Source organism: Rothia koreensis (assembly GCF_052232265.1).
Lineage (GTDB): Bacteria > Actinomycetota > Actinomycetes > Actinomycetales > Micrococcaceae > Rothia > Rothia koreensis.
Map to the genome: position 1 here is coordinate 2,421,914 of NZ_CP197643.1, position 230,686 is coordinate 2,652,599.

The window sequence follows — 230,686 nt, forward strand, 5'->3', positions numbered from 1 at the left end:
GCCCTGTCTCCCACCGCATCCTTGACGATGCGGAAGACGCGGGCGTTCTCCTCGTCGGTCATCGTGGAGTATTCACCGGTGGTGCCGCAGACGACCAGGCCGTCGTTGCCGCGCTCGACGAGCTCGCGGGCGAGCGCTGCGGTGGCCTCCTCGTCCACGGATCCGTCGGCCGCGAAGGGCGTGACCATGGCGGTCAGCAGGCGACCGAAAAGGGGCTCGACTGTGGCGGTGTTCGCGATCGAAGACTCAGGCATGGTTCCCAGGCTACAGCACTTTCAGGCTTCCTCGCCCTGTGACAAGGCCTTGGCCGGGCGTCCCCGATACAGGGCGACCGCATCGCGCATCGACCGTCTGGCCCTCTTCCGGTCTCCCGCGGCATCATAGGCGCAGGAAAGTCGGAACCAGGTCCGCCAGTCCTCCGGCTCGGCCTCGACCTCGTGCTGGTAGCGCGCGAAATCGGCGTCGGCCGCGTCGCGATCGATACCGCCCGACGCCGTCCGCGGCAGGTTGTCTTCGGGCAACCCGCCCTCACGCCCCAGGATCCGGGCCAACTGCTGAACGCGAATGCCGAAGAGGACCTCCTTGATCAGCGCCCAGGCCCCGATGAGCGGGAGGACAATGAGGCCCGCCCCCAGGAGGATTCCGGCGAGATTTCCGGACCCGACCAGGAGCACCCCTCTCTGGAGAGTGACCACCAGGTAGAGGGCCAGGAGCGCCACGGTCACGGCGGCGAAGGTCTTCCCCTTGTTCGTCGAATCGATGAAGACAAAGGCCGCACTGAAGGCGAGAATGACCATGATGAACAGCCGTGTTCCGGCCGGAACCGGAAGCAGCCAGACGGTGATGGCGACCAGGACGACGGCCGCCCCGGTGAAGATTTTCAGTCCTCGCACGCGTCAGTCCAGGTCCAAGTAGCCGTCCAAGCCGTGGGTCAGGCCGGGGCGCTGCCCCACGGTCCTGATGCCCAGCAGGACGCCGGGCATGAAGGAAACGCGGTCGAAGGAATCGTGGCGGATCGACAGCTGCTGGCCTTCGTCGCCGAGGAGAATCTCCTCGTGGGCCACCAGGCCCCTCAAGCGAACCGCGTGGACGTGGACGTCGTCGACCACGGCCCCGCGCGCACCCTGCGGGTCGGATTCGGTCGCGTCCGGGCTCGGTCCGCGACCGACGCTCCGACGCGCCTCCGCGATCTCCCGAGCAGTGTGGGCGGCGGTGCCCGAAGGCGCATCGAGCTTGTTGGGATGGTGCAGCTCGACGACCTCGACCGATTCGAAGTACTTGCTCGCCGTGGCTGCGAATTTGCCCGCGAGAACGGCTCCGATGGCAAAGTTCGGGGCAATCAGGACACCTGTGCCAGGGTGCTCCTCGAGCAGCGCACGCAACCGATCGAGCTTGGCCTCGTCCCACCCCGTGGTCCCGACCACGGCATGCATTCCGTGCTCGACGGCGTAGCGGACGTTCTCCTCGCTGGCCGCCGGAACGGTCAGGTCGACGACGACGTCGGCTCCGGCCCCGTCCGTCCGGTCGAGCGAGTCACCCGAGCCGAGTGCCGCGACCAGTTCCATGTCCTCCGCCGATTCCACGGCCTTGACGGCTTCCGAGCCCATCCTTCCGGACGCGCCGAGTACAGCAACCTTGATCACATCAGTCATGTCCTCCACCCTATCGCCGCATCGACAAACCACCGATTCGTTCCCTCTCTGTGCCGAACTCCTCCGAAGCTTTGTCCACAGTGGCCTCTCAACGGGCCTCGGACTACTACCATGTTCTGGTAATCATTACGGACTTCGACCCCGGACCATTACCGACATCGACCCCGATTCTCGTTGCTAGGAACCGCGTCGCCCCATGACACCCCCGATACTCTTCGACTCGTCCGTTCCGCCCCGGGCGGGGCAGGAACGCTTCGTCCTGCGCGGACTCGACGGGCTCCGTGCGATCGCCGTCGTCCTGGTGATCGTGTACCACGTGTGGCCGATGGCGTTGCCGGGAGGGCTCGTCGGCGTCGATCTGTTCTTCGTGATTTCCGGATACCTCATCACGGCCCTGCTGCTCCGCGAGGCCGCGTACACGGGCATGATGCACCTGCCTCAGTTCTGGATGCGCCGGTTGCGCCGCCTGGTGCCCGCGATGGTGCTGTGCGTGCTCGTGTGCACCTCCGTGGCCCTGTTCCTCGGCGGGGACGTTCTGGTGGAGATGCCACGCCAGGTGATGACCTCCCTGACGTACACCTCCAACTGGGCGAACGTGGTCGCCGACAATGACTACTTCACACGGACCTCTCCCGAGCTGTTCACGAATTTCTGGTCGCTCGCGGTCGAGGAACAGTTCTATCTGGCGTGGCCGATCGTGCTGGTGACGACGTGCATCCTGGTCAGGTCCTGGCGGAAGCGGACCCTGGTGCCTGCCGTCCTCGCGACCGGATCCGTGGTGGCGATGGCGGCGTGGACCGCCGCCAAGGGCGACATGATCCGCAGCTACTACGGTCTCGACTCGCACGCCTTCGGGCTCATGTTCGGCGCCGTCCTGGCGCTCATGGTGCCGTGGAGCATGTACCCGCCACGGCAGGACACCCGGGTCCCCGCGGTGGAGAAGGCCTATTCGCCGGGCCTCAACGTGGTTCGCATCCTGGTGGGTTGGGGCAGCCTGGTGCTCCTGCCCGTTCTGGCACGGTTCCTGACGGAAGAGGACCCTGAGTTGCTGGCCCCATGGGGTTTGGTCGCCGCGTCGCTTCTGGGCCTGGGCGTGATCCAGTGCCTCCTTCCCGACGTCCGCGGCACGGGTGCCGCCGGCCTGAGACGGTTCCTCTCGCTGGCTCCCTTCGAGTGGGTCGGCAAGCGCTCCTACGGGCTGTACCTCTGGCACTGGCCGATGCTGACCCTCATGCACTACGGCGCGCCAACGATATGGGAGACGCCCAAGAACATCGGTGTCCTTGCGGCCACCGTGGTCGTCGCGGCGGCGTCGTACAAGTGGCTCGAGCAACCGGTCCGACGCAAAGGTTTCCTCGGTGCCACGGCCGCCCTGTTCCGGGCCCTCAAGCGACCCGGGAACGTGCGGTGGGCCGCGGTCGGGGCCATGCTCGTGGCCGTGGTGACCGTCTCCGGCACGGTGGCCGCGTGCTTGCAGGCACCCGAGAGGACCCAGGCGCAGTCTGTCATCTCGAAGGGCAAAGACGTCCTGGACCAGCCGGAGACGTCGCCGTCCGCTACCCCGAGCCCGTCCGGCCCCAGTCCCTACGAGCCGACTCCGGACGGCAAGGACGTGACGATGATCGGCGATTCCGTGACCGTGTCCGCGGCCGACGATCTGCGGTCAAAAATGCCCGGGATCTCAGTCGATGCCAAGGTCAGCCGGGAGGTCTCCGACGGTCTGGACATCGCCAGGAAACAACGCGACAAGCACGAGCTGGGCCGGATCGTGGTCGTTTCCCTGTCGACCAACTCCGGGATGACCCAGGAGGACGTCGATACCCTCACCGACCTGGCCGAATCGGATCAGACCCGGGAAATCGTGCTGGTCACGGGCCAGGCCCCGCCAAAGCTCGATTGGGTCAAGACCTCCAACGAGACGGTCCGGTCCGCGGGGAAGAAGAGCGACAAGATCGTCGTCGCGGACTGGGCCAAGGCCTCGGACGGCAGGCCCGACCTGATGGTCTCCGACGGCGTCCATCCAGAACCCCCGGGGCAGGACCTCTATGCCCAGACGGTCGCCGACGCCGTTGGGGAGGCGAGGAAAAAGCTTGCCGACCGCACGGCCTCTTCCGGGTCGGCGCAGGACTGACCCGTACCGGCGGTCCGGCGTGCCATGGGCTCTGCTAGGTTCGGAATCATGGCAGATCACAGCGCGCTCCTCCCCTCAGTGAGCTTCTCCTGGTGCGACCAGGTCGGACGGCGGCTCGCGAGCTACCAGCCCGAAACCGTCTACTACGCGGCATCGACCATCAAATTGGGGATCGCCCTTGCCGTGGGCCGGGCCGTGGCCGCCGGGGATCTCTCCCTCCGGTCGGTGTACGGGGCCACGAGAAGTTTCGAGGGAGCCAGTGGCGAACGGTTCTGCCTCACCGGAGACCATCTCGACCCCGAATTCCCGGCGGACGGTACCGACCTCTCGGTCGCGGACCTCTGCCGCCTCATGATCTCTCGTTCGTCCAACGAAGCAACCAACATTCTCTTGGGTGCGGTGGGGATCGACGCCGTGGCCCAGGTCTTCGCGGACCTGCGCCTCGAGTCCACGCGCGTCGAACGACTGATCGGGGACCCCGCGGCCCAGGACGAAGGGCTGACGAACGAGACGACCGCCGGTGATCTGACGAAACTCATGCGGGCCACGGTCACGGGCGATCTCGGGCCGGGCCGGGACGTGCCGCGCGACGTGGTTTCGCTCTTCGTCGAGGCTCTGGAGGCACAGACGATTCCCCCGATCGGGAAATCGCTCGCCTCCGGCATCCGCTGGGGGTCGAAATCCGGCGAAGTTCCGGGGTACCGGCACGACGTCGCATTCATCGGGGACCCAGGCTCCGAGGATTGCCGCTATTTGGCCGTGTGCACCCAGGGCTACGAAGAGAACGCGGCGGACGAGGTCATCGCCGGACTCGTCGCCGCGCTCGGGCTGGGCGGGAACTAGCTCCCGCCCACCGCGCACCCGCGCGCGGCCGCCCGAACCCACCGCGAGGTGGCAACGTTGTGCGGATTTCGCCCCAGAATCTGCACAAGACTGCCACTTCGCGCAGGGGTCATGGCCGTACCGCCACGTCCGGAACCAGCCATTGCGCGATCCTCTCGGCGTTGGCGCCTCGGAGCACCGATGCATGGTCGCCCTCGACGACGTGGGTCTCCAGTTCGTCGCACCACGGCAACCACGCGTCGGGATCGGCACCGGCCTCCAGGCTGTCCCGCGCCGAGCACAGGATCAGCCGGCCGGCGAATGCCTGGGGATCGCGGCCCCTCGTGTAGCCCATCGCCTTCCACACCGACGTGATGCACGTGCGCAACGATGCGTCGTCCAGGTTCGCCAACGGAGAGCCATGCTCCCTGAGCGCGGCGACGGTTCCGGCCAAGTCGCCGGGCACCTCCCGCGGCTCGATCCCACCCATGCGCATCAGCGCGATCCAGAGATCGGACTCGGTCGGTTCCGGACGGGCTCGCCAGTAGGTCGGCGGGTACGCATCCAACAGCACGACCTTCTCGACGTCGACCCCCTGCCGTGCGGCCCGCGCGGCGACGTCGACGGCCGCGATCCCTCCCACGGACCAGCCGGCCAGGATGCAACCGTGCGGCGCGATCGCGGACAGGGACGCGGCGTAGTCCTCCGCGAGCTCTTCCAAGGTCTCGGGCCATCGCGACGAGGGGTCCGAGAACTGCCTGGCCTGGAGGGTCCAGACGGACGACGACGGATCAAGGTGCTTCAGGAACGAGGCGTAACACCACCCGAGACCCCCAGCGGGAGGGAGGAACACGACAGGCGTCGCGTCCGGATCCTGACCGTGGCGCAGCCGCAGGACGGGTTCGAGCTCGCCCGCGTCGTCCTCCTCGAGAGACTCGGCCAGGGACCCGGGCGTGGGATGGGCGAAGATCTTCGCGAGGGAACACGGCGTTCCGAACTGTTCTTCGACGCGGATCCCGAGCTCGAGGGCGCTCAGTGATGCTCCCCCGGCCGAGAAGAAATCCGTGTCCGGGCCGACCGAGGGCACGTCGAGGACGTCGGCGAAGATCATGCAGACCGTCTGTTCCTTCAGCGACCGGGGCACGCCTCCCTGGTCCGGCAGGGCCAGTTCCATCGCATCCAGGGCCCTCCGGTCCGCCTTGCCGTTGGTGGTCACGGGCATGCCGTCCACACGCGACCACAGCGCGGGGACCATGTACTCGGGCAGCACGGCGGCGGCATGATGTTTGGCCGAGGCCAGGAGGTCGTCGCCGCGCTCGGCGTCGCCCTCGACAAAGGCTGCCAGCGTCTGTTGTCCACCGATGGTCTTGACCAGAACGACGGCGGCGTGGACGCCCTCGACGTCGGCAAGGACCGCTTCCACTTCCCCCAGTTCGAGTCGCTGGCCCCGGATCTTGATCTGGTGGTCCCGGCGCCCCCTGTACTCCAGGACGCCGTCCTCCCTCCACACGGCCAGGTCGCCGGTGCGGTACACCCGGAGCGTCTCAGGTACAGGCGAGGACGCGTCGGGCGATACGGGCCGGCCGCAACCGCTGCCCAGGGGAATCGTGTCCAGGGCAACGGCGTCGGCGTCCGGTCGGTTGAGGTACCCGGACATGACCTGGACACCCGACAGGCACAGCTCCCCGGGTATACCTGGCGGACACAGGTGGCCCGTGGGATCGACAATGTGGCATCCGGTGTTCCAGGCCGGGCGTCCGATGGGCACGACGGCGGCGTCGGGGTCCGTTTCCGTGTCCCAGGCCGTGACGTCGATCGCGGCTTCGGTCGGGCCGTACAGATTCAAGGGGTAAACGCCCACGAGGTCGACGGTTCCTCGGACCTGTTCCCTGGTCAGCGCCTCACCACTGCACACGATGTGGCGGAGCGCGACTCGTTCGTCACCCAGGAGGGCACGGACGGAGGGGGTCGAGATGAACGCCGAGAGCATCGTCGGCACGAAGTGCAGGCCCGTGACCGACTCGTCCCGGAGGAGGCGGGCCAAGTACTCGGGATCCTTGTGCCCCTCGGGGGCCGCGATCACGACGCATGCGCCCTCCTGGAGCGGCCAGTACAGCTCCCACACGTGGACATCGAAGGAAATCGCCGTCTTGTGAGCGATCCTGTCGGACCCATCGATCGGAATCAGGTGCTGTTGCCAGCGCAACCTGTTGTCCAGGGCCCGGTGTGTGATCGGCACGCCTTTGGGACGCCCGGTCGAGCCGGAGGTGAATTGGACATAGGCCAGATCGTCCGGACGGGTTCGACGGCCCGGGTAGTCGTCGGAGGGGGTTCGTGTCCCGGTCTCGCGTCCCAGGCGGTAGACCTCCCGGGCCTCCAGGAGACGGATGGGTGCGGTATGGGAAGCGGCGTCGGTCCCGGTCGCGGCCTCGGAGAAGTCCGGCAACGCCAGGCCGGTCCCGTTGATCAGTGTCGAGCACTCGGCGTCCTCGAGCATGGCCGTCACGCGGCCGACGGGAAGGGTCGGGTCGATCGGCAGGTACACGGCCCCGGCGTACAACAGGCCGTAGAGGAGCTCGAACTGTTCGACGCCGCGCTCGACGCGGAGCCCGACGACGTCGCCCGAGGCCACACCGGCGGCGGAGAGCCCCTCGGCGACCTCACGGGCCGCGCGGACCAGCTCGGCGTAGGTTCTCTCTCCACCCCCGAAGCAACCCGTGGAACCGTAGGCGGGTCCTTCGCGCAGGGCACGTGCCTCCGGTGTGCGTTCGGCCTGCTCCTCGAATCGCTCGAGAAGCGTTCGCGCCTCGACCTCGTGCTCCGTGGCTGACAGGCTGCGAATACGTTCGATTTCCTCGGGAAGCGCCTGGTCGAGCTGCGCGGTGGGCGTTGTCGTCCTTGCTGCCTCGGTCCACGAACGCATCCATCGCAGGATTCGGTGCGCGTGGCGTTCGGTTTCCTCCGGGGAATACAGCTCGGGGTTCGCGGTCAGCTCGAGGCTGAGGTCGTGCCCCCGACCGGGCATGCCCCTCAGGCACACCGTCATGTCAGGAACCGGACCCGCGGACACGTTGTGGACCTGAGCCCGGCACGGGCCGAATCGCAGGACGGCGTCGAAGAGCACCACATTGATCTGGGCCCCGAAGGCCCGACCGCCTCGACGCGCGGCCTGCCTTTCCAGGTCTTCCTGGCGGGCCAGAGCGTGCTCGTGGTTGAACACCATCTGGTCCCTGACCTGCCGCACTTGGTCCTGGGGGCGCGTGAGGGCGGAGACATGGACGGGCAACACATTCACCGCGGTGCATCCCGTGCGGGCGGCGACTCGAGGTGCACCGGACAGGGCCCGGTTCATCTGGGGAACGCCGAAGCCGGCCTCGGGCAGGCCGAGGGCTCGGGAGAGGTACGAACCGACGGCGGCCACGACGCCCGTCGGCCATTGTGCCCCCTCACCGCGGGCGACCTCGACGATCGCCTCCTGGAGACTCACGTCGACCGGCAGGGCAAACCTGTGCGCCGTGGCCGAGGGCGCGGCCTCGCGTTGCGCGAGGGAGTAATCCGTCGGTGTGTCCTCCTGATCGAGCCGTTCCGACCAGGCCTCGAGATCGGCGGCTCGGCGCTCGGCGTCAGAGGCGTCCTGGGCCCGCAGCTCCGCGAGCCCTGGCCTGTGAGCCGGCTCGGGGGCCTCGCCCTCGAGAATCCGCCCGTAGACCTGTCCCACCCGGCGCAGGGCGTCGAATGCGGCGAATCCGTCGGCGACCAGGTGGTGGAAACAGTGGTAGAACCATTGGCGGCCGCCGCATTCGATGATCGCGGAATCCACGGTGCGCCCCCGTTCGACGTCGAGGGCCGTGCGCACCGCTTCCGCGCACCAATCGAGCACCGTCCGTCGCGCCTCGGCGGGCGTGGCCTCGAGCCTGATGCTGCGCCCGACGGTGACGCGACCGAGGAATTCGTCGATGTCGAGCGGGCGCCAGCCGAGCTCGCTGCCGCGTTGGTCCAGTTCGACCCGGAATCCCTCATTCTCCGCGTACACGGTTCCGAGCGCGGATCGTAGCGCCTTCGCGTCCACCGGCTCGGTGAATTCGACGCATTCGGCAGTGTTGTAGCAAGGATTGTCCGGGTCGAGTCGAGTCGCGAACCCTATTCCGCGCGCCGCATCCGTGAGCGGGTACCAGGGCGGGGCATTCCGGTCCACTATGACTGGGCCCTTTCCGATGCTTCGCGGAGGAATCCGACGCTGGGGTCAGCGATCAACTCGGTGAATTCCAGGCCCACCCCGTGATCCTGGAGGTCGTCCAGGAGGGCGAATGCCGAGATGGAATCCATCCCCAGGTCGAACAGGTTGGCCGTGGGGTCATGGAAGGCCTTGTCCAAGGCCCCTTCCTCGCGCAAGTGCGGCGCCAGGACTGACTTGAGTGTCGAATCGTCGATCATGTTTCTTCTCCTTGTGCGGTGATGACAGGGCAATGATGAGGCGCACCGCGACGGCGGAGCGCCGCGACGGCAATCGTGTGCTTCGTGGTCCCGTCCCAACTGGTGGGTCCCGTCCCAGCCGGTGGGTCCCGGATCCGCCGATAGGTTGGGCGTCTGCTGGGTTCAGGGTCGAGACGCGGCGAGGTCCTCGGCCAGGGCGGTCCTGAGGTGGCGGCGCGAGATCTTGCCGACGTTGGTCAGAGGCAGGTCCCGACGGATCTCGACGCGTTCCGGGATCTTGAATTCCGCGATCCCCCGTTCCCGGAACCATTCGCGGAACCAGGTTCTCGGGTCCGCGCCGAAGTCGGCGTCGTCCCGGGGCAGGACCACCAGGCCGACGCGTTCTCCGAGGTCGTCATCGGGTATCCCGACGACGACGGCGTCGGCCACCCCGTCGGCGCTGAGGGCCACGTCCTCGATCTCGTCCACCGCGATCTTTTCTCCGGCCCGATTGATCTGGTCCTTCGACCGCCCGGTGACCTCGACGTGACCCGTGGGGTGCAGCCGGACGATGTCGCCGGTTCGGTAGTACCCGTCCTCGGTGAAGCCGAAGCGGTTGGCCTTGTCCTCCAGGTAGTAGCCGCGGATCGTGTAGGGGCCACGGGTCAGGAGGTGACCGGTTTCGCCCTCGGCCACGGGACGGTCGTCGTCGTCGACGACCAGCAGCTCGTCGTCGGGGCTGATGGGGACTCCCTGTGTCCGGACGACGAGTTCCTCCGGATCCGTGTCCCTCGTGTAGTTGACCAGTCCCTCGGCCATGCCGAAGACCTGTTGGAGCCGAGCACCGAGGACCGGGGCGACCTTTTCGGCCACGCTCGGGGCGAGCTTGGCCCCGCCGACCTGAACGGTCCTGAGGCTCGAGAGGTCCGGTGACCTCCTCTGGGCCGAGAGTATCCACGCCTGCAGCAGCGGCGGCACCAGCGATGCCATCGTGACCCGTTCCTGCTCGATGAGGGAGAACGCGGTCTGCGGGCTCGGGTCCGCCGCGAAGACGAGGCTGCCTCCCTCGTGCAGCACCCCGAGGATCCCCGGAGAGCTCATCGTGAAATTGTGTGCCGCGGGCAGGACCACGAGCATTCTGGTCTCGCGATCCACACCGCAGATCGGGTCCGAGGCCCTGACCGAGTAGAGGTAGTCGGCGTGGGTTCGCGGAATCAGTTTGGACATTCCGGTGGTCCCTCCGGACAGCTGGAGGAACGCCACGTTCTCGCTCAGCCGCTCGGCCCCTCGGTTGCGCACGGGCCGGGGAAGGTCGAGCAGGGGTTCCGGACGGTCCAGGATGGCGACGACGCCGTCCTCGCTCTCGGTCACCTGCCCGCTCGCCTCGATCAGAACCGGGGGTTGGAGGCCTTCGGCCCGCATGCCGTCGGCGTACTCCCGGTAGAGACCGAGGTAATCGAATCCTTCGGCCCCCTGACAGACGATGTGGGCCGCCGCGTCGGTCTTTCGGGCGAAGTGGCCCAGTTCGCTCGCCCTGTGCTTGGGCAGGGCGAAGACGGGCAAGGCACCCACCAGGAATGCCCCGCAGAGGTAGGCCGTGTACTCGGCGGTGTTGGGCAGTTGCAGGATCACCCGGTCTCCCGGCGCGACGCCGACGTCCAGGAGTGTTCGGGCCGAACGCCTGGCTTCGTCCTCCAAGGCAGCGTACGTCCAGGTCTGGGTCGCCAGGCTGCCCGTTTCGGGGTCCCGTGACGAAGAGGCGACGAGCGCGGTCCGGTCCGCGAATCGGTCGCACCGGTCCAGGACGAAATCCTGGAAGGTCTCGTCGATCCAGTAGCCGGCCGCGCGATACTTCGCGGCGAATTCTTCGGGAATCCCTGGGTACTCGGCCAGGCCCGTTCGGCCGGTCAGCGCGGTTTGGGTCATGGTTTCCTTCCTTCATGTCAGTCGGTGCGTGCAACGGACGCCGGGGCGCAGGCCTGCCGGTCAGTCGTGCACGGGCACCAGAATCGGGGCCCCGGTCTGGGGATGCTCCAAGAGATGGACTTTCTGCCCGTAGACGTCCTCGATCCGTTCCGGGGTGAGGACCTCAGGGGGCGGCCCGTCGGCCACCAGTCGGCTGCGGGAAAACATCAGCACGCGGGTCGCATAGCGTGCCGCCTGATTGAGGTCGTGAAGGACCACGACCACGGCGGCACCGTTCCCTGCCAGGCGCTGGGTCGATCGCAGCAGAGCTTCCTGGTTCTGGAGGTCGAGTGCGGCGGTCGGCTCGTCCAGGAGCACGATCGGTGTGGTCTGGGTGACCGTCCGTGCGTAGGCGACTCTCGCCGATTCGCCGCCGGACAGGGTGGTGACGTCTCGTCGTCGAAGTCGCGCGACGTCGGACTCCTCGAGGGCCGATTCGACGATCTCCCGGTCTCGTTCCTCGTCGACGTCGTGCGGAAGACGCCCCATGGCCACGGCTTCCTCCACGCTGAATCCGAAATGGGTGGTCTGCTGCTGGAGCATCACGGACCGTTCCCGGGCCAGTTCGAGAGGGCGCCACTGCCCCGGGGCCCGCCCGCCGATCAGCACCTCGCCGTGCTGGGGAACGAAGTCGCCCGCGAGCAGCCCGAGCATGGTCGATTTTCCGGCCCCGTTGGGCCCTACCAGTGCGGTGACCGTGCCGGGAAGCAGATCGAAAGCGACGTCGTCGATCAGGGTCTTGGGCCCGATCGCATAGCTGACGGACCGCACCTCGACGACGGGCGTGTGGGGGTCTCGCGCCGTTGGCGACGAGCCCGCGGACGTCGACGCGTCCGAACGGTCTCGTTTGCCTCGAATCATGAGATCCTCCTCTTCTCACGAAGGATCAGGAACAGGAAGAACGGCGCACCGACGGCGGCCGTGAACAGCCCGATCGGGATCTCGGTCGGCGGGTTGAGCGTGCGAGACGCGGCATCCGCCGCAACCACCAGGACGGCGCCCGCGATCGCGGATGCCGGGAGCAGGGCCTTGTGCCCGGGGCCCACGAGGAATCTCATGATGTGCGGGACCACGAGCCCGACGAATCCGATCGATCCGGCGAAGGCCACCGCGGCCGCGGTCAGGAGCGCCGTGGTCACGATGATCGCGAGCCGGCTCAACTTCACGTTGAGGCCCAGATGCTGGGCCTGCCTCTCCCCCAGGGTCAGGACGTCGAGCGTCTTCGAGAGCCGCAGGACCAGGAGGAGGCCTATCAGGAAGATCGGGAGAACCCCGACCAGCTGGGCCCAGTTCGCTCGCCCCAGCGAACCCATCTGCCAGAACACCAGGGTCTGGAGCTGGCTGTCGTCGGCGATGTACGTGAAGAAGCCCACCAGGGCCTGACACGCCGAGCCCACCGCGATGCCGACGAGCAGCATGCGCGCCGTGCCGGTGGTCCGCCCCGGCCTGGCCAGCACGTAGATCAGCCCGGTCACGGCCAGACCCGCGACGAAGGCCCCCAACGGGACGACCCACTGGGAGGCGAAGCCGCCGGCCAGCACGATCGCCCCGACCGCACCGACCGAGGCCCCGCTGGTGACCCCGACGATGCCGGGGTCGGCCAGCGGGTTGTTGAACAGGCTCTGGAGGCACGCCCCGGAGATCGCCAGCGCCCCGCCGACCATGACGCCCAGCAGGATTCGGGGAACCCTCAACTGCCAGACCACCGAAACGTCCCTCTGACTGAGCGAGTCGTCCCCGCCGAGGACCGGTGAGAGCAGGATGTGCACCACGTCGGTGAGCACGACCCGCACCGGTCCGATCGAGACGGACACGACCATGAGCCCCGCCAGGATCACGAGTCCGGCGATCAGGGTCACGGCCAGCGGCAGTCGGCGGATGTCGGTCCCGCCGGATTCACTGCGTGTCATCGGCATGCGGGATCAGAACTCCGAGATCGCTTTGGCGAGCGCTTCGGCACCGGCTCCGAGCTCGGGGCTCGAGTAGCGGATCTGTGCGTCGGGCATGACGACGATGTGCTTCTCCTTCCCGGCCTTCGTCTCCTTCAGGGTCGGGAACGCCTCCCACAAGCCGTCCTCGCCGCCCCATGATTCGAAATCGGATTCGGCCATCACGATCACGTCAGGATCCGAAGCGAGAATGCCCTCGTTGCTGAACTCACGGGACAGGCCACGCAGTCCGCTGTCGGCTCCGACGGAGGTCATGCCGAGGTTCTCGATCATCTCGGTCCCGGGCGTCCCGGTTCCCGCCACGGAGTTTGCGCCGCCGGCACCGGTCGCGGTCACCTGGATGACCTTGTGTCCCTTGAGGTCGGACTTGTCGACCTTCTTCTTGGCCGCGTCCATGTCGGAGTTCAGCTTGTCGACCAGCTTGGTCCCGGCGTCGTGAGCGCCCACGTAGTCGGCGACGGCCTGGAGCTTCTTGGCCTGGCTCTGTTGGTCGTCGACGACGACAGCGTCCGTTCCGGCGTCGCGGAACTGCTTGGCAACGTCTCCGTGGCGCTTGGTGTTGTCACCGATGAACAGCGACCCGTCCAGAGCCAGCAGGCCTTCCGTACCGGTCTGTTTGCTGAATTCGAAGTGCTCGGGAGCATCCTTGCCCGCAGAGGACGTGCTGTTGTTCGGGGCGGCGTAGATCTTGTCCTTGAGGCCCAGCGCGGCCAGGGTCGAGGAAATGCCGTCACCGGCGGAAATGATCTTGGACGCGTCCTTGACCGTCACCTCGGTCCCGGTCCCGTCGGTCACCGTGGTGGGCAGTTTGCTGTCAGCCTGGACGTCCTGGAAATCGGTGGTCCCCACCGCGTGCTTCCAGCCCGAGGGCAGCTTGAGCTGTTTGCTGTCGCCGGTCGTCTCCGACGAACTGGCGCTGGCCTGGTCGGCCTCCGAGGTTGTGCTTCCCGCGTCGCCGCATCCCGACAGCACGAGGGCGCCGATGCCCAGGGCCGCGATCAGCCCGGCGGCGGACCCGGAGCGACGTCGTCCCGATGTCGGCCCCTGCCTCCGACCGGCCCGTGATCCGGATTCCGACGAGCCGACGAATTCGGTGCCGGTCGTGGAGAGGTGTGGTTCGTTCTCATAGCGCGGTGACATGATTTCTTTCCTTTTCTCAGGGGGCCTGGGGCGGCCCCGTTCCTGGGCGGGCTGGCGGAGGGTTCGTCAGCCCGAGGTCGTTGGTGCGCCGACCGTCGCTTCGGCCGACGCGGTGAGTCGCCGGTACCGGCCGTCCTGCGCGAGCAGATCGTCGTGGGTTCCGAACTCCACGATCCGGCCGTGTTCCATGACGGCGATGCGATCGCACCGGGCCGCCGTCGCCAGGCGGTGCGCCACGATGACCGTGGTCGCATCGGTTGCGGCCACCGCGTCCATGACGGCCGATTGAGAGGCCGCATCGAGGTGCGCCGTGGCTTCGTCGAGCAGGAGCAGGTCGGTTCCGGCGAGCTCGGCCCTCGCGAGGGCGATGAGTTGCCGGTGGCCCTGCGCGAGGTTCGATCCGCCGTCGTCGACCTGGTAGTGGAATCCGCGAGGCAGGCGGGCGATGGCCAGGATCGCGCCGCTGCGTCGGGCCGCGGCCTCGACCTCGGCGTCCGTCGCATCGGGGCGCGCGTAGCGGATGTTCTCGGCGATCGTGGTGTCGAACAGGTGGGGCGCCTGGCCCACGACCCCGACGCGACGACGGTACGTCTCACGGTCGAGGCCTCCCCTGTCCCGTTCCCCGATCTCGACTCGCCCGGTCTCGGCCTCGTAGAGCCAGGCCATGACCTTGACCAAAGTGGTCTTGCCGGCGCCGGTGCTCCCGACGACGGCGAGGCTGGACCCCTGGTCCAGGGTGAGATCGATGTTCTTGAGGGCGGGTTCGACGGAGCCGTCGTGCGTGTAGGAGACATCGTCGAGGCGGATGTCGCCCGAAAGACGGGACCCGTCCGCGGACGTGCGATCGCTCTCGACGACGTCGGGCTCCTCCTGCGGCATCGCGAGCAGCTCGTCCGTGCGCTTCTGCCCGATCCGCGCCTGCTGGAACGAATCGAAAATATTCGCCAACTGTTGGATCGGCCCGTAGAACTGCCCGAGGAACAGCAGGAACGCGGCCAGGACACCTGGAGTCACCGTTCCGTCCGCGACGAACCGGGCCCCGGCAACCAGGACGAGGGCGTTCGAGACCTGCGAGCAGAAGACCACGAACGGGAAGTACAGAGCGATGTACCGCTGGGCCTTTTCGCGGGACACCCTGTATGCGTCCGAGACCTTCTGGAAGAACTGGGAAGCGATCGACTGCTTCCCGTGGGACTGGACCACGCGCAGGCCCGAAATGTTCTCCTGCAGGGAGCTGTTGACCTTCCCGATGTCTTCCCTGGCCCTGTCGTAGGCCTTGGTCGAGAGACGCTGGAAGATGATCGTGGCGACCAGGACCAGCGGAATCGGGGACAGTGCGATGACGGCGAGCAAAGGGTTGAACACGAGCATCGCGACGCCGATACCGAACATCGTGATCAGGGACATCAACCCGTTGACCAGGCCGGACTGGAGGAATCGCGAGAGGGAGTCCACGTCGACCGTGAGTCGTGTCATGACCTGGCCGCCCTGTTCCTTCTCGAAGTACGGCAGGGAGAATCCGAGCACGTGCCTGAAGCTGCGCACTCTGACCCCGTACTGCACGGACTCCGAGCCCTTCGCGCTGAACAAGGACTGACCGATGTAGAAGATCCAGTCTCCGGCGATGAGGGACCACGCCAGGATCGCGTAGAACAGCAGTCTCCTGTGGTCGCCCGGGGCGATGCCTTCGTCGATACCGCGTTGGATCATGAGCGGGACCAGGACGGTGGCCAACGAGCTCAGGGCGATGAGCACCACGGCCGCCGTGAAGAGTCCCTTGACCGGCTTCAGCATCTGGGCCACGCGGGTGACCTTCGGGTCGGCGGCCATCGACGCCGCGGCATCGGGAAGCCGGGTGAGCCAGCCGCCCCGGTCGGCCTGCGCGTCCTCGGGCACGTCGGCGCCGAGCGCGGGCTCCGCCGGTTCCGTGGTCTCGGCGTCGGGCCAGAGATCCGATTCTCCGGACACCCGGTCGATTTCCTCGTGACCGCCGGCCATGAGGTCGGCGAACTGCGGGCAGGAACGCATGAGCTGCTCGCGGGTTCCTTCGCCGACCGTTCGGCCGTCGTCGAGCACGACGATCCTGTCGGCGATGTCGAGCGTGCTCCGTCGGCGCGCGATGAGCAGAGTGCACTTGGACGACGCCGGATCCACGGCGTCGCCGTGGTGGCTCCCCTCCCCGGACCTGGCATATTGACGCAGGGTCGCATTGATGCCGCTCTCGGTGGTCGCGTCCACGGAGCTCGTGGCGTCGTCGACGATCAGGACTCTCGGCTGTGTGAGCAGGGCCCTCGCGAGCGCGATGCGTTGCCGTTGCCCTCCGGAGAGGTTCCGGCCGCCCTCGGCCAACTCGGTCTCGTAGCCCTGCTCCATCTGGACGATGAACTCATCGGCGCCCGCAGCGATCGCGGCCGCACGCACCTGTTCTTCGGAGCTGTCGGGGGTTCCGTAAGCGATGTTCTCCCGCACGGTCGCGCGGAAGAGAAAGGGGTCTTCGAAGACGACGCCGACTTCCCGTCTCAGTTCCGAGAGCCTGAGCTCGCGGATGTCGCGCTGGCCGTCCGTCTCGGTCGTCTCGTCCGCGGAGGGGTCGCCGATCAGCACGGATCCTCCGGTCACGTCGTAGAACCGGGGCGCGAGCAGAGCCAGGGTCGACTTGCCGGACCCGGATGCGCCGACCACGGCCACCGTTTCTCCGGGGCGCACGGTCAGGCTGACGTCGTGGAGCACGGGTTCGTCCGAGGTGTAGCCGAAGGAGATGTTCTTCAGTTGCAGGCCCGTGCTGCGGGGCGGGTGTGCCGCGCCGTCCTTCATCTCGGGTCGAGCATCCATGAGTTCGAAGATGCGCTCGGCGCAGGTGCGCGTCCTCTGAGCGATCACCAGGAACGAAGCCATCACGCGGGTCGGCCCCGTGAGCATGCTCAGGTACGTGGAGAAGGCAACGAAGGTCCCCAGGTCCAACCGGCCCGTGGTGACCTGCCACCCGCCGACGAGCAGGAGCGCCGCCTGTCCGGCCGGCGGCAGCGCGAGCATGGTCGCGCTCGGGGCCGCCTGCGCACGCATCGTTTGCATGCGGCGTGAGAACAACGATCGGCTGGCCTTCTCGACCCACCGGATGTGTCGCGTCTCCTGAACGAAGGATTTGACCACGGAGATCCCGGACAGGGCGGACCTGACGTTCTCGGTGATCTGCCCGACGTCGTGCTGGGCGGCGGCCGAGGTCTCGAAGACGCGCTTGCGCGTCCGCCACGCGGTGAAGCCCAACAGGGCGACCACGCCGACGGCGATCAGGGTCAGGCTCGGCGAGAGCCAGAGCATGACCGCAATACCGAACACGTAGTAGGAGATGACGGAGACGGGCACGGGGCACATCTGCATCATCGACTGGACCTGCTGGAGGTCGTTATTGGTCCGGGAGACTACCTGCCCGGTGCGCAGTGAATCCTGGGCCGGGCCGTCGAGTCGCTGGATCGAGTCGAAGACGCGGCTGCGGAGCCTGTGCTGCACCCGGAGGGACAGCTTTCCTGCCGTGAACCTGCGCAGGTAATCGCCCAGGAAGTCGAAGGCCGCGATTCCGACCAGCCCGGCACCGAGCCACCACAGCTGGGACACGTCGCCGGCCATAGCGCCGTTGACGCCTTGCCTGGTCAAGAGGGGGCCGGCGACGACGGCAGCGATGGTCGCCACGGATACCACGAGGATGAGACCGACGAGGCCGGGAAATTCGCAACAAACCCTCAGCAGGCGCCGGAGGTATCCCTCGTTGTGTTCACGATCCGTCTGGGATTCGGTGGTGGATACGATCGTCTACACCCCCACCAGCACGCCGGAGAGACGGTCGGCAACCTCGGCAGGACCGGGCATGCCGCGGATCTCGGACCGGACTTCTTCCGCCTGTTCCCGGTACTCGGGACCGTGGACGACGGAGCGGATCGTCTCGGCGGTGAGGCCGCCGTCGCCGGGAACGATGCCGCACCCGCGCTCCTGCACGATCCGCGCATTCATCGGGCGGTCTGCGCCCTCGCCGAAGACGATCTGAGGAACGCCCGCGGCCAGAGCGGTGAAGGTATTGCCTGCACCACCGTGATGAATGAACACGTCCGAGTTCTCGACCAGGCCGCCCATCGGGATCCAGTCGGTGAGGGTCACGTTGTCCGGCAGTTCCTCGACGAGCTCTTCCCGGGCGTTGTCCTTGAGCTGCAGCACCACCTGGGCGTCGAGTTCGTCGGCCCGGTGGAGAACCCAGTCGATCAGGTCGAGTCCATCGACCATGGGCTTCAGGGTGCCGAGGCTGACGAGAACCCGGGGACGATCCGGCCGGACCCACCAGTCCTGGAAGACGGCGCCTCCGTTGTACGGCACATACCTCAGTGGCATGGTCAGCTCGGACGGGTGGTCGAGGACGCTCATGCTCGGTGGTGCGACGTCGAGCCAGGTCAGATCCTCGCGAGGTTCCGAGACCCCGTGCTGCGCGAATTTCTCACGGAGAGAGTGGGTCACCGTGTCCACGTGCTTCTGCTGGTGGGCGAAGCCCACGGTCTGCAGGACCGTGGGGATACCGAATCTGGCGCCCAGGAGTCGCCCGACCACGCCCAGGGGCGGATAGACGATCAGGTCGGGTGTCCAGGAACCGGTGAATTCCACGAGACGGTCCGTCATCTCGTGGCTGAAGAAGGAAAAGTCCCCCGGCGCGGTCCCGATATTGGCCCGTTTGCGCTCCTCCTCACGACGCCGGTACTCGGCGTCGGGGTCCAGGCCGGGTGCCGCATCGAAGGACACCAGGCCGGCTTCGGCCACACGGTGCGACATGTCTCCGGCGGTCCCGACGACGACGTCGTGCCCCGAGGCCCTCAGGCCCTGTGCCAGCGAGATCACGGGGTACAGGAGACCGTAGAGGGGCGGACCGATGACGAGAACTCTCATGGGATTCCTTGCAAAAATTGGGGGAGCTTGGCCTGGCTTTGCCCGGCGTTTGTAGAGCCTAACCAAATCGCGAAGACAAAGTCCATTGACTACCTCCTTCCCTGGTTCGGGGCGTCATACCGGAGACTTACGGCACATCCAGCTTGCGCCTCCCGATTCCGTGTGGAATAGCTTAGATTTCTGTAGCTTATTTTATGGGCCACTCGGCTGGCCGCAGGACAAGTGGATCCCGAGACGCAAGGACGAACTCCGACGATGAAGACACCGGAACACGCTCTGGAGGCCACGGGCTTCCTGGACGAGGAGTCGGTCGCCCGAACCATGACCAACGCGACGTGCGAGGACTTGGAACGGTGGTGGGCCGAGGTCTCTCGTCGCGGGACACCTGTGGTGGACCCCGGGTCGGACCGCGTCACCTTCCTGTGGCGGGGCAAACACGTCCGCGACGACGCCGAGGGAGCCGAATCCGTCCATCTGGCCATGAACCGCGTGACGGACAAGGCCCTCTACGACCACGGACTGATGCGGCACGTCCCCGGGACGGACATCTGGGTCCGAACCCTCGAGCTCGAACCGTCCTTGCGCGTCAGTTACGCCTTCACGCCCATGTCGCCGGACCAGCAGCGACGCTCCGGTCCGCCTCGGTTCAATGCCTACGATTCGTTGCTCGACCCGTTCAACACCGGGCAACCCCTGGTGGACCGGGGCCGGCACGGCCTGTCGATCCACTCCGGGCCCGCGGCTCCTTCCCAACGGGAGTGGGATGACCACAGGTCTCGCAGGCTGCGCGGGCGCATCGTGCGCGACGTCAGGGCTCTCCCCCACGCCGAGGCCTCGGGCCGCGCGAGGGACCACTGGCTCTACCTCCCGTCCGTGATGCAGAACGAACACCAGGCGGCGCACCTTCCCCTGCTCACGATCTTCGACGCCGAGAACTGGTTCGGAAACCTCTGGCTGCCCTACGCGCTGGAGGCGGCCGCGGACTCGGGCCGGATTCCTCCGGTGGCCGTCCTGGGCATCGCCAACAACGACACCCCGGACCGGATCGCGCGCCTCGGGGCGAACACGGGTTTCCTGCGCGACGTCGCCGAGCACGCAACGGCGTGGGCCGAGGACTGCGCCCGGACCGTGGGCATCGGGCTCAAGGGCCGCGAAGGCAGGATCATCGCAGGTCAGAGCCTGGGTGGCCTCTCCGCACTCGTCGCCGCCCTGGAATTGCCGCACGCTTTCGGACACGCCCTCGCCCATTCCCCCTCGCTCTGGTGGACCCCGGACGGTGCCTCGAAGCCGCACGATCTCGGGACCCGGGAGGGCATGGACTGGATCACCGAGCGGTACCAGGCCTCGACGCCGGAGGACGTGTCCGTGGAGATCGCGATCGGCGAGCGCGAGGGTCTCACCGTCCCGCGGGGCCGAATCCTGCACCGGACCATGCTCGACGCCGGGTGGTCCAGCGCGCTGACGATGTACACCGGCGGTCATGACTTCGCGTGGTGGCGCGGCGCCGTCGTCGACGGCCTGGCCCGAGCGCTGAGGACCGAACCGCACGAAGAGCGGACTTCGGACAGTTACTTCGACCCATCGATGAGGAGTTCCATTGCCCCTGCCCAGTATTGATCCGTACAGCCTCGACGCCCAGTCGCCGTGGCCCAACAGGACCGAGTGGCAACTCGATCCGAACCGGGCCCTGCTGCTCGTCCACGACATGCAGAACCATTTCGTCGATGCTTTCGACCGGAGCCCCGGCTCCCAGATCGAGACCGCCGTTCAGCGCTCCCGCGTCCTGCGCGACTTCTTCCACGAAGCAGGCGCCCCGGTGGTCTACACGGCGCAACCACCGTCCCAGGACCCGGCCGATCGCCAGCTCCTGACCGATTTCTGGGGTCCCGGGCTGACGAATGAGCACGCCGCGGGCATCATCGACGAGCTTGCTCCCGGTGAGCAGGACGCCGTCCTGACCAAGTGGAGGTACAGCGCGTTCTACCGCACCGACCTGGATTACAGGTTGCGCAATCACGGACGGGACCAGCTGGTGATCGCCGGCGTCTATTCACACATCGGGTGCCTGACCACCGCCGTGGAGGCGTATATGGAGGGCATCCAGGTGTTCTTCGTCGCGGATGCCCAAGCCGATTTCGACCTGGAGCACCACCGGATGGCGCTCGAGTACGTGGCCGGACGGTGCGGACAGGTGTGCACGACCGATGAGATCGTCCAGGGTCCGTTCGCGCCCGCGCGGGTCAGCGGCGAGCGGCGCGTCGAGGAGATGGCCTCGTGAAGGATTTGCCCCAAGCGATCGTCGTGACCGGAGGCTCGGGCGGCATCGGCAGAGTCGTCGTCGATCTGTTGCGGCGTCGTTCCGAGGACCACGGGGATGCCGTGGTGGTCTCCGCGGACCGAACCCCTCCTCCCCGGCCCGGAGCCGAGGGCGGGCCGAGCGATGGTGTCGAGCACAGGGACTTGGATGTGACGGACCCCGACGCGGTGGCCTCGTTCTTCGAAGACCTCTCGGGTCGTTACCGGATCAGGTCGTTGGTCAACGCGGCCGGGACGATTGCGACGGGTCCCGCACTGGAGACCGCGGAGGCCGACGTGCTCCGGATGATCGATGTCAATGCCCTCGGCGTGCTGCGGGCGAGCACGGCGGCGGCCCGCGTGATGGTCCGGCAGGGAGGCCACGACCCCGGGACCCGCCCCGTGCGCTCGATCGTCACCATTGCTTCCAATGCGGGAACCGGTCCGCGCGCCGACTTCGCCGTCTACGGGGCGAGCAAGGCATTCGCGGCCCAGTACACCCACAGTCTCGGACTCGAGCTCGGCGGGTCGGGAATTCGGTGTGCGGTGGTCAACCCGGGCACCACGAAAACCCCCATGGTCGAGGGCCTGTGGCAGGGCGCGGACCGCACGGCACAGACCGTGACGGGCGATCCCACCCTCTATCGGCCCGGAATCCCGCTGGGACGCGTCGCGGATCCTCAGGACATTGCCGAGGTCGTCGAGTTCCTCGTGTCGGCACGGGCGGCACACATCACAGCAACCGAACTGACCGTGGACGGAGGCGCCACACAACGATGAATTCTCCCCTACTCGATGAAAGACCGACGTCGACCGCGACTGCCCCGGCGGATGGGAACGCGGATTTCGCCTTCTCCTCCGGCAGGTGGACCCTGGAAGCCTCCGGAGGCGAGGTCCTGCGGCCGGTCTTCGGCCGGAGTCCGGGGGCGGCCCGGGAGGTCATCCATGATCTGCAGGAGCGGGAGCGCACCACCGGACGAACACAGGTGCTGTGCGGAATGATCCCCTTCGATCTGTCCGAGCCCGCCGAATTGCGCATGACCGACGACGCCGTGTGGACCCCTCACGTCGCATCCGGGTCGGGCGACGTCGTTCCCGGACAGCTGCCCGCTGCGCCCGAGTCCGAGCGGTTTCGGCACAACGTCTCCGAGGGGCTGGACCGGATCGGTTCCGGAAGCCTGGAGAAAGTGGTCCTGTCCCGGACGATGACCATGCGGCTCAAGGACGCGGACCGCCGGGGCGCCGAGGAGCGTCTGTTCGACCGCTTGTGCGCCGTGGGCGGCCGCGCCGACGTCTTCCGCGTCCGGCTGGAGGACGGCACCTCCTGGATCGGGGCGAGCCCGGAAATCATAGCGGACGTCAACGACTCCAGATTCGTGACTCATCCCTTGGCGGGTTCCCTCGGTCGTTCCCCCGGAGGGCCCGACGCCGAAGACGCCACGCGCCTGCTCTCGTCATCGGCCAAGGATCTGCACGAGCACGGCTTCGTGACCCGGCACATCCGTGAATCGATCGGCCGTCTCGCGAGCGAGCTCCAGGTGCCCGTCCGTCCCCAGCTGTTCGCGACGGATTCGATGTGGCACCTCGGCACGCGGATCACCGGTCGCCTGGCACCCGAGGTCTCGGCCTTGGAAGCCGCCCTCGCCATCCACCCGACGCCCGCCGTGGGCGGAACCCCGGTGAGTCCTGCCGTGCGCACGATCCTGGACCTCGAGGGCGGGTCGCGCAGCTATTATTCCGGCCTGGTGGGCTGGACCGATTCCTCCGGCAACGGTCGCTGGTCGCTGGCCCTGCGCTGCGCGAGCCTCGCGGGGCAGTTCATCACCTTGTACGCGGGGGCCGGGATCGTGGCTGGATCCGATCCCGAGAGCGAGCACGCGGAGACCGCTTCGAAGTTCAGTACGGTTTTGCGCGCGCTCAACGGCCTGGTCTGAGGCCGGTCCTACCGGCGCAATCTGCTCCGTTCGGGGCCGGGACATCCGGGGCCGGGCCGTCCGGGGCCGGGCCATCCGGCCCCGGACGGAGCAGGCTGGGGTCAGAGCATCCGCTTCGCTCCGGAGAACTCGTCCTTGGAGTCCCATTGCTTCCAATCGGTCACCGACACGGTCGTCGACTCGTTGGGAGCGTGAATCATCTTGCCGTCGCCCATGTACATCCCGACGTGGTGCACGGCCCCCGTGCCTCCGGGCTGGGCAAAGAACAGCAGGTCGCCGGGCTGGAGGTCGTCCTCCGCCACATCCTGGCCGAACTCTGCCTGGGCGTCGGCGTCGCGCGGGATATCGATGCCGTGGGCCCGGTACATGCTGTACGTGAAGCCGGAGCAGTCGTACCCGTAGGAGGAGACACCCGCCCACAGGTAACGCAGCCCGTCGAATTGTTTGCCGGTCTCGACGACCTGTTCGCCGGTCGGCCGCTCGGGCTTCTCCCCCGGTGCGTACACCGAGACGTCCGTCGCCTGGACAGATCCGGTTCCACCATTCGGCAGCCCCACCTGAACCGACGAACCATCCTGCGAGACCACCGGCAGTTCCGTGTTGAAGCTCAGGTTGAGGTTGTTGCCGTCCTCCCCCGAGTCGCCGGTCAGAGCCGCCTTGTCCGAGGTGACGACCGCCCGTTGGCTGGAGTCCTTCTGCTCATCGAAGGACTGGTTCTCGATCAGTTGACCCGTGGGAACCCAGCCCGGGTATCCGCGATCGTCCTTGGGCGTCGACTGATCGTTGACCGCGACCTTGGACCAGTCCCCCTTGGTCTCGATGACCGAGACCTCGGAGCCGTAGACCGCCTGGGTCTCCGTGTGGCCGGTCAGCCACCCGCGGTCTTCGGTCTTTTCCATGTTCTTGTTCCACTGGTCGAGATCGACCGGGTTGGTCGTGGACGGCTCGTCCATGGGACGCGTCTGGTCCGGTTCGCCCCACAGGGTCGCGACCGTGGTGTCCACGAATGCCGTGTCCCCGGCCTCGATCCCCTCCCCGGGTTGGGCGGCAGTCCGCCCCTGGTCTGCGGGATCGGCGAGTGCCGGCCCACCGGCCAGCGAGCAGGCCAGACCGAGTGCTCCGGCCGTGGCGATGTAGCGGTGAAATCTCATGGTGCTGTCCCTTCGGTGAGTGCAGAATCCATTGACATGCCGAGGCCGGGTGCCTCGGTGAGTGAGAGCCGGGAGCCCTCGAGCTCGTACCCGCCGGCGATCCGCGGGTCCTGGATCCATTCGGCGGAGTCCAGATCGACGAGCTGGATATTGGGGTGCGCGAGAGCCACGTGGGCCGCCGCAGCGACCGAGACGCGGGGCTCCATCATGGCGCCCATCATGCAGCCGACACCGGCGGTTGCGGCCAGGTCGGCGATGGCAAGCGCCGGACGGATACCTCCGCATTTGGCGAGTTTGATGTTGATGAGATCCGCTGCCTCTCGGCGCAGAATCTCCCACGCGTCACGTTCGTCGGCCACGGACTCGTCGGCCATGACCGGGGTATCGACGGCGGCCGTGACCTGGGCCAACGCGTCCAGGTTGGCCTTGGGCGTGGGTTGTTCGACCAGATCGACCGGTATGCCGGCGTCCTCGATGCGGCGAATCATGCGGATGGCTTCCTTGGCGCCCCATCCCTGATTGGCATCGAGGCGGAATCGGGCCGAGGGCACTGCCTCGTGAACGGATTCGAGTCGATTGAGGTCGACGGCGGGGTCCCCGCCCAATTTGACCTTGAGAATCTCGAATCCGTTTGAGCTGGCGGCGATGGCCTCGCGGGCCATGGCCTCCGGGTCGTCCAGGCTGATCGTCATGTCCGTGGCAGCGTGTGCGTCGGGCCGTCCGCCCAGGGCGACGGCCAGGGGCACACCGAGTCCTGAGGCCCAGGCGTCGTGAAGGGCCACGTCGACCGCGGCCTTGGCGCTGGTGTTTCCCACGCAGCAGTTCGCGATCGCGTCCTCGGCCTCCCTCAGGGAGAGGTCGCGGCCGGTGAGTGCCTCGAACACGGGCCCGTTGATCGCGGCCAGGGATGAGGCCACCGATTCCCCGGTGACCGCCCAGGTCTCGGCGGCCGTCCCGTATCCGATGGAGCCGTCCTCGAGCTCGAGTTCGACGAGCACGCCTTGCACGGACTCGACGCGCCGCCGCGAGGTGATGAACGGCCGCTTGAGCGGTCCGCTGTACGGCATGGCGCGGAGGTCTCGCAGCCGGTTCAGTCCGTTCGTCGTCATGGTTGTCCTTTCCGAAGAGTGTGGGCGGCGGGCGTCAGAGCAGCGACAGAACCTGTGCTGTCATGAGGCCGAAGAAAGTTCCGGCGAATGCGCCGATCAGCGCGAACAGAACACCCACGGGCACGAGCTGGCGGTTGAACGCGCTCGCGACCACGGGCGCCGAGGCGATGCCGCCGATATTGGCGGTACTCGCCACGGCCAGGCTGAACAGCTCGGTGCGAGTCAGCTTCGCGTAGAGCACCACGACGGCGACGTGCACGATCATCACGATCACACCGGCGACGAGGTAGAGCGGGGCCTGACCCAGCGACGCGAAGTCGGACTGGGAGGCGATGATCCCGATGATCATGTAGAGCATGACCATCGCGACCTCGCTGGAACCCGCGACGTTGCCGAGCTTCGTGGAGCCGATGACCAGGCCGAGAACGCTGACGATCAGGATCGTCCAGGTGCTCGAGGTGATGACGACGCCGATTTCCGGCAGGAGACCGCCGATGCCGGAGGCCGCGGCGGAGATGAAGATGCTGAATCCGATCACGCAGATCAGGGAGGTCAGGTCGATGGGCTTCTGGTCCGCGGTCTCTTCGTCATTCGCGTGCACATCCAGGTACCGCGTGTCGGCCTTCGTCCACTTGTTGAATTTGTCCGAGACCGAGACCGAGCCGAACATGACCAGGAGCCACAAGGAGTAGATGATCGTGTCGACGATCAGCACGTATCCGAAGACGTCCTGGGGCGCGTGCAGGATCGACTGGACGGCCACCATGTTGGCGGAGCCCCCGGTCCAGGATGCCGCGAGCGCGCCGAGTGCCTTCCATGCCTCCGGGTCCAACACGGCGTGGAGGATCAGGAACGAGACGACGAAGCCCAGGAAGATGCTGAAGGCCGTGACCACGTAGGTCAGCAACAGCTTGGGCCCGAGTTTGATGATCTTGCGGATGTCGCACTGGAAGAGCAGCAACAGGATCATCGCGGGCAGCAGGGCGTCCTGGACCCCGGCTCCGAGGTCGACGACTTCGTCGTCCTGACTGAAGACCCCCACGGTATTCAGCAGCGCGGTGATGATGTACATGAGCACGAAGCCCGGCACATAACGGAAGAAGGCCAAGCGAGAGCGTTTCTCGCAATAGACGATGACAGCAGCCAGCGCAAGCAAGACCCCCAAGAAGAGGAAGCCGTCGGTGATCATGCTCGTTTCCTTTCTGCACCCCGAGTACAAAAAAGTCGGAAACACCGGGACAGTCTGGTCCGGTATTTCCGACTGGGTCCGGTCCCCGGGGAGGGACCAAGCAATCAGGGTGCCTAACGTGTGTTGTCGGTCGCGCAACGGTACTTGGACGCCGCATTGCGCAACGCCGTGATCAATGCCCGCTGGGACGATCCGTGATACCTGGTGGAGATCCGCTCCACCAGGTCTTCCTCCTCATCGATGCCGGCGCCGACGATCAAGCTCCTGACGAACGAATTCGTCAGCGCCAACGTCGCCGTGCATTCTGCATCGAGAATTCGGTGCGTGTCCGTATCGACGACGAGCCCGATGAAGAAAAGCCCGAACTTGGAGGTGATCGGGTTGTTCGACGGGGACTTCGCCTCTCCTGTCACGAAGATCGAGGAACACATGCAAAAACCTTAACCCATGTCACATTCAAAACATAGCTGTTACGACGCCGACGCGTTGGCCGCCGAGGCCGCGCCCGTACCGACCCACGTGGTCACGGTCGGTCGGCCCGCCAGGTCCGCTGCCAGGTCCTGAACCTCCTGGGCCGTGACCGCCCTGATGTTCTCGTGCAGCTCGTCCAGATCGGTGAAATGTCCCGTGTCCAGTTCTGATCGGCCGAGTCGCGACATGCGCGAGCCCGGGTCCTCGCTCCCGAGGATCGTGGCCCCACTGAGTTGCCCCGTGAACTTGTCCAGCTCACGGTCGCGCAGCCCCTCTTCCGCGAGCCGGTCGAGTTCCGCCCGCATCAGATCGACCACGACCGGCGCCTTGTCCGCGGTGCACCCCGCGTACATGCCGAAGTACCCGGCGTCGGAATAGGAGCCCCCGAAGGAGAACGTGTTGTAGGCCAGCCCACGCTTCTCCCGAATCTCCTGGAACAGTCGGGAGGACATGCCTCCGCCCAGGCAGGCGTTGAGCACGGACATCGCGTAGCGCTGCGGTGAACCCGCGATCAGACCGGTGCTCCCCAGCACCACGTTGGCCTGCTCGAAGGCTCGGTCAACCGTGTGGTCGCCGAATTCGGGGTGAAGGACGGCCGGGGTCCGGACCCTCCGGGGCGCGGGTGTTGTTCGCTCCGGGAGCTCCCATCCGGCCCGGTCGAGCGCATCGAGGACGAGCTGCACCACCTCGGAGTGCTCGAGTCCGCCGGCTGCGGAAATGACCAGACGGTCCGGGGTGTAGTACTTCGCGTAGTGCTCCCACACCGCGTCGCGGGCCACCTGGGTGATTTCGGACGGAGTGCCGCCGATCGGCCGGCCCAGGGGGTGTCCTCCCATGACCTTCGCGGTGAAGTTCTCGAAGGCAACGTCCGTCGGGTCGTCCAGGTCCATCGCGATTTCCTCGAGGATCACGCCACGCTCCTGCTCGAGCTCGCGGGGATCGATGCTCGCCGAGGTCACCATGTCGGCGATGACGTCCACGGCCATGCCGACGTCTTCGGAGAGAACTCTGGCGTAGTAGCAAGTGTGTTCCTTGGCCGTCAGGGCGTTGGATTCTCCCCCCCCCGACGGCGTCGAACTCCTCCGCGATGTCCAGGGCGCTGCGCGAGGGCGTGCCCTTGAAGAGGAGGTGTTCGAGAAAATGGGTCGACCCGTACATGCCCTGCGTCTCGTCCCGGGATCCGACGCCGAGCCAGAATCCCAGGGCGACGCTGCGCTGGCCGGGCATCCGCTCGGTCAGGACCCGGACTCCTCCGGGCAGCACGGATCGCCTCACCTCGTTGCCGCCCTCGGTCGCGCACACCAGGCGGCCGTGCTCGTAGTCGAATTCTTCGGCAAGCTGCTCGGGGTCGAGACCCAATGCGTATGGCATGGCGACAGTCAGTTCCTCACTGGGGGCGGACATTCTGCGGGCCGACGACGTAGACCGGCCCGGCGTCGAGTCTAGGACCATCGTGGACCGGGTCCAATTCGACAGAAGGCCCCGGCCGGGGATCCTCGCGGGATCCCGACCGGGGCCTTCTGTCACAGCTGCGCGGAGATTACTCCTCGTCGTCGCTCTGGGCGGCGGCGTCCTCCTCGGAAACCACCGGGGCCAGGGACAGCTTGCCGCGGTCGTCGATCTTGGTGATCTCGACCTGGACCTTCTGCCCCACGCCGACGACGTCCTCGACCTCGGTCACGCGCTTGCCGTCGTTGAGCTTGCGCAGTTCCGAGATGTGCAGGAGGCCGTCCTTGCCCGGGGTCAGGGAGACGAAGGCACCGAAGGTCGTGGTCTTGACGACCGTTCCCAGGTACCGTTCGCCGACCTCGGGAACCTGCGGGTTCGCGATGGCGTTGATCGCGGAGCGTGCGGCCTCGGCCGACGGCCCGTCGACGGCACCGATGTATACGGTTCCGTCGTCCTCGATCGTGATGTCTGCGCCGGTGTCCTCCTGGATCTGGTTGATCATCTTGCCCTTCGGGCCGATGACCTCACCGATCTTGGACACGGGCACGTGCACGCTGATGATGCGGGGAGCAAATTCGCTCATCTCGTCCGGCTGGTCGATCGCGGAGGTCAGCACGTCGAGGATGTGCAACCGCGCCTCGCGGGCCTGCTTGAGGGCGGCGCCCAGCACAGAGGCGGGGATGCCGTCGAGCTTGGTGTCGAGCTGGATCGCGGTCACGAACTCGGATGTTCCGGCGACCTTGAAGTCCATGTCACCGAGGGCGTCTTCGGCACCGAGGATGTCGGTCAGCGCGGCGTACCGCGTCTCGCCGTCGACCTCGTCCGAGACCAGACCCATCGCGATGCCCGCGACGGGTGCACGCAGCGGAACACCTGCGTTGAGCAGCGACAGGGTCGATGCACACACGGAGCCCATCGATGTCGAGCCGTTCGATCCGAGCGCCTCGGAGACCTGACGGATCGCGTACGGGAATTCCTCGCGGGACGGCAGAACCGGGGTGATGGCCCGCTCAGCGAGGGCACCGTGCCCGATTTCGCGCCGCTTCGGGGAGCCGACACGACCGGTCTCGCCCGTGGAGTAGGGCGGGAAGTTGTAATGGTGGATGTAGCGCTTCGACTTGACCGGCGAGAGGGAGTCGATCTGCTGCTCCAGCTTGAGCATGTTCAGCGTGGTCACACCCATGATCTGGGTCTCGCCGCGCTCGAAGATCGCGGATCCGTGCACGCGCGGCAGGACCTCGACCTCGGCGGTGAGCTGGCGAATGTCGGTCAGCCCGCGGCCGTCGATACGCACCTGATCGGTCAGGATCCGCTGGCGCACCGTCTGCTTGGTCAGAGCGTTGAATGCTCCGTTGACCTCGTCCAGGCGGCCCTCGAATTCCTTGCCCTCACCGGCGAGCTCCTCGGTGATCTCCTTCTGCAGGTCCTCGGAAGCGATCTCCCGCTCCTGTTTGCCGGCGATGGAGTAGACGTCCTTGATCTTGCCGGAGAACTTGGATTCCACGGCCTGGGCGACGTCGTCGCCGTAGCCGCCGAAGCGCTCGATCTCCATGGTCGGCTTGCCGGCGCGCTCGGCCAGGTCCGACTGGGCGTCGCACAGGGCCTTGATGAACGGCTTGGACGCCTCGAGGCCCTCGGCCACGATGTCCTCGGTCGGTGCGGCGGCACCGGACTGGACCAGGTCCCACGAATTGTCGGTGGCCTCGGCCTCGACCATCATGATCGCGACGTCCTCGGTTCCGTCCGACTTGGTCACCACGCGACCGGCCACGGCCATGTCGAAGACGGCGTTCTCGAGCTGCGAGTGCTTGGGGAAAGCAACCCACTGGCCGTCGATGAGGGCAATGCGGATTCCGCCGACCGGCCCCTGGAACGGGATGCCGGACAGGGTCGTGGACATCGACGCGGCGTTGATCGCCACGGTGTTGTAGATTTCGTCCGGGTCGATCGTCAGCACGGTGACGACGACCTGCACCTCGTTGCGGATGCCCTTGGCGAAGGCCGGGCGCAACGGGCGGTCGATCAGGCGGCACGCCAGGATCGCGTCCGTCGAGGGGCGTCCCTCGCGGCGGAAGAACGACCCGGGGATGCGGCCCGCTGCGTACATGCGCTCTTCGACGTCGACCGTCAGCGGGAAGAAGTCGAAGCCTTCGCGCGGGTGCTTGCCGACGGCAGTGGCCGACAGCATGCTGGTGTCCTCGTCAATCGAGACGAACGTGGAGCCGGCTGCCTGCTTGGCCAGCCGACCGGTTTCGAAGCGCACGGTGCGCTTGCCGAATTTGCCATTGTCGATAATGGCTTCTGCGAATTGAATCTCGGGACCCTCCAAGGGTCACCTCCGTTTCTGTTCTTCGCGCGGGCCCGCCTCGACTCGGTCTTCGATCGAGGCCCACGGATGTGTCATCCGGAGGCCACTACCGAGGACCGCAAGGAGAGGCCGGGCCGCGCGGTATTTTTTCGTTGTTCCCGGCTCACGCCGGGCACCTCGCCGTTTCGCGGTGAACAGCGAGAAGGCGGCGCTGCCGTCCGGTCACCAGTCTCCCATGTCAGGAAGCCGGATCCCGGAAGGCGGCGCCGCCCCTCGCATTTGTCGTCCTTATCGGCGGATTCCGAGACGCTGGATCAGCGTACGGTAGCGCTCGATATCGATCCGACGCAGGTAGCCGAGCATGTTGCGGCGGCGGCCGACGAGGATCATGAGACCACGACGCGAGTGGTGGTCGTGCTTGTGGAACTTGAGGTGCTCCGTCAGGTCGCTGATGCGACGAGTCAGAACCGCAACCTGGACCTCGGGCGAACCCGTGTCGCCCTCGTGGGTTGCGTACTCATTAATGATTTCCTGCTTGACAGCGGGATCCAGTGCCACTGAATTAACTCCTAGAGTCAGTGCCGTGAACGGCCCGATACGGCGAATGCCGCCGGGAACCCCGACACACCGCGGACAGTCCCGGGCGGGCTGGGCCGCCTGAGGATCACGGGTTTGGGGCGACTGGCAACCACGGACTGCAGCCAGACGTGTTCCCATCCTAACGGATCGAGCCCTCCGCCGGAAGATTGGCTCGTCGGGGAGGACCTTGGCCGAGTGTGAGACGTGCTACGCGGCGTGCAACGATGGTGCCATGATCGACTTCTCCCGCACGGCCGACGTCGTGGCCGAGCACCTGCTCGGTGCCGTGATCCATCGAGGTTCCGTCGCGATCCGACTGACCGAGGTCGAGGCGTACCTCGGAACATCCGATCCCGCGTCCCACGCGCACAAGGGTCCCACCCCTCGGTGCGCGACCATGTTCGGCGAACCGAGCCATCTCTACGTCTACGCCTCCTACGGGATCCACCGGGCCGGCAATCTGGTCTGCTCGCCGGACGGTACGGCCTCCGGTTGCCTCATGCGGGCCGGCGAGGTCCTGTCGGGGCACGAGGAGGTCCGACGACGTCGCGGCCCCGCCTCGACGGATGCGAACCTGGCTCGCGGTCCGGGAAATTTGGGTTCGGCCCTGGGCCTGGACCTGATCGACAACGGAAGCCCGGTCCATCAGGTGCGCTCCGGTGCGACGGGCGAGGCCCCGAGCGACGGGTTCTGGATCGAGCCCGCCCGCTCCCCCGTTGATTTCGTGCGCGGACGCCGCATCGGCATCAGCAAGAACGTCGACGCTCCCCTGAGGTTCTGGATTCCGGACGACCCGACGGTGACCTCACCCCGCTCCCGACGCACGGCCGTCCTTTCCGGCCGGGCCCCGGACGCCGAGTAGGAACTCAGGCCGCGAGCTGCTCGGCCTCGTAGGCCTCGACGGCGCGTGCGAGCCGGGTGACGCCCTCGACGATCTCGCTCTCGGCGTTGGTCACGAACGAAATCCGCATCGTGTTCCGGATACTCGTGTCGACGTGGAACGAACTTCCGGGCACGAACCCGACGCCTTCCCGCATCGCGTACGGCAGGAGCGCATCCGTGTCGTATGCCTCGGGCAGCTCCGCCCACAGGAACATTCCGCCCGACGGCGACGTCACGTGCGTCCCTTCGGGCAGGGCCCGCGGCAGCTCGCGGACCATGGTCCGCAGCCTCTGGCCGTACACCTCGAGCTTCTCCGCGTCCGACTGGTGCGTCTCCGGGTGTGCCAGGTAGTGAGCGGCCGCGTACTGGTCGACCGTGGAACTGTGCAGGTCGATCGCCTGTTTGCCCACGATCAGTGCATCGCGGATCGATGCGGGCACGCGAGCCCACCCGAGCCGGATTCCGGGGGCCACGGATTTGGACAGAGTCTGCAAGAGGGCGGTCTGTGCGGCCATGCCCTCGATTGCGCAGATCGGCTCGAGGTGCTCGCCGGAGTAGCGCAGGCTCGAGTACGGATCGTCCTCGATGAGCATGGTCCGGGTCCTGAGCAGAATATCCGCCACATCCCGCCGCCGCTGGGCGGGCATGGTCCGTCCGCTGGGGTTCTGGTAACTCGGGATGAGGTACACGAGCTTCGGCTGGTGCAGTTCGATGGCCTTCTCGAGCGCCTCTGGAACCACTCCGTCGTCGTCACAGTCGACGGCGACGAAGTGCGCGCCCGCGAGCCCGAAGGTCTGGAGCGCGGCGAGGTAGGTCGGGTCCTCGACGAGGATGACGTCGCCCTGGTCGATCATCACCTGGCCCATCAGGGTCAGTCCTTGCTGGGACCCGGTGGTCACGAGCACATCCTCGCCCTGGGAGGGGATGCCTTCGTCGGTCAGGTTGGCCGCGATGATTTCCCGCAGTTCGAGCTCGCCGTCGCTCGAGGAGTACTGGAGAGCGCGCTCGGGCCGGGACAGGGCGGCATCGTAGGCGGACCTGATCGCATCGAGATCGAAGTAGGTCGGGTCCGGCACACCGCCGGCGAAGGAGATGACGCCGGGACGGCTGACGAGGTCGAGAAGAGCCCTGACCGGGGAATCCTCCGTATCGGAGAAATTGTGCGCGAGGCGTGGGGTGAATTCGTGCTGTCCCGTTGTCATGGTCCTTCTTTCCGCGTGTCGTCTGCATTGGTCGGTGCCTCACATTCTGCTCCGGGGGGCGAGGCGTCCCCGGGACCTCAGCGCTCGGCGAGCCGGGTCGCCACCACGAAAATGCGGCGGAACGGCAGGACGGTGCCGTAGGCCTCGGTCGGGTAGGCCTCGCGCAGCGCGGCCTTGTACTCCTCGACGAACGCGGACTTCTCCGGCTCGGGAAGAGCATTGAGCACCGGGCGTGCGCCGGTCGAGGAAATCCACCGGAACACGGCGTCCTCCCCCGGCAGGACATGCAGGTACGTCGTTTCCCACGCATCCACCGACCACCCCGGTCGGGACAGGACGGAGAGATATTCCTGTGCCCCGATCACGGTGTCGCGGAGTTTCTCGGTGATGTGTCGCGCGTAGGCAGGCTGCGCGGCCGTCTCCCGCAGGAGGGTATGCGAGGGGGCGTTGAAGTTGCCGGGGACCTGGAATGCGAAGACGCCGCCCTCGGGAACGAGATCGGCGACGTCGGGCAGCCAGTCGAGGTGTCCGTCGACCCACTGGAACAGGGCATTGGAGACAATGAGCCGCGGCTCCTCGTGCGTCCAACCGTTCTCCTGCCGCGCCCTCAGCCAGTCCCGGACGTCCGAGTGCTCGTAGTCCGATCCGGGTGCCCCGGCCGCTCGGGCGGCGTCGATCATGTCCTGACTGCTGTCCACGCCGTGCACGATGGCCTCGGGCCAGATCTGCTGGATCACCGGCACATCGTTGCCGGGTCCGCACCCGAGGTCGACGACGCTTTCGGCCCGCGACAAGGGCACACGGCGCAGGAGGTCGGTCAGCGGCCGGGATCTCTGGTCACCGAACTCGAGATAGCTCTCGGGGTTCCAGCGCGTACGCTCCGCCCCCGCGGCGGGGGCAGGAGTCGTGTCGCTCACCGCCCGGTCCCCCGGCCCTTCCCGAGGTCGCGCCCCAGAACGGCCGACGCCGCCCCGGTTGCTGCGGTCACGGCGAAGACACTGGGCCAGGCGCCGATCTTCTTGGCGAGCGGATGGGACAGGCCGAAGGACAGAACGTAGACGCCCGTGAGCGCGGCGGCGGTACCGGTTCCCGCGTTCGCCTTCCATCCGCGGAAGGCGGCCGCACCCGCGGCGGCCAGGACTGCCCCACCCAAGGGGCGATTTCCTGTCGAGCGGGCCACCTTGTACCCGCCGAGCAATCCGGCTGTGGAGAAGAGCGTGGGGGCAAGAGCGGACATATTCGGCCACCTTTCCTGGGAGGAAAACTATCTTTTCCGGTATAGCGCACGCCCACGCCCTTCTCCAAAGCAGGAACGCCTGATCATTCGATCCTTGCTTCCGTGAAACGAGTCAGGCCTTCGTCCAGCTCGGGAAACTCCGCTCGAAGGGCCTCTCCCGCGCGGCGCACGCGCTGCCGGGTGACCTCGGCGATGGTCCCGAATTCCCTCGCAACCTCCGGTTTCCGTCGGACATCGATGGGCTCGCCCAGCTGCACCAGCACACAGGACCTGTGACCGCCGTCCTCCGCGTTCTGCCTCATGACGGCGTGGCCCGTGGTTCCTGATCCGGCGAAGAAGTCGAGCACCATCGCGTCCTGGTCCGCCGAGACCTGAAGCAGGCGTCGGATCAGTTGCACCGGCTTGGGCGTCTCGAAGACCGCCGTGGTCCCGAAGAGGGCCTTGAGCTCGGCCCGGGCGGCGTGGGTGTGGCCGGCGACGTCGCGCGTCCACAGCGTTGTGGGAACCATGCCGTCCTGGACGTCCGAGAGGTACCTCTTGAGCTGCGGGGACCGGGTCCCGTCCGCGCCCCAGTAGATGCGCCCGTCCTCGATCAGCCTGTTCATCGATGCGCGGTCGTGCCCCCAGCACCTTCCCGCGGGCGGGCGGTGCTCGGTTCCGGTCAACGGGTTGACCAGGGGGTAGTCGTTGGCCGGGTGGTAGGTGCGCACGGACAGGTCGCTGGCTCGGTACGGTCCGCGACCGTCCGCGTCGTCGTGGCGGTACGGCCGATTCGCGGACTCGCTGCGGGGCAGGAGTCTTCTGCGGAAGGCCGGGGACGCGGAGTACAGCATCACGTAGTCGTGGACGACCGAGAAGGATCGGCAATCGTTCGCGGGCGCGTACTTCTTCTCCCACACGATGGTGGCGCAGTGATTCTCCTCCCCGAACACCTCGTCCAGGAGCATCCTGAGTCGCGGCGCCTCGGCGTCGTCGATCGACACCGCGATCACGCCGGTCGGGGCCAGAAGTTCACGCGCGAGGTGCAGCCTGGGATACATCAGATCCAGCCACAGGGAATGCCTCCGCCCGGCACTCGTCCCCGCCCGCGCGCTCCCACCCCGTCCGCCGGCCAGCCCCGCGGCTCTGTCCTCCTCCGCTTGTGGCCTGTGGAAGTTGTCCCTGTAGTCGGCGGTCGTCCCACCGTTGTACGGCGGGTCGATGCAGACGACGTCGAAGGAGGCCAGATGCGTTCTCTTCAGGATCTTGAGGGCATCCAGGCTGTCCCCTTCGATCACGAGATTCTGGCGGAGCGACACCGGCTCGATCTCCTCGCCGTCCATGGACACGAAACGACACCGCGTCGGGGCCTGCGCGAGACGACGCGCCGCCCGCTTCCCCGGCCAGGTCAGCCCGTAGGTCTCGGAGGCCTCCGCCCACTGCCCCGGCCGAGCGGAATACCCCTCATGCGCCGAAGATTCTGCGCTCGGATCCATTGCATCCCCCACCCCGTGCCGAGTACACTTTGCATCATCGAGGATATCGAAGTTTGCCAAGTGCACTTGGTAGACCGGAATCCGGTGCGCCCGGATTCTGGTTCAATGACTTCAGACTCCCTTGATCGCCAGACGGCACAGCGCCTCGGGAGCCTCCTGCAATCGCATCGTGCGGACCTCGGTATCACCCAGGAGAAGGTCGCACTCGCTGCGGGCATATCCCGCCAGCACTATCAGCAGATGGAGTACGGTTACAGCGATCGCGCAACCCGGAATCCGTCCAATCCGAAATTGCGTTCCCTGATGAGCGTCGTCGCGATCCTCGAGATCCCGCGCGAAGAGGTGCTCAAGGCCCTGTGGCCCGACGAAAAGGATGACGGCGTCGACGAGTGAGCCGCGGGCGACCCTGACTTAACGTGCACAAGTGTGTCACAAACTGGCCAAATCGGCCTACTTCCCTGCAATAGCAACGATGTAGGGGGTTTCAGGCTTACCCATGTGCGGGTATTCTACCGCATTTACTGCCATAATGGGGTACACGTGGATACGCTCACCCTCCACACACCCCCCCAAGAAATAACCAGCTAAGCTAGCCACAGCACCGAGAAGAAAGAAAAACGATGCGCACTCGCAACCAGAAACGTCGCCCCTCCTACAACCACCGCGACGCCCCCAAATGGGCCAAAATCTTCGCCGCCTGCGTAGTCGGCTTCGTGTTCCTGTCCATCGTCGCCGCCTGCCTCAGCACCCCCGACAGCGACACATCCAGCAAATCCACAAAATCCACCCCCGAAAAAACGCACGAATCCTCCACCCCCTCCAAGTCCAGCGAGGCACCAAAGTCCGAGAAGACCCACTTCACATCAGGCGACCCAGACCCGGCCCTCAAAACCCGCGTTGAATCCGCACTGAAGTCCACCAACACAGACGCCACGTTTGACGACTACAACGCCGCTGACAACAGCATTTGGATTAACTACGAGGTGTCCGACACGCACTTCACCAATAAGGGCATGGTGAAAGGCGCGCGGGCAGATACCGCCGCCATTCTCGAAGAACTCCGAGACAAGAACATAGACGTATCAAGCGTCAACATCACCGGCAACCTCGGAAGCTCCATTGCGTTTAGCGTCGTGTACAACGAGGACACGATCATGAATCACGACTGGTTCACGATGCCGAACGAACAGGTTTGGGCAGTCCGCGACGGCGGCACCGTGAATCCCACCTTCGTCAACGGCTAAAGGACACGAAAAAAGACCCCCTCACCCAGTCAAGGGTGAGGGGGAATTTTTGTCTAGACACCAGACGCCCACAGCTTACGGGCGAACTAGACGGTCACAGCTTAGCCAAAGAATCGAGATCAGGGTAGGCGTCGTCCGACGTGTCGGCAGGTGCCGCGACGGCCTGGACGTCTACGCCCGGTTCGGTCGCTACAGGTGTCTCAGTGGGCCGGTACCGCTCAACGCCGTCAGACGCGGCGTGAGCGCCCACGTAACCGGTCGTATCGGCCTTAGCGTCAGAGCGCACCTTCGCCTCGTCCGAGGAATACCCGGTCAAGGTGTAAGACGTGCTGGTCTTATTGGCCACAGCCTCGGCCACTTCATCAGCAGACGGCACAACGGCCGTAGGTGCCTTTGTGGCCACCTTGTCCGCGATGTCCTCGCTAGCCTGTGCAAGGTACGGTGCCAGGGCCCCCACCCGAGACGGCGACAAGTACCCGCCCGCCAAAGCACACACCGCCGAGAGCACAATAGTCAACGGCGCAAACAACTCAACCCGCGCCGACTCCGGGAAAAAATAAAGAACAATAGCAGCCAGAGCACCACCAACCACAGACCCACCCGTAGCCGACAGGGTTGTCGCACCCACAGTCTTTTTCGTACCCATACTATTTACCCTCCTTCAGCGCCTGAACCTCAGCGACCAACTGCTCAACCTGACCCTGAACACGAACAACATCAGCCTTCACACCACCAGCATTCGCAGCCGCCCACGCCGCCTCCATCGCGATCGTGGTACTACCACCGACCGGTTTCCCGTTGATCGTGCCTTCACGGTTGAACCGCTCCTCGTGCAACACTTGATGCACCTTCTGCCGGAAGAACCCGTCATTCTGGTGGAGTACGTCGTTGACGACCTCCGCGAGGTCTTGCCTGCTGGCCATATCGAACCAATCCTTAGTAACAGTCTGCGTGTGAGTCGAGGATGAACCGCCCCCGACGTAGCGGAAAATGTGGCACGACGGCGAACCGTTAGCCGACCAAATATAATCGTGATTATTCAGGGTGATACCGTTGTAACCGAAATTACAATGCAGGATATTGTCAGAGTCAACAAAAATCCCCGTATGGCCCGCCGCGCCTGCCGAACTGCCAGGGTCACCCCATATAAAGATGTCGCCACGTTGTGCAGGGATACCCGCCACCGTAGCCTGGACCTCACGGAAACCCCACGACGGCAAATCCGAAAACATCGTCTCAGTATTGCCAACCTTACCGACCGTGTTAATCCCAGCGTCCATCAACGCATAATAGACAGAGCTGGAACAGTCGTAAGAGCCCGGCCCGTTACGGTAATCCATCGAATAAGTGACAGCACCGGCCCGGTTCTGGAACCAAGCGATAGCGGCCTCCATATTCCCAGAACCGGACGACGTGCTACCCGACGAACCCCCATTACCTAGAATCTCGTTCGTCCGATCAATCAACCAAGGAATCTTGTCATAAACAATCCCAGGACACTCCGTCTGGGTCCAATCCTTATGCCCGTAATGGTTGAGTGAACCAAACTGCCTTTCAAGGTCAGCGGCCAGTTCAGCGCACGTCTCCAACGTATCCCCCGGCAAACGCGGGTCAATCTCGACCCCGATAGTGCGCCCATTACCCTCCGTGCTCCCAGCGTGCCAAGCCGCCTCAGACGGAGACACAATACACGCAACCCGCTTATCGGAGACAATGAAATGCGCCGATGTCTGGGCCGCCGAGGTGCAAAAGAAATTAATTGTAGACTCGAACGTTCCCGCCTGCGCCGGTGTATTCCACCAATGCCAAGTGATACCGTCCGGGTTACCGTTCCACCCATAAGCCGACCGGGGCGACTGATTAGGTGATGTATAGTCTTCGATCATCGTATAAGACACATCAAGACCCCCTCAAAAAGATATATTGAGCGCCTTAATGACGCTCAAAAATTTCGTCAAGCTCAGACGGGCGCTCATGCGGGACACCCGTCAAACCCGTAATACGGTTCTCCAAAACCCGTGCGTAATCGACAACCTTGCGCATTCGCGACCACAGGTCATCCACCTTATTTTTCAGTGAAAAGATTTCGTGCTTCTGCGCATCCCGGTCACGCCGCAACTCATCGACCTGCGCCTCTAACGATTCGCTAATCTTCCGCTGTTGCTCGACCCGCTCCCCCATATATTTAAGGTCATCACGCAACAACTGGTCAGGGTCCGTTTTTTTCGGCTTCAGCCCGAGCCAGGCAACAATGATTGCGACAACACCGGGAATGATATAAGGGGCATACTCGCTCATTCATCCCGCCTCACAATCTTATGCGCCTCCGTGATATCCGTGGCTCTCGTTTCGTCAATGCGCCGCATCAGGTAGAACGCCCCGAGCGCGTTAATCCCGTTGCCCCCGTACAGGGCCGCGCTCATCCAGGCCCGCGTGTAACGGTCGCCCTCCTGCGCGACCCAGGCCCCGAAGTAGCCCGCCACCCAGGTGAGCATAAGAAACACGTACCACAGGATGGCGAGACCGGCCTTGCCTCGGATCATCCCGACCAGAGCAAGGACAGCCCCAACACCCCATAGGATCACGTACAGCCACATGGCCGACCCGTTATCCGTCAAGAACATCGGCCCGGACGACTCATAAGGACCACCAGAGATCGGAGCATAAGCAATAACCCGCGTGGAGCAAACAATGAAAACGCCTAGAAGGATAATACGCCGACCAAGATTTCTCATCAGCCCCTCCTTACAGGACCGGACACCGCATCGAGGACACGTTTACGTCCTGATCGGAAGAAACACTCACCCGCCCCGTAACATGCGCATAACCCGCTGTCATTAACTATCACCGTCCACGTCATTATCGGTAGCAGACTGCATCGCCATCTCAACGCCCCTCCGCGCCGCCTTCGTCGCGTCCAAAGCCGTTTGAGCCTGAGCCTGCTCACTCTTCGCCCGCTCGTACTCCCCGCCCAGCTTAGCGCACCTATCAATAGCCTGCGACAAAGCCAATTCCTGGGAAGACTGTGAACGGATCAAAGAATCGAGAAGCACCTGCAAAGTTTGGTAATCCATAAATGCCCCTCCTAGGGTGTCGTATTCGGGTCCACCTTAGTAAACCAGTTAAACGAAAAGTTAACATCAACCCCGTTAGCAATCGTCAACGATCCACCATTCAGCGGCATAACCTTAATCTGCCCGTTATTGTTCAACTGAACACCAATAGGTGTCGTCTGGCAAAGTCCGGTCGTGTACTGGTTAGTCGCGGGTCTCCATTCGTCCGGGACTGGGAGGCCGATAACCGACCAGTCCCTAATGGTGTAAGTCTCGGCCGTGCGAAACGCCGTGCCAGTCATCGTGCAATCCCAGCCACCCTCAGTCGGTCGAGCCAAAATGTCCCACGTCGAATAACGAGTAGTCCAACCCGGCATAGCCCACGCATCGACCCGTTGCCCCGAAACCGGAACCCACCGACCCCACGACGCGCGGAAACGCTGATTAGTCCTCCAGCATTGCACCTGAGTACCCCACAACACAGAATTCGGGTCGGGAAGGTTCTCCGGGTAATCCACCTGCATCAACGGCGTAATCCTAGGGCGATACGTAGTCAAAGACGCATCAGTCAACAACTGGTTAGCCTTACGCGTCAACGAGCAAATAATCAAATAATATTTGCCATTAGCCTTATCCAGGCTCGTCCAAACGCCCAGCTTCACAGGCTCTGTCGAATTCGTCGGATCATACTTCAGCGCAACCCAATACGTGGTATCCGTAGAAACCGCCGGAACACTCAACGTGACAGGCGCATCCATCTTGTGGTAGAAACCACGCAAAATAGCGTGATTGAACCCCTTAGACGAATCCGTCTGAACCGTAATAGTGTCACCAGTATTCGACCGCTCCACCCGGTACGGATTGCCGCCCTCATCTAGAATACCGTCACCAATACCAAGCGTGACGGACTTCCACTGGTCATCCGTCAACGGCTGTTCAATAACGGGGAATGACTGTTCAGCCATTAGTTAGTCTCCCTACCTCGTTGTCTCCGCTCCAGGTCACGGACACGCCTAACCCAGGCCGGAGAATCATTGTCCTGATCCTGGGTTTTTCCAATAGTTAGTTTCGTGGCGCGCCCCGTGTCCTCCCAGGAAATCTCCGCCTGCTGAATCTGGTCAGTGTAGGCTGTACCACCAAGACGGGCTGTCACGATGTCGCCTATCTTGTAATCACGGCCAAACACCTTCGAGGCCCCGTTCTCGTTAGGCCGCTCATTCGCCGTCAACGTGACAGTGGCAGAACCCGCCATCAGCTCGGCCTCCTTGGTCCCGGCCTTATCGAGGGCCGCGCGGTCCTCAGCGTCGGTCTGGTCCTTGAACGTCTCGGCCCGCCATCCCCACGTATCCTCCGAGGGAATCTTGTACTCGCCGATCAGGCGCTCCTTCAAGTCACCCTTGCCGCCAAGGATGAACGCCGTAGTTTCAGGAGCCGTGAGAGAAACTGTCCAATCCCCGAGGGTGCCTGTCTCTTGCCGAAACACCAAAGACCTCGTGCGATCCGTCACGGCCTCAACAGTGAAATGCAGCTTGCGGTCCTGCTGGTACTTGCAAACCATTCGCACCTTACCAAGGTTGCCCAGCGTCGCCGCCTCATTAAGCACAGGCTTTAAACGCGACTTCACCTCAACCTGGCCACCAACATCAACCCCATCAACCACGAGGCCATACCAGCGCCTCTCAGGGCGCGCCGCCGCCCCCAAATTCCGAAGAACCATAGACCCAATCACACGACCCGCAGAACCCGAATCAGTGTAATAATCAGCCTCGTTCTGTTGGTCCGCCGCTCTTCCCGGCGACGGGTAAGTGATCCGCTGCGCCAAAGCTGCAAGGTCATCAACGCCCGACAGGTTCAGGTTAAGAATCCCCTTCGACGTCATCGACCGTTCAATCGTCGTCACCAACACCGAATAAGACCCCGCCTCAGGGTCGCGGATAAACAGGCGGCACCCCGGAACAATCCGAGATGCCGCCCTACCCTCACCGACAATCTGAGCCGTGAACGTACCCTTCGCATTGAGCTTCTGCACCACCGTGCAATTCACCCAATCCAAACGGCCCCGAGGCACCAAGTCAGGTCCAATGAGCGTCATCTCCATATGACCCCCCCCCTTAGTAGCCCGTCAAGTATTGAGGCTTATATGTCAGCTCCAACAAGGACGCCTCCGTCGCTCCAGTGAACGTCACCTTCACCTGATTAACACCCGGCTCCAACTGAAAGAAATCAGTATCCAACGAAACCCGGTTCCACAACTCACCATTTGGGTTGTTTTTGTCGTAGACATCGCCCGCCGCCGTATCAAACGTAATACGACGACCAACCTTAATATCGCCCTCATACTTAATCCGCTTACCGTTCGCCTCAATAGTCAAATCAGACCCAGGCCCCGTCACGGTGAAAATCGGCCACACAGGTTTATCACCATCAACACGGATAGCAAACACACCCGCGACCGACGACGAAGACAAGATAACCGGGAAAAACTCAGAAGACTTAGAAATGAACGGCTTAACACCCGGCTTGATCTGGAACAAGCGCGAAACCGGGTCCGCAGACCAAAACGCGGAAGGGACTTTAAGTGTCAAACCGATATGCTGGTAACACCCTCCAAAGTCCGTCCCATAGTCACCATCCAGGCCCTCCGAGTAAACAGCGTCAACCCACCGCACATCGCTATTCCTAGTGCGCGACTGGACCGACACCCTCACAGGCCCCTTCACCGGGTCCACCAAGCTAAACAGGGCATCACGGCGCTTATCCACCTGCTCGTACGAATCACCGTAAACAAACACCGGGAAAAACAGTTCACGCTCAGTCAACCGCGTATGCCGAAGGAGGGCGCCGTGCCCCGATGGAATCGAAGACAGTTCGTGTTCCACAGGGGCGATACCCAGGCCCGTTACGCCCTGTTTGAGGATATACCCGTCATCGGTAACGTCAGAGCCGAGATTGATAGACGTGCTACCCCGGCTAATCGTCACCGTGGGATCAAACTTAGGCATAAAGGGACTCCCTGCGCTTCCGTTGCTTCTCGACCTCGCGGCCCACTTCCTCGGCGGAATATCCGTGGATACCGCCGTTAATGACCATTCCCTGCCCCTTAGAGGCGCTATTGTCCGCAATCGTGTACATCGCACGCCACTGCTCATGAGTCAACACATAATCCGGCTTCTCCCGCTGATGGTCGATGAACTGGACGCCCTTCTCAAGCTTCCCACCACCATCAAACAGTTTCGCCGGAGTGACCCGGCCGCCTTCCGAATAACCGTGACCATGCCCAATAGCACCGAGCATCCCCGACGCGCCGTACCTCGCCTTCGCGTACCGCATACCAGCAACCAAAGACGCCAGCGGGTTAAAACGGTCATTCGGCAAGGACGGGTCACGGTACGCCGCGAACGTCGAACCGATCACCTGAACAAGACCCTTAGCAATATCACCGGACGCGTTATTGACATCGCCGATGTTGCCTTGAACCGCGTTCGGGTTACCGCCCGACTCGCTAGCAATCTGCCTAATCCACGCATTCACGTAATCGTTAGACGTAGGCAGGCCGACACGCTTCAACGCTTCAATAACCGTTGAGCGCCACTGCTCAGCAGGTTTAGACGACTCGCCCCCGCTATCGTTGGAGCCTCCGCCCCCGAACAGCTGAGTCAACCAGTCGAGCATGTCATTAACACCGGCCTTGCCGATGCCAACACCATCTTCGACAAAGTTATTTTTCGGGAACTTGCTCTTAGCGAAGTCCGCACCCTTGTCGTAAATAGATTCGACAATCTTACGGACCGCCTCAACGATCCAGGACGAACCGCCACCGCCGCCACCGGGATTCTCGTACGTCTTGACGCCCTTACCAGGTTCGCCCCACAGCTCACGGAGCGCCTGATAGTCGCCCGAATGCGGCCAGTCGCCGCCCGTCATCATATGGTCCATGACAGACGACGAGTCGCCGCTAGCGACGTGATCCAGGCCGAGCGCGTGACCCATCTCGTGGACCAGGACGCCACGGACACGGTTAGCCGGGACTGCCGAGGAAACCTGAATCTGATTCCCCGAATAGAAGCCCCAGCCGCCCGAGTTGCCATTGACGAAGCTGGACACGCCAGGCCCGCCGTTACCCATCTTCACATCAAGTGCAGAACGACCCATCCAGGCCTTAGCCGCCGACTCGGTATCAACACCACTAATGTTAGTAGCCTTGAAAACCATTTTACCGGCCTTAGAAGCCTCCGCCTGCATCGACCCCCACACGCTCGTACCAGGCCCATGGGGAGGCACTGAGCCCGCCGCAATACCGTTACCGCCCGTAGCGTAGGCATTCTTCGGCGAATCAGGCAGGTCGCCTGTTGAGTTAATCGCGTCCAGGTAGCCCGGATAGCGTTGCTCGAACTTCTTGCGCGAGGACTTCTTGATAACGTACTCGTCAGCGTGAACAATACCGGCCGGGTCGTATTTACCACCCGGACCAGTGTAACCACCAGTAGCCCAACCAATCTTGAGCTTACCGATGTCTTTACCGTTCCAAGCATCATTGACCTTATTGTACCCGTCCAAGAACGGGTTAATAGCGTGATCGACAACGAAAACAAGCGGAGACTTAACAGCCTCCCTCAGCTTATGCCAAGCATCGCCAATTGCGCTAGCGGTCCTATCCCACGCCGCAACAAGATCATTTTGAATGAAATTCATCAGCGGATTAAGTACGACATCCCGAATCCATGTCCAGGTTGACGAAATGATACTGCCAATGAAATCCCAGGCGGCTTTAATCCGCTTAGACAGCCAGTCAAACGCCGGAATGAGGATATTATCAATAAACCATTTGATCGCATCCCAAATTGGTTTAATCGCAACATTCCACGCCCACGAAATAATTTGGACAATCCAATTCCAAATATTATTAATGAACGTGCCGAGCCACTGGAATCCCGGAATCAAGATCGTATCTATAAACGATTTAATGGCCAACCAAATCGGCTTGACCATATTGTTCCACGCCCACGAAATAACCGTGACAATCCAATTCCAAATATTAGAAATGAATTGACCCAGCCATTGGAACCCGGGAATAAGGATACCATTAATGAATGCGAGAATAGCATTCCAGATGGGCTGAATAATCGCATTCCACGCCCACGATATAGCGTTACTTATCGCGGTCCATACCGGGATAACAACCGCATCCCGGAACCACGTAAACACGCCGCCGAGAATATCGAGGCCAGTCTTAACGCCCGGCCAGAACGACGCATTCCACCAATCGAGGAAACCCTGGAACATGGTTTTGATCCAGCCCCAAACAGGCTGAATAATTCCGTCATTGAACCACTGGAAAGCCTGCCCCAAAGCATTAAGCGGGTTAGTGATCCCCGGCCAGAACGATTCCGTCCACCACGTCAGGAAGCCCTGGAAAACACTAGTAACCCAACCCCAAATGCCGGAAAGGAACTCCCCGATAGTCTGGAAAGCGGCACCGAACCAACCAAGCACGTTTTGAACGCCAGGCCAGAAAGTCTCCGTCCACCACGTAAGGAACCCGCCGATAACGCCGGTGATATTATCCCACACGGTTGTAACAATGCCCCACAGGCCGACAAAGAAACCGCCCAGGAATTTAAACACGTCCATGACACGCGGCCAGAACGTCTCTGTCCACCAGTCAGCAAAATTTTTGGCCCCGTCTTTAACCCCGGCCCAAAGACCATCAACGAAATCATGGAACCAACCGACCTTCTTGTAAAGCAGGATAAACCCACCAACAAGAAGTGTAATTGCGGCGACAACAGCAAGGACCGGCCAAGAGATGGCGCCCGTAAGGGCCGCCGCAATCGCGGCAACCCCGTTATAAATCTTTAGGACACCAATAGCAATGCCAAGACCAACAGCAAACGGGACCCACACGTCAGCCGTATCGCCAAGGAACTTGCCCAGCTTCTCCATGACATCAGCGGCCTTGCCAATGAACTTACCCGCGTCCTTAATCGAAGGTATCGAATCCTCAATGGACGGGCCAAAGTAATCCCAGAACGCGTTACCCACGTCCTTAGCCAAGTCAACGAGAGTGTCCAGCGTTTTGCGCGCGAACTTGCCGAGACCCTGGAAAAATCCGGGAATACCGGAAGCTGACACGTGCTTATCAGCGTTATTCCAAGCGTCCTGGAACAGGCCAATACCCAGCTTGATGCGCCAAAAAACGTTATCAATCAGGTCGCGGAACCACTGGAACTTTCCGTAGGCCACAACAGCCGCGCCAATAGCCAGGCCAATAGCCGAAACCAGAATCAAGAACGGCGACGAAACAGCAACCGCCACACCCTGGACCATCTTAAAGAACTTAGTGAAGACCCACAGGCCAGTAAACGCCGCAACGAGGCCACCAACAGCCGCCGTAGCCATCATCAGGTTATCCCGGAACTTCTTAGCCGATTCCGAGTTCCCCGTCATCCATTTAGCGAAATCTTTAACCTTTGGAGTCACCACAGTTTTCAAGAACTGTGTTACGGCATCCAGCGCGCCGCCAATCTGTTTCTTGAACGGTTCGATAGCCTGCATACCCAGATTAGCGAAAGCCGTCTTAAGGATCGTCAACTTAGCCGGAAGGGTTGTTCCCATTTCCTTGGCTAGCTCGCCCGTACCCTCATTGACGGCCTTAACAAAGTCCTCATACGTAAGCTTGCCGTCCGCGACCTGCTTACGCACTTCCTCCTGGGAAATGCCCATAGAGTCCGCGAGCATCCCAAACGCGTTAATGCCGCGCTGAGTCATCTGCAACAGGTCCTGCGTGTACAGGTGGCCCGAGGACTTCATCTGCAACATGACCATGCCGATGTCGTCAGCAGACGCACCGGAGGCCGCAGAAAGGTTCGTCAGCGCCTTAATGGACGTATCCATGCCCTCGCCCATTTCGACGCCCGACTGAGCCAGCAGGCCGGACACCTTAGAAGCCGTAGACAGCGACGTAGACGTACCCGTAACCTGGTCATTCAATTTCGCCATCTGGTCTTTAGCCTGCTTCGAGGTAAGACCAATATTTTTAAAGATAATGTTCGCATGGTCAATATCGTTCATGCGCTTAAAACCGGCGGACAGAATACCGCCGATACCAGCAACACCCACGAGGCTACCGACCATCGCCGGAATACGCCCCAAATGAGACATGAGATTGCTGGTCATCGCCTGCCCAGCCTGGTTACCTGTCTTGCCCGCCAATGACGGGATACCCGAGAAACCACGGGACAGGACAGACCCAATTTTTGAGCCGACACCGGAGAACCCGCTAGCCATAGCGGATGCCCCACTCTTAGCGGCGTTAGCGGCCGCGCTCACCGTTGAACGGAAGCCGCCGGAAATCCCAGAGCCAATAGTTGAGGCCGCGTTACCGGCCCCGGACGTGAACGCCCGGAACCCATTAGACGCCGACGACCAAGCCGCCGAGGCTGTAGACCTAAACCCATTAGACAGGGCATTGCCTACCGTTGACGCCGCACGACCCGCGCCCGAAGTGAACGCCGCGAAATTCTCCGCCGCCGAACGGGAAGCAACAGTCTTAATGCCCTCAAAACCACGAGACAGGCCGCCCCTGACAGCTTCACCCGTGGACGACGCCGCCCCCGTAAAGGACGACACCATGCCGGACGCCGTGGACGTAATAGACGACCTCGCGTTAGCTAGGCCGTTACGGAAACCGCCCCACACGTTCGAGAACGCCGTAGACACGGCAGACCCGGCAGTCTTCGCGCCGGTCACGATCTGGTTAAACGCGCCCGAAAAATTGCCCGTAAAAACGTTCTTCAACAGGGACCCGACCCCGGAGAACACGGACGAAATACCAGACGCCGCCACAGACGCCGCGCCCCGAATCGTAGACAGAGCGCTCTGGGCCATAGACGCGCCCCACGAGAAACTAGTACTAATAGCCGAACCGACCCCGGCAAACGCAGACCTCACCGCGTTACCCGCCGAGGACATCGCGGAAGACATGGCCGATCCGGCAGTCTTGGACGTAGCACTAGCCCGGTTCAGGGCCGCCCTAGCCTCGTCAACCTGCTTTTGGTAGCCCGCCGTCTTCAGCTTCGCCTCATCAGTGGCGTCATTCAGCTTATAACGGGCATTCTGCAACTGGTCCTCAGCGCGAAGAACCTGGGACGTGGTGACACCACTTTTTCCCTTGACCTCCGCGAGCCGAGCCTCCGCAATCTCAACCTTACGAGTCGCCGCTTCAACCTTACGACGCCCCCGCTCAGTCTCCGCCGCGAGCTTCGACTCACCGGACGCCAAGTCCTCTTGCAACGTCTTTACAGACTTGCCCGAGACCTGATCGAGGCCCTTCTGAATGGACTTCCCCATTCGCTTCCCAGATGCGGAGGCCTGCCCCTCCACCTGACCAAACATGCGGCCAATCTGCTTACCCATAGTCTTTGTAGACACGTTAAGCGTCACATAAGCGCTAGCAAGCTCCATTTTTGCGACCACGGGCAAACCTCCACATACAGGGAAACAAATTTAGGGTTTTGCGAAACGCCCTTCGAGCCAAGTCAAGAAACCCTCAGTCTCACTCGCCTTACCCGGCGTGATCTTCCTCTGAGTGTTCTTCTTGTCCCACGGACGTTTAGCGGGCTTAGGCCTCTGGCCCTTACCCCCGGCCCTCTGCCAATTGGCTACAGCCGTCAGCTCAACGAGCATCATCTGCTCGTTATAACCGGGAACGTACCAAGCCCAGTCTTTGGGGTTTTTCGCCCGGTGTATGGGGCCGTCCATAGGTTCCGTTTCCACGGCGGCTATCAACGGTTCCCAATCAACAAATGCGGCGTCAGGGTGCGGCCACTTCAACCCGAGTTCAAGTAGCCGCGCCACAACCGCCGCAGGGTGAGTTTTATACTCCTGGATCAGTCCTGAGATTTTGGGGCATTAGCCAACTGCCCATTTCCCCAAGCCTCAATAAACGTGCCAGCCTCTTCACTGTCCAGGTCGAGGAAAGCCTCAACGTCCGCCTCATCCGTACCGGCCTCGATGAGCCAGTCACGAAGCTTCGACAGCTCACCGTCACCCATAGCAATCATGAGCTTCTGAGGCATGTGCTTCTGGGCCGGGAACGTGAACTCGCCCTCGTAAATCGAGGTCTCAAAAGTCACGAACTCGTACTTCTTAGCGACCTTACGTGCGTGCTTCTTCTTAGCATTTGCCATGATAAACGACTCCAAAATCTAGGTTTACGACTCCACGAAATAATGTTTCCCCCGAAGGGGCCGCCCGCACGCAGGGAGTTGTGTCTACGTGCGGGCGGAAACTAGCCCGGTTAGGCTCCCGCCTTGCGTTCCAGGGCGGTTACACGGGCCACCAGGGCGTTCCACTGTTCTTCAGTGGGGAAACCGTCAGCTCCCTTAGCGCCGGTGTCACCCTTGTCGCCCTTCGGGCCGGCATCGCCCTTGTCACCCTTCGGGCCAGCATCGCCCTTGTCACCCTTCGGGCCAGCCGCGCCAGCGTCGCCCTTGGGACCAGCCGGAACAGACGCGATGCCATCCTCAATATGATTCAGGCGGGCCGCCGAAATAGGCGTGCCGCCGCCCTTGCCGTCCTTCCAGGACTGCTTAACATAAGCCATCATTTACCTCCATTGTTCGGAAACGAATTAGTGCCGGGGAACGTGCTGTCCCCCGGCGTTAGCCTTCCCCCCGAAGCATCATCGTCCTCAAAAGTGCTACCGTCAGTCTTTTCGATATACTCCGTGTAGCAATTGCCGTCACTATCAGCCAGAGCCTCAATAGTGACCTCGAAACCGTCAGCGGCCGCGTCAACGAGAGTGCGGTCACCGGAAACGGTGATCTGACCGCGAGGAATAACGAAACGACGGGCCGTACCAGTACCCTCGTCCTTCGCCTCAACAGTGAAATTCTGGATAGGCGCAATATTCGACGAGTGAGTGACGGTAATCTTCGAGCCCTTAACCTCAACGTTGTTAGGACCAAAAACGGCCTTCAACGTATCCGGGTTAGCGGTCGAATAAAGAACAGCCCCCAGGGTCGCCGAGTATTCGGAACGAACCTTACGTGCCTTCACGCCGCCCCATACGAAGATATCCTCGTCGGAGGCATCCTCAGTAAGCTTCACACCATCAGAGGAAACAAGCCCGAGGAGCTTCTGTCCTGCCGGGAGTTTAGTAGTAGCGTCCTCGGGGATAACAGTCCCGGTAGGACCAAAAGTAAGGCCGCCGTCAGTTGACTTCGGCTTAGCAACAATAACATCAGTAAAAGCCATGTCACTGTATCCTTTCACCCAGAAATTGGGCATAAAAAATACCCCCAACAATTGGTTGGAGGTATCCACATGAAAATGATTATCAAATAGTCAAAGGGTGACCACGAAACGCCAAATTGACAGTCCACAAATAAGCCGGGATACGCCGGTCAGGTTCAGGCTGATACAACGGGCGCGAAAACCCGCCCCGGTAGTACACGCCACCTTCGCGGTACGTCCAATCCCGCACGAGCGCATCAACCCGGTTAGCGACCTGCGCCGCCTCACGTTGAGACCCCGAACGAACCTCAAACGTCAACCGGACATCTTGCAACTGGTAGGCATACTCCCCCGAGCCGCCACCATCACGCACAAGGATCAACAAAGCGTCCTTGTCGTACTTGTCGTAGTCCGGCTCTTCACGGGCAACCCGCCCAGGGTAGAAACGGTTAAGGTATCTCATAGCCAGTGTTACCGGGTCGTCAAACTCGAACACCGCCATAAATCACCCCTTACCCGCATCAAGCGCACGAATCAGGGAACCATATTTGCGGTTATGGTAGACTGCCTCACCCGTACACAGCACAGACACAGCACCACGCGGGTTCTCCAAGACAAGGTCAGTAACCATGTACCCCATGCCTTCGCCGCCTGCCGCCGCCGCGACACGGCGAGCACGGGCCATCAAGTCGGCCTTCACACCGGGGGACTGCCTCAACTGGCGAAACCCCTCATTATTCCACTTGATTTTAACGGCCGATTTAGCCATGACTCATAGCCTCCTAACCGGGATAACCTGCCCAAACATGCGCTTCGAGTAACGCCCGAACCACGGAAGCGCCTTACCCTCAGCCTGATACCTAACACCGTTGACGATGAACCTATCCCTGGGGTCATGGTCAATAGGATTATCTAAGATAATCTGGGCATCAGAAACAACACGAACGGTAGTGCCATCACGCGGCTCTTTCGTCGCCTCAGGCGCGAAATCAGCAGCAATAGCAACAGGTTCCGCAAACCCGTCAGGGATAGGGTAGAACTCATCGCCTACCCCACCCTCGACGAATTTCTCCCAATAGATACGAGGTGGACTAAACATACCAACCCCCAGGAGCCGGGAGTTCAACCTCGCCCAACTCATCCTCCCACTCGACGGGCCGGTACAAGTTAGAGAACCGTTGCTTGTCCGGCGCGGGAGTCCGCACAGTGCGTGCACCGCCGCCCAAAAGCCGGTCCAGGTCCAACAGTTCGTCCGCATGGAATAAACCAGCCGTAGCGCCCCCTGAGAACCACTGGCCGCGAAAAGGGCCGGCCGTCTCGGACGCCAAAAACGGGTCACGACCCGAACCGCGCCGCGAAATCATCGCCGCCACCACCACAACCACAAACGGGCGATACTTGGTCAGCTTCGCCTCACCGTAGCGACCCGCAAGGTAGGACAGGGCCGCATCAATCAGGGTTTTTACCATCTTGTCCTCTACCGGACTTGTTAGCAGTGGCTTTATCTCCTGAACGCTTATCTCCACGCGGCACCTCCCACCTGCAACGTTCAAAGCGGGACACCAGAGACTCAGGTGCGGCAGAACTTGCCCCAGCCTCAGCCTGAGCCGCTGGCATCAAGAACCCCCTTCAGGGAAAACTTCAGAGCCTGGAAAAGTCGCCATCCCAGGCGTTACGCTTTTCCCAACTCACCGCTACCTTCCGGGGTAACCGCCGAAACCGGAGCAAGGCGCGTACCATCAGGCGCAATAACATCCGCGAGAGTGTAGGCGTAACGGGCACGGAAACGGAGACCAACCTTATCGTTCTCAGCAAGGTTGATACCGTCAACGGTGGCCTGATCCAGGAACTTCACCGTAATGTCGGAACGCTGACCGATAAGGACACCGGACGGGTCAATAACAAGCCCCTCAGCCTTCGACCGGTCGAACGCGCCGTTCTGATTCCAGTAAGCCTGCATACCAGCAACCGAGTCAACAGCGCCCGGCGTGGAAGAAAGTGAAGGAACATAAATCGGCGAATTATCCGTCGCACGCAGGTTAGCGAGACGGTACTTCAAACCCTGACGGGAAATGAAGGACGACGGGTTGCCCCCGGCCTCGTCCACGTCCTCCGCGGCCTGGAAAATCGAACCAACAAGGTCATTCTCGCCCTTACCCACCTGGTGGATAGCACCCGCCGCCGTAGCCGCCGCAAACAGATCCTTAGAGGTCCACGCCGCGGGCTTATTCACGCCGAACAGGACAGCCGCGTCCAGGGCGCGACCAATAGCCTCACCACCGAGAGCGGTAGCGGTACGCAGAAGGTCCTCGGAAGCGTCTTCGAGGTCTTCCTCGTTCAGGGTCACGATAACCGCAACCTCAGCCGCCGTCAGAACCTTATTCGGCTCTTCGCATTTGAGGGTGTAGGTGGTTCCTGAAGCCGCCGGTGTCGAGCAGCGATCGGGCTATGTAGTTCGTGAGGTTCCGGAATCCGAGGGCGGAGCCGCGGAGGTGTTCCAGGCGCCCGTTGATCGCCTCTGTTGGCCCGTTGGACGTGCCGGGCCGGTCGAAGAACGCGAGGATGTCGGCGGCGCGCTGCTTGAGCGTGCGGCCGAGCTTGCGGACCTCCACGAGCGCGGCGGGGACGCCGCTGGAGACGGAATCGATGACGGCTGTCATCAGCTTCTTCGCCGTCTTCCGATCGGGTTCGCGGTAGGCAGCGATCACGCGCTGGTAGATGCCCCAGGTCGCCTCGACCTCGACGTGCTCGGAGACCGCGAACAGTGCCTCGAGACGGGTCTGCTGCCGGTCAGTGAGCAGCTGCGCGCCGGTGTGGAGGATGCGGCGGGCCTTGTAGAGCGGATCGTTTTTGCGGCCCCGCCGGCCGTGCAGGCACTGCTGGACGCGACGACGGCAGGTGTCGAGGGCGTCGCCGGCGAGGCGGACGACGTGGAACGGGTCCATCACCGCCTGCGCGTCCGGGAGCTCCTCGCTGACGGCGGTCTTGAAGCCGGTGAACCCGTCCATCGCGACGACCTCGACACCATCGCGCCAGTCCTGCGGGCGTGCGGCGAGCCAGGTCTTGAACACGGCTTTCGAGCGACCCTCGATCATGTCCAGCAGACGGGCGGGGCCGGTCTTGTCGCGGTTCGGGGTGAGGTCGATGATGACGGTGACGTACTTGTCGCCGACTCTCGTGTGGCGCCAGACGTGCTCGTCGACGCCGATCACGGCGACGCCGTCGAACCGGGCGGGATCGTCGATCAGCACTCGACGCCCTTCAGCGAGGACCGCGTTGTTCGCCGTGTGCCAACCGACACCGAGTCCGGCGGCGACGCGGGCGACGGTGAGGTGGTCGATCACGAGCGCTTCCAACGCCCACCGCATCCCGCTACGGGACAGCTTGGCTCGCTCGGGCGCCGCTGCCGTGAGGTCCTCACGCCAGGACCGTCCGCATCCTGAGCACTTGTAGCGGCGGACCCGGACCAGCAGCGTCGTCGGGCGATGACCGAACGGCTCGTGGGCGAGACGCCGCGTGTCCGTCCCGCGCGAGAGCGCCTGGCTACCGCATCCCCGGCACCACGGATCCGGCTCGGCGACGCGGCACTCGATCACCGCGCGATCCGGCTCAAAAAGCTGACCGGTGGCCACGAGGCCGAGCTCGTCGAGATGGCAGAACACGGTCAGATCAGGGGTCGCGAAGGTAGCGTGGTGCACGTCGAGGTCTTCCGGCAGATGGTCAGTGTGAGAACTTCCATCATCGGAAGGCCTCGACCCTCATCCGGCGACCGACGCGCTCAGCCACCTACCCCCTCAACTGCGAAGAGCCCCTTATTCTCAAAGGTGAACTTCGAGGTCGGCTTGGTACGGTCTCCCTCAGCTTCACCAACCCACTTAGCATTAGGGCGGGTAGCCAGAGCCGGAAGGTTCTGAACCTTCGCGCCCATATCAACCTTGGTAAACGCGCTCAGAGCGGTAGACGCCGCAGTAGCACGCTCCAAAAGCATGTAATTGTAATCTTCTTCAATGGCGGCTTCAATGTCCGCCCGAGTAACGCCGTTAGCCATTACTAATAACTCCTAAAAATTAAGAAACCCGCGAAAAATCTCGCATCATGCTAGCCGCCCGCGACCCCTTAGGCGCGTCCGACTTCTCAACAGACCCAGAACGCTTAATACGCCTACCCTGTGTAGGGTTAGGTGCCTGTTCCTGGGTTTTAGCAAGGTAAGGCCGATCCGTAAGAATCTGCTCCAACTGCTTCCCCAAAGCCTTAGGGTCAATATCCCCATCGGCCATTACCTCGGACACGTCCAAGTACCTCGACACATCAGACGGGTCAATGAAACCCATCTTCGCCGCCTCAGACTCAGCCGACTTAGAAGCGAACTTCTCAGCCCAATACGAATTAAGCTCAGCCTCACGATTAGAAACAGCGTCCTTCACGGCCCGTTCCTGCTCGCTCAACGCCTGAGCCTCCAACTCGTCAGCCTTAGCCGCCTTCGCCTTCAAATCGTCATAATCAGAGAACTTCTTACGCTCACGCGCGATCCTCGACTCGACAATCTGGTTAAGTTCTTCCTGAGACTGAATAGGTGTGAATTCCTGCGTCTCCTGGGGAGCTTCGTTCTCGCTCATACCTTACCCTCCGCAAATCCGTCGATTTCACCGGGATTAGTAACGGCTCCCGTAGCCGTATCCCCCATAGCGGGTGAATCATTATTGCCAGGCGCAAACGGAAGATTCGCCTTATTCTCTTCCGCCGTTTTTTCGGCCTCAGTAGCGGCCAAAATAGCGTCCTGTTTAGTCCAGCCCGGAACGAGCTGGAAAATCAATTCCTTAGGAGCCCCGACAGCATCCAATTTCTGGACCGCATCAACCGAAGCACCCAAAGTACGAACGGACACGTCCTGCCAATGAACCTCATTCGAGTAATCATCAGCCGCCGACGTATCACCAAGAATCATCGCCGCGAGCCTCAACGCCTGCTCGTAACCCTCAGACAAAGGCTCTTGAAGCGTGCCCAGCTTGCGGATAAACCCGGTCTCCGTAGCCGCCAAAGCCTCAGACGACAGGTTAACGACCTTGCCCAAAAGGTAATGCGGCGGGACGTGCAACACGGCGGCCAACTGCTGAATATGCTCATCGACCGCTTGCGCAACCTTGTCCAGGTCAGCGGCAGGGAACGCCCCAAACTTCGTGTCCGGGTCGTCAGACTGCAACATAGAGTCAACAGAAGGCCGAACCATAGCGTCGCCGTTCTCATCGGTCGCCAACAGTCCGCCCGTCTGGTACTTCTGCGGGAACGCCCCGTACCGTTGCACCATTTGCAGGGTGAACGTCGCATCAACAACCCGCTTATACGCCGGAATGCCCAGCTCAACCACAGACGCCGGAGTCTCACCATCAGCCGAATACTGAGCTTGCACGATAGACACCGGACACACACCGAGTCCGTGCGGGACCTTCGTCACCTCGCCCGTGGACAGCGACCCACGAATCTCGTACATGGCCTCATCGTCAAAGAACCGCCACAGGTCATCCGAGACTTGGTGCAACACGTATTTCGGGTGATCGTCCCACGGGTCTTCCTTCACCGAATACGTGTTCACCACAGAGAGGGGCCGCATCATCGCGCCGCCATCCTCAGCCGGGAACGTCAACAGGTACGAATACCCGTACGCGACAGCCTCATGATTCAACATGTGTTGCCGCCCCGACATGCCAGAACGTTCCCATACTTCATCCCAGACACGCTGATTCGTGTAACCATCAACAATCAGCGCATCAGAGAAACAGTCAGCCGCGAACATCAACCACGGGGAACGCGCCTTGCGCATCAAATCCCGATACTCCAGGTCCGCCCCGTCAGGTGCCCAGGACTTAGTGAGCTTCCCTTCAAGCTGTAGCCGAAGGTTCCGCAACCTCCCCCACTCGGCTTTAGCCTTCTTCGTAACCTCGTCGTCAATGAGGCGCAGAATCTCGCTCATTTAGCCTCCAATACCGCGAATAATTCCCCGAGGACGCCTATTCGCCTCAAAATTCTTTACACCCCAAAGCGCCTCGGTCACCGTCTGCGCCGGAGTCACAGGCTCCGTAGGGTCGGACTGCTCCCACGTGAACCCGTACTGCCCAATAGCGCGAGGTTGAGCCAAAACAAGGGAATCCGTTAGCTCTTCCTGGCCGCGGTGGACAACCTGATACGCCGCCACAGACTCAGCAAACAAAGAATGCGCCCCCGCAAGCTCCCCCGGCCTCATGCCGAAAAACTTAATCCGTTCACGCTTCAAATCAGGGATAATCCCCGCGCACTTCTTCTCGTCAAGGACCACAGAAACAGCGCCCATCTCTTCCATGAGCGCTTTAAGTTTCTTCGGAACCCACAGAGTTTGATACGCCGTGTACTTGTGCTCAACATAAATACGATCGTCAGGCAACCTAGACGCCGCCGAAATCGAAGCATAACCGCCATTATCAGCAACACGGACACTCAAAACCACAGTATCCCCATGAATGGCCTTATGGTCCTCAGACGCCGCCCAAGCCTCCATATCCAGGTCATTTACCCGGACTTCCTCTTCTGGACGACGATTAGGCCACACGGACAGACGCTCACGCATGAACGACTCTTTACCCGCCGAGGTGTCCTGCTCCCACTGGCGAATAACCTTAGCCTCAGTAATACCTGGAAGGAAGCCTATAGACGGGTTAGAAACATAAGCGTGGGCAATGTCCCCAGGATCGATCTCCAAAGCCCTGTCAGGGTCTTCTGCACCCTCCGGGGACCATTCAAGCCACAACGTACGCGGGTACTCATCCAACGAACGCCCACGATCCCGTACGCCCTCGAAAACCTCAAACTCGTTCTCAGCCTCATTCGGGACCGTACCCGTATAAAACTCCTGAGCATTAGGAACAGCCGTAGCCGTATAAGACAAAGCATCCCGCGAAGCAACAGACAATTCCTGCGCCTCATCATAAATCAAAGCATCAGCCGAAAAACCACGCCCAGACGACTTCGACCGCGCCACAAACTTAATCCGGTCACCGTACGATTTCTGGTTCTCGCGGCGCTTCAAAATAATTTGCTGTTGCCCAGCACCTTTGTAAATGTGATCCACATGCTCCATAAGCTCAGGCGTTGACTCAACAATTCCCGCAAGACGGTCAAATCCATCAACCGCCGTTTTTAACTCATGCGCCGAATGCAAAATAGTTTTACGCCGGTTATCCTTACGCGGAAACAAGAACAAATGAGCCAAATCGTACAGGACAAGAATTTCGCCTTTACCGTTCTGACGAGCTACGAGCAAACCCGCCTCAGACGCCGCCCAAAGCCCCTCAGAATCAACCGCGAACAACGAATGAATAACCTTTTCCTGCCACGGGAAAAGGTCAACGCCTACAGCCTTACCGAACTCAACAACATACTCACCATAAGAACCGACATTCTCAGGGTATTTAGCTAATCTTGGGCTCTGGGAACCTTGCAACGTTTCCAGGGAGGAACTTGTCAAGCGCACTACCTCCCCTATCAGCCGGTTTATCCTCAACAGGTGCCGTCAACCGCTCAATCTCAGCCGTCAAAGCCCGAATCTCCTTAGTCAACGGAGAAGCCTTATCCGGGGCCGACTCCAAAACCCTCGAATAAGCATCAGTCAAACCCGCCAAAGTCTCCCGAAGCACATTCACATGCCAATTCTTGTCATAATCAGGGGCCTTCTCCGCTTTCACCGCCTCAGTGCGCGTAGCACGCGCTTCACGAGCCGGAGCCGTAACCCCACCAACAGGTTTATCAGAAACAGACGACCGCTCAGACAAATACAATTTCCGCCGATCACGGCAATATTTGTTATGCGCAAGCCTGCACGCCTCATCAACAGGCTGTTTTTCCTTCAAATGCCGTCTATAAGCTGATTCCGTGCCACATTCAGCCTTTGGACGTGACATAAAATCACCTCTTATCGTACATGATTCTCATTTGAAATTTCCGCGAACGAAATGATGCCAGGTGCGGCCCGGGAGTAGGCATGACCAGTTACCTGGGGTCCTCCCCCACCCCTTGAGTTGCCGGGGTTTTGGGGGTGGTGTTGGTTAGTACCAGTTGTGTACCCCCTGGTAGGGCAGCTTGTTTGGAGGGCCATTTTAGGGGTCTTTCCGGTGTCGCTTGTTTGTTAGGGTTGCCTAACTTTTGGGGTTATGATGCGGGCCGGATTTTGGCTTGCATCGAATTGCCTTTGCGCGAGTTGCAACCTTTATGCATGGGTTGAAGTTCGCCCTTGTGCAATGATCCACCAAGTGCTATAGGGTCCACATGGTCGGCGGTGAAGGCATCAGGGTCATTGGGTGATGCCTCATAGTTGATTGGTCTTCCGCACCATGCACAAGGTAGGCCTCTTCGTCTTAGTATTGCGGCTTGTCTTCGGTATGATCGGTGACCTTTGCCGTTGCGTATGTCTTGGGCCATGAGGTCACCTGCCTTGCTCGTGTCTAACTGTTGTTGGTTAGGCTAACCTAATCAACCATGATTGGTGTTGTGTTCCCCGAGGTAGAATAGGGGGCCTGTCTTTATGTGGTGGCCTATGGCCTGTGGGTAGTGGGGGCCTTTATATGGCCCGCCTATATAGGGGCCTTATATGCGGCGTATATGAGGGGCCTGTGTGGGCTCCCCTATCCACCGAACCTGTAGACCTCTTGCCCATCAATCCATATTGAGTGCAGGGCTAGCCTGAATAGGTCGGGGCCTTCATCGTTGGTTTCGCCTATGACCATGACTTCTACTTTGTGTTCGTTGAGGAAGTCATCTGTCAAGGGGGTCTTACCTATGCGTAACCCGTTGGCGAAGATGCCCGCTTGTGTTGTGCCTGGCGGGAGTTGCAGTGCCCCGAGAAGTTCAGGCATCAGTCACCTTCTGTATGTCCCCAGCTCTCGGCGCCCTCCACTCGAAGACAGGGAATTCCCCGGGCATGCTGATACGGAAGCCGGTAGCCCACGACCAGTAGAACCATTCGCCATTGTCTGCCGTGTATTCGTCGGCTACTGCGAACACTTCGCCGGGGCAGGTGATTGGCTTGCCGTCTGCTTCCCGTTGCAGGTAGGGAACGCCGTAGAAGGTTGCCCGCTTACCGTCAACGATGACCTTTTCGCCGTGTTTGAGTTGGTCCCATGATGTGACAAGTTCAGCCATTGTCTACCCCCTCTTGACACTTCGTACTGTGCCGCATGTCTGGCACTTGATCCATCCGGGCTTGTGTGTTGCCTGGTAGGTGTGAATGCCACACTCGCAGGCAATGTGCTGTATGCGACTCATGCGTTCATTGGCCCTGGCACGCCGTCGATCATGAAGCGGTCCGCTGATACTGTGCCGTCGCCGTTGCCGTATATCGGTAGCCTGACGTCGTGCTCGTTGAGCCAGTCAAGGGTGATCGGTTCGCCGTTATCGTCTTGGATAACCTTGTCGGCTACTAGCCGTCTCCCCCAGGTGTCGTCAGATGTGAATCTGATTTCGCCGATAGGTCCGCTCATGAGTCCTCCTCATGGATTCCTGCTTGTCCACGTGGCCGGTTCATGGCGCGGTCCCTTCGGGCGTCGCGTGTCTCGGTCTGCTGTTCGGCCATCTCGCGATACACCTGCTCATGTGCGGCGATCGTGCGCCACTGCTTAGGTGTGAGCACGGGTCCAGGTGCCTCGTGTTTATGGTTCACGGGCTGGCCCTTGCCGTGTGTTGCAAGCCGTAATGACGCTCTAGCCTCGGCGAGGTAACGCTCCGCGTCGTCCAATGCTTCCTTGGACTTGTGTAGCACCCACGCGTTCACTGCGAGTGTGGCTAGTGCCGCAATGAGGGCAATCGTTGGCAGGATCATGCGTTACCCCCTTTGTAGGTATGTGCCCTTGGCGCGTGTGGCGGGTGCCCTGTCTTCCGAACAATGACTCACGTCGTCCCACCTGCCACACACGGCAAGGGTTTGTGCTTCCCCTGAGATTCGAACTCAGACTGCCTGGTTCCTAAGACCAGTGCCTCTGCCAGTTGGGCTAGGTGTGCTGTCCAGGCAGGTTGTTTTGGATTCTGCTGATGGGTGGGGCCCCGATTGCGGAGTGGTGCCTGTGATGATTGTAGAAGTGCAGCCAGCCTGGTAGCGCCATGCGACGCTCGGCTTCTGATCCGTAGAACCGGGCGTAGGCCCAGCCGTCGGCGAGGGTGCGGTGGAAGCGTTCGATCTTCCCGTTGGTCTGCGGCCGGTAAGGGCGGGTCTTCTTCGCCGTGATCCCGAGTTCTGCGCAGGCATCGCGCCAGGCGTGGGACTTGTAGGCGGAGCCGTTGTCCGAGAGGACACGCTCGACGGGGACACCCCGGGCGGCGAACCATGAGACAGCACGACGCAGGACGCCGATCGCCGTCTGCGCTTTCTCGTCAGAGCAGATCTCGGCGTAAGCAACACGGGAGTGGTCGTCGATGACGGTGTGGACAAACGCGGTGCCCAACCGGGGCTCATAGCGGTGGTTCCTGCTTTGCAGACGGGTCGCGGTGGCCTCCCGGTTGCGTTCGCCCTGGACGCGGCCGACGAACCGCCATCCGCCGCCGTCGGGGATGTTGCCGAACTTCGTGACGTCGACATGGATCAGCGAGCCGGGATGGTCGTGCTCGTATCGTCGGATGGGTTCTCCCGTGACCCGATCGATATGGCTGAGCCTGTTGATTCGACATCGCACGAGCACTGCGTGGATGGTCGAGGCGGGCAGTCCGAGTTCACCGGCGATCTGGGCCGGGCCGAGACGGCCCCGCCACCGCCGCTTCACGATCCGCTTGACCACGGGCAGTGGCGTCTTCGTCGGCATCGATCGCGGCCGACTCGAACGATCGGTCATCCCGGCGGGGCCCTCCAGCCTCAGCCGAGCCGCCCATTTTCGGGCCGTGACGGGAGAGACCATGAACATCTTCGCCGCGACCTGCGGCGACCAGCCGTCCTCGACGATCAGGCGCGCCAGGCGGAGTCGAGCGCGCGGGGTCAGGGCAGCGTTAGCGCGGGACACGAGGGCCTCCTGGTACGTGAAGCGGTTGAACTCAACAGCTCCACTTCACAACCGGAGGCCCTCACCTCTCAGCTGTTCACGGCCGTGTCGCCGAAACAACGTCCCTGGACATCACAGCTAGGGAAGCGTAGTGCGGGATGCAGGACTCGAACCTGCACGACCTTTCGGTCAACGCCTTTTGAGGGCGACACGTCTACCAGTTCCGTCAATCCCGCTTGGCCCGGCTAGCCGTTGAGCTGTCAACGGCAGACGCTCTTCGGAGCGCCGTTTCGCCGGGCCTCGTACTTCCCCTCGGACTCGAACCGAGACTGAACGGGGTTTGAATCCGTTTCCTCTGCCAATTGGGATAGGGAAGCCAGAAGTGGCCGCAAGACACCGGAAAAAAGCTTTACGACCACCCGTGGGCAGGGCCGAGGCCTTATGGGAGCCTTGGTCCTGCAAAGCCCCGCGCCATCCACTGTGATAGGTGGAACACGTAGGGGCGCTGTACTCTCGGAGACCTTGCTCCGAGGTGCAACAAGCACACGTCTTACGACGTGGCAGACAACGTTCCGGTAACCGGCCCGTCGGTTTGTGGCCCCGTGCTCGCTGTTCGTCCGGACAACTGCACGGGGGCTTGCGCGTGCCGCGGAATCGAACCGCGCTCGCTCCTGGGAGGACTTCGCCATGTCACACGCTATTGTCATTGCAGATGTCCAAGGCCAATGACTGCCTTCGCCACTCGGAGGGTTGCGACCCCTGCCTACCGTGACCACATGTTGCGCATCGTTGAGAGGCTTGCGGGACTTGTTGTACGGCGGGCCGGGTTTGAACCGACTAGAGGAACTCAACGGCTCCCCACCATCATCCCTAACGTGATCCGCTCAGCTTCGCCGCTGACGTTAGGTTTCCGCCGCTACCTTTCACGGGACGCTAGAGTGTAGGTCTCCCGTGTTTGCCGTCTTATCCGTTGTTGCGGTGCGGCCCTCTTTGGTTACCCGCTGAGGTTGCGGGATTCTTGTTTGCCTTGTCGGCGTACGCGTTTCCAGTATTTGCGTTTCCAGTATTTGGTGAGCCCGGTTTGGTTGTTGAAGCAACAGAGGGCTTTGCGTGCCGTCTTACTGAATGCGTCGTATTCGTCGCCGCCTTTGGCGGGTATGGGGTGATTGTTGCTCATGTTGTCGCCTATGGTCGGATCGGGTGCGTAGTGTGGAGTCCCGAGTATTTAGTGTTTTGGATACACGTCTCCCGATCCGATAGGTTTCACATTACCATATTTGCGGTACGATCTCCAGTCTTAGGGTAATTATTTTTAGATTTTTCCGGCGAGGTAGTTTAGGTCGTCTACCCCGGTCCAGGTGTTTCCGCAATTTGCGCATGTGGCGGTTTGGGATTCGACGGTTACCATGAGCGCGTCTTTATGGGTGATTTGCCCGTCTTGCTCTTGTGTGATGGTTGCGGTGTGGCATTCTGGGCAGGTTGCTTCGAGGTGGAATTTGGTGGTGAATAGGTCCCGGATTTGGTGGACCCATTTGGGTAGGTAGTTTTCGGCGGGGCCGATGTCCACAAGTCCGAACCATTCTTTGAGGCGTTCCGGTAGTGGGAGTTTGGCGATGGGTGCGTATTGCCAGGGTTGCAGGGTGGACATGATGACGGTTTCGATTTCGTTTTGGAGGTCTACTGGTCCTACACCGAACGGGAGTTTAGCGCCACCTCCACCTCCCCCGCCACTGTTGAGGCGCATGGTCTTGGCCTGTTCCAGCTGAGTCAACAGGGCGTATTCTTCAACGAGGTTGAAGGTCTTCCCTGTCTTGTCCGGGTTGACCTTGTGATCTTCGGTCAGGTGAACAACGAGGTCTTCAAGGTTGGTCATCAGCGTGTACGCACTCCATCATTCATCATTCGCTCTAGCCTGTGCCCTACTTCTTTCACCGCTTCGGTTAGCTCGACGGTTAGAAGGTTGTGGCGGTGGATTGCGGCTATGTGGTGATATTCGGCGCAGGATATTTCACCTTCACCCAGAAGCCGCGCGAGGTCCTTTAGGATGTTCCGTGTATTTTTGGCTTCCTGTTTAAAACGGTGCATTTAGAGCACACCTTCTTCGTGGAGTTGTGTTGCGGCGGCTGCTTCTTCTCGGGCTTGCGCTTCAATCCGGTGAAGTTCGGTCTCATAGGTGAACCCACAGACGCATTCGAGGGTGATGTAGTATTTCCGGCTGTATGTGTCGGTGTGGTGCTTTGGTATCACCTTGTGGTCGTCTCGGCTATTGGCTCTGACGCGGGCTTTGACCTGTTGCCGTTCTGCGTCCTTTATCCGATCCCAGCACATTTCTAAACGTTCATCCACGGAATCGATCTTCTTGTTGGTCAGTTCGTCTAATTTCAACAACCTGCCATTAGTCCGTATAAGATCACCGGACAGTTCGTTGAGTCCCCTGACGAACGAGTCAATTTCATTTCTGGTTTTGCGGAACATGTTTAGTTGACCTCCTGGTCTGGCATCATTGCGAGGTGTGCGTTGTCTCGGATTTCGTCGGCTACTTCGAGGGCTTCCTCGGGTGTCATGTACATGACGTAGGCTTGGTTGACGATGAGTGCGATTTCGTGGGTGTCGGTTCGTGCGATTTGCATGGTGAATTGGTTTCGGAAGAACCGTGTTAGGTTGATTAGTTTGCGGATCATTGGTGCGCCTCTCTGATTGTGATTCGGACGCCGGGTGTTTCGGCGTATCGTTTGGATAGCCACTGGTCGGTTATGCGGGCGTCGTCGTGGATCATCCCGGATTTGGATAGGGCGTCATTGATTGATCTCGCGAGTTTGTCGATGTCGGGTTTTACGGCGGGTAGCCGGAATTTGGGTTTTTTCGGGGTTGTGAAGAAAAATTCAAGGTGTACTTGAACTGGCTTGTCCCCGAATTGGATATCCTCGGCCCGTGCGGCGGCTTCGACCTTCTGCCGCCATGCTTTATGGTTTTTGTTGGCCTCGTATAGGTGGCCCGCCCGGCTGACGTTCTTTGATCCTTGTGGGGCGGGTGTCCCGTGGACGGTGAAGGTGTGGTGTTCTGGGTAGGTCATGGTTACCGCTCCCAGGGATACGGGTGCTGGTTGCAGAAATGCCACCTATCTGCAGGGATATTTTTAATGCATTCGGCCCATGTCGAGTAACCTTTGCCGAACATACATTCCGTGCACTGCGTTACCCACAGTTGCGGTTTTCGTCTTGTTGTTCGAGAGGCAATTTTGGCATGTGCGGCACTCATTCCAGATAGTTTGAAGATTTCAAGTTTAGGGAATTCGCTTACCCTGAATGGGCCTTTGCGGGTTTGTCTCATGCGGGTGTCCTTGTTTCTGCGGTTACAGGGTTGTGGCCTTTAGCTCGGTCGATGCGGGCCTGAATGAGTGGCAGGTAGTCTGCCTCACGTTCGATCCCGATAGCGTTGAACTCTTTGTTGATTGCGGCTTCGATGGTGGTCCCTGATCCGGCGAACGGGTCGAGGATTGTTCCTTCGGGCGGGGTCACGAGGGTGACCAGGTATTCCATAAGCTTTAGCGGCTTAACGGTGCTATGGGCCACGCCGTTAACATAGGGGCGTTCTTTCTGGGAGGCTTTAGCGCAGTAGAAGTATTTGGCGTGGTCGCCGCCCGCCTGTTGGTCGAGTTCAGCGGCGGCGTGTTCGTCGAGGATCACGTTCGCCGGGTAGCGGCCTAGACCGGCTACGGGTTGCGCCCAGGCACCGTTCAAACCTTCTCCGTAGATTCCATTTGAAGGGCCTGGCGAAGCGCCCGCGCAACCACCTTCTGTTCCGACCCTGCAAGCGTCGATGTTCAGTGCCCCGGTGCCGCGGAACGGTTTGCGGGCGACGATGATAGGCTCATTCGCCGGTTTCAACGCCGTTGACCAACCCGCCCACTGTTTCGCGGCGTCAGTCACTAGTGGTGCCTCTGGAGCAACCCTCGTTCCGCCGTGCCCCTGGCCGTATACTTTGTTTTTATGGTGGGGTACGTAGCTGCTCGCCTGCTTGACACCTGCCGACCTATCTATTAACCTGGCCACATTCTGCCCATGTGGGAGCCCCGACCCATAAACCCACATGATCGTGTCCCTAATATCGAACCCGGCGAGACGGATCGACAAACCCATAAGGTCCTGCGTCCTGGACCCAGCGAAAACCAACATGTGCCCACCGGGTTTGAGGACACGCAGGCATTCGTCCCATACGGCTACGGGCGGGACGAAGGCATCCCACGCCGCGCCCATGAACCCTTTACCCGTCGGCATGTATTCGCGGTCGCCATTCGCCCAACGGGTGATCGTCTCCGCAACATGCTTAGGGTCGGTATTAGACAACCCGTAGGGAGGGTCGGTGACGACGGCGTGTACAGAGTTGTCTGGGAGGTCTCGGAGCGCGTCGAGGCAGTCCGCGTTAATGATTTGATGTGTCATGCGTTCCTTCACGGTGCGCCCGGTCCCGATGATGTGGGACCGGGCGCGGGTATTATTCGGGTAATTGCGGTAGGCCGGGGTTTAGAAAGACGGCCTGTCCTCGGGCTGTCCGCCGAACATGGGAGCCTGGTTGCCCCACCCCTGGCCCTGGAAGCCGCCCTGCTGGCTCACGTTGCTTGGCTGTCCTTGCGGGAATCCCTGCTGTGGTGCCTGTTGGAAGCCGCCCTGCTGAGCCTGCTGGTTGTTCGCCTGCTGACCATTCCCGCCGGATGATGACTGACTCCTGTTCACCTGGGCAGTGGCGAACCTGAGCGACGGGCCAATCTCGTGGACGTCCAGCTCGATCGAGGTCCGCTTATTGCCTTCCTTGTCCTCGAAGGAGCGTTGCTTCAGTTCCCCTGTCGCGATTACCCTCATGCCCTTGTCGAGTGATTCGGCCACGTTTTCGGCGACTTCACGCCAGATGGAGCAACGGAGGAACAGGGCCTCTTGGTCCTTGAATTCATTGGCCTGCTTGTCGAACTTCCGGGGTGTAGACGCGATCGTGAAGTTCGCGACGGCCGCGCCGTTCGGGGCGAATTTGAGGTCCGGCGCGGCGGTGAGGTTACCTACTACGGTGATGATCGTTTCGTTAGCCATTTAGTTTGTCTCCTTGGTGAGGTTTTGGTTAAGCGGGTATTTTTGGGAATGCGAGTGGCACAAACGAGTCTAGGTATTTATCAGCTTTGGCGGTCCATTTTTTGTTCTCGTAAAAACCGAGCCAGACGTTACATGTAACGCATAACAAGCCACGAACACAAGCGCCACAAGTCTTTTCGCTCGGGCAACATGCATGGTCGTGATCTACTGACAATCTTCGGGCTTCCGAGGGTTTTTGGCCGCATATTGCACACCCTCCGCCTTGCGCATCAAGCATCTTATTGTAATCAGAAAGCGTCATCTTATATTTGGTGGTTAAATTCGTGGCGTTGTTCCGCTTCCGCTCGGTAATCCTCCGGTTATATTCGGCCCTCTCGACGTCCGTCATGTCTCGATACCTCTGCAAAGAGCGCTGATTCAGTCGCTCTCTAACAACTGGGTCCGCACGCCGCGCCCGGTGATATTTGCCCATGCATTCTTTGCACCAGACCGCCAACCCGTCATATCGGTTCTTATTTTTATGCCATGCAGTCACCTCCTTGGTTATCTCACACTTTGGGCATTTTTTATTCTTGGGAATTTCCAATTTCTCGCTTCACCCTCTCTACCTCTCTAGCTACATACCAAGCCCCTTTCTCCAGGTCTTCGAGGGTTTTGGTGGGGTCTTTACGTCCAGCGCGGGCCAAATATTTGATGGCATTACCTCTGTTGAAGTTGAGGTTTTCGGTTATGTCGATGACTTCCGCGCCGTTACTGAATCCCTGATAGTGGGGCGGGCTGATCGGGTCCATGTCAGCCCTTGACGCAGCGTTCTGACAACATGGCGGGGTTGAACCCGTACCAGTGGACGTCTTCGTGTGTTTCTGGTCGGGATACGACGACCACGGGGGCGGCTTTGTACCCGAGTGCGAGGACGGCTTGCAGGTCGTCCGGGTTTTGGGTGATGTCGATGCTCTGGTATTCGATCCCGTTTTTGTCGAGCCATTTCTCGGTTGAACGGCACTGGACGCAGCCGGGTTTTGTGTAAACGGTGATTGCCAAATTGTTTTCCTAGTTGAGTTTTAGTCCGGTGAGGGCGTCGTAGTAGCCTTCGGTGTATGCGGCTGGGATTTCCGTTTCGAGTCTTTCGGATAGTTCCGCGATTTGCCGTTCTAACTCTTCAACGAGTTCGCTGTCGTGTTCACGCACTTTTACCCCCTTTTGTTTGATTGTACCGTATTTGCGGTGTGGTTGGTATTGTTTTCTGGGTTTTTTGCGACTTCCCATATGAGTAGGACGATGATGGTTAATCCTGCTGGTACGAGTATTGCGATGGTGAGGGATAGTAGGGCGATGTGGATAGCGAGTCCTACGAGGCTCATTCGTCCGCCTCTTCATCCATCCGGTAAACCAACTGTTGCAGGTCTCCAAAGTCTTCCAGCTGATCTAGTGTTAGGTCCGGTTGATGTTGCACCCATTCGGCAAATGAGGGGATGTTGTCTAGGAGTAGGTCGAAGTAGTCGCCCCATGACCATAGATACCCGTTAATATGCTTGGTCTCACCCGTGTCCGCGTCCTGGAAGACGTATACTGGCTCTTCAACCCACATGGACCCGTAGCACAGGTCGCACGTCCCGACATCAGCTAGGCGGGCGTAGTTTTCCACGGCAATTAGTTTCAGGCTCATTGGTCCTCCTTTAGTGCGGCTTCAAGCGCGGCGCGGGCCACACGCGGCACCATGCCCTCGATCAGTTCGTCACGTTGGTGCCCATCCTCAAGCGCGGCTTTCAGAGCACCCCGCATCGCTACGCCCAGCACGCCGTCTGGGTCAGTGATCTTGCCTATTGGGTCCGAGTCAACGGACTTTCTAAAGGCGGTGAGAGCCTTCTCTACCCGCATATCTGTAACTCCCGGCGTGGCTCCGGTTCCGCCCGTGAAGACTTTGAGTGTCCACCCGTCGTCCTGCACTGAGACCTCGACGTCGCTCGCGTCTGTGTTGACGTAGGCGCGGCCCGTTTCGTCGATGACCTCGATGCGAGTAAAGCCGGTGCCAATTTGCCTAATCGGCGGTACGGTCCCGTCCGGGTAGGCGATGACGCGGAGAACTTCGACGTCACCGACTAGGTACCCAAACCCTGCATCCCAGCTATTGGACGGTCCCCAAATCGCATTAAACTCGCGCCCGGTAGCCGTTAATTTGACCCTGGCCACGGTCCCGTGCTCGTATTTCGACTCTGGGCGCGGGGCACGAAGAACCGTCCAATTGCACGACGGAGACGCCGGGGCATCTACTACAAATACTTCGTGTTCTTCAAGGTCGTAAACCTCGTCCCCCACGTGAGCCCCATTGCGGGGTATTTCTTCCCACCCGGCCTCGCGTAGCGCCTTCTCTGCTTGCCTCATTACCAGTACACTCCTTCGCCATCAGTTACCTTCCTTAGAGTCTCTTTCACCTGATTTTCAGGGTGTTCAAGCGGCGCGGCATTCCTCAATGATTCTCAGGTTCCTTTCCATCTCAAGTTCCATCCGAAGTTTCTTCACCTCGGCCTTGTAGTCCGCTTCCCGCTGGTCAACGAGGTCGAGGCGTTCCTGTATCCAGTCCCGTTCGTGTGGTGTGAAGTCCTGACCGTTACCGCGTACCCCGTGTTTGTCTTCGAGGAGCTTGCGGATAGTTGCTCTTGCGGAGGCGAGTTTGGTTTTTAGCGTTTCGATTTCTTTTTCCGCTACCCCCATATCATGTTTCAGCACCCCAATATTGTTTTTTAGTGCCTGGTTTTCTTGCCCGAGTTGTTTGTTACGGCTAGCCCCGTAAGTGTAAACCACTATCATTCACCTGTTTTCGACATGATTATCTTCGACCCTTTGCCGCCGGAATTGCGGGTTGATCACTTCATTATTCGCCGTCTGGAAAGTCAGCATCCCCGGCGAGGACCACTCTCCAGTGTTCCCCTTGAACCACTGTGAACCGGGGTCCATAGTTGGGCACTGGAACCAATCCCGGTCATCACACACGACCTGATGGCGGAAATGGTGGTAATGTCCCGTGACGATTACACGCGCAGGCTGTAACGGCGAGTTATTTCCCGCCATTCGGGAAAACCACTGCGGCATTTGATTCCCTGAGGTTTGATGCCCGTGGGTTACTGCCAGCGTTGTTCCCGCAACCTCTAGCGACATGATTTCTTCATTCATTCTGGGTGTCGCCCAACTAATCCCCACATCAGGCCAAGCAAAGTCAAACTTCTCATGAACCTGGTCGAGCATGAACAATCCAAAGTCATCCCACACGCCGGAAGCCGGGGTTTTCTGCGCTTGCCGGTTCCTGCCGTGGTTAGACGGCACCGCACCAACGGTCGTGTGCCCAGCAAGTGGTGCAAGCTCTGAAATGAACATGGACAGGATGCGCCCCCAGGCCGTGAGCTGGAACCGCAGATCGAGGTCATTTGTGGTCCGCTGAATCGGAGTGTTTTCGCAGTTTTCGATACTATCCCCGACGTCGAGGATAAGTAGCTCAGCAGGTTTCACGCGAGCCATATCCTCTTTGATGTCTTTAAGCATGGACCGCACGCGTTTAGCTGTGTCCTGGGTGCCTAGGGTGGCGTCTCGACCTTCCATAGCCTTACCTATCTGGAAGTCGGACAAGCACACGACGTAGGCGACTTCTGCTGGGTTTTTCACTCCTTCGGGCGGGTCATACTGCGTAATTACATTTAGAATGTCCTGCTTTTGCTCTTCTGTGATGAAGAACGGGTCATGCTTAAACGTAATCTTAAACCTGTGTGACGGTCCGGTTAGTGCGTCATCGCCTTGATTCTCACGGTGCCATGCTGAATCCGAGATGGTCAACTGCTCAACGATTGGCCGGTAGCCCGGCTCAATACCGAATCCAACTTTTTCCCGCATGAGTTTGTCAATCTGCTCGTACGTGATTGGCGCGGTTTCGGCGCTAGTCGTGAAATCCTTTAGGTTGCCGTCCTTGTCCCTGCGGACAATCGTTTCAGCTTGCGGCTCGTTGCGTCTCGGTTCGACAACTTTCGCGGTTACTTTCGATTCGATGAACGGGGCCGTGTCATCGTTAAGGAGTCCGAGAAAATAGCTCATGCGTTTACCTTTCGTTGGTTTTTCTTCCGCCATTCGCGTACTGCGCGCTCACTGAGGGTGAACGGGTTTCCGTTTCGGTCGATGAAACCGTGCCGGGTGGCGACTTCGGTGATGCTGTCCGCCATGAATGCGTGCCCGAACCGTTCCCTGTTTTGCAGGCAGATACGGAGCCCTTCGACGTCCTTAGCGTCGTGCTCTGCGTACCAGTCGAGGAACTCATCAATTTTTGTGGCTCATCGCATTTGAGGGTGTAGGTGGTTCCTGAAGCCGCCGGTGTCGAGCAGCGATCGGGCTATGTAGTTCGTGAGGTTCCGGAATCCGAGGGCGGAGCCGCGGAGGTGTTCCAGGCGCCCGTTGATCGCCTCTGTTGGCCCGTTGGACGTGCCGGGCCGGTCGAAGAACGCGAGGATGTCGGCGGCGCGCTGCTTGAGCGTGCGGCCGAGCTTGCGGACCTCCACGAGCGCGGCGGGGACGCCGCTGGAGACGGAATCGATGACGGCTGTCATCAGCTTCTTCGCCGTCTTCCGATCGGGTTCGCGGTAGGCAGCGATCACGCGCTGGTAGATGCCCCAGGTCGCCTCGACCTCGACGTGCTCGGAGACCGCGAACAGTGCCTCGAGACGGGTCTGCTGCCGGTCAGTGAGCAGCTGCGCGCCGGTGTGGAGGATGCGGCGGGCCTTGTAGAGCGGATCGTTTTTGCGGCCCCGCCGGCCGTGCAGGCACTGCTGGACGCGACGACGGCAGGTGTCGAGGGCGTCGCCGGCGAGGCGGACGACGTGGAACGGGTCCATCACCGCCTGCGCGTCCGGGAGCTCCTCGCTGACGGCGGTCTTGAAGCCGGTGAACCCGTCCATCGCGACGACCTCGACACCATCGCGCCAGTCCTGCGGGCGTGCGGCGAGCCAGGTCTTGAACACGGCTTTCGAGCGACCCTCGATCATGTCCAGCAGACGGGCGGGGCCGGTCTTGTCGCGGTTCGGGGTGAGGTCGATGATGACGGTGACGTACTTGTCGCCGACTCTCGTGTGGCGCCAGACGTGCTCGTCGACGCCGATCACGGCGACGCCGTCGAACCGGGCGGGATCGTCGATCAGCACTCGACGCCCTTCAGCGAGGACCGCGTTGTTCGCCGTGTGCCAACCGACACCGAGTCCGGCGGCGACGCGGGCGACGGTGAGGTGGTCGATCACGAGCGCTTCCAACGCCCACCGCATCCCGCTACGGGACAGCTTGGCTCGCTCGGGCGCCGCTGCCGTGAGGTCCTCACGCCAGGACCGTCCGCATCCCGAGCACTTGTAGCGGCGGACCCGGACCAGCAGCGTCGTCGGGCGATGACCGAACGGCTCGTGGGCGAGACGCCGCGTGTCCGTCCCGCGCGAGAGCGCCTGGCTACCGCATCCCCGGCACCACGGATCCGGCTCGGCGACGCGGCACTCGATCACCGCGCGATCCGGCTCAAAAAGCTGACCGGTGGCCACGAGGCCGAGCTCGTCGAGATGGCAGAACACGGTCAGATCAGGGGTCGCGAAGGTAGCGTGGTGCACGTCGAGGTCTTCCGGCAGATGGTCAGTGTGAGAACTTCCATCATCGGAAGGCCTCGACCCTCATCCGGCGACCGACGCGCTCAGCCACCTACCCCCTCAACTGCGAAGAGCCCGTTAACGCGCTCTCGCTTCTTCAACGGTGCGCCTTCCGGCCCCTTGACGTAAGGCTCGACAAACCGTTGCCTGCGCAATGCCCTATCCTTGCCGTGAGCAACACGCCTCCAATGGCCGCTCACGTACACACGATGCTCTAGCTTCCATGATCGTTTACCGGATTGTGTTTCTGTCTTGACTTGCCGAGGCGGTTTCATGTTAATAAGTGCCACGGAACGCCCCTTAGCCGTCGAACTGCTAGCGACAGGTTTGCCGTTGCGCGAATCAATTTCGCGCACAACTGAAACAGAAGGTAGGGCCATAAGGTGCCATATGGCCCCCATAAGGGCCAAGAAATGTGCCCGGTTGTTCAACCAGGTACATTCTTCGATGGTGGTCAAGTCTATATTTTCAAACGGCACATCTGCGCCCGTGCATTCATGGAACAGCGGGACAAACCCCGGAGCGATGTGGAGTCTAAGCCTATTTGATTTGGTTTTGACTCGAATATCCAACTTGTCGCCTACTCGATCCCACAAGACCGCATCAACCGGAACCTTGGATATTATTGCCCCGTTATTATCTCGAAGTTTCGGTGCCTGAGGACTGCGGGTGTCAGCCGCTTCAACGGGCGGCAATGGCTTTTCAAAACACATCAACCCGAAATCGCTCGGCAAATCTAGATGCGGTTGAAATAACGGCATGGTGCGGGATGCCTCTAGGGCCAGTTGCGCCATGTCATCCGACACCCAATAGAGCGATGCCTCCTTTAGCCCCTCCGCCTCACTTCGCCATTCTTCGATGACTCCCCGGGCGTAATCCTCATATTTCCTTTTGTCAGCCTCCGGGTACATGGTGTTAGCCAGGATCTTTTGAACTCTGGGTTCCATGAGGTTCGCTTGCTTGTCATTGTCTCGGATGCACCTATCCCGGATACCCGGCATTGCTGAGGCGCACCAATCATTTTTCCTAGTCATCCGGCTTCCTTCCTGTTATTCCGCGTGCCCGGTCGGGGGTTTGCACCCCGCTAGGCGCTGTCCGCGCCGGGCCAATACGTGCCGGGACCTACCAGCACGATTTCCCCTACGCAGTAACGCTCCCTCTCAGCGGCCTTCGCCTGCCTTACACACATGTGCTCGTCAGGTCTGCTCCAATGAGGTTCCAACGTCCCAACCACCGGACAAGTCACGGGATCAGGCAAGTACCCTTCTGCGCGGGTTTATTTAGTTGTCAAAGATCGAACCGCACTTGCGGTAATTAAGGTAGAGAGATAGTATTAGTTCTGTTGGTTCTCGATATATTCATCGAGTGCTTGGGTTGTGGTCCTCCATGGAGACGTGGGGCCACCTTTACCGATTTTGGAGGCGGCTATCTTGCCAGTGCGAAAATACTTTCGAACGTTGTCTTCGCATTCCTTCAAGTACGCCGCCGCTTCTGCTACGTCGAGCCTCATGTTAGGTTCGCCTTACTAGTAGGTTTTCTGGTTCAATGTTGAACCATTCGCACAGGATGGGGATTTGGTTAAAATCCAGGTTCCCGCTGTCTGCGATTTCCGCCGCCTGATTCTCGGTCACGCCGAGCACGCCGGAAAGTTCTTTCAAATTTTTGTTCTGTTCACGCATGAGTGTGCCCAAGTTCTGGGACACCACTTCAAGGGTTGTCATCTCGGGAAGCCCCCTGGGTTGTCGGTGATGACGACTTTACCCCCATTTGGATAGAAGTCAACTCGACCGGGCAAATCTCCCCAAATTGGTGCCCGACCGGCCCCACGAGGGTCGCCGCAACTCACCCAAAATCGCCCCCATCTACCGTAATTACGGTGCTATACTAGAGACATGGGTACATATGGAACAGGACCAGCAAGTGAACTAGCTAAGGCCGTGAACGCTGAGATACGCTCACTCGCCGCTAGACGCAACATGAACCAGACCGAACTAGCCGAAGCTATGGGTATCGGACAGTCCACAGTCTCGCGGATCATCTACAAAGACGGCGCGCCCCTAAACATCAACCTTCTAGACCGGGTTGCACACGTGTTCGACGTGGAGGCTAGCGACATCGTAAACAGTGCCGTTATCGCCATGCGGGTCGCGCAAAACCCGAGGCCAGGAAGTAGGGAGGATTGGGCGCTAGCCGCTAAGGAAAGGACAACCAGGGACGTTGACGAACAGGACTATCTATAACCCCTGGGTACACGCCGAAAACCTCGGCGTACCCATCGAGTGGGGTAACCCTGGCGGCAACCGTCTAGGACTGTGGACCGGGGACAAAATCATCCTGTCCCCCGCACAGTCCGACAGGTCAGCGACATCCACGCTCTCCCACGAGATCGTTCATGTCGAATATTGCGACGAACCGACACCTGACCTTGTGTGGTCCGCCCGCCGAGAAGCCAGGTGTGACCGCTTGGCCGCCGAAAGGCTCATCAGCCCGCATGACCTCGTAGATATAGCCGCCTGCACCGACGACATGGGCCAATGGGCGTTAGAACTCGGCGTCACTGGGTGGATACTCGAAGCGTACTTGAAGGAAAATTCGTCATGGCTCATCTAGTAGACCGCTGGCACCGCAAAGACCGGACACGCACCGACAGGTACGGCAAGGGTCTAAGGTGGCAAGTCGAATGGCTCGACTCGACCGGAGCGAAACGCAAAAAGTCCTTCCAGAATAAGGACCTCGCGGAGGACTACCTCACCGAAGTACGGTACGAGATCAAACGCGGCGTCTACCGACCGCCGCAAAAAACGGTCACCGTGGACCACATGTTCGCCGAGTACCTTACTCAAGGTTCGCGCAAACAGTCCTCCAATAGCAACATCGCGTCCCGATACAAACAGGGCATAGGCCCGATGATCGGGAGCCGATTCATACAGTCGATTACCCGCAAGGACATTCAAGCCGTGGTGGACTCGTGGATACCCCGCTACTCAATAGCCACTATCCAACTCAACTACGGAACACTCGTTGGTATGTTCAAACTGGCCGTAGACGAGGAGTACCTACCCAAGACCCCGTGTACCCGTGTCACGATCCCCAAATCTGTTCCTGAGAGGATCAAGCCGCTTACCGTCCAGCAAGTCACCAAGATTAGCGGCCTGATCGGTGATGCGCCTTATCCCGAGATGATCCTGTTCGACGCGGCCACCGGCTTGCGGTCCGGTGAGCTCCGCGGCCTCACGTGGGATCGAATCGACATGCACCATTCGACGGCAACCGTTGACCGCCAGATGACGCGGGCCGGGAAATTTGGGAGTCCCAAAACCCCCGCGTCCAACCGGGTTATATCACTAGGCCAGGACACTATGACGATGCTGGATGATCTTCGCTCACGCATTGGAGAAGGTGAGGACCGGCTCGTCTTTCACCTCAACGGTAGAGCGCCGTCTCACGAGACACTTAGGTACAGGTGGGCAAAGGCCCGTGAGGCGATACCGGGCATCGGTCGAGGTTGGCATCAGTTGCGCCACTTCCACGCGTCCCAGCTCATTCACGCGGGCTTCTCGCCCGTGGCTGTGGCGGAGCGCCTGGGGCACGCGACCGCTAATGAGGTCCTCCAAACTTACGCGCACATGTGGGAGGGTGATTCTGAGAAGATGGCCGCCGTGGGGGACTCCATTCTGTCCCCCACCCTCCCCACACCCTCCAATGGCTAGTTTGGCCCGGTATATCAAGGGATTGTCACTACGTGCACATGTGCGCAACAATTGATGCATGCAGAAGATGAACGTCGAGTCCTTCAACCTGGACCACACCAAGGTCGCGGCACCGTACGTGCGCATCGCCGACCGGAAAGAACTTCCCGGCGGTGACACCCTCATCAAATACGATGTCCGCTTCGCCCAGCCGAATCAGGGGCATCTCGATATGCCGGTCGTCCACTCGATCGAACACCTGACCGCCGAGCACATGCGCAATCACACCGATGCGCTCATCGATTTCTCCCCCATGGGGTGCCAGACGGGCTTCTACGCCCTGACGCTCGGGCTCGAACCGGAGGAGTTCCTGGCCGTGCTCGAGAAGACCTTCCGCGACATTCTCGGGGCGAGCGAGGTCCCCGCGGCCAACGAGACCCAGTGCGGCTGGGGCAGCAACCACACCCTGTCCGGGGCACAGGGCGCCGTTTCCGATTTCCTCGATCAGCGTGATGCCTGGGGCGAGGTGTACGCGTGAACCCCCAGCCGGTGGGGCCGCTCTCCCCCGAAGTCCGCGACACGGTGGGCGGCGGCGTGGTTGTGCAGGTGGCCATGGACGAAGAGGCCGCACCCTTCCTCGACTCCTGTCGGCGCATCGGACCCGACGTCGAGTTCGGCCGCGCGCGGTACTACCCGCTCAGCCATGAAGGGCGATCGATCCTTCTGGTCCGGTCCGGCATCGGGCTGGTCAATGCGGCGAGTGCCGCGACCACGGCGATTGCAGCGTCGGAGCCCCGCGCGGTCCTCTCGGCCGGCAGCGCGGGTGGTCTCCGGCAGGACGTCGAGGTCGGCGACCTCGCGGTCGGCGATTCCTACACGTTCACCGACGCGGACGCGACGGCCTTCGGGTACGAACGCGGTCAGGTCCCCGGGATGCCGGTCGATTACGCACCCCACGGCGGGCTTCTTGACGCCGCCCGGAGACTCGTGCCGGAAGACGGAACCCACCACGTCGGCCAGATGCTCGCGGGCGGATCGTTCGTGACGCAGAGTAACGTCAAGGACACCCGCGAAGCCTTCCCGCACGCCGTCACGACCGACATGGAGACCACGGCGATCGCACAGGTCTGCACGAGCCACCACGTCCCGTTCCTGTCCGTGCGAGGCGTGTCCGACCTGTGCGGGCCGGCCGCCGACCAGGACTTCCACATGTCCGTGGAGATCGTCGCACGCAGGTCGGCCGACGCCGTCCTCGCCGTGATCAGGGCCACCGACGGCGTCCCCGCGTAAACTCGCCACAGCAGACGACCACAGAATTCAGGAGACCACGATGCACACCCACACGCTGCGCGACGGCCGCGAGATCCCGGCCGTCGGATTCGGAACCTACCCGATGTCCGACGCCGAAGCCGAGGCGAACGTTGCCGAGGCCATCATGCGCGGGCACCGGTTGATCGACACCGCGGCCCAGTACGGCAACGAGAAGGGTGTCGGTCGCGGCGTCCGCAATTCCGGCGTCGATCGCGAGGAGATCTTCGTGACGACCAAGCTCGCCGGAAAGGATCACGGATACGAGCCCACCATCGCCGCGGCCAAGGAGTCCTTGCGAACCATGGGCCTGGATTACCTGGACCTGTACCTCATTCACTGGCCGAACCCGTCGGTGGACCTGTACGTCGAGTCCTGGAAGGCCATGATCGCTCTGAAGGAGGAAGGCCTGGTGCGCTCGATCGGCACGTCCAATTTCCTGCCCGAACATATTGACCGGCTCGGAGAAGAGACCAGCGAGATCCCGGTGGTCAACCAGATCGAGCTCCAGGTCCGCGAGCAGCAGGAGAAGTGGCGGGCGTACCACGAGAAGAAAAAGATCGTGACCCAGGCCTGGTCTCCCCTCGGGCGCATGCAGGGGCTGGATGAGACCCCCGAACTCGGCGACATCGCCGACACCCTTGGGGTCACTCCCGCGCAGGTGGTTCTGCGGTGGATGGTCCAGAACAAGATCGTGCCGATCCCCAAGACGTCGACGCCGGAGCGCATGGAGCAGAACCTGAACGTCTTCGACTGGGAGCTCAGTCCTGAGCAGATGGAGGTCATCAAGCGCCTCCACACGGGCATTGCCTACAAGGGTTTCGACCCCCGCAAGCACGAGGAATTCTAGGCTCGTGAGAGAGCATGGGCCCCGGAGAGATGCGGTCTCTCCGGGGCCCCATGCCGTCGTCCGTCGGGGCTGGCGCGAGTGGGTCGGTGCCGACCCGGTCGGCGCGACCGGTTCGCTCCACCAGGTCGGCGACCGGCCGGTTCAGGTCATTCGGGATCGTACCCCAGGGCGCGCCAGGCGTCGTCGACGTCCTTGGTCATTTGGCGGATGAGAGCGTCCATGCCTTCGTAAGCAACCATGGACCTCAGGTGCGCCACGAACTCCAGGATGACGTTCTGCCCATAGAGGTCGAAGTCCTCGACTTCCTCGTGAGGACGGCCCATGACGTGTGCCTCGACCTGCCGCGACACCCCTTCGAACGTGGGGTTGGAACCCACCGAGATCGCCACGGGCCACCGTTGCCCGGCCTCGTCGTGCAGCCATCCCGCGTAGACGCCGTCGGCAGGAATCAAGCCGTCCGAATCCGAGGCCATGTTGGCGGTGGGAAATCCGAGCTCGCGTCCGCGGGCCGCACCGTGAACCACTTTCCCCCGCATGCGGTGGTACCTGCCCAGCAGGTGGGCGGCCGAGTCGACGTCTCCGGAGGCGAGCAGCTCCCGGATCCAGGTCGATGAGCACCGGCGGTGTTCGTCCTTGGCGTCCAGCTCGGTCAGATCGTTGTCGGTCGAGAGGTCCTCAACCACGGCGACCTCGAAGCCGTGCTCTTCCCCGAGCTGCTTCATCGTGTCGAGATCCCCCGAATTGTTCCGGCCGAAACGGACGTCGGCCCCGATCACGACCTTCTTGGCGCCGAGGCCTTCCACGAACGTGGTGCGCACGAAGTCCTCGGGGGTCTCCTGCGCGAAGTCGAGGGAATAGGGCAACAGGACGAGCGCGTCCAGTCCCAACTCGTCGAGGAGATCCAGGCTGTCCCGCAAACCCATGATGGGGAAGTGAGGAACGTCCGGCCGGTGCACCAGGGCAGGGTGCGGGTCGAAGGAAATCGCGACGGCCTTGAGCCCGTCGGAGTGCGCTTCAGCCACGACGGTCCTGATGACCCGAGCATGACCTCGATGGACGCCGTCGAAATTCCCGATCGTCACCGCTGTGGGGCCGTATCCCTGCGGGATCTCGTCCAGGCTCCTGAAACAGTCCACGAATCTCCTCATACCAGGCCGCGGCTCGGTTCTCGAGCCGCGGCCATCAGTCTAGTCCTTGTGCCAGTGGGCCGCCGTCCGGCGACCCCTGTTATGAACGCTTCTTACCCGCTTTCTTCGAAGCGGCGGGCTGCGTGCCGCCCTGGGTCATCTCGCTGCGGATTCGGTTGGCCTTGCGGATCCATGCGTGCCAGACCAGCAGGCACGGAGGGATCACGAGGTCCAGCACCATGAGCACGATCATGAGCGGATGCGGCAGACCGAAGATGGCCCAGGAGAAGATACGACCGATTCCGCCCAGGAAGATCATGAGGCACACGAACCACAGGACATTGGCCCACTTGAATTTCACGGCGATCGCGACGAACGCGGCGCCGACTCCGCACAGGACTGCGGCGAGAGCTCCGTAGGAGGCGGCCACCGTGGCGCTGGAGCCCGTCGACTCACCGGGGAGGGACGCCGTCCCGGCGAAAATCTGCCAGATGCCGTAGGCGATGATGACGAGCCCATAGAGGGCGACGACGGCGCGGAACAGTCCCCAATCCTGTTGCTTGCCCGGCTTGCCGCTCGACGTGGTCGCGGTCTTTCCCTGCGCTGCCTTGCCTTTGCCTCGGGCTTTCCCGGCAGACTCGGTGGACGGCGCCGCACCGCGGGAGCCTTCCTGCGGGGCTCCGGGGCGCTTCGGGCGGCCGGTCGACGGACGCTCGGATCCGGATGGTTGGGGTTGCCGCGGCTGTTCTGGCTGCTCGGTTTGCCGTGGCTGGCCTGAGGGGTGAGGCGCTTCCCACGGACTCGTCGAACGGCCTTCGGGGCCCTTCGCGCTGTTTTCGGACGACGAGGGGTCGGTCATGATCGGCTCCGTTCGGGTAGATCGTCTCTTCCTGGTACCACTCTAGGACCGCACACCTCGGGGAGCACTTCAGCTCGCCGACGGCGCGCGACGTCCCGGCCTGTTCCGGTACAGCCACAACAGCCCGATGATCGGCAGAACCAGGGGAACGTAGCCGTACCCGGACCCGAAGTGGGACCAGACCGATGCCAACGGGAACATGTCGGGCCGCACGTAGGAGAAGATGCCCACCGCAACCACCCCGACCAATTCGATCAGGATGGCCCATACGGCGGACCAGTAGGCACCGATGCCCTTCCGCGCCAGCGAGATCGTGGCGTAGACGTAAATCGCGGCCGCGACGCCGGAGAGCACGAAGGAGACCGGGGCCTCATCGAATTTGGCATGGATCTGGTACAGGGCCCGCGCCCCGGCGGACAGGGAGAACAGGGCATACACGGCAACCAGGATCATCCCGGGGCCCTTCGACTTGGCCGAAGGACCAGGGGTCTGCCGCGCGTCGTTCGCCTCGACGTCGTTCATGTCAGTCTTGACCTCTCTGGTGGGTCGGATGGTGGAGACTCAGTAGTAGTACCACAGCACGTTCATGCGTTGGACCATCACGATGATGATGGGGCCGGCAACGGCCAGGACCAACGTGGACCAGCGGGTCCGTTCCGTCATGGACCAGACGAAGGTTCCGGCCGGAATCAGCATCGCGGTCAGGAGATAACCGTAGTACTCCCAGGCGTCGCCCGAAGGGCCGTCGGTGATGGTCTGCATGACGATCGAGCCAATGAGGTAGACCACCAGGAAGACCTCGAGAATCAGCACCGAGCCCTGGGAGAGATCGTCCGTGGCCCGTCCGCGCAGAAATTGCACGAGGCACACGAGCGCGGATGCCGCTCCGAGCACCAAGGCAATCCAGAACCACAGGTCGTAGCCTGCAATCACGCCTCTCCCCCATTTTCTCGATCGATCGGAAATCGGCAGCCCGAAGCGAAAACGAGATGCGGGACCCCGACCTGCTTGCCTTTGCGCCGTTGGTTCTGCACCAGGGCCACCAGCGTCCCGTCCGGAGCGAAGCCCGCGGTCAGTTCACCGGCAGGCACGATGTCGTCCGCGCGCCCGGCCCCGGAGTCCTCGCTCCGATTCCCAGGGGCATCCGCATGGTCGGAGTTCGGAGGGATCCAGCGGCCGTTCGAGACGGCGGTGGCTTCTTCGTCATCCAGGTCGCGGCGCGCGAAGAGCCGTTCCGCGGCGCGTTCGAGTGCCAGAACCGGCAGGGCCTCGCCCCGCTCGCCGGCCGTTGCGAGGTCTTCGAGCGTGGCCGCGTCGTCGATCCCGACCTCCCCCACGCTCAGTCGTCGCAGGCGGATCAGGTGTCCACCGACACCGAGTTGCTTGCCGATGTCTCGGGCCAGGGCCCGCACGTAGGTGCCCGAGCTGCAGGTGACCTCGACGTCCACGTCGATGACGGGTTGCATGGTGTTGTCCTCGGAGACGTCAGTTCGTCGTATACCGAGAACCTCGAAGGCATGGACCGTGACTGGCCTCGCCTGGAGCTCGACCTCCTGGCCGGAACGCACCTTCGCATAGGACCTCACGCCGTTGACCTTGATCGCTGACACCGCCGAGGGGACCTGCATGATCTCGCCCCTCAGTTCACCGACCGCGGCGTGCACCGCCGAGTCCGCAATCTCGGAGAGATCCGAATCCGACGCGTGGTTCGTCACCTCGCCCTCGGCATCATCGGTCAGCGTGGACTGTCCGAGCCGGATGGTCGCAGAGTACGTCTTGGACTCGCCGCTGACCCAGGTCAACAACTTGGTCGCCTTGTTGATGCCCAGGATCAGCACTCCCGTGGCCATCGGGTCCAGGGTTCCGGCGTGCCCGACGCGACGGGTACCGGCGATTCTTCGCATGCGGCCGACGACGTCGTGACTCGTCATCCCCGCAGGCTTGTCCACCACGACGAGCCCCGAGGGCCCGCCCTGGCGCGAACGATCACGTGCCACTTACTCGGTGCCCTCCTGGGCCTCACGCATCTGGGTCGTGCCCGAGTCGGGGTCGCAGTGGGCGCCCTTCCCGAAGTCCTCGTCAACGGGGTCGTAGCCGTCCCGCATACCCGCGACGTCCGCGCGAGCGGCGTCCGTGTGGGGCGTGGACTCCTGCTGCTCCGTCGCAGCGGGAGTCGCGTCATCGTCGTCATCGCGACGGTACGGGTCGGCGTCGCCCGCGAAGGTCTTGCCTTCCGCCGCCTCGGCCAGTTCCGCGTCACGGGCCCGGGCCTGTCGAAGGATGTCCTCGAGGTGGTTGGCGTTGACCGGGACCTCGTCCGGGACGAACGTCAGTGTGGGTGTCAGGCGGGCCGTGATGTTCTTGCCCACCTCGGACCGGAGGATTCCCTTGGCGGATTCGAGAGCCGCACGGGTTCCGGCCTGTTCCTCCTCGGTTCCATAGACCGTGTAGTAGACGGTCGCGTGCTGAAGGTCGTTGGTGACCCTGGCGTCCGTGACCGTCACGAAACCGAGACGCGGGTCCTTGACCCGGCGCTCGAGAGCCTGGGCCACGATGACCTTGATCCGGTCCGCCAAGCGAGCCGCACGAGCTGCGTCAGCCATGATCTCTCCTCAAGTCAGTGCGCCCCGAGAGGGGACGCTCGAAAAAGTGTGCTCCGTGAAGTACGGGCCGGTGTCCAGGTTACCCCTGGGCACCGGCCCGTGCTCGTCAGATCATCAATTGTGGATGACCGGATGCTCGCGCGAGATCAGTCGCGGGGCTTCTCCTGCATCTCCCACGTCTCGATCATGTCGCCTTCACGGATGTCGTTGAAGGATCCGAGCCCGATACCGCACTCGTAGCCGTCGCGGACCTCGGTCGCGTCGTCCTTGAACCGGCGGAGCGACTCGATGGTCAGCGAGTCCGAGACCACCGTGCCGTCGCGCACCAGGCGGGCCTTCGCGTTGCGGCGGATGAGCCCGCTGCGCACGATCGAGCCGGCAATGTTGCCCCACTTCGACGAACGGAAGACCTCGCGGACCTCCGCCGAGCCGAGGTCGACTTCCTCGTACTCGGGCTTGAGCATTCCCTTGAGGGCCTGCTCGACCTCGTCGATGGCCTGGTAGATGACGCTGTAGAACTTCATCTCCACGCCCTCGCGGTCGGCGAGTTCCGTGACTCGCTCGGCCGGACGGACGTTGAAGCCGATGATGATCGCGTTGTCGACCGTAGCCAGGTTGACGTCGTTCTGGGTGATGGCGCCGACGCCGCGGTGGATCACGCGCAACTGCACCTCGTCGCCGTCGCCCACCTCGATCTTGAGCAACGAGTCCTCCAGAGCCTCGACGGCACCGGAGACGTCACCCTTGATGATGAGGTTGAGCGTGTCCATCTTGCCCTGGGCCACGGCTTCGTCGAAGGACTCGAGCGTGACGCGCTTGCGACGCTTGGCCAGCTGAGCATTGCGGTCCGCCGCCTCGCGCTTCTCGGCGATCTGGCGTGCCGTCCGTTCCTCCTGGGTCGAGAGGAAGGTATCGCCTGCACGGGGAACCGTGGACAGGCCAAGGACCTGGACGGGCCGGGACGGACCGGCTTCGCTGACGCTCTGACCGTTCTCGTCGAACATCGCACGAACCCTGCCGTGGGCCACGCCCGCGACGATGCTGTCGCCGACGTGCAACGTACCCGACTGGACAAGCACGGTGCATACCGCGCCGCGTCCCTTGTCCAGGTTCGCTTCGATGGCGACGCCGCGAGCTTCCTTGTCCGGATTGGCCTGGAGCTCGAGTGCCCCGTCCGCGGTCAGGCAGATGGCATCGAGCAGTTCCTCGATGTTCTGGTGCTGACGTGCCGACACGTCGACGAACATCGTGTCGCCGCCGTATTCCTCGGGGACCAGTCCGTATTCGGCCAGCTGACCACGGATCTTGTCCGCGTTCGCGCCCTCTTTGTCGATCTTGTTGACCGCGACGACGATCGGCACGTCGGCCGCCTGGGCGTGGTTCAACGCCTCGACGGTCTGGGGCATGACGCCGTCGTCCGCGGCAACCACGAGCACGGCGATGTCGGTCACCTTGGCACCACGGGCACGCATGGCGGTGAACGCCTCGTGACCCGGGGTATCGATGAAGGTGATGAGCCTTTCTTCGTCGTCCACGGTGGTGGTGATCTGGTAGGCACCGATGTGCTGCGTGATGCCACCGGCCTCGCCTTCGATCACATTGGTGTGGCGAATAGCGTCGAGCAGACGGGTCTTGCCGTGGTCGACGTGACCCATCACGGTGACTACCGGAGGACGTGCCTCGAGCTGTTCGTCCGTCTCGGCCTCACGCTCGGCGTCGAGATCGATGTCGAAGGATTCGAGCAGCTCGCGCTCCTCGTCCTCCGGCGAGACGATCTGGACCTTGTAGCCCAGCTCGGCACCCAGGAGCTCGAAGGTGTCCTGGTCCAGCGACTGGGTCTGCGTGGCCATTTCACCGAGGTGGATGAGCACGGTCACCAACGCCGCGGGGTTCGCGTTGATCTTTTCCGCGAAGTCCATGACCGAGGCGCCACGGCGCATACGAACGACCGTCTCACCGTTGCCCCGGGGGACAACGACGCCGCCGGCCGTAGGAGCCTGCATCTGCTCCATCTCGTTCCGCTTTGCCTGCTTCGACTTGCGCTGCTTGCGCCGCGAGTTTCCGCGTCCGAAGGCACCCTGGGCGTTACCGCGTCCACGGCCTCCGCCGCGCGGGGGCCCGCCTGCACTGGGCCCGCCTCGACGGGGACCGTTGCCGCCTCCGGGGCTTCCGCCACCGGGGCGACCGCCCACATTGGACGTCATCTTGGCCGGCATCATGTTGGGGCTCGGCCGGTTGCCCGAAGGAGCCGCGGGCCGCGGAGCGTTGCCGCGCTGCCCGCCGGCACCGGCACCGGGACGAGGACCGCCTTGGCCCTGCCCCTGCCCCGGGCGCGGGCCTCCTTGGCCCTGGCCCTGGCCGGGCCGCGGACCGCCGCGGCGGTTGCCACCGTTGGCGCCCCTCATGCCCTGCTGGGAGCTGAAGGGGTTGTTGCCCGGACGGGGTGCACCAGGCTTCGGCGCATTGCCACGTGCCGACGCGGGGCGGGGCCCCGGGGTCGGTGCGGAACCGGGCTTGGGCGCGGACGAGTCCGTGCGCATGCCCTGCTGCGACGTGTACGGGTTGTTTCCGGGGCGTGCACCGGGTTTGGGTGCGCCCGGCTTCGGCGCGCCGGGCTTGGGCGCCTGTGTCTTGGGGGTGTCTTCCTGAGGCGCCTGGTCACCGGCCGTCGCGGGGGTCGGCTGTCCCTGGCCGGCGTCCTTCGAGGCCTCGGGCTCGGCGTGACCCGTGGAAGCACTCTGCTTCGGTTCGGGCTTGTTCGCGGCACCGGGCTTGGGCGTCGACTTGCCCGCGGTCGCCGGCGTGGGGCCGGACGGCTTGGGTGCACCAGGCTTCGGGGCAGCCTTCTTCGGCGTCGTGGCCTCGGGTTCCGAGGGGGTCGATGCATCCGAGGTCGTCGACCCGGATTCGTTGGCGGTCGACTGCTTTTTGGTCGTCTGGCCTCCCTGGGCGGGGGCCTGAGCGCGGTCCGCGAAGGCGGCGCGCAGTTTCTTCACCACGGGGGGTTCCACCGTGGACGATGCTCCCCGAACGAATTCGCCCAAGTCCTGAAGCTTGGCGATCGCTTCCTTCGAGGTGATGTTGAGCTCTTTCGCGAGCTCGTGAACGCGGGGCTTTGCCACATTACTCCTGTCTCGGTCTGCGCCGAAACAGGCACAAACCGCTTAATTCCGTATAAGGCTCTCGGCAACCACGCGGTTGCCTCGGGACTCGCCGTTGGCCGAGCACAGTGAAGTACTCATTGCGCGGCACTCATCGGGTTTCCATCGGCTTTCTACTCGCTTTCTTCAGGTGCACTCGCACCCGTTGATTGAGCTAGGGGGCGGCCCTCACGCGGATCACAGCGTTGCGGCACGGAGTCTTCCTCCGCGGCCCATTGGCGTTCGAGAGGTTTCGGATCCACGGGACACCGGAACGACCTGGCAAAGGCCTTCGTTCCCAGAGCCCGGTCCAAACACTGACGATCAGGATGCAACCAGGCTCCCCGCCCCTTCATGGACCGGTTCCGGTCCAGGACGATCTCGCCCGTTCGATCTCCCTGCGCCCTCTGGAGGACCACACGAACTAGTGCGGTTCGATCATCGGAGCGTCGGCACCCTATGCACGTACGGATTCCGGGGGGAGAAGACAAGATCTCATCCCCTTCCGACCATTCGTGCTCGTACCGGGCGTCGAGCGCAATCGATGACCGGAGTCCAGTGTATCCCCCGATGGCGTGTTTCCCCCAAAGATTGGCCGAAACACACCTCTGCCTGTGAGGATGCCCACACAAATGGTGAAGGTTATTCGGCCGTGTGGGCTGCCCGGGCCTTGGACTCCGAGACGATGTCGATGCGCCAGTTGGTCAATTTGGCGGCCAGTCGGGCATTCTGCCCTTCCTTGCCGATCGCCAGCGACAGCTGGTCATCCGGGACGATCGCCCTGGCCTGGAACCTGCCCTGCGGATCGACCTCGACCGAGGCGACCTTCGCCGGGCTCAGGGCACCCGAAATATAGGCCGAGGGGTCCTCCGAGTAACTGACGATGTCGATCTTCTCGTTGTTCAGCTCGGAGGTGACGGCGCGGACTCGGGAACCCATTTCTCCGATGCACGAACCCTTGGCGTTGATACCTTCTTGGGTCGCGCGCACCGCGATCTTGGTCCGGTGCCCGGCCTCGCGCGCGATCGACATGATCTCGACCGATCCGTCCTCGATCTCCGGAACCTCGTGCTCGAAGAGGCGACGCACGAGGTCCGGGTGGGACCGGGACAGGGTGATGGACGGTCCCTTGAAACCACGCCGGGCCTCGACCACGAAGGTCCGGATGCGCGCCCCGTGGGAATAGGTTTCTCCGGGAACCTGCTCGTGCGGAGGAAGCACTCCTTCCACGGTCCCCAAGTCGATCTGGACCATGTCGTTCCGTCCGCCCTGCTGGATCTGCCCGGAGACGAGCTGCCCCTCACGGTCGCGGAAGTCACCGAGGACCTGGTTGTCCTCCGCCTCGCGGAGACGCTGGAAGATCACCTGGCGCGCGGTGGCGGCCGCAATGCGACCGAAGTTCCGAGGCGTGTCGTCGAACTCCCCGATGACCTCGCCGTTCTCGTCGATCTCGGGGGCCATGATGCGCACGTGGCCGGTGTCCTGGTCCACCACGGCGCGGGCGTTGCGGATCGCCCAGGCGTTCTTCTCGTAGGCCAGCAAGAGAGCGGACTCGATCATCCGGATCAGCTGATCGACGGGTATGTCGCGCTCCTTCTCCAGGAGGCGGAGGTTGCTCATGTCGATGTCCATTGCTGGCCTTTCCTTGCTCCAAGTGCCAAAGCACCGGGGCGCAATCGCGCCCCGGCACCCGGCTGGGCCCGGACCTCGTCCTGGTCGGCCCCTGCATTCCGACTTATTCTAGCCGGGATCCTTCAGTCACTGAACTCGACCTCGACCTGGGCGGAATTCACATCCGAGATCGCGAGGTCTTCGGGCTCCGAATATTTGGCAGGCACCCCCTTGGGTGTGTCCTTCTTGCGGGCGATGGTGGCGGTCGTCCCGTCGGTCTCCTCGAGACGAGCCAGGAAGGACTGTCCGTCGGCCGTCTTGATTTTCAGCAGACGCCCGCGCGAACGCTTCCAGTGGCGGGGTTCAGTGAGGCGTCGGGTCGCCCCGGGCGAGGTGACCTCGAGCATGTAGGTTTCCTCGGGGTCGTGCTCGGTCCGGTCCAGCGCCTCGGAGACCGCGGTGGAAACTTCCGCGATCGTGTCGAGACCAACGCTTCCTTCGTCGTCCTCCTGGAGATCGACGACGACCATCACCGTCTGGGTCCGGCCTGCCCCTCGCCCGACCAGTTCTTCGAGCACCAGCCCGAATTCGGCGACGACGGGTTCGACGACCTCGCGCAGGGCGTCGAGATCCAGAGTGTCCGACAGGGAATTGCGCGGGTGCGCCTGGTCGGAGTAGCCCGCGTCGGCCTTCGAACGTGCAATCCTGCGGCGCTCGCGGGAATTGTTCTTGCCTGTACCTGTCTTGCGGTTCGAGCCGTTGTTGGCCAAAAGAACTCCTGTGATGGTCATGTCATGTCCTGCGTCCAGGGTACCGCGCCCAGAGGACCCGGTGACGTGCCATGATGGTGAGTTGAGCCCGGAACCCGAAGCACCAGAGGAACCACGTACGCATGAAGACTGCAGCCGCCAAGACCCTGTTCGTGATCGTGTTGGTCGTTCTCCTGGTGCTCCTCGCGGCGTCGGCCTTCGTCTGGTGGCGGACCTCGCACGGACAGGGCGGCGTCGATGCCCAGCAGAAGGCGGCCGCCGAGCTGAAAACCCTCCGGGCCGGCATCGAGAGCTCAGGGGTCTCCGGGTTCCAGAAAGAGAACCTGGAATCCGACGTGGATGAACAACTGGATGCCCTCAACCGCACGGCCGTCGACAAGGCCGAAGCGGACGAGTCCCGCCGGCCCACCGATCTTCACGGGCTGACCGATGAGATCACCCGCAGTTCGAAGACCGTCTACGACCTCGCCTCGACCGACGGCCTGAGCTCGGACGAAGCCGCCACGCTCGTTTCGATCGCTGTGAATCAGTGGGGCACGGTCCAACTGTTCAATGGTTCCCTGAGCGAGGTGGGTGACGCGTCGTCGACGGCGAGTGCCCAGCTCAAGGACATGACGGGCCTGGGGCAGAACCAGGCGTTGGACGCGAAGGGGATGTGCCCGGCAATGTCCGACGACGCCAAGGACAAGGCATCGGCGGGATCGGCCTCCGGGGATTCGAAGCGTGGCTCGTCGAAGGACTCCAAGGAGCTGTCCGATATCCTGACCGGTCTCTATTCCTCGTCCTGGGCGGAGTCGTACTTCCAGGCCCGGGAAGACGTCGACGGGACCGCCGAGGACACGGCCAAGCGTCTCGACGTCGCGGCCTCGGTCCATTCCTCCCAGCTCCAGCAGTTGCGCGCCGGCTTGGACCAGGCCTGCGAGTCGGTTCCCCAGCCGCACGCGGCCTACGACCTTCCCGACGACACGAAGGATCCCGGGAAGGTCATGACCGGTCAGGCGGATCACCTGGCCCACGAGTCGATGGCGCTGATCCGGACGCAGGACCCGGGCAAATCCGGCGTGCACGGAACGAAGTCGTGGACGGCGTGGGGCGCACGCTCCCTGGCCTTGAATACAGTCGTGTCCTCCCAAGTCAGCGGGGACATCCCGGCACTGCCCGGCATCTCCTGACCCTGCGTCCGCCCCCCCCCCCCCCCCCCCCGTGGGGCGGCGTCGGGGTTGCGGGGCTGCTGGGCTGCTGCGGGGCTGCGCTGCTGCGGGGCTTCGTAGTTGCGGGGCTTCGTAGTTGCGGGGTTGCGAGGCCTCGGTGCTGCGGTCCTGTGGTGCCTCCTGGCTGCGGGGCTGCGTGCCTCGGTGTTGCGGTACTCCGGGGCCTCGGTGCCGACGAGGTGGCAAGTTTGAGCGCCCTGTCCCGCGAAGTGGCAATCCCGTGCGTCGCGGCCCGCGAAGTGGCAATCCCGTGCGCCGCGGCCCGCGAAGTGGCAAATTTGTGCGATTTTTGGGGCAAATAGCGCACGAAAGTGCCACCTCGCGCCCCAAACCGCACGAGATTGCCACCTCGCGCCGCATCCGCGCCCCACACCGCTCAAAAGTGCCACCTCGAACCGCACCTGGCCCGCACCCGCGCCCCAAACCGCACGAAAGTGCCACCTCGCGCCGCACACCGCTCAAAAGTGCCACCTCGCGCCGTACCGGCACCACACGAATCACCGGCCCGAACGTCGTCCGGCTAGTTCCTTCCGAGCACCAGGTCCTGCCACACGTCCCAACCGGTCTTGATGATCAGCACGGACACGACCGCCAGAAACACGACGCGGACGAATCCGTTTCCCTTCGCGACGGCGCTCCGGGCCCCGGTGTAGCCGCCGGCCATGTTGGCCAGGCCGAGGAGAAGGCCGAGGGCCCACAGGATCGAGCCGTGGAGACCGAAGAAGGCGAGCGCCCCGAGGTTGGTTGCCATGTTGGCGACTTTGGCCTGGGCGCTGGCCCTCAGGAAACTCTGCCCCAAGAGCGTGATCAGACCGATGATCAGGAACGATCCGGTGCCCGGCCCGAGGACTCCGTCGTAGAAGCCGATCACCAGCCCGAGAATCGTGGAGCGCAACAAGGCCGTGCGCTCGCTGGTCGTCGGCTGGTGCAATTGGCCCGCGTCCGGGCGCAGCACCGTGAATGCCGCGACGGCGACCAGAGCCAGAAGAATCACCGGTTTGAACACGGCCTGGGGCAGGGACGAGGCCACGATGGCCCCGCCGAAGCTCCCGCAGAACGCGACCGCGGCCATGGGCAGCGAGGGTTTCAGGGGCGTCGTCGTGCGCCGGAAGTAGGTGATCGCGCTCGTGCTCGTCCCGAAGAGGGACCCGAGTTTGTTCGTCGCGAGGGCTTGGACGGGAGTGATGCCCGGGACCATCAGCACGATGGGCAGTTGGATCAGTCCGCCCCCGCCGACGACGGCGTCAACCCACCCCGCCAGGAAACCGCCGAGCAGCACCAGGACCAGGACCCCGGGGTCCAACGATTCGATTCCGACCATTATGCGGCGGCGTCACGGCACCGAGCGGTCATGATCCGATGTCTCGGGTGAGCTCCTCGACCACCGAAGAGATCCCGACCTCGCGGGATTCACCGCTCGCGCGGTCCTTGATCTCCACGGTGCCGTCCTTGTAGCCACGACCCACGACGAGCACGGTCGGGACGCCGAGAAGCTCGGCATCACCGAATTTGGCCCCGGGTGAGGTCTTGGGACGGTCGTCGAAGATCACCTCGAATCCTGCGGACTCGAGCTGGCCGACAATGCTCTCGGCGCCTTCCAGGATCTCCTCGCCCTTGCCGGCCGCCACCACGTGGACATCTGCCGGAGCGAGGTTCCTCGGCCAGATCAGGCCGCGTTCGTCGTGGTTGGACTCCGCAATCGCGGCGAGCGCCCGTGTGACGCCGACCCCGTAGGAGCCCATCGTGACGGTCACGAGCTTTCCATTCGAGTCGAGAACTTTCAGGCCCAGGGCATCGGCATATTTGCGTCCGAGGGCGAAGATGTGGCCCATTTCGATTCCGCGGGCGGTCTTCAACGGGCCGGAGCCGTCCGGGGCCGGATCGCCCGCGCGGACCTCGCACGCCTCCACGACGCCGTCCCAGGAGAAGTCCCGCCCGGCCACGAGGTCGAAGACGTGACGGCCCTGCAGGTTCGCGCCCGTGATCCACGAGGATCCGGCGACGACGCGGGGGTCCACGAAGTACGGGATTCCCGTGGTCGAATCGGCGCCAAGGGTCTGAGCATCCAGGCTGAGACCCGGCCCGATGTACCCCTTGACGAGCATCGGGTAGCTGCGCAGGTCGGCGTCGTCGGCCTGGTTGACCTCGATCTCACCACCGACCTCCAGCGCGTCGGCGAGGCTTACCTCGAGACGTTTGAGGTCGACCGAGCGGTCCCCCGGAATACCGACGGCGACCATCTGCTTCTCGCCGGTCGGCAGCACCACGGTGACCAACAGGTTCTTGAGGGTGTCCCCTGCAGTCCAGGGCGCGCTCTCCCTCGGGTGCAGGGCGTTGGCCTGTGCCACGAGGGTATCGATCGTCGGGGAATCCGGTGTCTCCTCGACGTGGGCAGTCGGCAGACCCTCCGCGTCCATCGGGTCGGGAGCCACGGTCGTCACGGCCTCGACATTGGCCGCGTACCCACCGTCGGAGCGGACGAAAGTGTCCTCGCCGATCGGGGTCGGGTGGAGGAATTCCTCCGAGCGGGATCCGCCCATGGCTCCGGACTGGGCCTGGACGATCACGGTCTCGAGCCCCAGGCGTGAGAAGATCCGCTGGTACGCGGCATGGTGCGCCTGGTAGGCATCCTCGAGCCCGGCCTCGTCCACGGTGAAGGAGTAGGAATCCTTCATGATGAATTCGCGGCCGCGCAGGAGACCTGCACGCGGGCGGGCTTCGTCCCTGTACTTGGTCTGGATCTGGTACAAGGTGACCGGAAGATCCTTGTACGAGGAATACATGTCCTTGACCAGGAGCGTGAACATTTCCTCATGGGTCGGCGCCAGAAGGTAGTCGGCGTCCTTGCGGTCCTTGAGCCGGAAGAGGTTGTCGCCGTATTCGGTCCACCGATTCGACGTCTCGTAGGGCTCCCTCGGGAGCAGAGCCGGGAAGTGGACCTCCTGGGCGCCGATCGCGTCCATTTCCTCGCGCACGATCGTCTCGACCTTGTTCAGCACCCGGAGCCCCAGGGGAAGCCAGGAGTAGATTCCGGGTGCCGCCCTGCGAATGTACCCGGCGCGCACCAAGAGTTTGTGACTGTCCACGTCCGCGTCGACGGGATTCTCACGCAGGGTGCGAAGGAAGAGCGAGGAAAGGCGAATGGCCAACTATGGTGTCCGTTTCTCTGGAGTGCCGATTGTCTTCGACAAGTCTAAAGGAGCCGACCGCCTGGTACATACCGGATCGGCCCTTCTCCCCCGTCACATCAGGATCGTGGAAAAGGTGCCGATCCGTTCGAAGCCGACGGCCCGGTAGAGGGCCCGGGCAGGGCCGTTGTAGTCATTGACGTAGAGGCTGATGCGCGGAAATCGGGGGGCGATGAGTTCGCAGGCCTGAGCGAGGAACGCTTCGGAGAGACCTCGTCCCCGAAGACGCGGGGCCAACCACACGCCCTGCAACTGGCACATGTCCCCCGCGGTCAGCCCCAGGTCCGTTTTGAAGATCACGTTCCCCTCCGGGTCCGTGGCCAGCACGCTGCGTCCCGTCCTGGCCGAATCGAGGACTCGTTCCGTATACCCCTGCGGATTGCGCTCCATCGGCGAGTACCCGACTTCCTCCGTGAACATCGACACGCTCGCGGGCAGAAGAGCATCCAGGTCCTCGGCCACGGCCCACCGCACGGGCGAGAGACCCCGCGCGGTCTCCCGCTGCGCCGCGCGACGGGCCGCCTCGGGATCGGCCAGACTCATGAAGGGCTGGTCGGGGCGCACGTCGAAAGGCAAGGGCATGCTTCCGCGAATTCTCTCCCACAGGGGCATGACCATGTCGGCCGGCCCGAAGACGGACGCCGGCTGTTTGCGGGTCCGCAGGACATAGTCCGCGACTCGGGGGAAATGCTGCCGTTCCAGGTGAATCGGAACCAGATTCGCCCCCAGCCAGAAGGCTCCGGCCAGCACCGGGAGACCGGCCTCCGCGCCACGTTCGGCGGGTTCGAAGACGCCGACAAAAGGCGAGGCCGAATGCATCCTGGTCAGGAACGATGGTCGGGGCAGACCAATGCGTTCGTAGTGTTCCAGGGGAAACAGATTCGCCAGAGGGCTGCGACCGATCAGGGAGAGGAGGTCGGCGTCGTCATCCACGGTCAGTGGACGCACGGTGGGGCCCGAGATGCGTTCGCCTCGCTGTGCCAAGAATTTCACGACGTCACTGCTTCCGGGGTCAGAAGATTTTCACCGGGTCGAAAATGTCCGCGGCGATCAGCAGAACCGACATTCCCATGAAGGCCACGGCCACGACGTACGTCAGGGGCAACAAGCGAATGGGGTCGAAATGTCCGGGGTCTGCTCTTCTTCTCAACCTGGCCCAGAGCCTGCGTATTCCCTCCCACAGTGCGCCCGCGACGTGTCCGCCGTCGAGCGGAAGCAACGGGATCAGGTTGAACACGAAGAGGCTGAAGTTCAGGGTGCCCAGGACGGACACGATGTACCCGGCTTTGGCAGAGGTCGGGATGTCCTGGGTCGATGCCACCTCGCCGGCGACTCGGCCCACGCCGACCACCGACATCGGAGAATCGGCGGGACGCTCCTTCTGCGTGAAGAGGGCGACGCCGACGTCCCACACACGCACGGGGAGCTTGATGATCACTCCTCCGATCTGGCCGAAGGTCTGCCCGATGACCGGCGGGATGTCCCCCACCGTTCCATCCCGCAATTCCTGTTCCGGCCCGATGCCGACGAACCCGACGTCCTCCGTTTTGGGCGTGCCGTCGGCCTTCGTCTCCGGGACGCCGGCAGCGTTGGTGACCGGACGCTGCGTGATCATCGGAGTCATGCTCAATTGCACGTGCCTGCCGTCCCGATCGACGACGACCGGCACCTCCTGGTCACCGTGCTCGCGGATCAACCGGGTCAACTGGTCCCAGGATTCGATGTCCTGGTCGGCGAAGCGGATGATCCGGTCGCCAGGCTTCACCCCTGCATCGTGGGCCGGGGCCGCGGGGTCATCGGGTCCGCAATCGGTTCGCTGGGTGTCCCGACCCGCCTGGACCTTCTGGATGCATTCGTTGACCGATTCCACCTTGGTCGTCGGCTCGTTGGTGCCGAAGGAGAGCACCACGATGCTCAGGCACACGACGCCGATCAGAAGGTTCATCAACGGCCCGCCCAGCATGATGACGATCCGCTTCCAGATCGGCAACTGGTAGAACTGCCGGTTCTCGTCACCTGGTTGCAGGCGTTCGGCCTCCATGCTGCGGGTCTCCGCCGCCATCTGCTGGACGAGTCCCGTGGAGTCGCTCGTGATCTTGCGACCGTCCTTGTCCGGCGGGTACATCCCGATCATCGAGATGTATCCACCGAGCGGTACGGCCTTGACCCCGTACTCGGTCTCCCCCTTGCGCCGGGAGAACAGGGTCTTTCCGAATCCGATCATGTACTGGGTCACGCGCACGTTGAACAGCTTGGCCGGAATCAGGTGCCCCACCTCGTGCAGCGCGATGGATACAGCAATGCCCACCGCCATGACGAGCACACCGACCACAAACATCAGCCACGAGCCGCCCAGGACTTGAGAAAGATCCACACAGTCTCCCGTTCATTTCTTGTGCGGACCGGTCATCGCCCGCGAGCTCGATTCTACGAGCACCCGGAACGTTCCCGGTCGCTCCGCGCCGTGCCGTGCGCGAGTCCAGGCCCGGACGGCCCGCCCTCAGGCCGGATGAACCACCGCATCGGCAATGATTCGTGCGGTACGAGCGATTCCGGCCGATTGCACCCGCCCCTGGGAGGCGCGCGCCGTCGTCGTCACGGTGCCCTTGGGCTGACTGATCAGCAGGTCGCCGTCCGACGTCGGGACGGAGAATTCATCGAGCAGGGTGCCTCCGAGCGCCGATGCCCCGCCGATCGCGACGGCCGCCGTCACGGGGATGGCATGGTGAAACACCCCCAGGGACGTCGTCCGCACCCCTACCTCGTGCGACCCCTCGGCGTGGTTCAGGCAGGAGACCTTGGGTATCGCCGCGCTCGCGGGCAACCCCATCCGCCGTCCCGCTTCGTTCCGCAGGACTTCGAGGCGATCCAGAACTTCGGTCCGGGCGTTGAGCTCCTCGGGCGTGGCCCCTGCGGGCAGTCCGACGTCCTCGGCCCGAACGAGGACCAAGGGGTTCGTGATATCGACGAGGCTCGCCTCGAGTCCTGCCTCGGGAAGAAAGGACACGGGTCCGCACGGCAGGGCAGCTCCGGTCTGCTCTCCGCCGGGCGCTTCGAACCGCATATCAATGCGGGGTCCGTCGGCGAGCACCCCGGGCATCGAGAAGTCGCCGGACCGGGGCAGGACTCCCCCGGAGAGCTCGTGCTCGAGCTCGTAGACCGACCGGGTATTCATGTTCCACACCCGAACCGAGCAACGTTCGCCCACGCCACGGACCAGGCCACGGGACAAGGCGTAAGCGCTCGCGGCCGCGCTCAGGTTCCCGCAGTTGCCGCTCAGATCCACGCTGGGCCTCCGGGGATCGACCTGGGCGAACAGGGTCACCAGGTCGACGTCGTCCGGGCACCCCTCCGCTCCGGGCAGGCCGATGATGCCTTCCGGCACGTCCACGGCCATGATCTTGCTGTTCGACGACGCTCCGCCGCCCAGACCGTCGACGGCCAAAGGGTCGGGGCTGCCGATGAGCGCCACGCACAGCGCGTCCCTCGCCGAAGGTTCCCGGGGCAGATCGCGGATTCTGAGGAATACGCCGCGGCTGGTCCCACCGCGGACGATGGATACGGGCAATGCGTCGGTCGTCATGGTGACCACTCTCTCAGAGGCCCAGTGCCAGCGGTATGACGGCGAGGATCCCGGGCACGACGATCGTCATGCCCAGCGAGGTCGCGAGGAACATCCTGAAGACGTCGTTCTGCTTGTCCTGTTGCGCGTTGGCGACCACGAGTGTTCCGGCGATGTGGATCGGGTTCATCACCATGAGACCGGAAGGCACCGCAACCGCCGCCACGATCCAAAAGATATGCGGGGAATCCGTGAAGAAACCGAAGACCAGGGGCATGGTCAGGCTCAGCACGCCCAGGGCGGAGGACTCCACATTGCACAGGACCGCGGTCAGGTAGGCCAGGACCAGGAGGAGAATCGCCCCCGAGGCCACGCCGCTCATCGAGTTCTGGATCGAGTCGATGGTTCCCACGGATTCCAGGAGACCGAGATACGTCAGCAGGCCACCGATCAGCAGTGTCGCTCCCCACGGGACGCGCCCCAGCATCTCCTTCTGCTCCGGGTGGAAAATCAGCTGCAACACGGCGGTGACCGCCATGGCGGTGAGCCCGACGTCGAACCCGAAGGCGATCACGCAGACCACGAACAGGACCAGACCGATGATCGATGCCACCGCGTAGGCAGTGTTGATCGATTCGGAGCTGGAGCCGGCGCCTTCCTCGACCTGTGAGGCGCGTGGTTCGACGAGTGCCTTGCCTCGCTTGGCCAGGTTCCGGAAGAGCACCTGGAGGGCCGCGAGCGCGACGGCGGTGACCACGACGGCCACGAGCCACAGGCCCCAGCCCGAGTAGGAGACGCCGGCCTTGCTCGCCAGGTGCTGGAGGGTGGCTCCTGTGGGGTTCAGGGGCGACATCCCCAAGCCGATGGCCCCCATGATCACGCCCAAGGCGTTGATCAAGTACGTACCGGGGTAGGTCACGGAGACGAATGCGATGATCGGAACCAGGATTGCTACCGGCCCCGTGCTGAAGATTCCGACGGTCGAGAGGAATCCGCCGAGCAGGAAGCCGACCCATGGAATCAGGCCATGGCGCGGCCCAACCAGTGTGAAGACTCCGTTGATGATCCATCGGATCGCCCCGCTGAGCTCCAGATGGCTGAACATCAGGGAAACGCCGATGATCAGCACCACCAGATCGGCGGGGAAGCTCTTGTAGACCTCGTCCGCGGAGGCTCCGGAGACGATGAGCAGCACGAAAGTCGCGCACAGGGAGAGAATCCCGATGTTGATCTTTTTCCACACGGCCCCGATCAGGACCAGGATGAGCAGGACCAGGGAAACGGTCTGGGGCAGAGTCAAGAATCTCTCCAAAGTCAGCGTCGAAGAAGGTGAGGGCCGTTCGGGACCGTTCGCCCGCACCAGGGAAGAGTTCAGTCGGTTCGACGCCCGAAGGCGGATGCCGGACTCCTCGTGGGGAACGATGGGTGGCGAGGCCCAAGTCACCGTATCAGCAGAGACACTTCGCCTCGGAATGCATTAAGTTGCGATCCCCGGTCCTCGGCGGGGACCGAGCGTGCGGAGCATACCGCTCCCCGTCCGCCCTCGAGGCGGCTTGTTCGGCATGCGAACGAGCGTTGGGCGATCTCACCCATCAGATGTGAGCTGGAACAAACGTCGAAAGGAGAATTATGTCGGACCGGTCGGTGGACGTCGCCATCATAGGAGCAGGCCCTGCCGGCCTCATGCTCGCCCACCTGTTGCGCCGCGAGGGGTTGTCCACGGTCACTGTCGATTCTCGGGGCGAGGAAGAAATCCATCGGACGCACCGGGCAGGGATTCTGGAACACGGGTCCGTCGAGATGCTCGCCCACGAAGACCTCGGGTCACGGGTGCTGTCCGAAGGACACCGGCACGACGGCATCGATCTGCGTTTCGACGGAGAGTCCCATCGGGTCGACTTCCGCGAGCTGGTCGGCGAATCGGTCTGGTTGTATCCGCAGAACGAGGTCTTCCACGATCTGGCCTCGGCCACACACCATCACGCCATGGACGTCCGGTACGAAGTCTCCGAGGCCCACCCCCTGGACATCGACTCCGAGAATCCTGGGATACGTTTCGTGGAATCGGACGGGTCCAGCCGAGTGGTCCGTGCCCGGTACGTCGTGGGCGCCGACGGGTCACGATCCGTGTGCCGCAACGCCATTCCGGCGCAACGGCGCACGCACTCGTCGACCACCTACCCCTTTGCCTGGTTCGGGATCCTGGCCACCGCCGCCCCGAGCGCCCCTGAGCTCATCTACGCCCGGTCCCCTCGCGGCTTCGCACTCATCTCACAGCGCAGCGCGGACGTACAGCGCATGTATTTCCAGTGCGACCCGGACACCGACCCTGATGCATGGAGCGACGAGGACATTTGGAACGAACTCCAAAAACGCATCGACGGTCCGGATCACCTGGAACTGAAAACCGGGCCCATCTTCGAGAAGACCGTACTCAAGTTCCGGTCCTTCGTGTGCGATCCCATGAGATACGAGCGGTTGGTCCTGGCCGGCGACGCCGCGCACACGGTTCCGCCCACGGGTGCCAAGGGCCTCAACCTGGCGCTCGCGGATGTTCGGGTTCTCGCGCCGGCCCTGGCCTCGGCGGTCCGAGGCAACAGCGCTTTGCTGGACGAGTACTCCTCGACCGCCCTCTCACGGGTCTGGAAGGCGCAGAACTTCTCCTACTGGATGACCGGGATGCTGCACCAGGACCCTGAGGAGAGCACCTTCGCCTCCGCGAGACACCGAGGAGAGCTGCGATCCGTGGTCGATTCCGTGCACGGTCAGGCTTTCCTCGCCGAGCAGTACACGGGGTGGCCGGACATCCCGACCACATCCGGCTGACCTATCCGAGGTCGGCCAGTGTCCGGGAATAGCCGTAATCGGTCTCGGCGTCCTTGGCCAGTTGCCAATAGGACAGCTTGGACGCTCCCTGCTCGACGGCATAGCTCTGGAGCTCCCTGGCGTCCTCCTGGGTGAAGTCCTGCTGGTTGGCGCTCTCGCCAATACTGAAGGTCACTCCGAGTCCTGGACGTTGCTCGCCGTACAGCTCCGCCAGCTGTGCGTTGGTCCCGTCGATGGCGTATTTCCCGGAACGGACGGTGTCCTGTTCCTTGCCGAAGTCCATCGTCATGATGTTCACGGTGTTGACAGACACGCCCTTGGTCGCCGCATCGGACAGCACGCCCTGGGCGTCCGGGCCCAATCCTCTCGGCTCGACAGGGAAGGTGTAATCGACCGTGACTCCGGGCCGTTCCTGCTGGAGCTGGGCCAGTGCCTGGTTGCGGCGCTGGTTGGCGGCGTCGTCCCTCTGGGCACCTTGCTCGAGGTCGAAGTCGAGGTGCGTGACACCGTAGGTGTCCACGACCTGCTTGTAGGCATCGGTGATGCGGCCGACGTCGTCGCACGTGTGGGCCAAGAGGTTGTCCCGGTTGCCTGCTCCACCGAAGGAGATCGTGGCCGCGCCACCGGCCTGCTGGTACTGCGCGATCTGTTCCTGGAGATACCCCGGCCCCTGCCCGGCGGCTGCGTCCCACTGGAGCTCACAGCTTCCGGGTCGCGCGTTGAGGAATGCCAGGGTCGCCGCGGAGACGCCGGTGGCCGCCTGGTTTTCCTGCAGCGTGTGGACGTTGGACTGGCTGACGTTGAGGTACGGCGAGATCTCGTGTGAGGTCGGGGCCGCCTCCGATGCTTGGGCCGCCGGACCCGCGAGGCCCAGAACGCTGGTACCCAGGAGCCCGGAAACGATGACCGTGCGGGAGAGCTTCATGGTGATCCTTTCGACAGTCGGCGATACCGACGGTACCGGAGACACCTCGCCCAATCCTGGTGCGGCCTAGCCGACGATGCCGAATTTCTTGAGTCGCTGCCGATCCGCGGCCGTGGCGGACATCTGCAGTTCCAGCAACTCGGAATAGATGCCGCCCGAGGTCGCGAGCTCGCTCGGCGTGCCGACTTCCCTGATCCGCCCGTTCTCGAGCGTCACGATGCGGTCGACGGCCGAGATCGTCGACAATCGGTGCGCAATGATCAGGCTGGTTCTCCCGATCATCAACCGGTCCAGCGCCTCCTGCACCACGCGTTCGGACCGGGTGTCCAGCGCGCTGGTGGCCTCGTCGAGAATCAGGATCGGTGCGTCCTTGAGAATTGCGCGGGCGACCGCAATCCTCTGCTTCTGTCCGCCCGAGAGCTTGAGGCCGCGTTCGCCGATCAGGGAATCGTAGCCGTCGGCAAACTGCTGGACGAAGACATCGGCGTTGGCCTGCTTCGCGGCCTCCACGATCTCCTCGCTCGTGGCCTGGGGCCTCGCATAGGAGATGTTCTCCGCAATGGTTCCGGAGAACAAGGAGGCATCCTGGAACACCATGCCCATGGCCTCGCGCATTTGCCCCAGGGTCGAGGTCGAGGTGTCGAATCCCGCGACCGTCACCCGGCCTTCGGTGGGCATGTACAGGCCCTGGAGGAGGGACATCAGGGTGGATTTCCCGCCCCCGGACTCGCCCACGAAGGCCACTTTCTCGCCCCGGGAGACGGCCAGATTGATGTCCCGGAGAACGTCCTGCTCGCCGTCGTAGGCGAAGGCAACGTCTTCGAAGGTGATGACCGGGTCGGGAAGGCTCTCCGACGAATTCGACATCGGGGCCCGCTCCTCGCGGCCGTCGGGCGAGACTCGGTCGATCGTGCCGGTCACCGTCGGGGCAACCACGGAGCCCGAGCGCGGATCGTCCGGCAGGCTCATGACCTCGAAATATTCGCGGGATCCGGCGATCGCCCGCTGCGCCGAGTCGATGATCCACGAGAGCATCGCGACAGGCTGGGAAGCCATCGCCATCAGCTGGATCATCAGCACCATGTCGCCGAGGGAGAAATCGCCTTCGAGGGTTTTCCAGAAGATCAGCAGGTACATCAGGAAGAACACGATGTTCAGCGCCGACCTGCGGAAGTTGTCCATGCGGTGCCAATGCCGCGACTGGTTCTTGGTCAGTGACACGGTGTCCGTGAAATGCCGGGTGAAGGCCGCGAGTTCCCTGGCCTGCGTACCGAAGGACTTGACCACCCTGAGCTGCGAGATCACTTCGTTGAATCGTCCGCCCGCCAGGTCGATGTGCTCGTTCTTGTCGCGTTCCCAAACCTGCCACTTCCGGCTGGTCAGACCGGTGAGCCACAAATAGGTCGGGTAGATCACGAGCAGCAGGAGGGCCAACGGCCAGTAGTAGACGAACATGATGATGAGCACTGCGATCGTCGTGATGATGGTCGAGAAGAAGTTGTTCGACATCGACTTGATGAAGAACGTGACTTCCGCGATCGACCTGTTGAGGCGGGAGACCACGGACCCGGTCAGCTGGGTGTCGAAGTAGCTCTGCGGCAGGCTCAACAATTTGTGGAAATACCGGGTCGACAGAAGGGAGCGCATGCGTTGTCCCATGATGTCGCCCAGGTATCCGCCGTAATTCGAGATGAACGTGCTGAACAACTGCATGACCAGGTACAGCCCGGCGAACGTGAAAATGATGCGGACGGTCGACTCGCCGTGCCCATTGAGAGCCGCGACGACAGCGTCGGTCGCGAACTTCAGCACAAAGGGTGTGGCGAGCGACCCGACCGCCGTGAGCACCGAACAGATCAGGATGCCGAGGTAGAAGGGCCAGAGCGAGCCGGTGGCCCTCATGATGCGAGCAATACTGCGCATAGACTTCTCCTTCCAGAGCACGGCGCCGCGGTGTCGGAAGGGTCACGGCGGTCGTCGGACGATGTGATCAGCGTCCGCGGTCGTCGACCGCCGGGGCGCAATCAGCGCAATGCTTGAGTGAGTTGGATGGCTCGTTCCAGGAACGCGTCCACCTGGGCCTCGTCGTAGGCGTGTTTGGTGGTCGCGGGCCTGAACGAGGCGCTGCGGATTTTGGCCGGCGAGACGTCGTCTGAGTTGCGGAAGTAGTCCAGCAACTCCCTGCACAAACGGTCCACGTCGCCCACGAAGTACCCTTCGGTGCGGCGCCTGGCGGGGCGTCGGAACCGCTCACCATCGGGTCGCTTGAGCCTGCCCATCACGAGGTCCGCCAAGGCCGATGCGTGGTCGTGCCAGGCATCCTGTCCTTCGTGACGGAGGGCTTCGTTCTTCTCGACCTCGGCGAAATGGTCTTCGTAGGATTCCAGGGCCCGGTCGACATCGGCCGGCCGGTAGCCGCACTTTTCCTGGTCGAACTCGGCGCCTCGGATCTCGGCGGCGGTAATCGTCAGCTCCGGGTTGCCGGCACGCAGGGATTCGACCTGCTGTCCGCACCGGTCGAGGATCTGTCGAACCTGCTGAGTCGAGTATCCCTTGTGCTTGCGCGGGACCCGACCTATGCGATGGGTTTCCTGCGTCGCGGTCGCGGCGTCGTTGGGTTCTCGGACCGATGAGCCGGGCATGGCTTCCTCCAGTGAATATCGGGTTGGGTCAGACCAGCAGTGCGGCGAAGATGACGTAGCCGATGGCCGCGGCGAAGACGATCGAATCCAGCCTGTCCATGACTCCGCCATGGCCGGGAAGGATATTGCTCATGTCCTTGATGCCGATTTCGCGCTTGACCATCGATTCTGCGAGGTCCCCGACCGTCGAGGCGATGACGAGCAGGACGGCGATCACCAGCCCGTTCCACCACGGCGCGTGCAGCAGGAGAACCGCGCACAGCACTCCCACCACCATGGAACCGACCATCGAGCCCGCGAACCCTTCCCAAGTCTTCTTGGGGCTGATTCTCGGGGCCATGGGGTGCTTCCCGAACAGAACGCCCGCGATGTACCCCCAGGTATCGTTGCCGATGGCCATGAGCACGATCGTGAATACCTTGGCGGCCCCATTGTCCTCACGAAAGATCAGGACCGCAAGGGCCAGCATGAACGGGACCCAGCTCATCACGAAGATCCCGCCCATGATGGACTGGAGCATTCCGTCTTTTCGCCCGAAGGCCCTCCAGAGAGTCAGCAGAACGACGGCTCCGAGGACCGACAGAATCAGGGCCTCTCCCCCGCCGTAATAGGCGGCGAAGGGAAACAGTGCGCCCGTCACGACGGCGGGCACGAGTGGGATCCGCATTCCCCTCTTGTGGTTGAGGGACCGACCGACTTCCCACGTGCCGACGGCGGCCGCGAGGGCCGCGAGGGCCACGATCACCAGCGGGACGAAGAACAGTCCGATGATGACGACCACGACCAGGCTCGCGCCGACGCCGATGGCGGCCGGCAGGTCTCTGCCGACCTTGGACTGTTTCCTGGGCGAGGTCGAGGGGTCTGCGGGAGACGACATCAGACCTCGAGCAGCTCGGCTTCCTTGCGCTTCAGCAGGTCGTCGATCTGCTCGATGTGCTTCTTCGTGATGGCGTCGAGCTCTTTCTCGGCCCGGTTGCCCTCGTCTTCGCCGGTCTCGCCGTCCTTGACGGCCTTTTCGATCGAGGTCTTGGCCGTGCGCCGGATATTGCGGACCGAGACGCGGGCGTCCTCGGCCTTGCCCGAGACCACGCGCACGTAATCCTTGCGGCGCTCCTCCGTGAGTTCCGGCATCACCACGCGGATCACGTTGCCGTCATTGGCAGGATTCGCGCCAAGGTCGGAATCGCGCAGGGCCTTCTCGATGTCGTTGAGCGAGGTCTTGTCGAACGGGGTGATGAGGAGCGTGCGAGCGTCGGGGTTCTGGAAGGAAGCGAGCTGCTGCAAGGGGGTCGGGGTTCCGTAGTAGCTGACGAGCACGCCGGAGAACATCGACGGGTTGGCGCGGCCGGTGCGCACGGCGGCGAAGTCTTCCTTTGCGGCGTCGACGGCTTTGCCCATCTTGGTGCGGGCGTCGGACAGGGCTTCTTCGATCACTTCGATCTCCTCATTCTCTGTGCACCCGGCTGTTCCGGCCGGGCCGCTGCGGCGTCGCACCGGCCCGGACGGACCGGTCGCGACGTCGGCGAAAGTCTCCTGAATCAGTCTAGCCACCCCGCTCGGGGCGGGGCTAACCGCCGTGCCCGGGGACTAGGCGGTAACCAGCGTGCCGATCTCCTCACCGAGGATTGCGCGTGCGACGTTGTTCTCACCCTGCATGCCGAATACGCGCATGGTCACGTTGTTGTCCTTGCACAGGCTGAACGCCGTCTGGTCCATCACGCGGATGTCGCGGTGAAGGGCTTCGCCGTACGTCAGGTGGGTCAGCATCTCGGCGTCGGGCTCGACCTTCGGATCCGCCGTGTAGACGCCGTCGACGCCGTTCTTGGCCACCAGGACCTCGTCGGCGCCGATCTCGAGGGCTCGCTGCGCAGCCACGGTATCGGTCGAGAAGTAGGGGAGCCCCGCTCCGGCGCCGAAGATGACCACGCGGTCCTTCTCCATGTGGCGGATGGCACGCCGAGGGATGTAGTTCTCGGCGACCTGGGCCATCTCGATGGCCGACTGCACGCGGGTGTCCACCCCGCTCTGTTCGAGGATGTCCTGGAGGGCCAGGGAGTTCATGACCGTGCCGAGCATGCCCATGTAATCGGCGCGCGAGCGGTCGAGGCCTGCCGAGGAGAGTTCAGCGCCCCGGAAGAAGTTTCCGCCGCCGACGACGATCGAGGTTTCCGCCTGCCCCACGGTCGAGGCAATCTGCTCGGCGAACTTGCGCACGACCGCGGTGTCGATGCCGACGCGGCCGCCGCCGAAAACCTCTCCCGAGAGTTTGAGCAAGACGCGACGGCGGTGGGGTGCGGCTGAGGGGGTGGTATTGACGGACATTGATCCTCCTGGGCTCCCGGCCCTGCTGGTCGTGGTTGGTCTGCGCTGTCGCAAACAGCTTACGCAAAGAGGGAGCGCCCACTCGCGGTGGACGCTCCCTCAATCACTGGGTTTGTCAGTTGCCGACGCGGAAACGCACGAACCCGGTCGCCTGGGCACCTGCCTCTTCCAGAACCTGGCCGACGGACTTCTTGGAGTCCTTGGCGAAGTCCTGGTCGACGAGGGTGTTCTCCTTGAAGAAGCCCTTCAGACGTCCCTGGACGATCTGGGGAATGATCTTCTCGGGCTTGCCCTCGGAACGGGCGGTCTCTTCGGCGATGTGACGCTCGGACTCGACCTGCTCGGCCGGGATCGCGGACTCGTCGAGGAACTTCGGTGCCATGGCGGCGATGTGGACGGCGACGTCGTGGGCGACTTCCTCCGCGTCCTTGCCATCGACGGCGAGAAGGACGCCGACCTGTGCGGGCAGGTCCTTCGAGGTCTTGTGCAGGTAGACGGCCACGTTGTCGCCCTCGAGGCGTGCGACGCGGCGAACGACGACCTTCTCGCCGAGCAGGGCGCCGGCCTCGGTGACCTGCTCCTCCACGGTCTTGCCCTTGGAGGTCGCCTTCAGGAGGTCCTCCAGGCTGCCGGCGTCCGCGCTCACGGCCGCCTCGAGAACGTCGTTGCCGAATTCGATGAACGGAGCGGACTTCGCCACGAAGTCGGTCTCCGAGTTGACCTCGACGAGGTAGCCGACGCCGTTCTCGACGCGCGCGGCGACGAGGCCTTCAGCGGTCGCGCGGCCTTCGCGCTTGGTGACGCCCTTGAGACCCTTGACGCGGATGATCTCCATGGCCTTCTGCTGGTCGCCCTCGGCTTCGTCCAAAGCCTTCTTGACGTCGAGCATGCCGGCACCGGTGCGTTCGCGCAGCGCCTTGATATCGGCTGCAGTGTAGTTCGCCATCTGAACTCCTTAGGTTTTGTGATGAGCACGTCGACGCAGGGCCGGGCCGGTGCGGCCCGGCCCTGCGGTTGCTGTGCGGTCCGATCGTGCGCGGACCGGTCAACGGGGGATTAGTTGGACGAAGCCTCGGCGGATTCCTCGGCCTCGGTCTTCTCCGGTGCCTCGGACTCCGAAGCCTTCTCGGAGGTCTCGGCGTCGGCGGCCTTCTCTGCCTTCTGAGCCTCGTGCTGCTCGAGAAGTTCCTTCTCCCACTCTGCCATGGGCTCCTCGGGGGCGTCTGCCTTGCCGGCCTGCTTGTTGTTGCGCTCGAGCAGGCCTTCGGCCACGGCGTCGGCGACCACGCGGGTCAGCAGGTTGACGGAGCGGATCGCGTCGTCGTTGCCCGGGATCGGGAAGGCGACTTCGTCCGGGTCGCAGTTGGTGTCCAGGATCGCAACGACCGGGATGCCGAGCTTCTGTGCTTCGTCGACCGCGAGGTGTTCCTTCTTGGTGTCGACGACCCACAGCAGCGACGGGGTCTTGGACAGGTTGCGGATACCGCCCAGGGTCTTCTCGAGCTTCTCGAACTCGCGACGGAGCAGCAGGAGCTCCTTCTTGGTGTACTGCGAGGCGGCGACGTCGTCGAAGTCGACCTGCTCGAGTTCCTTCATGCGCTCGATGCGCTTGGAGACCGTGGCGAAGTTGGTGAGCATGCCGCCGAGCCAACGGTGGTTGACGTACGGCATGTTGACGCGGGTTGCCTGCTCCGCGATGGCTTCCTGGGCCTGCTTCTTGGTGCCCACGAAGAGGATGGTTCCACCGTGCGCGACGGTTGCCTTGACGGCCTCGAACGCGCGGTCGATGAATTCGAGCGACTGCTGCAGATCGATGATGTAGATGCCGTTGCGCTCGGTGAAGATGAAGCGCTTCATCTTCGGGTTCCAGCGGCGGGTCTGGTGACCGAAGTGGACACCGGAATCGAGCAGCTGGCGCATAGTTACGACGGGCATGTCGTCTCCTTTGGTGCGGTACGCCCCACGTGCTTCTGGGTCACGCACCGTCCTCGTAGTTATCGGTTGTCTCGGGCGGGCACGCGCCCACCACGTTCCTGGCGATCTGCGATTCACCGCCGGGAGGCCCCGGGCGGGTCCTGAACCTGCCGTCACCGCCACCGCGCGGGTGGCGGACCGTTGGCTGGCACCGTCCTTCTTCTGCCGAAGGACGCACAGGTCACGCGAAGTCAGCGGACACAGATCGTCCACTGCTACGGCAACTATACAGCACGCGCGAATTGTCCACCGACAAAATATCCACCGACATCAATCACACTTTTCCACTGGCCACGGCCGGACCCAGCGCGCGACGCCGGCCCGACGCGCGAGCCGCGATCTACTAATGTCATGCGTTCACGTCTCGCGTTGGTTCTGACCTCGCTCCTGGTTCTGTCCGCGGCTTGGCCCGTGCCTTCCGCGGCATCCCTTCGCACCCCGTCGTGGAGCTGGCCCCTCTCCCCGAGACCAGCCGTTGTTCGCGCCTTCGCGAAACCCGCTCAGAAATGGAAGGCGGGACACCGCGGCATCGACCTGGACTGCGCCAAGGCCCAGGAGATACGGGCACCTGCGCCCGGGACCGTATCCCACTCGGGCCGGGTCGTGGATCGCGGCGTCATCACCATCACCACGGAGGACGGATTCCGGACCAGCTTCGAGCCCGTGGTCGACCAGCTTCCGAGAGGAACACATGTCACCGCGGGCACCGTCATAGCTCGTCGTGATCCCGAGCTGAAGCACGAGGGCTGTGCGTCGTGCCTGCACTGGGGCGTCAGAGAAGGAGAGGAATACATCAACCCGCTGAGCCTGGTCGGAGCGTTGCGTCCCTCCGTCCTCCTGCCGCGGTCCCGCGACCCCGCCCCTGGCGGACGAGCGTGGTCGGGGTCCGTGGCACCGGCACGTCCCACGCTGTGAACCACGCACTGCCGCAGAGTCCGAAATCACCTAGTCTGATGGTGCAGAGCCCGACCGAGAGCCTGTGGGCTCGGAAGGAATTCATCACTCGTGACCATTCACTACGTCAGCCGCCACAAGATCGCAGTGGCCCTCGGTATGACCCCAGCCGCCATCCAACAGCGCCACAATGCAGGCACCATGCCGAAGCCCGACGCGATACTGCACGGGTCCAAGACGTCCGAGTGGTACGGCTGGAAGACCGAAACCATCGAGAAATGGGCTCCCACCATCGGTCGCGACGTCGACTGGTCACGCACGGGAAAATGAGCCCGCACTTGCGGCCTGCACATGCACGGTCCGTCGCACCGAAAAGGGTCGGGAGATGGCAAAGAGCCCGCCGCACCCGGATCGTTCCGGGACGGGCGGGCCTGGTGGTAGGGGGTGCGGGGCTTGAACCCGCGACCAAAGGATTATGAGTCCTCTGCTCTGACCAGCTGAGCTAACCCCCCGAAGGCGCGGTCTGGGTCCCGCAGAAAACGGGACAGACCGGCAATCCAGGATACCGCATCCCGGGACGACGAACGTCCATCCCCTTGTCGGTCGGGGCGTGGCCTTCGAATCACTGACCTTCTGAGCCGCTGTACGAACCGTCGTACATGGACTCGAAAACGTCCCAGGTCTTGTCGACGTCGTGCTTCTTGACCATGGTGTGGCTGACCTCGCCCATGCGACGTCGTTCTTCGGGCGACGCAGAGAGGACGCGCGCCAATTTCTCCCCGAGGTCCTGCTCGTTGCCCGGCTCGAAGAGGTATCCGTTCTCTCCGGCCCTGACAAGATGCGGCAGGGCGAGGGCATCGGCGAGGACCACGGGCTTCGAGGCCGACATGGCCTCGAGCGTCACGAGCGACTGCAACTCGGCGGTTCCCGGCTGGCAGAAGACATCGGCCCGGAGGTATCCGGCACGAAGCTCGGCGTCGGAGACGAACCCGAGGAAGTGCACCCGGTCTTCGACCCCGGCGTCGCGGGCGACCGCCCTGAGATCGTCCTCGATCTCGCCGCTGCCGGCGAGCTCCAGATGAGCGTCGAGTTCCTCCGGCAACAGCGCCAGGGCCTTGATCAGCACGTCGATGTTCTTCTCGACCGCCAGGCGACCGGCGAAGAAGATCACCGGGTGGTCGCGCTTGTCGACCTCCTCCCCCGGACCCAGTTCGTAGGCCGCCGAGTCGATGCCGTTGGACACGGGGATGACGGGCGTCGCAAACCCGTGATCGTGCATCGCCTTCGCGCCGATCGGCGTCGGCGTCGTGACGTGATCGGCCCGACCGAGCACCCGCTCCATATCCATCCAGGAGCACTTCGCGATGACATCCAGCGCGAGCTTCGGGAACGGGAGGAAGGGGTTCAGGTTTTCCGGCATGAAGTGGTTCGTGGCTACCAACCGGATGCCCCGACGCTTGCACTCCCAGGACAGCATGCGACCGATGATGTAGTGGCACTGGATGTGCACGACGTCGGGCTTGATCTCCTCGAGCAACCGGCCGACCCTCCACTGCATCTCCCAGGGGAAGCAGAACCGGAAGTACGGGTGTGTCGGCGGGTGGTGGGAACGCAGCCGATGCTCGGTGATGCCATCGATCTCGATGTCGTACGAAGGACCGCTGGTGGTCCGTGCCGCAAGCACGTGCACGTCGTGACCGCGATCCCGCATGCCCTCCGCCAACCGATGCCCGAATTGTGCGGCACCATTGATGTCCGGCGGATAGGTGTCCGCGCCGATGAGGATCTTCAAGGGTCTGGTAGTCATAGCTCGGTCGCGTTCCGTCGTCTGCTCGGTGGGTCGTGGCGTCCACGCGGTCCCCCACAGTCTACCGACCGAGGACGAGCTGTCCCTCGTCATCGGGTGAGGCGTATTTCATGGTTCACCCCGGTCTTCGCCGGGGAACACACGAAGACGCCCGCCCACCGGATGGTGAGCGGGCGTCTTCTTCGGCCCGAGGCCGGTGACTCGTCAGCCGGGTCAGTTCTTCTTGAACAGGCGGCCGAGGAACACGAAGACCGCTCCGACCGAAACGGCGAATGCGGTCAACGGCTTCCACCGGGCCTTGATGTTCTCCGGGTCGGACACGTTGGCGGTGAAGTTCGAGGCCGCCGACTTCGCCCGGTCCGGAGCCGACTGGGCGTCGGACTTGGACTTGTCCACGAGCCCCGAGGCGGAGGACTGGACAGAGGAGAACTGGTTCCCGAAGTCGTCCCGGAGGGACTTCAGGTGGTCGCGGCGGGCCTTGGTCCGCTGCTCCAGCTGGTCCTGAGTGGGCTGCGCATTCTCCGGCGCCTGACCCGACTTCTCCTGGTTCTTCTTCTCTTCCTTGGCCTTCTGCTTCTCGTCGGCCTTGGCCTCCTGCTTCTCCTGCATCTCACGGCGCACGCGGCTGGAGGTGTAGGACGAGCCTTCCTTGGCAACCCCGAGGTCGTAGAGGAAGCCGAAGATCGCGGATTCCGGCTTGAGCGGAAGCTGCTTCTTGATCTTCAGCAGGCCAATGAGCGCGAAAATTGCCAGCAGGACAATGAACAAGGCGGCGAAGAGCAGGGCCGAGAGCCACAGCGGCATCACGGTCGCGAGACCGGCAATGGCCGCGCCGATCAGAGCAATGGTCGCGAAGAGCAGGAACACGAGGCCGACCACGACGAAGGCAGCGCCCACGCCGAGCTTGACGCCCTTGTCCTTCATCTCCAGCTTGGCGATCTGGATTTCGTCCTTGATCTGCTTGGGGCCCAAGCGGGAGGCCACCTTGCCGATACCCAGGACCTGGCTGGCCCCAGCCTTCAGAGAGCTGACGCCTCCCCGGTAGGAGCGGGGCTTCTGCTGGTCAGTGGTCTCTCCGTTGTCGATGGAGTGAGACATCAAGCCTCCCTAGTCAATGTCATTGAATTTCACAGCCAAACCTATCATTTCTGGGGCGTCATAGAGAGTTGTGCCACGTGAGAACGCACTTCTGAGTTTTTTGTTCTTCCAGGGAACCTACTGACGAATCGAATACGTCGAACTGTTTCAGATCCGTACCATGTGCCGATCCACGCCGTTGCCGTCGCCTGAGCCGCGAAACGGCGCCCTCGCCCACCCGCCGGTGCGCAAGAGCGCGGCATCGACCGAGCTCGTCGCGCGGGGTCCGACGTCTGCAGAATCCTTCGAGCAAGAAGAGGAAACGGTACGAATTTCGATTGCGTCACTCGCCGAAAGAATCCGGCTCATCGCATTTGAGGGTGTAGGTGGTTCCTGAAGCCGCCGGTGTCGAGCAGCGATCGGGCTATGTAGTTCGTGAGGTTCCGGAATCCGAGGGCGGAGCCGCGGAGGTGTTCCAGGCGCCCGTTGATCGCCTCTGTTGGCCCGTTGGACGTGCCGGGCCGGTCGAAGAACGCGAGGATGTCGGCGGCGCGCTGCTTGAGCGTGCGGCCGAGCTTGCGGACCTCCACGAGCGCGGCGGGGACGCCGCTGGAGACGGAATCGATGACGGCTGTCATCAGCTTCTTCGCCGTCTTCCGATCGGGTTCGCGGTAGGCGGCGATCACGCGCTGGTAGATGCCCCAGGTCGCCTCGACCTCGACGTGCTCGGAGACCGCGAACAGTGCCTCGAGACGGGTCTGCTGCCGGTCAGTGAGCAGCTGCGCGCCGGTGTGGAGGATGCGGCGGGCCTTGTAGAGCGGATCGTTTTTGCGGCCCCGCCGGCCGTGCAGGCACTGCTGGACGCGACGACGGCAGGTGTCGAGGGCGTCGCCGGCGAGGCGGACGACGTGGAACGGGTCCATCACCGCCTGCGCGTCCGGGAGCTCCTCGCTGACGGCGGTCTTGAAGCCGGTGAACCCGTCCATCGCGACGACCTCGACACCATCGCGCCAGTCCTGCGGGCGTGCGGCGAGCCAGGTCTTGAACACGGCTTTCGAGCGACCCTCGATCATGTCCAGCAGACGGGCGGGGCCGGTCTTGTCGCGGTTCGGGGTGAGGTCGATGATGACGGTGACGTACTTGTCGCCGACTCTCGTGTGGCGCCAGACGTGCTCGTCGACGCCGATCACGGCGACGCCGTCGAACCGGGCGGGATCGTCGATCAGCACTCGACGCCCTTCAGCGAGGACCGCGTTGTTCGCCGTGTGCCAACCGACACCGAGTCCGGCGGCGACGCGGGCGACGGTGAGGTGGTCGATCACGAGCGCTTCCAACGCCCACCGCATCCCGCTACGGGACAGCTTGGCTCGCTCGGGCGCCGCTGCCGTGAGGTCCTCACGCCAGGACCGTCCGCATCCCGAGCACTTGTAGCGGCGGACCCGGACCAGCAGCGTCGTCGGGCGATGACCGAACGGCTCGTGGGCGAGACGCCGCGTGTCCGTCCCGCGCGAGAGCGCCTGGCTACCGCATCCCCGGCACCACGGATCCGGCTCGGCGACGCGGCACTCGATCACCGCGCGATCCGGCTCAAAAAGCTGACCGGTGGCCACGAGGCCGAGCTCGTCGAGATGGCAGAACACGGTCAGATCAGGGGTCGCGAAGGTAGCGTGGTGCACGTCGAGGTCTTCCGGCAGATGGTCAGTGTGAGAACTTCCATCATCGGAAGGCCTCGACCCTCATCCGGCGACCGACGCGCTCAGCCACCTACCCCCTCAACTGCGAAGAGCCAAGAATCCCCGGGTGCGACGACGGCGTCACGATCTGCGCCGTGAATCCCACTTTTTGTTGCCCATTGTTCGAGTCGAGCCCCAGGGCACCTCTCACCTCTGCTGACGTCGAGGGGTTCAGGCGGCGGAGCAGTTGGGGCATTCGTCGTCCGCGATCACTTCCCGGTACGACGTCGAGAAGGCGGGGCTTGTTGATTATTCGGCGGCGCTGGACTGGGGTGTGTCGAGTTGAATCCGTGACCAAGCCGTGACTCTGGCTGTTCCTGGGCATGAAAAAAAGCCGGGATACCTGGCCGTTTGGCCTGGTATCCCGGCGGTTTTGTGGCTCCCCCGACTGGATTCGAACCAGTAACCCTTCGATTAACAGTCGAATGCTCTGCCGTTGAGCTACGGGGGACCGCTACTGACGTTCTTCAACGCTCGCAACAGCACTAAACTCTACAGGCTTCGCTGACACGACGCAAAACGACCCCTCGGTGAGGATGGTCACCGCACCTCCGAGAGTTGGCGCCGCTTGGACTCGAGGTCGAGAATCTCTCGCTGGATGCTCCGGAACCGATCCGCCTCGACCACGGAGTCGACTCGTTCGAGCTCGCGCACCTTGTCGCGTTGGCGCACGCTGAGCTCCTGGGCGAGGAGCCTGTTCAAGATCGAGACGGCGTGGTTCTCGACCTGCCGCTGCGTGGTCGCAGGCAACGGGGCCACGGTCAGCTCGGCCAGCAGTGAGTGCGCGGCCTCGTGGGTGTGGTTTCTGATCCCGTTGACCCAGCGTCCCCCGGGGACGGCGTCGATCTCGTCATGAGCAGCGAGGATGCCTCGAAGAATCTCGTGGTGCACCCGGTATCTCACTCGGATCGACGGCAACGCCTCCCACTGCGACTGCTCGACCAGATCCGGGACCTGGACCAGGACTTCGAGTGCCTGGCGTTCTCGGCGGGCGGCGGCGTCGTTGGTGTAGTCCGGCAGCTCGACCTGGGGTTTGGGTTGGTCTTCCGGGTCGGCCGACGCCGCCTGGACTTCTTCGCGGCGTCGTTCGACCGGCTGACGGGCCGCCTCACGCACGGCGCCGTCGAGTTCCTCCAGGTCGACGCCGATCCATCGTGCGACCTCGCGCTGGTACGCATGGCGCAGACCCGAGTCCCTGATCGAGGCCACCATCGGAGCGACAACCCTCATGGCGCGAATGCGACCCTCGATGCTCTCCAGGTCGAAGTCCCTCAGCGTGACCCGGATCGCGAATTCGAAGAGGGGACGCTTGGCCTTGAGGAGGTCCCGCACCGCTTTGTCGCCGCGCTTGAGACGCAGGTCGCAGGGGTCCATTCCCTCCGGTGCCACGCACACATACGTCTGCGCGCTGAACCGTTGGTCCTCCTGGAAAGCGTGGAGGGCCGCCTTCTGCCCGGCCTCGTCACCATCGAAGGTGAAGACCACTTCCCCGCCGGAGCCGTCGTCACCGAGCAGGCGCCGAACGATTTTGATGTGCTCGGTCCCGAACGCGGTGCCGCAGGTGGCCACCGCCGTCTCGATCCCGGCCAGGTGTGCCGCCATCACGTCGGTGTACCCCTCGACGACGACGATTTGCTTGCCCTGCGCGATCTTCCTCTTCGCGAGGTCGATCCCGTAGAGCACCTGGGACTTCTTGTAGAGCTGGGTCTCAGGGGTATTCAGGTACTTCGGCCCTTTGTCATCGTCGAAGAGCTTGCGGGCGCCGAACCCGATCGTCTCGCCGGTGAGGTTCCGAATCGGCCAGATCAGCCGCCCCCTGAAACGGTCGTACAGGCCGCGCTGCCCCTCGGAGAACATCCCCGTGGCCTTGAGTTCCTCATCCGTGAATCCGCGGTCCCGCAGGTGTTTGAGCAGGGTGGACCAGCCTTGGGGCGCATACCCGACGCCGAACTTCCGGGCGGCGTCGCCGTCGAACCCGCGGCCGCCCAGAAAGTTCTGGGCCGTCGAAGCCTGCCGCGTGTACAGGGCCTTCTCGAAGAATTCTTGCGCGATCTTGTGCGCGTCGATGAGCCGCTGCCGGCGCCCCTTCTCCTCCTTGGACGGGCCGCTGCCCTGTTCGTAATGGAGTTCGTATCCGACGCGGGCCGCCAGTCGCTCCACGGTCTCCGAGAAGGACGTGTGGTCCATCTCCATGACGAAAGAGATCACGTCCCCGGATTCACCGCACCCGAAACAGTGGTACGTGCCCATTTGGGGTCGAACGTGGAAGGACGGCGTGCGTTCGTCGTGGAAGGGGCAGAGTCCCTTGTAGGACCCGATGCCGGCGGATTTGAGCGTGACGTAGCCTTCGACGACCTCCCGGATGTCCGTGCGGGAGCGCACCTCGTCAATGTCCTCGCGTCGAATCAAACCAGCCACGTGGGCCAGTTTATCCGCCCTGACAAATCCGGGCCGACCCGGACTGACGAGTGTGGACGACTCACCACAGGGGCTTGTCCCCGACCCTCCAGTTGAGGCCCGTGATGCGGTCGTGCAGGCGCACAGCAGAGGAGTCCGTGAGCGATGCGACCTGATCCACCACGAGACGCAGGCGCGCGGCGTCGTCGTGACGATCGGTCTCCCGCCAGTCTGCGGCGAACACGGGATCGAGGAAGATCCCGTCGGTGTCGAGGAGAGCCTGGACCAGGACGGCGAGCATCTCGCGCTGATTGTCGTACAGCGGCTCCTGGTCCCGCACCGCCATCACGTAGGCGGTCGCGATGCCCTTCATGACGGCGATCTCGGTGATGGTGTCCCGAGGAATCCTCAGCCTGGCCGCATAACGGGTCAGGTTCCCTTCGCCGTATTCCGCCCGCGTTGCCGCGATCGCCTCGCCGGCGAAGCGGCCGATCAACCGGCTCGTCAGCGCCTTCAGAGCCGCCATGGAGGCACGGGTACCGGTCATGTGAGGCAACCACTCGTCGAGTTTCTGGAGGCGCGACAGGGCGTCGTCGAGTTCCTGCGGGTCCGTGTCCGGCATGTACCAGCGCTGGGTCCACGTCAGGACCCGTTCACGGTCCGCCGCGCGGTCCATCCACCCCAGCTGCACGTGCCCTCCGAAGACGGCGTCCTCGACATCGTGGACCGAGTAGGAGATGTCGTCGGCGAGATCCATGACCTGTGCCTCCAGGCACTTCCGTCCTTCCGGGGCGCCCTCCCGGAACCAGTCGAAGACCGGAAGATCGTCCTCGTAGACGCCGAATTTGCGGCTCCTGGTGCCGTTGCGGACCGGGGCGTCCTCCTTGGCCCACGGATACTTGCAGGCCGCGTCGAGTGAAGCCCTCGTGAGGTTCAGCCCCGCGGATCGTCCGTCGGGCATGATGACCTTGGGTTCGAGCCGGGTCAGGAGCCTGAGCGTCTGGGCGTTGCCCTCGAACCCGCCCGCATCGGCCGCAATCGCATCGAGGGCGGCTTCGCCGTTGTGGCCGAAGGGCGGGTGACCGAGGTCGTGGGCCAGGCAGGCCGCGTCGACGACGTCGGGGTCGCACCCGATCATCCGGCCCACCTCCCGACCGACTTGTGCGACCTCGAGCGAGTGGGTCAGGCGAGTCCGGATGAAGTCGTCCGAGCTCGGAGAGACGACCTGAGTCTTGAATCCCAGCCGGCGGAGGGCCGAGGAATGCAGAACCCGGGCCCGATCGCGCTCGAACTGACTGCGGTAGAGATTCTTGTGATGCTCCGGAAACCAACGGTCAGCATCCCGGGGCGAATAACCGGGCTGACGGGGTTCGGTCGGAGAAGTCATGTGGGGGTTCGCCTTTGTCGGGGAAACGAGTCGTACCCAGGCTACCGCGCCATGGCGCGGGAGACGGCGAAAGAAGCAGGCGGCAACACATCTTGCCGCCTCGGGTCAGCCCCCGGACACATCGAGTTCGGCGTCCGCGAGCCCGAGCCTCTCGGCATCGCCCAGGATGCGGGAATCGAGCCACCCGTCCGGAAGATGCACCTTTTTCGGCGATCCCGCACGCCCCCTGGGCCCTTCGACGTCCGCGCCGGGGTACGGCAACGACTGGTCGAGTTGGCCCAGCAGATCGCGGAATTCCGCAAGGGTGCTGACCTGCGCCATCTGCGCGCGGAGCTCGCCACCGACCGGGTACCCCTTGAAGTACCACGCGATGTGCTTGCGGATTTCGCGCATTCCTCGGCGTTCCTCCCCGAAGGTCTCCACGAGCAGTTCCGCGTGGCGATAGATGATCGTGCTGACTTCGGCGACTCCGGGACGGAAACGGTCATCGCGGCCTTCGAACGCGGCCTGGAGATCGCCGAAGAGCCAAGGCCTCCCCTGGCACCCGCGACCGATCACGACGCCGTCCACTCCGGTCTGCTCGACCATGCGGGCGGCGTCTTCCGCGGACCAGATGTCGCCGTTGCCGAGGACCGGCACGTCCGGGACGGCCTCCCGGAGTTCCGCGATCGAGTCCCAGTCCGCCTGGCCCGAATAGTGCTGTGCCGCGGTCCGGCCGTGCAGCGCGATCGCGGCCACCCCGGCGTCGCGAGCCGTCTTGGCCGCGTCGAGGAAAGTGATGTGGTCATCATCGACGCCCTTGCGCATCTTGACCGTGACCGGGATGTCCGCGCGCGACGCCTCGCGCACCGCGGTACCGACGATCGCTTCGAACAGATCGGTCTTCCACGGAAGGGCCGAGCCACCACCGTTCTTGGTCACCTTGGGAACCGGGCACCCGAAGTTCAGGTCGATGTGATCGGCCCGGTCCTCCTCGGCGACCATGCGGATGGCCTTGCCGACGTTGACCGCGTCGACTCCGTAGATCTGGATCGAGCGGATCTTCTCATCGTCATCGTGATCGATGATCCTCAGCGACTCGGGGCGCCGTTCGACGAGCGCCCGGGCCGTGACCATTTCGGTCACGTACAGTCCCCCGCCGTATTCGCGACACAGTCTGCGGAAGGCCCTGTTGGTCACACCCGCCATGGGGGCGAGGACGACCGGCACGTCCACCGTGAGGCGGCCGAGCTGGAGCGGAGGCAGGGACAGGCGAGTCGGGATGGCAGTAGTCACCCTGCGATTTTCTCACACGCGGCTCCGACAGCGGGCCGAGGAGGAGCGAACTCACATCTCCCGGCCCGCCCCAGCGGTGTGCCAGCAGGCGCGGACTGGACTCACACGGCGTGGGCGTCGGCCACGGAGAGCGCCTCGTCGATGATGCGGAGCCCCTCGCGGGCCTCCTCGGTCGACATGTTCAGGGGCGGAGCCACATGGATCCGGTTGTAGTTTGCGAAGGGCAGCATGCCGCCTGCCTTCAGCGCCCCGATGAGTTCTCCCATGGCGGCAGAGGATCCGCCGTACGGCGCCAAGGGCTCCTTGGTCTGCCGATCCTTGACGAGCTCGATGGCCCAGAAACATCCGAGGCCTCGGACATCGCCGACCGACGGGTGTTTCTCCGCAATCTCCGCAAGCCCAGGACCGAAGACCTCCGTGCCGAGGCGCCGAGCGTTCTCGACCATTCCCTCGTCCTTCATCGCCTGTATCGTCGCCACGGCCGCGGCGCAGGCGAGAGGGTGGCCCGAATAGGTCAGCCCGCCGGGATAGGGTCGCTCCGCGAAGGTCTGGTAGATCTCGTCCGAGATGGCGACTCCGCCGAGCGGCACATACCCGGAGTTCACGCCCTTGGCGAAGGTCATCAGGTCAGGCCGCTGGTCCCAGTGGTCCACGGCGAACCACTCACCGGTTCGCCCGAACCCGACCATGACTTCGTCGGCGATCCAGACGATGCCGTACTTGTCCGCGAGGTTTCTCACCCCCTGCATGTAGCCCTTCGGGGGAACGTAGATCCCCGGAGTGCCGGGAACGGATTCCAGGATCAGCGCGGCGATGCTCTCTGGTCCCTCCAGGAGAATCACGTCCTCCAGGTGGCGCAGGGCCCGGGTGGTCTCTTCCTCCTCGCTGGTCGAGTCGAAGTACGACCTGTAGGGGTATGCAGGCAGGAAGCGGGCCACACCCGCACCGGCATGATCGTTGCCGAACCGACGGGTGTCGCCCGTCACGTTGACCGCGAGGTCCGTGCCGCCGTGATAGCTGCGGTAGGCCGAGAGAACCTTGTGTCGACCGGTGTGCACCCTGGCCATCCGGATCGCGTGCTCGTTGGCGTCCGCTCCCCCGTTGGTGAAGAACACGTGGTTCAGGTCTCCGGGCGTGAGTTCGGCGATCAGCCGGGCCGCCTCGGAGCGGGCGGCGTTGACATGCGACGGGGCAATCGTGCAGATCTTTGCCGCTTGGTCCTGGATCGCCCGGACGACGGCGGGGTGCCGGTGCCCGATATTCGTGTTCACCATCTGGGAGGAGAAGTCCAGGAGCCTGCGGCCCTCGCCGTCCCAGACGTAGGAGCCTTCCGTGCGGAGAACGGTCATCGGGTCCAACCCCGCCTGCGCGGACCACGAATGGAACACGTGCTCCCGATCCTGTTGATAGGCGCGGCGACCTTCCTCGATGTCGGCGTCGGTAACACCCGCGATGAAAGTTCCTGGTGTGCTCATGGGATCCCCTCTCCGTGACCGGCCGTGCTTCGGGCGGTCTTCCAACCCTATATATTTCCATGCCACGAATTCGTCCGAAAACCTCGACTCCGCACCCGCGGGATTTCTACCGTTGACGTACCGGGAGACATTCGTCCCGGGACCGACCAGGTGTTACGGAGGACAGCACGCCATGAAACGTTTCGAGAACCGTCGAGTCATCATCACGGGGGCGGCGACCGGCATCGGCCGTGCCACGGCCCAACGCCTTGCCTCCGAAGGAGCGATTCTGGGGCTGGTGGACGTCAACCAGAAGGATCTGGAGACCGCGGCCCAGATCGCGCGGGACGCGGGCGCAGACGTCGAGACCTTCGTCGTCGACGTCGCCGACGAAGAATCCGTCCGGGGTCTGGCCCAGCAGGTCAGCGATGTATGGGGTGGCATCGACGCCCTGGTCAACAACGCGGGAGTCGACAACAAGGGCGGCAAGGTCCACGAATATCCGACCGAGCTCTTCGACAAGATCATCGCGGTGGACCTGCGCGGTACATTCCTGATGACCAAGTACCTGGTGCCACTCATGTTCGACGCCGGGCACGGAGCCATCGTCAACATGGCTTCCTTCTCAGGGCTTGCCGCGGACGCCGATCGGTCGGGCTACAACGCGGCCAAGGGCGGCGTCGTCAATTTCACGCGGGCGACGGCGACCGACTACGGGTCCCGCAACATTCGGGCCAATGCGGTCTGCCCAGGCACGATTGAGACCCCGCTCGTCGACGAGCTGGTCGGGTCGGCCGATGCGGAAGGAAAGAGTTTCCGGGAGCAGCAGGCTCGCGTCACCCCGCTCGAACGCCTCGGGAAACCCGAAGAAGTGGCGGCGGTGGTGGCCTTCCTGGCTTCCGACGATTCCTCCTTCGTCACGGGCGAGACGATCACGGTCGATGGCGGCGTCATGGCCTTCACCTGGCCCGCGAACGCGCTGACCGGGTGAGCGGATCAGGTCTCCGGGAGGCCCGCGACCGCTTCCGTCCACGCCCGGGCCAGCATGTCCTCGTCCGCCAGAACCTCGCTCAGGCGCACTCGGTGGCCCGAGGCCGCGGTCGATGTCGCGGGTCCGTCACCGTCGCGGTTCAGGAGCCCTTCGCGTTCCCAGTGCGGGACCGCCGTGGCCTCGTGCCCGGGAATCTCTCCCTGGGCGTTGACGATGCGCCACCACGGGACGTTGCTGCCCCAACGGGACATCGTGTACCCGACCACCCGCGGAACCTCACCGACCACGCGACCTATCAGGCCGTACGTCGCGGCCCGGCCTTCCGGGACGCATTCCACGGCCCGCAGGATCCTCTCCACCCGTACGTCGTCCATCGTCTGTGTCCAGGTCCAGCGGGCGGCTAGCGGTCCGCGACCACCAGGGTCTCTTCCTCGAGGTGGGCCGTGCCCCGGTCCAGCAGGGCATCGACGAGCTCGGTCAGGATGCTCATCGAATCGTCCACCTCGATGACCACGGGGTACTGGGCGACGAGAAGGGCCAGCAGCTGCTCGACGTCCCCGCCGGAACGCACGCGGTCGACGTCGTAGCCGAGAAGGACCTCGGTCGGCTCCTCCTCCGAGAATTCCCGCCCGGGAGCATCGGCGTCCAAGGGACGGTAGCTCACGGCGAAGGCGGCGATCGGCGCGTTCTTCCCGTTCTTCCGGGCTTCGATCACGCCGTCACGCATGACGATGGCGCCGTAGGCCTCGGCCTCGTCCGAGAGGAACAGGCGGTTGACCCGGCCGAGAGACTGCTCCGCGGGCGGGTCCCATTCGTGGACGCGGCGATAGAAGTCCCAGACGGCCTGAGTGAGTTCGAGGGATCCCGTGGCAAGATCCTCGATCGCCTGGTCGAGGTTGCCGTCCTGGTCCTCGCGCAGGGCGCGCTGGGGCAAGGCGCCGGCGTCGACCCTGATCATGCGAGTGCGCTGGATCGATCCGAGCCCCGCCCACTGGGCGAACCCGGCACCTGCCGATCCGGGCTCGACCTTGCTTCGCAGGGAGACCACGCCCGACGGGGCGGTCTCGGCCGCATCCCGCAGGGCCTGCATCAGGCGCCCGCCGAGACCCGCGCGACGATGGTCGGGGGCGACCTCAACGTAGGCCCAGAGCCTGGAGGAGTGCAACGACGTCTCGTACACCGTTGCCGCGGCCACGGGCACGCCGTCGTGTTCGGCCACAACGGTCCGTTGCCACGGCTTCTCGGCGTCGGGGCCGAATTTGGCGCGAAAAACGGCCGCTTGGGTGTTCTCGGCTTCGGGCCAGATCTGCATCAGCTGCAGATCATCGCCCTCGTGCCAGTCACGGATCGTGTAGTCCGCCATACCGCTCCCCTCTGGGTTATTTGATCAGGTGGCCCGCGAGGTAGGACTTGACCTGGTCGAGGCTGACGCGTTCCTGCGTCATCGTGTCACGTTCGCGGATCGTGACGGCGTTGTCCTCCAGGGTGTCGAAGTCCACCGTGATGCAGAACGGCGTACCGATCTCGTCCTGACGACGGTACCGGCGGCCGATGGCGCCGGACGTGTCGTAGTCGATGTTCCAGTTCTTCCTGAGGTCGGCGGCCAGCTTCTCCGCGGTCGGCGTCAGGGTCTCCTTCTTGGACAACGGAAGAACCGCCGCCTTGACCGGGGACAGACGCGGATCGAGCTTGAGCACCGTGCGCGTGTCGACGCCGCCCTTGGTATTCGGCGCCTCGTCTTCCGTGTACGCGTCAACCAGGAAGGCCATCATGGAGCGGGTGAGCCCGAAGGAGGGCTCGATCACGTAGGGCACGTAACGGTCCCCGGTCCCCTGATCGAAGTATTCGAGGCGGGTGTTCGAGTGCTCGTTGTGCACGCCCAGGTCGTAGTCGGTCCTGTTGGCCACACCCATGAGTTCGCCCCATTCGCTGCCCTGGAAACCGAACTTGTACTCGATGTCGATGGTTCCGGCCGAGTAGTGGGCCCGCTCGTCCTCCGGGACGTCGAACTTCCGCATGTTGTCCGGGTTGATCCCCAGGTCGACGAACCAGTTCCAGCAGTCCTCGACCCACGTGTCGAAGTACTTCGGGGCATCATCGGGGTGGGTGAAGAACTCGATTTCCATCTGCTCGAACTCACGGGTCCGGAAGATGAAGTTGCCGGGCGTGATCTCGTTCCGGAAGGCCTTGCCAATCTGCCCGATCCCGAACGGGGGCCGTTTGCGGGCGGCGGTGACCACGTTGTTGAAGTTCACGAAGATGCCCTGGGCCGTCTCGGGGCGCAGGAAGTGCAGGCCTTCCTCGTTGTCGACGGCGCCCAGATAGGTCTTCATCAGACCGGAGAACTGCTGCGGTTCGGTCCACTTGCCCGGCTGCCCGGTCTCCGGGTCGTTGATGTCCGCCAGCCCATTGGCCGGAGGGTGCCCGTGCTTCTTCTCGTAGGCCTCGATCAGGTGGTCCGCGCGGTAGCGGCGGTGAGTGTGCAAGGACTCGACCAACGGGTCCGTGAAGGTTTCGACGTGGCCCGACGCTTCCCACACCGGAGTGGGAAGAATGATCGAGGAGTCCAGCCCGACCATGTCCTCGCGCGACCGCACGAAATTCTGCCACCAGAGCTGACGAATGTTTTCCTTCAGCTCGGCTCCGAGGGGGCCGTAGTCCCACGCCGACCGGGAACCGCCGTAGATCTCACCGGCCTGAAAAACGAATCCGCGGCGCTTGGCCAACGTGATGACGTTATCCAGCGTGGACTTTGGTGCCATAGGTATTGCTCACTCCATCAATCATCGCGCGCCGCCGGAGTGCGACGCGTGCAGGGGTCGATTCGCCTACCAGACTACCGGTTTCCGGCCCAGGGCACCCATCCCATGTCGATAGGCTGGACACCATGACCACTTCAGACGATCAGACCGTCGAAATCAGCGAAGACATGATCCGGCTGGGCCAACTGCTCAAGTTCGCCAGCCTCGTCGAGGACGGCGTCGAGGCCCGGGAGGTTATCGCCGAGGGCCTCGTCTCCGTGAATGGGGAGCCGGAATACCAGCGCGGCAAACAGCTGCATCCGGGCGACGTCGTCACTCTCGGTGACGCGACCCTCCGCATAGACCGCGCCTGACACGACGCACGGCGGGCGGGGATTCGGGCGCGCTGGGCGGCGTCGGGGCGGGCCGGCGTCGGTTGGGGGCCAGCGGGCCTGCGTCCGTGCGGGTGGCGTCGGGGTTAGCGGGCGTCCGTCGGGATCGGAGAGGCACCCTCGAGCTTCGGCGGTTGTACGGCTGGGACCCTCCGCGGCATCAGGGCCTTGGGCGGCGGTTACCGACGGGGGCCCACGGCATCTCCGCGTTGGGTGGCGGTTACCCGATTCGGTGGCACTGACCGCCGTTAGGTGGTGGCTGCACCCCCACCTAACGCCGGAAATCTCCTCCAAATCAGGCAACCCCCACCCAACGACGCCGCGCTCCGCCGCGAAGTGGCACTCTCGTGCAGTTTTGACCGCCATAACCGCACAAAACTGCCACCTCGCGGGAGGAAGCCGCACAAAACTGCCGCCTCACGGGGAGGAAACCGCACAAAACTGCCACCTCGCGCCAGGAAGCGCCCCCGCCCCTACCGGAGCGAGTACTGAAGGAATTCGGAGACGTGTTTCATCTCCTGGTTGTTCACGCCGTGGCCCATGCCCGCGTACAGGACCTTGGTCACCTGGGTGTGGTCACGCAACCAATCGAGGTTGAAGGCGACCATGTCGGACGGGATCACCGGGTCCTCCTGGTCGCGTCCGTAGAAGAAGGGAACTTTCGGGGACATGGATGACAGGGCGGCGTCGTCGAGGAAGTCGCTCTGGGCGTCCAGAACAAATCCGGACAGCCCGACGACGGCGCGCACGAGGTCCGGGCGATGCCGCAGCACGGAGGTCGCGACGGCCATACCTTGGGAGAATCCGAAAAGGGTCACGTCCGAGTAGCCTTCGGCGTTGCTCTCGATCCAGGAGACGACGTCGGCGGCCGCCTGCTGGGCTTCTTCGACGTCGGCGGTGATGTGCTGGCCGAACGTCCCCTGGAGGGCGAACCAGCTGTAACCGGGTCCGCCGCCCGGGACCGGGTCGGGTGCTCTCATTCCCGCGTAGGTGAAGCCGTCCTGGGGAAGGGCCGGCAGAAGCCCGAGGAGGTCCTTTTCGTGGGAACCGTAGCCGTGAAGCATCAGGACCAGGTGCGTTCCGGGACGCTCGGATTCAGGGCGCGAGAATTCGACGGTGGGATGTGGAGTCATGCGTCCCATCCTATTCACGACCCAGTTCGGTTCGGCTCAGCGACCGACGTCGTCGCCGGTGTCGGGGCGACGACGTCGCAGTCCGAACCGTAACCTCGTCAGTCCCGGCAGGGCGAGCCCAAGGGCGCGTCCCGCAGGGCATCGCCCTCACGGAGGAACTTGCTGATTTGGGAGGTCTCGATGAGGAAGGCGTCGTGGCCGCTCGGTGAGCTGATGTACCCCACCTCCACGGGTTCGGGAAGGGAGCGCGCGAGGATCTCCGAATCCCGGGGGTAGAACAGACGGTCCGAGTCCACGGCCACGATCGTCCACCCGCACGTCGCCCGGGCGAGCGCTTCCTTCAGGGAGCCTCGGCCCCGGGCGACGTCGTGGCTCATGAGGGCGTCATTGACGCACAGGTAGGAATTCGCGTCGAACCGGCCAGCGAGCTTCGACGCCTGGTGGTCCAGGTAGCTTTCGACCCGGTAACGACCCCGCGTGTTCACGCACGGTCCCGACGGGTCCTCGTCGCCTTGCGGGTGGCGGCCGAACCGGTAGTGCAGTTCCGTCGCGGAGCGATAGGTGATGTGAGCAATGCGGCGGGCCAGCCCCAGGCCGTCGACCGGGAAAGGCCCCGAATAGTAGTCTCCCCCGGCAAAGTTCGGGTCCTGCCGGATCGCGAGCGCCTGGGCCTGGCCCCAGGAGAGCTGCTCCGCCGTCGATTCGGCCCCGGCAGCAATCGTGGCGCAGTGGCGCACACGGTCCGGGAAGGTCACGGCCCACTCGATCGCACGGGCCCCGCCCATCGAGCCGCCGATCACCAGAGACCACTGGTCGATTCCGAGGCCATCCGCCAGCACGGCTTCGGCCCGCACGGAATCCCGGATCGTGGTCAGGGGGAACCTGGATCCCCAGGGTCGCCGCTCCGGATCGATCGTTGCCGGCGCCGGGGACGAGGGCCCGGTCGATCCGTAGCAGCCGCCGATGATGTTCGGACACACCACGAAGTACTGGTCGGTGTCGATCGCCGCACCGGGCCCGATGAGCCCTTCCCACCAGCCTTCTTCTTCGGCCGCCCTGCGCTCGAGCTCACTCGCCCCCTCCGGGGCCTCGCCGTGTGCCGCGTGCGTGTCCCCGGTGAGGGCGTGAAGAACCAGGACGGCGTTGGACGCGTCCTGGTTCAACGTCCCCCAGGTCTCGTACGCGATGGTGGCGTCGGAGATGACAGCGCCGGAGTCCACCAGAAGGTCGCCGACGTCGTAGTAATTGACTACGCCGTCTCCCCTGGTTTCGGCCTTGCGCGCACCGGTACCGACGATCGTCACGTCTGCTCCTCGTTCGTCTATTGCCTGTTCGCGGATACGGGTTCTGCCGATACGGTCGCGCCGTCCGCGGATGTCAGCGCGTCGAAACCGTGCTCGAGATCGGCCAGGATGTCGTCTATGTGCTCGAGCCCCACGGAGAGCCGGACGAATCCGGGAGCCACTCCAGCATCGCGAAGCTCCTTGTCCGAAAGCTGCGAGTGCGTGGTCGAGGCGGGGTGGATGACCAACGAGTGCACGTCCCCGATGTTGGCCACGTTGGAGTGAAGCTGAAGGGAATCCACGAAGTTTCGGGCCGGCTCCGCACCTCCCTCGAGTTCGAAGCCGACGACCGCCCCGACGCCATGGGGCGCGTATTTCCGCCCGAGGTCGTACCAGGGCGATGACTCGAGGCCCGCATAGTGCACGCGCGTCACGTCGGGACGAGCTTCCAGCCACGTGGCGACCTTGCGAGCGTTCTCTACGTGCCTCTCCACGCGAAGGGAGAGAGTTTCGAGGCCGATGGAAATGTTGAACGCGTTGGTCGGCGAGATCGAGGCGCCGAGATCACGCAGCAGGGTCACGCGTGCCCGCAGTATGTAGGAGAGATTGACGCCGAAGACGCCGTTGGGTCCGAGGTCCTCGGCGAAGACCAGGCCGTGGTAGCTGGGATCCGGGGTATTGAACTGCGGGAACCGGTCCGGGTACTTCGAATAGTCGAAGTTGCCGGAATCGACGATCACGCCACCGACGCTGTTCCCATGTCCTCCGAGGTACTTGGTCGCGGAGTGCACGACGACGTCGGCTCCCCATTCGAACGGCTTGACGAGGTACGGGGTGGGCACCGTGTTGTCCACGACCAACGGCACACCGACTTCGTGAGCGAGTTCGGCCAACGGTTCGATATCGAACACGTCGCTGCGCGGATTCGGTACGGTCTCGCCGTAGAAAACCTTGGTGTTCGGTCGGACCGCGGCGCGCCAGGCCTCGGGGTTGTCGAAGTCCTCCACGAAGGTGGTCTCGATGCCGTAGGAACTCAAGGTGTGCTTGAGCAGGTTGTACGTACCGCCGTAAAGGCTGGGGCTGGCGACCACGTGGTCCCCGGCCCTCGCGATATTGAGGATCGCGATGGTGATGGCTGCTTGGCCGGATGCGACCAGAAGGGCACCGACGCCGCCTTCGAGCGCGGCAATGCGGTTCTCGACGACTTCCTGGGTCGGATTCGTCAAGCGCGAGTAGATGGGGCCGAGTTCCTTGAGCCCGAACCGGTTGGCCGCCTGCTCGGCGTCGTCGAACACGAAGGACGTCGACTGGTAGATCGGCAATGCCCGCGCACCGGTCGCGGAATCCGGGTCCTGTCCGGCGTGAATTTGCTGTGTCTCGAACTTCCAGCCCTGCGGCGCGGAAGGAGTGGGAAGACCTTGAGTGCTCATTTTTGCTCCTGTCGATTCGAGGGGCATGGAGCGACCGGCCGTCTTCCGATCCATCAGCACCCGGGTCGACCCGGAACCCTCTGGTTCACCGGGGAATACGAGTCTCACTGATCGAGACGACCGGGCACACCGCGCCCGCGCTTGCGATCGCTGTTCGCGACCACCAGGTCCTCACCCAGGGCACCCCACCGCGGTTGGAGGGTTGCCGGCCAGCAAGCTGGGGCTTTGCGCTGGCTCTCTTGACCCGATACAAGGTTTTCGCATGGGCGGAGCGCGCGTCAAGTGCCGGCGTCATACTGCACCCGTATGAAACGTCATGACATTTATGACGTGAGCGAGACCATTGCGTACCCTGTCTCATGGTCGTTCGGTGTCGGACCGAGCGGCATCACCATCGACCGCCCCGAAGGAATACCGTGAGCCAGGAGAACAACCCCTCCCCGAGATGGGGCGGAAAGGGAGCCGCGGGCGACGTCGCGGAGAACGCACGGACGTCGCTCAGGCGCGGGCTGACCCTGCGGCACATTCGTTTCATTGCCCTCGGTTCAGCCATCGGAACGGGCCTGTTCCTCGGGTCCGCGGACGCCATCCAGTTCGCCGGCCCCTCGGTGCTTCTGGCCTACATCATCGGTGGTGCGGCGGTTTTCATGGTCATGCGCGCCATGGGCGAAATGGCCCTGGTCCACCCGGTCCCCGGCTCATTCGCCGACTACGCGACCGAGTATTTGGGCCGCTGGGCGGGATTCGTCACCGGCTGGAGTTTTGCCTTCGAGATGGCGCTCGTCGCCGTCGCGGACGTCACGGCCTTTTCCCTCTACATGAAGTTCTGGTTCCCGACGACGCCGAGCTGGATCTGGATCGTCTCGGTCGTCGCGATCATCATGGCGGTCAACCTCACCAAGGTGAAGGTCTACGGCGAGGTCGAGTTCTGGCTGACCCTGGTCAAGGTCGGCGCCATCGTGGCGATGATCGTCGGAGGCCTGGCCCTGATCGTCTTCGGTGTTCAGCTGCACCAGGAGATCCAGCCGTCCGTGACGAACCTGTGGGAACAGGGTGGCTTCTTCCCCCACGGGTTCTCGGGCTTCCTGGCCTGTTTCACCGTGGTCATGTTCGCCTTCGGCGGCGTGGAAAACATCGGAATCACCGCGGGCGAGGCCGAAGACCCGGAGAAATCCATCCCCGGGGCGATCAACACCGTCCCGGTGCGCATCCTGCTCTTCTACGTCCTCACGATGGGCGTGATCATGTCCCTCTACCCCTGGAGCAGCATCGGCGACGAAGGCTCGCCTTTCGTGCAGATCTTCTCCGGGTTGGGCATCCCTGCGGCCGCCCACATCCTCAATGTGGTGGTTCTGACGGCCGCCGTGTCCGCAATCAATTCGGACATCTACGGGGCCGGGCGGATGTTGTACGGGCTCGCCCAACGCGGTCTCGCGCCGCGCTCCTTCAGCCGAGTATCGTCGCGGGGCACCCCCAGTATGACGGTGGCAGCGATGGGCATCGTCCTCGTGGCCGGGGTGCTGGTCAACCACTTCTTCGAGAACGCATTCCTGTACGTCGCAACCCTGGTGACGTTCGCGACAGTTCTGGTCTGGGTCATGATCCTGGTGACGCACCTGGCCATGCGACGCCGACGCTCGCGCGAGGGCTCGGGGCCCTCCCCCTTCCCGACTCCTTGGTGGCCGGCGGCTTCCTGGCTCGCTCTTGCGTTCATGATCGGCGTCGTCGTGCTCCTCGGATTCTTCGAGGACACTCGCATGTCCCTCATGATCGGGGCGGTGTGGGTGATCCTCCTGGCCCTCGTCTATCCCCTGACTCGTCGCACGCGTGAGGCCGTCGACCCCACGGAGATTCGGTAGGAACGCCGGTCCGGGGCGGCGACGTCGGTGGATTCGAACGTAGGCTGGAAGGCATGACTTCACCTCGTTCTCGTGAAACCCCACGCCCCACCTGGAATACCGACGCCGTGCCCCCGGAGACCCGGAAGGCGCCGACCACGCGCTCGATGCACGGGCACGACGTCGTGGACGACTACGAGTGGCTCCGCGCCAAGGACGACCCCCAGGTCATCGAACACCTCGAGCGGGAGAACGCCTATGCCGAGTCCGTGACCTCGGGGCTCGGGACGCTGCGGTCCTCGATCTTCGGGGAGATCAGGTCCCGAACCCAGGAGACCGATTTGTCGGTCCCCAACCGGCTCGGCGACTGGTGGTACTTCCGCAGAACCGTCGAGGGAAAGAATTACGCGAGTTTCTGCCGTGTCCCCGCCCTGAACACCGGCGACCTGCGCGCGGACTGGACCCCACCCGAAGTTCCAGCGGATGCTGCCCTCGACGGCGAGGAAGTTCTCCTCGACTGCAACGAGCTGGCCGAAGGTCTCCCCTTCTTCGCTCTGGGATCCTTCCACGTCACCGAAGACGGCCGGCTGCTGACGTACTCCGTCGACGATTCCGGCGACGAACGTTTCGACCAGTACGTCAAGGATCTGACCACGGGCTCGCTCCTGCCCGACGTCGTGGAGGGGGTCTTCGCCGGCGGTTTTCTCACGCCGAAGGGCTCGCACCTGGTCTACACCTTGGTCGACGACTCGTGGCGCCCTTATGAGCTGCGTTCGCATCGGCTCGGCACGCCCGTGGATCAGGACCTGGTCCTTCACCACGAGGAGGACGTCGCCCTGTGGCTGGGCGCTGAGACGACGGCGGACGAGAAGCATCTGTGCATCGACGTCGGATGCTCGGAGTACAACGAGACGCGACTCCTGGCTCTCGCCGACCTCGAGGCCGCCGGGCCGGGGCGGGCCCCCGTCTCCCACGTGGTCATTCCCCGTGAGGAACGGGTTCTGTATTCCGCCGAACCGATCGAGCTCGACGGCCGGCCCTATGTTCTGCTGTGTCATGACCATCAGGCCCCGAACGGCGAGTTGACCGCCGTCGACTACGATTCCGCGCTCTCGGGTCTGTCGATGGCCGAGTTGCGCTCGACGTGGACCGTGGTGGTGCCGGCGTCGTCGACGCGACGACTCAACGGCTTCCATTTCAACCAGACCCACCTGGCTGCCAGCCTGCGCGAGGACGGGCTCGAGAAGGCCGGGTTCATCAGCCTGGACGCGATTCGGGAAACGCTTGAGGGCGGCGACCTCCCCGAACCCTTCGAGCCCTTCTCCGGCGAGGAGCTCTATACCGCCAAGATCACGGCCATGGCGCTGCGTTCGCCCGTCGTGGGTCTGGGCTACATCTCATATGTGACGCCGTGGCGGCAGTACGACTACTTCCCCGGCTTGGACGAACTCGAGCTCCGCAAGCAGACCCCGGTTCTGGGCGGCTTCCGAAGCGAGGACTACGTCGCCCACCGCGACTGGGCGCAGGCCCCCGACGGGACGATGGTTCCTCTTTCGGTGATCCACCGGGCCGACGCCGACCTGCAGACCCCTCACCCGGTGATCCAGTACGGGTACGGATCCTACGAGGCCAGTTCGAATCCGGGGTTTTCGGTGTCGCGCCTGAGCCTGCTCGATCGCGGTGTGGTCTACGTGGTGGCACACGTGCGGGGTGGCGGCGAACTCGGCCGAGACTGGTACCTGCAGGGCAAGAAACTGCAGAAAATCAATACCTTCACCGACTTCGTCGCGGTCACCGATCACGTGGCCACGCAACCGTGGGCCGACGAATCCCGCATCGCCGCCTATGGCGGTTCGGCGGGCGGACTGCTCATGGGCGCGATAGTCAATATGGCCCCCGAAAAGTATTGCGGCGTCCTGGCCGCGGTCCCCTTCGTTGACCCGGTGACCAGCATCAGCGATCCGGATCTTCCCCTGTCCGCTCTCGAGTGGGAGGAATGGGGCAACCCGATCGAGGACAAGGAAGTCTACGAGTACATGACGTCCTACGCCCCTTACGAGAACGTCCGCTCGGTGGCTTACCCGCCCATTGCGGCCGTGACGAGCTTGAACGATACCCGGGTGCTTTACGTTGAGCCCGCCAAGTGGGTTCCCAAACTCCGCGAACACACCACCGGCACGGCCCCGATCCTGCTGCGTATCGAGATGGACGGCGGCCACGGCGGCGGCTCCGGACGGTATCGCCAGTGGGAGGACACGGCCTGGGAGTACGCCTTCCTGCTCAACTGCCTCGGTATCGACTCCTAGCACCGGGCCAGCGTCGGGGGCGTCGTCGGGGGCGGGGCCGGCGTCGGGTGTGTCGGGGGCGGGGCCGGCGTCGGGTGTGTCGGGGGCGTCCCGCCGCCGAGGTGGCAATCCTGAGCGATTTTCCCCGCGAGGTGGCAATTTTGGGACCGAAACCGCCGAATTTCGTCCCAAAACTGCCACCTCGGCGACGGAGCTGCACAAGGTTGCCACCTCGCCGGCGGGACAGCACAAAACTGCCACCTCGGCGGCGGAGCTGCACAAGGTTGCCACCTCGGCGGCGGAATAGCACAAAACTGCCACCTCGCCGCTGCCACCTCGGCGCTGCGGGCTCGCCGCTGTAACTTCACGGCCGGGCCTCGCCGGCCGGACCTCGCCGGCGAGGCCTCACGCCGGCGACCAGGGGCCTTGCCTCGATCCGGACACAGACCGAGGGGCGCCCGATTGACCAGCTAGGTCACCGGGCGCCCCTCGGTCTCGTATACCGCGCGTTCTCAGCCTTCGACGCCGAGCTTTTCGAGGATCAGCTCACGCACGCGGGCGGCGTCGGCCTGGCCTCGGGTGGCCTTCATGACCTGGCCGACCACGGCACCGGCGGCCTGGACCTTGCCGCCGCGGATCTTCTCGGCGACGTCGGGCATGCTGGCCAAGGCGTCGTCGACGGCGCTCGAGAGCTCGCCTTCGTCGGAGACGACGGCGAGTCCGCGTTTCTCGACAACCTCCCCCGGGGTCCCCTCTCCATCTACCACGTGCTCGAGCACCTGGCGGGCAATCTTGTCGTTGATCTTCCCTTCCTGGATGAGCCCGTCCAGTTCGACGACGGTCTCGGGGCTCGCGCCCAGATCACCGGGATCGATCTCACGCACCTTGGCCAGCCGCGAGATCTCTCCCATCCACCACTTCCTGGCGACCGACGCGCTGGCGCCGGCGGCAATGGTTTCCTCGATCTCGGTCATCACACCGGCGTTGACGACGTCCCGGAATTCCTCGTCCGAGTACCCCCAGTCGGCCTGGAGCCGACGACGACGTTCGGCGGGCGGTTCCGGAAGCTCGGCCCGCAACCGCTCGATCCACTCCGCATTCGTCACGACCGGCACAAGGTCCGGTTCGGGGAAATAGCGGTAGTCGTCGGCGTCGGACTTGGGACGGCCGGAGGTCGTCTCCCTCGTGTCCTCGTGCCAGTGACGGGTTTCCTGGACGATCTGCTCCCCGGCGTCGAGAACCGCCGCGTGGCGGCAGATCTCGTAGCGCACCGCGCGCTCGACGGCACGCATCGAGTTCACGTTCTTGGTCTCGGTGCGGGTGCCGAGGGTTTCGGAACCCTTGGGGCTCAGAGACACGTTGGCATCGCAACGAACATTGCCGCGCTCCATGCGTGCGTCCGAAATACCCAGGTTCTTCACGATCTCCCGAATGGCCTTGACGTACGCCTTGGCCAGTTCCGGGGCCCTCTCCCCCGCGCCCCGGATCGGACGCGTCACGATCTCAATGAGAGGTACGCCGGAGCGGTTGTAGTCCACCAGGGAGTATTCGGCGCCCTGGATGCGGCCGGCCCCACCCTTGTGGCTCAACTTGCCCGCGTCTTCCTCCATGTGCGCCCGCTCGATCTCGACAGTGAACTGCGTACCGTCCTCGAGCTCGATATCCACCGAACCGTTCTCGGCAATCGGTTCGTCGTACTGTGAGGTCTGGAAATTCTTGGGCGTATCAGGGTAGAAGTAGTTCTTTCTGGCGAAGTGGCTCACCGGTGCGATGTCACAGCCGAGGGCCAGACCCAGCTTGATCGCCGACTCCACCGCTGTTCCGTTGACCTTGGGAAGCACTCCCGGAAGGCCCAGCGACACCGGGGTGATGTTGGTGTTCGGTTCGTCACCGAACGCGTTCGGGGCGTCGTCGAACATCTTGGTCTTGGTGTTCAGCTCAACGTGCACCTCGAAACCCAGTACGGGATCGTACTTGGCCATGGCCTCGTCGAAGGACAAAATCTCGTCTGACATTTACTTGGCACTTCCTTGCGTCCGGGCGGCGATCAGGGACTCGGTGTCGGGCAGCTGGTCCAGGAGGCCTCCGCCCCATTGCTGCTGGAGCGCGGCTTCCAGACCGGCGCCCACGCGATAGAGCCGTGCGTCTTCCTTGACCGGGGCCATGAACTGGACCCCGACAGGCAGACCGTTTTCCGGAGCCAGCCCGGCCGGCACCGAAATGGCCGGGACACCCGCGAGGTTGGTCGGGATCGTCGCAATGTCGTTGAGGTACATCGACACGGGGTCATCGGTCTTCTCGCCGAGTTTGAACGCCGTGGTCGGCGACGTCGGCGACACGAGAACGTCCACATGTTCGAAAGCGTTCGTGAAGTCACGCTGCACCAAGGTCCTGACCTTCTGGGCGGAACCGTAATAGGCGTCGTAATACCCCGCGGACAGTGCGTAGGTACCCAGGATGATGCGTCGCTTCGCCTCGGGACCGAATCCCGCGGCACGAGTCGCGGACATGACCCGCTCGATCGTCACGGGGCCCTCCTCCGGCAGCTTGCGCAAGCCGAAACGAACGCCGTCGTACTTCGCGAGGTTGGAGGAAACCTCCGAGGCCATGATCAGGTAATAGGCACCCAGCGCGTGGTCGAAGTGGGGCGTGGAAACCTCCACGATCTCCGCGCCCGCGGCCCGGAGAAGCTCCAGGGACTCCTGGAAACGTTGGGATACGCCGCTCTGGAAACCCTCACCCGTCAGTTCCTTGACGACGCCGATCTTCAGCCCCTTGAGGCCGCCCTCGGTGGCCCCCTTCTCGGCCTCGGCCAGGTACGGTCCCGCGGGTTCGTTGATCGAGGTCGAATCGCGCGCGTCGTAGCCGCCGATGACCTCGTGCAGCGCGGCCGCATCACGAACGGTCCGGGTCACCGGGCCGACTTGGTCCAAGGAGGACGCCATGGCGATCACGCCGTACCGGGAAACGGAACCATAGGTGGGCTTGACTCCCACCGAGCCGGTCACGGACGCCGGCTGGCGGATGGAGCCGCCGGTGTCGGTGCCCAGGGCCAACGGAGCCTGGAAAGCACTCACTGCGGCAGCGGACCCACCGCCGGACCCGCCCGGGATCCGGTCCAGGTCCCACGGGTTCCGCGTGCACCCGAAAGCCGAATGCTCGGTGGAAGAACCCATGGCAAATTCGTCCAGGTTGGTCTTTCCCAGGATGGGCAGCCGGGCTTCGCGGATCTTCTGGACGACGGTCGCGTCGTACGGGCTCATCCATCCTTCGAGCATCCGGGAAGCGGCCGTGGTGGGCTGCCCTGTGGTGACGATGAGGTCCTTGACGGCGATCGGGACGCCGGCCAACGGAGGCAGCTGCTTTCCGGCGGCGCGGTCCGCATCCACCTGACGCGCATCGTCCAGTGCCTGCTCCGCGTTCACGTGCAGGAACGCGTTCAGGCCGGTCTTGCCGAGCGACCGGTCCTCGGTGTCGACGGCGGTACCCTCGGTGGTCTCGATACGGTCCAGGTGTGCCTGGGTCAACTGCTCCGAGGTGAAGTCGCCGTTGCGCAGGCCCTCAGCGGCCTCGGATGCGCTGAGCGTGATCAGTGCGTTCTGATTCGTGGTCATGTTTGCGCCCTCCCTAGTCTTCGTCCAGGATGGCCGGGACCTTGAACTGGCCGTCCTCGGCATCGGGCGCGTTGTTCAGCGCTTCATCGTTGGTCAGGGTTTCTCCCACGACGTCCTCCCGGAAGGCGTTGGACAGCGGAAGCGGATGCGATGTGGGTGGGACGTCGTCAATCGGCGCTGCCGATACCGATTGCACCGCTCCGACGATCCCGTCGAGCTCCGAGGACATCGATTCCAGCTCGGTCTCGTCCATCTCGATGTGAGCCAAGGCCGCTAAGTGTGCGACCTGGTCACGCGTAATGGCAGTCATGAATTCTCCTGCTCCGTTGGCGCTGTCTCTTCCCTGCGCGACTCCTGGGGCGGGAACGCGAGGGTCCCGTACCAGTCTAGTCATGGCCGAGAACGGGTTAAAACAATCGTGCCCCGCCCTGTGGACAGGGCGGGGCACGATCTGAAAGAAGTGTACGGACTCACCGAAGTGAGCTGTACAGGCCTCACTTACGCGGCCGGGATCTCCAGGGTCTGGCCCGGGAAGATCAGGTCCGGGTTGGTCACGACGGAGCCGTTGGCCTGAACCAGGGCATCGACGGACACGCCGTACTGATCGGCGATCGACTTCAGGGTCTCGCCAACGGACACGGTGTGAGTAGCAGCGGAGGACTGAACCGGGGCAGCAACCTGTTCCTGGGCGGGAGCCTCGTAGGTCTGCTGCTCGGGAACCTGCTGAACCTCGGGCTGAGCCTGCTCGACGGGGGCCTGCTCAACGGGAGCCTGCTCGGGCTGAGCCTGCTCAACGGGGGCCTGCCCAACGGGAGCCTGCTCAGGCTGGGCCTGCTCGGCCGGAGCCTGGAACTCCTGGACATCCTGGGACTGAGCCTGGACGTCCTGCTGCGGCTGATCCTGCTCCTGCTGACCGGAACCGGAATCGCCGGAACCTGCCTGCTGGGAGCAAACCGGCCATGCACCGGGGCCCTGCTCGGCCAGAACACGCTCGGCAACCTGGATCTGCTGATCCTTGGAAGCGTTCTGCGGGTCGCCCTGGCCACCGAAGGAGGCCCAGGTGCTCGGGGTGAACTGCAGGCCACCGGAGAAGCCGTTACCGGTCGAGGTCGACCAGTCTCCGCCGGACTCGCACTGTGCGACGGCGTCCCAGTCGAGGCTATCGGCATTTGCGGGAGCGGTAGCCAGCGCACCGGCGGCGGCGCCACCGATCACGAGGGCGGCTGCACCGCGGCGGGCATTGCGTCGGAAAGTGGAAGTATTGTTCACGATGCTCCTCAGGCCACCTACGCTCCGTCCATCCCTGGACTTCTTCGCGCCGTCGTCTACCTATAGATGTCTTAGGTCAAGTTTCAGGTGTCTGCCCTTTAGACGACGTCCGGTGTTACGGCAGCACCCAGCATTGTTCGGAAGGGGTTCTCGCAAGTCTGCGTGAACCCAGGAGTCACCTCTCGGCGACGAACTGTTTATAACGATACAGTAACGATTTTGGAGTTTGCAACCAATTTCTTGATGGAAGCGAAACTTTTTTTGGTTGGTGCCCTACCCGGCAACCAGCCAGGTCCGTAGGCACGCGTGTCAGCCTATGAGCCGACCAGGGGCGATGCAACCCTCCGCGACATGTTCCGAGTCACAAGCATGTGACTATTCCGTGACCGTTTCGTGACCCTCTTCCGCGCCATCATCGCGATCCAGCGCCGTCGGCCCCTCGCGGAGCAGAATTTTGAAGTCTTCACCGTTGAGCACCGTCACACCCAAATTTTCCGCTTTGTCCAGCTTCGAGCCGGCGTTCTCGCCCGCAACCAGATAGTCTGTGTTCTTCGACACAGATCCCGATGCCTTGCCTCCGCGTTGCAGAATCGCTTCCTTCGCGGAGTCACGCGTGAACTCTTCCAGCGTGCCGGTCACGACGATCGTGAGCCCTTCCAGCACGCGGGGAACGGATTCGTCCCGCTCATCCTCCATCCGGACGCCGGCCGCGGCCCAGCGGTCGACGATCTCGCGATGCCACTCTTCCGAGAACCATTCCTTGACCGCCCGGGCGATGGTCGGGCCGACGCCGTCCGTGTCGGCCAGTCTCTCTTCGTCGGCGTCGCGAATCGCCTGCATCGATCCGAATTCGGTGGCCAGGGCCCGGGACGCCGTCGGCCCCACGTGGCGCATGGAGAGGGCGACCAGGACACGCCACAACGGTTGGGACTTTGCTTCCTCGATCTGGTCGAACATTCTGCGCGTGTTCGCGGAAGGAGCCGAAGGCTTGTTCGCCGTCCCCCGCGTGTAGAAGTAGGGCACCAATTCCGTCTCCCCGGTGGGCGCGCCCTTCTTTCTGACCTCGCGTTCTGTACGCACGTCCGCCAGGTCCTCGGGAACGAGGTCGAACAATCCGGCAATACTCGTCAGCGGCGGGGTCTCGGGTTCGACCGGCTGGGTCAGGGCCCGTGCGGCCTCCTCCCCCAGCGCGTCGATGTCAAACGCCCCGCGTCCGGCTGTATGGAACAGCGTCTGCCAGAGCTGGGCCGGGCACGACCGGGCGTTGGGGCAACGGATGTCGACGTCGCCCTCCTTGGCCGGGGCCAACTCGGTCCCGCAGGAAGGGCAGTGGGTCGGCATCTCGAATTCACGTTCCGAACCGTCCCGCAGGGCGACCACCGGCCCCACGATCTCCGGAATCACGTCTCCCGCTTTGCGCAGGACCACCGTGTCACCGATCAGCACGCCCTTGGCCCGGACGACATCCTGGTTGTGCAGCGTGGCCATCTCGACGGTCGAGCCGGCCACCTTGACCGGGTCCATCATCCCGTACGGCGTCACTCGCCCGGTCCGGCCGACGCTGACCCGAATGTCCTCGAGCTTGGTATTGACCTCTTCCGGCGGATATTTGTATGCCACCGACCACCGAGGAACCCGGGACGTGTGGCCGAGAAGCTGCTGTGTCCGGAAGTCGTTGACCTTGATCACGATCCCGTCGATCTCGTGGACCAGGTCGTGCCGGTGCTCGCCGTAGTCGGCGATGAATTCGAGGATTTCCTCGCCACCGGACAGAAGTTTCGTGTACGGGCTGACGGGAAGCCCCCACGATTTCAGCAGATCGTAGGTCTCCGCCTGAGACTGTGCGGACAGTCCCTCGCGGGCACCGATGCCGTGGACGAACATCGAGAGCTTGCGCCGGGCCGTCACCTGAGGATCTTTCTGACGGAGCGACCCCGCGGCCGCGTTCCTCGGATTCGCGAAGGGGGCCTTGCCGTCGGCGACGAGGGCCTCGTTGAGCTCCTTGAAGTCCGCGGAAGCGATGAAGACTTCGCCACGCACCTCAATCTCTTCGGGATGCCCCGTCCCCTTGAGGGTTTGCGGCACCGAGTCGATGGTCGCGACGTTGTGTGAAACGTCCTCCCCCGTGGTCCCGTCCCCCCGGGTGGCCGCCCGGGCCAATCGACCGTTCCGGTACAGGAGGTTGATCGCGAGTCCATCGATTTTGAGCTCGGTCAACCATTCATTGTCGTGGCCGGGCCTCACCTCCTGGATGGTCTCCTCGGCCCTGTCGAGCCATGCCTTGAGTTCGTCGATCGAGAAGACGTCCTCGAGGGAGTACATCCGCTCCAGGTGCTGGACCGGCGCGAAAGCCTCGGAAGGTTCGCCGCCTACTTCTTGCGTCGGTGAGTCGTTCGCCTTGAGTTGCGGGTGCTCGGCCTCGATCCGCTCGAGATCCCGGTAGAGCGCGTCGTACTCCGCGTCCGAGATCGTCGGAGAATCCTCGACGTAATAGGAGACGCGTGCGTCCCTGACCCGCTGGGTCAGTTGGGCGTACCGTTCCTTGAGCTCCTCGGCCGGGACCTCCCGGTCGTTCTCTTCGGTGGCCTGCTGTGCTCGTTGTTCTTCAGCGCTACTCACGGAAGACCATTGTTCCGCACAATCCGCGTTTTGGCTCCCTTTGCTTGTTCCGTGGCCCCATCGAGGGCGGATGCGCTGATGAGTTGATTAGTTGACATCGTGGGTGGTTCCCGACGTCGGCCGCCCGGAAGGTCGATGGCGGGCGGCCGTCCGGGCGGGAGGCCGTCGGGAGGTCGGTGGGGCCGGCGACGGCGGGAGGCCGTCCGGGCCGGCGACGGCGCGAGGCCGATGGCGGGCGGAGTCCAGACGCCCGACGATGGGTGGCGGTTACCCGATTCGTAGGGGCTTACCCGGTCCGGAGGGGCTTAGGCTGCTACGCGGGACGCCATCCAATTCGACTTCCCCTAGTACCTCAGTACCGCCTTCCGATTCGCCTATTGCTTCACTCGGTATTGCCTCTCCCGGTATCCCCTCTTGAGCGGCGGTTACCCGATTCGGAGGCGCTTGGCCTGCTGCACGGGCCCCTTCCAGTCCCTCGGCCTCCCCTTCTTGGGTGGCGGTAACCGGATTCCGAGCCGCTTGCCGTCCTGAGGTGGCGGCCAGAACCCCACCCAGGGTGGGAAAACACCTCGCCATCGGGCAGCCGCCACCCAACACGGGCCCGGCCGAGCACGACGTCGTCGGGTAACCAGCACTCGATCGACCAACCGCCACTCAACGCGACCGACGACGCCGACCACGCGGTCCCGACCCCAGCCAAGCGCCGACGAGGTGGCAATCCCGTGCGAAGTCCAGGACGAAGTGGCAACTGTGAGCGAAACCCGGCGCGAAGTGGCAACTGTGAGCGAAACCCGGCGCGAAGTGGCAGTTTTGAGCGGTTTTAGGGACGAAAATCGCTCAAAAATGCCACCTCGCGGGAGAGAGCGCTCAAAACTGCCACCTCGCCGGAGGAAGCGCTCAAAATTGCCACTTCGCGAGAGGAAGCGCTCAAAATTGCCACCTCGGCGCCCCGCCCGAGAACACACCCCGCCCGAGAACGCACCCCGCGCGCCCGAGTACCGCCCCCGGCACCCGCGTGAGTAGGAGCGAACTACCGGTCCGCGTCGTCGGCGCCGGGCAGCTTCTCGTTCGTGGCCAAGGGACCGTCCGGGCGATCGCCGGTCTTCTCGGGGTCGCTGAGGTCGTTGGCGTGCCAGTTGTCCAGGTCGATCACGCCGTCATCGCTCTCGGCGCGGTCCACGCCGTCCGTGTCGCCGTCGCACCCGTGGTTCTGGCACGAACCGGCCTGCACGGCGTCGGCGACGATGACCGAGATGTTGTCCCGCCCGCCCGCGCGGATCGCCGCGGCTTGGAGAACGGCCGAGGCGTCCTTGGGGTGAACGACGGTCGAGAGAACTCTGGCCATGTATTCATTGGACAGCTCTCCGGACAGGCCGTCCGAGCACATCATCAGACGGTCACCCGGTTTGGCAGGGATGACCCAGAAATCGGGCTCCCAGTAATTGCCCGTTCCCAGGGCTCGCGTAATCACGTTGCGCCTCGGGTGGGTGAGGGCCTCGAGGGCCGTGATCTGTCCCGTGTCGACCAGGTACTGGACCTCGGAGTGGTCCACCGTGATCTGTTCGAGGCTCACGCCTTCGATGGGCGTCTGCGAGACGGAGGTAGGCGTGTCGCTGATGGGTTCGTCGGTGTCCCGCCGAAGCCGGTACGTGCGCGAGTCGCCGACGTTGAAGATGATCCACATGTTCTGGCCGCCGATCTTGACCAGCCAGGCTCCCGTGAGCGTTGTGCCTGCGCGCATGGCGGCGGCCGATTTGATGCTTTCGTCCGCCTCGCCGATCACGCCCTTGATGTCGTTGAGGATCTCCATGATCTTGGCATTGAGGTTGGACGTGGCCCGACGACGCCGCTTGAACAGGCCCTTCGAATCCTCTGCCTGAATCTCCGCGGGTTCGACCTCGAAGGAGAGCGTGCGGAAGAGCTCTGCCTCGGCCAGGGTGTTGACGCACATGGCGCTGGCCACCTCACCGGCCTCGTGACCGCCCATACCGTCGGCCACGGCGCACAGGTTGCCGATGGACACCAAGGAGTCCTCGTTGTTGGAACGGTGACTGCCCTTGTTGGTCGTGGCACCAACGCACGTTGCGAGGTCGAGCGATTCGGTCATTCGAAGTCAATCTCCAATTCGGTTCCCACGCCCGGAGCGAGCGACACGGGGCGGACGTCTCCGAAGCCGCGAACGTTGCGCACCCCCTGGGGATTCATCACGAAACGTTCGTCGCCCTCGAGCACGTTGGCGGTGGACGCATCGGTCATGACCGAACCAGGTTCCGCGAGCGCGACGAGACGCGATGCGAGATTGACGGTCGGACCGTATACGTCCCCCAGCCTAGGCAGAATCCGCCCCCAGACAAAAGCAACGCGCGCCTCCGGGAGATTCGGGTCCTCACGGATGATCTGTGACAGCGTCAGAGAGATGCGAGCGCCGGCTTCCGGCGATTCGGTCATGAACAGGACTTCGTCCCCGACGGTCTTGATGATGCGGCCGCCACCGACCGCCACGACCTCCGCGCAACGCTGTTCGAAGTGCTGGACGAGGCTGGCGAGCGTCTTCTCGCTCATCTGACGGGACAAGGACGTGAAGGACACGAGGTCCGCGAAACCGATGCCGCGTACGAGCGGGAGCGCCCGGTAGTCGGAGACGGCGTCGTCGGAGACGGCGTCGTCGTTGCCGACCACGGGCTTCTCCGCTTTCAGGGCCAAGCGGACTACGGCGGCGTTGAGCTGCCGCCGATAGCCGTAGCGCATGAGGTCCTCGAGCTCGTTCAGCAGTTCCGGGAGCACGTTGAGCAGTTCGCGCCGGGCTTCGGCGTCGCTCATGCCCTGGTGGGCGACCATGTCCTCGACCAGCGCCTCGACCTGCCACGCGACCATGCGGTCCATCATCTGGCCCACGGAGCGGACGATCGAGAGAATGCCGTCCTCGGTCACGTGCCCGCTGCGGACCATGGCCGAGACGGTACCGAGAGCCTCGGAATCCGCGCTGGTGAAGTAGACGTCCTCGTCCTTCAGATTCGGCATCCCCAGCGCCCGCCAGATCTTCCGGGCGGACAGGAGCGAGACGTCGCCCCCGCGGGCGGCCTCGCGGCGAGTCATGGAGCGGTTCTCTCCCAGGAGGGCGCGCTCGAGTGCACCGACGGCGGCCTTGGCGTCGTCGGACTTGTACAGGTTGAACTGAGCCGGGTTCTGGAGGTTGAGCTGACTCGTTTGAGGTCCTGTATAGACCGGATTGCCTTCGGGTTCCTCCTGCGGCACTAGCGTGCTCCACCTTCCTTGACTCATGGCTGGTTGCGGGCTCGCTGGCGCAGAGCGCGCTCGACTGTCTCCGAGGTTTCACACCTCGTTCTCATGCTACAGATCACAGGGTCGTTCCCGGTAGTTTTCCCCGGAGACTCAGAGTCAACGCAGAGCGTTTACACGGCGCAGGTGAGCGCGATAGCACAGGTCCGAGAACCGGCCCGGATCCTTCTGGCAGGTCAGTTCGAAGGTCTGACCCCTGGCCGAGATTCGGATCGTTCCGCAACCGGTCAGGCGAGCCCCGCCCCTGGGCCCGACGACCCCGGCGACGTACTCGAGGGGAATCGATACCGGTCCGCCCCCACCGACGCCGCGGAACACGACAATACGCCGATTGGTCAGCGCGTACCCGGTCGTGGCCCATTTGATGAAGCGCACGACGACGTACACGAGAGCCGCAATCAGAATGATCGGCCCGACCGCACTCCAGCCCGAATGCCCGGCCGTCACCACCTGGAGGAAGTTCGTGGCGAAGATCGCGATCAGAAGCACGATGGCGGGCCGCAGGAGTTTGAGGGCGTGCGCCCGGTTGCACGTAATCACCTGCTCACCCGGGTCGAGGGAATCACGGAATTTCACGCGATCCCCGTTCCGGCGACGTCGGCCCAGGACCCGCTTTCCGGCCTGAGATGGACCACGTCTCCCACCGCGACGGTTTTGTCCGTTCCGTCGTCGCACCGAACGAGGAGGGACCCGTCCTCGTCGATGTCGTGGGCGAGACCTGTGAAGTCTGGGGCGGGATCCATCATCTGGACGAGGACTCGACGGCCCAGGGTGTCCAGTTCCTCACGGAGCTCGGCCACGAGGGAGGGCTTGGCGCCGCGGGGCAGCGCCGGGTCACCGCCGGTCGCACAGAATTCTCGGACCGAGGCGCGGAACTCGCGGATGACCCTGATCAGGATCTCGGTCCGGTCCACATCGTCCCCGATCTCGGCGCGCAACGACGTCGCGGTCTCGACCGGGAGCAGGTCGGCGTCGATGTTGGCGTTGATCCCGATGCCGACGACGACGTCGAGTGTTTCCGGTCCGGTGGGGACCACGCGAGCGAGGATCCCGGCAATCTTGCGGCCGTTGATCAACAGATCGTTCGGCCATTTGATGTCCACGGGGAGCCCGGTCGTCTGCCGGATCGCCGTGCGGGCGGCCAGGGCCAGCAACGGCGTGACCCAGTGCAGAGAGTCGTTCGGCAACGGTTGCTCGCCCTCGTTCGATCGGACGGCGAAGGACACCACGGCCGAACTGTATTTGGGCGCAGTCCACACACGATCCCGTCGACCCTTGCCCGCGACCTGGTGCTCTGTGAGCAGGGCCGCGAGGTGGGGGACGTCCTCGGAACGGGTCAATCGATTCGCCAGTTCGTCGTTGGTGGATCCGATCTCGTCCACGAGCTCGACAGGGGCACCGATGAGCCGGTAGTCCTGCCCGGGGCCCGGCAGCAGCCGCTCGGCGTCCAGGGGCTTCGCGCTCCTCGTGGTCATACAGCGATGCTCTCTCTCGATCGGCGTCCGGTACGCCACCTGCGGTGACGTGTTGTGAGCTAGTTTAGAGGCGGAAAGCCAACTCCGCTTGGAAGGAACACCATGGCCCACTTCGTCGTGCACTATTCGTACGGCCCGGCAGACCAGCAGGCCGCTCATCGGGGCGAACACCGCGAATATCTCGGGACCCTGTTGGAGCAGGGCCATCTGTTGGCGTCCGGCCCGTACACCGACGACGGCGCCGAGGGCGCCCTGCTGATCTTCTCCGCCGAGACCGCCGACGACGTCGAGTCCCTGCTGGCCAAGGACCCCATGGTCGTCCACGGCGTCGTGACCGCACACGAAGTTCGTGCATGGAATCCGGTCCTCGGGTCGGTAGGGTAGACCAGGACATACCCCGTCCCCCAGGTTCGTCGGCACGGCGCCACGGACCGCCCGTCGCCCTTTGTTACTTTGGACCGACAGGCAGACAGCGCAATTCCAGCCGGGACCCGCATGCTTCCGCACCGGAACCCCGGACTCGTACAGAGGACAAGATGACCGAAGATCTCTCCCGCCAGGACTCCGACGACGCGCAGAACGAGTCGGGCCCGGATCTCACCACGACTGCCGGCAAGATCGCGGATTTCTACGCGCGCCGCGAGGCCTCGTGGATGCCCACCGGCCCGGGGCCCGTGGAACGGCAGCATGCCCGCGGCAAGTCCACCGCGCGCGAACGCATCGAGATGTTCCTCGACGAAGACTCCTTCGTGGAATTCGACGCCCTCGCCACGCACCGCACGACCGCCTTCGGCATGGACCAGAAGAAGCCGCTCGGCGACGGCCTGGTCTCCGGCTACGGCACGGTGGATGGGCGGCTCGTGGCCGTCTACGCCCAGGACTTCACGGTCTATGGCGGGTCGCTCTCCCAGGTCAATGGGGAGAAGATCGTCAAGGTCCAGAAGTTTGCGCTGCGCAACGGCTGCCCCGTCATCGGCATCAACGACGGCGGCGGCGCCCGCATCCAGGAAGGTGTGGCATCGCTGGCGATGTTCGCTGATATCTTCCGCATGAACGTTCGCGCTTCCGGCGTCGTCCCCCAGATCTCGGTGATCATGGGCCCGTGCGCCGGCGGCGCCGCCTACTCCCCCGCCCTCACGGACTACGTGATCATGGTGGACAAGTCCTCCCACATGTTCATCACCGGGCCGGATGTCATCAAGACCGTGACCGGCGAAGAGGTCGACATGGAGACCCTGGGCGGGGCGAACTCCCACAATTCGGTCACCGGGACCTCGCACTACCTCGCGGAGGACGAAGAGGACGCCTTCGATTTCCTGCGGGAGCTCCTCGAGTTCCTTCCGTCCAACAATCTTCAGGACGGCCCCCTCGTCGAGCACGACCAGGATCCGGAGATCACGGTCGACGACCTCGACCTCGACAGCCTGATTCCCGATTCGGCCAACCAGCCCTACGACATGAGGGCAGTGATCGAGTCCGTGGTCGACGACGACCACTTCCTCGAGATGCAGGCCCTGTACGCTCCCAACGTCATGACGGGCTACGGACGGGTCGAGGGGCGAACGGTCGGCATCATCGCCAACCAACCGATGCAATTCGCCGGGACCCTGGACATCGCCGCCTCCGAGAAGGCCGCGCGGTTCGTGCGCCACTGCGATGCCTTCAATATCCCGATCCTGACGTTCGTGGACGTCCCCGGGTTCCTCCCCGGCACCGAACAGGAGTTCAACGGAATCATCCGCCGTGGCGCCAAACTGATCTTCGCCTACGCGGAGGCCACTGTCCCGGTCGTCACCGTCATCACACGCAAGGCGTACGGTGGCGCGTACATCGTGATGGGGTCGAAGAAGCTCGGCGCGGACATCAACCTCGCCTGGCCCACGGCCCAGATCGGCGTCATGGGCGCACAGGGTGCGGTCAATATTCTGTACCGCCGCGATCTCAAGACGGCCGAGGAGAACGGCGAGGACGTCGAGGCGTTGCGTTCCGAACTGATCCAGAAGTACGAGGAAGAGTTGCTCAACCCGTATCAGGCGGCCGAGCGCGGCTACATCGACGCGGTCATCCCGCCGTCGGAGACGCGCGTCAACATCATCAAGTCCCTCCGTGCCCTGCACGACAAGAGAGCCGCGCTGCCCGCCAAGAAGCACGGCAACATCCCGCTCTGAGGGAAGGAATCATGGCTGTGCAGAACGAAGCAACCACGCCCGAGGAACCCCTGGTCTCGGTGGTCAAGGGCTCCCCGACCGAAGAAGAGATCGCGGCGCTGACCGTGGCCGTGCTCCAGACGCGGCAACGACAGCCCGAGCCGAGATCGAGGCAGACGAACGGGCCGCTGTCCGACGTCGGCCGCCTGTTGTCACGACGCCAGCGCATCGGTGCGAGCCTGCCTCCCGGCCCGGGTTCCTGGCGCCGCGCCAAACCGAGGTAGGCCCCGCGCTCTACGAAAGCCCTCACCGACCCGAGCGGCCGGTGGGGGCTTTCCACGTCGCCGTCCCTGTGATCTCTGTCATCGCGGTCTAGGATGGTTCCATGACCAATGAGTTGCCTGAATCCTTGCGTCTCGACCGCCGGACCAGCGACGTCGACCGTCTGGCCGACCGCTATTACGACTCCCTCATGGAACTGGACCCGGCCGCGGCCACGATAGAAGGCATCCCGGGCCACGAAACCGAGTACGGTGACCTCTCCCCCGAGGGCGCGCTCGAGCATGTGCGACTCGCCCGCCGAACGCTGACCGAGGCCGAGGGGCTCAAACCACAGGACGACGTCGACCGGGTGACCCTCGACGCGTTGCGCGAGAGCCTCGGGCTCGTCATCGAGATGCACGAGGCCGGCCTGGGCGACTGGGAGCTCAACAACATCGAGACCCCGGCGCACGCCGTTCGTCAGGTCTTCGATCTCATGCCGCAGGCCTCCCAGCAGGACTGGGCGAACATCGTCGGGCGCATGGAGAACGTCCCCCAAGCCCTCCAAGGGTTCCGCGACACACTCGCGGATGCCGCGGGTCAGGGTCGAGTCGCCGCGGCCCGACAGGTCGATATCCTGGCCGGCCAGCTCGCGGCCTACGCCGAAACCGGTGGATTCTTCGACGGCCTGGCCGCCGAGGCCGCCGCTTCGGATCCGACTCTGAGCGCCAAGGGGCGAACCGCCGCAGAACGGGCCCGCACGGCCTACGCCGAACTGGCCGAATATCTCCGGGGCGAACTGCTCCCCCAGGCCCCCGAACGGGACGCCGTCGGCCGCGAGCGCTACCGTCTCCGGTCCCGGGAGTTCCTGGGCGCGACGATCGATCTGGACGAGACCTACGCCTGGGGAATCGACGAGTTGGACCGGATCCTCGACGAGCAGCAGGAGGTCGCCCATCGGATCAGCCCCGGTGCCACGATCGCGGAGGCCAAGGATCTGCTGAATCGGGACCCCTCGCGCAGGATCGAGGGCACGGACACCCTCCGGGAATGGATGCAGGACCTCTCGGACCGTGCGGTCGATGGACTCTCGCGGGAACACTTTGCGATCGAGGGGCCCATGCGCCGGCTCGAATGCATGATCGCCCCGACGCAGGAAGGCGGCATCTATTACACGGGTCCCTCCGCGGACTTCTCGAGGCCGGGTCGCATGTGGTGGTCCGTGACCGAGGGAGAGCGGGAGTTCACCACGTGGAGCGAGACCTCGACGGTCTACCACGAGGGCGTGCCCGGCCATCATCTCCAGTTCTCGACGTCGACCGCGATGGCCGAGTCCATCAACAAGTGGAGAGCCCACGGCCTCTGGTATTCGGGGCACGGAGAAGGGTGGGCGCTCTACGCCGAACGCCTCATGGCCGAACTCGGATATCTGGATGATCCGGGTGACATGATGGGCATGCTCGACGGGCAGCGGATGCGTGCCGCACGGGTCGTCTTCGACATCGGCATCCACTGCGAACTTCAGATCCCGGGCCGGTGGGCCGAGGCGCTCGGCGTCGAACCGGGCCCGTGGACACCCGAGATCGGGTACGAATTCCTGAAGCAGAACCTGGACATCCCCCAGGGACAGTTGGACTTCGAATTCAACCGTTATCTGGGGTGGTACGGCCAGGCTCCGTCGTACAAGGTCGGCCAGCGCATCTGGGAGCAGTTGCGCGATGAGGCGCTGGCCCGTGGTGAAAGCATCAAGGATTTCCATACCCGTGCCCTGAAGGTCGGTTCGGTCGGTCTCGACACCCTCCGTCGCGCCGTGTCACGGTGAGACCGCCCTCGGCGATGATCCAGGCCACTACGCGATTTTATTCCCGTAATATTTCTTCTCAGTCCTTTTCTGTGTTATTGGTCGACGGCTTAGGGTTGAGGTCATGTCTACTCGCCCTTCCGCCACGACGCCGGACACCCCCGCGTCCGCACCCCCGCCCCGCACTCGCCGACTCCCCTCCTGGATGACCAACTTCGGTCTCCAGATCCTCATGGGCCTGGTCCTCGGCGTGGCCCTCGGATTCCTGGCCCTCGCCCTCGGCGGGGACGCAGAGAAGAACCCCAACTGGCTCATGACCACCCTGGACACGATCGGTTCGAGCTACGTGTCCCTGCTCAAGGCCGCGGTCGTTCCGCTCGTGGTCACGGCCGTGATCTCCTCGATCGCGAATCTGAGCCAGGTCACGAACGCTGCACGGTTGGCCTGGAAGACGATTCTCTGGTTCGCCGGGACTGCGCTGATCGCCGTCGTCATCGGCATCCTGCTGGGAGCCATCTTCCGCCCGGGTGCCAACACCGGCATGTCCGCACCGGATGCCTATTCGGGCACCACGGGATCGTGGCTGTCCTTCGTCACCAGCATCATTCCCGCCAATTTCCTGGGCCTGACCGTGAGCACCGAGGAGGCCGACGGCGATCTGACCTCGTCCCCGACCTTCAATGTCCTCCAGATCCTGGTGATTTCCGGGGCCATCGGCATCGCGGCCCTCAAGGTCGGCAAGGCCGCCGAGCCCTTCCTCGCATTCATCCGCTCCGCCCTGGCCATCATCCAGAAGGTCCTGTGGTGGATCATCCGTCTGGCCCCGCTGGGAACCCTCGGCCTGATCGGGACCGCCGTCTTCACCTATGGATGGACCACGATGGGTTCGCTCGCCAAGTTCGTGATCCTTCTCTACGTGGGGCTCGCGATCGTCGGATTCGTGGTCTACCCCGTTCTGGCGCGGACCCAGGGCTTGTCCGTCAAACAGTTCTTCTCGGGCGTCTGGCCCGCCGCACAGATCGGCTTCGTCTCCCGGTCGTCCATTGGGACCATGCCCGTGACCCAGCGGGTCGCGGAGCGCAACTTCGGTGTACCCCAGGCCTTCGCTTCCTTCGCGGTCCCGTTCGGGGCCACGACCAAGATGGACGGATGCGCTGCCGTGTACCCGGCCCTGGCGGCGACCTTCGTGGCGCAGTTCTACGGGATCGACCTGAGCATCGCGCGGTACGTGCTCATCGTCGTCGTCTCCGTCCTGGGATCTGCGGCCACCGCCGGGACCACGGGAGCCACCGTGATGCTGACCCTGACCCTTTCGACGCTGGGCCTCCCGCTCGACGGCGTCGGCCTGCTTTTGGCCATCGACCCCATCATCGACATGGGCCGCACCGCGCTGAACGTTTCCGGTCAGGCTCTGATCCCGGCCATCATCTCGAAGAGGGAAGGAATCCTGGACGAGAACCTGTACAACGCGAAGCGTTCCAGTGACTGGTTCGAATCCGACCTCTCGGCCGAGGAATTCTCCGGGACCGACGAGGAGAAGGACCATCGGGAACGAGAGCCTTCGGGAGTCGGCGTCGGCTGATCCGAGGACAACGGTCCGAACCCAATGAATGCGGGGCGGGAGGGGTGACCCTCTCGCCCCGCTGTCGTTAGTATTGTGTACGTCACGTTTTTTTGGACGTCGAAGGAGACACCATGACGGTCTATGCACAGCCCGGGACACCCGATTCGCCCACCGCGTTCCGGTCCCGCTACGAGAATTTCGTCGGAGGCTCCTGGGTCCCGCCGACCAAGGGTCAGTATTTCGAGAACAAATCACCGGTCACGGGTGAGGTCTTCACCGAGGTCGCGCGCAGCACCGCGGAAGACGTCGACCTGGCCATCGACGCCGCATGGAAGGCCTTCGACAGCTGGGGCAAGACCTCCCCGACCGAGAGGGCCGCGGTTCTTCTGAAGCTCGCCGACGCCATGGAAGCGAACCTCGAGCGCATCGCAGTCGCGGAGACCTGGGACAACGGCAAGCCCGTCCGCGAGTGCCTGGCTGCCGACATTCCCCTGGCGGTGGACCATTTCCGGTACTTCGCCTCGGCAATCCGTACCCAGGAGGGCCGCCTCTCGCAGCTCGACGAGGACACCACGGCGTACCACTTCCACGAGCCGCTCGGCGTCGTCGGCCAGATCATTCCGTGGAACTTCCCGATTCTGATGGCCACGTGGAAGATCGCACCCGCCCTGGCCGCGGGGAACACGGTCGTTCTCAAACCGGCGGAACAGACCCCGGCCTCGATTCTGCTGGTCGCCGAGATTTTCCAGGACATTCTCCCGGACGGCGTGCTCAACATCGTCAACGGTTTCGGCGAGGAGGCCGGCGCAGCATTGTCCGGGTCCAGCCGGATCCGCAAGATCGCCTTCACGGGTGAGACCACCACCGGTTCGGTGATCGCCAAGGCCGCCGCGGACAACATCATCCCGTCAACCCTTGAGCTCGGAGGAAAGTCCCCCAACATCTTCTTCGAGGACGTCGCGTCCCAGAACGATTCCTTCTACCAGAAGGCTCTCGAAGGATTCGTGTCCTTCGCCCTGAATCAGGGCGAGGTCTGCACCTGCCCCTCGCGTGCTCTCGTTCAGGAATCCATCGCGGACCAGTTCGTCGCCGACGGCCTCGAACGCGCCCGCAAGATCAAGCAGGGAAACCCGCTGGACACCGAGACCATGGTCGGTGCCCAGGCCTCACAGCAACAGTTCGACAAGATTTCCGGGTATCTGGAGAAGGGCCCGCAGGAGGGCGCCGAGGTGCTCCTGGGAGGCCAGTCGCTCCAGCTCGACGGGAACCTGCAAGGCGGCTACTACATCCAGCCGACCGTGTTCCGTGGCAACAATTCGATGCGCGTCTTCCAGGAAGAGATCTTCGGGCCCGTGCTCGGCGTGACCACCTTCAAGGATTACGACGACGCGATCCGGATCGCCAACGACACCGCCTACGGACTCGGGGCGGGCGTCTGGACCCGTGGGCAGAACACCGCTTACCGGGCCGGTCGCGCGATCCAGGCGGGACGCGTGTGGGTCAACAACTACCACTCGTACCCGGCACACGCCGCCTTCGGTGGCTACAAGAAATCCGGGTACGGCCGTGAGAATCACCTGATGATGCTCGACCACTACCAGCAGACCAAGAATCTGTTGGTCTCCTACTCCGAGGAGCCGACCGGACTCTTCTGATTCCGGACCGCTCCTTTCGATCGGGGTGCACACCGCTGGCCTAGACTGGGTCACGTGTGCACCCCGAAGTCATTCGAACAGACCCCAGCAACGGACGCGGCCGTCTCACCCGGGACCGCGCCGGACCTCGATCTCGTCCTGGCCTCCCAGTCCCCCGCCCGGGCCTCTGTCCTCAACGCCTCGGGGATCCGATTCCGGACCATCGTCTCCGGGGTCGACGAAGACGCCGCGCTGGCCGCAGCCGAGGCCGAACGGGGCGACCCCTTGTCCCCGGAGCAGACGGCGCTGGTCCTGGCCCGGGCCAAGGCGGAAGCCGTCGCGGCATTGCCTGAGACCCGCGGAAGCTTCGTTCTGGGATGCGATTCCGTGTTCGAGTTCGAGGGCGAACCCTACGGCAAGCCTCACGAGCCGGACGTCGCCTTCTCCCGCATTCGGAGAATGAGCGGCTCCACCGGGATTCTGCACACCGGGCACTGGTTGGTCGATCGGTCTGAAACGGAACAGGCCGACCATGAATCTTCGGGGGCCGGCCGGATTCGGTCCGCCGAAGTGACCTTCGACGTCATGAGCGATGAGGAGATCACCGCGTACGTGGCCACGGGAGAACCCCTGGAAGTCGCGGGGTCATTCACGATCGAGGGCTACGGCGCGGCGTTCATCGCCGGGATTCGGGGAGAGTCCCACACGGTTCTGGGGCTGAGCGTCAATGCATTGAAAGATCTCCTCGAGGAACGCGGCCGGCGCATAGCAGAATTGTGGAGGCCGAATACTTAGGCAAATGGCGTTTTTGCTACTAAGCTCACGGGAGGATTATAAGGAGTGGATGAGTGACCAGCACTGAGTCAGAGCAGAAGAACAGCGCGGATTCCCGTTACACCAGCGGTCCGGTCGGCAAGGTGCTGATCGCCAACCGTGGTGAAATCGCGGTTCGTGTGATCCGTGCGGCCGCGGACGAAGGCCTGCAGACCGTGGCAGTCTATGCGGACCCGGATCGCGATGCGCTCCACGTGAAGCTCGCGGACGAAGCCTTCTCCCTGGGAGGTTCGACCGCCGCCGACTCCTACCTCGTGATCGACAAGATCCTGGATGCGGCCCGGCGTTCGGGCGCCGACTCCATCCACCCCGGGTACGGGTTCCTTTCGGAGAACGCGGAATTCGCCCGCGCCGTCCAGGAAGCCGGCCTCACATGGATCGGGCCGTCCCCCGCTGCCATCACCGAGCTCGGCGACAAGGTTGCGGCACGCCACATCGCCGAAAAGGTCGGCGCTCCCCTGGTGCCCGGCACCAAGGATCCCGTCGCCAACGCGCAGGAGGTCCTGGACTTCGCCGATCAGTACGGCCTTCCCGTCGCGATCAAAGCAGCCTTCGGAGGCGGCGGACGCGGCATCAAGGTCGCCCGCGAGCGCGAGGACATCCCGGAGATGTTCGAATCGGCCGTTCGCGAGGCCACGGCCGCCTTCGGGCGCGGCGAATGCTTCATCGAGCGGTTCCTGGATGCACCGCGCCACGTGGAGACCCAGTGCATCGCGGACGCGCACGGCAACGTCGTCGTCGTGTCGACTCGCGACTGCTCGTTGCAGCGCCGCAACCAGAAGCTGGTCGAGGAGGCTCCGGCCCCGTTCCTCTCGGACGAGCAGCTCGAACGACTCTACGAATCCTCCAAGGACATTCTCCGCGAGGCCGAGTACCAGGGCGCGGGCACGTGCGAGTTCCTGGTCGGCCAGGACGACGTGATCAGCTTCCTCGAGGTCAACACCAGGCTCCAGGTCGAGCACCCGGTCTCCGAAGAGGTCTCCGGTCTGGACCTCGTCCGGGAACAATTCCGGGTCGCTCGCGGTGAGGAACTGGGCTACGGCGATCCCGAACTGCGCGGCCACTCCTTCGAGTTCCGTATCAACGGTGAGGATCCGGGACGCAACTTCATGCCGTCCCCCGGGACGGTCGAGACGCTGACGGTTCCCTCCGGCCCCGGTGTGCGTTGGGATTCGGGCGTCGTCGGCGGCGACGTCATCGGCGGCAATTTCGACTCCATGCTGGCCAAGCTCATCGTGTCGGGCAATTCCCGCCAGCAGGCGCTCGAACGCTCGAGGCGCGCCCTGGCCGAATTGCAGATCACCGGTATGCCGACCGCGACCACGTTCCACCGCGTCGTCGTCTCCGACCCGGCCTTCGCCCCCGAAGGTGACGAGCCGTTCTCGGTGCACACCCGTTGGATCGAAACCGAATTCAACAACAGCATCGAGCCGTACGGCGGCAACCCGGGCTCCATCGACAGCGAGTACGACGAGCGCCAGAAGGTCGTCGTCGAGGTCAATGGCAAGAGGCTCGAGGTACTGATCCCGAACGTGGGCGGCGCCGCGCCGGCGTCGACCGCCAAGTCCTCGAAGACGCGACAGCGCAAGAACCGGTCCGGTTCGGCCACGTCGGCGACGAGCGGTGACGACCTGACATCGCCGATGCAGGGAACCATCGTCAAGACGGCGGTCAAGGACGGGAGCAAGGTCAGCGAGGGCGACCTGGTCGTTGTCCTCGAAGCCATGAAGATGGAGCAGCCGTTGACCGCCCACAAGTCGGGCAAGATCACCGGTCTCAAGGCCAAACCGGGCGACACGGTTACGGCCGGTTCCGTGATCGCAACGATCAAGTAGTCTCTCGGGTTCGCGAATACCTGCGCGGGCGGCGTCGTTTCGTACGACGCCGCCCGCCGTGCGTTCGGGCCCGTCATGAACCGGTCCGCGGCGGTTGGGTGGCGGTCTGCGGCGGTTGGGCGGCGGTTGGGTGGCGTTTAGCCGATTGGGCGGCGTCGAGCGGCTCCCTGTCGTAGCGCCCAGGGGCGGTTGCGTGGCGGTTGCCCGATTGGGCGGCGTCGAGCGGCTCCCCGACACGGCACCCCGACGCGGCTAGGTGGCGTTTAGCCAATTCAGTGGCGTCTAACGGCTCCCTGTCGTAGCGCCCAGGGGCGGTTGCGTGGCGGTTGGGTGGCGTTTACCCGGTTCAGTGGCACTCACCGCCGTTAGGTGGTGGCTGCACCACCACCTAACGGCGGAAAACTCCTCCGTATCAGGCAACCCCCACCCAACGAGGCCGCGCCAACCGACGACGCCGCCCCGCGCCCCGCTCGCCGCCTCGCTCGCCGAGCCCCGCCTCGCCGCCGCGAGCGCCGCGAGCGCCGCGAGCGCCGCGAGCGCCGCGAGCGTCCCGCCGCGAGGTGGCACTCTCGTGCAGTTTTGACCGCCATAACCGCACAAAACTGCCACCTCGCCGGAGGAAGCCCCCCCCCCCGCCTTCTCAATATTTGGAACGTTTGTCCACCATGTAGATACCGACTTTATGGTGAGAAGACGATCACGCACCGTGGCGGCCGTGTGGGCCGTCGTTCACAACATGAGGAGCCTCGATGTCACTTCCTGACACGTCCGTTCCGACCGGTTCTTCTCCGGCCGAAGTCCCGCCCGTGGAACAGCGAGTGCCGAAACACCGCATCATCACGGCCTCGCTTGTCGGCACGACCATCGAGTTCTACGATTTCTACGTTTACGCGACCGCCGCCGTCGCCGTCTTCCCGGCGCTGTTCTTCACGGGCCAGGACGACACGACCAAGCTTCTGGCGTCGATGGCGACCTTCGCCGCAGCCTTCTTCGGGCGGCCCCTGGGTTCGGTCGTCTTCGGCCACTTCGGCGACCGGATCGGTCGCAAGGCGACTCTGGTCGGCGCCCTGCTGACCATGGGGTTGGCAACCTTTCTGATCGGGTTGCTGCCCACCTACCACCAGATCTCCTTCTGGGCCCCGGCGCTCCTCACGATCCTCCGTTTCGCCCAAGGTATGGGCCTTGGCGGTGAGTGGTCCGGTGCTGCCCTGCTCGCCTCCGAGTACTCCGAGCCCGGCAAGAGGGCGCGTTCCGCGATGTGGCCCCAGCTGGGCGCCCCCATCGGCTTCATCCTGGCCAACGGCTTCGTGCTCCTCCTGACCACGTGGATGAACTTCGACTCCACCAAGGATGCGGCCGCAACTGACTCTGCTTTCCTGATCTGGGGTTGGCGCGTGCCGTTCCTCTTCTCCGTGCTGATGGTCGCCTTGGGGCTGTACGTGCGCGTCCGGCTGGAGGAAACTCCGGTGTTCAAGCAGTCGGTCCAGAAGGGCGAAAAGGTCAAGACGCCGCTGGTGGACGCGTTCCGCACGGCATGGAAGCCGATGCTTCTCGGAACCTTCATCATGCTGTCCTGCTACGTGCTGTTCTACCTCATGACCGCCTGGATCCTGTCCTACGGCATCGGCAAACCGTCCAAGGGTGCAGGCCTGGGCATCCCGTATCACACGTTCCTCCAGGTTCAGCTCGTCTCGGTGCTGTTCTTCGCGGCCTTCGTCCCAGTCTCCGGGTGGCTCGCGGACCGGTTCGGTCGGCGTCGCCAGCAACTCGTGACCAACGTGCTGATCCTCGTGTTCGGCCTCAGCTTCGGCCTGTTCATGGCACCGGCGACCATCGGCACCGGTGCGGGCGCCAACATCCCGGGCCTGATCATTTTCATCTCGATCGGCATGGCCATCATGGGCCTGTCCTTCGGCTCGATGTCCGCGTTCCTCCCCGAGCTGTTCCCCACCAACGTCCGGTACACGGGCTCCGGAATCGCTTACAACGTCGCATCGATCCTGGGCGCGGCCATCACCCCGTACATCGCGGTGTCTCTCAACGCCTGGGGAGGGGTCAGCGCCGTGGGCTGGTACCTGGCGGGCGCGGCGGTCATCACGATGATCGCTCTGCTCATCTCTCGGGAGACCAGGGACGTCGACCTCGCCTCGATCAACTCCGACGCCTCCTAGCCGCGTTTCCCGGTTCACCGCACAAAGACGCCGCCGCACCCACCCTGTCGAGGTGGGCGCGGCGGCGTCTTTCGTTACCCGCTTCGGGCCTAGACCGGCATCTTGTGCAACCGCCGGGCCGCTTCGGATATCGATCCCGTCAGCGAGGGGTAGACCGAGAAGGTGTCGGCGAAGTCGTCCGCAGACATCTTGGTGTTGACCGCCAGGGAGATCGAGAAGATCAGCTCGGAGGCACGTGGACCGACGACGACGCCGCCGATGACCGTCCCCGACCCCTTGCGGGCGAAGACCTTGACAAAGCCGTCTTCGACCGCCATCATCTTGGCCCTCGCGTTGGTCGAGAGGGACAGCATGACGGTGTCCGCCTGGTACTTGCCGCTCTCGATATCGGCCTGGGAGACGCCCACGGTCGCGATCTCGGGGGACGTGAATACGTTGGAGGCCACGCGGTGCTTCTTGAGCGGCGAGACGGAATCTCCGAGCAGGTGCGCGATGGCGATCCGGCCCTGCATCGCGGCCACGGATGCCAAGGGCATCACGCCGGTGCAGTCTCCGGCCGCGTACACGTTCGGCGCGGTGGTGCGTGAGACGCCGTCCACCACGATGTGGCCGGAATCGTTCGTGGTCACGCCAGCGTTCTCGAGCCCGAGGTCCTTGGTGTTCGGAATCGAGCCGACGGCCAGGAGGCAATGCGAACCGGAGACCTTGCGCCCGTCGGAAAGGGTCACGATCACGCCGTCGCCCTCGCGCTCGACCGACGCGGCGCGCGACCGAGGCATGACGTTGAGCCCTCGCCGGTCGAACACGTCCTCCAGAACCTTCGCGGCGTCCTCGTCCTCGCTGGGAAGAACCCGGTCGCGCGAGGAAATCAGGGTGACCTCCGCTCCCAGGCCACGATAAGCGGAGGCGAACTCCGCGCCGGTCACGCCGGAGCCGACCACGATCAGGTACTCCGGGACCTCCTTGAGCTGGTACAACTGCTTCCAGTTGAAGATGCGCTCCCCGTCCGGCTTGGCGGTGTCCAGTTCGCGCGGGTGCGCACCGACGCTGAGCAGCACGGCGTGCGTGTCGAGCTCATAGGTCAGGCCCTGCTTGTCCCGGACCTCGACCGTGTGGTCGTCGAGCATGCGCCCCGTGCCGTCGATGACCTTCACCCCGGCCTTCTCGAGACTCCGGCGGATGTCCTTGGACTGCTGCTGGGCCAGATTCAGAAGACGACGATTGACCTTGTCGATGTGGACTTCGAGTTCCACGAGCTCGTCCCCGGCCCGGGTACGGATGCCCAGGGCGGGTGCCTCGCTGAACCGGTTCATGGTGTCCGCGGAGGCAATCAGGGTCTTCGAGGGCACGACGTCGGTGATGACCGCCGAGCCTCCCAACCCCTGCTCCTCGATGATGGTGACGTCTGCCCCAAGGTTCGCGGCAACCAGCGCGGCCTCGTAGCCACCGGGGCCGCCTCCGATGATGATGATCCTCTGTGGTGTAAATGCAATAGCTTCGCTCACGGTCCTCATTGTTCCCCACAGATCCGAGCCGGTCCAAGTCCCCGGGCCTCCCGCTTCCCCGCCGTAGACCGTTTTCACCTGTCAGACCCGGCCAGGAGCCCCATCGTCGAACGTATCCTGCTAGGTTTGGAGCGTGACGACCAGCAAGAACACACTTCCCGTGGAACTTCCGAACAACTCCTCGAGCATGGGGTTCGAGCCGCATCGTTTGGCCCAGCGCGCCGCGGAGTACATCGCCGAACAGACCGGCGTGAAGCGCCACGACTACGGCCTCACCCTGGGGTCCGGGTGGGGCGGCGCCGCGGAGCTCATCGGTGAGGCGACGCATGTCCTCAAGGCCGACGACGTCCCCGGGTTCCGTTCCTCGGAGATTGCGGGCCACGCCGGAACCCTCACCTCCGTCCGGACGCCGGAGGGCCGCCGGGCGCTGGTCATCGGTGCACGGACCCATCTGTACGAGGGCCACGGCATCCAGCAGGTTGTCCACGGTGTGCGCACGGCCGCGGCCGCCGGATGCTCGACCATGATTCTGACCAACGGGTGCGGCGGACTGCAACCGACGTATCGCCCCGGCACGCCCGTGCTGATCAAGGACCACATCAACCTCACGGGCGGTTCGCCTCTGGTCGGGGCACATTTTGTCGACCTGACGGATCTGTACTCTCCCCGCATTCGGGAGATCGCCCGTTCGATCGACCCGAGCCTCGAGGAAGGTGTCTATCTCCAGCTTCCCGGACCGCATTACGAGACTCCGGCGGAGATTCGCATGGCCCAGACCCTGGGTGCGGACCTGGTGGGTATGTCCACGGCGCTCGAGGCCATTGCGGCCCGCGCGGCCGGCCTGGAAGTATTCGGTATATCCTTGGTCACCAACGCCGCTGCGGGAATATCCGACAGCCCGCTGAGCCACCACGAAGTCCTGGAAGAGGGGCGGAACGCCGGTCCGCGTATCTCTGAGTTGCTGGCGCAGATCATTGCCCGCTTGGACCACTAGCACCACGGCACTTCAGGAAAACGACGAGGTTTATCCATGACGACGGAACTGATCAACGAAGCAATGCAATGGGTCGAGGCCGACCCGGATCCCCAGACGCAGCGCGAGCTCCTGGAGATGATCAGCCACGCCGAAACCGAGGAAGGCGAGAGCCTGCTGCGCGAGCGCTTCTCCGGACGGCTCCAGTTCGGGACCGCGGGGTTGCGCGCGGCACTCGGTGCGGGCCCCATGCGCATGAACCGCGCCGTCGTGGCCCAGGCGGCGTACGGCGTCGCCACCTACCTCAAGGAAAGGGCCGCGAAGGAGAACTGGACGTCGACGCCTCGAGCGGTGATCGGCTACGACGCCCGGACCAAGTCCGATGCCTTTGCCCGGGATACTGCGGGGATCTTCACGGCGGCCGGTCTGGACGCTTTCCTCATGCCGGTTCCCCTTCCGACGCCCGTGCTCGCTTGGGCGACGCGTCTGCTGAAGGCCGACGTCGGCATCATGGTCACGGCCTCGCACAACCCCGCGTCCGACAACGGCTACAAGGTTTACCTGGGTGGCCAGGCCGTCGGCGAGGATGCCCGCGGCGCCCAGATCATTCCCCCGATCGACACCGAGATCGCAGAGAAGATCGCCGATGCGCCCTCCGTCGATCGAATTGAGCGCGCGGATTCGGGCTGGACGGTGCTCCCGGAGCGGCTCGCACGCGACTACGAGCACGAGGTCACCTCCCTGATCCCCGGTATCGCCCCAGCCTCTCGGTCCCTCGCGGTGGTCCTGACTCCGATGCACGGTGTAGGCGGGGAGGTCATGTCCTTCGTCCTGTCCAGGGCAGGCTTCGACCGTCTTCACGTGGTTCCCGAGCAGGCCCTGCCGGACCCCAAGTTCCCGACCGTCCGTTTCCCCAACCCGGAAGAACCCGGTGCCATGGATCTCGCGATCGGATTGGCTCGGGACCGGAAGGCGGATCTGGTGATCGCCAATGATCCCGACGCCGACCGGGTCGCCTTCGCCGTACCGGATGCGGAAGCAGAGGATGGCTGGCGAATTCTCACAGGCGACGAAGTCGGGGCGATCATCGGACGCATCATGCTCGAACGTCTTCCGGCGACGAGCGGGTCGCGCCGCTACTTCGCCAGCTCGATCGTTTCATCGAGCCTGCTCGGGCGCATGGCGACGGCGCACGGCATCGAACACCGTGAGACGCTGACGGGCTTCAAGTGGATCGCCCGCGTCCAGGGGCTGGTCTACGGGTACGAAGAGGCCTTGGGCTATTGCGTGGCTCCCGACCTGGTCAAGGACAAGGACGGGATCTCCGCGGCACTGATCGTGGCCGACTATGCCTCCAAGCTCAAGGACGCCGGCAAGTCGCTCACGGACGTTCTCGATGACATCGCCCGCCAGCACGGGGTCCACGCGACAGCGCAATTGTCCGTCCGGGTCGAGGACCTGGACCGGATTACGGCCATGATGGGCCGGTTGCGCCGCACTCGGCCGGAGGAGCTGGGCGGTTCACCTGTGACCAAGGTCCGGGACCTCTCCCAGGGCTCCAAGAACTTTCCGCCGACCGATGCCCTGGTGTACCTCACTGACAACGGGGGGCGCGTGATCGTGCGCCCCTCGGGCACCGAGCCGAAACTCAAGTGCTACCTCGAGGCCGTGGTACCGGTCGAGAACGAGACGCCCCTCGCGGAGGCTCGTGACATCGCGAACCGTCGCCTCGCGGCGCTCCGCGACGACATCGCCCTCGCCCTGGGCGTGGACTCGGAGTCCTGACGCCGCTGCCGCCCCACCGCTTCTTTCCCGTCCCTTCCGCCGCGGACGGTCATCCCGAATGGAGAGCTCATGACTGAATCCACCGACCTTCCCTCGAACCTCGCCGGCTTGATCGATCACACGATCCTGGCCCCGGATGCGCGGAAAGAGGATGTGCTTCGTCTGTGCCGCGAAGCGCGCGAGCACGGATTCGCCTCCGTGTGCGTGAACCCCATCTGGGCCGAACTCGTCGCCGACGAGCTCGAGGGGCATGACCCCGTGCCGTGCGTCGTCGTCGGCTTCCCGCTCGGCGCGACGACGACCGACGCGAAAGTCTTCGAGGCGGCAACGGCCCTCGCCGACGGCGCCCGAGAAATCGACATGGTCATCGATATCGCGGCGGCCCTCGAGGGTGATGAGGAGGCCCTGGTCGCTGACATTCGTGCCGTCGCCGACGCGGTCCACGACCGTCAGGGCCTGCTCAAGGTCATCATCGAGGCCTGCCTGCTCGACGACGACCAGAAAGTGCTCGCGTGCAGGGCCGCCGTGGCTGCGGGTGCCGAATTCGTCAAGACGTCCACGGGCTTCTCGACGGGCGGCGCAACCGTCGCCGACGTCACGCTGATGCGCAAGACCGTGGGACCCGACATCGGCGTCAAGGCCTCGGGAGGGATCCGCAGCCGCGAGGACGCACTCAGCATGATCGCGGCCGGTGCGACCCGGATCGGCGCCTCCAAAGGCATCGAGATCGTTCGGGACGCGAGATAGTCCCACAGCTCCTATACTGGAATGGACTCGTCATTCGTCCGCGTGCCTGTCCGCTGTGGCGCGCGGGTGACCAACCTTGAGGAATGAGGACCGTATGACCCACGGAGAAGAATCGGCGTTCAGGCACGGCGCGTCCGGCCCCGCTCAGAACTCGAAGCAATACCGGACCAACCAGAAGGTGCGCAGCCACTCGGGAGAGGGCCACCTGGTGACCAACCTGCTGAACTTCGTGTTCTGCATGATTCTGTTGGTTGCATCGTTCTACTGCTTCGGCCTGTGGATTTCCGATTCCAAGGCCTGGTTGCCGTTCGCGATCGCCATCGTGCTCTACGGACTGACCTTCATGGTTCCGCTCAACATCCTGAGGAGCAAGACCGCCAAGGACTCCCCCTCGGGCAAGGAACTCACTCAGCTCTAGACGCCGCGAGGAATGACCGCACCGCGTTGACAGCGCCCCGCACCGGCTTGCCCGGGCGGGGCGCTTTTCTGTGCGACCCGGTCCGAGCCGCACACCGTGAGCAACAAGGAGCTTGACTCCTCGTTGGGCCTGCACGCCGCGGGATCATAGTGATCGGGAACAGCCCGCGAGGTACTGCCGGTCCGGCACCGAAAGATATTCCCCTCGAGGACCCGGCAGTTGTTGCGATATGGCCGCACCCATTCAGCGCATTCCGAGACGGTGGACATGAGCCAGTGCTTTGTCGATCTCATGGGGCAGGGGCCGCCCCGAATCGTCCAGGCTGTTCCACCGCTGTCGATTGATCAGCACGGTCATCTGCCGTTGGCCGTCTGCCCGAATCATCGACAGCGATCCACCGCCCCAGACCGATCCATCGTGGCCCCAATAAGTCGTTCCCGCTTCGCGACGCCGGTGTAGGCCCAGTCCGTAATCGATCGTCGCCCCTTCGAACGAGATGACTGGCACGGTGCGCTTCATCTCGGCGAGGGATTCCGGCCGAAGAAGCCGGCCGCCGATCAGTTGTGCAAAGAACTGGTTGAGATCTTCTGCGGTCGACACGAGAGACGCCGCAGGTCCGACCCAGGACATGTTATATACACCGCACTCCAGCGCCGGGTCAGCCATGCCGAACCACGATTCGTAGAGCTGTGAATTAGGGTTGTCGAGTGTCGGATCGACCGGGAAGTAAGTGTTTCTCAATCCGGACGGAGCTATCACCTCGGTGCTGATATGCTCTTCGGCTGCCTGGCCGGTGACGAGCTCAATGAGCTCAGACAGAAGCAGATAGTTTGTGTTCGAGTACCTGCCCGGGGTCGCCCCCGGCTCGCCGGATGCCGGGGCACGGATTCCTTCCGCAATGAGTTCCCTCCGGTTGAACCGAGTAAATCGGTTCTCGCGCAGGCTGCGTGGACTTGTTCGCGTGAGATCTGGGAATGATCGGAGAGATTCGAAGATGACGGGGAGATACTCGGACAGTCCGCTTGTGTGGTTTGCAAGCATGCGAACGGTAATGGAATTACCACGCTCCCCAGGGACAAGCCGAGGGAAATAGCGACTGACCGTATCGTCGAGGTCGACCAGTCCATCTTCGACCAGGCGGAGCAGAGCTACAGTCGTGAATGTTTTTGCGATGCTCCCGACGCGATGGTGCAGCTTGGGAGTCATCGGTGTTCCGGTGGCTGTCTCGGCAAGGCCGGCGGCTCCGCACCAATCCTCGCCCGAATCGACTACATCGGCGATGATCCCGGGCATGCCCGCCCGGTGCACATCGTCGAGGGAGACCTGGAATTGGTTCGGATCGAAGGTGTTGTTTTGTATCCGGTTCGTAGTCATGCTGTTCCCTTCCGTCTGAGGAGTGGGTCAGATCATTCTGTCCACTGATTGGCCCGGGTCGGAGCCTCCACGTTTGTCGACGGGCCTGAACATGAGTGCGACGGCGAGGAGGCCGATAACGCAAGGAACCATTCCGATTCCGCCAACGAATGGTGGGATCCCTGTGTCGCCCGAGGTGTCGCGGACGAGAAGGGCGTAGGCGGAGATTGAACTGCCGACGACGAAGAAGGCGATCGCACTCCAGCGTGCCCACCGACTTTCCCGGCTCGCCAGCCACAATGTGGTGGCCCAAGCGAAAACCCCGAGCACACCGACGATGGACAGCGCAGTCACATAGAAGCTCACACCCTCGGCGAGCTCCCTGCTGCCCAGGTTGGGATAACCGGTGCGGATATGGTCACGAATCATTGATTGGCCGAGTATTGCCGTACCGGCGGCCACGACGGTTGATACCAGGCCGATGCCGAGAGCGGTGAACGAGGATCGTGAATAGCGGTGGTGTGAGGAAATTGTGTGGGTCGAGGTTGGCATAACGCAGTCCTTTCTACCTGGGCATCTGTCGGCATAGGACGCTGCGTCCCCTACACCGAAGTTTTACACTGTAAAACTTGCAGCCGACGCTAGTTTCCTCTTGTATGGATTGTCAATGGAAAACCGAAGCCTGAGGAAGGACAACATCAGTGACGACCGAGTCCTCGGGACGGCGGGACAACGCTGTACAGGCCCCGACTAAGGAGACGGGTGTGCCCTCGGCATCAAGACCACGGGGGCGCCATGCTGGACTCAGTGCACAAACGATCGTCGATACGGCAATCAGGATTGCAGATCAGGAGGGTATATCTGGCCTGTCGATGAGGAAGATCGGAGCCGAGCTCGAGGTCGAAGCAATGGCTCTTTATCATCACTTCTCGAACAAGGCCAAACTGTTCGATGCCATTGTTGAGCGGCTCGTCACCTCTGTTCCACTCGTCGACCTCGCCAAATCGACCTGGGGAGAAGGTCTGAAGACCTATGCCCGCGCTCAGTTGGATGCGTTATCAGAACATCCGAACCTCGTCGAACTCGTCATGGTTCGGCCGGCGGTGACCCGTGGCAACCTGGCACTGCTCGAAACGCTTCTCGATTACCTTGCCAGTGTCGGCTTTTCTCCGCGGCGCGCGCTCGACATGGTCTACACCATCAATGAGGTGGTGGTTATGCATGCTGCTCTCGAAGTGAGCCCAGGCCGGCAGGGAAAACGTGGCGAATCGGTCGGGCACGATGCGAATGATGCCCCGGAACCAAGTCCAGCAGATCAGGACCAGGACCTGAAAGGTGAAGCGAAGCAGACGGCGCAACTCAGTGGGATCTCCGCGGAAAATTACCCCCGCCTCGCCGAGGCCGCCCAATGCGGTCGTCACCGTTTTCATCGAGCCCGTTTCGAGTTCGCGCTGGACGCCCTCGTTGTCGGTTTTGCTGCCGTGCATTCTGATGATTAGTGATCCGGCGAAGAGAATGTACACGCACCTGGCACGTGGCCAACAATCTGCTCCTGCGACCAACTTTCGGAATACACGCCCTACGCCAGGATCGCGTCGATGAACGATTCGGCCCAGTCCAGGATCTCGTCGTCCACGAGGTCCTTGCCTCCCACCGGGGCAGACTTCGGTTTGGGAACCAGGACCTGCTTCTGTTCCGTGCCCTGGACGACCTTCGTGATCGACTGCGGATACATCCGGTCGAGTCGCATCTGCCTCGACTCGGCCAGGTCGACCGGGTAGAAACGGATCTTCGGTCCCATGACCATGATCTCCGTGAGGCCGGCCGCCCGCGCCTTGATGCGCAGGCGGGCGATCTTGAGCAGGTTCTCGGCCGGCTGCGGCAGCTCGCCGTAGCGGTCCCGCAGTTCCGCGGCGACGTCGTCCACCGCTTCATCACTCGCGGCGGCCGCAAGATTCCGGTAGGCCTCGAGGCGAAGCCTCTCCCCCGGCACGTAGTCGTGCGGGAGGTGGGCGTCCACCGGAAGTTCGATCTTCATCTCGGCCGGGGCCTCTTCCTGGTCCTCGCCGCGGTAGTCGGCAACGGCCTCGCCGACCAGTCTCAGGTACAGGTCGAAACCGACGCCCGCAATATGGCCCGACTGCTCGCCACCGAGCAGATTGCCGGCACCACGGATCTCCAGGTCCTTCATCGCCAGCTGCATGCCCGCGCCGAGTTCGTTGTGCGCCGCAACGGCTTTGAGTCGCTCGAGCGCGACCTCGCCCAACGGCTTCTCCAACGGGTACAGGAAGTACGCATAGGCCCGCTCGCGCCCGCGGCCCACGCGCCCCCTGAGCTGGTGGAGCTGGGACAGGCCGTAATTGTTGGCGCGGTCGACGATCAGGGTATTGGCGTTGGAGATGTCCAGCCCGGTCTCGACGATCGTGGTGCAGACCAGCACGTCGAAGCGCTTTTCCCAGAAGTCGACGATGATCTGCTCGAGGCGAGCCTCGCTCATCTGCCCGTGGGCGACCGCAATACGGGCCTCGGGAACGAGCTTCTGCAGGTCGGAAGCCACGCGGTCGATGGAGGAGACCCTGTTGTGCACGTAGAACACCTGGCCTTCGCGCATGAGCTCGCGTCGGACCGCCGCGGCAACCTGCTTCTCCGTGTGCGGCCCCACGAACGTCAGCACCGGGTGTCTCTCCTCGGGCGGCGTCGCCAGGGTGGACGTCTCACGGATACCCGTCAGCGACATCTCGAGCGTCCGGGGAATCGGGGTTGCCGACATGGCCAGGACGTCGACGTTCGTCCGGAGCGTCTTGAGCTTCTCCTTGTGCTCGACGCCGAAGCGCTGCTCCTCGTCGATGATCACCAGCCCCAGATCCTTGAACGTGATGTCGGAGGAGAGCAGTCGATGAGTTCCGATCACGACGTCGATGCTGCCGTCCGAGATCCCCGATTCGACGGCCTTGGACTCCTTGGGCGTCTGGAATCGGGACAACGTGGACACCCGCACCGGGAAACCGCTGAAACGTTCGGTGAAGGTCTCGGAGTGCTGCTGGGCCAGGAGGGTGGTCGGAACCAGGATCGCGACCTGTTTTCCGTCCTGGACGGCTTTGAAGGCCGCACGCACGGCAACTTCGGTCTTGCCGTAACCCACGTCACCTGAGATCAGGCGATCCATGGGAATCTCCCGCTCCATGTCGTGCTTGACCTCGTTGATCGTGGTCAACTGGTCCGGGGTCTCGACATAGGGAAATGCTTCCTCGAGCTCCCGCTGCCACGGGGTGTCCGGGCCGAAGGCGTGACCGCGCGAGGCCATGCGCGCCGAATACAGCCGGATGAGATCGGCCGCGATCTCCTTGACGGCCTTGCGGGCCTTGGACTTGGTCTTGGCCCAATCCGATCCGCCCATCTTGGACAGCGTGGGTGCGTCGCCACCGACGTAGTTGGTGACCTGGTCGAGCTGATCCGTCGGCACGAAGAGCCGGTCCCTCGGCGCACCACGTTTGGAGGATGCGTATTCGAGGACCAGGTACTCCTTCATGGGCTTCGGCTGCCCAGGCTTGATCATGGCCCCTGCGATCGGCCGCTGGATCAGTTCCACGAACTGGCCGATGCCGTGCTGCTCGTGGACCACGTAGTCCCCGGGCTTCAGAGCGAGCGGATCCACCGCATTCCGACGACGCCGCGCCGGCAGTTTCCTCATGTCACGCGTGGTGTAGGGGCTCGCCTTCCCCAGAACATCGGACTCGGTCAACAGAGCGATTTTGGCGTCCTCGAGGACGAACCCGGTCCCGTGCGGGGCCGTGGTCAACTCGATGATGCCGGCCTGGGGTTCCTCGGTCAGGTCGTCTCTCCGGGCGGCCGGCAGGTCCGCGGACTGGAAGAGCTCGGCGAGCCGGTTCAACGGGCCCGGCCCGTCGGTCACGGCGACGACCTGCCATCCGTTGCGCACGTGGTCCCCGACCACCTCGAGCATGGCGTCGACGTTCCCCGCGAAAGTCAGAGGAGCCCGGACCGCGATCGTCAGGCTGTCGGCTTCGTCCTCGATGGCTTCGTCGACCCCGAGAGAAGTGATGGACCACCAGCCGTGGCCCAGGTCCAGGGCCTCGTGGCGCGCGTCCGCGACGGCCATGAAGCTGGCCTGGGCGAGACCGGTCTCGTTGATGTCGATGGGAGCCTGTTGTCCGTTGGACGCCTGCTCCCACGCGGCCAGGAGGAACTCCTCGTTCGTGGCAACCAGGTCGGCCGCTCTGGCCCGGATCTTCTCCGGCTCGAGAAGCACGGTCATCGAATCGCTGGGAAGCGAGGCGATCAGCGTCGTCATCTCGTCGACCAGCAAGGGGGCAAGGGATTCCATGCCCTCGACGTAGATGCCGCCGGCAATGCGTTCGAGCATGGATTCGGCCCCCGGAAGAGTGTCCTTGAGCTTGGCCGCTCGGGACATCACGTTGGGGGTGATGAGGATTTCCCGGCACGGTGGAGCAATCAGCTCCGTGGGGTCTTCCTCGCCCTTGGGCGTGAAGGTGCGCTGATCGGCGACCGCGAACCATTTCATGGTGTCGATCTCGTCGCCGAAGAAGTCGATGCGCACCGGGTGGTCCTCGACGGGAGAGAAGACGTCGATGATTCCGCCGCGCACGGCGAATTCGCCCCGCTTGGTCACCAGATCGACCCTGGAATATGCGGCGGCGGACAGCGCTTCGACCGTTTCCTCGAAGTCGTGTTCCTCCCCCACTTCCAGGCGGACCGGCTTCATGGATTCGAGGCTGGCCGAAATGGGCTGGAGGACGGAGCGCACGGGAGCGATGACGACCCGGACGTCGTCGTCGGCCTCGGACATGCGACGCAGGACCGCCAGGCGCTGGCCCACGGTGTCCGACCTCGGCGACAGCCGTTCGTGGGGCAACGTCTCCCACGCGGGGAACCGGGTCACACTGCGCGGATCGATGTACGACCCCAGAACGGCTTCGAGGTCCTCGGCCTCGCGATCGGTCGCGGTCATCGCCAGCACGACCGGAGCATGGTTGCTCTCCCGTCCCGCGCCACCGGCGGACGTGGCGGTCGAGAGTCCGTCCGCAATCTGGGCCAGCAACGGCGCTCTGAGCCCCTCGGCCGCCCCGATCACGGTTTCAGCGGACCGTTCGGATGCCGATCGGGACGCCTGCGCCAGGACATTCGCGAACGTGGGTTCCTGGTCGAGGGCTGTGCGCAACCCGGTGAGGCTCATGAGATGACGGTCCTTGAGTGGTTGGGGGCGGTGATCGCGCCCGTTTCCGGGCACGCAGAAATGCGCCCGAATTCCGTTCCGGACGCGGGCACGTTCGGTCTCGGGCCGAACGGATACTACATTACGCCGGTCGCTTCGCGGGCTCCACGCCCGCATGCTCCGGGCTTAACCCCACCGCGAAACCCTCCCGGTCGAGAGTCTCCCGCCCGCTAGACTGAGGCCTGAACCATCCGACGACACGAAGTGAGACATCCATGGCCATGAAAGAATCGCACACCATCAACGCGCCGATCGACAAAGTCCTCGAGGCCTTCACGTCGGAGGACTTCGCCCGCCACGTGGCCAAGAAGGCCGGAGTCGAATTCGAGTCGCTGAACGTCGATGGCGAGACCTCCGGTGCCTTCACCGTGACCACCGTTCGCGGTGTCGGTGCGGACAAGGTTCCCAGCGTCGCCCAGAAGTTCGTCGGCAACGGGGTCAAGCTGACTCAGGTCGACAAGTACAGTGCACCCCAGGAGAACGGTTCGAGAAGCGTCGAGACGTCGATCGACGTCGCCGGAATGCCGGTCTCGGCGAGCGCGCACCAGGATCTCGCCTCCCAGGGCGAGCAGACCGTCGTCGACGTCGAGGGCGAGGTCAAGGCCAATATTCCCCTGGTCGGCAAGAAGATCTCCTCCGCCGCCGAGCCGTACATCGGCAAGGCCCTGTCCCTCCAGAGCACGACCGCCGAGGACTGGATCAAGAACCACGGCTGATCCCAGCCCCTCGCTCGCGGCGCCTCCAGGCCATCCCACACAACCTCGTCGTCACGAGGATTCGGTGGAGGCCGGGAGGCGCCGTTAGCGTAAGAGCGGACCCCCACGATCTCGCACCCTGAGGAAGACATGACGACAACACTCGAGCAAGAGGGCTACCACCAGAGCACGTTCGGTTCGAAGCTGCGCGACGGCAACACCGGCGGACTGCTGATGATCGCGGCCATGGTCCTCGGGCTGCTGTTCGCCAATTCCTTCATGGCCGATGGCTACTTCGGTCTGCGCGACGCCCACCTCGGGATACCCGCGGTCGACAGCGCCTTCCACACGGTGGGCGAATGGGCCTCCGAAGGCCTTCTCGCCGTGTTCTTCTTCATGACCGGGCTCGAGCTGAAATCCGAGTTCGTTGACGGCGAGTTGCGTCGGATCAAGAAGGCCATCGTTCCGGTTGTCGCGGCCTTCGGTGGCGTGGCCATGCCCGCCCTGATCTACGCCGCCATCAACCTGTTCTGGGGCGACGCCGCGACCCTGCGAGGATGGGCCACCCCCACGGCCACGGACATCGCGTTCGCCGTGTCCGTGCTGGCGGTCGTGGGCTCCGCGCTGCCGACGGCCATGCGGACCTTTCTGCTGACCTTGGCCGTGGTCGACGACCTGATCGCCATCGTGATCATCGCGTTCGTCTATTCGGAGGGCGTGAATTTCCTGTACCTCGGGCTCGCGATCCTGCCCGCGGCCCTGTTCTGGGTCCTGACCCACCGGTGGCCGCGGTTCTTCGCCCACAGCCGGTGGGCTCCCTGGGTCATCCTGCTGCCGATCGGCGTGGTGACCTGGGTGCTCATCTACTCGGCGGGCATCCACGCAACCATCGCCGGCGTCGTGCTCGGTTTCATGGTTCCGGTGCTTCACCGTTCCAAACCGCAGGCCGGTGAGGCCCCGATCGGCTTGGCACCCCGGTTGTCCCATCGCTTCTCGCCGCTGTCGAACGGTATCGCGATCCCGGTGTTCGCGTTCTTCGCCTCGGGCGTCGCCGTGGGCGGTTGGTCCGGGATCGTCGATGCTTTCACGGACCCCGTCGCCATCGGCGTCGTCGTGGGACTCGTGGTCGGCAAGACCATCGGAATCTTCGGGTCGACGTGGATTCTGACTCGGGTTTCCGGGGCCGAGATCGATGAGGACATGAAGTGGATCGACGTCTTCGGGCTGGCCATGATGGGCGGCATCGGCTTCACCGTCGCGCTGCTCGTCGCGGAGCTGAGTTTCGGCCTGGGCACGATCCACGATGATCACGCCAAGGTCGGTGTGCTGACCGGTTCCCTGCTCTCGGCGATCTTGGGCGGAATTCTGCTGGGCATGCGCAACGCCCACTACAAGCGTCTCCGTGCTCAAGGAGTCCCGGTGGACACCTACGACGGCGGCGCCCCGGACGAATCCGAGGCGACACAGGCACGGTCTCAGGACGACCCGGAGTAGTCCTGAATCGGTCCTGCGCGACCGGGGCTCCCCGCACGAGAAGCATCGGTGGTGCTCAGAGGGCCGCTTCCTTCGCGGCTTCCTCCGCCGCGACCCAGGCCAGCATGGCGCATTTGACCCGCGCCACGAATTTGGAGACCCCGGCGAACGCTGCGGCGTCCCCGAGTGATTCCTCGTCCGGTTCGATCTGACCGCGAGACCGCAGCATCTCACGAAATTGATCGACCGTGGTCGCGAGCTCCCCCATGCTCATGCCGGGTGCCATCTCGGAGAGCACGGAGGCGGAGGCCATCGAGATCGAGCAGCCGTCGCCCTCCCAGGTGAGGCTCTCCACCCGGTCCCCGGCCTCGTCCAGGCTCACTCGCACGTTGATCTCGTCCCCGCACGTCGGGTTGTACTGGTGGTTCTCGGCGGTGTGTCGGGAACCGGCGGATTCGAGGCCCTCGCCCGTACGGCGTCGGGAGTGATCGAGAATGACCTGCTGGTACAACTGGTCGAGATCGCTCATTGCCGTTCTCCGTCGGATGCGCCGCCCAGCCCGAAGAAGGGTCGGACGTCCTCCAGGGCGTCGAGGAACCGGTCCACGTCCGCGGTCGTGTTGTACAGGTAGGCGCTGGCCCGAGTCGAGGCGTTGATTCCCAGCCGCCGATGCAGGGGCTGGGCGCAGTGGTGCCCCACCCGGACGGCGATACCTTTGCTGTCCAGGAGCTGCCCGACGTCGTGGGGATGGACCCCATGGACGTCGATCGACACGAGCCCCGCACGTTCGGTGCCGGGAGCCGGACCGAGCAGACGGACGCCGTCGATCTGTGAGACTCCTTCCGCGAGCCGACGGCCGAGCTCGGCCTCCCACGCGTGCACGTTCTCCATCCCGATCTCGTCCAGATACCGGACGGCGCTGGCCAGCGCCACGGCCTGCGAGACGCGCTGCGTGCCGGCCTCGAACCGCATGGGCGGCTCCATGAATTGTGCCTCGTCCATGGTGACCTTGGTGATCATGGATCCGCCGGTCAGGAACGGGGGCATGGACTTGAGAAGGTCGTATCGGCCGTACAGGGCACCGATCCCCGTGGGACCCAGCATCTTGTGCCCGGAGAAGGCCGCGAAATCCACTCCGAGGTCGCCGAAGTCGACCGGCATGTGCGGGACGGACTGGCATGCGTCCAGGACCGTCAGGGCATCGTATTTCTTGGCCAGCCGGACGAATCTCGGGACGTCGGTGACCGATCCGAGCACGTTGGAGACGTGGGTGAAGGCGAAGACCTTCGTGGCCGGCCCGACGATGTCCTGGGCGGCGTCCTCGTCCAACAGCCCGTCCTCGCCCAACGGGATGTAGCGCAGCGTCGCACCGGTCCTGGCCGCCAGTTGTTGCCATGGGATGAGGTTCGCGTGGTGTTCGGCTTCGGTGGTCACGATCTCGTCCCCTGGCCCGAGCGCGAATCGTTCGGCTTCGGGTCCGCCCAACCCGGCGGAAGCGTTGGAGAACGAGTAGGCGACCAGGTTGATCGCCTCGGTCGCGTTCGACGTCCAGACCAGTTCGTTCTCCCCGGCGCCGACAAAATCGGCCACCGTGCGCCGGGCGTCCTCGAACGCGTCGGTCGCGGTCACCGCCAGGCTGTGGGCTCCGCGGTGGACGGCCGAATTGCTGTGTTCGTAGTAGTCCCGTTCGGCATCGAGCACGGCAGAGGGGTTCTGGCTCGTGGCCCCCGTGTCGAGGTACACCAACGGGTCCTCACCGTCCTGCCTGGCGAGTATCGGAAAGTCCTGGAGCAGGCTCCGAACCTTCGTGTCGTCCAGGGGGCCGGTCGCGGACGGAGAATTCTGGCGGGTCGAATTACTCATGGCCCCATCCTAGGACCAGCATCCGCGGATATCTGCCGGGGTGCCTTGCGGCTTAACGTGCATGGAATTTTTGCTGGGCCGCGGTCAGGCCCTGGGTCATGACGAGCTCGACGGCATCCGCCGAGTCCTCGAGGAGGGCCGGCAACTGCTTGGCCTCGGCCGACGAGAAATTCTTGAGCACGTAGTCGGCGGTATCCATCCGTCCGGGAGGGCGACCCACACCGACGCGAACACGCAGGTAGTCCTTGGTCCCCAGTGCCTTCGAGATATCCCGCAGACCGTTGTGGCCGCCTTCTCCCCCGCCCTGTTTGAGCTTGAGGGTGTCGAAAGGGATGTCGATCTCGTCGTGCACGGCAATCACGTGGTCCGGATCGACCTCGTAGAACTTCGCGAGGGCCGAGGCGGGGCCGCCCGAGGTGTTCATGTACCCGGTGGATTTGGCCAGGACCACGCGGGGCCCACCGATTCCGAGCCGGCCCTCGACGACGACGGCACCGGTCTTGTGGCGTTTGAACGAAGCCTGCATGCTGCGGGCCAGGGTATCGACGACCATCTGTCCGACGTTGTGACGAGTGTTGACGTATTGGGGGCCGGGGTTTCCCAGTCCCATGACCAGCCAGGTTTCGGCCATGATGTTCTCCTCCAGGCCGGGTCGCCCGGCGTCGTCGTTGTGCGGATGGGCTCGGTGGCGTTGACTCGCTCACGAGCAACGGACAAGGGAAAGGCCCGTCGATACGCATCGACGGGCCTTTCTCGAGGTTTCGGCGAGTGTTACTCGCTGTCCTCGTCGGATTCCTCGGAGGAGTTGTCCTCGGAGGCACCCTCTTCGGCTTCCTCGCCCTCGGTCTCTTCTTCGGTCTCTTCCCCGAGGTCCTGCTCGACCTCCTGGGAGACGTTCACGATGATCAGGTCTTCCTCGGAGACGAGGTTGACGCCCTCGGGAAGAAGGAGATCCGCGGCGGTCACGTGCTCGCCGTCGGAACGGCCGTCGATCGACACGAGGACTTCCTCGGGAACGTCCAGAGCATCGGCGTCGACGACGACGACCTGCTCGGGCTGAGTCCAGAGATTGCCCGGTGCGACCTCGCCCTCGACGGTGACGGGGATTTCGACCTCAACGCGCTCACCGCGACGAACGGTCAGCAGGTCGACGTGGTAGATCTCCGGACGAATCGCGTGGCGCTGGATGTCCTTGATCATGGCGAGGTGGCTCTTGCCCTCGATGTCCAGGGACAGGACCGCGTTGGGGTTACGGGCGGCCATCATGGTCGCGTGGCCCGGAAGGACGATGTGGACGGGGTCTTCCCCGTGGCCGTAAATGACGGCGGGAATCTTGCTCTCGCGGCGGATGCGGCGGGCTGCGCCCTTGCCGAATTCGTTGCGGTTTTCCGCGGAGATCTTCGTACGATCAGCCATGCTGAATCACCTTTCGTGTCGGAACGGTTCTGACGTGCGCCAAGTTGATTGGAACTGGCGCGCCTCCGCACGGGAGATCTCCCACGGTGTTTCGCTGACCAGCCATCGTCGATTACGGAGGATCATTCCTCCCTCGCCTTGGCATGCTGTTCAATTATGCGGTCTTCCCCGGCTTCCGGGCAAGCCCGGGATTCCGCAACCTGCCTCACGCAGATCCTGGGTCCGACGGGATCGGCCCGTGGCACGAAACCCGTTGCCCGGGGTTCGTCGACGACGCCCTCCCGGAGCAGGCGCCCTTCGAGGGCAGGCGCCCTTCGAGAGTCACCAGGGGCGCGCGCCCGAAGAATCCGACGCAGCAGCATCAGGCCCAGAATTGATCCGAGAATTCCTCCGATCGAATTGAACACGGCGTCGACAGGGTCGAATACTCGTCCCGGAAGAAAGAGCAGCTGGAACAATTCGATCGAACACGAGCAGAGCGCGGAGAGAATCCACCACACCCTGATCCGAATGTGCGGAAATGCCAGAACCAGGCACGCGGTCAACGGCACGAAAACCGCGGCATTCATCCCTTGTTCCACGACCCTGGGTCCGATGTGGTCCTGGAGCCACGGTGTCGGCGTCAACCAGGACCAGATGCACACCAAGATGCTCCCGATGAGCGACCCGTCGGGCCAGAAGAAGCACCAGGCCGCGATCGTCAGGAGCCCAGCCAACACGGCGATCGCGGATCTGCGGACCGTACGCAGCACGTCGCCGTGACCGATATCCCGCCTGTTCGGGGCTCATCGCATTTGAGGGTGTAGGTGGTTCCTGAAGCCGCCGGTGTCGAGCAGCGATCGGGCTATGTAGTTCGTGAGGTTCCGGAATCCGAGGGCGGAGCCGCGGAGGTGTTCCAGGCGCCCGTTGATCGCCTCTGTTGGCCCGTTGGACGTGCCGGGCCGGTCGAAGAACGCGAGGATGTCGGCGGCGCGCTGCTTGAGCGTGCGGCCGAGCTTGCGGACCTCCACGAGCGCGGCGGGGACGCCGCTGGAGACGGAATCGATGACGGCTGTCATCAGCTTCTTCGCCGTCTTCCGATCGGGTTCGCGGTAGGCGGCGATCACGCGCTGGTAGATGCCCCAGGTCGCCTCGACCTCGACGTGCTCGGAGACCGCGAACAGTGCCTCGAGACGGGTCTGCTGCCGGTCAGTGAGCAGCTGCGCGCCGGTGTGGAGGATGCGGCGGGCCTTGTAGAGCGGATCGTTTTTGCGGCCCCGCCGGCCGTGCAGGCACTGCTGGACGCGACGACGGCAGGTGTCGAGGGCGTCGCCGGCGAGGCGGACGACGTGGAACGGGTCCATCACCGCCTGCGCGTCCGGGAGCTCCTCGCTGACGGCGGTCTTGAAGCCGGTGAACCCGTCCATCGCGACGACCTCGACACCATCGCGCCAGTCCTGCGGGCGTGCGGCGAGCCAGGTCTTGAACACGGCTTTCGAGCGACCCTCGATCATGTCCAGCAGACGGGCGGGGCCGGTCTTGTCGCGGTTCGGGGTGAGGTCGATGATGACGGTGACGTACTTGTCGCCGACTCTCGTGTGGCGCCAGACGTGCTCGTCGACGCCGATCACGGCGACGCCGTCGAACCGGGCGGGATCGTCGATCAGCACTCGACGCCCTTCAGCGAGGACCGCGTTGTTCGCCGTGTGCCAACCGACACCGAGTCCGGCGGCGACGCGGGCGACGGTGAGGTGGTCGATCACGAGCGCTTCCAACGCCCACCGCATCCCGCTACGGGACAGCTTGGCTCGCTCGGGCGCCGCTGCCGTGAGGTCCTCACGCCAGGACCGTCCGCATCCCGAGCACTTGTAGCGGCGGACCCGGACCAGCAGCGTCGTCGGGCGATGACCGAACGGCTCGTGGGCGAGACGCCGCGTGTCCGTCCCGCGCGAGAGCGCCTGGCTACCGCATCCCCGGCACCACGGATCCGGCTCGGCGACGCGGCACTCGATCACCGCGCGATCCGGCTCAAAAAGCTGACCGGTGGCCACGAGGCCGAGCTCGTCGAGATGGCAGAACACGGTCAGATCAGGGGTCGCGAAGGTAGCGTGGTGCACGTCGAGGTCTTCCGGCAGATGGTCAGTGTGAGAACTTCCATCATCGGAAGGCCTCGACCCTCATCCGGCGACCGACGCGCTCAGCCACCTACCCCCTCAACTGCGAAGAGCCGGATATCGGCTTCGCACGCGGTCGCGACGGCCTGCAGACAGGCGTGGGCGAGGCGGATGCGGCCACCCAATTCGACGGCGTCCATGATCGCGCTCAGCCCCAGGAACTCCGGCCGGTCAGGACACTCGCACCGGGGTTCGGGCGCAGTCCCGTTTCCTGCCCCGGAGCACGGGAGGCTCGATGCGTCACGGTACAGCGCAAAAGAATGTTTGCACTGGTCAGACTAATAAATTTCGATATTCTCATGTGATTCCTCAAGGGTAGCCCCCCATCTGCCCAGAAGGGATTTCGCGCTGCACATCCGAAATGGAGTCTCGAGTAGAATCGTGAAAGATTCTCGAGACCCGGGAATGGGCGATACCAAATCTAGCACCGCAACGGGAGAACACGTGCGCTTGTCTACAACCCTGGTGCCGAACAGGGCTCTTCGCAGTTGAGGGGGTAGGTGGCTGAGCGCGTCGGTCGCCGGATGAGGGTCGAGGCCTTCCGATGATGGAAGTTCTCACACTGCCCATCTGCCGGAAGACCTCGACGTGCACCACGCTACCTTCGCGACCCCTGATCTGACCGTGTTCTGCCATCTCGACGAGCTCGGCCTCGTGGCCACCGGTCAGCTTTTTGAGCCGGATCGCGCGGTGATCGAGTGCCGCGTCGCCGAGCCGGATCCGTGGTGCCGGGGATGCGGTAGCCAGGCGCTCTCGCGCGGGACGGACACGCGGCGTCTCGCCCACGAGCCGTTCGGTCATCGCCCGACGACGCTGCTGGTCCGGGTCCGCCGCTACAAGTGCTCGGGATGCGGACGGTCCTGGCGTGAGGACCTCACGGCAGCGGCGCCCGAGCGAGCCAAGCTGTCCCGTAGCGGGATGCGGTGGGCGTTGGAAGCGCTCGTGATCGACCACCTCACCGTCGCCCGCGTCGCCGCCGGACTCGGTGTCGGTTGGCACACGGCGAACAACGCGGTCCTCGCTGAAGGGCGTCGAGTGCTGATCGACGATCCCGCCCGGTTCGACGGCGTCGCCGTGATCGGCGTCGACGAGCACGTCTGGCGCCACACGAGAGTCGGCGACAAGTACGTCACCGTCATCATCGACCTCACCCCGAACCGCGACAAGACCGGCCCCGCCCGTCTGCTGGACATGATCGAGGGTCGCTCGAAAGCCGTGTTCAAGACCTGGCTCGCCGCACGCCCGCAGGACTGGCGCGATGGTGTCGAGGTCGTCGCGATGGACGGGTTCACCGGCTTCAAGACCGCCGTCAGCGAGGAGCTCCCGGACGCGCAGGCGGTGATGGACCCGTTCCACGTCGTCCGCCTCGCCGGCGACGCCCTCGACACCTGCCGTCGTCGCGTCCAGCAGTGCCTGCACGGCCGGCGGGGCCGCAAAAACGATCCGCTCTACAAGGCCCGCCGCATCCTCCACACCGGCGCGCAGCTGCTCACTGACCGGCAGCAGACCCGTCTCGAGGCACTGTTCGCGGTCTCCGAGCACGTCGAGGTCGAGGCGACCTGGGGCATCTACCAGCGCGTGATCGCTGCCTACCGCGAACCCGATCGGAAGACGGCGAAGAAGCTGATGACAGCCGTCATCGATTCCGTCTCCAGCGGCGTCCCCGCCGCGCTCGTGGAGGTCCGCAAGCTCGGCCGCACGCTCAAGCAGCGCGCCGCCGACATCCTCGCGTTCTTCGACCGGCCCGGCACGTCCAACGGGCCAACAGAGGCGATCAACGGGCGCCTGGAACACCTCCGCGGCTCCGCCCTCGGATTCCGGAACCTCACGAACTACATAGCCCGATCGCTGCTCGACACCGGCGGCTTCAGGAACCACCTACACCCTCAAATGCGATGAGCCCGATATCCTCCACGTCAAGGGCTATGCCGCGACGGAGGGCTTCTATCGCAGCAACCGGCACAGCACCGATGCGGACATTCTGGTGCGCCCAGGGCACGTCGAAGTCTTCACACATCGGTTGGTGACGGACGGGTGGGAAAAAGTGACAGACTTTTCGTCCGGGTCGGCCTTCCACCACGCGGCAACCTTCCGGCATCCGTGGTGGGGAGCGGTGGACATCCACCGCTATTTCCCCGGCATGGACGCCCACGCCGAGGAAAACTTCGAGCGCCTGTGGGCCACGCGGCAGTCATTGCCCATCGCCCATTACCCGTGCGCCGTCCCCTCCGACGCCGACCAGATTCTGCTGATCATGCTTCATGCGGGGCGGGATGGGTGGCGCGGCAGCCTGGACATCCAATACTTGCGCAGAGTTCTGTCACCCCGCGACCTGGAGCGGATGAGGCGCAGGGCCGCCGAGTTCGGCGCGGAGATCGCGCTGGCCGCCTCGTTGGGAGAACTTGGTGACTACAGGCACCACCCGGACTACTTGCTGTGGAAGTACATGACCGTGGGAGGTTCGAGGATCGACGAATGGGTGGCTCGGTACTCGGCGGCTCGGACGCTGCGCGCCAAGGCACGGGTCGCGGCGTCGTCGTTGCTGGTGAACAAGGACCACTTGGCGATGCGGCTCGGGCGCCGACCCTCCCGCGCCGACGTCGCCACCGAATGGGTGGGCCGCGTACGCCAGGCGGGCACCGAAATCGGGCAGCGTGTCCGTGGGGTCCTCAAGGGTTCGGAAGGAAGGGAAAGCCCATGACCCGGATTGCGGGCGACGTCGCCTGGGTCGTGACGAGCGGACCGGACGGACCGCAGTGCCTCATCGCCCGGGTCCCGGACCATCAACCGCTCCAGTTGTCCGGCACAGCGATCGACCTGTGGTTGTCCTGGGCCGACGGAGCGAGCCTCGAAGAGAGCATCGAAGAAATGTCGGCCCTCTACGAGGTTCCCACGGCCGATATTCGCCCCGAGTCGGAGCGGTTGTTCCGTGAACTCGAGGCTGGAAGGTACCTCCACGAGTGAATGAGCGGCCGAAGCCATCGCTGCACCGCCGCACCATTCGCGACGACGGCCCCTGATGTCCGGTCGCCGGGGCCTAGACCTCCTCGCCGAGGTCCCTCAGTATTGTCCTGAGTTGCTCCTCGAAACGGGCCTGACCGAATTCTTCCGCGTGCTGACGCAGTACCTCGCCGTCGAAACGGGAGGGGTCGAACTGGTCCAGGGCTCGTCGGATGCCGGCCGGCGTCGGAGAGTCGACGAAGGCGCCCGTCTCCCCCGACCCGACCGTGTCCAGAAAACCGCCGGCCCGCAGCGCGATGGTCGGTTTGCCGAAGGCGGCGCCTTCCAGGGGCGCTATTCCGAAATCTTCGTGGGACACGGCAACCACGGCCGAACAATGCGCATAGCACCACCGCATCTGGGCGTCGTCGAGGTTGTGGAGCATCCGGACATTCGCCGGGGCACGGGAGCGCAGCTCCTGCTCGAGAGGCCCCGTTCCGACGACGACCAGACGATGACGGGTTCCACGGACCGCCTCGATGACGCGATGGACGTTCTTGTAGGGAAGCAAGCGCGCAACGACCAGGAAAAACCCTCCGTCCTCGGGGTCGAAGCCCGGAACCGGGGCCTGGGCTTCTTGGGCGTCCACGCTCTGCGGCGGGTGAATGACGGGTGCGGCCACGCCGTAGGCCGCCCGGATACGGTCTCGCACCACCGTGGAGTTGGCGATATACGGCTGTTCGAGTCGGCGCGCCGCCCACTTGTCCCATCTGATGAGCGAAGGTTTCAGGACCCTCAGGAACAACCCGACGGCCTTGGCCTCCGCGCCCTCTCCCATGTACTGGTCGCTCAGGTACAACCATCGCGCCGGACTGTGGCAGTACACCACCATTTTGCCGGTCGCTCGGAATCCGTGCGCCCACCCCGTCGAGGAGACCACGGTGAGTCGGGCTGGCACACGGAACATCGTCGAGACCAGGGGCAGCAGCGGCAGCGCGAGTCTGTGGTTCCTCCGGAGGAGTCCGATCCTGTTCAGTGCCGAGGTCCGGATGTCCGCGTCCTTGAACTCCGGAAAGGTGGCATCAGGGTCGTAGAGCGTCGTGTAGATGGGCGCCTCGGGAAAGATCCGGTGCAGGGCCAGGACCACGCGCTCGGCACCGCCACGTTGGGTCAAGTAATCGTGGGCTATGGCCAACGGACAGTCCGGCTCCGGGCTCCCGGGCATCAGATGTTCGGCCACGCGTGCCATGGTGCGATACATCGATACTCCTAAAAATTTCGGCCCGTGCTGTGGGGTGCGGCGTTCCGGCGAAGCCCGCGGACGGTTCCGGATCGATGCGACCAGCGATCCTCTTCCCGGTCGACCGGCATCCCGTGCACATGTCCTGCCCGCCGTATCTTTTGTACCTCACCTCGTAGCCTCCGGCGACGTGATGCAGGGCGCGCGTGGCGAGCCGTTCCGCTCCCGCGTGTGATGACGACCCATGCTGTGGCCAAGGGGTTCATCGTGTCTCCTGACCCAGCAGCTTCAGGCGGGCACATCAAGCTCGTCCAGGACCTGGCGCATCCGCGCGGCGGCGGCCTCCGGTGAATACTTTCGACGCCACCGTTCACGGGCAGCCGCGATCACGGCCTGGACGGATTCGTCGGAGGTCGTGAGCGCGTGAATCGCGCGGCGCAGGGTTTCGGCGAGGGAATCGACGTCGCCCGCGTCGAAAATCCACGGGTGGTCCTCCCCCACCACGCCAGGCAGACTCCCGGCGTCGCTGACGACCACGGGCAGACCCGCGCTCATGGCCTCGGCCGCCACGAGTCCGAACGCTTCCGGGATCGTCGAGCCGCAGACCAGGAGGTCTACGCGGTCGAAAAACTCCCCGACCGGGACGTTTCCTGTCCGGTTCAACCTGTTCCCGGGTACTCGCGCGAGCGCCCTTTCGACCGTGGCCACCTCGCTCCGTCCCACGTACCGCTGGCCACCGGCCACATTCAGTTCGAGGTCCATCCCTTCCTCGATGAGCCGCACGCAGGCATCCGCCAAAGTCACCACTCCCTTGCCCGGGCTGATTCGCCCGAGGTGGCCGACCCGGATCGACCCTTCCGGACGAGGGCGTCGCTCGCGGCAGGATACTTCCGGAACCCAGTTGTCGAAGATCTGGCTTCCGGGCACGCGGTCCGAGGTGTAGGGCGACGGCGTGAGACACGTTCCTGCCCCGATTTTCGCGATCGCGCACAGCGGCCGACGGATGCCGACCGGAACCTGGTGCAGGTGCACGACCCGTCGGGGACGACCCGAGAGCGCGAACGAGGGCACCAGACCGTTGCACCAGATCCAGTCCGATCGATGCGTCAACCCGAACGCCGCGAGGCCCAGCATGTACTGCACGCGATTCCGGGCCGTGATCCTGTGGACGGGGAAACCTTCTCGCTCGGCACGGTCCACGACGTCGCGCGGACAGGTCGGTGCCACGACGACGACCTCGCGCCCTTGGTCGCGTGCCGTCCGGGCCATGGCGAACAACATGACCTCCCCACCGGCAATATCGCCGTTGTTCGTCGCGAGGAAGAGACGCCGACCGGATGCCCGGTTCCTCGTCGTGGCCTCCGAGCGGCTCGGGTCCGGGTAGGCGGCAACGATTCCGCTCACCATCTCGTGGAGCGATGCGAGGCGGTCGTCGCGGGGCGCCGGGATCTGGGACGTCACGTTCCGGGGTGCCGGGATCCGGGGCGTCGCGGTCCGGGGCAGGGCGTCGGGCAGCAGCCACCCGTGATCGGCCGACGTGTCACGGATGATCTCGGGCGGTATCAGTGCGTCGTCGTCGAGGATCTCGCGGTTGCCTCCGACGTCGGTCGCGACGACGGCCACCCCGGCCGCCACCGCGTCCAGAAGGGTGTAGGAGCAGTTCTCCCACTCGGAGACCTGTACCAGCACATCCGTCCATGCCAGCGCGGCCTCCGGCTCGAGAAACCCCGTGAAGTCGACGGACTCTTCCACGCCGAGGTCCCGGGTCAGGGCCACCAGGTCGTCCTCGGCCGGTCCTTCTCCCGCGATGCGAAGCACCGCTGAAGGTTCCTGCGCCGCGACGACCGCGAAGGCCCGGATCACGGCGTCGATCCTTTTCTCGGGTGCGAGCCTGGACAGCGTCAGATACCGGGGCCCGCGAGCGCGCGGGATCCGAGCACGTTCACGGTCCACGGCCTCACGCACGGCGGGGACGTCGACGCCGTTGCGCACCACCCGTACGTGACGCGCACGCCATGTCTCGACCATGAGGCGACGAGTCGATGCGGAGACCGCTATCGCCCCATCGGTGACGCGCAGTCTGGCCGTGTGGATCAGGTTCATGATGCGTGCTCGCCGGACGGAGGCCTGGTAGGCCGTGTCCCGGGGAGCTATGCCGTGTTCCGTGGACACGAGTGCCGGCGCCGGACGGACCCCGGGCATGACCGCGGCGAGTTTCATCCCGCCGATCACGGCCGCGGCGACGACGTCGGCATAGGCGAGGTGGGAGTGGACCACGTGAGGCCGGAGCCCACGGACGATGCGATGCAGGGTTCGCGCCGAACGGAGGAAGCCCGCTCGCGGACCGAATGCACCGGCGATGACGCGCGACCCCTGGTCGCGCAGGCGGGTTGCCAGCTCCCCCTCGGGGCACAGCACCGTGACGTCCCATCCCGGCAGACCGGCCCGGGCGACGTCGAGCACGTGCCTGGCCACTCCCCCGTACTCCGACACGGGAACAATCCAGAGGGCCCGCGGCACGCCTACAGCCATGGCTCCGGCCGATCAGGAGCCGCCCTCCGGTGTCCAGATCCTCCGCAGACACACTTGTGGTGCATGTTCCCCCACCATGACACGATCAGTACCGGCGGAACGGGCCCATATCCCGTGACGCCGGTCGAGCTTCCTAGCCGACTCCGCCGAACAGGCTCGTGACCGAGCCGTCCTCGAAGACCTCCTTGATGGCGCGCGCGATCAGCGGCGCGATCGAGAGCACCGTGAGGTTCTCGAACTGGCGCTCCTCCGGCACGGGGAGCGTATTGGTCACCACGACTTCGTTGGCGCCCGAGTTCTCGAGACGTTCGCAGGCGGGGCCGGAAAAGACCGGGTGCGTCGCTGCGATGATCACGTCCTTGGCCCCGGCGTCCTGCAGGACCTTCACGGCGCCCGAGATGGTTCCGCCGGTGTCGATCATGTCGTCGATCAGCACGCACGAGCGGCCCTCGATGTCTCCGACGACCGTCTTGGACATGGCCTGGTTCGGCACCGAGATGTCCCGTGTCTTGTGCACGAAGGCCAGCGGTGCGCCGCCCAGCATCTCCGACCACTGTTCGGCCACACGCACGCGGCCGGTGTCCGGGGAAACCACGGTGACGTTGTTGAGGTCGACACGCGTCTTGACGTAACCGACGAGCAGCGGGATGGCCATGAGGTGATCGACCGGGCCGTCGAAGAAGCCCTGGATCTGGGCCGTGTGCAGGTCCACGCTCATGATGCGGTCCGCGCCGGCGGTCTTGTAGAGGTCGGCGATCAGGCGAGCCGAGATCGGCTCGCGGCCCTTGTGCTTCTTGTCCTGACGCGCGTACGGATAGAACGGGGCGATGACCGTGATCCGGCGGGCCGAAGCCCTCTTGAGAGCATCGATCATGATGATCTGCTCCATGAGCCACTGGTTGATCGGTGCCGGGTGGGACTGCATCACGAAACAGTCCGCGCCGCGCACGGAATCCTCGAACCTGACGTAGGTCTCGCCGTTGGCGAAGTCGTAGGCCGACGCGGGAAGAAGGTCGCATCCGAGCTCGTCGGCGACGGACTCCGCGAGATCGGGGTGCGCCCTTCCCGTCACCAGGACGAGCTTCTTTTCCCCTGGATTCGTCATGGTCTGGGTCATGGGCTAGCCTTCCTCGCTGCTGTTCGCATCGGTGTCGCGCGCTTTCCGCGCGGCTTCCGCCGCCGGCGTGCCTGCACGCTTCTTTTCGACCCAGCCCTCGACATTGCGCTGGGGAGCTTCGTTGATGACCAGGGCGCCCGGCGGGACATCCTCGCGGATCACCGTGCCGGCACCCGAATATGCACCGTCGCCCACGTGGAGAGGGGCCACGTACATGTTGTCGGATCCCATGCGGACGTTGGAACCGATGACGCTGCGGTGCTTGTTGACGCCGTCGTAATTGACGAACACCGAAGCCGCGCCGATGTTCGAGTTCTCGCCGATCTCGACGTCGCCGGCGTACGTCAGGTGAGGAATCTTGGAGCCGTCACCGATGTCGGCGTTCTTGGTCTCGCAGAACGTGCCGATCTTGCCCTCTTCCCCGAGGACCGTCCCCGGACGCAGGTACGCGAAGGGACCGACGGTCGCTCGTGCACCGATCCGTGCACCCGAGCCGTGCGTCCGGACCACGCTGGCGTCCTCACCGATCACGACGTCGGTCAGCGTGGTGTCCGGCCCCACGGTGGCACCGGTTTCGATCACCGTCTGCCCGTGCAATTGCGTCCCGGGGAGGATCGTGACGTCATTGGAGATGTGCACCGTGGTATCGATCCAGGTGGTCGCGGGGTCCACGATCGTGACGCCGTTGCGCATGTGCTTCTCGGTGATGCGCTGATTGAGCACGCGCCCCAGTTCCGAGAGTTGCACGCGGTCGTTCGCGCCCTCGACCTCCCAACGGTCCTCGACCGTCAGGGCGGAGGTGCGGCGCCCGTTGACGCGGGCGATGGAGAGGACATCGGTCAGGTACTTCTCGGCCTGGGCGTTCTCCGTGGTGACCGCCTTGAGAGACTCACGGAGAGCGGCGGCGTCGAAAGCATAGATCCCCGAGTTGACCTCGGTAATGGCCAATTCTTCCGGGGTCGCGTCCTTCGCCTCGACGATCGCGGTCACTTCGCCGCCCTCGTTGCGCAGGATACGGCCGTAGCCACCGGGTTCCTCCAGGTTCGCGGTCAGGACCGTCACTGCGTTGCCCTGTTCGCGGTGGTACGTGGTCAGATCGCCGATGGTCGACGAGGTCAGGAGCGGCACATCGCCGTAGGTCACGACTACGGTCCCCTCGATCTCGCCCTGGCCCAATCCGTCCAGGGCGTCGACGGCGACCTCGACCGCCCGGCCCGTCCCGGGGATTTCGTCCTGGTCGACCACGAGCACGTTCTCGTCGAATCCCGTCACGTGGTCAACGACACGGTCCCGTTGGTGCCGGACGACCACGGCGAGGTGGTCCGGCTGGAGTTCACGGGCGGTGGCGATCGCGTGTTCGACCATGGACCTGCCGCCGATCGAGTGCATCACCTTGGGCAACGAGGACTTCATGCGAGTGCCGGCACCGGCGGCCAGAACGATGACCGCTGAGGGCGCTTCCTGAATACCAGAGGTCAAGAGAAGTGGACTCCTTGTTGTGGAGGCTGCCGGCGCGGATGCGCCAACTCGTTCCGCCTCTAGGATTCGAACCTAGACAAACGGCTCCAAAGGCCGCTGTGCTGCCATTACACCAAGGCGGATTGTTCCCTGGGGCGCGGCCCCTCGAACGGTTTTCTATCGTATCAAAGCATGCGCGCAGTTCTTCGCGCGAGTCAGGGAGCACGTAGGCTTAACACCGTGGCACATCTACTCGGAGGCGAAGCGCTTCACATCGAATTTCCCACCCGGACCGTATTCGAGGGAGTCACGGTCGGCGTGTCCGAAGGCGACCGCATCGGCATCGTCGGGAGGAACGGAGACGGAAAATCCACTCTCCTCTCCCTGCTGGCCCAACGCATTCAGCCGGATTCCGGCCGAGTCACGGTGCGGTCCGGCGTCCGCATCGGCTACCTGGATCAGTCCGACGTTCTCAACGATGACCACTCGGTCGGTTACGCCCTCGTCGGCGATACCCCCGAATACGAGTGGGCCTCCGACGCCAAGATCCGCGACATCATCTCCGGCCTGGTGCAGGACCTCGACTGGGATGCGCCCGTCAATTCCTTGTCCGGCGGACAACGTCGCCGCGTGGCGCTCGCGGAACTGCTCGTGGGCGACTGGGATGTCCTGATGCTGGACGAGCCCACGAACCATTTGGACGTCGGCGCCATCACGTGGCTCGCGGGCCATCTGAAGAACCGGTGGCCGAAGTCGCAGGGCGGACTGCTGACCGTGACACACGATCGGTGGTTCCTCGATGAGATCTGCACCGAAACCTGGGAGGTGCATGACGGCGTCGTCGAGCCCTTCGAGGGCGGCTACGCCGCATACATCCTGCAACGCGTCGAACGCGACCGCCAGGCCGCAGCAGCCGAGGCCAAGAGGCAGAACCTGATGCGCAAGGAGCTCGCCTGGCTCCGCCGCGGCGCACCGGCCCGCACCTCCAAGCCCAAGTTCCGCATCGAGGCGGCGAACGAGCTCATCAACGACGTCCCGCCGGTCCGCGACACCGTGAAGCTCTCCCAGATGGCCGTGTCGCGCCTGGGCAAGGACGTGGTGGACATCGAGGACGTCTCGGTCTCCTACCCCCTCCCCTCGGGTGGGGAGAAGCCCGTGCTGGACCATGTCACGTGGCTCATCGCCCCGGGCGAGCGGACCGGGATCCTCGGGGTCAACGGTGCCGGCAAGTCGACCCTGCTGGGGCTCGTGACGGGCGACGTCGCCCCCTCATCGGGTCGCGTGAAGCATGGGAAGACCGTCCGGGTCGCCACCCTGACCCAGCAGCTGGACGAGCTGAAGGATATCCAGAACGACAGGGTCTCGGACGTGATCGGCCGCAAGCGCACGAGTTACGTCGCGGATGGCAAGGAAATGACCCCCGGGCAGTTGCTCGAGCGGCTGGGTTTCACGAATGCCCAGCTCTCGACGCCCGTACGCGATCTGTCCGGCGGCCAGAAGCGCCGGCTGCAGCTCCTGCTGATCCTGCTCGACGAGCCGAACGTGCTGATCCTGGACGAGCCGTCCAATGACTTGGACACCGACATGCTCGCCGCGATGGAGGATCTCCTGGACACCTGGCCGGGAACGCTCCTGGTCGTCTCGCACGACCGCTACCTCATGGAGCGCGTGACCGATCAGCAGTTCGCGGTCATGGACGGTTCCTTCCGACACATGCCGGGCGGTATCGACCAGTACCTGCGGGAACAGGAGCAGGCCGAGTCCAGGGACCGTGGGAAGCCCGCACCTGCTCCCTCTTCCTCTTCGTCTTCCTCCTCTGCGCCCGCGCCCACCCGTTCCGGTGCCGAGATCCGCGATGCCCAGAAGGAAATGAAGGCCATCGACCGGAAGCTGACCCGCCTCAGCGAGTCGAAGAAGGACCTCCACGAACAGATGGCCGCCCACGACCAGTCGGATTACGAGGGACTCGCCGACTTCGGACGGCGCGCCCAGGAGATCCAGGACGAGATCGACGAACTGGAGATGCGCTGGCTCGAGCTGTCCGACGTCGTCGGCTGATCAGGACGTCTGCAAACCCTCGGGCCGATGTGAGGTCGTCGGCCGATTCCCGCGACATCGAGGTTCCGCCGCCCGCATGCGGCGCCGAAACGGCGAGCCTCAGAAACGCAGGATGGGCGGGAAAGAGACCATCGAGTCGATCACGCAGAAGGCAGGAGCCTCGAGGTCGAAGAGCGTGCCCTGGGGAACGTACTTCTCGACCTCGGAGTGCACGTCGAGGCTGTCACCGCTCGGCGGATCCGGTTGCTTGAGCCGATACGCGAAGGTGAGGTGGAATCGATAGTCCTCGTGTCCTTCGGGGGCCCAATCCAGCGCGGTCCGGACGGCGTCCCGGAAAGCGACCACCCGCTTTCTCTGGTCCTCCTCGGGCAGTGACAGTTCGACCCGCACTTCTCCCTTGCTCGACCCGACCCCCTCACTCCGCACGGACAGAGGGCCCACGGGCGGGGGCGACGCCGCCTCGATCCGGCGCAGGCATTCACGGTTGATCGCGAGGATGTCGTCCGCGGCGGTGAGCCACTTCGGCAGCGTCTCGGGGTTTTGCAGGTCTCGTTCCGCGAGACCCGGAAAGATCGTCATGTGAAGGCTGTTCGCCGGCTGGTAGGACCACGTTCCCGGCACGGCGTCATGGTGAAGACAGTCCATGACGTCGTCGACGTGGGAGAGCAGCGGGGAGTCCTGAGGCACGTGACAGACGATCGTCCATCCCCTGAACCGCCGCGGTTCTGTGGGTGTCTTCCATTTCTGCTTGGCGTCGTCAGAGACCCACGGTCCTGGGCCCAGGGGACGATCGAGTGGTTTCATACGTCGAAGCTCCAGTGACTCCACGGATTGTCCTGTTTGTCGGTCAGCCAGAGATAGGCCCACGGGACTCCCCACGAATACCGATCCTGCCAACTGAAGGTGAGGAAGTGGCCGTCCGCATCCATGTACTGGTCTCCGGGCAGGCGCGTCCATCTGGACCGTGGGCTGTTGCAATCGTCCGTCCAATACACGTAGCTCAGGTCATCGGGTTTGGACATCAGGCATTGCTGGTCCAGCTGATTCTTGATTCTCATGTAGTGGTCGTCCACCACGGAGATCTCCATCTCCCAGGAGTACCCGGACTGTTTGTTGTAGAGACACGAAGTAGCCCAGGCCGGATGGTCTCGCCAATTGAAGATGCATACCTGGCCCTGCCAGATTGCTGACGAGCCTCCGCGCCATGCTTTGAGAGAGACCATCTGTTCGTTCGGAATGGGCATCCCGAGCAGCTGCCAGTACAACCACGATCTGCTGGCCTCGATCTGTCGCTGCGGATTCGTGACCGATTTCTTGTCCAGCACCCCCTGATCGGAAAGATATGTATGGACCGAGTCCGAGTCGTCGACCGTAAATATCCTGACCCCCATCGCACTCTGCCACGCGATGTTCTCACGGAGGTCGGACTTTTCCTGTCCGTACGGAGAGGGCGAGAGCTTGTCGGCGAGGTTGTAGCAGCACCGGCCGTCAGCGTTGTAGAACGCGTCAGTGACGTTGAACGGTCGGCGGTCGCCTCCGACATTCGGCACCGTGTATCCCGAATACGTCTTGTTCTCCCACAACATTCGGTCCGGTATCGGCACGAAATTTCCCAACGGCTTTCCGTACGAGGAGACGATGAATGCCATTGCGGCCATCGTCCCGTTCTCGGCATTGTCCGGATCTCGACTGTGCGGAGCCTCGTATGTGCCGAACGGACTGCTTTCCTGGTGCTTCTCATGCACATCAGAAGAATCCTTCACCAGCACTTCCACGGTGGGAGCTTCAGCGGCCGGCGCCGCGGCCCACGCGGTCAGGGACTCAATCGACAGTCCTGCGTGCCCCGATGTGTCGAGGCTCGCGGCCGTGCTGGGATTCATCATGGGGATCACCATGATGGTCCGTTTGACCCCGGCCCGGTCCAGTGACGATTTCCAGTCCGATGGCCGCGGAAACTCATTGATCGGTATCTTGAGCGCGACCCGCTGCGTCATGTGGGAGTCAGGGTGGGACGTTTCGTAATCGTCGATCACCCGGGCGATCCTGATGGCCTGGTCAGGTTCCTTGACATCCAGATGCATCATCGTGGCGGCCTGAGTCACGTCTGCGGTCGACAACAGCTGAGTCAGGGTCGGAACTTCGAATTCCGTGGGACGCCGGTCCTTGGTCAGCAGCTTCTTCGTGACCAGGTCAGCGTAGTCCACGCTGGACAGGGCCGGATTCGGTCCTTGCCCAGTATCCGGGTCGAACCCCTGCTCGAGGGCCAAACCGGTATTCGTATCGTGGAAGAGGACCAGCTGGCCGTCCCTCGTGGTCCGCACGTCCGTTTCGATAGCCGGTTGGCACAGAGCGAAGGAGCGCCGAAAGGCTCCCAGGCTGTTGCCCGGAACGTCGGTGGAGAAGGCTCCTCGGTGCTGTACGGCAAAACCGAGACGGTTCCCGACCAGACCGTCGACGAACTGGTGATACATCTCCCGGTATCCCGGGCACGGGGCCACATCCGGCTCCCCTGCGCGTGCAGGGTTGACGCTGATCAGAGAGAGAACCATCGCGAGCGCCACCAGGAGGGCAGCGCCTGAGGCCTTGTTTCGCCGCCTCAGCTTCATTCCTTCGCGTCCGCTTCTTGCAATCCGGGTACTCAACGATCCTGCCTTCCGTCAGTCCCTGATCAGGCGGGAATCCTCGGCCACGATGGATACCCGGCATGCGTCCCCCGCGTCGAAATGATGGCCGTGGCCGTACATGCGGGATTCCAGGACCAGACCGTCGACCTCGCACTCGACGCGGACGTGGTCACCGAAATATTGGTATCCGCGAACGCGGGCCTCGACGTCGTGGGCACCGGCGGATTCTTCATCCTCGTGCCGGACTCGCACCGACTCCGGTCGGATGAGGACCTTCCACGAGTGGGACGGGTCCCAAGGCCTGCCCGTGGTTCGAATCGGCATCCTGGTGCCCAGGACCGGCACGAGCACCTCGTTGTCTCCTGCGCCGGGCTCCACGGCGGAAGCGTCCACCTCGAGAAGGTTCGAGGAACCGATGAAATCCGCGACGAATGCGTTGGCCGGCTCCTGATAGATCTCCTGAGGGTTGCCGACCTGTTCGATCCGGCCGTCTCGCATCACGACGATGCGGTCGGAGATACTCATCGCTTCCTCTTGATCGTGAGTCACGAAGATCGAGGTGATGCCCAATTCGGACTGAATGCGGCGGATCTCCGTCCTCATCCGCACCCGTAGCTTGGCGTCCAAATTGGAGAGCGGTTCGTCGAAGAGGAGCACTCGGGGCTCGGTGACTATCGCGCGTGCCAGGGCCACCCGCTGCTGTTGGCCGCCCGACAGTTCGTGCGGGGCCCGCTTCGCGTACTGGCTGATATTCATCGATTCCATCGCGGAATCGACGAGTTCCTGGATCTTGTCCTTCGATTCATGCCGCAACTTGAGGCCGAAGGCCACGTTCTCCCGAACGTTCAGGTGCGGAAACAGGGCGTATGACTGGAAAACCATGGAGATCGGGCGCCGGTGGGGCTCGATATCATTCACGCGCCGGCCCGCGATGGTCAGCTCGCCGTCGGTGATCTCCTCGAAGCCGGCGACCATCCGCAGTGTCGTTGTCTTGCCGCATCCTGAGGGGCCGAGGAAGCTCACGAGCTCTCCGGGTTCGATCGAGAGGTTGAACCCCTCCACGGCAGTGACGGACCCACGTCCGGTTTTGTAGCGTTTGGTGATGTTCGTGAAGCGGACCGACGACGGTTCCGCATGCAGGTCGATAGTCATGGTCAGACAGTTTCCTTCGAGGTGTGCGATCGGCGGCTGACCAAACGGTTGAGCAGCTCCGTCGCGATCAGAATGGCCAGTACGAGGCCGATAAGAACGGTGCAGTATGCGAAAGCGTTTCCGAATCGGCCGGCGTCGACCTCGTCGAGGATCTGGCCGGCCATGACCTTGGTCTCGGGCGTCACGATGAAGATGATCGCGGTGATCACGGTCATGGAACGCGTCACGGTGTAGGTGAAGCCGGTGAGCATCGACTGAGCGATCAGCGGCGCCGTGACCTTCCTCAGCACGGCCATCGGACCCGCTCCCAGGCTCGCCGCCGCCTCTTCTAGGCTGACGCTGACTTGTCGCAGAGCAGCGATCGACGACTGCTGGCTGGCCGGCACGCCACGGGCGACGTAGACCATGATGATGCCCACGGCCCCACCCAGGACCGAGCCGCCGGCGGCAATCGCGGGCAGCAGCTGATGGCCGAACAGCCATGTTGGCGAGGAGTACGCGATCGCGTACCCCAGACCCAGGATCGTGCCCGGCACGGCCAACCCGAGAACACCGATCAGGTCGAGGATTCCCGCGCTCTTCTTGAGCCGACGCACCACGAGCCACGCGGTCAGAGAACCAATGATGACCGCGATGGGAGCAGCAACCAGGGTCATGCTCACCGTCGTGGTGATCGCATCCGACCCCAACCGGAAAATGAACCGGTAGTGTTCCAGGCTGAGCGTGTTGTCCACACCCAGGATGGAGGCAAAGCCGCCGACGGCGATCGTCACGTACATCAGGACGATCAGGGTCATCCAGGCCCCGGCCAGGACAGCGATCGGAGCTTTGATCCACGGGGAGCTCAGAGGCCTGGGTTCTCCTGCCGGTTTTCCGGACACGGAGACCACGGACTTCTTGCCGACCCAGTAACGCTGGATGAAGAACACCGAAACCGAAGGAATCAGCAGTGCCAGCGCCACCCCAGCCGCATATGCCACGTCCCCGTTGCCGGCCACCGCAAAGTAGATTTCGCTGGCCAGAACGTGGAAATCCCCGCCCAGGGCCAAGGGGTTGGCAAGGTCCGCCGCGGCTTCCACGAAAAGCAACAGAAAGGCCGTGGCGAAGCCCGGCAGGAGCATCGGAAGGATAACTTTGGTCAACGTCCTGATATGGCTGGCACCCAATGATTGAGCGGCCTCTTCCAGCGTCGGATCCAAATTGCGGATCATGCCGCAGAAATTCATGTACGAGACCGGCGTGAAGCTCAGTGCCAACACGATGACCAACCCCGGCAAGCCATAGACATCGACTTCCAGGCCGAGCAGCTTGTCGGTAATGATTCCGCGTTTGCCGAAGAGAGTCACCGTGGCCGTGGCGATGGCGAAGGGCGGCGAGATCAGCGGAAGCATTGCGATCCAGTGGAAGAGCCGCTTGCCGCGGAAATTCAATCGGGTGCGCGCCATCGCCAGCACGAATCCCCCGATCATTCCGAGGAGACCAACCAGCACGCCCAAGATGACGGTGTTCAGCAGAACGTTCTGGTCGCCTTGTCCGCCTTGGAGCGACGTCGTGAACCCTTCCAACCCGCGCGAGCTGAAGGCCTGACCCAGCAACCGGAGCGTGGGGAACAAGACGATGAAATACAGCGCCAGCACGACGGCGGCCGTCAGCGCCCAAACGTGCCAGCTGCTTCTGGTGATGAAATTTTTCATTGTTTCTACCGATCGGTGTCGGCCCACCCTTCGGTGGTAACGAGGGCGAGCCGACACATCAGATGGGTGATCGGCCCCCTACTTCGCCTCGCCCGAGCTCTTGACCTCGGATTCGAAGAGCGAGTTCAGCTCCTGGCGCTTGTCCGCGGCCTGAGAGACGTCCCAGGTCACCTTGTTGACGGACTTCTGATCCGGGACATCCTCGCCGAGCTTCGCGTCCGGATGGGTCGGCGCCGCGAACGAAGGAACGTCACCGAATTGGTCCTGAGTCTGCTGAGAGAGGATCCAATCGAAGTACTTCTTGGCCTGATCGACGTTCTTGGCCCCCTTGAGCAGGGACACGGCGCCAACCTCGTAGCCAGTACCCTCCGAGGGGTAGGTGTTCTTCAGATCGGAGAAGCCCTCGTGCTTGGCCTGGGCACAGTCGGAGTCCAGAGCGATACCGACCGCGGCCTCCCCGCGACCGACCATCTGGGTGCTGGTCGCCGCCGACTTGGAATACTGAACGATGTTGTTGTTCAGCTTCTTCATGAAATCGATGGTCTTGCCCTGGTCGCCGTCGAACTTCTGAAGAACCGTGTAGAGGACCATGTATCCCACCCCTGCTGTCGCCGGGTGAGGCATCGAGATCTTGCCCTGGAATTTCGGGTCCAACAGGTCATCCCACGATGTCGGAGCCGCGGCCCCGATTCGATCCAGCTCCTTCTCGCTCGAGCAGAACCCGATGGAGTCGGTGTAGAACCCGGACCACGCACCGTCCCCGCTGTTGAACTCAGCAGGCAGCTTCGACGCGGCATCAGAGACGTACGGTTCTACATTGCCTTCACGCTGTGCGATCAGATGGTTCTCCGCCTGACCGCCGGACCACACGTCGAACTCGCCCTTGTTGGTCTTCAAGCGAGCAAGAACCTCACCGGCCCCCAACCGGACGTGGTTCGCCTTGATCCCTGTTTCCTTGGTGAACGCCTCCGTCATCTTCTGGCAGAAGGCTTCCTGCTGCGAGCAGGCGATCTTCAGTTCGCCGCTACCACCGGCCGACCCGCCGTTGCTCTGCCCCTCGGGCGCCCCGCACGAGCTGAGAACCAAGGACGTTACCGCCGCCACTAGCACAAATGCCGTTTTCTTCACAATGCCCCCAAACACTGTCGATCAATAAAGCCAAGTGGACTGTACAAAATCGCGTGAGAAAAGGCACACTTCGACCCCAGGGGTCGTCTTTTTGACGGATTATTTCGTTGCGTCGGGGTGGATGTCCGCGGCCTGGGCGATCCGGATGAATTCCTCAATGCCCAGCTTCTCCCCTCGCAGCCCGGGGTCGATGCCGGCAGCCTCCAGAATCTCGCCCGAACGCTCCGAGGATCCGGCCCAGCCGGCGAGCGCGGCCCGAAGTGTCTTGCGGCGCTGGGCGAAGGCGGCATCGATCGCGGCGAAGAGGGTGGTCCGGTCGACGTCGGCCAGGGGTTCCGCACGGCGGGCGAACGAGACGAGGCCGGAACGGATCTTGGGGGCGGGCCAGAAGACGTTCGTCCCGATGATTCCCGCTTTTCGCACGTCGGCGTACCACGCGGCCTTGACCGACGGAACCCCGTAGACCTTGGACCCCGGTTGGGCGGCGAGCCGGTCTGCGACTTCGTCCTGGACCATCACGAGCCCGTGGCGTATCGAGGGAAAACGATCGAGCAGGTTCAACAGCACCGGCACGGCAACGTTGTACGGAAGATTCGCCACGACGGCGTCCGGGGCCACGGGCAGCTCTCGGACCTTCAGCGCGTCGGCGAGGACGACGTCGAGCCGATTCGCGCTCTCTGGGCGGTAGCGGGCGACCGTGTCCGGCAACTGCGCGGCCAACGGCGGATCGATTTCGACGGCGACCACGCGTTCGGCGACGTCGAGGATCCCCAGAGTGAGCGAGCCGAGCCCGGGGCCGACTTCGAGCACGGTCTCCCCCGGACCGATCTCGGCGGTCGCGATGATCCTTCGGATCGTGTTCGGGTCGATCACGAAGTTCTGGCCGAGAGTCTTGGTCGGTCGGATACCGGCCCGGTCCGCGAGGTCGCGAATCTCGGCGGCACCCAGGAGAGCTGTTTCGTTCACCCGAAGGATTCTACAGGTGCCGCGTCACGGGTCATCGGTTCCCGGGCTACCCCATCGGGAGCTCAGTGGCGCCGGTCAAAGCCGGGTATGCCCCAGGAGCCGTAGACGTCCAGGGAATTCTCGCGAATGCGGTCGCACAGGCCGGCCAAATCGTCTCCCCGACGCTCGGCCATGTACCTCACCGTGTAATTGGTCATGTAGGAGGCATTCGGGCGGCCCCTGTACGGGTGCGGGGTCAGGAAGGGAGCATCCGTCTCGGCCAGAATGAGTTCGGGCCGGGCCATCTCCAACGATTCCTGGATCCCGTGCGAGTTCTTGAACGTCACGGTCCCGGAGAAGGACATGTACCACCCGTTGCGGTTGCAGATCTCCGCGAGGTCCGGACCTCCGGAATAGCAATGGAAAACAGTCCGGTCCGGGGCTCCTTCCTCCCGAAGGATTGCGACGACGTCGTCGTGCGCGTCCCGGTCGTGGATCTGAAGGGCCAGCCCCAGCTTTTTGGCGAGCCGGATGTGGAGGCGGAAGCTCTCCCGCTGGGCGTCGCGTCCGTCCTCGTCGGTACGGAAATAATCCAACCCGGATTCGCCGATCGCGCGGACTCTGGCGGATCCTGCCATGTCCTCCAGCATGTCCAGGGCATCACCGAGCCCGCCCTCGGCCGCAACCCCGGGAGCCTCGTTCGGGTGGATCGCGACTGCGGCGAGTACGCGGGGGTCGGTTTCGGCGGCAGTGACTGCGTAGGCCGAGGACTTCAGGTCGCAACCGACCTGCACGATGGCACCGATCCCCGCGGCCGCCCCGGTGTCCAGGGCGTCCTGCGCGGAGATCTCGACCTCGCCGTCGAGCAGGTCCATATGGGTGTGGTCGTCCACGACCGGGGACGGCAGGGGCTCCGGGGCCGGGGGGAAAATCAGGTTCCGCGAGCGACCGTCGTCTCCTGAGGCGCTCCGACGTCGCGTACCCTCCCCGGACGCCTCGTCGGCGATGCCCGTGTACCGCTCGGCCTCGTAGGCCGGTGGGGTCTCCCCCGGAACGAATTCAGGACGTGCGCTCGGCTCGGGCCAGAGGGACCTGATCAGCTCCTGCGCGTCGGGCGCGAGGTCGTGCCACGTGGGGTTGGCATGCGTACACATGGGTGGTGTTGCTCCTGGTGATCGGGGGGGGTGACGGTGGGCTTCAGGCGTCGTCCTCGGCGCGGCGCGCGAGCACGGCCTCGTAGAGTTCTCGCTTGCTGACCTGGTGGGTGGCTGCGATCCGGTTCACGGCCTCTTTGAGACGCACGCCGTCGGCCACGAGCTGTTCGGCCTCGCCGGTCAGCGAATCGGCGCTCTGGGCCTCGGGCTCCGGGGCACCCTCGACGACCACAGCGATCTCGCCCCTGACCTGGTGGTGGTCGGCCCACATGAACAGTTCGCCCAGCGTTCCGCGGATGACCTCCTCATGCAGTTTGGTCAGTTCGCGGGCGACGACGCCGCGTCGCTCGTCCCCGAAGCTCTCGACCAGTGCGCCCAGCATCGGGGCGAGCCGATGCGGAGCCTCGTAGAAGACCATGGTTCGGCGTTCGTCAATCAGTTCGGCCAAACGAGCCCGGCGCTCGGATGCTTTGCGGGGAACGAAACCTTCGAACGCAAAACGGTCCGACGGCAGACCCGAGACCGCGAGCGCGGAGAGGACCGCCGAAGGCCCAGGGGCACAGGAGACCGTCAGGCCTTCCTCGACGGCTCTTTCCACCACCCGAAATCCCGGGTCGGAGACCGTGGGCATCCCTGCATCCGACATGAGAAGAACCGTCTGCCCCGACCGGACGGCCTCGACGAGTTCCTCGGCACGACGCTGCTCATTGTGGTCGTGGTTGGTGACGATCCGGCCGTGGACGCTCACTCCCAGCCCGCTCGTGAGCTTGCGGAGTTTGCGCGTGTCCTCCACGGCGATGACATCGGCACTGGTCAGGTACTCCTTGAGTCGCTCGCTGGCGTCCTTGAGATTGCCGATGGGCGTGGCGGCCAGAACGAGGATCCCCGCATCGGACGTGCTCGGGGACGGTTCGGAGACTTCCGGTTTCGTGTTCACCCGTCCAGACTAGCCAATACGCGGCCGCGGCGAGGTGCCGGAACCCGCGAAGCATCATCGTGGACTCCCCCTTTCCCGGGGTCGCTCCCGTACCATGGGTCGGGTGAGAAACACCGACTCAGGGACCACGGACCCCGGATCCACCGCTTCCGCGCACCGCCACGTCGACCGCGACCCGGTGTTCCCACGCGGTGCGTTCCGCCTTGATGCACTTCTCGACCGGCTCCGGGTGGCCCCGGTCCATCTGCCTCGGTACTGGTGGGTTGCGCCCGCCGTCGTCCTGATCCTGGCCGCTCTTCTGCGGATCGTGGGTCTTGCGCACCCGAATGCCATGGCCTTCGACGAGACCTATTACGCCAAGGACGGCTACTCGTTGCTGCATTTCGGCCACGAGCGCCAATGGCCCCGGGATGCGAATGCCTCGTTCCTTTCGGGCGACCCCGTCCAGCCCTCGGCGATGGCCGAATATGCGGTGCATCCTCCCCTGGGGAAGTGGATGCTCGCCCTCGGAATGCTGCTCTTCGGCGACGACAACCCCTTTGGGTGGAGGTTCGCCGCAGCGCTCTTCGGAACGCTTTCCATTGGCCTGCTCATGTGGGTCGCTTGGATGATGTTCCGGTCGATCACCCTGTCGAGCATCGCCGGATTCCTGATGGCCATCGACGGGCTGCACATCGTCCAATCGCGTCTGGCGCTGTTGGATATCTTCCTGATGTTCTGGCTGGTCCTGGCCTTCGCGTTGTTGGTGGCCGACCGCATCTCGACCCGGCGCAAGCTCGCGCGCGCGGTCAGTCGTGCCGGAGGCGACGGACCCTCCGGTGCACCTTCCTCACGGTTCCTGGCCTACGGCCCCTGGCTGGGGATCAGGTGGTGGCGCATCGCCGCCGGAGTCGCCTGCGGCGCCGCCGTGGGGGTGAAGTGGAATGCCCTGTTCTTCGTGGCCGTGTTCGGCATCCTGACGGTCCTGTGGGATATTTCCGCGCGACGCGTCGTCGGGATACGCGGATGGTTCACAGGCGCGTTGCTCAAGGATTCCTGGCCCGCCGCCCTGTCGGTCCTGGGCATCGGACTCATCACGTACCTGATCACCTGGACGGGCTGGTTCGTCTCCGACGACGCCTACGACCGGCACTGGGCCGAAGAGCACCCGGGCGAGGGCGTGACCTGGCTGCCTCCCGCATTGCGCAGCCTGTGGGAGTACCACGGGCAGGCCTACAGCTTCCACACGCACCTGGATTCGCCGCACACGTACATGTCCCCGGCGTGGCAGTGGCTCATCCTCGGGCGCCCGACGTCCTACTACTACGAGTCCTACGATTCGGGCCAAGCCGGCTGTGCTGCCTCGCGCTGCTCGGAGGCCATTCTGAACGTGGGCAACCCCCTGATCTGGTGGGCGGCCGCCGCCTCCATGCTCTTCGTCCTGATCTGGTGGATCATCAAGAAGGACTGGCGCATGGGTGCGATCTTCATGGTCTTTGCCGTCGGATATCTCCCGTGGTTCGCGTATCCGGATCGCACGACGTTCTACTTCTACGCCTTGTCTTTCCTGCCCTGGCTGATTCTGGGACTGACGGCCGTCCTGGGTCTCGGCCTCGGCAGGCCCGGGGACTCGGTGCGACGACGACGCCTCGGGCTGGCGGTGGTCGGAACCTTCCTCATCGCCGCGCTGCTCATCACGAACTTCTTCTGGCCCATCTGGAGCGGGCAGATGGTTCCGTACGAGCACTGGCGGTGGCGCATGTGGTTCGACGCCTGGATCTAGCGAGCGTCGCGCGTCGAGGTGGCAATCGTGTGCGATTCATCCCGCGAGGTGGCACCCACGTGCAGTTTTGGGCGCCAAAACCGCACGTAATTGCCACCTCGGCCCGAAACCTGCACGTGGGTGCCACCTCGAGCCCAGGGGCGACCGAAGAAGGCAGCGAGTCAGCGGCTCAGGCGGTCGCGGATTTCCTGCCGATCGTGGGCGGCCTTGAGTGCGCGCTGACGCCGGTAGGCCGTGGGCCAGGTGCTGATGAGCAACACGGCACTGACCACGACGCCGAAGATCGCGATCCCCACGGCGGCGTCGACCCAGAACTGCTCGGGGAACAATCGGATGAGGCTGTCCGACTCTCGGAATGCCCAGTTCCCTCCGGAGAAGAAGACCTCGTGGAAGCCCGTGAACAGGGCTTGCCATCCCAACGCCCCGAAGATTCCGAGAACCACGAGCACGACCAGGGTCAACCAGGCGCCCCAGAAGATGCTCTTTTGGATCGCCCCTGGGGCACGGCGCCGGAGGCCCTTCATTCCCACCAGGGCGACGAGGCAGAACAGGACGACGCCGACCAGGGCCCACAACATCACGTGCTTGACGTCCGTCATGTGCGAGACCTCGGCCGGGGTGAAGATGGACTGCCCGTCCGGCGTCGTCAGGTCGCCGAGGTAACGGCTCGGCGCCGTATTGAGAACGTATTCCAGGCCGTAGGACCCGTAGGTCATCCGGTCGTCGGTCGAGAACCCGAAGGGGTCCTTCGGGAATCCCGGCCGATGGTACTCGAGCCACAGGAAGGCCGGCGTCGCGATCGCACGGACGCCGAGCATGAGGGTGGCCAGCGGAACCGAGATGGTTATCAGGGCTCGGCGCAACCCGAGGGCTCTGGGCCTGTCCTCGATCGCTGCGTCGCGGGCGGCCGTGGCCCGAGCCTCCGTCCCCCGCTGAGCCTCCGTCCCCCGCTGAGCCTGCGCCTTGTCCTGCCGCGTCGTATGACCGTGGCCGGCGGGCTCCAGCAGTCCGTTGCCACGGTGGCCCTCGCGCCCCGCAGCCGCAGCGCCCCTCCGGATCCCCGCGGCCCCCTGCTCCTCAGAAGCCTTCCGTTCATCGGAGGACCGCCGGGCCTCTGGAGCATTCGTCGCGGCCTCCTGGGAGACGGCGGGGAGAAGGTTGTCCCAGTCCTGCTCGGGAGACTCCGCCCAGGGTGTGTCTTCTCCCTGGGGCCGGGACGTGGAGGACATGCTTCTCCTTACTCGATATGCGGCGGCCGGCGGGCCTCACACGCCCGGGATCCGGGTCCGCGCGTGTGAGGTCTGCCCGGGGTCACCAGTTTCCGTGCCAGCTGGTATCCGTGTAGTGCTCCCACGGGATGTTCCAGTCCCCGTACCCGTTGTCGGGGTTGGCCTGGCCGTAGTCGGTGTTCTGGGTTTCGACGATGTCTCCGACCTCGAACGTGTCGAAGAAGAATTCGGCGTCGTCGGGCAACAGGCCGATGCAACCGTGGGAAATATTGGCCACGCCAACCACGTTGTAGGCCGAAGGCTCCGCCTGGTGCACGAATGCGCCGCTATCAGTCAGGCGACTGGTATTGGTCGCCTCGAAGGGCTCGTACCAGTGCTCGTCGCCCTTCTTGAGCCCCAGGGTCTTCGCATCGAACTTGTATTTCTTGGCCTGCTCGAGGATCACCAGCTTGCCGGTCACGGAGGGCCAGTCCTTGCTGCCCAAGGTCACCGGCGCTTCTCGCACCATATTGTCGTTGACGTACATCTTCATGCTCTTCGTGTTGTTGTCCACGAAGGCATAGTGCTTCTCGCCGATCTTGAAGGTCACCTTGTAGTTCTGGTTGCCGATCTGGCCGTTGCCGAGATCCTTCCCCAGAATGTTGGCTTCGATGGTCACCTCGGAATTCGGCGCCCAGAGGTCCTGCGGGCGGTACCGGACCATGGTGTCCGAGTACCAGCGGAAAAGGCCGGGCGCGGCCCCGCCCCCGGTGACCGTGATGGACTTCTCGATATCGTCCTTGTTGGTCACGGGCTCCGAGAAATCGATTTGGATGACCTGGCCGGTGCCGTAGGTCTTCCCCTCCTGGACGTTGATCTTGGCGTCGGCTTCATTGGCGGCCACGACGGTCGCGAAGGAACTCTGCGACTGGTGCTCGCCCTTGTCACCGGTCACCGTGTATTTGATCGTGTAGTTCGTGTCGAACTCGAGATTGCCGTCTGAGGTCCAGGTCTTGCCGTCCTCCGACACGTGGCCCTTGACGTCGTCCTTGCCGCCACTGATCTTGACCTCGGACATCCTGCCCTCGGCGGTCGTGACGCTCACCGGCACGACCGGGTTGACCTCCTTGGCATTGGCCTCCGGGGTGACCGTGACCTGAGGGGAGAAGGTCTTGGACGGTGACGCACTGGCCGAGGAATCCTTGGATGCCTGCTCGTTTCCGGAGCAGGCACTCAGTACCGCTGCGCTGAAGACGCCGAGGGCGCCTCCCGCGAGAGCTCGGCGCCGCGTCAGACCGAAGGATGCCCCGTCATTGTGGGCGGTTCGGTCATGTGTGGCCCGGCCGAAGCCGGACCCGTGGTTCTTTGGAGTAGGTTCGGTCACTCTGACAATGTTCCTTCCGACGTGCGGCGCGAGCGGTCTACCGCGTCCCCCGACGCGGCCCTCAATTGTTATGAAGAGCGCGGGCCGAGCCCGCGCAAGAAGTGAAGATTTGTCACATTGTCCGGCACCGTGGCGGCATTGTCCATTCCGACCGGAGACGCCTCAGCGATGCCCTCTCCCTCGGGCATAACCGGGCTTCCTTCGCCGTCAACTCGGACAATGTCCCAGCCACGTGGAGCCGTCAGTTTGGACGCGTGAAAAGTGCACATGTCGTACGCGTGCGGTTCCACCCTGGTGGCCAACGGGCCAATGACCACGGTGGATTGCGAATAGGCATACGTCAAGGTACATGAGGCTTCGCGACGGCACATCATGCGCGAGCACATACGAATTTTCTCAGTCATGGGATCCCAAAAATACTCTCACCGGCTGTGAGGGCGGTGTGAGCCGCTCAGCTTGCTCTCTTGCGAAGACGACGACGTTCCCTTTCGGACAGCCCGCCCCAGATTCCGAAACGCTCGTCCTTGGCCAGGGCGTAGTCAAGGCATGCCTCGCTGACCGGGCACTCGGAGCACACGCGCTTGGCGTCGCGGGTCGATCCGCCCTTCTCGGGGAAGAACGCTTCGGGATCGGTCTGGGCGCAGAGAGCATCCGCCTGCCACGCGAGCTCGCCCTCTTCGTCATCGGTACCGTACTGGCCCGCCGCGGCCTGCCACATCTTCAGGATGTCGGGATCGGAAGAGAAGAGGTCCACACGGCCCTCGTCGGCCTCGCGCGGGGAGGAATGCGCCGCTTCCCTGCGTTCTGCCGCCTTGAGAAAAGCCGTGGCCTGATCGTCCAGGGATACCGAGGAACCTTGACCTGGCCCGGCCGAATCGGCAGGATCGACGTACCAGTCGGACGGAACGGAAGAACTGATGCCCTTCTCGTCGGAAGCGGGTGATGTGCCTCGGCGCCGCAATGCTTCGCCCATGCTCGTCCTTCCTTGCGCTTCCTGCCGCGCGATACTCGTAAGAATTCCACTCATAATTACAACGGTGTAAGCCCGTGACGTCAAGCTCGAATGCTATTCAAAAGTCAAGGACCAACGTTGTTGTCCAGCTCACGGCGGCATGTCGTGGTCTCGGGACGCCGTCGTTAGACTCGGCGTCATGACACCTACCGTCGCGTCCCAGAATTTCGCAAATCTCGAAACCTTCAGTCGCCTTCTGGCGTCCTCCCCCAGGCCCGCCCTGATCTGGTACGGAACGGATGGAGAACGGGTCGAACTGTCCGGCAAGGTCACGGAGAACTGGATCGCCAAGTCCGCGAACCTCTTCGTGGACGAGCTCGACGCGACCCACGGCGATTCCATTCGACTGGCCGCCACCCAGCACTGGCGGAGCATCGTGGCCGCGCTGGGCGCTTTGCGCGCGGGATGTGTCATGGACTCCGAGACGGACCGGCCCACCTTCTGGTTGGGGTTCGACATCGATGAGCGCGCGGATCAGGCCGAGGTGGCCGTGGTCATGGACCGTGCGGCTCTTGCGACCCGCTACGGTCACGGCACCGATGACTGGCCCGACGACGCGATCGACTACTGCGCAGAGATCAGATCGTTCGGCGATCTGTTCGACCCGATCGACGCCGTCCCCGGGTCCCACGGGATCGGACTGGCGACGACGGACGGTCAGGCCACGGCCGTCACCCTGAGCGAGTGGCTCGAGGAAGTTGCCGCGTGGTGCGATCGCGCGAGCGGACTCGGCGAGGAGACCGACGGCGTCGTCGTGGTGCCGTCCGGCGAACCTCTCGATCTGGACATGCTGGCCATGTCCTGCGGCATCATGGCAGCGGGCAAGGCCGTGGTTCTGGTGGACCCGCAAGCGGCTCAGAACGCGGAGAGCTTGTCGAGCATCTCGGACGACGAACGTGCCGTGCCGATGGACTGACGGCACCCCCGGACGCCCCGAAACGAGGACGCCGCCGAAGCGGGGACTTGGAGCGTCTTGAGTCAGCCCTCGTTCGATGCGTCCGAAGGGCCTCGGCCCTTCGAGCGACGCACCACCTCGTCCGCGTCGAGGGATCCCGTGACAATTTCCGTCGCTTCCGTGACGAACCTGCCGACCTGCTCCTCGCGGGTCATGTGGTCCTGGTCCTGGTCGATGTCCTTGCGCTGCTGTCCGCCGTAGACCCAGTACCGGTAGGCGAAGTACCGGACGATCGTTCCGAGCACCGTGCCAACGATCGTCCCGGAGACGAAGGAGGCTTCCTTGGACGTCAGTCCGAGGACGTAGAAGGTGAACATGACGCAGCCGGACTCGACGCCGATCCCGATCAGGTTGACGACCGCGAACTGAACGGCCTCGCGGAACTTGTTTTCCTGGCGCTTGTGACGGAACGTCCAGAGACGGTTCACGATCCAGGAGAACAGGGTGGCGACGACGCCCGCAATGAACTTGGCCTTGGCGTGACCCTCGTCCTGGAACCAGGTATTCATCAGAAGCAGGGTCACGGACGCGTTGACGACGAACGCCAACGCACCGACGATCCCGAACTTCAGAACCTCTTTGAGGAACAGGTCCCAGAGCCCACGGACTTTCTCAGCAACGGTCGACACTCATACTCCACGAATTCGGGGTCAGGGGAAGCCGCCGCGTCATTCGCACGGCGCACGGGAACAAAGTGGCACCGTCCGCGAAGACATCGGCTCGCGGATGCGGCGCGTGTGGCCCAGTCTGCGAGTCTACCCGTGCGCTGCCCGATTCGAATGCACAAATGGCGGCAAAACTGTCACTCGTCGGTTGATCACCGGGTACGCTGAAGGGGTGAAATCTCCCAGTAGAGCTCCTGTTGTCGGTGTAATTGGCGGTGGGCAACTGGCCCGCATGATGGCCCCCGAGGCCAGCGAACTCGGGATAAGTCTGCGAGTTCTCGCAGAATCTCCTGAGGTGTGCGCGGCGCAGGTGGTCCCGGACTCCCCCGTGGGCGAGTACACGGACCTCGAGACACTGCGCGACTTCGCGCGGGGGTCCGACGTCCTGACCTTCGATCACGAGCACGTTCCGCCCCCTCACCTCGATGCGCTCATGGCCGACGGCGTGGCCGTGAACCCTCAGCCGGAAGCCCTCGTCCACGCGCAGGACAAGATCGAGATGCGACGCGCCGTCGATCGTCTGGGGCTGCCCAATCCGCTGTGGGAGGCCGTGACGACCCCCGAGCAGCTTCGTGCTTTCGGCCAACGGGCCGGGTGGCCCGTGGTGCTCAAGACTCCCCGCGGTGGATACGACGGCAAGGGAGTCATGCTCGTGGACGAGCAGTCCGTGGACTCCGCCGAGGTCCTCGAGTGGTTCGAGAAGGCCGTCCAGGCCGGATGGACCGACGGCGCGCTTCTGGCCGAGGAGAAAGTCGAATTCTCCCGCGAGCTGTCCGCCCTGGTCGCGCGCAGGCCGGAAGGTGAATCCCGAGCCTGGGACGTCGCCGAGTCCATTCAGGTCGACTCGGTGTGCAATGAGGTCATCGTTCCGGCGCCGAACCTTGCCCCGGACATCGCCGAGTCCGCCCGGCGGGCCGCTCTGACCATTGCCTCGGAGCTCGGCGTCACCGGAGTGATGGCCGCTGAGCTCTTCGAGACCCCCGGCCGCGGGCCGGGCTTCCTCATCAACGAGTTGGCGATGCGCCCCCACAATTCCGGCCACTGGACCCAAGACGGCTCCGTGACCAGCCAATTCGAGCAGCACCTCCGAGCTGTCCTGGATCTGCCCCTCGGTTCCACGGACCGCGTGGCGGAGGCCACCGTGATGAAGAATGTTCTGGGAGGCGAGAACCAGAACCTGTACGGGGCCTTCCCCGAAGTCATGGCCGAGTATCCCGAGGCCAAGGTGCATCTCTACGGCAAGTCCGTGCGCCCCGGTCGCAAGGTCGGTCACGTCAACGTGACCGGCCCGTCCGAGTCCATTGACCGCTTGCGCCAGGTAGCGAACGAGGCGGCTGCGGTCATCAGAGACCATGGAGCCGCAGAGAACGTCTGAACCCCCAACGGGTCGATCAGCGTGAAGGAGAAACAATGAATGAGTCCCTGGAAAGCCCGCTCGTCGGTCTGGTCATGGGGTCCGATTCCGATTGGCCGACGCTGGAGCCGGCCGCAGAGATCCTCGAAGACTTCGGCGTGTCGTACGAGGCCGACGTCGTCTCGGCACACCGAATGCCCGAGGACATGATTCGGTACGGCAGGACCGCGGAAGAGCGCGGCATCCGCGTCCTCATCGCCGGCGCCGGGGGTGCGGCCCATTTGCCGGGCATGCTGGCTTCGGTGACATCCCTGCCCGTGGTCGGGGTACCCGTCCAGCTCAAGACCCTCGACGGCATGGATTCGCTGCTCTCGATCGTCCAGATGCCCGCTGGGGTCCCCGTCGCGACCGTGTCCATCAATGGCGCGAAGAACGCCGGTCTCCTCGCCCTGCGCATACTCGGGGCCGGGGACACCAAGGAGGCGGAAGAACTCCGCGGGCAATTGGCCGAATACGCTGAAGGTCTCAGGCAGACGGCCCAGGACAAGGGTGTCGCCCTCGCCCAGAAGGTACGGTCACGGAAGCAGGACATGGACGGGCCGGACGGCAACCCCGCATCCGGCCGCACACCCGAGGCAGCGGAAGATTACGACGACGATCCCCGGGCCGGCTACGCCCCCTAACCTGAGCGCCCGCTCAGACTTCCCCCAACTCCCCCGGCAAAGCCACGTGTTTTCGCTGGTCAGACTGTAAGATCGGGTCGATCATGACTACTCCCCCAAGCAACCACGACCCCTCGGACGACATCGAGGCAGCCCGCGGACTTGACGAACGGGCCGGCAGCTCGCGCATGACGGACCCTTTGCGCAACCCCCGGTCCGGCGGGTCGGTCACGCGTACCAAAAGGGCCTGGCTGCTGCTGATCCTGACCACCGTGATTCCAGGATCCGCCCAGCTCGTCGCGGGCAACCGGAAGGTCGGGCGCGTGGCGCTGACGGTCACCCTGTGCGTGTGGGCTCTGATCGTTCTTCTGCTGCTCACCTGGCTGGTCCATCGGGCCTGGGTCATTGAGCTCGTCACCGGCCGGTTCATTTCGTTGGTCCTGGTGATCGTGCTCATCGCCCTCGCGATCTTCTGGGCGTTGCTCTTCTTCGACACGTTGCGTCTGATCCGACCGGTTCTTCTCGCCAAGGGAATGCGCCCGGCCGTGATCATCGGCTTCGTGGTGCTGCTGTTCGTCACGGCCGGCGGCGTCGGCTACTCGGCCTACCTGGTCAACGTCGGCCGCGGAGCCGTCAGCGGTATCTTCGCCGAGGGGCCCAAGATGAAACCCGTCGACGGACGGTACAACTTCCTTCTGATGGGCGGCGACGCAGGCGACGATCGCGTCGGTCGTCGCCCCGACTCGATGACGGTCTTCAGCGTGGACGCGAAGACCGGTCAGGCCGTCACGATTTCCCTGCCCCGCAATATGCAGAACGCCCAGTTCGCCAAGGATTCGCCCCTGTGGGACGTCTACCCGGACGGCTACAACTGCGGCGACGAGTGCATCCTGAACGCGCTGTACCCCGACGTCGCCAACGACCACAAGGATCTGTACCCGCATTCCAAGGACCCCGGAGCCGAGGCCATGAAGGACGCCGCGGAGGGGATCACCGGCCTGCCGATCCAGTCGTATGTCCTGGTGGACATGGACGGATTCTCCAAACTGATCGACGCGATGGGCGGGATCGATATCAACGTGGGTGGTCGTGTTCCGATCGGTGGCGGCCACGACGAGATGACGGGCGAGCAGAACCCGATCGACGGGTACATCGAACCGGGCAAACAGCACCTGGACGGCTTCCACGCGCTCTGGTACGGACGGTCCCGTGAGGGCGCCTCGGATTACGACCGCGAGGCCCGCCAGAGGTGTGTCCAGTCCGCGATGCTCAAGCAGCTCGACCCACAAACGGTCCTCACCCGTTTCCAGGACATCTCGGAGGCCGGGCAGAAGATCATCGAAACCGATATCCCCGAGAACCAGTTGTCGAGCTTCGTCGATCTGGGTCTCAAGGCGAAGGATCACGACCTCATCCAGTACGGCATGGCCCCGCCGTACTTCCCCGAGGAATTCCCGACCTACCCCGATTACGATGAGTTCCGGTCCTCGGTCGACAAGGTCATCAGTGACTCCAAGGACGGCAAGACGCCGGAGCCGCAGGCGGCGGGCGAAGCCGGTGGCGGCAAGACCCCCGTCGCCTCGGTCAACCCGCTCGTGATGGCCCAAGTTCTTGGCCTGAGCGGCCAGTCCCAGGCGACCGACGACGCGGGCACCACCAAGTCCTTGGACGTCCAGCAGGCCGCCGAGCTGACCGAGAACGGCACCTGCTCCGTCCCCTGACTCCTAAGATAGGAAGAATGAGCACAATTCTGCAGTCCGACGCGTGGGCAACGTTCCAGCGCGATCTCGGCCATGAGGTCTTCCAGAAGAGCGGCCAGGGGTACTCCTACCTCGCCACCCTGGAGGGAGGGCGTACCGGGCGCTACCTGTACTGCCCGTACGGGCCGATCGCCGATTCCCCCGAAGGTTTCACGCGTGCTCTCGAGGACCTCCGCGCGCTGGCGGCGAGCAAGAAGTGCTTGTTCGTGCGTCTCGAACCCACCCGGGACGAGATGTTCCCGGAGGGCGCGGACCAGGTCGAGGACCTCAAACACAGAGGCATGCATTTCGCGCCGCGCCAGATCCAGCCCAGCCACACGTGGATGGTCGACCTGACGCAGGACGAGGACGCGATCCTCAAGGGGATGAAGTCGACCAACAGGAACTTGCACCGGAACATCCACAAGAAGGGTGTCACCTTCGAGGAGTCCCACGATCCGGCGGACGTGTCGGTGTTGCTGGAATACCTGAACAAGACGGCAGAGCGGGTCGGCTTCAATCGTCAGAAGGACGATTACCTGACTCAAGCAGCCCGTTCCCTCATGCCGCTGGGCGCGGCTTCCCTCTACCTTGCCCGGGTCGACGGCGAAGCGATCGGCGCGGCCCTGGTGTACGACTCGGAGGACACCAGGACCTACGCGCACGCCTCCATGTCCTTCGAACACCGCCGGCTCAGCGCCAACAATCCTCTCGTGTCCACGATGATGCTGGACGCCAAGGCCAAGGGGCTGAAGCGATTCGACATGTTCGGCATCGCGCCCGAAGGCGAACCGAATCACCCGTGGGCCGGATTCACCGGCTTCAAGAAGTCCTTCGGCGGATACCCGGTCACGCTCCCCGGAACCTGGGATCTTCCCGTCCACGCCCTCCCCTACAAGGCCTATCGATGGGCCTATTCGGCGCGGGACACCGGCGTGCCGGCGATCAGGAACTCCGTGTCGGCCACGGTGAAGCGGCTGCGGGCGGCCGTCAAACGGTAGGGAACGGTTCCAGACAACGGTTCCTGGAACCGACGGATGGTCAGGCTATTGAGAGTACGGAAACGGCCCGGCGGGCCGTCACTGTGCCTGGCGGCAAGGTCTACCGCTGGTATTTGTCCCACTTCTCGGCAATGTGCTCGGCTTCGACCATGCGCACGGTGCCGGACTTCGACCTCATGACGATCGACTGCGTGTTGATGCGGTTGCCGGAGTAACGCACGCCCCGCAAGAGGTCGCCGTCGGTCACACCCGTCGCCGCGAAGAAGCAGTTGTTGCTGGTGACCAGCTCGTTGGTGGTCATGACCGCGTCAAGATTGTGGCCCGCGTCGATGGCCTTCTGCTTCTCTTCGTCGTCCTTCGGGGCCAGACGCCCCTGGATGATGCCCCCGGTCGCCTTGATCGCGCAGGCGGCGACAATGCCCTCGGGGGTACCACCCGTTCCGAGCATGACGTCCACGCCGGTGTTCTCCCGGCAGGCCGCGATGGCACCGGCGACGTCGCCGTCCAGAATCATGCGGGTCCGTGCGCCGGTGGCCCGGACTTCCTCCACGAGCTGCGCGTGCCTCGGGCGGTCGAGGATGCAGACGGTCAGCTGGTTGATGCGCTTGCCTTTGGCCTTGGCGACCAAGTGCAGGTTCTGCTTGACCGGAAGGCGCAGGTCCACGAGGTCCGCGGCGTCGGGACCCGTCACGAGCTTCTCCATGTAGAAGACGGCCGAAGGATCGAACATCGATCCTCCGTCCGCGACCGCGATCACGGACAGGGCGTTGTTCATCCCCAGAGCCGTCAAGCGGGTTCCGTCCACGGGGTCCACGGCGACGTCGAGCGCGGGGCCGTCCCCATCACCGAGCTGTTCGCCGTTGAACAGCATGGGGGCCTCGTCCTTCTCGCCCTCGCCGATGACGACGGTTCCGTTGAAGTGGACGGTCGAAAGCATGTTGCGCATCGCGTCCACGGCCGCGCCGTCGGCCGAGTTCTTGTCACCTGCCCCGACCCAGTTGCCTCCCGCAATGGCCGCGGCCTCGGTGACCCGGACCAGCTCGAGCGCTAGGTTGCGGTCAGCCTGGTTGTTCTGTTCGTTCGCTTCCAACACAGAGATCCTCGCCTTCGAAGTTGTCGTGCTCGGCGCACCGTCCTGCGGAGCGCCTCGCGGTGTCCGTGGACAATTCTGCCCGACACGGGTGCTCAACCCAGCTTACTTGTTCGATAGTCCGCCGACACAAGATCGACTGTGCAGAACCGTGGAAGATCCCCCGAGTTCGTTGGGTCAGCTTTGAGCACGATCCCGCCTGCGGCAGAATAGCCGGGTGAGCGAATCCAACCACGAGAACCACGAAGACACGTCAGACCGGGCGACGTCCACGGGGTCGACCGCCGCCGGCGACGAACTGCCCGTGAAGCCTCAACTCACCGAGTCACAGGTCAAACGGCTCAACACGCCGGTCAGGGCCATGGTCTTCTCGATGATCGCTCTCCTGCTCATTCTGCTTCCCTTCCTGTGGCTCGTGCCCAGGCCGGACAACGACACGTATCGTCCCGACGTCGACCTCACCAAGACGGCCCGGGAGGCCAGCGAGACGGCCGGTTACCCCGTGGTCGCTCCCCGACTGAATGACGACTGGCACGCGAATTTCGCTCGATGGAATTCGGGGTCCACGGACGGTGTGCCGTTCTGGGAGGCCGGGTTCGTGACCCCGTCACAGGGCTTCATCACTGTGACCCAGACCAATAAGGAAAACCCGACCTGGGTTTCCCAGAAGACGGATGCGGCCCCTCCCACGGGCAAGACCGATATCGACGGCGTCACCTGGAGCACCCGCGTCAAGCAGGACAAGAAGGACGGCGATGGGACCACCGCCTACGTGGGCGAGGTCAATGGAACCACGCTCATCCTGTCGGGCGACGCGGAAAAGGACGAATTCGTGAAGCTCGCCCACGAGTCCGTGGCATCCCTCCAGGACGGCGGTGCGGCGTCACCGACCGAGAGCCCGTCCCAGAGTGACGGCTGACCCGGGCTAGTATGGTCCAAGGCGTGGGTCCGACACGGATCCGCGGCACCCAACCACGAAAGGCCGCGCGAAACATGTCCGACAGCCAGGCTCGTATTACTCCGCAGGAAGCATGGAAGCGTCTCGCCGACGGCAACGCACGGTTCGTCGAGGGCAGGCCCAATCACCCGAACCAGGACGCGACGCGACGCGAGTCCCTCGCCGAGGGCCAGAATCCCTTCGCGGTGATCTTCGGGTGCTCCGATTCCCGCCTGGCCGCCGAAATCATCTTCGACTTGGGTCTCGGGGACACCTTCGTGGTCCGCACCGCGGGCCAGGTTCTCAGCAGCGCATCCTTGGGTTCGCTGGAATACAGCGTCGCGGAACTGGATGTGCCCCTCATGGTCGTGCTCGGACACGACTCGTGCGGTGCGGTGACCGCCGCGAGCCAGTCCTACGACTCGGGCGAGATGCCTCCCGGCTTCGTGCGCAACCTCGTCGAGGAGATCATGCCGGCCGTCGTCGAAACCCGCCGTTCGGCAGGCGACGACGACGCCTCGCTCGCCGACATGGTCCGGACGAACACCCGGCAGGTGGCCGAGCGCATGATCGACCAGTCGAAGATCATTTCGGCCGCCGTCGAGGAGAACCGCACGGCCGTCGTCGGCATGTTCTACAACCTGCGCGATGGCAAGGCCGAGCTCGTCTTCTCCTCACACGATTTGGATTCATAGACGCATCTCTCCCGCTCGTTCGTTCGGAGCGGTAATACAGGCGCCGGCGTCCTAAACTGGCGGTATGGCTGAAAATACAGAATTCCGCATCGAACACGACACCATGGGCGAAGTCCGCGTCCCCGCCGACGCCCTGTACCGCGCGCAGACCCAGCGCGCCGTGCAGAACTTCCCGATCTCCGGCAAGACCCTGGAATCGGCACACATCGCCGCTCTCGCGCGCGTCAAGAAGGCCGCGGCCCAGGCGAACCTGGAACTCGACGTCCTGGACCGTGACCGGGCAGAGGCCATCCGCAACGCCGCGGACGAGGTCATCTCCCACGAGTACGACGCCCACTTCCCGATCGACGTGTTCCAGACCGGCTCCGGCACCTCCTCCAACATGAACACCAACGAGGTTCTGGCGACGTTGGCAACCCGCGCCCTCGAGTCCCAGGGCATCGAGGTCCACCCGAACGACCACGTCAACGCCTCGCAGTCCTCCAACGACGTTTTCCCGACCTCGGTTCACGTGGCCGTGACGGGCGCCCTCATCAATGATTTGAAGCCCGCCCTCGACCAGCTGGCCACCGCGCTCGAGAAGAAGGCCGAAGAGTTCAAGGACGTCGTCAAGTCCGGTCGCACCCACCTCATGGACGCGACCCCCGTGACCCTCGGGCAGGAGTTCTCCGGGTACGCCGCACAGATCCGTTACGGAATCGAACGCATCGATGCGGCTCTCCCCCGCGTCGGGGAGGTCCCCCTCGGCGGGACGGCCGTCGGAACCGGCATCAACACTCCGGACGGTTTCTCGGCCCGCGTGATCGAATTGCTCGCCGAGGAGACGGGTCTGCCCCTGACCGAGGCGCGCAACCACTTCGAGGCCCAGGCGAACCGCGACGGCCTCGTCGAGGCGTCCGGCCAGTTGCGGACCATCGCCTACTCGCTCATGAAGATGTGCAACGACATCCGGTGGATGGGCTCCGGCCCCAACACTGGCCTGGGCGAACTTCGTATCCCGGATCTGCAGCCCGGCTCGTCGATCATGCCCGGCAAGGTCAACCCCGTGATCTGCGAGGCCGTCATTCAGGTTGCGGCACAGGTCATCGGCAACGACACGGCCGTCGCCCTGTCCTCGACCAATGGTGCGTTCGAGCTCAACGTCGGCATCCCCGTCATGGCCGCGAACCTGCTGGAGTCGATTCGTCTGCTCAGCAACTCCACCCAGGTCATGGCCGAGAAGATGATCAACGGGCTGGAGGCCAACGAAGAGCGTGCCCGCTTCCTGGCCGAGGCATCGCCGTCGACCGTGACGCCCATGAACAAGCTCATCGGTTACGAGGCCGCGGCGAAGATCGCCAAGCACGCGGTGGCGCACAAGACCACCGTGCGCGATGCCGTCGTCGAGCTCGGCTATGTCGAACGCGGCGAGGTGACGGAGGAGCAGCTCGACGAGGCGCTCGATGTGACCAAGATGCTCGGCAACAACTAGGCTCCACACCACGCGCCTTTGCGCGCGATCCGGCCGGCGCCGTCGTGAACTTCCCGCTTCCCACGACGACGCCGGCCCTTTGTCGTCTGTGCCCGCCTGCACCCTGTAGTCATAAATCACAGAGCATCTGATTGCACGACCGGGCAGGCAGTGCAAAAATACACTTTGTGACAGAAAGTGAACCTTCGGACAAGGATTCCAGGACCGAAGGGCTCCGGGAACGCAAACGCCAAGAAACACGCCGCTCGATCCACGAAGCATGCCTGGACCTCACCGAGGAGCACGGACTCAACGGATTCACCGTCGACGAGGCCGCCGCCCGGGCGGGCATCTCGCGCAGGACGTTCTTCAACTACTTCTCGAGCAAGGAAGACGCGATCTTCGATCTGGAGGGCGAGGCCATCCAGGACAGCTATCGGGAGAAGTACCTGGCGGGGGCGTACCGGTCGCCCGACAGTTCGGTGGTCGGCGAGATCATCGCGCTGCGTGCGGACATCGAGCGGTCTCGCCTGGACTCCGAACGGCCCGCGCTGATGCGTCGTATCCGTACCGTCCTGACCGAGAACCCCAAACTGATCGACCATTTCGTCAAACGTGCCGAAGCCAACTTCCAGGAGCGTTCCGAGCTTCTCAGGCAGCGTCATCCGCACCTGACGGACGCTGAGCGGGCGATCGCGCTCAAGACCGTCGAAGCGGTCCACCACATTTACATAGAACATCTGGCCGACACCGCGGGATACGGACCGGACCAGCTCATACAGACCTACGACGACGTCGCCCGCTTGGGCTTCCTCCCCATGGACGACGCGTCGGACACGACCTCACAGGAGACACAGTGACCAGTACCTCCGCGCAGAGCGCGGCCCCGGCGGCGGGCAGGACGTCGCGACGCGATCAGAAGCTGACGAATGCCGACGGCAAGTTTCTGCTGACCAAACGGCGCATTTGGACCATCTTCGCCGCACTTCTGGTGGCCATGTTCCTGGCCTCCATGGACCAGACCATCGTGTCGACGGCCCTGCCGACCATTGTCGGTGACCTGGGCGGCGTCGAGCACCAGACCTGGGTCACCACGGCCTATCTGCTCGCCTCGACCCTGGTCATGCCGATCTACGGCAAGTTCGGCGACACCCTGGGGCGACGCAATCTCTTCCTGATCGCGCTGGTGATCTTCACCGGTGCGTCCCTCGTCATTTCCCTCGCCACGAGTTTCTGGTTCTTCGTGATCTTCCGCGCCGTCCAGGGCCTGGGTGGTGGCGGGCTGATGATCCTCGCCCAGGCGATCATCGGCGACATCATCCCCGCCAAGGAACGCGGCCGGTACATGGGCGTCATGGGGTCGGTCTTCGGCATGTCTGCCGTGATTGCTCCCTTGCTCGGCGGCTTCTTCGTCGACCACCTGAGCTGGCAGTGGTGCTTCTACGTCAACGTCCCGCTCGGGGTCCTCGCCCTGCTCGTGGCCGTCGTCTTCCTGCGCCTGCCCTCGCACCGCCCGGAGAACCGGATCGACGTTCTGGGCGTCATCTTCCTCTCGATCACCACGACGTGCCTGATCTTCTTCACCGACTTCGGCGGATCGGACAGCCACGGCTGGCAGGCGATGGAGACCTGGATGTGGGGCGCCGGAGCACTCCTGGCCGGGCTCGTCTTCGTGCTGATCGAGTCCAGGGCGAGCGACCCCATCATTCCGCTCTCCCTGTTCACGAACCGCATCTTCATCGTGGCCACCGCGATCGGGTTCTTCCTGGGCATGTGCATGTTCGCGGCCCTCGCGTTCATTCCGACCTTCCTGCAGATGTCCACCGGAACCTCCGCCGCGGCATCGGGCCTGCTCATGCTCCCGATGATGGCCGGTCTGATGCTCACCTCGATCCTCTCCGGAAATCTCATCTCGAAGACCGGGAAGTACAAGGCCTACCCCATCGTGGGCACCCTGGTGACCTCCATGGTCATGATCTGGATGACCACGTTGAGCGCCGACACCCCGGTGTGGGTCGTCTGCTCGATGCTGTTCTGCTTCGGATTCGGCCTCGGGCTGATCATGCAGGTGGTGGTCCTGGTCGTTCAGAACTCGGTTCCGTTCACCCAGTTGGGCACGGCGACGAGTGCGAACAACTACTTCCGCGAGATGGGATCCTCGGTGGGCGTGGCCATCTTCGGTGCCATGTTCACCTCCCACCTGTCGACCAAGTTGACCGACGTCTTCAACTCGCTTCCGCCGCAGGCTGCACAGGCGGCGGCCGCTGAAGGCGGAGGAGCCGACTCGGCGTCGTCGTTGACCCCGCAGATGCTCGACGACATGCCCGATTTCCTCAGGGACGGGATCGTCACGGCCTACGCCGATTCCTTGGCACCGGTGTTCTGGTACCTGTTGCCGTTCATGGCTCTGGCCTTCGTCCTGGCGTTCTTCCTCAAGGAGATCCCGCTCCGCTCGGTGTCCGGCATGGTCGCTCGTGGCGAAGCCGTCGACGGCGAGGAGGCGGAAGCCGCCTACCAGCAATTGGCCACGGGAGGCTTCCCGGTCGTGACGGCGTCGCAACCGATCATCCACTCCTCCGACGATGACACTCGGGCCGATGATCCGGAGGGTCAGCCTGCGGACGGTTCGGCCGACGCGGCCTCCGGCTCGGCCGACGCCGCTACCGGTTCGGACGACGCCGCTACCGGTTCGGACGCGGATGCCGGCTCGGCCGAGGATGCCCGGTCGACCGAGGACGCCGGCTCGGCTGGGTACCGGCCGCGCCACGCCGCTCCGGCCGAGCACGGCGAGCACCACTCGGGCTAGGAGGAACGTCTGGGCGCCCCCCCTCTGGTTGCCCCCCTCCATGAGGTGACTAGGGCTTTTGGGGAGGGGCGTGCCCGGGACGCGTACACACCGCACCTCATATCGAGGCATGACGCCGGTGCCGGTGCTGGTGCTGGTGCTGGTGCTGGTGCTGGTGCTGGTGCTGGTGCTGGTGCTGGTGCTGGTGCTGGTGAGGATGGTCCCATTTGGCGCCGACTCCCGGTTCCGTGGTGGTTACCCGACTCAGAGGGGGTTGCCGGAACAAAAACCCATTCGAAAGCCGCGAATGGATCAAGGTTCGGTGGCCGTTACCCGCTTTTGTGGCCTTTCCCGTCGTTAGGTGGCGGTCACACCGCCACCTAACAGGGGCAAACACCTCCGATTCGGGTAACCCCCTCGTAAAAGCGCCCCACCGGCGCCCCGCCAACATCACACCATCGCCCCGCCATCGCCACCACCACTCGAAGTGGCAGTTTCGTGCAGTTTTCCGCCCGAAAAGCGCACAAAACTGCCACTTCGCGCCGCCCGCGCCACCCGCGACGCCCGCCCGCCCGCGACGCCGCGCGTCCCCACGATGGCTCCGGTTCACACACCCTTGTGATTCCACCCTCAAGCGCGGAAAAAGCGGAATAGTGCGTTTTGGACCCTGGTTGAAGTGTGCAGAAGCGTGATTGAGTTAGGTCGAATCCGATCGACAAGGAATCGAGGAACAGTGAAACTCGCAGAACAGATCGTGAAGCAACTGATCGAGGCCGGTGTTCACCGCATTTACGGCATCGTCGGGGACTCCTTGAACCCGATCGTGGACGCCGTGCGCGCCACGGGCGGTGCACGCAAGGGCGGTATCGACTGGGTTCACGTGCGCCATGAGGAAGCCGCCGCATTCGCTGCCGGCGCCGAGGCGCAGCTGACCGGTGAACTCGCGGTGTGTGCGGGTTCCTGTGGTCCGGGCAACCTGCACCTCATCAACGGACTCTTCGACGCCAACCGCTCGCAGGCCCCGGTCCTCGCCATCGCTTCCCACATCCCCAGTGCCCAGATCGGTCAGGGCTACTTCCAGGAGACCCACCCTGACCGCCTGTTCGAACAGTGCAGCGTCTACAACGAGCTCGTCTCCACCACCGATCAGGCTCCGCGGGTCTTCTCGACCGCCATTCGCTACGCCGTCGGTCGTTCCGGCGTCTCCGTGGTGACGCTCCCCGGCGATCTCGCCGATGAGGACGCATCGGTCGACGCCCCCGCCATCGGCACCCTGCGCCGCTCGCCCAAGGTGCCTTCCGAGGCGACGATCGCGGAATTCGCCGCCGAGGTGAACAAGGCGTCCAAGATCGCTCTGTTCGTCGGTGCCGGTGCCAAGGGCGCCCACGACACCGTGGTCGAATTCGCCGACAAGGTCGCCGCCCCCATCGGGCACTCGCTCCGCGGCAAGGACTTCATCCAATACGACAACCCGTTCGACGTCGGCATGACCGGCCTCCTCGGGTACGGCGCGGCCGCCGAGGGCATCCACGACGCCGACCTGATGATCATGCTCGGCACGGACTTCCCCTACGACCAGTTCCTGCCGGACACCAAGACCATTCAGGTCGACATCGCACCGGAGCACATGGGTCGCCGCACCGACGTCGACCTGCAGATCGAGGGCAGCGTCCTCGAAACGCTGGAGAAGCTCCTCCCGTTGGTCGAACGGAAGAAGGACCGCAAGTTCCTCGAGAAGCTGCTCAAGCGCCATGACACGATCATGAACAAGGCCGTCGGCGCCTACACGCGCAACGTGGAGAAGCACAAGCCGATCCACCCGGAGTATGCGGCCTCGTTGCTTGACCAGGTCGCCGACGACGACGCGATCTTCACCGCAGACACCGGCATGTGCAACGTCTGGTCCGCTCGGTACATCAACCCACTCGGGACCCGCCGCCTGCTCGGCTCGTACCTGCACGGCTCGATGGCGAATGCCTTGCCGCAGGCAGTCGGCGCGCAGGTCGCGTTCCCGAATCGTCAGGTCATCTCGATGTCCGGCGACGGCGGTCTCTCGATGCTGATGGGTGAGCTCGCGACGGCGGCCATGTACCAGTTGCCCCTGAACATCGTGGTCTTCAACAATTCCACGCTGGGCATGGTCAAGATGGAAATGATGATGGACGGCCTCCAGGACTTCGGCGTGGACGTTCCGGACATCAACTACGCCGATGTGGCCAAGGCCATGGGCTTCCACGGGGTGCGAGTGACCGACCCCAAGAAGCTTCAGAAGGCCTACGAAGAGGCTCTGGCTCACAAGGGCCCGAGCGTCGTCGAGATCATCACTGATCCGCAGGCCCTGTCGATCCCGCCGCAGATCAACAACAGCATGGTCTTCGGGTTCGCGACGGCGATGTCCAAGATCGTGTTCAATCGCGGTGCGGGTGAGGCCGTGTCGATGGCACGCTCGAACATGCGCAACATCAACGCGCTGAGGTAGACCCCCGCGTAAGGTTCACTGATCCCGGTCGGCTACCGAGTTCGCTCTCGGAGCCGGCCGGGATCTCGTGTGTCCGGGATCCGGGCGTCGGACACGCTTCTCCCTCAACAGTGGGCTCGGCACTCCCCCCCCCCCCCCCCCCCCCCCCCGGGGCAACGATCCGACCGGCGAGGGCTCTCGCCCCCTCGCCGTCGCCCCGCCCGACCCTCTACGTCTCGGCCAGCGTATCGATCTGAGCGCGCACGATGGCCAGAGCCTCCTCCTCGGCGGCAGGATCCACCAGCAGATGCAGCGCCAGGCCGTCCGCGAGCGCGTGGAGCGTCGCGCCCCGACGCTGATCTCCCCGCCCGGCCAGGGCCTCCTCGAAGCTCACGGTGTTTCCCCTCACTCGCTCGGCCAGCCGGACGCAAGCCGCCCGCAGTGCCCGGGTCGCATCGTCGCGAATGCCCCGCAGTTCAGGCAGGGCAGGGGTCTCGGCGATCAGCGCGAGATTGACCTCGAGCTCCGCGCGCCGCTGCGCGTCCAACGGCAGGAACTGGGAGAGGGTCTCCACGGCGTCGGCACGCTCGTCGCCGGTCGGTTCGAGGCCGGCCACGCGGTCAGAGACTTTGTCGATCATGAGCCGGGCGGAGAATTCGATCAATTCCGCCCGGGTGGGAAACACGTGTCTCAGAGAACCCACCGCGACGCCGGCCGTTTCGGCCACCGTACGCACCGAGACCGCTCCGATGCCCTTCTCGACGATGGTGTTCCACACGGCTGCGGCCAGCTGTTCCTTGCGGGCTTGCATATCGATTCTCTTCGGCACGTTCCTTATGGTAGTACATCTGTGCTACTTGCGGAGTAGCACGGGCGTACCACCTCAAAGGGGCTTTATGATCCTGGCCATCATCATCGCCTGCGAGATCGGGTTCTGGGTGTTTCTCCTGTCCGGTCTGGCGCTGCGATATCTTGCGCGACAACCACGATGGGGTCTGGGGCTCATCGCCATGGCTCCCCTCGTCGACTTGGTCCTGCTGGGTGCCACCGTCGTGGACCTGCGCTCCGGCGGCCATGCCACCTCCGCCCACGCACTGTCCGCCTTCTACATCGGATTCTCCGTGGCCTACGGTCACCGGCTGATCACTTGGGCCGACCGCAAGTTTGCCCGTCGATACGGGTCCGACGAACGCCCCGGTCCCCCGCCCAAGCTCTATGGCCGGCAGTACACCGCGTACTCATGGCGAACGACCCTGTTGACGTGGATCGCCGCGGCCGTGGCGTCTGCGCTTCTGGCGGGCATGATTTGGCTCGTCGGAGACCCGGAGAAGACCAAGGCCCTGTCCCAGAGCTTCCACGTGGTCCGCATTGTCGTCGTCGTCGACCTCATCATCACGATCAGCTACACCATCTGGCCTCCTCGTGCCCCTCGCACGGAGGAGAACGGAGAAAGGTCGACCGACGGTCAGGTGTCCAGCCCGTCGAGCGAGAACCATGTCCTTCCCGAGAATTCGGACGCCGACCGCAACCGGTAGAGCATGCGATCGTTCATCGGGGGCAGGTCGTTGAGATCGGCCCACATCATGTCGCTGGATTCTTCATCGTTCACCCGGGCCTCGCCGGAAACGTATCTGCACCGGAAGGTCAGGTCGAGGAATTGGGCCTGGTCCCCGTTGGGGAAGGTCTGCGGCGGGTTGGCCTTGACCGAGGCCAGGCCTTCGACCTCGATCACGACGCCGGCTTCCTCCTCCGCCTCGCGCACGGCCGTCACCGCGGGTTCCTCTCCGGGGTCGACAATGCCGGTGATCGGGGTCCAGGCACCGTTGTCGGACCGACGGCACAGCAGCACCTGGCCGCCTTCGTTGAACACCACGGCCGTGACGCCCGGCATCCACAGGGGGTCGTGCCCGATCTTCTCGCGCAGGGACAGAATGAATTCCGGGGTGGGCATAGGTCCGTACTCCTTGGGCGGCGACGTCGGCATTCGTGCCCACCTTACCCGCGGGAGGGGACGTCAGGTCGGCGGCAGCGCGAGCCAGACCAGGGTCGAGCATCTGCTCATCCATGGACCCATCGCGATGCGATCGTGGGGCCGGGCTCGGCGGCTGAGCACGAGGAACGTGCCCCAGGCCCCGCACGCGCCGAATGTCAGCACCACTGCCGCCACCGCGTGGCCCGGCGCCACGAACCCACAGGCCGCACCAAGGGCCGGCGCCAGGCGGACGTCTCCCCTGCCGAGCCAGCCCAGCGACAAGGCCCTGACCGTGCCGTAGAGAAGTCCCGTCCCCAGCGCACCGGCCGCCGAGGTCAGCACACGCGCAGGCTCACCCGCACACAGCGCGGAAGCGGGCAGACCCAGCCCCAGGACCAGCGTCAACTGATGGACCCATGCCCGGGGCAACCGGTGAAGGAGGACGTCGACGATGCTCAACCGGCCGACGCAGAGCAAGTACATGACCACGCAAGCCGACCCCAGGGAAGCCGGCAGAAAGCCGCGCGCCCCTTCGTGCCACCACGAGCCGATCAGCGCGACCACGGGTCAGGATCCGAAGCGGCGCTGCCGTCCCGCATAGTCGCGCAGCGCGCGGAGGAAGTCCACCCGCCTGAAATCGGGCCAGAGCGCCTCACAGAAATAGAATTCGCTGTATGCGGACTGCCACACCATGAATCCGGAGAGCCGCTGCTCCCCCGAGGTGCGAATCACCAGGTCAGGATCCGGTTGACCGCGCGTGTAGAGGTAGCTGGAAATATCGTCCGCGGTGAGGCTTTCCGCCACCTCGGAGATGTCGCGGCCCTCCCGCGCGGCGTCACTCAGGAGTTCGCGGACAGAGTCGACGATTTCCTGCCGCCCGCCGTAGCCGACAGCGATGTTCACGTGCAGGCCCTCGACGTCGGCGGTCTGCTCGGTCACGCTCGCCACGGTCTCCGGAAGTCCGTCGGGAAGAAGATTCAGTGCCCCGACCGGCTGGAGCCGTGCGATCCGGCTTTCCCCGAGCTCACGCAGCAGATCGTCGATCACGCCAACGAGGTCACCGAGTTCGGAAGCGGGGCGCTTCAGGTTCTCGGTCGAGAGCATGTACAACGTGACCACATCGATACCGAGTTCACGACACCACCCGAGGAATTCGATGATCCTCTCGGCACCCTTCTGATGACCGTGTTTGGTGGTCTGGCCCATGAGGGCCGCCCACCGGCGGTTCCCGTCCACCATCACTCCGACGTGGTGCGGCAAGCGCTCGGAGGGGATCGAAGCCGCCAGGTTGCGCTCGTACACGCTGTACAGAGGCTTGACTAGCTTCATAATGGTCCTTTGTCCGAGACGGCATATGCTGGGACCCCCTGCCACAGGGATGATTGGCCGGAATCCCTTTGTGACTTAACCGTACCTTCTCCTGGTGACCTCCGAGATCCGTGTCCACAGCCTCACAGGTGGTTCGCAACCGTTGCTCATAGACTGCATATCACCAGCCCGTTCATGAAAGGACCCCAGCAGCCATGGATCCCTCGCGCTACTCCACCGTGCGGTCGGCCACGGACAAGGCCGAGGGCGTCGCCAATGCGGCGGCCGAGCGCTTCCATGAGGCCGTCGAGCGCAAGCCCTTGTGGCGCGGGCTGCTCCATTCCTCGTTCGCCCCGGTGGCCTTTGCGGCCGGAATCGTCCTGATCGTTCTGGCAGGCGGAGGCGCCCGCTCGGCCGCGTGTGCCGTGTTCGCCCTGACCAGTGTGGTCCTCTTCGGTGTCTCCGGGATGTACCACCGCGGCTACTGGCGGGAGAAAGCACGGATGTTCTTCAAGAGACTGGACCATTCCAATATTTCTCTCGTGATCGCCGGGACGTACACGCCTTTGGCCGTCACGATGCTCGGCCCTCCGAAATCGAAGATCCTGCTCTGGACCATTTGGGGATGTGCGCTGTTGCTCGTGGTGTTCCGCGTGTTCTGGACCGGCGCCCCGAGGTTGCTCTACACCCCCTTGTACGTGGTGATGGGCCTCATGGCGCTGTTCTTCCTCGGTGACTTCTGGTCGGTGAGTCCCGTGGCCACGCTGCTGATCTGCGCAGGGGGCGTTTTCTACATCGCCGGAGCGGTCTTCTACGCGTTCAAACGGCCGGTGCTCTCCCCCAGGGTCTTCGGGTTCCACGAACTGTTCCACGCGTGCACGATTTTGGGATTCGCGAGTCACTACACCGGCGTGGTGTTCTCCCTGTACGCCTGATTCGCAGGAACCACGCGGGCTCGTGTCAGCCCCTCGGGCCGCGGCCCGTTCCGTTCGCGGCGTCGTCGTTCGGTGAGTCCTTCACCGATTCGTCGACCGCCGGGATGTCCCGGGCGGAGCTCGCGGTGCGCGTCTCGGAAGCGTCGCCGGACCGGCCACCGTGTGCTTCCGCCTCACGCTCTGCGGCTTCGCGTTCCTCCTGCTCACGAGCCATGGCGTAGTCGAACCGGTTCTTCAGCCGCCGCTGGCGACGGGTGTGATCGAGCGCCACGAAGATGATGAGCACCGCCAGCAGAAGGGTCAGCAGGAAGCCGATGACCCCCGGTGAGACCTGATTGGCATCAAGACCGGGCTTGAGACTTGGGGACTCGCCGTCGGCGAGGATCCGGGTGGTTGCGTTGAGAACGGTGTGGCTGACGAGCATCATGCGGTCTGGTCATTTCCTCTGCGGGTCTCCGGCGTCTGGCGGTAATCAATGCCTTCTGCGAAGTCGTACTCCGGAAAGTTCGCCTCGACCCTGCTCGCGGCCAACACGTAGTCCTCGTACGGCCAGATCTCGCGCTGGAGGTCGTTGCTGACGGCAAAGAAGAAACCGTCCGGGTCGACCTGCGACACGTGGGACTTCAAGGCCTGATCACGCACGTCGAAGCAGTCGGCGCACGGAATGCGGGTCGTGGTCTGGTGGCGGGACACCGGCGGCGCACCTTCGGGCTCCGACTCGGCGAACCTGGCAATGCGTTCGGCGAACGGCGAGTGCATGCCTCGCGTTTCCAGGGCCTCGTGCAGGGCCTTGAAACGGGCGACGTCGAAGGCGCGGTCGTAGTAGAGCTTGAGCGGCTCCCAAGCGTCCCCCTCGGCGATGTAACGGCGGGGATCGCCCGCAGCCTCCCACGCCTCGACGGCGACCTTGTGGGCCATGATGTGGTCGGGGTGCGGATACCCACCGTTCTCGTCGTAGGCCAGGATGACGTGCGGCCGGAATTCCCGGACGATGCGGACCAACGGCGCAGCGGCACGCTCGAGCGGGGTCTTCGCAAAGCATCCCCAGGGCAGAGGCGGCAAGGGATCGCCCTCGGGCAGCCCGGAGTCCATGAATCCCAACCACCGGTGCTCGACGCCGAGCGCCTCGCGGGCTCCCGCCATCTCACGGTGGCGCAACCCGGCCAGGTCCCAGTGGGACCTTCGGTTTTCCTCGACGCCGGGGTTGAGAATCGATCCGCGTTCCCCTCCGGTGCACGAGACAACCATCACGCGGGCACCACGTCGAGCATAAGCGGCCATCGACGCCGCACCCTTGCTGGATTCGTCGTCGGGATGGGCGTGAACCGCAAGGATCCTCAGGCCCGTGCAGTCCGAGTCGAGCTGGTGCTGCGCCGAGCCCGTCGGTTGCGTCGCGCCGGATACCTGAGCGCTTGTCACGTACTGACACCTCATTCTTTTCGATACAGTAGAGAGTAATTCCCGGCCGCCGTTCGCCGCGCTCCACGTCCGTGCGCGTGCCGGCCGAACGGTCCCGCAGACTATGAACAGGTTCGTCGAAAATTGACCACTCCCACTCTAGACCAGCGTTACGGCAAGGGCCGTTCTGCGCGCCACCTCTCCAAACGCACGTCGTGGGCCGTCACGGCCCTTGCGGTGGTCGTGTGCATGGCGTTCGTGGCATGGCTGGCCTACGGCAATTCCCACGCCCCCTCCTACAAAGAGGTCAGCTTCGACGATTCTCGTGCCGACTCGGTGACCATGGACTTCGAGCTGACCAAGGACGACGACGAGACCGTGACCTGCGCGATCCAGGCCCTGAATGACCAGCACGCGATCGTCGGGTGGAAAGAGATCACCGTCGGCAAGGTTCCCGCGGACCAGCTCAGCAACGACACGTCGTCCCATCGGGTCAACCTGCGCACCACATCCCAGGCCCACACCGCGACCGTGGAATCCTGCTGGTCAGCCGGCTGAGCCGGCAGGTTTTCAGTTCCGTACGTCACTAGCTACAATAGAATCTTGACGTCTCCCGCCACGGGTTTGCCCGGGCGGGTTTTATCTATCCGTACAGACGCCGCGCAGGAGGGAATTCGCCCGCTGGAACCACCACGGAACGTCCGTGGCTGCGGCGTCGCACCAAGGAGACATCATGTCAGAAGAAACCACCGAAAACGGCACGTGGCTCACTCAGGAAGCCTACGACCGCCTGCAGGCGGAACTCGATGAGCGCGAGGGCCCCAAACGCCAGGACATCGTCGATCGCATCGAAGCCGCTCGCGACGAGGGCGATCTGCGTGAGAACGGTGGCTACCACGCGGCCAAGGAAGAGCAGGGCAAGAACGAGGGCCGCATCTCCCAGCTGCGCTACCTGCTCGAGAACGCCGAGGTCGGCGCCAAGCCCGCGGACGACGGCGTCGTCGAATCCGGCATGCTCGTGGAGGCCGAAATCGGCGGCAAGAAGCTGACCTTCCTTCTCGGAAGTCGCGAGGTGGCAGAGACCCTCGTGGGCGACCAGGACATCCAGGTCTTTTCCGAGAAGTCGCCCATGGGCCAGGCCATCCACGGCCACAAGGTCGGCGACGAACTGTCCTACAAGGCCCCGAACGGCAAGGACATCCCCCTCAAGGTTCTGTCGGCCAAGCCCTACTGACCCTTCGATCCGGACGTCATACAAAAATCCGGTCCCGCCAGGTGCGGGACCGGATTTTTTGCTTCGGGGAGGAACTGCGGAAGATCGCGCGATCCGCATGGACCGCGCCGGCCGCCGACGGGTTTCTCAGCCGACGACCATCGGGGTAAAGCCTTCGGCTTCGAGGGCCTGGAGGACCTCGTTGCTGTGCTCCTCCCCCTTGGTCTCCATGTCGATCGTGATGGAGACGTCCCCCATCGACAAGGAACCGCCGACGCGGGTGTGGTCCACACCGGTCACGTTGGCGTCGCACTCCGAGATGATTCGGGAAATGTCCCTCAGCTCGCCGGGGTGGTCGGTCAGCATGATCTTGACGGTCAGGTACCGTCCCGCGGCGGACAGACCACGCTGGATGACTTTGAGCATCAGCATGGGGTCGATGTTTCCGCCCGACAGGAGGCATACGGTCGACCCAAGATTGCCGAACTTCTCGTTGAGCTTGCCGTTCATGAGGGCCGCGACGCCGACCGCTCCTGCCGGCTCGACCACGAGCTTGTTGCGCTCGATGAGGAAGATCAGGGCCCGGGCCAGGTCGTCCTCCGACACGGTGACGACGTCGTCGACCAGTTCCTTGATGATCGAGAACGGCATCTGTCCGGGGCGTCCCACGGCGATGCCGTCGGCGATGGTCGATACCTTCTTGAGAGGAACGAGGGCATCCGCGGCCAGGGACGGCGGGTATGCGGCCGCGTGCTCGGCCTGGACGCCGATGACGCGAATCTTCTTTCCTGTCCTGGCCTCGTGGCTCTTGGCCGCGACGGCGACGCCGGCCAGCAAACCGCCGCCGCCCACGCCGGTGATGATCGTGTCGACGTCCGGGACCTGTTCGATGATCTCGGCGCCCAAAGTCCCCTGACCCGCGATGATGTGCTTGTTGTCGAAGGGATGCACGAAGACGGCGCCCGTCTCGTCCGCGTACCGCTGCGCTTCGGCCAGGGCCTCGTCCACGGTGTCGCCATGGAGGATGACTTCTGCCCCGTGGTCCTGGGTCGCCGCAATCTTGGGGAGGGCAGCGCCCTGGGGCATGTAGATGCGCGCCGTGATCCCCAGTTTCGACGCCGCCAGGGCAACGCCCTGAGCGTGGTTGCCGGCCGAGGCCGCGACGACTCCTGAGGCCTTGTCTGCGTCGCTGAGTTGCGCTATCCGGTTGTACGCCCCACGGACCTTGAAAGAACCCGACCTCTGGAGGTTCTCGCACTTGAAATGGACCGGGGAACCGATCTTGCGTTCCAGCGCCCGTGAGTGCGCAATGGGAGTCTTCTCAATGGTTCCCTCCACAAGCCGTGTGGCCTGTTCGATGTCCTCGACGTGGACAGGAAGATCTTCCAAGGGAGTCACTGATTCATCCTTACTGCGGACGGTAGAGGTAGTGGGTTGTGGCCCACCGTCCAGGCTACTGCTCGGTCGCCGAGCCGGTCGAGCGGCCGGCGCGGTCGTCCGAGTTCTGGACCTCGGGTGCGTCCTGGTCCGGGGACCCGGCCCCGGCAGAGCCGTTGCCCGGTCCGTTGCCCTGGTTCTTGCCCACCGACGAGAATTTGTCCTTGACCTTCTGGCCGGCCGACTTCTTCTGCGCACGCTGTATCTCCCAGTCGAAAGCGTACGGCGTGGTGCGGATGTTCGGGTCGGTCTCCCACTCCCGGTTGGCCAGATAACGGACCACGGTATTGACGACCGCCAGCACGGGAACCGCGAACAGGGCTCCGATGATGCCGAGCACCATGGATCCCAGGGCGACCGCGAGCACGACTGCCAAGGGGTGGAGGGAAACGGCCTTGCCCATGACCAGCGGCTGCAGAATATGAGACTCGACCTGCTGCACCAGCAACACCGCCGCGAGCATGATCACGGCATTGATCGGCCCATTGGCGACGAGGGCCAGGAGCACGGCCACAGCACCCGAGACGAGCGCTCCCACGACCGGGATGAACGAGCTCAGGAACACGAGCACGCCCAGGGGGAATGCGAGCGGCACGCCCAGAATCAAGGCCGCCAGGCCGATCCCGACGGCGTCGACGAAGGCCACCAGGACCTGGACACGGGCGTACGAGACGAGGGAATGCCAGCCGCGGCGTCCCGCACCGTTGACAGCGGTTCGGGCCTTTCTGGGCACGAATTTGAGCAGGAAGAGCCAGATCTTCTCCCCCTCCAGGAGAAAGAAGATCAGGGTGAAGAGCATGATCAGCAATCCGGTGCCGACCTCGCCGGCGGTCGAGCCGACGGCCGCCGCCCCGCTCATGAGCTGACTCGAGTTCTCCTTGACCGTGGTGGTCAGTGAGCTGACGGCGTGGTCGATCTGGTCGACCGACACCTGCAGGGGCCCATCCGACAGCCAGCTCATGAGCTTCTGATAGCCGACCACCACTTGGTCCGAGAGCTCCGTGAATCCTTTGATGAGCTGCTGTCCCACGAGCGTCAGAAGCCCCAGCACCACCAGGATGCCGCCGAGCTCGACGATTGCGGTGGCGATCCCGGCCCGGACCTTTTTGCTGCGGAACCAGAGCACGAACGGCGAGAGCAGCCCCGCCAGCAACGCGGCCACGAGTACGGCCACGATGACCGTGCTGACCGAGCGACACAGGTAAACGAGAGCCGCGGCCATCGCCAGGATCACGATGACCCTCCACGACCACGCGGCCGCGACATTCAGCGCGAAGGGAATGTCCGGCGCGCCGGACGGACGATCGGACGAGTCCTTCGCGCCCAGGTGGACTTCCGGAATGTTGTCTGCTGTCACGTTCGAACGAGAGCTCATGGATTTCATCATACGGGCGGGCTGCGATCAGGGGAAACGACAACGAGGCCCCGCCCAAAGGGCGAGGCCTCGCGCCAGGGGACGATGCGCCCCGAAGATGATGCGGCTAATTTCGTGGCATGAAATAGCTGAGCAGACGCAGAATCTCGACGTACAGCCACACGAGGGTCACGATGAGGCCGAAGGCCAGTCGCCACGATTCCTTCTGCGGAACTCCCGCGCGGAGGGCGTTGTCGATGTTCTGGAAGTCCTGGATGAGGCACGCGCAGGCCATGACCACGGCCAACAGGCCGATGATGATCCCGAGCGGAATCCCGAAAACGGTGACGTCCCGCATCGACGAACCGGTGAAGGCCCCGAAGATGAGGTTGCCGACGATGAACACGAGGTAGGCAACCATCCCGATGGCCAGGACCTTCGCCGCCTTGCCGGTAATGCGGACCCCGGCCTTCGCATACAGCGCGAGCATTCCGAGGAAGACGACCAGCGTGGAGACCACGGCCATCAGCACGATGCCGCCGAATTGGGTTTCGAAGACCCGGGAGATGCCGCCGAGGAAAAGTCCCTCGCAGACCGCGTAGCTCGTCACGAGCGCGGGCGAGGTCTTGCGCTTGAAGATCACGACCAGGGCGAGCACGAAGCCGATGATTCCGAAGAGGGCCGCAATGCCGCCCAGGAACCAACCGACCGCACCGCCGACGGCGATGAGGCCCAGCATGCTGAGGGTCTTGACAACGACGTCGTCCATCGTGGCCCGCTGCGTGTCGGCAGGGGTGGCCGAGGGTGCGTTGTACATCTGGTTCAGGGAGGCTGCGCTCGGAGCCTGCCCGTATGCGGCGTCACCGCCGCCGTGCGGAGCGTTGGGATTCCGGCCGTACTGCGACTGGCCGGCATAAGCATGGTCATTTCGCTGCGCATCATTGTTCATGCGCCTGATCAGGGGATTTCCACGTCCCATGGGATTCCTCGATTCTCAAGCGGTGGACTCCCGAACTGCCCGACACTGCGAGCTGCTCGGCCCGTGCGAACCCGGGATTTTCTCCATTCTACAGATTTCCGCCAGTCGGCGGCAGGCGAGAGCCCGGGATTCCGCTCTCGGGCGAGAGCGTCGAGCGATGCGCGGTGCCCCAGGTGGGACTCGAACCCACACTGAACGGATTTTAAGTCCGCTGCCTCTGCCGATTGGGCTACTGGGGCGAAACGCACCCCGCACCTTCCTAGGAAAGTGCGGGGTGCATAGTTCAGCTGTCGATCGTCACGAGGACGGGATCATGGATCAGATGCGCGCCTTTTCTTCCTTCGGCGCAATACCCGTGGCCTCCTCGAAAGGCCGGCGCGGGGTCCGCTCGTTCCGGATCGGCGAGGTGTCCCGGCCGAAGACCGTGCTGAGCACCCAGTTCGCCGCCACGCGCGTGGTCCGCTCGACGGTCGGGATGGCCATCCCGTGGTAGCCACGGTGCATGAGCCATGCCAGGGGCCCCTCGAAGGAGCGGCCCTTGATGTTGGCCACGCCCTTGTAGGCGCCCAGTCCGGCGACCGCACCGAGGTTCTCGTGGTAGTAGTCCTTGAGCTCTCCGCCATTGCGGGCGGCCATGATGTTCTCGGCCAGGGTCACGGCCTGACGCGAAGCGTGCTGGGCGTTGGGAACGCAGAAGCCGCCGACGCCCTTGCCGGTCAGGTCCGGAACGGCGGCGTTGTCGCCTGCCGCCCAGGCACCTTCGACGACGCCGTCGTCACCGGTCACACGCAGGTCTGCGCCGACCCGGACACGTCCGCGCTCGTCGATCGGCAGCGTCGACTGCTTCAGGAACGGTGCGGCCATGACTCCGGCGGTCCAGATCAGGGTCTGAGTCTCGACCTCGCCCGCCGGGGACTTGTCGCCCATGTTGATGAGCTTGCAGGTGTCCCCGTCGACCTCGCCCAGGGAGGTGTTGAGCAGAACCTCGATGCCGCGGGAACGCAGGTGGGCGACCACGGACTCGGCGCGGTCCTCGGGGACCTCGGGCATGATGCGGCCCATGGCCTCGACCATCACGAAACGGAGGTCGGACACCCGCAGACGCGAGTTGCGCGCCACCGCAGCCCGAGCCATGTCCTCGAGCTCGGCGATGGTCTCGACACCGGCGAAGCCGCCGCCGACCACCACGAAGGTCAGTGCCCGACGCCGAGCGGCCTCATCCTTGAGCAAGGATGCGGTCTCGATGCGGTCGAGGACCCAGTTGCGGACGTGCACGGCTTCCTCGATGCTCTTCATGCCGATCGCGTTCTCGGCCAGGCCGGGGATCGGGAAGGCACGGGTCACGGAGCCCGCACCGATGACCACCTGGTCGTACTTGAGTTCGTAGGTGTCGCCGTCGTCGTTGCCGCGCACGGTGGCCGTCTTGGACTCGTGATCGATCTTCTCGACCTTGGCACCCAGGATCTCGCAGTCCTGGAGGTGCTGGCGCAGCGGCACGGTCGCGTGGCGCCCCTCGACGTTTCCGGCGGCCACCTCGGGCAGGAAGGGAAGGTAAGTCATGTAGGGGTTGGGATCCACCACGGTCACGACGCCGCCCGAAGCCTTGATGGCCTTCTGGATCCTGCTGGCAACGGTGAAGCCGACGTACCCGCCGCCGACGATGAGAATACGAGGGCGGTCATTCGCAACTTGGTTAAAAGACATGGTAGAAATGCTACTCCCTTGGATACACGTGGACTGCGAGGGTCTCGACTCCCAATGTTGTCACCAAAGACCTTACGCCGCCATTCTGATTTCACCGATTTATTGCCTCGGGCCCCAGAAAACTGACCTGCGTTCTTTCTTTTCGCCGCGTTCGGCCTTCGTCCGCCGCCGGGTCCAGCCCAGACTCTCGGCCAGAATGCGCATCGGCGGGTGGGGTGGCGACCCCAGCACGCGACGCAGCCGAGCGACCGTTCCGGAGGCCAGCAACCACATCCATCCGGCCACGGCAGCGATGAGGCCGACCGGCAACAGCAGATTCACGTGGTTTCCCGGCGCGGGCTCAGGGGCTGCCACGGGGGCTATGCGCTCCCCCGCCCGGTGTTCTTCGGCAGGGGGCTCGCTGGGTTCGTCCGTCGGATCCGCCCGGCGATGGACTTTGGCCCAGGACTCCACGGATCCCAGAGGATTCTTGCGTGTGCCGGACACGTGCTCATCGCGCGACAGGGCCGCCATCGGGTCGACCATCCCGTAATCCGTACTGCGGGTCCCGGCCTTTGTCCCCGCGGTCCTCGGCGGTGTCGATGAGACGCCGAATGATCTGCGCGGACGACTCGTCGGGGTACTTCTGCCTCATCAGCGCCAGAACACCCGACACCATCGGTGCCGAGGCGGAGGTACCGGACCAGAGACCGTACTTGTTGTTCGGCAGGGCACCGATGAGGTCTTCGCTCGGTGCCGCAACGGCCAGGGAGATCCCTTGCGCCGAGGAGTCCCAGGACGTCTTGCCCTGGCGGTCCACGCCGCCCACGGAAACCACCCCTGGGATGGT

General features: G+C 64.0%; 210 protein-coding genes, 6 tRNA genes, 2 pseudogenes and 1 riboswitch (2 of these 219 cut by a window edge). Of the genes and pseudogenes, 62 read left to right on the forward strand and 156 right to left on the reverse strand.

The window, feature by feature from the left end; genetic code table 11:
• The 3 genes in view from dapA to dapB are tightly spaced (at most 21 nt apart) and all read right to left on the reverse strand, a layout consistent with a single transcriptional unit that may run on beyond the window.
• On the reverse strand, positions 1-254 hold the 5' portion of the coding sequence (dapA, locus tag ACTSLZ_RS10750; protein WP_178980081.1) for a 4-hydroxy-tetrahydrodipicolinate synthase. Its footprint begins 676 nt before the window's first position; 254 of the gene's 930 nt are visible here — the first part of the coding sequence; the start codon lies at positions 252-254; its stop codon lies off the left edge, out of view.
• Between the two features lie 21 nt (positions 255-275).
• Positions 276-893, reverse strand: a complete 618-nt coding sequence (locus ACTSLZ_RS10755; RefSeq protein WP_129315435.1) for a hypothetical protein — start codon at positions 891-893, stop codon at positions 276-278.
• A gap of 3 nt (positions 894-896) precedes the next feature.
• Positions 897-1,652 (reverse strand): 4-hydroxy-tetrahydrodipicolinate reductase, encoded by a 756-nt coding sequence (gene dapB / locus ACTSLZ_RS10760; RefSeq protein WP_397555780.1) that lies wholly within the window; start codon positions 1,650-1,652, stop codon positions 897-899.
• A 196-nt stretch (positions 1,653-1,848) separates the two neighbouring features.
• Here dapB and ACTSLZ_RS10765 point away from each other — a divergent pair, with 196 nt between their 5' ends.
• Positions 1,849-3,783, forward strand: a complete 1,935-nt coding sequence (locus ACTSLZ_RS10765; RefSeq protein ID WP_443095001.1) for an acyltransferase family protein — start codon at positions 1,849-1,851, stop codon at positions 3,781-3,783.
• A 48-nt stretch (positions 3,784-3,831) separates the two neighbouring features.
• The gene (locus ACTSLZ_RS10770; RefSeq protein ID WP_443095002.1) at positions 3,832-4,626 is read left to right on the forward strand and encodes a serine hydrolase; all 795 of its coding nucleotides are present in this window, start codon (positions 3,832-3,834) and stop codon (positions 4,624-4,626) included.
• Positions 4,627-4,735: 109 nt separating this feature from the next.
• Here the strand turns inward: ACTSLZ_RS10770 and ACTSLZ_RS10775 are convergent, their stop codons facing one another.
• The 8 genes from ACTSLZ_RS10775 to ACTSLZ_RS10810 form a co-directional block, all read right to left on the reverse strand.
• Complete coding sequence (locus ACTSLZ_RS10775; RefSeq protein WP_443095003.1) at positions 4,736-8,800, reverse strand: amino acid adenylation domain-containing protein; 4,065 nt, start codon at positions 8,798-8,800, stop codon at positions 4,736-4,738.
• Positions 8,800-9,039, reverse strand: coding sequence for a phosphopantetheine-binding protein (locus tag ACTSLZ_RS10780; protein WP_129315430.1), 240 nt, complete (start codon positions 9,037-9,039; stop codon positions 8,800-8,802). Before ACTSLZ_RS10780 ends, ACTSLZ_RS10775 begins: the two co-directional genes overlap by 1 nt.
• 162 nt (positions 9,040-9,201) lie before the next feature.
• Complete coding sequence (locus tag ACTSLZ_RS10785) at positions 9,202-10,944, reverse strand: (2,3-dihydroxybenzoyl)adenylate synthase (protein ID WP_443095004.1); 1,743 nt, start codon at positions 10,942-10,944, stop codon at positions 9,202-9,204.
• Positions 10,945-11,004: 60 nt separating this feature from the next.
• Positions 11,005-11,844: a heme ABC transporter ATP-binding protein gene (locus ACTSLZ_RS10790; RefSeq protein WP_443095005.1), complete on the reverse strand. Its 840-nt coding sequence runs from the start codon at positions 11,842-11,844 to the stop codon at positions 11,005-11,007.
• Positions 11,841-12,899, reverse strand: coding sequence for a FecCD family ABC transporter permease (locus ACTSLZ_RS10795; RefSeq protein ID WP_443095006.1), 1,059 nt, complete (start codon positions 12,897-12,899; stop codon positions 11,841-11,843). The genes ACTSLZ_RS10790 and ACTSLZ_RS10795 overlap by 4 nt, the downstream gene beginning before the upstream one ends.
• 6 nt (positions 12,900-12,905) lie before the next feature.
• The gene (locus tag ACTSLZ_RS10800) at positions 12,906-14,072 is read right to left on the reverse strand and encodes a heme/hemin ABC transporter substrate-binding protein (RefSeq protein ID WP_443095007.1); all 1,167 of its coding nucleotides are present in this window, start codon (positions 14,070-14,072) and stop codon (positions 12,906-12,908) included.
• Positions 14,073-14,138: 66 nt separating this feature from the next.
• Positions 14,139-17,768 carry an ABC transporter ATP-binding protein gene (locus ACTSLZ_RS10805; protein ID WP_443095008.1) on the reverse strand — a complete coding sequence of 1,210 codons (3,630 nt, stop codon included), beginning with the start codon at positions 17,766-17,768 and terminating at the stop codon, positions 14,139-14,141.
• Between the two features lie 111 nt (positions 17,769-17,879).
• Entirely contained in the window at positions 17,880-18,995 is a 1,116-nt protein-coding gene (locus tag ACTSLZ_RS10810) for a glycosyltransferase (RefSeq protein WP_129315425.1), read from the reverse strand.
• Positions 18,996-19,250: 255 nt separating this feature from the next.
• On the opposite strand from ACTSLZ_RS10810, the gene ACTSLZ_RS10815 reads away from it, so the two are divergent.
• Genes ACTSLZ_RS10815 through ACTSLZ_RS10830 form a run of 4 tightly spaced genes read left to right on the forward strand, consistent with a single transcriptional unit; the run spans position 19,251 to position 23,224 of the window.
• Positions 19,251-20,612, forward strand: a complete 1,362-nt coding sequence (locus tag ACTSLZ_RS10815; RefSeq protein ID WP_443095009.1) for an alpha/beta hydrolase-fold protein — start codon at positions 19,251-19,253, stop codon at positions 20,610-20,612.
• A complete protein-coding gene (locus ACTSLZ_RS10820; RefSeq protein WP_443095010.1) occupies positions 20,593-21,273 on the forward strand; it encodes an isochorismatase family protein in 681 nt (226 codons plus the stop codon). The genes ACTSLZ_RS10815 and ACTSLZ_RS10820 overlap by 20 nt, the downstream gene beginning before the upstream one ends.
• The gene (locus ACTSLZ_RS10825; RefSeq protein ID WP_443095011.1) at positions 21,270-22,070 is read left to right on the forward strand and encodes an SDR family oxidoreductase; all 801 of its coding nucleotides are present in this window, start codon (positions 21,270-21,272) and stop codon (positions 22,068-22,070) included. The genes ACTSLZ_RS10820 and ACTSLZ_RS10825 overlap by 4 nt, the downstream gene beginning before the upstream one ends.
• Positions 22,067-23,224: an isochorismate synthase gene (locus ACTSLZ_RS10830; protein ID WP_443095012.1), complete on the forward strand. Its 1,158-nt coding sequence runs from the start codon at positions 22,067-22,069 to the stop codon at positions 23,222-23,224. The genes ACTSLZ_RS10825 and ACTSLZ_RS10830 overlap by 4 nt, the downstream gene beginning before the upstream one ends.
• 101 nt (positions 23,225-23,325) lie before the next feature.
• On the opposite strand, the gene ACTSLZ_RS10835 is transcribed toward ACTSLZ_RS10830, so the two are convergent.
• The 5 genes and pseudogenes from ACTSLZ_RS10835 to ACTSLZ_RS10855 form a co-directional block, all read right to left on the reverse strand.
• Entirely contained in the window at positions 23,326-24,375 is a 1,050-nt protein-coding gene (locus ACTSLZ_RS10835; protein ID WP_443095013.1) for a C40 family peptidase, read from the reverse strand.
• Complete coding sequence (locus ACTSLZ_RS10840) at positions 24,372-25,484, reverse strand: dipeptide epimerase (protein WP_443095014.1); 1,113 nt, start codon at positions 25,482-25,484, stop codon at positions 24,372-24,374. The genes ACTSLZ_RS10835 and ACTSLZ_RS10840 overlap by 4 nt, the downstream gene beginning before the upstream one ends.
• A gap of 34 nt (positions 25,485-25,518) precedes the next feature.
• Positions 25,519-26,673 (reverse strand): DUF819 family protein, encoded by a 1,155-nt coding sequence (locus ACTSLZ_RS10845; protein ID WP_129315419.1) that lies wholly within the window; start codon positions 26,671-26,673, stop codon positions 25,519-25,521.
• A gap of 113 nt (positions 26,674-26,786) precedes the next feature.
• A complete protein-coding gene (locus ACTSLZ_RS10850; RefSeq protein WP_129315418.1) occupies positions 26,787-27,104 on the reverse strand; it encodes a DUF3870 domain-containing protein in 318 nt (105 codons plus the stop codon).
• Between the two features lie 39 nt (positions 27,105-27,143).
• Positions 27,144-28,404: pseudogene (locus ACTSLZ_RS10855) on the reverse strand (M16 family metallopeptidase).
• Here ACTSLZ_RS10855 and ACTSLZ_RS10860 point away from each other — a divergent pair.
• Complete coding sequence (locus ACTSLZ_RS10860; RefSeq protein ID WP_443096143.1) at positions 28,285-28,590, forward strand: hypothetical protein; 306 nt, start codon at positions 28,285-28,287, stop codon at positions 28,588-28,590. The pseudogene ACTSLZ_RS10855 and the gene ACTSLZ_RS10860 sit on opposite strands and share 120 nt — an antisense overlap.
• 94 nt (positions 28,591-28,684) lie before the next feature.
• Here ACTSLZ_RS10860 and ACTSLZ_RS10865 read toward each other — a convergent pair whose 3' ends face one another.
• Both ACTSLZ_RS10865 and rpsO read right to left on the reverse strand, forming a co-directional pair.
• On the reverse strand, positions 28,685-30,922 hold the full coding sequence (locus ACTSLZ_RS10865; protein WP_178980098.1) for a polyribonucleotide nucleotidyltransferase: 2,238 nt from the start codon (positions 30,920-30,922) through the stop codon (positions 28,685-28,687).
• A 267-nt stretch (positions 30,923-31,189) separates the two neighbouring features.
• Complete coding sequence (rpsO, locus tag ACTSLZ_RS10870) at positions 31,190-31,459, reverse strand: 30S ribosomal protein S15 (RefSeq protein ID WP_129315415.1); 270 nt, start codon at positions 31,457-31,459, stop codon at positions 31,190-31,192.
• A gap of 253 nt (positions 31,460-31,712) precedes the next feature.
• Between rpsO and ACTSLZ_RS10875 the strand changes: the two genes are divergently transcribed.
• On the forward strand, positions 31,713-32,342 hold the full coding sequence (locus ACTSLZ_RS10875; protein ID WP_443095015.1) for a DNA-3-methyladenine glycosylase: 630 nt from the start codon (positions 31,713-31,715) through the stop codon (positions 32,340-32,342).
• A 4-nt stretch (positions 32,343-32,346) separates the two neighbouring features.
• Here ACTSLZ_RS10875 and ACTSLZ_RS10880 read toward each other — a convergent pair whose 3' ends face one another.
• The 4 genes from ACTSLZ_RS10880 to ACTSLZ_RS10895 all read right to left on the reverse strand — a co-directional run bounded on the left by ACTSLZ_RS10880 (position 32,347) and on the right by ACTSLZ_RS10895 (position 36,276).
• On the reverse strand, positions 32,347-33,564 hold the full coding sequence (locus ACTSLZ_RS10880; RefSeq protein ID WP_443095016.1) for an aminotransferase-like domain-containing protein: 1,218 nt from the start codon (positions 33,562-33,564) through the stop codon (positions 32,347-32,349).
• A gap of 77 nt (positions 33,565-33,641) precedes the next feature.
• Positions 33,642-34,481 carry a methyltransferase domain-containing protein gene (locus ACTSLZ_RS10885; RefSeq protein ID WP_443095017.1) on the reverse strand — a complete coding sequence of 280 codons (840 nt, stop codon included), beginning with the start codon at positions 34,479-34,481 and terminating at the stop codon, positions 33,642-33,644.
• Entirely contained in the window at positions 34,478-34,801 is a 324-nt protein-coding gene (locus ACTSLZ_RS10890) for a hypothetical protein (RefSeq protein WP_129315411.1), read from the reverse strand. Before ACTSLZ_RS10890 ends, ACTSLZ_RS10885 begins: the two co-directional genes overlap by 4 nt.
• 83 nt (positions 34,802-34,884) lie before the next feature.
• Complete coding sequence (locus tag ACTSLZ_RS10895; protein ID WP_443095018.1) at positions 34,885-36,276, reverse strand: site-specific DNA-methyltransferase; 1,392 nt, start codon at positions 36,274-36,276, stop codon at positions 34,885-34,887.
• Positions 36,277-36,381: 105 nt separating this feature from the next.
• Between ACTSLZ_RS10895 and ACTSLZ_RS10900 the strand changes: the two genes are divergently transcribed.
• Positions 36,382-36,669, forward strand: coding sequence for a helix-turn-helix transcriptional regulator (locus ACTSLZ_RS10900; protein WP_162421433.1), 288 nt, complete (start codon positions 36,382-36,384; stop codon positions 36,667-36,669).
• Positions 36,670-36,896: 227 nt separating this feature from the next.
• The gene (locus ACTSLZ_RS10905; protein ID WP_443095019.1) at positions 36,897-37,520 is read left to right on the forward strand and encodes a hypothetical protein; all 624 of its coding nucleotides are present in this window, start codon (positions 36,897-36,899) and stop codon (positions 37,518-37,520) included.
• Between the two features lie 94 nt (positions 37,521-37,614).
• Here ACTSLZ_RS10905 and ACTSLZ_RS10910 read toward each other — a convergent pair whose 3' ends face one another.
• The 8 genes from ACTSLZ_RS10910 to ACTSLZ_RS10945 form a co-directional block, all read right to left on the reverse strand.
• Positions 37,615-38,166 (reverse strand): hypothetical protein, encoded by a 552-nt coding sequence (locus ACTSLZ_RS10910; RefSeq protein ID WP_443095020.1) that lies wholly within the window; start codon positions 38,164-38,166, stop codon positions 37,615-37,617.
• A 1-nt stretch (position 38,167) separates the two neighbouring features.
• Positions 38,168-39,406: a peptidoglycan amidohydrolase family protein gene (locus ACTSLZ_RS10915; RefSeq protein ID WP_443095021.1), complete on the reverse strand. Its 1,239-nt coding sequence runs from the start codon at positions 39,404-39,406 to the stop codon at positions 38,168-38,170.
• Positions 39,407-39,452: 46 nt separating this feature from the next.
• Positions 39,453-39,818 (reverse strand): hypothetical protein, encoded by a 366-nt coding sequence (locus tag ACTSLZ_RS10920; protein WP_443095022.1) that lies wholly within the window; start codon positions 39,816-39,818, stop codon positions 39,453-39,455.
• Positions 39,815-40,144: a hypothetical protein gene (locus ACTSLZ_RS10925; protein WP_443095023.1), complete on the reverse strand. Its 330-nt coding sequence runs from the start codon at positions 40,142-40,144 to the stop codon at positions 39,815-39,817. The genes ACTSLZ_RS10920 and ACTSLZ_RS10925 overlap by 4 nt, the downstream gene beginning before the upstream one ends.
• A gap of 461 nt (positions 40,145-40,605) precedes the next feature.
• The gene (locus tag ACTSLZ_RS10930) at positions 40,606-41,538 is read right to left on the reverse strand and encodes a hypothetical protein (protein ID WP_443095024.1); all 933 of its coding nucleotides are present in this window, start codon (positions 41,536-41,538) and stop codon (positions 40,606-40,608) included.
• The gene (locus ACTSLZ_RS10935) at positions 41,538-42,671 is read right to left on the reverse strand and encodes a Gp37-like protein (protein WP_443095025.1); all 1,134 of its coding nucleotides are present in this window, start codon (positions 42,669-42,671) and stop codon (positions 41,538-41,540) included. The genes ACTSLZ_RS10930 and ACTSLZ_RS10935 overlap by 1 nt, the downstream gene beginning before the upstream one ends.
• Positions 42,672-42,684: 13 nt before the next feature.
• Positions 42,685-43,575 carry a phage distal tail protein gene (locus ACTSLZ_RS10940; RefSeq protein ID WP_443095026.1) on the reverse strand — a complete coding sequence of 297 codons (891 nt, stop codon included), beginning with the start codon at positions 43,573-43,575 and terminating at the stop codon, positions 42,685-42,687.
• A complete protein-coding gene (locus tag ACTSLZ_RS10945) occupies positions 43,568-47,749 on the reverse strand; it encodes a tape measure protein (RefSeq protein WP_443095027.1) in 4,182 nt (1,393 codons plus the stop codon). Before ACTSLZ_RS10945 ends, ACTSLZ_RS10940 begins: the two co-directional genes overlap by 8 nt.
• Here ACTSLZ_RS10945 and ACTSLZ_RS10950 point away from each other — a divergent pair.
• The gene (locus ACTSLZ_RS10950; RefSeq protein ID WP_443095028.1) at positions 47,733-48,632 is read left to right on the forward strand and encodes a hypothetical protein; all 900 of its coding nucleotides are present in this window, start codon (positions 47,733-47,735) and stop codon (positions 48,630-48,632) included. The genes ACTSLZ_RS10945 and ACTSLZ_RS10950 overlap by 17 nt on opposite strands.
• An 829-nt stretch (positions 48,633-49,461) precedes the next feature.
• Here ACTSLZ_RS10950 and ACTSLZ_RS10955 read toward each other — a convergent pair.
• The 36 genes from ACTSLZ_RS10955 to ACTSLZ_RS11130 all read right to left on the reverse strand — a co-directional run bounded on the left by ACTSLZ_RS10955 (position 49,462) and on the right by ACTSLZ_RS11130 (position 74,259).
• Positions 49,462-49,761: a hypothetical protein gene (locus tag ACTSLZ_RS10955; protein ID WP_443095029.1), complete on the reverse strand. Its 300-nt coding sequence runs from the start codon at positions 49,759-49,761 to the stop codon at positions 49,462-49,464.
• Positions 49,762-49,871: 110 nt separating this feature from the next.
• A complete protein-coding gene (locus ACTSLZ_RS10960) occupies positions 49,872-50,180 on the reverse strand; it encodes a hypothetical protein (protein WP_443095030.1) in 309 nt (102 codons plus the stop codon).
• Positions 50,177-50,830 (reverse strand): phage tail tube protein, encoded by a 654-nt coding sequence (locus ACTSLZ_RS10965; protein WP_443095031.1) that lies wholly within the window; start codon positions 50,828-50,830, stop codon positions 50,177-50,179. Before ACTSLZ_RS10965 ends, ACTSLZ_RS10960 begins: the two co-directional genes overlap by 4 nt.
• Positions 50,831-50,912: 82 nt before the next feature.
• Positions 50,913-51,311 carry a hypothetical protein gene (locus tag ACTSLZ_RS10970; RefSeq protein WP_443095032.1) on the reverse strand — a complete coding sequence of 133 codons (399 nt, stop codon included), beginning with the start codon at positions 51,309-51,311 and terminating at the stop codon, positions 50,913-50,915.
• Between the two features lie 3 nt (positions 51,312-51,314).
• Entirely contained in the window at positions 51,315-51,578 is a 264-nt protein-coding gene (locus ACTSLZ_RS10975) for a hypothetical protein (RefSeq protein WP_443095033.1), read from the reverse strand.
• A 322-nt stretch (positions 51,579-51,900) separates the two neighbouring features.
• Positions 51,901-52,278: a hypothetical protein gene (locus tag ACTSLZ_RS10980; protein WP_443095034.1), complete on the reverse strand. Its 378-nt coding sequence runs from the start codon at positions 52,276-52,278 to the stop codon at positions 51,901-51,903.
• A 203-nt stretch (positions 52,279-52,481) separates the two neighbouring features.
• Positions 52,482-53,183 carry a phage major capsid protein gene (locus ACTSLZ_RS10985; RefSeq protein WP_443096133.1) on the reverse strand — a complete coding sequence of 234 codons (702 nt, stop codon included), beginning with the start codon at positions 53,181-53,183 and terminating at the stop codon, positions 52,482-52,484.
• A 4-nt stretch (positions 53,184-53,187) separates the two neighbouring features.
• Positions 53,188-54,507 (reverse strand): ISL3 family transposase, encoded by a 1,320-nt coding sequence (locus ACTSLZ_RS10990; protein ID WP_443095035.1) that lies wholly within the window; start codon positions 54,505-54,507, stop codon positions 53,188-53,190.
• An 80-nt stretch (positions 54,508-54,587) separates the two neighbouring features.
• Positions 54,588-54,857, reverse strand: coding sequence for a hypothetical protein (locus tag ACTSLZ_RS10995; RefSeq protein ID WP_443095036.1), 270 nt, complete (start codon positions 54,855-54,857; stop codon positions 54,588-54,590).
• 19 nt (positions 54,858-54,876) lie between these two features.
• Positions 54,877-55,425: a hypothetical protein gene (locus ACTSLZ_RS11000; RefSeq protein WP_443095037.1), complete on the reverse strand. Its 549-nt coding sequence runs from the start codon at positions 55,423-55,425 to the stop codon at positions 54,877-54,879.
• A complete protein-coding gene (locus ACTSLZ_RS11005) occupies positions 55,422-56,777 on the reverse strand; it encodes a phage portal protein (protein WP_443095038.1) in 1,356 nt (451 codons plus the stop codon). Before ACTSLZ_RS11005 ends, ACTSLZ_RS11000 begins: the two co-directional genes overlap by 4 nt.
• Complete coding sequence (locus ACTSLZ_RS11010) at positions 56,778-58,304, reverse strand: hypothetical protein (protein WP_443095039.1); 1,527 nt, start codon at positions 58,302-58,304, stop codon at positions 56,778-56,780.
• A 680-nt stretch (positions 58,305-58,984) separates the two neighbouring features.
• Positions 58,985-59,254, reverse strand: coding sequence for an HNH endonuclease (locus tag ACTSLZ_RS11015; RefSeq protein WP_443095040.1), 270 nt, complete (start codon positions 59,252-59,254; stop codon positions 58,985-58,987).
• Positions 59,255-59,457: 203 nt separating this feature from the next.
• The gene (locus ACTSLZ_RS11020; protein ID WP_443095041.1) at positions 59,458-59,688 is read right to left on the reverse strand and encodes a hypothetical protein; all 231 of its coding nucleotides are present in this window, start codon (positions 59,686-59,688) and stop codon (positions 59,458-59,460) included.
• Positions 59,681-59,974 (reverse strand): hypothetical protein, encoded by a 294-nt coding sequence (locus ACTSLZ_RS11025; protein WP_443095042.1) that lies wholly within the window; start codon positions 59,972-59,974, stop codon positions 59,681-59,683. Before ACTSLZ_RS11025 ends, ACTSLZ_RS11020 begins: the two co-directional genes overlap by 8 nt.
• A 119-nt stretch (positions 59,975-60,093) precedes the next feature.
• Positions 60,094-60,312: a hypothetical protein gene (locus ACTSLZ_RS11030; protein ID WP_443095043.1), complete on the reverse strand. Its 219-nt coding sequence runs from the start codon at positions 60,310-60,312 to the stop codon at positions 60,094-60,096.
• Positions 60,313-60,758: 446 nt separating this feature from the next.
• Positions 60,759-60,823 (reverse strand) — tRNA-Leu (locus ACTSLZ_RS11035).
• A complete protein-coding gene (locus tag ACTSLZ_RS11040) occupies positions 60,820-61,818 on the reverse strand; it encodes an IS481 family transposase (RefSeq protein ID WP_443095044.1) in 999 nt (332 codons plus the stop codon). Before ACTSLZ_RS11040 ends, ACTSLZ_RS11035 begins: the two co-directional genes overlap by 4 nt.
• Positions 61,819-61,949: 131 nt before the next feature.
• Positions 61,950-62,033, reverse strand: a tRNA-Leu gene (locus tag ACTSLZ_RS11045).
• A 1,076-nt stretch (positions 62,034-63,109) separates the two neighbouring features.
• Positions 63,110-63,670 (reverse strand): DUF7340 domain-containing protein, encoded by a 561-nt coding sequence (locus ACTSLZ_RS11050; RefSeq protein ID WP_443095045.1) that lies wholly within the window; start codon positions 63,668-63,670, stop codon positions 63,110-63,112.
• 212 nt (positions 63,671-63,882) lie between these two features.
• A complete protein-coding gene (locus ACTSLZ_RS11055; protein ID WP_443095046.1) occupies positions 63,883-64,272 on the reverse strand; it encodes a hypothetical protein in 390 nt (129 codons plus the stop codon).
• A 2-nt stretch (positions 64,273-64,274) separates the two neighbouring features.
• The gene (locus ACTSLZ_RS11060; RefSeq protein ID WP_443095047.1) at positions 64,275-64,427 is read right to left on the reverse strand and encodes a hypothetical protein; all 153 of its coding nucleotides are present in this window, start codon (positions 64,425-64,427) and stop codon (positions 64,275-64,277) included.
• A 47-nt stretch (positions 64,428-64,474) separates the two neighbouring features.
• Positions 64,475-64,870: a RusA family crossover junction endodeoxyribonuclease gene (locus tag ACTSLZ_RS11065; RefSeq protein ID WP_443095048.1), complete on the reverse strand. Its 396-nt coding sequence runs from the start codon at positions 64,868-64,870 to the stop codon at positions 64,475-64,477.
• A 253-nt stretch (positions 64,871-65,123) separates the two neighbouring features.
• Positions 65,124-66,239, reverse strand: a complete 1,116-nt coding sequence (locus ACTSLZ_RS11070) for a DNA-methyltransferase (RefSeq protein ID WP_443095049.1) — start codon at positions 66,237-66,239, stop codon at positions 65,124-65,126.
• Positions 66,240-66,320: 81 nt separating this feature from the next.
• A complete protein-coding gene (locus ACTSLZ_RS11075; RefSeq protein WP_443095050.1) occupies positions 66,321-66,878 on the reverse strand; it encodes a single-stranded DNA-binding protein in 558 nt (185 codons plus the stop codon).
• Positions 66,879-66,906: 28 nt separating this feature from the next.
• Positions 66,907-67,350: an endonuclease VII domain-containing protein gene (locus tag ACTSLZ_RS11080; protein ID WP_443095051.1), complete on the reverse strand. Its 444-nt coding sequence runs from the start codon at positions 67,348-67,350 to the stop codon at positions 66,907-66,909.
• Positions 67,351-67,444: 94 nt separating this feature from the next.
• Complete coding sequence (locus ACTSLZ_RS11085; protein ID WP_443095052.1) at positions 67,445-67,669, reverse strand: DUF3310 domain-containing protein; 225 nt, start codon at positions 67,667-67,669, stop codon at positions 67,445-67,447.
• 1 nt (position 67,670) lies between these two features.
• Positions 67,671-67,919, reverse strand: a complete 249-nt coding sequence (locus ACTSLZ_RS11090; protein ID WP_443095053.1) for a glutaredoxin domain-containing protein — start codon at positions 67,917-67,919, stop codon at positions 67,671-67,673.
• Positions 67,920-68,235: 316 nt separating this feature from the next.
• Complete coding sequence (locus ACTSLZ_RS11095; protein WP_443095054.1) at positions 68,236-68,544, reverse strand: hypothetical protein; 309 nt, start codon at positions 68,542-68,544, stop codon at positions 68,236-68,238.
• A complete protein-coding gene (locus ACTSLZ_RS11100) occupies positions 68,541-69,260 on the reverse strand; it encodes a hypothetical protein (protein ID WP_443095055.1) in 720 nt (239 codons plus the stop codon). The genes ACTSLZ_RS11095 and ACTSLZ_RS11100 overlap by 4 nt, the downstream gene beginning before the upstream one ends.
• Positions 69,261-69,326: 66 nt before the next feature.
• Positions 69,327-69,680: a hypothetical protein gene (locus tag ACTSLZ_RS11105; protein WP_443095056.1), complete on the reverse strand. Its 354-nt coding sequence runs from the start codon at positions 69,678-69,680 to the stop codon at positions 69,327-69,329.
• 6 nt (positions 69,681-69,686) lie between these two features.
• Positions 69,687-70,958, reverse strand: coding sequence for a hypothetical protein (locus tag ACTSLZ_RS11110; protein ID WP_443095057.1), 1,272 nt, complete (start codon positions 70,956-70,958; stop codon positions 69,687-69,689).
• A gap of 233 nt (positions 70,959-71,191) precedes the next feature.
• A complete protein-coding gene (locus ACTSLZ_RS11115) occupies positions 71,192-72,502 on the reverse strand; it encodes an ISL3 family transposase (protein WP_179628043.1) in 1,311 nt (436 codons plus the stop codon).
• Positions 72,503-72,582: 80 nt separating this feature from the next.
• On the reverse strand, positions 72,583-73,572 hold the full coding sequence (locus tag ACTSLZ_RS11120; protein ID WP_443095058.1) for a hypothetical protein: 990 nt from the start codon (positions 73,570-73,572) through the stop codon (positions 72,583-72,585).
• Between the two features lie 299 nt (positions 73,573-73,871).
• Positions 73,872-74,048: a helix-turn-helix domain-containing protein gene (locus ACTSLZ_RS11125; protein ID WP_443095059.1), complete on the reverse strand. Its 177-nt coding sequence runs from the start codon at positions 74,046-74,048 to the stop codon at positions 73,872-73,874.
• A 1-nt stretch (position 74,049) separates the two neighbouring features.
• Positions 74,050-74,259, reverse strand: coding sequence for a hypothetical protein (locus tag ACTSLZ_RS11130; RefSeq protein ID WP_443095060.1), 210 nt, complete (start codon positions 74,257-74,259; stop codon positions 74,050-74,052).
• A gap of 171 nt (positions 74,260-74,430) precedes the next feature.
• On the opposite strand from ACTSLZ_RS11130, the gene ACTSLZ_RS11135 reads away from it, so the two are divergent.
• From ACTSLZ_RS11135 to ACTSLZ_RS11155, 5 genes are all read left to right on the forward strand, one after another.
• Positions 74,431-74,778, forward strand: a complete 348-nt coding sequence (locus tag ACTSLZ_RS11135; RefSeq protein WP_443095061.1) for a helix-turn-helix domain-containing protein — start codon at positions 74,431-74,433, stop codon at positions 74,776-74,778.
• A gap of 357 nt (positions 74,779-75,135) precedes the next feature.
• Positions 75,136-76,248, forward strand: a complete 1,113-nt coding sequence (locus tag ACTSLZ_RS11140; RefSeq protein WP_443095062.1) for a tyrosine-type recombinase/integrase — start codon at positions 75,136-75,138, stop codon at positions 76,246-76,248.
• 58 nt (positions 76,249-76,306) lie between these two features.
• The gene (locus ACTSLZ_RS11145) at positions 76,307-76,765 is read left to right on the forward strand and encodes an S-ribosylhomocysteine lyase (protein WP_129315710.1); all 459 of its coding nucleotides are present in this window, start codon (positions 76,307-76,309) and stop codon (positions 76,763-76,765) included.
• Positions 76,762-77,517 carry a 5'-methylthioadenosine/S-adenosylhomocysteine nucleosidase gene (mtnN, locus tag ACTSLZ_RS11150; protein ID WP_238692393.1) on the forward strand — a complete coding sequence of 252 codons (756 nt, stop codon included), beginning with the start codon at positions 76,762-76,764 and terminating at the stop codon, positions 77,515-77,517. Before ACTSLZ_RS11145 ends, mtnN begins: the two co-directional genes overlap by 4 nt.
• Positions 77,518-77,557: 40 nt before the next feature.
• Positions 77,558-78,385 (forward strand): aldo/keto reductase, encoded by an 828-nt coding sequence (locus ACTSLZ_RS11155; protein ID WP_436595201.1) that lies wholly within the window; start codon positions 77,558-77,560, stop codon positions 78,383-78,385.
• A 146-nt stretch (positions 78,386-78,531) separates the two neighbouring features.
• On the opposite strand, the gene ACTSLZ_RS11160 is transcribed toward ACTSLZ_RS11155, so the two are convergent.
• The 10 genes and pseudogenes from ACTSLZ_RS11160 to rimP form a co-directional block, all read right to left on the reverse strand.
• The gene (locus ACTSLZ_RS11160; RefSeq protein WP_321201063.1) at positions 78,532-79,521 is read right to left on the reverse strand and encodes a bifunctional riboflavin kinase/FAD synthetase; all 990 of its coding nucleotides are present in this window, start codon (positions 79,519-79,521) and stop codon (positions 78,532-78,534) included.
• A 91-nt stretch (positions 79,522-79,612) separates the two neighbouring features.
• A complete protein-coding gene (locus ACTSLZ_RS11165; RefSeq protein WP_443095063.1) occupies positions 79,613-80,371 on the reverse strand; it encodes a DUF4345 domain-containing protein in 759 nt (252 codons plus the stop codon).
• A gap of 69 nt (positions 80,372-80,440) precedes the next feature.
• Positions 80,441-80,893 carry a hypothetical protein gene (locus ACTSLZ_RS11170; protein WP_443095064.1) on the reverse strand — a complete coding sequence of 151 codons (453 nt, stop codon included), beginning with the start codon at positions 80,891-80,893 and terminating at the stop codon, positions 80,441-80,443.
• A gap of 39 nt (positions 80,894-80,932) precedes the next feature.
• Positions 80,933-81,304, reverse strand: a complete 372-nt coding sequence (locus ACTSLZ_RS11175) for a hypothetical protein (RefSeq protein ID WP_443095065.1) — start codon at positions 81,302-81,304, stop codon at positions 80,933-80,935.
• Positions 81,301-82,368 carry a tRNA pseudouridine(55) synthase TruB gene (gene truB / locus ACTSLZ_RS11180; RefSeq protein ID WP_443095066.1) on the reverse strand — a complete coding sequence of 356 codons (1,068 nt, stop codon included), beginning with the start codon at positions 82,366-82,368 and terminating at the stop codon, positions 81,301-81,303. The genes ACTSLZ_RS11175 and truB overlap by 4 nt, the downstream gene beginning before the upstream one ends.
• A 168-nt stretch (positions 82,369-82,536) precedes the next feature.
• Positions 82,537-82,974, reverse strand: a pseudogene (rbfA, locus tag ACTSLZ_RS11185) (30S ribosome-binding factor RbfA); the annotation flags it as partial.
• A gap of 146 nt (positions 82,975-83,120) precedes the next feature.
• Complete coding sequence (gene infB, locus ACTSLZ_RS11190; RefSeq protein ID WP_443095067.1) at positions 83,121-86,096, reverse strand: translation initiation factor IF-2; 2,976 nt, start codon at positions 86,094-86,096, stop codon at positions 83,121-83,123.
• A gap of 152 nt (positions 86,097-86,248) precedes the next feature.
• A complete protein-coding gene (locus tag ACTSLZ_RS11195) occupies positions 86,249-86,746 on the reverse strand; it encodes a YlxR family protein (protein ID WP_321201065.1) in 498 nt (165 codons plus the stop codon).
• Between the two features lie 10 nt (positions 86,747-86,756).
• A complete protein-coding gene (gene nusA / locus ACTSLZ_RS11200; RefSeq protein ID WP_443095068.1) occupies positions 86,757-87,746 on the reverse strand; it encodes a transcription termination factor NusA in 990 nt (329 codons plus the stop codon).
• Between the two features lie 122 nt (positions 87,747-87,868).
• On the reverse strand, positions 87,869-88,516 hold the full coding sequence (gene rimP / locus ACTSLZ_RS11205) for a ribosome maturation factor RimP (RefSeq protein WP_178980108.1): 648 nt from the start codon (positions 88,514-88,516) through the stop codon (positions 87,869-87,871).
• Positions 88,517-88,617: 101 nt separating this feature from the next.
• On the opposite strand from rimP, the gene ACTSLZ_RS11210 reads away from it, so the two are divergent.
• Positions 88,618-89,667 carry a hypothetical protein gene (locus ACTSLZ_RS11210; protein WP_443095069.1) on the forward strand — a complete coding sequence of 350 codons (1,050 nt, stop codon included), beginning with the start codon at positions 88,618-88,620 and terminating at the stop codon, positions 89,665-89,667.
• 559 nt (positions 89,668-90,226) lie between these two features.
• Here ACTSLZ_RS11210 and ACTSLZ_RS11215 read toward each other — a convergent pair.
• The 6 genes from ACTSLZ_RS11215 to ACTSLZ_RS11240 all read right to left on the reverse strand — a co-directional run bounded on the left by ACTSLZ_RS11215 (position 90,227) and on the right by ACTSLZ_RS11240 (position 97,756).
• Complete coding sequence (locus ACTSLZ_RS11215) at positions 90,227-91,030, reverse strand: sulfite exporter TauE/SafE family protein (protein WP_443096134.1); 804 nt, start codon at positions 91,028-91,030, stop codon at positions 90,227-90,229.
• Between the two features lie 25 nt (positions 91,031-91,055).
• Positions 91,056-92,855: a proline--tRNA ligase gene (locus ACTSLZ_RS11220; protein ID WP_443095070.1), complete on the reverse strand. Its 1,800-nt coding sequence runs from the start codon at positions 92,853-92,855 to the stop codon at positions 91,056-91,058.
• 93 nt (positions 92,856-92,948) lie between these two features.
• Entirely contained in the window at positions 92,949-93,887 is a 939-nt protein-coding gene (locus ACTSLZ_RS11225) for a GNAT family N-acetyltransferase (RefSeq protein WP_129315723.1), read from the reverse strand.
• A 19-nt stretch (positions 93,888-93,906) separates the two neighbouring features.
• The gene (locus ACTSLZ_RS11230) at positions 93,907-95,232 is read right to left on the reverse strand and encodes a site-2 protease family protein (RefSeq protein ID WP_178980733.1); all 1,326 of its coding nucleotides are present in this window, start codon (positions 95,230-95,232) and stop codon (positions 93,907-93,909) included.
• Positions 95,233-95,394: 162 nt separating this feature from the next.
• The gene (locus tag ACTSLZ_RS11235) at positions 95,395-96,477 is read right to left on the reverse strand and encodes a PrpF domain-containing protein (RefSeq protein WP_443095071.1); all 1,083 of its coding nucleotides are present in this window, start codon (positions 96,475-96,477) and stop codon (positions 95,395-95,397) included.
• Between the two features lie 13 nt (positions 96,478-96,490).
• Positions 96,491-97,756 (reverse strand): SLC13 family permease, encoded by a 1,266-nt coding sequence (locus ACTSLZ_RS11240; protein ID WP_443095072.1) that lies wholly within the window; start codon positions 97,754-97,756, stop codon positions 96,491-96,493.
• A gap of 329 nt (positions 97,757-98,085) precedes the next feature.
• Here ACTSLZ_RS11240 and ACTSLZ_RS11245 point away from each other — a divergent pair, with 329 nt between their 5' ends.
• On the forward strand, positions 98,086-99,282 hold the full coding sequence (locus tag ACTSLZ_RS11245; RefSeq protein WP_443095073.1) for a 4-hydroxybenzoate 3-monooxygenase: 1,197 nt from the start codon (positions 98,086-98,088) through the stop codon (positions 99,280-99,282).
• Position 99,283: 1 nt separating this feature from the next.
• On the opposite strand, the gene ACTSLZ_RS11250 is transcribed toward ACTSLZ_RS11245, so the two are convergent.
• From ACTSLZ_RS11250 to rpsB, 8 genes are all read right to left on the reverse strand, one after another.
• The gene (locus ACTSLZ_RS11250; RefSeq protein ID WP_443095074.1) at positions 99,284-100,207 is read right to left on the reverse strand and encodes a hypothetical protein; all 924 of its coding nucleotides are present in this window, start codon (positions 100,205-100,207) and stop codon (positions 99,284-99,286) included.
• A gap of 66 nt (positions 100,208-100,273) precedes the next feature.
• Positions 100,274-102,130: an ABC transporter ATP-binding protein gene (locus ACTSLZ_RS11255; protein ID WP_443095075.1), complete on the reverse strand. Its 1,857-nt coding sequence runs from the start codon at positions 102,128-102,130 to the stop codon at positions 100,274-100,276.
• A 101-nt stretch (positions 102,131-102,231) separates the two neighbouring features.
• Positions 102,232-102,849 carry a DivIVA domain-containing protein gene (locus ACTSLZ_RS11260; protein WP_443095076.1) on the reverse strand — a complete coding sequence of 206 codons (618 nt, stop codon included), beginning with the start codon at positions 102,847-102,849 and terminating at the stop codon, positions 102,232-102,234.
• 28 nt (positions 102,850-102,877) lie between these two features.
• Positions 102,878-103,726, reverse strand: a complete 849-nt coding sequence (locus ACTSLZ_RS11265; protein WP_443095077.1) for a phosphatidate cytidylyltransferase — start codon at positions 103,724-103,726, stop codon at positions 102,878-102,880.
• Positions 103,726-104,283: a ribosome recycling factor gene (frr, locus tag ACTSLZ_RS11270; RefSeq protein WP_129315731.1), complete on the reverse strand. Its 558-nt coding sequence runs from the start codon at positions 104,281-104,283 to the stop codon at positions 103,726-103,728. The genes ACTSLZ_RS11265 and frr overlap by 1 nt, the downstream gene beginning before the upstream one ends.
• A gap of 153 nt (positions 104,284-104,436) precedes the next feature.
• A complete protein-coding gene (gene pyrH / locus ACTSLZ_RS11275; RefSeq protein WP_129315732.1) occupies positions 104,437-105,171 on the reverse strand; it encodes a UMP kinase in 735 nt (244 codons plus the stop codon).
• Positions 105,172-105,286: 115 nt separating this feature from the next.
• Positions 105,287-106,117 carry a translation elongation factor Ts gene (gene tsf / locus ACTSLZ_RS11280; protein ID WP_129315733.1) on the reverse strand — a complete coding sequence of 277 codons (831 nt, stop codon included), beginning with the start codon at positions 106,115-106,117 and terminating at the stop codon, positions 105,287-105,289.
• 110 nt (positions 106,118-106,227) lie between these two features.
• On the reverse strand, positions 106,228-107,106 hold the full coding sequence (gene rpsB, locus ACTSLZ_RS11285; RefSeq protein ID WP_129315734.1) for a 30S ribosomal protein S2: 879 nt from the start codon (positions 107,104-107,106) through the stop codon (positions 106,228-106,230).
• 390 nt (positions 107,107-107,496) lie between these two features.
• Between rpsB and ACTSLZ_RS11290 the strand changes: the two genes are divergently transcribed.
• On the forward strand, positions 107,497-108,060 hold the full coding sequence (locus ACTSLZ_RS11290) for a M23 family metallopeptidase (protein ID WP_443095078.1): 564 nt from the start codon (positions 107,497-107,499) through the stop codon (positions 108,058-108,060).
• A gap of 90 nt (positions 108,061-108,150) precedes the next feature.
• The gene (locus tag ACTSLZ_RS11295; protein WP_129315736.1) at positions 108,151-108,369 is read left to right on the forward strand and encodes a hypothetical protein; all 219 of its coding nucleotides are present in this window, start codon (positions 108,151-108,153) and stop codon (positions 108,367-108,369) included.
• A gap of 105 nt (positions 108,370-108,474) precedes the next feature.
• Here the strand turns inward: ACTSLZ_RS11295 and ACTSLZ_RS11300 are convergent.
• The 9 genes from ACTSLZ_RS11300 to ACTSLZ_RS11340 form a co-directional block, all read right to left on the reverse strand.
• Positions 108,475-108,551 (reverse strand) — tRNA-Ile (locus ACTSLZ_RS11300).
• 110 nt (positions 108,552-108,661) lie between these two features.
• Positions 108,662-109,846: a glycosyltransferase gene (locus ACTSLZ_RS11305; RefSeq protein WP_443095079.1), complete on the reverse strand. Its 1,185-nt coding sequence runs from the start codon at positions 109,844-109,846 to the stop codon at positions 108,662-108,664.
• Positions 109,847-110,059: 213 nt separating this feature from the next.
• Entirely contained in the window at positions 110,060-110,944 is an 885-nt protein-coding gene (locus tag ACTSLZ_RS11310; RefSeq protein ID WP_443095080.1) for a phage holin family protein, read from the reverse strand.
• 344 nt (positions 110,945-111,288) lie between these two features.
• Positions 111,289-112,599: an ISL3 family transposase gene (locus ACTSLZ_RS11315; RefSeq protein ID WP_179628043.1), complete on the reverse strand. Its 1,311-nt coding sequence runs from the start codon at positions 112,597-112,599 to the stop codon at positions 111,289-111,291.
• A 433-nt stretch (positions 112,600-113,032) separates the two neighbouring features.
• Positions 113,033-113,107 (reverse strand) — tRNA-Asn (locus ACTSLZ_RS11320).
• A gap of 89 nt (positions 113,108-113,196) precedes the next feature.
• Complete coding sequence (gene dnaG, locus ACTSLZ_RS11325) at positions 113,197-115,074, reverse strand: DNA primase (protein ID WP_443095081.1); 1,878 nt, start codon at positions 115,072-115,074, stop codon at positions 113,197-113,199.
• Between the two features lie 61 nt (positions 115,075-115,135).
• Complete coding sequence (locus ACTSLZ_RS11330; RefSeq protein ID WP_178980120.1) at positions 115,136-116,440, reverse strand: deoxyguanosinetriphosphate triphosphohydrolase; 1,305 nt, start codon at positions 116,438-116,440, stop codon at positions 115,136-115,138.
• A gap of 105 nt (positions 116,441-116,545) precedes the next feature.
• A complete protein-coding gene (gene dusB / locus ACTSLZ_RS11335; RefSeq protein ID WP_178980121.1) occupies positions 116,546-117,715 on the reverse strand; it encodes a tRNA dihydrouridine synthase DusB in 1,170 nt (389 codons plus the stop codon).
• A 101-nt stretch (positions 117,716-117,816) separates the two neighbouring features.
• Positions 117,817-119,190 (reverse strand): aspartate aminotransferase family protein, encoded by a 1,374-nt coding sequence (locus ACTSLZ_RS11340; RefSeq protein ID WP_443095082.1) that lies wholly within the window; start codon positions 119,188-119,190, stop codon positions 117,817-117,819.
• Between the two features lie 172 nt (positions 119,191-119,362).
• Between ACTSLZ_RS11340 and ACTSLZ_RS11345 the strand changes: the two genes are divergently transcribed.
• Entirely contained in the window at positions 119,363-120,160 is a 798-nt protein-coding gene (locus ACTSLZ_RS11345; protein ID WP_443095083.1) for an SDR family oxidoreductase, read from the forward strand.
• Between the two features lie 5 nt (positions 120,161-120,165).
• Here the strand turns inward: ACTSLZ_RS11345 and ACTSLZ_RS11350 are convergent, their stop codons facing one another.
• Genes ACTSLZ_RS11350 through ACTSLZ_RS11360 form a run of 3 tightly spaced genes read right to left on the reverse strand, consistent with a single transcriptional unit; the run spans position 120,166 to position 122,922 of the window.
• Positions 120,166-120,534: an MGMT family protein gene (locus tag ACTSLZ_RS11350; RefSeq protein ID WP_443095084.1), complete on the reverse strand. Its 369-nt coding sequence runs from the start codon at positions 120,532-120,534 to the stop codon at positions 120,166-120,168.
• A 26-nt stretch (positions 120,535-120,560) separates the two neighbouring features.
• Positions 120,561-121,523 (reverse strand): N-acetyltransferase family protein, encoded by a 963-nt coding sequence (locus tag ACTSLZ_RS11355; RefSeq protein WP_436595182.1) that lies wholly within the window; start codon positions 121,521-121,523, stop codon positions 120,561-120,563.
• A gap of 16 nt (positions 121,524-121,539) precedes the next feature.
• The gene (locus tag ACTSLZ_RS11360; protein ID WP_129315746.1) at positions 121,540-122,922 is read right to left on the reverse strand and encodes a glycine--tRNA ligase; all 1,383 of its coding nucleotides are present in this window, start codon (positions 122,920-122,922) and stop codon (positions 121,540-121,542) included.
• A gap of 125 nt (positions 122,923-123,047) precedes the next feature.
• On the opposite strand from ACTSLZ_RS11360, the gene ACTSLZ_RS11365 reads away from it, so the two are divergent.
• A complete protein-coding gene (locus tag ACTSLZ_RS11365; protein WP_178980126.1) occupies positions 123,048-123,275 on the forward strand; it encodes an RNA-binding S4 domain-containing protein in 228 nt (75 codons plus the stop codon).
• A 491-nt stretch (positions 123,276-123,766) separates the two neighbouring features.
• On the opposite strand, the gene ACTSLZ_RS11370 is transcribed toward ACTSLZ_RS11365, so the two are convergent.
• The 3 genes from ACTSLZ_RS11370 to ACTSLZ_RS11380 form a co-directional block, all read right to left on the reverse strand.
• Complete coding sequence (locus ACTSLZ_RS11370; protein ID WP_178980127.1) at positions 123,767-124,426, reverse strand: phospholipase; 660 nt, start codon at positions 124,424-124,426, stop codon at positions 123,767-123,769.
• Positions 124,427-124,524: 98 nt separating this feature from the next.
• The gene (metX, locus tag ACTSLZ_RS11375) at positions 124,525-125,730 is read right to left on the reverse strand and encodes a homoserine O-acetyltransferase MetX (RefSeq protein WP_129315749.1); all 1,206 of its coding nucleotides are present in this window, start codon (positions 125,728-125,730) and stop codon (positions 124,525-124,527) included.
• Positions 125,731-125,747: 17 nt separating this feature from the next.
• The gene (locus ACTSLZ_RS11380) at positions 125,748-127,139 is read right to left on the reverse strand and encodes a bifunctional o-acetylhomoserine/o-acetylserine sulfhydrylase (RefSeq protein WP_443095085.1); all 1,392 of its coding nucleotides are present in this window, start codon (positions 127,137-127,139) and stop codon (positions 125,748-125,750) included.
• Positions 127,140-127,271: 132 nt separating this feature from the next.
• Positions 127,272-127,384, reverse strand: a riboswitch (SAM riboswitch).
• 114 nt (positions 127,385-127,498) lie between these two features.
• Between ACTSLZ_RS11380 and ACTSLZ_RS11385 the strand changes: the two genes are divergently transcribed.
• Both ACTSLZ_RS11385 and ACTSLZ_RS11390 read left to right on the forward strand, forming a co-directional pair.
• Positions 127,499-128,998 (forward strand): amino acid permease, encoded by a 1,500-nt coding sequence (locus ACTSLZ_RS11385; protein WP_443095086.1) that lies wholly within the window; start codon positions 127,499-127,501, stop codon positions 128,996-128,998.
• A gap of 53 nt (positions 128,999-129,051) precedes the next feature.
• Complete coding sequence (locus tag ACTSLZ_RS11390) at positions 129,052-131,283, forward strand: S9 family peptidase (RefSeq protein ID WP_443095087.1); 2,232 nt, start codon at positions 129,052-129,054, stop codon at positions 131,281-131,283.
• A 491-nt stretch (positions 131,284-131,774) separates the two neighbouring features.
• Here ACTSLZ_RS11390 and gatB read toward each other — a convergent pair whose 3' ends face one another.
• The 9 genes from gatB to ACTSLZ_RS11435 form a co-directional block, all read right to left on the reverse strand.
• The gene (gene gatB, locus ACTSLZ_RS11395; protein ID WP_129315753.1) at positions 131,775-133,277 is read right to left on the reverse strand and encodes an Asp-tRNA(Asn)/Glu-tRNA(Gln) amidotransferase subunit GatB; all 1,503 of its coding nucleotides are present in this window, start codon (positions 133,275-133,277) and stop codon (positions 131,775-131,777) included.
• Positions 133,278-134,876, reverse strand: a complete 1,599-nt coding sequence (gatA, locus tag ACTSLZ_RS11400) for an Asp-tRNA(Asn)/Glu-tRNA(Gln) amidotransferase subunit GatA (protein ID WP_443095088.1) — start codon at positions 134,874-134,876, stop codon at positions 133,278-133,280.
• 13 nt (positions 134,877-134,889) lie between these two features.
• The gene (gatC, locus tag ACTSLZ_RS11405) at positions 134,890-135,186 is read right to left on the reverse strand and encodes an Asp-tRNA(Asn)/Glu-tRNA(Gln) amidotransferase subunit GatC (RefSeq protein ID WP_129315755.1); all 297 of its coding nucleotides are present in this window, start codon (positions 135,184-135,186) and stop codon (positions 134,890-134,892) included.
• 188 nt (positions 135,187-135,374) lie between these two features.
• Positions 135,375-136,145: a transglycosylase family protein gene (locus tag ACTSLZ_RS11410; RefSeq protein ID WP_443095089.1), complete on the reverse strand. Its 771-nt coding sequence runs from the start codon at positions 136,143-136,145 to the stop codon at positions 135,375-135,377.
• A gap of 375 nt (positions 136,146-136,520) precedes the next feature.
• Entirely contained in the window at positions 136,521-138,764 is a 2,244-nt protein-coding gene (gene ligA / locus ACTSLZ_RS11415; protein ID WP_443095090.1) for an NAD-dependent DNA ligase LigA, read from the reverse strand.
• A 1,030-nt stretch (positions 138,765-139,794) separates the two neighbouring features.
• The gene (locus ACTSLZ_RS11420; protein ID WP_397555878.1) at positions 139,795-140,871 is read right to left on the reverse strand and encodes a PP2C family protein-serine/threonine phosphatase; all 1,077 of its coding nucleotides are present in this window, start codon (positions 140,869-140,871) and stop codon (positions 139,795-139,797) included.
• Positions 140,868-142,019, reverse strand: coding sequence for an adenylate/guanylate cyclase domain-containing protein (locus tag ACTSLZ_RS11425; RefSeq protein ID WP_238692398.1), 1,152 nt, complete (start codon positions 142,017-142,019; stop codon positions 140,868-140,870). The genes ACTSLZ_RS11420 and ACTSLZ_RS11425 overlap by 4 nt, the downstream gene beginning before the upstream one ends.
• Positions 142,020-142,163: 144 nt before the next feature.
• Positions 142,164-142,640, reverse strand: a complete 477-nt coding sequence (locus ACTSLZ_RS11430; RefSeq protein WP_162421427.1) for a PH domain-containing protein — start codon at positions 142,638-142,640, stop codon at positions 142,164-142,166.
• The gene (locus tag ACTSLZ_RS11435) at positions 142,637-143,539 is read right to left on the reverse strand and encodes a biotin--[acetyl-CoA-carboxylase] ligase (RefSeq protein WP_443095091.1); all 903 of its coding nucleotides are present in this window, start codon (positions 143,537-143,539) and stop codon (positions 142,637-142,639) included. The genes ACTSLZ_RS11430 and ACTSLZ_RS11435 overlap by 4 nt, the downstream gene beginning before the upstream one ends.
• A 102-nt stretch (positions 143,540-143,641) precedes the next feature.
• Between ACTSLZ_RS11435 and ACTSLZ_RS11440 the strand changes: the two genes are divergently transcribed.
• The 9 genes from ACTSLZ_RS11440 to ACTSLZ_RS11480 all read left to right on the forward strand — a co-directional run bounded on the left by ACTSLZ_RS11440 (position 143,642) and on the right by ACTSLZ_RS11480 (position 155,786).
• Complete coding sequence (locus ACTSLZ_RS11440; RefSeq protein ID WP_129315762.1) at positions 143,642-143,923, forward strand: YciI family protein; 282 nt, start codon at positions 143,642-143,644, stop codon at positions 143,921-143,923.
• A gap of 152 nt (positions 143,924-144,075) precedes the next feature.
• A complete protein-coding gene (locus tag ACTSLZ_RS11445; RefSeq protein ID WP_129315763.1) occupies positions 144,076-145,707 on the forward strand; it encodes an acyl-CoA carboxylase subunit beta in 1,632 nt (543 codons plus the stop codon).
• Positions 145,708-145,718: 11 nt separating this feature from the next.
• Positions 145,719-145,970 carry an acyl-CoA carboxylase subunit epsilon gene (locus ACTSLZ_RS11450; RefSeq protein WP_443095092.1) on the forward strand — a complete coding sequence of 84 codons (252 nt, stop codon included), beginning with the start codon at positions 145,719-145,721 and terminating at the stop codon, positions 145,968-145,970.
• A gap of 101 nt (positions 145,971-146,071) precedes the next feature.
• Complete coding sequence (locus ACTSLZ_RS11455) at positions 146,072-147,769, forward strand: DUF885 domain-containing protein (protein ID WP_443095093.1); 1,698 nt, start codon at positions 146,072-146,074, stop codon at positions 147,767-147,769.
• Between the two features lie 103 nt (positions 147,770-147,872).
• Positions 147,873-149,330, forward strand: a complete 1,458-nt coding sequence (locus ACTSLZ_RS11460; RefSeq protein WP_443095094.1) for a dicarboxylate/amino acid:cation symporter — start codon at positions 147,873-147,875, stop codon at positions 149,328-149,330.
• 113 nt (positions 149,331-149,443) lie between these two features.
• Entirely contained in the window at positions 149,444-150,967 is a 1,524-nt protein-coding gene (gene exaC / locus ACTSLZ_RS11465) for an acetaldehyde dehydrogenase ExaC (RefSeq protein ID WP_178980138.1), read from the forward strand.
• A 138-nt stretch (positions 150,968-151,105) separates the two neighbouring features.
• Positions 151,106-151,741 carry a nucleoside triphosphate pyrophosphatase gene (locus tag ACTSLZ_RS11470; RefSeq protein WP_443096135.1) on the forward strand — a complete coding sequence of 212 codons (636 nt, stop codon included), beginning with the start codon at positions 151,106-151,108 and terminating at the stop codon, positions 151,739-151,741.
• A 53-nt stretch (positions 151,742-151,794) separates the two neighbouring features.
• Positions 151,795-153,615, forward strand: a complete 1,821-nt coding sequence (locus tag ACTSLZ_RS11475) for an acetyl/propionyl/methylcrotonyl-CoA carboxylase subunit alpha (RefSeq protein ID WP_443095095.1) — start codon at positions 151,795-151,797, stop codon at positions 153,613-153,615.
• 749 nt (positions 153,616-154,364) lie between these two features.
• Positions 154,365-155,786: an MFS transporter gene (locus ACTSLZ_RS11480; RefSeq protein WP_443095096.1), complete on the forward strand. Its 1,422-nt coding sequence runs from the start codon at positions 154,365-154,367 to the stop codon at positions 155,784-155,786.
• Between the two features lie 89 nt (positions 155,787-155,875).
• Here the strand turns inward: ACTSLZ_RS11480 and ACTSLZ_RS11485 are convergent, their stop codons facing one another.
• Entirely contained in the window at positions 155,876-157,300 is a 1,425-nt protein-coding gene (locus ACTSLZ_RS11485) for an NAD(P)H-quinone dehydrogenase (RefSeq protein ID WP_443095097.1), read from the reverse strand.
• Between the two features lie 178 nt (positions 157,301-157,478).
• Between ACTSLZ_RS11485 and ACTSLZ_RS11490 the strand changes: the two genes are divergently transcribed.
• The 4 genes from ACTSLZ_RS11490 to ACTSLZ_RS11505 all read left to right on the forward strand — a co-directional run bounded on the left by ACTSLZ_RS11490 (position 157,479) and on the right by ACTSLZ_RS11505 (position 161,214).
• Positions 157,479-158,285 (forward strand): purine-nucleoside phosphorylase, encoded by an 807-nt coding sequence (locus ACTSLZ_RS11490; RefSeq protein WP_129315113.1) that lies wholly within the window; start codon positions 157,479-157,481, stop codon positions 158,283-158,285.
• A gap of 36 nt (positions 158,286-158,321) precedes the next feature.
• Entirely contained in the window at positions 158,322-160,049 is a 1,728-nt protein-coding gene (locus ACTSLZ_RS11495; protein WP_443095098.1) for a phospho-sugar mutase, read from the forward strand.
• Between the two features lie 69 nt (positions 160,050-160,118).
• The gene (gene deoC, locus ACTSLZ_RS11500) at positions 160,119-160,796 is read left to right on the forward strand and encodes a deoxyribose-phosphate aldolase (RefSeq protein WP_443095099.1); all 678 of its coding nucleotides are present in this window, start codon (positions 160,119-160,121) and stop codon (positions 160,794-160,796) included.
• A 94-nt stretch (positions 160,797-160,890) separates the two neighbouring features.
• A complete protein-coding gene (locus tag ACTSLZ_RS11505) occupies positions 160,891-161,214 on the forward strand; it encodes a DUF1772 domain-containing protein (protein ID WP_178980143.1) in 324 nt (107 codons plus the stop codon).
• Between the two features lie 243 nt (positions 161,215-161,457).
• Here the strand turns inward: ACTSLZ_RS11505 and ACTSLZ_RS11510 are convergent, their stop codons facing one another.
• Together ACTSLZ_RS11510 and ACTSLZ_RS11515 are read right to left on the reverse strand one after the other, a co-directional pair.
• Positions 161,458-162,588, reverse strand: coding sequence for a serine hydrolase domain-containing protein (locus ACTSLZ_RS11510; RefSeq protein WP_443095100.1), 1,131 nt, complete (start codon positions 162,586-162,588; stop codon positions 161,458-161,460).
• Between the two features lie 27 nt (positions 162,589-162,615).
• Positions 162,616-163,119 (reverse strand): hypothetical protein, encoded by a 504-nt coding sequence (locus ACTSLZ_RS11515; protein ID WP_443095101.1) that lies wholly within the window; start codon positions 163,117-163,119, stop codon positions 162,616-162,618.
• A gap of 212 nt (positions 163,120-163,331) precedes the next feature.
• Between ACTSLZ_RS11515 and ACTSLZ_RS11520 the strand changes: the two genes are divergently transcribed.
• Complete coding sequence (locus ACTSLZ_RS11520) at positions 163,332-164,066, forward strand: TetR/AcrR family transcriptional regulator (RefSeq protein ID WP_443095102.1); 735 nt, start codon at positions 163,332-163,334, stop codon at positions 164,064-164,066.
• Between the two features lie 80 nt (positions 164,067-164,146).
• Here ACTSLZ_RS11520 and mfd read toward each other — a convergent pair whose 3' ends face one another.
• On the reverse strand, positions 164,147-167,782 hold the full coding sequence (mfd, locus tag ACTSLZ_RS11525) for a transcription-repair coupling factor (protein WP_443095103.1): 3,636 nt from the start codon (positions 167,780-167,782) through the stop codon (positions 164,147-164,149).
• Between the two features lie 254 nt (positions 167,783-168,036).
• Between mfd and ACTSLZ_RS11530 the strand changes: the two genes are divergently transcribed.
• Positions 168,037-168,537 (forward strand): DUF2505 domain-containing protein, encoded by a 501-nt coding sequence (locus ACTSLZ_RS11530; protein WP_178980144.1) that lies wholly within the window; start codon positions 168,037-168,039, stop codon positions 168,535-168,537.
• 129 nt (positions 168,538-168,666) lie between these two features.
• Positions 168,667-170,010 carry a Na+/H+ antiporter NhaA gene (gene nhaA / locus ACTSLZ_RS11535; RefSeq protein WP_129315093.1) on the forward strand — a complete coding sequence of 448 codons (1,344 nt, stop codon included), beginning with the start codon at positions 168,667-168,669 and terminating at the stop codon, positions 170,008-170,010.
• Between the two features lie 55 nt (positions 170,011-170,065).
• Here nhaA and sufU read toward each other — a convergent pair whose 3' ends face one another.
• From sufU to ACTSLZ_RS11560, 5 genes are all read right to left on the reverse strand, one after another.
• Positions 170,066-170,518 (reverse strand): Fe-S cluster assembly sulfur transfer protein SufU, encoded by a 453-nt coding sequence (gene sufU / locus ACTSLZ_RS11540; RefSeq protein WP_443095104.1) that lies wholly within the window; start codon positions 170,516-170,518, stop codon positions 170,066-170,068.
• Positions 170,515-171,852: a cysteine desulfurase gene (locus tag ACTSLZ_RS11545; protein WP_443095105.1), complete on the reverse strand. Its 1,338-nt coding sequence runs from the start codon at positions 171,850-171,852 to the stop codon at positions 170,515-170,517. The genes sufU and ACTSLZ_RS11545 overlap by 4 nt, the downstream gene beginning before the upstream one ends.
• A 52-nt stretch (positions 171,853-171,904) precedes the next feature.
• Entirely contained in the window at positions 171,905-172,483 is a 579-nt protein-coding gene (pth, locus tag ACTSLZ_RS11550; RefSeq protein ID WP_436595174.1) for an aminoacyl-tRNA hydrolase, read from the reverse strand.
• Between the two features lie 140 nt (positions 172,484-172,623).
• A complete protein-coding gene (locus ACTSLZ_RS11555) occupies positions 172,624-173,268 on the reverse strand; it encodes a 50S ribosomal protein L25/general stress protein Ctc (RefSeq protein ID WP_129315089.1) in 645 nt (214 codons plus the stop codon).
• A gap of 122 nt (positions 173,269-173,390) precedes the next feature.
• Positions 173,391-173,837: a VanZ family protein gene (locus tag ACTSLZ_RS11560; RefSeq protein WP_443095106.1), complete on the reverse strand. Its 447-nt coding sequence runs from the start codon at positions 173,835-173,837 to the stop codon at positions 173,391-173,393.
• 67 nt (positions 173,838-173,904) lie between these two features.
• Here ACTSLZ_RS11560 and ACTSLZ_RS11565 point away from each other — a divergent pair, with 67 nt between their 5' ends.
• Positions 173,905-174,030 (forward strand): hypothetical protein, encoded by a 126-nt coding sequence (locus ACTSLZ_RS11565; protein WP_443095107.1) that lies wholly within the window; start codon positions 173,905-173,907, stop codon positions 174,028-174,030.
• Between the two features lie 23 nt (positions 174,031-174,053).
• Here the strand turns inward: ACTSLZ_RS11565 and ACTSLZ_RS11570 are convergent, their stop codons facing one another.
• The gene (locus ACTSLZ_RS11570; RefSeq protein ID WP_179628043.1) at positions 174,054-175,364 is read right to left on the reverse strand and encodes an ISL3 family transposase; all 1,311 of its coding nucleotides are present in this window, start codon (positions 175,362-175,364) and stop codon (positions 174,054-174,056) included.
• A gap of 645 nt (positions 175,365-176,009) precedes the next feature.
• Here ACTSLZ_RS11570 and ACTSLZ_RS11575 point away from each other — a divergent pair.
• The 3 genes from ACTSLZ_RS11575 to ACTSLZ_RS11585 are packed head-to-tail and all read left to right on the forward strand — an operon-like array spanning position 176,010 to position 178,385.
• Positions 176,010-177,320: an ISL3 family transposase gene (locus tag ACTSLZ_RS11575; RefSeq protein WP_179628043.1), complete on the forward strand. Its 1,311-nt coding sequence runs from the start codon at positions 176,010-176,012 to the stop codon at positions 177,318-177,320.
• 7 nt (positions 177,321-177,327) lie between these two features.
• On the forward strand, positions 177,328-178,122 hold the full coding sequence (locus ACTSLZ_RS11580; protein ID WP_443096136.1) for a nucleotidyltransferase family protein: 795 nt from the start codon (positions 177,328-177,330) through the stop codon (positions 178,120-178,122).
• Positions 178,119-178,385 carry a hypothetical protein gene (locus ACTSLZ_RS11585; RefSeq protein WP_443095108.1) on the forward strand — a complete coding sequence of 89 codons (267 nt, stop codon included), beginning with the start codon at positions 178,119-178,121 and terminating at the stop codon, positions 178,383-178,385. The genes ACTSLZ_RS11580 and ACTSLZ_RS11585 overlap by 4 nt, the downstream gene beginning before the upstream one ends.
• 73 nt (positions 178,386-178,458) lie before the next feature.
• Here ACTSLZ_RS11585 and ACTSLZ_RS11590 read toward each other — a convergent pair whose 3' ends face one another.
• From ACTSLZ_RS11590 to ACTSLZ_RS11610, 5 genes are all read right to left on the reverse strand, one after another.
• Complete coding sequence (locus ACTSLZ_RS11590) at positions 178,459-179,622, reverse strand: glycosyltransferase (protein ID WP_443095109.1); 1,164 nt, start codon at positions 179,620-179,622, stop codon at positions 178,459-178,461.
• Positions 179,623-179,889: 267 nt separating this feature from the next.
• On the reverse strand, positions 179,890-182,133 hold the full coding sequence (locus tag ACTSLZ_RS11595) for a glycosyltransferase family 4 protein (protein WP_443095110.1): 2,244 nt from the start codon (positions 182,131-182,133) through the stop codon (positions 179,890-179,892).
• Between the two features lie 133 nt (positions 182,134-182,266).
• Positions 182,267-183,250: a ribose-phosphate diphosphokinase gene (locus tag ACTSLZ_RS11600; protein WP_129315084.1), complete on the reverse strand. Its 984-nt coding sequence runs from the start codon at positions 183,248-183,250 to the stop codon at positions 182,267-182,269.
• 3 nt (positions 183,251-183,253) lie between these two features.
• Positions 183,254-184,729 carry a bifunctional UDP-N-acetylglucosamine diphosphorylase/glucosamine-1-phosphate N-acetyltransferase GlmU gene (gene glmU / locus ACTSLZ_RS11605; RefSeq protein ID WP_397555900.1) on the reverse strand — a complete coding sequence of 492 codons (1,476 nt, stop codon included), beginning with the start codon at positions 184,727-184,729 and terminating at the stop codon, positions 183,254-183,256.
• Positions 184,730-184,780: 51 nt separating this feature from the next.
• A tRNA-Gln gene (locus ACTSLZ_RS11610) sits at positions 184,781-184,851 on the reverse strand.
• 97 nt (positions 184,852-184,948) lie between these two features.
• Here ACTSLZ_RS11610 and ACTSLZ_RS11615 point away from each other — a divergent pair.
• Complete coding sequence (locus ACTSLZ_RS11615; RefSeq protein WP_443095111.1) at positions 184,949-186,766, forward strand: ABC-F family ATP-binding cassette domain-containing protein; 1,818 nt, start codon at positions 184,949-184,951, stop codon at positions 186,764-186,766.
• 99 nt (positions 186,767-186,865) lie between these two features.
• On the opposite strand, the gene ACTSLZ_RS11620 is transcribed toward ACTSLZ_RS11615, so the two are convergent.
• The 8 genes from ACTSLZ_RS11620 to rsmI form a co-directional block, all read right to left on the reverse strand.
• Entirely contained in the window at positions 186,866-187,570 is a 705-nt protein-coding gene (locus ACTSLZ_RS11620; RefSeq protein WP_443095112.1) for a DUF1868 domain-containing protein, read from the reverse strand.
• Positions 187,567-189,408 carry a glycerophosphodiester phosphodiesterase family protein gene (locus ACTSLZ_RS11625; protein ID WP_443095113.1) on the reverse strand — a complete coding sequence of 614 codons (1,842 nt, stop codon included), beginning with the start codon at positions 189,406-189,408 and terminating at the stop codon, positions 187,567-187,569. Before ACTSLZ_RS11625 ends, ACTSLZ_RS11620 begins: the two co-directional genes overlap by 4 nt.
• 15 nt (positions 189,409-189,423) lie before the next feature.
• The gene (locus ACTSLZ_RS11630) at positions 189,424-190,542 is read right to left on the reverse strand and encodes an ABC transporter ATP-binding protein (RefSeq protein ID WP_443095114.1); all 1,119 of its coding nucleotides are present in this window, start codon (positions 190,540-190,542) and stop codon (positions 189,424-189,426) included.
• 2 nt (positions 190,543-190,544) lie between these two features.
• Complete coding sequence (locus ACTSLZ_RS11635; protein ID WP_443095115.1) at positions 190,545-192,236, reverse strand: ABC transporter permease; 1,692 nt, start codon at positions 192,234-192,236, stop codon at positions 190,545-190,547.
• Positions 192,237-192,314: 78 nt separating this feature from the next.
• Entirely contained in the window at positions 192,315-193,322 is a 1,008-nt protein-coding gene (locus tag ACTSLZ_RS11640) for an ABC transporter substrate-binding protein (protein ID WP_443095116.1), read from the reverse strand.
• A 141-nt stretch (positions 193,323-193,463) separates the two neighbouring features.
• Positions 193,464-194,330, reverse strand: a complete 867-nt coding sequence (gene rsmA / locus ACTSLZ_RS11645) for a 16S rRNA (adenine(1518)-N(6)/adenine(1519)-N(6))-dimethyltransferase RsmA (RefSeq protein ID WP_443095117.1) — start codon at positions 194,328-194,330, stop codon at positions 193,464-193,466.
• A 62-nt stretch (positions 194,331-194,392) separates the two neighbouring features.
• Positions 194,393-195,463 (reverse strand): TatD family hydrolase, encoded by a 1,071-nt coding sequence (locus ACTSLZ_RS11650; protein WP_443095118.1) that lies wholly within the window; start codon positions 195,461-195,463, stop codon positions 194,393-194,395.
• 43 nt (positions 195,464-195,506) lie between these two features.
• Entirely contained in the window at positions 195,507-196,400 is an 894-nt protein-coding gene (gene rsmI / locus ACTSLZ_RS11655) for a 16S rRNA (cytidine(1402)-2'-O)-methyltransferase (protein WP_129315075.1), read from the reverse strand.
• A gap of 94 nt (positions 196,401-196,494) precedes the next feature.
• Between rsmI and ACTSLZ_RS11660 the strand changes: the two genes are divergently transcribed.
• Complete coding sequence (locus tag ACTSLZ_RS11660) at positions 196,495-198,162, forward strand: dolichyl-phosphate-mannose--protein mannosyltransferase (protein ID WP_443095119.1); 1,668 nt, start codon at positions 196,495-196,497, stop codon at positions 198,160-198,162.
• Positions 198,163-198,323: 161 nt separating this feature from the next.
• Here ACTSLZ_RS11660 and ACTSLZ_RS11665 read toward each other — a convergent pair whose 3' ends face one another.
• The 4 genes from ACTSLZ_RS11665 to ACTSLZ_RS11680 form a co-directional block, all read right to left on the reverse strand.
• Positions 198,324-199,391 (reverse strand): TIGR01906 family membrane protein, encoded by a 1,068-nt coding sequence (locus ACTSLZ_RS11665; RefSeq protein WP_443095120.1) that lies wholly within the window; start codon positions 199,389-199,391, stop codon positions 198,324-198,326.
• Positions 199,392-199,473: 82 nt separating this feature from the next.
• The gene (locus tag ACTSLZ_RS11670; protein WP_178980160.1) at positions 199,474-200,754 is read right to left on the reverse strand and encodes a L,D-transpeptidase; all 1,281 of its coding nucleotides are present in this window, start codon (positions 200,752-200,754) and stop codon (positions 199,474-199,476) included.
• 68 nt (positions 200,755-200,822) lie between these two features.
• Positions 200,823-201,158, reverse strand: a complete 336-nt coding sequence (locus ACTSLZ_RS11675; RefSeq protein WP_178980161.1) for a DUF3499 family protein — start codon at positions 201,156-201,158, stop codon at positions 200,823-200,825.
• Between the two features lie 47 nt (positions 201,159-201,205).
• Positions 201,206-201,727: a WhiB family transcriptional regulator gene (locus tag ACTSLZ_RS11680; protein ID WP_443095121.1), complete on the reverse strand. Its 522-nt coding sequence runs from the start codon at positions 201,725-201,727 to the stop codon at positions 201,206-201,208.
• 178 nt (positions 201,728-201,905) lie between these two features.
• Between ACTSLZ_RS11680 and ACTSLZ_RS11685 the strand changes: the two genes are divergently transcribed.
• Positions 201,906-202,682 (forward strand): TIGR03089 family protein, encoded by a 777-nt coding sequence (locus ACTSLZ_RS11685; RefSeq protein ID WP_443095122.1) that lies wholly within the window; start codon positions 201,906-201,908, stop codon positions 202,680-202,682.
• Between the two features lie 62 nt (positions 202,683-202,744).
• Here the strand turns inward: ACTSLZ_RS11685 and ACTSLZ_RS11690 are convergent, their stop codons facing one another.
• On the reverse strand, positions 202,745-203,350 hold the full coding sequence (locus ACTSLZ_RS11690) for a GtrA family protein (RefSeq protein ID WP_129315069.1): 606 nt from the start codon (positions 203,348-203,350) through the stop codon (positions 202,745-202,747).
• A gap of 268 nt (positions 203,351-203,618) precedes the next feature.
• Here ACTSLZ_RS11690 and ACTSLZ_RS11695 point away from each other — a divergent pair, with 268 nt between their 5' ends.
• From ACTSLZ_RS11695 to ACTSLZ_RS11710, 4 genes are all read left to right on the forward strand, one after another.
• Positions 203,619-204,761, forward strand: a complete 1,143-nt coding sequence (locus tag ACTSLZ_RS11695) for a 5-(carboxyamino)imidazole ribonucleotide synthase (RefSeq protein ID WP_443095123.1) — start codon at positions 203,619-203,621, stop codon at positions 204,759-204,761.
• A 35-nt stretch (positions 204,762-204,796) separates the two neighbouring features.
• Complete coding sequence (purE, locus tag ACTSLZ_RS11700; protein ID WP_443095124.1) at positions 204,797-205,423, forward strand: 5-(carboxyamino)imidazole ribonucleotide mutase; 627 nt, start codon at positions 204,797-204,799, stop codon at positions 205,421-205,423.
• A gap of 83 nt (positions 205,424-205,506) precedes the next feature.
• The gene (locus ACTSLZ_RS11705; protein ID WP_443095125.1) at positions 205,507-207,123 is read left to right on the forward strand and encodes an LCP family protein; all 1,617 of its coding nucleotides are present in this window, start codon (positions 205,507-205,509) and stop codon (positions 207,121-207,123) included.
• 17 nt (positions 207,124-207,140) lie between these two features.
• Positions 207,141-208,142 (forward strand): lipid II:glycine glycyltransferase FemX, encoded by a 1,002-nt coding sequence (locus ACTSLZ_RS11710; RefSeq protein ID WP_443095126.1) that lies wholly within the window; start codon positions 207,141-207,143, stop codon positions 208,140-208,142.
• A gap of 100 nt (positions 208,143-208,242) precedes the next feature.
• Here ACTSLZ_RS11710 and glpX read toward each other — a convergent pair whose 3' ends face one another.
• Positions 208,243-209,235 carry a class II fructose-bisphosphatase gene (glpX, locus tag ACTSLZ_RS11715; protein WP_443095127.1) on the reverse strand — a complete coding sequence of 331 codons (993 nt, stop codon included), beginning with the start codon at positions 209,233-209,235 and terminating at the stop codon, positions 208,243-208,245.
• Positions 209,236-209,449: 214 nt separating this feature from the next.
• Between glpX and ACTSLZ_RS11720 the strand changes: the two genes are divergently transcribed.
• The 7 genes from ACTSLZ_RS11720 (at position 209,450) to ACTSLZ_RS11750 (ending at position 217,578) form a co-directional block, all read left to right on the forward strand.
• On the forward strand, positions 209,450-210,151 hold the full coding sequence (locus ACTSLZ_RS11720; protein ID WP_129315063.1) for a DUF4245 domain-containing protein: 702 nt from the start codon (positions 209,450-209,452) through the stop codon (positions 210,149-210,151).
• Positions 210,152-210,225: 74 nt separating this feature from the next.
• Positions 210,226-210,864, forward strand: coding sequence for a carbonic anhydrase (locus tag ACTSLZ_RS11725; protein ID WP_129315062.1), 639 nt, complete (start codon positions 210,226-210,228; stop codon positions 210,862-210,864).
• A 64-nt stretch (positions 210,865-210,928) separates the two neighbouring features.
• The gene (locus tag ACTSLZ_RS11730; protein WP_443095128.1) at positions 210,929-212,335 is read left to right on the forward strand and encodes a class II fumarate hydratase; all 1,407 of its coding nucleotides are present in this window, start codon (positions 210,929-210,931) and stop codon (positions 212,333-212,335) included.
• 167 nt (positions 212,336-212,502) lie between these two features.
• On the forward strand, positions 212,503-213,174 hold the full coding sequence (locus ACTSLZ_RS11735) for a TetR/AcrR family transcriptional regulator (protein ID WP_178980167.1): 672 nt from the start codon (positions 212,503-212,505) through the stop codon (positions 213,172-213,174).
• 62 nt (positions 213,175-213,236) lie between these two features.
• Positions 213,237-215,120, forward strand: coding sequence for an MDR family MFS transporter (locus ACTSLZ_RS11740; protein WP_443096137.1), 1,884 nt, complete (start codon positions 213,237-213,239; stop codon positions 215,118-215,120).
• 109 nt (positions 215,121-215,229) lie between these two features.
• A complete protein-coding gene (locus tag ACTSLZ_RS11745) occupies positions 215,230-215,460 on the forward strand; it encodes a hypothetical protein (protein ID WP_443095129.1) in 231 nt (76 codons plus the stop codon).
• Positions 215,461-215,832: 372 nt separating this feature from the next.
• The gene (locus tag ACTSLZ_RS11750) at positions 215,833-217,578 is read left to right on the forward strand and encodes a pyruvate dehydrogenase (RefSeq protein WP_397555920.1); all 1,746 of its coding nucleotides are present in this window, start codon (positions 215,833-215,835) and stop codon (positions 217,576-217,578) included.
• A 208-nt stretch (positions 217,579-217,786) separates the two neighbouring features.
• On the opposite strand, the gene ACTSLZ_RS11755 is transcribed toward ACTSLZ_RS11750, so the two are convergent.
• Entirely contained in the window at positions 217,787-218,368 is a 582-nt protein-coding gene (locus ACTSLZ_RS11755; protein WP_156265452.1) for a TetR/AcrR family transcriptional regulator, read from the reverse strand.
• A gap of 85 nt (positions 218,369-218,453) precedes the next feature.
• Here ACTSLZ_RS11755 and ACTSLZ_RS11760 point away from each other — a divergent pair, with 85 nt between their 5' ends.
• A complete protein-coding gene (locus ACTSLZ_RS11760) occupies positions 218,454-219,092 on the forward strand; it encodes a hypothetical protein (RefSeq protein WP_178980172.1) in 639 nt (212 codons plus the stop codon).
• On the opposite strand, the gene ACTSLZ_RS11765 is transcribed toward ACTSLZ_RS11760, so the two are convergent.
• From ACTSLZ_RS11765 to ACTSLZ_RS11775, 3 genes are all read right to left on the reverse strand, one after another.
• Positions 219,023-219,508: an NUDIX hydrolase gene (locus tag ACTSLZ_RS11765; RefSeq protein WP_443095130.1), complete on the reverse strand. Its 486-nt coding sequence runs from the start codon at positions 219,506-219,508 to the stop codon at positions 219,023-219,025. The two genes, ACTSLZ_RS11760 and ACTSLZ_RS11765, sit on opposite strands and share 70 nt — an antisense overlap.
• Positions 219,509-219,571: 63 nt before the next feature.
• A complete protein-coding gene (locus ACTSLZ_RS11770; protein ID WP_443095131.1) occupies positions 219,572-220,093 on the reverse strand; it encodes a prepilin peptidase in 522 nt (173 codons plus the stop codon).
• A 3-nt stretch (positions 220,094-220,096) separates the two neighbouring features.
• Positions 220,097-220,858: an isoprenyl transferase gene (locus tag ACTSLZ_RS11775; RefSeq protein ID WP_129315052.1), complete on the reverse strand. Its 762-nt coding sequence runs from the start codon at positions 220,856-220,858 to the stop codon at positions 220,097-220,099.
• A gap of 194 nt (positions 220,859-221,052) precedes the next feature.
• On the opposite strand from ACTSLZ_RS11775, the gene trhA reads away from it, so the two are divergent.
• Positions 221,053-221,772, forward strand: coding sequence for a PAQR family membrane homeostasis protein TrhA (gene trhA, locus ACTSLZ_RS11780; RefSeq protein ID WP_443095132.1), 720 nt, complete (start codon positions 221,053-221,055; stop codon positions 221,770-221,772).
• A gap of 25 nt (positions 221,773-221,797) precedes the next feature.
• Here trhA and ACTSLZ_RS11785 read toward each other — a convergent pair whose 3' ends face one another.
• Positions 221,798-222,199, reverse strand: a complete 402-nt coding sequence (locus ACTSLZ_RS11785) for a hypothetical protein (RefSeq protein ID WP_443095133.1) — start codon at positions 222,197-222,199, stop codon at positions 221,798-221,800.
• Complete coding sequence (gene mca / locus ACTSLZ_RS11790; protein ID WP_443096138.1) at positions 222,196-223,113, reverse strand: mycothiol conjugate amidase Mca; 918 nt, start codon at positions 223,111-223,113, stop codon at positions 222,196-222,198. Before mca ends, ACTSLZ_RS11785 begins: the two co-directional genes overlap by 4 nt.
• 201 nt (positions 223,114-223,314) lie before the next feature.
• On the opposite strand from mca, the gene ACTSLZ_RS11795 reads away from it, so the two are divergent.
• Both ACTSLZ_RS11795 and greA read left to right on the forward strand, forming a co-directional pair.
• Positions 223,315-223,728 (forward strand): DUF4307 domain-containing protein, encoded by a 414-nt coding sequence (locus tag ACTSLZ_RS11795; protein ID WP_443095134.1) that lies wholly within the window; start codon positions 223,315-223,317, stop codon positions 223,726-223,728.
• A 175-nt stretch (positions 223,729-223,903) separates the two neighbouring features.
• On the forward strand, positions 223,904-224,404 hold the full coding sequence (greA, locus tag ACTSLZ_RS11800; RefSeq protein WP_129315048.1) for a transcription elongation factor GreA: 501 nt from the start codon (positions 223,904-223,906) through the stop codon (positions 224,402-224,404).
• Between the two features lie 126 nt (positions 224,405-224,530).
• Here greA and ilvA read toward each other — a convergent pair whose 3' ends face one another.
• The 7 genes from ilvA to ACTSLZ_RS11835 all read right to left on the reverse strand — a co-directional run.
• The gene (ilvA, locus tag ACTSLZ_RS11805; protein WP_129315047.1) at positions 224,531-225,781 is read right to left on the reverse strand and encodes a threonine ammonia-lyase; all 1,251 of its coding nucleotides are present in this window, start codon (positions 225,779-225,781) and stop codon (positions 224,531-224,533) included.
• A 55-nt stretch (positions 225,782-225,836) separates the two neighbouring features.
• The gene (locus tag ACTSLZ_RS11810; protein WP_443095135.1) at positions 225,837-227,195 is read right to left on the reverse strand and encodes an AI-2E family transporter; all 1,359 of its coding nucleotides are present in this window, start codon (positions 227,193-227,195) and stop codon (positions 225,837-225,839) included.
• Positions 227,196-227,301: 106 nt separating this feature from the next.
• Positions 227,302-228,153 carry a Bax inhibitor-1/YccA family protein gene (locus tag ACTSLZ_RS11815; RefSeq protein ID WP_443095136.1) on the reverse strand — a complete coding sequence of 284 codons (852 nt, stop codon included), beginning with the start codon at positions 228,151-228,153 and terminating at the stop codon, positions 227,302-227,304.
• 165 nt (positions 228,154-228,318) lie between these two features.
• Positions 228,319-228,392 (reverse strand) — tRNA-Leu (locus ACTSLZ_RS11820).
• Between the two features lie 79 nt (positions 228,393-228,471).
• The gene (locus ACTSLZ_RS11825; protein ID WP_129315044.1) at positions 228,472-229,857 is read right to left on the reverse strand and encodes an NAD(P)/FAD-dependent oxidoreductase; all 1,386 of its coding nucleotides are present in this window, start codon (positions 229,855-229,857) and stop codon (positions 228,472-228,474) included.
• Positions 229,858-229,956: 99 nt separating this feature from the next.
• The gene (locus ACTSLZ_RS11830; RefSeq protein WP_443095137.1) at positions 229,957-230,370 is read right to left on the reverse strand and encodes a hypothetical protein; all 414 of its coding nucleotides are present in this window, start codon (positions 230,368-230,370) and stop codon (positions 229,957-229,959) included.
• A protein-coding gene (locus tag ACTSLZ_RS11835) for a S8 family peptidase (RefSeq protein WP_443095138.1) crosses the window boundary here: on the reverse strand, positions 230,348-230,686 show its 3' portion. The gene runs 720 nt beyond the window's last position; 339 of the gene's 1,059 nt are visible here — the last part of the coding sequence; the start codon falls outside the window, past its right edge; its stop codon occupies positions 230,348-230,350. Before ACTSLZ_RS11835 ends, ACTSLZ_RS11830 begins: the two co-directional genes overlap by 23 nt.

Coding starts and splice junctions, on each gene's coding strand:
- dapB (WP_397555780.1), bottom strand. CDS start 1,652: ATGACTGATGTGATCAAGGTTGCTGTACTCGGCGCGTCCGGAAGGATG.
- ACTSLZ_RS10765 (WP_443095001.1), top strand. CDS start 1,849: ATGACACCCCCGATACTCTTCGACTCGTCCGTTCCGCCCCGGGCGGGG.
- ACTSLZ_RS10770 (WP_443095002.1), top strand. CDS start 3,832: ATGGCAGATCACAGCGCGCTCCTCCCCTCAGTGAGCTTCTCCTGGTGC.
- ACTSLZ_RS10780 (WP_129315430.1), bottom strand. CDS start 9,039: ATGATCGACGATTCGACACTCAAGTCAGTCCTGGCGCCGCACTTGCGC.
- ACTSLZ_RS10785 (WP_443095004.1), bottom strand. CDS start 10,944: ATGACCCAAACCGCGCTGACCGGCCGAACGGGCCTGGCCGAGTACCCA.
- ACTSLZ_RS10790 (WP_443095005.1), bottom strand. CDS start 11,844: ATGATTCGAGGCAAACGAGACCGTTCGGACGCGTCGACGTCCGCGGGC.
- ACTSLZ_RS10795 (WP_443095006.1), bottom strand. CDS start 12,899: ATGCCGATGACACGCAGTGAATCCGGCGGGACCGACATCCGCCGACTG.
- ACTSLZ_RS10800 (WP_443095007.1), bottom strand. CDS start 14,072: ATGTCACCGCGCTATGAGAACGAACCACACCTCTCCACGACCGGCACC.
- ACTSLZ_RS10810 (WP_129315425.1), bottom strand. CDS start 18,995: ATGAGAGTTCTCGTCATCGGTCCGCCCCTCTACGGTCTCCTGTACCCC.
- ACTSLZ_RS10815 (WP_443095009.1), top strand. CDS start 19,251: ATGAAGACACCGGAACACGCTCTGGAGGCCACGGGCTTCCTGGACGAG.
- ACTSLZ_RS10830 (WP_443095012.1), top strand. CDS start 22,067: ATGAATTCTCCCCTACTCGATGAAAGACCGACGTCGACCGCGACTGCC.
- ACTSLZ_RS10835 (WP_443095013.1), bottom strand. CDS start 24,375: ATGAGATTTCACCGCTACATCGCCACGGCCGGAGCACTCGGTCTGGCC.
- ACTSLZ_RS10840 (WP_443095014.1), bottom strand. CDS start 25,484: ATGACGACGAACGGACTGAACCGGCTGCGAGACCTCCGCGCCATGCCG.
- ACTSLZ_RS10845 (WP_129315419.1), bottom strand. CDS start 26,673: ATGATCACCGACGGCTTCCTCTTCTTGGGGGTCTTGCTTGCGCTGGCT.
- ACTSLZ_RS10850 (WP_129315418.1), bottom strand. CDS start 27,104: ATGTGTTCCTCGATCTTCGTGACAGGAGAGGCGAAGTCCCCGTCGAAC.
- ACTSLZ_RS10860 (WP_443096143.1), top strand. CDS start 28,285: ATGGGTCGACCCGTACATGCCCTGCGTCTCGTCCCGGGATCCGACGCC.
- ACTSLZ_RS10875 (WP_443095015.1), top strand. CDS start 31,713: ATGATCGACTTCTCCCGCACGGCCGACGTCGTGGCCGAGCACCTGCTC.
- ACTSLZ_RS10880 (WP_443095016.1), bottom strand. CDS start 33,564: ATGACAACGGGACAGCACGAATTCACCCCACGCCTCGCGCACAATTTC.
- ACTSLZ_RS10890 (WP_129315411.1), bottom strand. CDS start 34,801: ATGTCCGCTCTTGCCCCCACGCTCTTCTCCACAGCCGGATTGCTCGGC.
- ACTSLZ_RS10895 (WP_443095018.1), bottom strand. CDS start 36,276: ATGGATCCGAGCGCAGAATCTTCGGCGCATGAGGGGTATTCCGCTCGG.
- ACTSLZ_RS10900 (WP_162421433.1), top strand. CDS start 36,382: ATGACTTCAGACTCCCTTGATCGCCAGACGGCACAGCGCCTCGGGAGC.
- ACTSLZ_RS10905 (WP_443095019.1), top strand. CDS start 36,897: ATGCGCACTCGCAACCAGAAACGTCGCCCCTCCTACAACCACCGCGAC.
- ACTSLZ_RS10910 (WP_443095020.1), bottom strand. CDS start 38,166: ATGGGTACGAAAAAGACTGTGGGTGCGACAACCCTGTCGGCTACGGGT.
- ACTSLZ_RS10915 (WP_443095021.1), bottom strand. CDS start 39,406: ATGATCGAAGACTATACATCACCTAATCAGTCGCCCCGGTCGGCTTAT.
- ACTSLZ_RS10920 (WP_443095022.1), bottom strand. CDS start 39,818: ATGAGCGAGTATGCCCCTTATATCATTCCCGGTGTTGTCGCAATCATT.
- ACTSLZ_RS10925 (WP_443095023.1), bottom strand. CDS start 40,144: ATGTTCTTGACGGATAACGGGTCGGCCATGTGGCTGTACGTGATCCTA.
- ACTSLZ_RS10930 (WP_443095024.1), bottom strand. CDS start 41,538: ATGGCTGAACAGTCATTCCCCGTTATTGAACAGCCGTTGACGGATGAC.
- ACTSLZ_RS10935 (WP_443095025.1), bottom strand. CDS start 42,671: ATGGAGATGACGCTCATTGGACCTGACTTGGTGCCTCGGGGCCGTTTG.
- ACTSLZ_RS10940 (WP_443095026.1), bottom strand. CDS start 43,575: ATGCCTAAGTTTGATCCCACGGTGACGATTAGCCGGGGTAGCACGTCT.
- ACTSLZ_RS10950 (WP_443095028.1), top strand. CDS start 47,733: ATGAGATTGCTGGTCATCGCCTGCCCAGCCTGGTTACCTGTCTTGCCC.
- ACTSLZ_RS10945 (WP_443095027.1), bottom strand. CDS start 47,749: ATGACCAGCAATCTCATGTCTCATTTGGGGCGTATTCCGGCGATGGTC.
- ACTSLZ_RS10955 (WP_443095029.1), bottom strand. CDS start 49,761: ATGGCAAATGCTAAGAAGAAGCACGCACGTAAGGTCGCTAAGAAGTAC.
- ACTSLZ_RS10960 (WP_443095030.1), bottom strand. CDS start 50,180: ATGATGGCTTATGTTAAGCAGTCCTGGAAGGACGGCAAGGGCGGCGGC.
- ACTSLZ_RS10965 (WP_443095031.1), bottom strand. CDS start 50,830: ATGGCTTTTACTGATGTTATTGTTGCTAAGCCGAAGTCAACTGACGGC.
- ACTSLZ_RS10970 (WP_443095032.1), bottom strand. CDS start 51,311: ATGGCGGTGTTCGAGTTTGACGACCCGGTAACACTGGCTATGAGATAC.
- ACTSLZ_RS10975 (WP_443095033.1), bottom strand. CDS start 51,578: ATGGCTAAATCGGCCGTTAAAATCAAGTGGAATAATGAGGGGTTTCGC.
- ACTSLZ_RS10980 (WP_443095034.1), bottom strand. CDS start 52,278: ATGGTAAAAACCCTGATTGATGCGGCCCTGTCCTACCTTGCGGGTCGC.
- ACTSLZ_RS10995 (WP_443095036.1), bottom strand. CDS start 54,857: ATGGCTAACGGCGTTACTCGGGCGGACATTGAAGCCGCCATTGAAGAA.
- ACTSLZ_RS11000 (WP_443095037.1), bottom strand. CDS start 55,425: ATGAGCGAGAACGAAGCTCCCCAGGAGACGCAGGAATTCACACCTATT.
- ACTSLZ_RS11005 (WP_443095038.1), bottom strand. CDS start 56,777: ATGAGCGAGATTCTGCGCCTCATTGACGACGAGGTTACGAAGAAGGCT.
- ACTSLZ_RS11015 (WP_443095040.1), bottom strand. CDS start 59,254: ATGGCCCAAGACATACGCAACGGCAAAGGTCACCGATCATACCGAAGA.
- ACTSLZ_RS11020 (WP_443095041.1), bottom strand. CDS start 59,688: ATGCCTGAACTTCTCGGGGCACTGCAACTCCCGCCAGGCACAACACAA.
- ACTSLZ_RS11025 (WP_443095042.1), bottom strand. CDS start 59,974: ATGGCTGAACTTGTCACATCATGGGACCAACTCAAACACGGCGAAAAG.
- ACTSLZ_RS11030 (WP_443095043.1), bottom strand. CDS start 60,312: ATGAGCGGACCTATCGGCGAAATCAGATTCACATCTGACGACACCTGG.
- ACTSLZ_RS11050 (WP_443095045.1), bottom strand. CDS start 63,670: ATGACCAACCTTGAAGACCTCGTTGTTCACCTGACCGAAGATCACAAG.
- ACTSLZ_RS11055 (WP_443095046.1), bottom strand. CDS start 64,272: ATGTTCCGCAAAACCAGAAATGAAATTGACTCGTTCGTCAGGGGACTC.
- ACTSLZ_RS11060 (WP_443095047.1), bottom strand. CDS start 64,427: ATGCAAATCGCACGAACCGACACCCACGAAATCGCACTCATCGTCAAC.
- ACTSLZ_RS11065 (WP_443095048.1), bottom strand. CDS start 64,870: ATGACCTACCCAGAACACCACACCTTCACCGTCCACGGGACACCCGCC.
- ACTSLZ_RS11070 (WP_443095049.1), bottom strand. CDS start 66,239: ATGACACATCAAATCATTAACGCGGACTGCCTCGACGCGCTCCGAGAC.
- ACTSLZ_RS11075 (WP_443095050.1), bottom strand. CDS start 66,878: ATGGCTAACGAAACGATCATCACCGTAGTAGGTAACCTCACCGCCGCG.
- ACTSLZ_RS11080 (WP_443095051.1), bottom strand. CDS start 67,350: ATGGGCAAATATCACCGGGCGCGGCGTGCGGACCCAGTTGTTAGAGAG.
- ACTSLZ_RS11085 (WP_443095052.1), bottom strand. CDS start 67,669: ATGGACCCGATCAGCCCGCCCCACTATCAGGGATTCAGTAACGGCGCG.
- ACTSLZ_RS11095 (WP_443095054.1), bottom strand. CDS start 68,544: ATGAGCCTGAAACTAATTGCCGTGGAAAACTACGCCCGCCTAGCTGAT.
- ACTSLZ_RS11100 (WP_443095055.1), bottom strand. CDS start 69,260: ATGAGGCAAGCAGAGAAGGCGCTACGCGAGGCCGGGTGGGAAGAAATA.
- ACTSLZ_RS11110 (WP_443095057.1), bottom strand. CDS start 70,958: ATGAGCTATTTTCTCGGACTCCTTAACGATGACACGGCCCCGTTCATC.
- ACTSLZ_RS11120 (WP_443095058.1), bottom strand. CDS start 73,572: ATGACTAGGAAAAATGATTGGTGCGCCTCAGCAATGCCGGGTATCCGG.
- ACTSLZ_RS11125 (WP_443095059.1), bottom strand. CDS start 74,048: ATGAGGCTCGACGTAGCAGAAGCGGCGGCGTACTTGAAGGAATGCGAA.
- ACTSLZ_RS11130 (WP_443095060.1), bottom strand. CDS start 74,259: ATGACAACCCTTGAAGTGGTGTCCCAGAACTTGGGCACACTCATGCGT.
- ACTSLZ_RS11135 (WP_443095061.1), top strand. CDS start 74,431: ATGGGTACATATGGAACAGGACCAGCAAGTGAACTAGCTAAGGCCGTG.
- ACTSLZ_RS11140 (WP_443095062.1), top strand. CDS start 75,136: ATGGCTCATCTAGTAGACCGCTGGCACCGCAAAGACCGGACACGCACC.
- ACTSLZ_RS11145 (WP_129315710.1), top strand. CDS start 76,307: ATGCAGAAGATGAACGTCGAGTCCTTCAACCTGGACCACACCAAGGTC.
- ACTSLZ_RS11155 (WP_436595201.1), top strand. CDS start 77,558: ATGCACACCCACACGCTGCGCGACGGCCGCGAGATCCCGGCCGTCGGA.
- ACTSLZ_RS11165 (WP_443095063.1), bottom strand. CDS start 80,371: ATGACCGACCCCTCGTCGTCCGAAAACAGCGCGAAGGGCCCCGAAGGC.
- ACTSLZ_RS11170 (WP_443095064.1), bottom strand. CDS start 80,893: ATGAACGACGTCGAGGCGAACGACGCGCGGCAGACCCCTGGTCCTTCG.
- nusA (WP_443095068.1), bottom strand. CDS start 87,746: ATGGACATCGACATGAGCAACCTCCGCCTCCTGGAGAAGGAGCGCGAC.
- rimP (WP_178980108.1), bottom strand. CDS start 88,516: ATGACCATCACAGGAGTTCTTTTGGCCAACAACGGCTCGAACCGCAAG.
- ACTSLZ_RS11210 (WP_443095069.1), top strand. CDS start 88,618: ATGAAGACTGCAGCCGCCAAGACCCTGTTCGTGATCGTGTTGGTCGTT.
- ACTSLZ_RS11230 (WP_178980733.1), bottom strand. CDS start 95,232: ATGTTTGTGGTCGGTGTGCTCGTCATGGCGGTGGGCATTGCTGTATCC.
- ACTSLZ_RS11235 (WP_443095071.1), bottom strand. CDS start 96,477: ATGACGACCGACGCATTGCCCGTATCCATCGTCCGCGGTGGGACCAGC.
- ACTSLZ_RS11245 (WP_443095073.1), top strand. CDS start 98,086: ATGTCGGACCGGTCGGTGGACGTCGCCATCATAGGAGCAGGCCCTGCC.
- ACTSLZ_RS11250 (WP_443095074.1), bottom strand. CDS start 100,207: ATGAAGCTCTCCCGCACGGTCATCGTTTCCGGGCTCCTGGGTACCAGC.
- ACTSLZ_RS11255 (WP_443095075.1), bottom strand. CDS start 102,130: ATGCGCAGTATTGCTCGCATCATGAGGGCCACCGGCTCGCTCTGGCCC.
- ACTSLZ_RS11260 (WP_443095076.1), bottom strand. CDS start 102,849: ATGCCCGGCTCATCGGTCCGAGAACCCAACGACGCCGCGACCGCGACG.
- ACTSLZ_RS11265 (WP_443095077.1), bottom strand. CDS start 103,726: ATGTCGTCTCCCGCAGACCCCTCGACCTCGCCCAGGAAACAGTCCAAG.
- pyrH (WP_129315732.1), bottom strand. CDS start 105,171: ATGTCCGTCAATACCACCCCCTCAGCCGCACCCCACCGCCGTCGCGTC.
- tsf (WP_129315733.1), bottom strand. CDS start 106,117: ATGGCGAACTACACTGCAGCCGATATCAAGGCGCTGCGCGAACGCACC.
- rpsB (WP_129315734.1), bottom strand. CDS start 107,106: ATGCCCGTCGTAACTATGCGCCAGCTGCTCGATTCCGGTGTCCACTTC.
- ACTSLZ_RS11290 (WP_443095078.1), top strand. CDS start 107,497: ATGCGTTCACGTCTCGCGTTGGTTCTGACCTCGCTCCTGGTTCTGTCC.
- ACTSLZ_RS11305 (WP_443095079.1), bottom strand. CDS start 109,846: ATGACTACCAGACCCTTGAAGATCCTCATCGGCGCGGACACCTATCCG.
- ACTSLZ_RS11310 (WP_443095080.1), bottom strand. CDS start 110,944: ATGTCTCACTCCATCGACAACGGAGAGACCACTGACCAGCAGAAGCCC.
- ACTSLZ_RS11330 (WP_178980120.1), bottom strand. CDS start 116,440: ATGACTTCTCCGACCGAACCCCGTCAGCCCGGTTATTCGCCCCGGGAT.
- ACTSLZ_RS11340 (WP_443095082.1), bottom strand. CDS start 119,190: ATGAGCACACCAGGAACTTTCATCGCGGGTGTTACCGACGCCGACATC.
- ACTSLZ_RS11345 (WP_443095083.1), top strand. CDS start 119,363: ATGAAACGTTTCGAGAACCGTCGAGTCATCATCACGGGGGCGGCGACC.
- ACTSLZ_RS11350 (WP_443095084.1), bottom strand. CDS start 120,534: ATGGACGACGTACGGGTGGAGAGGATCCTGCGGGCCGTGGAATGCGTC.
- ACTSLZ_RS11355 (WP_436595182.1), bottom strand. CDS start 121,523: ATGGCGGACTACACGATCCGTGACTGGCACGAGGGCGATGATCTGCAG.
- ACTSLZ_RS11360 (WP_129315746.1), bottom strand. CDS start 122,922: ATGGCACCAAAGTCCACGCTGGATAACGTCATCACGTTGGCCAAGCGC.
- ACTSLZ_RS11365 (WP_178980126.1), top strand. CDS start 123,048: ATGACCACTTCAGACGATCAGACCGTCGAAATCAGCGAAGACATGATC.
- ACTSLZ_RS11370 (WP_178980127.1), bottom strand. CDS start 124,426: ATGACTCCACATCCCACCGTCGAATTCTCGCGCCCTGAATCCGAGCGT.
- ACTSLZ_RS11380 (WP_443095085.1), bottom strand. CDS start 127,139: ATGAGCACTCAAGGTCTTCCCACTCCTTCCGCGCCGCAGGGCTGGAAG.
- ACTSLZ_RS11385 (WP_443095086.1), top strand. CDS start 127,499: ATGGTCGTTCGGTGTCGGACCGAGCGGCATCACCATCGACCGCCCCGA.
- ACTSLZ_RS11390 (WP_443095087.1), top strand. CDS start 129,052: ATGACTTCACCTCGTTCTCGTGAAACCCCACGCCCCACCTGGAATACC.
- gatB (WP_129315753.1), bottom strand. CDS start 133,277: ATGTCAGACGAGATTTTGTCCTTCGACGAGGCCATGGCCAAGTACGAT.
- gatA (WP_443095088.1), bottom strand. CDS start 134,876: ATGACCACGAATCAGAACGCACTGATCACGCTCAGCGCATCCGAGGCC.
- gatC (WP_129315755.1), bottom strand. CDS start 135,186: ATGACTGCCATTACGCGTGACCAGGTCGCACACTTAGCGGCCTTGGCT.
- ACTSLZ_RS11420 (WP_397555878.1), bottom strand. CDS start 140,871: ATGACCGAATCGCTCGACCTCGCAACGTGCGTTGGTGCCACGACCAAC.
- ACTSLZ_RS11435 (WP_443095091.1), bottom strand. CDS start 143,539: ATGACCACGAGGAGCGCGAAGCCCCTGGACGCCGAGCGGCTGCTGCCG.
- ACTSLZ_RS11440 (WP_129315762.1), top strand. CDS start 143,642: ATGGCCCACTTCGTCGTGCACTATTCGTACGGCCCGGCAGACCAGCAG.
- ACTSLZ_RS11445 (WP_129315763.1), top strand. CDS start 144,076: ATGACCGAAGATCTCTCCCGCCAGGACTCCGACGACGCGCAGAACGAG.
- ACTSLZ_RS11450 (WP_443095092.1), top strand. CDS start 145,719: ATGGCTGTGCAGAACGAAGCAACCACGCCCGAGGAACCCCTGGTCTCG.
- ACTSLZ_RS11455 (WP_443095093.1), top strand. CDS start 146,072: ATGACCAATGAGTTGCCTGAATCCTTGCGTCTCGACCGCCGGACCAGC.
- ACTSLZ_RS11460 (WP_443095094.1), top strand. CDS start 147,873: ATGTCTACTCGCCCTTCCGCCACGACGCCGGACACCCCCGCGTCCGCA.
- exaC (WP_178980138.1), top strand. CDS start 149,444: ATGACGGTCTATGCACAGCCCGGGACACCCGATTCGCCCACCGCGTTC.
- ACTSLZ_RS11480 (WP_443095096.1), top strand. CDS start 154,365: ATGTCACTTCCTGACACGTCCGTTCCGACCGGTTCTTCTCCGGCCGAA.
- ACTSLZ_RS11485 (WP_443095097.1), bottom strand. CDS start 157,300: ATGAGGACCGTGAGCGAAGCTATTGCATTTACACCACAGAGGATCATC.
- ACTSLZ_RS11490 (WP_129315113.1), top strand. CDS start 157,479: ATGGGGTTCGAGCCGCATCGTTTGGCCCAGCGCGCCGCGGAGTACATC.
- ACTSLZ_RS11495 (WP_443095098.1), top strand. CDS start 158,322: ATGACGACGGAACTGATCAACGAAGCAATGCAATGGGTCGAGGCCGAC.
- deoC (WP_443095099.1), top strand. CDS start 160,119: ATGACTGAATCCACCGACCTTCCCTCGAACCTCGCCGGCTTGATCGAT.
- ACTSLZ_RS11505 (WP_178980143.1), top strand. CDS start 160,891: ATGACCCACGGAGAAGAATCGGCGTTCAGGCACGGCGCGTCCGGCCCC.
- ACTSLZ_RS11510 (WP_443095100.1), bottom strand. CDS start 162,588: ATGACTACGAACCGGATACAAAACAACACCTTCGATCCGAACCAATTC.
- ACTSLZ_RS11515 (WP_443095101.1), bottom strand. CDS start 163,119: ATGCCAACCTCGACCCACACAATTTCCTCACACCACCGCTATTCACGA.
- mfd (WP_443095103.1), bottom strand. CDS start 167,782: ATGAGCCTCACCGGGTTGCGCACAGCCCTCGACCAGGAACCCACGTTC.
- ACTSLZ_RS11530 (WP_178980144.1), top strand. CDS start 168,037: ATGGCCATGAAAGAATCGCACACCATCAACGCGCCGATCGACAAAGTC.
- nhaA (WP_129315093.1), top strand. CDS start 168,667: ATGACGACAACACTCGAGCAAGAGGGCTACCACCAGAGCACGTTCGGT.
- sufU (WP_443095104.1), bottom strand. CDS start 170,518: ATGAGCGATCTCGACCAGTTGTACCAGCAGGTCATTCTCGATCACTCC.
- ACTSLZ_RS11545 (WP_443095105.1), bottom strand. CDS start 171,852: ATGAGTAATTCGACCCGCCAGAATTCTCCGTCCGCGACCGGCCCCCTG.
- pth (WP_436595174.1), bottom strand. CDS start 172,483: ATGGCCGAAACCTGGCTGGTCATGGGACTGGGAAACCCCGGCCCCCAA.
- ACTSLZ_RS11555 (WP_129315089.1), bottom strand. CDS start 173,268: ATGGCTGATCGTACGAAGATCTCCGCGGAAAACCGCAACGAATTCGGC.
- ACTSLZ_RS11560 (WP_443095106.1), bottom strand. CDS start 173,837: ATGAATGCCGCGGTTTTCGTGCCGTTGACCGCGTGCCTGGTTCTGGCA.
- ACTSLZ_RS11565 (WP_443095107.1), top strand. CDS start 173,905: ATGCACACCAAGATGCTCCCGATGAGCGACCCGTCGGGCCAGAAGAAG.
- ACTSLZ_RS11585 (WP_443095108.1), top strand. CDS start 178,119: ATGACCCGGATTGCGGGCGACGTCGCCTGGGTCGTGACGAGCGGACCG.
- ACTSLZ_RS11590 (WP_443095109.1), bottom strand. CDS start 179,622: ATGTATCGCACCATGGCACGCGTGGCCGAACATCTGATGCCCGGGAGC.
- ACTSLZ_RS11595 (WP_443095110.1), bottom strand. CDS start 182,133: ATGGCTGTAGGCGTGCCGCGGGCCCTCTGGATTGTTCCCGTGTCGGAG.
- ACTSLZ_RS11600 (WP_129315084.1), bottom strand. CDS start 183,250: ATGACCCAGACCATGACGAATCCAGGGGAAAAGAAGCTCGTCCTGGTG.
- ACTSLZ_RS11620 (WP_443095112.1), bottom strand. CDS start 187,570: ATGAAACCACTCGATCGTCCCCTGGGCCCAGGACCGTGGGTCTCTGAC.
- ACTSLZ_RS11630 (WP_443095114.1), bottom strand. CDS start 190,542: ATGACTATCGACCTGCATGCGGAACCGTCGTCGGTCCGCTTCACGAAC.
- ACTSLZ_RS11635 (WP_443095115.1), bottom strand. CDS start 192,236: ATGAAAAATTTCATCACCAGAAGCAGCTGGCACGTTTGGGCGCTGACG.
- ACTSLZ_RS11650 (WP_443095118.1), bottom strand. CDS start 195,463: ATGTGTACGCATGCCAACCCCACGTGGCACGACCTCGCGCCCGACGCG.
- ACTSLZ_RS11660 (WP_443095119.1), top strand. CDS start 196,495: ATGGGTCGGGTGAGAAACACCGACTCAGGGACCACGGACCCCGGATCC.
- ACTSLZ_RS11665 (WP_443095120.1), bottom strand. CDS start 199,391: ATGTCCTCCACGTCCCGGCCCCAGGGAGAAGACACACCCTGGGCGGAG.
- ACTSLZ_RS11675 (WP_178980161.1), bottom strand. CDS start 201,158: ATGACTGAGAAAATTCGTATGTGCTCGCGCATGATGTGCCGTCGCGAA.
- ACTSLZ_RS11680 (WP_443095121.1), bottom strand. CDS start 201,727: ATGGGCGAAGCATTGCGGCGCCGAGGCACATCACCCGCTTCCGACGAG.
- ACTSLZ_RS11685 (WP_443095122.1), top strand. CDS start 201,906: ATGACACCTACCGTCGCGTCCCAGAATTTCGCAAATCTCGAAACCTTC.
- ACTSLZ_RS11695 (WP_443095123.1), top strand. CDS start 203,619: ATGATGGCCCCCGAGGCCAGCGAACTCGGGATAAGTCTGCGAGTTCTC.
- purE (WP_443095124.1), top strand. CDS start 204,797: ATGAATGAGTCCCTGGAAAGCCCGCTCGTCGGTCTGGTCATGGGGTCC.
- ACTSLZ_RS11705 (WP_443095125.1), top strand. CDS start 205,507: ATGACTACTCCCCCAAGCAACCACGACCCCTCGGACGACATCGAGGCA.
- ACTSLZ_RS11710 (WP_443095126.1), top strand. CDS start 207,141: ATGAGCACAATTCTGCAGTCCGACGCGTGGGCAACGTTCCAGCGCGAT.
- ACTSLZ_RS11725 (WP_129315062.1), top strand. CDS start 210,226: ATGTCCGACAGCCAGGCTCGTATTACTCCGCAGGAAGCATGGAAGCGT.
- ACTSLZ_RS11730 (WP_443095128.1), top strand. CDS start 210,929: ATGGCTGAAAATACAGAATTCCGCATCGAACACGACACCATGGGCGAA.
- ACTSLZ_RS11745 (WP_443095129.1), top strand. CDS start 215,230: ATGACGCCGGTGCCGGTGCTGGTGCTGGTGCTGGTGCTGGTGCTGGTG.
- ACTSLZ_RS11755 (WP_156265452.1), bottom strand. CDS start 218,368: ATGCAAGCCCGCAAGGAACAGCTGGCCGCAGCCGTGTGGAACACCATC.
- ACTSLZ_RS11760 (WP_178980172.1), top strand. CDS start 218,454: ATGATCCTGGCCATCATCATCGCCTGCGAGATCGGGTTCTGGGTGTTT.
- ACTSLZ_RS11765 (WP_443095130.1), bottom strand. CDS start 219,508: ATGCCCACCCCGGAATTCATTCTGTCCCTGCGCGAGAAGATCGGGCAC.
- ACTSLZ_RS11775 (WP_129315052.1), bottom strand. CDS start 220,858: ATGAAGCTAGTCAAGCCTCTGTACAGCGTGTACGAGCGCAACCTGGCG.
- trhA (WP_443095132.1), top strand. CDS start 221,053: ATGGATCCCTCGCGCTACTCCACCGTGCGGTCGGCCACGGACAAGGCC.
- ACTSLZ_RS11785 (WP_443095133.1), bottom strand. CDS start 222,199: ATGATGCTCGTCAGCCACACCGTTCTCAACGCAACCACCCGGATCCTC.
- greA (WP_129315048.1), top strand. CDS start 223,904: ATGTCAGAAGAAACCACCGAAAACGGCACGTGGCTCACTCAGGAAGCC.
- ACTSLZ_RS11810 (WP_443095135.1), bottom strand. CDS start 227,195: ATGAGCTCTCGTTCGAACGTGACAGCAGACAACATTCCGGAAGTCCAC.
- ACTSLZ_RS11815 (WP_443095136.1), bottom strand. CDS start 228,153: ATGGGACGTGGAAATCCCCTGATCAGGCGCATGAACAATGATGCGCAG.
- ACTSLZ_RS11825 (WP_129315044.1), bottom strand. CDS start 229,857: ATGTCTTTTAACCAAGTTGCGAATGACCGCCCTCGTATTCTCATCGTC.
- ACTSLZ_RS11830 (WP_443095137.1), bottom strand. CDS start 230,370: ATGGCGGCCCTGTCGCGCGATGAGCACGTGTCCGGCACACGCAAGAAT.